Annotated in this window: 206 protein-coding genes, 5 tRNA genes and 1 riboswitch (2 of these 212 only partly in view); of the genes, 89 read left to right on the top strand and 122 right to left on the bottom strand. The window is 67.4% G+C overall.

Annotated elements, in window-relative coordinates:
* Together AC07OC_RS07940 and AC07OC_RS07935 are read right to left on the bottom strand one after the other, a co-directional pair.
* Positions 1 to 68, bottom strand: partial view of a hypothetical protein gene (locus AC07OC_RS07940; RefSeq protein WP_370627722.1) — the 5' portion only. Its footprint begins 208 nt before the window's first position; only the first 68 of its 276 coding nucleotides appear in the window; the start codon lies at positions 66 to 68; its stop codon lies off the left edge, out of view.
* A 76-nt stretch (positions 69 to 144) separates the two neighbouring features.
* Positions 145 to 1,011 carry an MBL fold metallo-hydrolase gene (locus tag AC07OC_RS07935; RefSeq protein WP_218338850.1) on the bottom strand — a complete coding sequence of 289 codons (867 nt, stop codon included), beginning with the start codon at positions 1,009 to 1,011 and terminating at the stop codon, positions 145 to 147.
* 128 nt (positions 1,012 to 1,139) lie between these two features.
* On the opposite strand from AC07OC_RS07935, the gene AC07OC_RS07930 reads away from it, so the two are divergent.
* Positions 1,140 to 2,048, top strand: a complete 909-nt coding sequence (locus tag AC07OC_RS07930) for a LysR family transcriptional regulator (RefSeq protein WP_218338851.1) — start codon at positions 1,140 to 1,142, stop codon at positions 2,046 to 2,048.
* Between the two features lie 200 nt (positions 2,049 to 2,248).
* On the opposite strand, the gene AC07OC_RS07925 is transcribed toward AC07OC_RS07930, so the two are convergent.
* The 4 genes from AC07OC_RS07925 to AC07OC_RS07910 form a co-directional block, all read right to left on the bottom strand.
* Positions 2,249 to 4,369 (bottom strand): alpha/beta hydrolase domain-containing protein, encoded by a 2,121-nt coding sequence (locus AC07OC_RS07925; RefSeq protein WP_494600761.1) that lies wholly within the window; start codon positions 4,367 to 4,369, stop codon positions 2,249 to 2,251.
* A gap of 183 nt (positions 4,370 to 4,552) precedes the next feature.
* On the bottom strand, positions 4,553 to 5,545 hold the full coding sequence (locus AC07OC_RS07920) for a Bug family tripartite tricarboxylate transporter substrate binding protein (RefSeq protein WP_218294321.1): 993 nt from the start codon (positions 5,543 to 5,545) through the stop codon (positions 4,553 to 4,555).
* A 313-nt stretch (positions 5,546 to 5,858) separates the two neighbouring features.
* Positions 5,859 to 6,221, bottom strand: a complete 363-nt coding sequence (locus AC07OC_RS07915) for an AtuA-related protein (protein WP_218294320.1) — start codon at positions 6,219 to 6,221, stop codon at positions 5,859 to 5,861.
* Between the two features lie 14 nt (positions 6,222 to 6,235).
* Entirely contained in the window at positions 6,236 to 7,612 is a 1,377-nt protein-coding gene (locus tag AC07OC_RS07910) for an acyclic terpene utilization AtuA family protein (RefSeq protein WP_494600759.1), read from the bottom strand.
* A 106-nt stretch (positions 7,613 to 7,718) separates the two neighbouring features.
* On the opposite strand from AC07OC_RS07910, the gene AC07OC_RS07905 reads away from it, so the two are divergent.
* Complete coding sequence (locus AC07OC_RS07905; protein WP_218338854.1) at positions 7,719 to 8,612, top strand: LysR family transcriptional regulator; 894 nt, start codon at positions 7,719 to 7,721, stop codon at positions 8,610 to 8,612.
* Positions 8,613 to 8,693: 81 nt separating this feature from the next.
* On the opposite strand, the gene AC07OC_RS07900 is transcribed toward AC07OC_RS07905, so the two are convergent.
* The 6 genes from AC07OC_RS07900 to AC07OC_RS07875 all read right to left on the bottom strand — a co-directional run bounded on the left by AC07OC_RS07900 (position 8,694) and on the right by AC07OC_RS07875 (position 16,855).
* Positions 8,694 to 10,340 carry an ankyrin repeat domain-containing protein gene (locus AC07OC_RS07900; RefSeq protein WP_218338855.1) on the bottom strand — a complete coding sequence of 549 codons (1,647 nt, stop codon included), beginning with the start codon at positions 10,338 to 10,340 and terminating at the stop codon, positions 8,694 to 8,696.
* A 9-nt stretch (positions 10,341 to 10,349) separates the two neighbouring features.
* Positions 10,350 to 11,810, bottom strand: coding sequence for a leucine-rich repeat domain-containing protein (locus tag AC07OC_RS07895; RefSeq protein WP_218338856.1), 1,461 nt, complete (start codon positions 11,808 to 11,810; stop codon positions 10,350 to 10,352).
* 48 nt (positions 11,811 to 11,858) lie between these two features.
* On the bottom strand, positions 11,859 to 14,060 hold the full coding sequence (locus AC07OC_RS07890; protein WP_494600756.1) for an AAA family ATPase: 2,202 nt from the start codon (positions 14,058 to 14,060) through the stop codon (positions 11,859 to 11,861).
* Entirely contained in the window at positions 14,042 to 15,280 is a 1,239-nt protein-coding gene (locus AC07OC_RS07885) for a hypothetical protein (protein WP_218294315.1), read from the bottom strand. The genes AC07OC_RS07890 and AC07OC_RS07885 overlap by 19 nt, the downstream gene beginning before the upstream one ends.
* A gap of 154 nt (positions 15,281 to 15,434) precedes the next feature.
* Positions 15,435 to 15,914 (bottom strand): hypothetical protein, encoded by a 480-nt coding sequence (locus tag AC07OC_RS07880; protein ID WP_494594983.1) that lies wholly within the window; start codon positions 15,912 to 15,914, stop codon positions 15,435 to 15,437.
* Between the two features lie 20 nt (positions 15,915 to 15,934).
* Positions 15,935 to 16,855, bottom strand: a complete 921-nt coding sequence (locus tag AC07OC_RS07875) for a hypothetical protein (RefSeq protein ID WP_494594981.1) — start codon at positions 16,853 to 16,855, stop codon at positions 15,935 to 15,937.
* A 359-nt stretch (positions 16,856 to 17,214) separates the two neighbouring features.
* On the opposite strand from AC07OC_RS07875, the gene AC07OC_RS07870 reads away from it, so the two are divergent.
* Entirely contained in the window at positions 17,215 to 18,216 is a 1,002-nt protein-coding gene (locus AC07OC_RS07870; protein WP_494594980.1) for a PhnD/SsuA/transferrin family substrate-binding protein, read from the top strand.
* Positions 18,217 to 18,245: 29 nt separating this feature from the next.
* On the opposite strand, the gene leuD is transcribed toward AC07OC_RS07870, so the two are convergent.
* The 4 genes from leuD to AC07OC_RS07850 are packed head-to-tail and all read right to left on the bottom strand — an operon-like array spanning position 18,246 to position 22,314.
* On the bottom strand, positions 18,246 to 18,914 hold the full coding sequence (gene leuD / locus AC07OC_RS07865) for a 3-isopropylmalate dehydratase small subunit (RefSeq protein ID WP_218338861.1): 669 nt from the start codon (positions 18,912 to 18,914) through the stop codon (positions 18,246 to 18,248).
* The gene (leuC, locus tag AC07OC_RS07860) at positions 18,911 to 20,329 is read right to left on the bottom strand and encodes a 3-isopropylmalate dehydratase large subunit (protein ID WP_494600753.1); all 1,419 of its coding nucleotides are present in this window, start codon (positions 20,327 to 20,329) and stop codon (positions 18,911 to 18,913) included. Before leuC ends, leuD begins: the two co-directional genes overlap by 4 nt.
* Positions 20,330 to 20,362: 33 nt before the next feature.
* On the bottom strand, positions 20,363 to 21,268 hold the full coding sequence (locus AC07OC_RS07855) for an alpha/beta fold hydrolase (RefSeq protein WP_494600751.1): 906 nt from the start codon (positions 21,266 to 21,268) through the stop codon (positions 20,363 to 20,365).
* A 32-nt stretch (positions 21,269 to 21,300) separates the two neighbouring features.
* Positions 21,301 to 22,314 carry a tripartite tricarboxylate transporter substrate binding protein gene (locus AC07OC_RS07850; RefSeq protein WP_494600749.1) on the bottom strand — a complete coding sequence of 338 codons (1,014 nt, stop codon included), beginning with the start codon at positions 22,312 to 22,314 and terminating at the stop codon, positions 21,301 to 21,303.
* A 112-nt stretch (positions 22,315 to 22,426) separates the two neighbouring features.
* Here AC07OC_RS07850 and AC07OC_RS07845 point away from each other — a divergent pair, with 112 nt between their 5' ends.
* Complete coding sequence (locus AC07OC_RS07845) at positions 22,427 to 23,353, top strand: LysR family transcriptional regulator (protein WP_369643891.1); 927 nt, start codon at positions 22,427 to 22,429, stop codon at positions 23,351 to 23,353.
* A gap of 104 nt (positions 23,354 to 23,457) precedes the next feature.
* On the opposite strand, the gene AC07OC_RS07840 is transcribed toward AC07OC_RS07845, so the two are convergent.
* The 3 genes from AC07OC_RS07840 to AC07OC_RS07830 form a co-directional block, all read right to left on the bottom strand.
* The gene (locus tag AC07OC_RS07840) at positions 23,458 to 24,618 is read right to left on the bottom strand and encodes a DUF4382 domain-containing protein (RefSeq protein WP_494600747.1); all 1,161 of its coding nucleotides are present in this window, start codon (positions 24,616 to 24,618) and stop codon (positions 23,458 to 23,460) included.
* Between the two features lie 215 nt (positions 24,619 to 24,833).
* Positions 24,834 to 25,463 carry a hypothetical protein gene (locus AC07OC_RS07835; RefSeq protein WP_494600745.1) on the bottom strand — a complete coding sequence of 210 codons (630 nt, stop codon included), beginning with the start codon at positions 25,461 to 25,463 and terminating at the stop codon, positions 24,834 to 24,836.
* Positions 25,464 to 25,551: 88 nt separating this feature from the next.
* Positions 25,552 to 26,109, bottom strand: coding sequence for a DUF1003 domain-containing protein (locus tag AC07OC_RS07830; protein WP_218294305.1), 558 nt, complete (start codon positions 26,107 to 26,109; stop codon positions 25,552 to 25,554).
* 290 nt (positions 26,110 to 26,399) lie between these two features.
* On the opposite strand from AC07OC_RS07830, the gene AC07OC_RS07825 reads away from it, so the two are divergent.
* Positions 26,400 to 26,996 carry a lipocalin family protein gene (locus AC07OC_RS07825; protein ID WP_218294304.1) on the top strand — a complete coding sequence of 199 codons (597 nt, stop codon included), beginning with the start codon at positions 26,400 to 26,402 and terminating at the stop codon, positions 26,994 to 26,996.
* Between the two features lie 179 nt (positions 26,997 to 27,175).
* Here the strand turns inward: AC07OC_RS07825 and AC07OC_RS07820 are convergent, their stop codons facing one another.
* Genes AC07OC_RS07820 through AC07OC_RS07805 form a run of 4 tightly spaced genes read right to left on the bottom strand, consistent with a single transcriptional unit; the run spans position 27,176 to position 32,826 of the window.
* Positions 27,176 to 28,852 (bottom strand): ABC transporter ATP-binding protein, encoded by a 1,677-nt coding sequence (locus tag AC07OC_RS07820; RefSeq protein ID WP_494600743.1) that lies wholly within the window; start codon positions 28,850 to 28,852, stop codon positions 27,176 to 27,178.
* Positions 28,849 to 29,895 carry an ABC transporter permease gene (locus tag AC07OC_RS07815; RefSeq protein WP_218294303.1) on the bottom strand — a complete coding sequence of 349 codons (1,047 nt, stop codon included), beginning with the start codon at positions 29,893 to 29,895 and terminating at the stop codon, positions 28,849 to 28,851. Before AC07OC_RS07815 ends, AC07OC_RS07820 begins: the two co-directional genes overlap by 4 nt.
* Positions 29,896 to 29,943: 48 nt before the next feature.
* The gene (locus AC07OC_RS07810; protein ID WP_218294302.1) at positions 29,944 to 30,975 is read right to left on the bottom strand and encodes a microcin C ABC transporter permease YejB; all 1,032 of its coding nucleotides are present in this window, start codon (positions 30,973 to 30,975) and stop codon (positions 29,944 to 29,946) included.
* Positions 30,976 to 31,017: 42 nt separating this feature from the next.
* Positions 31,018 to 32,826, bottom strand: coding sequence for an extracellular solute-binding protein (locus AC07OC_RS07805; RefSeq protein ID WP_218294301.1), 1,809 nt, complete (start codon positions 32,824 to 32,826; stop codon positions 31,018 to 31,020).
* A gap of 114 nt (positions 32,827 to 32,940) precedes the next feature.
* Here AC07OC_RS07805 and fabI point away from each other — a divergent pair, with 114 nt between their 5' ends.
* Entirely contained in the window at positions 32,941 to 33,741 is an 801-nt protein-coding gene (fabI, locus tag AC07OC_RS07800; RefSeq protein WP_218294300.1) for an enoyl-ACP reductase FabI, read from the top strand.
* Between the two features lie 76 nt (positions 33,742 to 33,817).
* Positions 33,818 to 34,666, top strand: coding sequence for a DNA ligase (locus AC07OC_RS07795; RefSeq protein ID WP_492246234.1), 849 nt, complete (start codon positions 33,818 to 33,820; stop codon positions 34,664 to 34,666).
* A 106-nt stretch (positions 34,667 to 34,772) separates the two neighbouring features.
* Here AC07OC_RS07795 and AC07OC_RS07790 read toward each other — a convergent pair whose 3' ends face one another.
* Entirely contained in the window at positions 34,773 to 37,145 is a 2,373-nt protein-coding gene (locus AC07OC_RS07790) for an Orn/Lys/Arg family decarboxylase (RefSeq protein WP_494600740.1), read from the bottom strand.
* A gap of 144 nt (positions 37,146 to 37,289) precedes the next feature.
* Between AC07OC_RS07790 and AC07OC_RS07785 the strand changes: the two genes are divergently transcribed.
* The 5 genes from AC07OC_RS07785 (at position 37,290) to AC07OC_RS07765 (ending at position 42,079) form a co-directional block, all read left to right on the top strand.
* Positions 37,290 to 37,715, top strand: a complete 426-nt coding sequence (locus tag AC07OC_RS07785) for an NfeD family protein (RefSeq protein ID WP_218294297.1) — start codon at positions 37,290 to 37,292, stop codon at positions 37,713 to 37,715.
* A gap of 49 nt (positions 37,716 to 37,764) precedes the next feature.
* On the top strand, positions 37,765 to 38,685 hold the full coding sequence (locus AC07OC_RS07780; protein WP_218294296.1) for an SPFH domain-containing protein: 921 nt from the start codon (positions 37,765 to 37,767) through the stop codon (positions 38,683 to 38,685).
* Between the two features lie 266 nt (positions 38,686 to 38,951).
* Entirely contained in the window at positions 38,952 to 40,172 is a 1,221-nt protein-coding gene (locus AC07OC_RS07775) for a GGDEF domain-containing protein (protein WP_218338869.1), read from the top strand.
* 66 nt (positions 40,173 to 40,238) lie between these two features.
* A tRNA-Ser gene (locus tag AC07OC_RS07770) sits at positions 40,239 to 40,328 on the top strand.
* Between the two features lie 113 nt (positions 40,329 to 40,441).
* Complete coding sequence (locus AC07OC_RS07765) at positions 40,442 to 42,079, top strand: DUF6538 domain-containing protein (protein WP_494600738.1); 1,638 nt, start codon at positions 40,442 to 40,444, stop codon at positions 42,077 to 42,079.
* A gap of 1,041 nt (positions 42,080 to 43,120) precedes the next feature.
* Here the strand turns inward: AC07OC_RS07765 and AC07OC_RS07760 are convergent.
* The 4 genes from AC07OC_RS07760 to AC07OC_RS07745 form a co-directional block, all read right to left on the bottom strand.
* Positions 43,121 to 43,735 (bottom strand): hypothetical protein, encoded by a 615-nt coding sequence (locus AC07OC_RS07760; RefSeq protein WP_494600736.1) that lies wholly within the window; start codon positions 43,733 to 43,735, stop codon positions 43,121 to 43,123.
* A 79-nt stretch (positions 43,736 to 43,814) separates the two neighbouring features.
* Positions 43,815 to 44,726, bottom strand: coding sequence for a restriction endonuclease (locus AC07OC_RS07755; RefSeq protein ID WP_494600734.1), 912 nt, complete (start codon positions 44,724 to 44,726; stop codon positions 43,815 to 43,817).
* 140 nt (positions 44,727 to 44,866) lie between these two features.
* Positions 44,867 to 45,520 (bottom strand): hypothetical protein, encoded by a 654-nt coding sequence (locus AC07OC_RS07750; RefSeq protein ID WP_494600732.1) that lies wholly within the window; start codon positions 45,518 to 45,520, stop codon positions 44,867 to 44,869.
* Positions 45,521 to 45,574: 54 nt separating this feature from the next.
* Complete coding sequence (locus AC07OC_RS07745; RefSeq protein WP_494600730.1) at positions 45,575 to 45,883, bottom strand: hypothetical protein; 309 nt, start codon at positions 45,881 to 45,883, stop codon at positions 45,575 to 45,577.
* A 160-nt stretch (positions 45,884 to 46,043) separates the two neighbouring features.
* Here AC07OC_RS07745 and AC07OC_RS07740 point away from each other — a divergent pair, with 160 nt between their 5' ends.
* Complete coding sequence (locus AC07OC_RS07740) at positions 46,044 to 46,349, top strand: phage integrase N-terminal SAM-like domain-containing protein (RefSeq protein ID WP_494600728.1); 306 nt, start codon at positions 46,044 to 46,046, stop codon at positions 46,347 to 46,349.
* Between the two features lie 348 nt (positions 46,350 to 46,697).
* Complete coding sequence (locus tag AC07OC_RS07735) at positions 46,698 to 47,279, top strand: recombinase family protein (RefSeq protein ID WP_494600726.1); 582 nt, start codon at positions 46,698 to 46,700, stop codon at positions 47,277 to 47,279.
* 35 nt (positions 47,280 to 47,314) lie between these two features.
* Here the strand turns inward: AC07OC_RS07735 and AC07OC_RS07730 are convergent, their stop codons facing one another.
* A complete protein-coding gene (locus AC07OC_RS07730; protein WP_494600724.1) occupies positions 47,315 to 48,127 on the bottom strand; it encodes a hypothetical protein in 813 nt (270 codons plus the stop codon).
* Positions 48,128 to 48,244: 117 nt separating this feature from the next.
* On the bottom strand, positions 48,245 to 48,445 hold the full coding sequence (locus AC07OC_RS07725; RefSeq protein ID WP_494600722.1) for a hypothetical protein: 201 nt from the start codon (positions 48,443 to 48,445) through the stop codon (positions 48,245 to 48,247).
* Between the two features lie 143 nt (positions 48,446 to 48,588).
* Here AC07OC_RS07725 and AC07OC_RS07720 point away from each other — a divergent pair, with 143 nt between their 5' ends.
* The gene (locus tag AC07OC_RS07720) at positions 48,589 to 48,849 is read left to right on the top strand and encodes a helix-turn-helix domain-containing protein (RefSeq protein ID WP_494600720.1); all 261 of its coding nucleotides are present in this window, start codon (positions 48,589 to 48,591) and stop codon (positions 48,847 to 48,849) included.
* Here AC07OC_RS07720 and AC07OC_RS07715 read toward each other — a convergent pair.
* Complete coding sequence (locus tag AC07OC_RS07715; RefSeq protein WP_494600718.1) at positions 48,846 to 49,436, bottom strand: hypothetical protein; 591 nt, start codon at positions 49,434 to 49,436, stop codon at positions 48,846 to 48,848. The genes AC07OC_RS07720 and AC07OC_RS07715 overlap by 4 nt on opposite strands.
* Before the next feature lie 628 nt (positions 49,437 to 50,064).
* Here AC07OC_RS07715 and AC07OC_RS07710 point away from each other — a divergent pair.
* The 5 genes from AC07OC_RS07710 to AC07OC_RS07690 all read left to right on the top strand — a co-directional run bounded on the left by AC07OC_RS07710 (position 50,065) and on the right by AC07OC_RS07690 (position 53,723).
* Entirely contained in the window at positions 50,065 to 50,850 is a 786-nt protein-coding gene (locus tag AC07OC_RS07710) for a hypothetical protein (protein WP_218338870.1), read from the top strand.
* 84 nt (positions 50,851 to 50,934) lie between these two features.
* The gene (locus AC07OC_RS07705; protein ID WP_218338871.1) at positions 50,935 to 51,927 is read left to right on the top strand and encodes an SMI1/KNR4 family protein; all 993 of its coding nucleotides are present in this window, start codon (positions 50,935 to 50,937) and stop codon (positions 51,925 to 51,927) included.
* Positions 51,924 to 52,397, top strand: coding sequence for a DUF4274 domain-containing protein (locus AC07OC_RS07700; protein WP_218338872.1), 474 nt, complete (start codon positions 51,924 to 51,926; stop codon positions 52,395 to 52,397). Before AC07OC_RS07705 ends, AC07OC_RS07700 begins: the two co-directional genes overlap by 4 nt.
* Entirely contained in the window at positions 52,394 to 53,071 is a 678-nt protein-coding gene (locus tag AC07OC_RS07695) for a hypothetical protein (RefSeq protein WP_218338873.1), read from the top strand. The genes AC07OC_RS07700 and AC07OC_RS07695 overlap by 4 nt, the downstream gene beginning before the upstream one ends.
* Positions 53,072 to 53,282: 211 nt before the next feature.
* The gene (locus AC07OC_RS07690; RefSeq protein WP_218338874.1) at positions 53,283 to 53,723 is read left to right on the top strand and encodes a hypothetical protein; all 441 of its coding nucleotides are present in this window, start codon (positions 53,283 to 53,285) and stop codon (positions 53,721 to 53,723) included.
* Positions 53,724 to 53,748: 25 nt separating this feature from the next.
* On the opposite strand, the gene AC07OC_RS07685 is transcribed toward AC07OC_RS07690, so the two are convergent.
* Positions 53,749 to 54,360, bottom strand: a complete 612-nt coding sequence (locus tag AC07OC_RS07685) for a hypothetical protein (protein WP_218338875.1) — start codon at positions 54,358 to 54,360, stop codon at positions 53,749 to 53,751.
* A gap of 80 nt (positions 54,361 to 54,440) precedes the next feature.
* Between AC07OC_RS07685 and AC07OC_RS07680 the strand changes: the two genes are divergently transcribed.
* Positions 54,441 to 55,169 (top strand): SMI1/KNR4 family protein, encoded by a 729-nt coding sequence (locus tag AC07OC_RS07680; RefSeq protein WP_218338876.1) that lies wholly within the window; start codon positions 54,441 to 54,443, stop codon positions 55,167 to 55,169.
* 245 nt (positions 55,170 to 55,414) lie between these two features.
* Positions 55,415 to 56,569 (top strand): GGDEF domain-containing protein, encoded by a 1,155-nt coding sequence (locus AC07OC_RS07675; RefSeq protein ID WP_218338877.1) that lies wholly within the window; start codon positions 55,415 to 55,417, stop codon positions 56,567 to 56,569.
* A 99-nt stretch (positions 56,570 to 56,668) separates the two neighbouring features.
* Here AC07OC_RS07675 and AC07OC_RS07670 read toward each other — a convergent pair whose 3' ends face one another.
* The gene (locus tag AC07OC_RS07670) at positions 56,669 to 57,532 is read right to left on the bottom strand and encodes a LysR substrate-binding domain-containing protein (RefSeq protein WP_218294286.1); all 864 of its coding nucleotides are present in this window, start codon (positions 57,530 to 57,532) and stop codon (positions 56,669 to 56,671) included.
* 165 nt (positions 57,533 to 57,697) lie between these two features.
* On the opposite strand from AC07OC_RS07670, the gene phnD reads away from it, so the two are divergent.
* From phnD to ligD, 8 genes are all read left to right on the top strand, one after another.
* Positions 57,698 to 58,573: a phosphonate ABC transporter substrate-binding protein gene (phnD, locus tag AC07OC_RS07665; RefSeq protein WP_494600714.1), complete on the top strand. Its 876-nt coding sequence runs from the start codon at positions 57,698 to 57,700 to the stop codon at positions 58,571 to 58,573.
* Positions 58,570 to 59,394, top strand: a complete 825-nt coding sequence (gene phnC, locus AC07OC_RS07660) for a phosphonate ABC transporter ATP-binding protein (protein WP_492806439.1) — start codon at positions 58,570 to 58,572, stop codon at positions 59,392 to 59,394. Before phnD ends, phnC begins: the two co-directional genes overlap by 4 nt.
* A complete protein-coding gene (gene phnE / locus AC07OC_RS07655) occupies positions 59,391 to 60,206 on the top strand; it encodes a phosphonate ABC transporter, permease protein PhnE (RefSeq protein ID WP_218294283.1) in 816 nt (271 codons plus the stop codon). Before phnC ends, phnE begins: the two co-directional genes overlap by 4 nt.
* Positions 60,206 to 61,447: a phosphonoacetate hydrolase gene (gene phnA, locus AC07OC_RS07650; RefSeq protein WP_218338881.1), complete on the top strand. Its 1,242-nt coding sequence runs from the start codon at positions 60,206 to 60,208 to the stop codon at positions 61,445 to 61,447. The genes phnE and phnA overlap by 1 nt, the downstream gene beginning before the upstream one ends.
* 10 nt (positions 61,448 to 61,457) lie before the next feature.
* A complete protein-coding gene (gene psrA, locus AC07OC_RS07645; protein ID WP_494600711.1) occupies positions 61,458 to 62,567 on the top strand; it encodes an iron-containing alcohol dehydrogenase PsrA in 1,110 nt (369 codons plus the stop codon).
* Positions 62,564 to 64,009 (top strand): phosphonoacetaldehyde dehydrogenase, encoded by a 1,446-nt coding sequence (phnY, locus tag AC07OC_RS07640; protein ID WP_494600709.1) that lies wholly within the window; start codon positions 62,564 to 62,566, stop codon positions 64,007 to 64,009. Before psrA ends, phnY begins: the two co-directional genes overlap by 4 nt.
* A 148-nt stretch (positions 64,010 to 64,157) precedes the next feature.
* Complete coding sequence (locus tag AC07OC_RS07635) at positions 64,158 to 64,313, top strand: DUF3606 domain-containing protein (protein WP_218338884.1); 156 nt, start codon at positions 64,158 to 64,160, stop codon at positions 64,311 to 64,313.
* Between the two features lie 77 nt (positions 64,314 to 64,390).
* Positions 64,391 to 66,880: a DNA ligase D gene (gene ligD, locus AC07OC_RS07630; protein ID WP_218338885.1), complete on the top strand. Its 2,490-nt coding sequence runs from the start codon at positions 64,391 to 64,393 to the stop codon at positions 66,878 to 66,880.
* Positions 66,881 to 66,978: 98 nt separating this feature from the next.
* Here ligD and AC07OC_RS07625 read toward each other — a convergent pair whose 3' ends face one another.
* A complete protein-coding gene (locus tag AC07OC_RS07625) occupies positions 66,979 to 67,353 on the bottom strand; it encodes a glycosyltransferase family protein (protein WP_218294277.1) in 375 nt (124 codons plus the stop codon).
* Between the two features lie 275 nt (positions 67,354 to 67,628).
* On the opposite strand from AC07OC_RS07625, the gene AC07OC_RS07620 reads away from it, so the two are divergent.
* Complete coding sequence (locus tag AC07OC_RS07620) at positions 67,629 to 67,952, top strand: hypothetical protein (protein ID WP_218338886.1); 324 nt, start codon at positions 67,629 to 67,631, stop codon at positions 67,950 to 67,952.
* Between the two features lie 47 nt (positions 67,953 to 67,999).
* Here AC07OC_RS07620 and AC07OC_RS07615 read toward each other — a convergent pair whose 3' ends face one another.
* Positions 68,000 to 68,593, bottom strand: coding sequence for a low affinity iron permease family protein (locus AC07OC_RS07615; RefSeq protein WP_218338887.1), 594 nt, complete (start codon positions 68,591 to 68,593; stop codon positions 68,000 to 68,002).
* A gap of 409 nt (positions 68,594 to 69,002) precedes the next feature.
* Between AC07OC_RS07615 and AC07OC_RS07610 the strand changes: the two genes are divergently transcribed.
* A complete protein-coding gene (locus tag AC07OC_RS07610) occupies positions 69,003 to 69,185 on the top strand; it encodes a hypothetical protein (protein WP_218294274.1) in 183 nt (60 codons plus the stop codon).
* 157 nt (positions 69,186 to 69,342) lie between these two features.
* Complete coding sequence (locus tag AC07OC_RS07605; RefSeq protein WP_369642265.1) at positions 69,343 to 69,726, top strand: hypothetical protein; 384 nt, start codon at positions 69,343 to 69,345, stop codon at positions 69,724 to 69,726.
* Positions 69,727 to 69,751: 25 nt separating this feature from the next.
* Here AC07OC_RS07605 and AC07OC_RS07600 read toward each other — a convergent pair whose 3' ends face one another.
* The 4 genes from AC07OC_RS07600 to AC07OC_RS07585 form a co-directional block, all read right to left on the bottom strand.
* Entirely contained in the window at positions 69,752 to 70,453 is a 702-nt protein-coding gene (locus AC07OC_RS07600; protein WP_218338888.1) for a hypothetical protein, read from the bottom strand.
* Positions 70,450 to 71,487, bottom strand: coding sequence for an MlaD family protein (locus AC07OC_RS07595; RefSeq protein WP_218338889.1), 1,038 nt, complete (start codon positions 71,485 to 71,487; stop codon positions 70,450 to 70,452). The genes AC07OC_RS07600 and AC07OC_RS07595 overlap by 4 nt, the downstream gene beginning before the upstream one ends.
* A gap of 57 nt (positions 71,488 to 71,544) precedes the next feature.
* Positions 71,545 to 72,345 carry an MlaE family ABC transporter permease gene (locus AC07OC_RS07590; RefSeq protein ID WP_218294271.1) on the bottom strand — a complete coding sequence of 267 codons (801 nt, stop codon included), beginning with the start codon at positions 72,343 to 72,345 and terminating at the stop codon, positions 71,545 to 71,547.
* Between the two features lie 202 nt (positions 72,346 to 72,547).
* Positions 72,548 to 73,018 carry a Cd(II)/Pb(II)-responsive transcriptional regulator gene (locus tag AC07OC_RS07585; RefSeq protein WP_218338890.1) on the bottom strand — a complete coding sequence of 157 codons (471 nt, stop codon included), beginning with the start codon at positions 73,016 to 73,018 and terminating at the stop codon, positions 72,548 to 72,550.
* Between the two features lie 79 nt (positions 73,019 to 73,097).
* Here AC07OC_RS07585 and AC07OC_RS07580 point away from each other — a divergent pair, with 79 nt between their 5' ends.
* Complete coding sequence (locus AC07OC_RS07580; protein WP_218294269.1) at positions 73,098 to 73,757, top strand: cation efflux transmembrane domain-containing protein; 660 nt, start codon at positions 73,098 to 73,100, stop codon at positions 73,755 to 73,757.
* Positions 73,758 to 73,760: 3 nt separating this feature from the next.
* Positions 73,761 to 74,645, top strand: coding sequence for a DUF3703 domain-containing protein (locus AC07OC_RS07575; protein ID WP_218338891.1), 885 nt, complete (start codon positions 73,761 to 73,763; stop codon positions 74,643 to 74,645).
* A gap of 7 nt (positions 74,646 to 74,652) precedes the next feature.
* Here AC07OC_RS07575 and AC07OC_RS07570 read toward each other — a convergent pair whose 3' ends face one another.
* On the bottom strand, positions 74,653 to 75,111 hold the full coding sequence (locus AC07OC_RS07570; protein WP_494600705.1) for a response regulator: 459 nt from the start codon (positions 75,109 to 75,111) through the stop codon (positions 74,653 to 74,655).
* Between the two features lie 127 nt (positions 75,112 to 75,238).
* On the opposite strand from AC07OC_RS07570, the gene AC07OC_RS07565 reads away from it, so the two are divergent.
* Complete coding sequence (locus AC07OC_RS07565; RefSeq protein ID WP_218294266.1) at positions 75,239 to 75,514, top strand: hypothetical protein; 276 nt, start codon at positions 75,239 to 75,241, stop codon at positions 75,512 to 75,514.
* A gap of 90 nt (positions 75,515 to 75,604) precedes the next feature.
* Here the strand turns inward: AC07OC_RS07565 and AC07OC_RS07560 are convergent, their stop codons facing one another.
* Genes AC07OC_RS07560 through AC07OC_RS07545 form a run of 4 tightly spaced genes read right to left on the bottom strand, consistent with a single transcriptional unit; the run spans position 75,605 to position 80,295 of the window.
* The gene (locus AC07OC_RS07560; protein ID WP_218294265.1) at positions 75,605 to 76,198 is read right to left on the bottom strand and encodes a DUF2894 domain-containing protein; all 594 of its coding nucleotides are present in this window, start codon (positions 76,196 to 76,198) and stop codon (positions 75,605 to 75,607) included.
* Positions 76,191 to 76,850: an OmpA family protein gene (locus tag AC07OC_RS07555; protein WP_218294264.1), complete on the bottom strand. Its 660-nt coding sequence runs from the start codon at positions 76,848 to 76,850 to the stop codon at positions 76,191 to 76,193. The genes AC07OC_RS07560 and AC07OC_RS07555 overlap by 8 nt, the downstream gene beginning before the upstream one ends.
* Positions 76,847 to 79,528 (bottom strand): DUF802 domain-containing protein, encoded by a 2,682-nt coding sequence (locus AC07OC_RS07550; protein ID WP_218338893.1) that lies wholly within the window; start codon positions 79,526 to 79,528, stop codon positions 76,847 to 76,849. Before AC07OC_RS07550 ends, AC07OC_RS07555 begins: the two co-directional genes overlap by 4 nt.
* Complete coding sequence (locus AC07OC_RS07545) at positions 79,525 to 80,295, bottom strand: DUF3348 family protein (protein ID WP_218338894.1); 771 nt, start codon at positions 80,293 to 80,295, stop codon at positions 79,525 to 79,527. The genes AC07OC_RS07550 and AC07OC_RS07545 overlap by 4 nt, the downstream gene beginning before the upstream one ends.
* A gap of 337 nt (positions 80,296 to 80,632) precedes the next feature.
* Here AC07OC_RS07545 and AC07OC_RS07540 point away from each other — a divergent pair, with 337 nt between their 5' ends.
* The 10 genes from AC07OC_RS07540 (at position 80,633) to AC07OC_RS07495 (ending at position 89,443) form a co-directional block, all read left to right on the top strand.
* Positions 80,633 to 81,256, top strand: a complete 624-nt coding sequence (locus AC07OC_RS07540) for a YitT family protein (protein ID WP_218338895.1) — start codon at positions 80,633 to 80,635, stop codon at positions 81,254 to 81,256.
* A gap of 87 nt (positions 81,257 to 81,343) precedes the next feature.
* Positions 81,344 to 81,817: a hypothetical protein gene (locus AC07OC_RS07535; RefSeq protein ID WP_494600702.1), complete on the top strand. Its 474-nt coding sequence runs from the start codon at positions 81,344 to 81,346 to the stop codon at positions 81,815 to 81,817.
* 552 nt (positions 81,818 to 82,369) lie between these two features.
* Complete coding sequence (locus AC07OC_RS07530) at positions 82,370 to 83,830, top strand: TolC family protein (protein WP_218338897.1); 1,461 nt, start codon at positions 82,370 to 82,372, stop codon at positions 83,828 to 83,830.
* Between the two features lies 1 nt (position 83,831).
* The gene (locus AC07OC_RS07525; RefSeq protein ID WP_218338898.1) at positions 83,832 to 85,214 is read left to right on the top strand and encodes a multicopper oxidase family protein; all 1,383 of its coding nucleotides are present in this window, start codon (positions 83,832 to 83,834) and stop codon (positions 85,212 to 85,214) included.
* Positions 85,215 to 85,258: 44 nt separating this feature from the next.
* On the top strand, positions 85,259 to 85,756 hold the full coding sequence (locus AC07OC_RS07520; protein ID WP_218338899.1) for a cupredoxin domain-containing protein: 498 nt from the start codon (positions 85,259 to 85,261) through the stop codon (positions 85,754 to 85,756).
* A 26-nt stretch (positions 85,757 to 85,782) separates the two neighbouring features.
* The gene (locus AC07OC_RS07515) at positions 85,783 to 86,361 is read left to right on the top strand and encodes a DUF411 domain-containing protein (RefSeq protein WP_494600699.1); all 579 of its coding nucleotides are present in this window, start codon (positions 85,783 to 85,785) and stop codon (positions 86,359 to 86,361) included.
* The gene (locus tag AC07OC_RS07510; protein WP_218338901.1) at positions 86,358 to 86,726 is read left to right on the top strand and encodes a copper-binding protein; all 369 of its coding nucleotides are present in this window, start codon (positions 86,358 to 86,360) and stop codon (positions 86,724 to 86,726) included. The genes AC07OC_RS07515 and AC07OC_RS07510 overlap by 4 nt, the downstream gene beginning before the upstream one ends.
* A gap of 65 nt (positions 86,727 to 86,791) precedes the next feature.
* The gene (locus AC07OC_RS07505; protein ID WP_218338902.1) at positions 86,792 to 87,802 is read left to right on the top strand and encodes a P1 family peptidase; all 1,011 of its coding nucleotides are present in this window, start codon (positions 86,792 to 86,794) and stop codon (positions 87,800 to 87,802) included.
* Positions 87,803 to 88,131: 329 nt separating this feature from the next.
* A complete protein-coding gene (locus tag AC07OC_RS07500; protein WP_218294253.1) occupies positions 88,132 to 88,929 on the top strand; it encodes a lectin in 798 nt (265 codons plus the stop codon).
* Positions 88,930 to 88,939: 10 nt separating this feature from the next.
* Positions 88,940 to 89,443: an EF-hand domain-containing protein gene (locus AC07OC_RS07495; protein ID WP_218338903.1), complete on the top strand. Its 504-nt coding sequence runs from the start codon at positions 88,940 to 88,942 to the stop codon at positions 89,441 to 89,443.
* 31 nt (positions 89,444 to 89,474) lie between these two features.
* On the opposite strand, the gene AC07OC_RS07490 is transcribed toward AC07OC_RS07495, so the two are convergent.
* A complete protein-coding gene (locus AC07OC_RS07490) occupies positions 89,475 to 90,137 on the bottom strand; it encodes a gamma-glutamylcyclotransferase (protein WP_218338904.1) in 663 nt (220 codons plus the stop codon).
* Positions 90,138 to 90,437: 300 nt separating this feature from the next.
* Here AC07OC_RS07490 and AC07OC_RS07485 point away from each other — a divergent pair, with 300 nt between their 5' ends.
* On the top strand, positions 90,438 to 91,760 hold the full coding sequence (locus tag AC07OC_RS07485) for a TAXI family TRAP transporter solute-binding subunit (protein ID WP_218294250.1): 1,323 nt from the start codon (positions 90,438 to 90,440) through the stop codon (positions 91,758 to 91,760).
* 101 nt (positions 91,761 to 91,861) lie between these two features.
* Here AC07OC_RS07485 and AC07OC_RS07480 read toward each other — a convergent pair whose 3' ends face one another.
* Positions 91,862 to 94,321 (bottom strand): DUF1631 family protein, encoded by a 2,460-nt coding sequence (locus AC07OC_RS07480; protein ID WP_494600696.1) that lies wholly within the window; start codon positions 94,319 to 94,321, stop codon positions 91,862 to 91,864.
* Positions 94,322 to 94,379: 58 nt separating this feature from the next.
* On the bottom strand, positions 94,380 to 96,041 hold the full coding sequence (ettA, locus tag AC07OC_RS07475) for an energy-dependent translational throttle protein EttA (protein ID WP_010460919.1): 1,662 nt from the start codon (positions 96,039 to 96,041) through the stop codon (positions 94,380 to 94,382).
* Positions 96,042 to 96,283: 242 nt separating this feature from the next.
* On the opposite strand from ettA, the gene AC07OC_RS07470 reads away from it, so the two are divergent.
* The 4 genes from AC07OC_RS07470 (at position 96,284) to AC07OC_RS07455 (ending at position 102,044) form a co-directional block, all read left to right on the top strand.
* On the top strand, positions 96,284 to 98,116 hold the full coding sequence (locus AC07OC_RS07470) for a DEAD/DEAH box helicase (protein ID WP_218338906.1): 1,833 nt from the start codon (positions 96,284 to 96,286) through the stop codon (positions 98,114 to 98,116).
* A gap of 37 nt (positions 98,117 to 98,153) precedes the next feature.
* On the top strand, positions 98,154 to 98,729 hold the full coding sequence (locus AC07OC_RS07465) for a Rossmann-fold NAD(P)-binding domain-containing protein (RefSeq protein WP_370627724.1): 576 nt from the start codon (positions 98,154 to 98,156) through the stop codon (positions 98,727 to 98,729).
* 54 nt (positions 98,730 to 98,783) lie between these two features.
* Positions 98,784 to 99,893, top strand: a complete 1,110-nt coding sequence (locus tag AC07OC_RS07460; RefSeq protein ID WP_218338908.1) for an endonuclease/exonuclease/phosphatase family protein — start codon at positions 98,784 to 98,786, stop codon at positions 99,891 to 99,893.
* Between the two features lie 279 nt (positions 99,894 to 100,172).
* Complete coding sequence (locus AC07OC_RS07455) at positions 100,173 to 102,044, top strand: M14 family zinc carboxypeptidase (protein WP_370627725.1); 1,872 nt, start codon at positions 100,173 to 100,175, stop codon at positions 102,042 to 102,044.
* Positions 102,045 to 102,108: 64 nt separating this feature from the next.
* Here AC07OC_RS07455 and AC07OC_RS07450 read toward each other — a convergent pair whose 3' ends face one another.
* Entirely contained in the window at positions 102,109 to 103,860 is a 1,752-nt protein-coding gene (locus tag AC07OC_RS07450) for a cation:proton antiporter domain-containing protein (RefSeq protein ID WP_218294245.1), read from the bottom strand.
* A gap of 215 nt (positions 103,861 to 104,075) precedes the next feature.
* Between AC07OC_RS07450 and AC07OC_RS07445 the strand changes: the two genes are divergently transcribed.
* Positions 104,076 to 104,152 (top strand) — tRNA-Arg (locus tag AC07OC_RS07445).
* A 127-nt stretch (positions 104,153 to 104,279) separates the two neighbouring features.
* On the opposite strand, the gene AC07OC_RS07440 is transcribed toward AC07OC_RS07445, so the two are convergent.
* The 11 genes from AC07OC_RS07440 to AC07OC_RS07390 all read right to left on the bottom strand — a co-directional run bounded on the left by AC07OC_RS07440 (position 104,280) and on the right by AC07OC_RS07390 (position 114,640).
* The gene (locus AC07OC_RS07440; protein ID WP_055400780.1) at positions 104,280 to 104,483 is read right to left on the bottom strand and encodes a hypothetical protein; all 204 of its coding nucleotides are present in this window, start codon (positions 104,481 to 104,483) and stop codon (positions 104,280 to 104,282) included.
* Positions 104,484 to 104,665: 182 nt separating this feature from the next.
* Positions 104,666 to 104,741: transfer RNA gene (locus tag AC07OC_RS07435), tRNA-His, on the bottom strand.
* A 48-nt stretch (positions 104,742 to 104,789) separates the two neighbouring features.
* Positions 104,790 to 106,718, bottom strand: coding sequence for a SurA N-terminal domain-containing protein (locus AC07OC_RS07430; protein WP_218338931.1), 1,929 nt, complete (start codon positions 106,716 to 106,718; stop codon positions 104,790 to 104,792).
* Positions 106,719 to 106,778: 60 nt separating this feature from the next.
* Positions 106,779 to 106,854, bottom strand: a tRNA-Val gene (locus tag AC07OC_RS07425).
* Between the two features lie 15 nt (positions 106,855 to 106,869).
* On the bottom strand, positions 106,870 to 107,142 hold the full coding sequence (locus AC07OC_RS07420) for an HU family DNA-binding protein (protein WP_008906675.1): 273 nt from the start codon (positions 107,140 to 107,142) through the stop codon (positions 106,870 to 106,872).
* Positions 107,143 to 107,617: 475 nt separating this feature from the next.
* Positions 107,618 to 108,184: a CDP-diacylglycerol--glycerol-3-phosphate 3-phosphatidyltransferase gene (gene pgsA, locus AC07OC_RS07415; protein WP_218294243.1), complete on the bottom strand. Its 567-nt coding sequence runs from the start codon at positions 108,182 to 108,184 to the stop codon at positions 107,618 to 107,620.
* A 60-nt stretch (positions 108,185 to 108,244) separates the two neighbouring features.
* Positions 108,245 to 110,254: an excinuclease ABC subunit UvrC gene (uvrC, locus tag AC07OC_RS07410; protein WP_218294242.1), complete on the bottom strand. Its 2,010-nt coding sequence runs from the start codon at positions 110,252 to 110,254 to the stop codon at positions 108,245 to 108,247.
* Between the two features lie 112 nt (positions 110,255 to 110,366).
* On the bottom strand, positions 110,367 to 111,347 hold the full coding sequence (locus AC07OC_RS07405; RefSeq protein WP_218294241.1) for a Bug family tripartite tricarboxylate transporter substrate binding protein: 981 nt from the start codon (positions 111,345 to 111,347) through the stop codon (positions 110,367 to 110,369).
* 82 nt (positions 111,348 to 111,429) lie between these two features.
* A complete protein-coding gene (locus AC07OC_RS07400; RefSeq protein ID WP_218338933.1) occupies positions 111,430 to 112,410 on the bottom strand; it encodes a Bug family tripartite tricarboxylate transporter substrate binding protein in 981 nt (326 codons plus the stop codon).
* Positions 112,411 to 112,457: 47 nt separating this feature from the next.
* Complete coding sequence (locus AC07OC_RS07395) at positions 112,458 to 113,438, bottom strand: hydroxymethylglutaryl-CoA lyase (RefSeq protein WP_494600692.1); 981 nt, start codon at positions 113,436 to 113,438, stop codon at positions 112,458 to 112,460.
* Entirely contained in the window at positions 113,435 to 114,640 is a 1,206-nt protein-coding gene (locus AC07OC_RS07390) for a CaiB/BaiF CoA transferase family protein (protein WP_494600690.1), read from the bottom strand. Before AC07OC_RS07390 ends, AC07OC_RS07395 begins: the two co-directional genes overlap by 4 nt.
* A gap of 132 nt (positions 114,641 to 114,772) precedes the next feature.
* On the opposite strand from AC07OC_RS07390, the gene AC07OC_RS07385 reads away from it, so the two are divergent.
* The 3 genes from AC07OC_RS07385 to efp all read left to right on the top strand — a co-directional run bounded on the left by AC07OC_RS07385 (position 114,773) and on the right by efp (position 117,539).
* Positions 114,773 to 115,678 (top strand): LysR family transcriptional regulator, encoded by a 906-nt coding sequence (locus AC07OC_RS07385; RefSeq protein ID WP_218294237.1) that lies wholly within the window; start codon positions 114,773 to 114,775, stop codon positions 115,676 to 115,678.
* The gene (gene earP / locus AC07OC_RS07380) at positions 115,675 to 116,829 is read left to right on the top strand and encodes an elongation factor P maturation arginine rhamnosyltransferase EarP (protein ID WP_494600688.1); all 1,155 of its coding nucleotides are present in this window, start codon (positions 115,675 to 115,677) and stop codon (positions 116,827 to 116,829) included. Before AC07OC_RS07385 ends, earP begins: the two co-directional genes overlap by 4 nt.
* Positions 116,830 to 116,984: 155 nt before the next feature.
* The gene (efp, locus tag AC07OC_RS07375; RefSeq protein ID WP_057223504.1) at positions 116,985 to 117,539 is read left to right on the top strand and encodes an elongation factor P; all 555 of its coding nucleotides are present in this window, start codon (positions 116,985 to 116,987) and stop codon (positions 117,537 to 117,539) included.
* Positions 117,540 to 117,718: 179 nt separating this feature from the next.
* On the opposite strand, the gene rimO is transcribed toward efp, so the two are convergent.
* Together rimO and phaR are read right to left on the bottom strand one after the other, a co-directional pair.
* Entirely contained in the window at positions 117,719 to 119,110 is a 1,392-nt protein-coding gene (rimO, locus tag AC07OC_RS07370; RefSeq protein ID WP_218294235.1) for a 30S ribosomal protein S12 methylthiotransferase RimO, read from the bottom strand.
* A gap of 143 nt (positions 119,111 to 119,253) precedes the next feature.
* Entirely contained in the window at positions 119,254 to 119,787 is a 534-nt protein-coding gene (gene phaR, locus AC07OC_RS07365; RefSeq protein ID WP_218294234.1) for a polyhydroxyalkanoate synthesis repressor PhaR, read from the bottom strand.
* Between the two features lie 289 nt (positions 119,788 to 120,076).
* Here phaR and AC07OC_RS07360 point away from each other — a divergent pair, with 289 nt between their 5' ends.
* The gene (locus tag AC07OC_RS07360; protein ID WP_218338990.1) at positions 120,077 to 121,165 is read left to right on the top strand and encodes a mechanosensitive ion channel family protein; all 1,089 of its coding nucleotides are present in this window, start codon (positions 120,077 to 120,079) and stop codon (positions 121,163 to 121,165) included.
* Positions 121,166 to 122,003: 838 nt separating this feature from the next.
* On the opposite strand, the gene AC07OC_RS07355 is transcribed toward AC07OC_RS07360, so the two are convergent.
* The 4 genes from AC07OC_RS07355 to AC07OC_RS07340 form a co-directional block, all read right to left on the bottom strand.
* Positions 122,004 to 122,156 (bottom strand): hypothetical protein, encoded by a 153-nt coding sequence (locus AC07OC_RS07355; protein ID WP_218294232.1) that lies wholly within the window; start codon positions 122,154 to 122,156, stop codon positions 122,004 to 122,006.
* A 466-nt stretch (positions 122,157 to 122,622) separates the two neighbouring features.
* A tRNA-Val gene (locus AC07OC_RS07350) sits at positions 122,623 to 122,699 on the bottom strand.
* A gap of 112 nt (positions 122,700 to 122,811) precedes the next feature.
* Complete coding sequence (locus tag AC07OC_RS07345; RefSeq protein ID WP_218340856.1) at positions 122,812 to 125,022, bottom strand: RelA/SpoT family protein; 2,211 nt, start codon at positions 125,020 to 125,022, stop codon at positions 122,812 to 122,814.
* On the bottom strand, positions 125,019 to 125,978 hold the full coding sequence (locus AC07OC_RS07340) for an alpha/beta fold hydrolase (RefSeq protein WP_369642241.1): 960 nt from the start codon (positions 125,976 to 125,978) through the stop codon (positions 125,019 to 125,021). The genes AC07OC_RS07345 and AC07OC_RS07340 overlap by 4 nt, the downstream gene beginning before the upstream one ends.
* 228 nt (positions 125,979 to 126,206) lie before the next feature.
* Here AC07OC_RS07340 and AC07OC_RS07335 point away from each other — a divergent pair, with 228 nt between their 5' ends.
* The gene (locus AC07OC_RS07335) at positions 126,207 to 126,989 is read left to right on the top strand and encodes a 3-hydroxybutyrate dehydrogenase (protein ID WP_218294229.1); all 783 of its coding nucleotides are present in this window, start codon (positions 126,207 to 126,209) and stop codon (positions 126,987 to 126,989) included.
* Between the two features lie 155 nt (positions 126,990 to 127,144).
* Here AC07OC_RS07335 and AC07OC_RS07330 read toward each other — a convergent pair whose 3' ends face one another.
* Positions 127,145 to 127,861 carry an SIMPL domain-containing protein gene (locus AC07OC_RS07330; protein ID WP_218340854.1) on the bottom strand — a complete coding sequence of 239 codons (717 nt, stop codon included), beginning with the start codon at positions 127,859 to 127,861 and terminating at the stop codon, positions 127,145 to 127,147.
* A gap of 217 nt (positions 127,862 to 128,078) precedes the next feature.
* Here AC07OC_RS07330 and ompR point away from each other — a divergent pair, with 217 nt between their 5' ends.
* Positions 128,079 to 128,810 (top strand): osmolarity response regulator transcription factor OmpR, encoded by a 732-nt coding sequence (ompR, locus tag AC07OC_RS07325; protein WP_010460834.1) that lies wholly within the window; start codon positions 128,079 to 128,081, stop codon positions 128,808 to 128,810.
* A gap of 19 nt (positions 128,811 to 128,829) precedes the next feature.
* Positions 128,830 to 130,368, top strand: coding sequence for an ATP-binding protein (locus AC07OC_RS07320; RefSeq protein WP_218294227.1), 1,539 nt, complete (start codon positions 128,830 to 128,832; stop codon positions 130,366 to 130,368).
* 34 nt (positions 130,369 to 130,402) lie between these two features.
* On the opposite strand, the gene gudD is transcribed toward AC07OC_RS07320, so the two are convergent.
* From gudD to AC07OC_RS07280, 8 genes are all read right to left on the bottom strand, one after another.
* Positions 130,403 to 131,755, bottom strand: coding sequence for a glucarate dehydratase (gene gudD, locus AC07OC_RS07315; protein ID WP_494600685.1), 1,353 nt, complete (start codon positions 131,753 to 131,755; stop codon positions 130,403 to 130,405).
* 49 nt (positions 131,756 to 131,804) lie between these two features.
* Positions 131,805 to 132,782, bottom strand: coding sequence for a Bug family tripartite tricarboxylate transporter substrate binding protein (locus AC07OC_RS07310; protein ID WP_494594894.1), 978 nt, complete (start codon positions 132,780 to 132,782; stop codon positions 131,805 to 131,807).
* Positions 132,783 to 132,870: 88 nt separating this feature from the next.
* Positions 132,871 to 133,782 (bottom strand): 5-dehydro-4-deoxyglucarate dehydratase, encoded by a 912-nt coding sequence (kdgD, locus tag AC07OC_RS07305; protein WP_218295311.1) that lies wholly within the window; start codon positions 133,780 to 133,782, stop codon positions 132,871 to 132,873.
* 349 nt (positions 133,783 to 134,131) lie between these two features.
* Positions 134,132 to 134,275: a hypothetical protein gene (locus AC07OC_RS07300; RefSeq protein WP_494600683.1), complete on the bottom strand. Its 144-nt coding sequence runs from the start codon at positions 134,273 to 134,275 to the stop codon at positions 134,132 to 134,134.
* Positions 134,269 to 134,442: a hypothetical protein gene (locus AC07OC_RS07295; RefSeq protein ID WP_218294222.1), complete on the bottom strand. Its 174-nt coding sequence runs from the start codon at positions 134,440 to 134,442 to the stop codon at positions 134,269 to 134,271. The genes AC07OC_RS07300 and AC07OC_RS07295 overlap by 7 nt, the downstream gene beginning before the upstream one ends.
* A 188-nt stretch (positions 134,443 to 134,630) precedes the next feature.
* Positions 134,631 to 135,257, bottom strand: coding sequence for a DsbA family protein (locus AC07OC_RS07290; protein ID WP_218340851.1), 627 nt, complete (start codon positions 135,255 to 135,257; stop codon positions 134,631 to 134,633).
* 6 nt (positions 135,258 to 135,263) lie between these two features.
* A complete protein-coding gene (locus AC07OC_RS07285; RefSeq protein WP_218340850.1) occupies positions 135,264 to 135,944 on the bottom strand; it encodes a glutathione S-transferase N-terminal domain-containing protein in 681 nt (226 codons plus the stop codon).
* Between the two features lie 15 nt (positions 135,945 to 135,959).
* Positions 135,960 to 136,733 carry an enoyl-CoA hydratase/isomerase family protein gene (locus AC07OC_RS07280; RefSeq protein ID WP_218340849.1) on the bottom strand — a complete coding sequence of 258 codons (774 nt, stop codon included), beginning with the start codon at positions 136,731 to 136,733 and terminating at the stop codon, positions 135,960 to 135,962.
* A 150-nt stretch (positions 136,734 to 136,883) separates the two neighbouring features.
* Here AC07OC_RS07280 and AC07OC_RS07275 point away from each other — a divergent pair, with 150 nt between their 5' ends.
* The 4 genes from AC07OC_RS07275 to AC07OC_RS07260 all read left to right on the top strand — a co-directional run bounded on the left by AC07OC_RS07275 (position 136,884) and on the right by AC07OC_RS07260 (position 139,998).
* The gene (locus AC07OC_RS07275) at positions 136,884 to 137,615 is read left to right on the top strand and encodes an NAD(P)H-dependent oxidoreductase (protein ID WP_218340848.1); all 732 of its coding nucleotides are present in this window, start codon (positions 136,884 to 136,886) and stop codon (positions 137,613 to 137,615) included.
* Complete coding sequence (locus AC07OC_RS07270) at positions 137,608 to 138,441, top strand: amidohydrolase family protein (protein ID WP_218340847.1); 834 nt, start codon at positions 137,608 to 137,610, stop codon at positions 138,439 to 138,441. Before AC07OC_RS07275 ends, AC07OC_RS07270 begins: the two co-directional genes overlap by 8 nt.
* Before the next feature lie 38 nt (positions 138,442 to 138,479).
* Complete coding sequence (locus AC07OC_RS07265; protein WP_255591403.1) at positions 138,480 to 139,238, top strand: Crp/Fnr family transcriptional regulator; 759 nt, start codon at positions 138,480 to 138,482, stop codon at positions 139,236 to 139,238.
* A gap of 73 nt (positions 139,239 to 139,311) precedes the next feature.
* Complete coding sequence (locus tag AC07OC_RS07260; protein WP_255591402.1) at positions 139,312 to 139,998, top strand: Crp/Fnr family transcriptional regulator; 687 nt, start codon at positions 139,312 to 139,314, stop codon at positions 139,996 to 139,998.
* Positions 139,999 to 140,002: 4 nt separating this feature from the next.
* Here the strand turns inward: AC07OC_RS07260 and AC07OC_RS07255 are convergent, their stop codons facing one another.
* Together AC07OC_RS07255 and AC07OC_RS07250 are read right to left on the bottom strand one after the other, a co-directional pair.
* Positions 140,003 to 141,691, bottom strand: coding sequence for an acyl-CoA synthetase (locus AC07OC_RS07255; protein WP_218340846.1), 1,689 nt, complete (start codon positions 141,689 to 141,691; stop codon positions 140,003 to 140,005).
* A 22-nt stretch (positions 141,692 to 141,713) separates the two neighbouring features.
* Positions 141,714 to 142,475, bottom strand: a complete 762-nt coding sequence (locus AC07OC_RS07250) for a nitroreductase (protein ID WP_218340845.1) — start codon at positions 142,473 to 142,475, stop codon at positions 141,714 to 141,716.
* Positions 142,476 to 142,849: 374 nt separating this feature from the next.
* Between AC07OC_RS07250 and AC07OC_RS07245 the strand changes: the two genes are divergently transcribed.
* Entirely contained in the window at positions 142,850 to 143,887 is a 1,038-nt protein-coding gene (locus tag AC07OC_RS07245; RefSeq protein ID WP_218340844.1) for a LacI family DNA-binding transcriptional regulator, read from the top strand.
* 37 nt (positions 143,888 to 143,924) lie between these two features.
* On the opposite strand, the gene ispF is transcribed toward AC07OC_RS07245, so the two are convergent.
* Both ispF and AC07OC_RS07235 read right to left on the bottom strand, forming a co-directional pair.
* Positions 143,925 to 144,404, bottom strand: coding sequence for a 2-C-methyl-D-erythritol 2,4-cyclodiphosphate synthase (gene ispF, locus AC07OC_RS07240; protein WP_218340843.1), 480 nt, complete (start codon positions 144,402 to 144,404; stop codon positions 143,925 to 143,927).
* A 61-nt stretch (positions 144,405 to 144,465) separates the two neighbouring features.
* Positions 144,466 to 145,371, bottom strand: coding sequence for an IspD/TarI family cytidylyltransferase (locus AC07OC_RS07235; protein WP_218294210.1), 906 nt, complete (start codon positions 145,369 to 145,371; stop codon positions 144,466 to 144,468).
* Between the two features lie 96 nt (positions 145,372 to 145,467).
* Between AC07OC_RS07235 and mfd the strand changes: the two genes are divergently transcribed.
* The 3 genes from mfd to AC07OC_RS07220 all read left to right on the top strand — a co-directional run bounded on the left by mfd (position 145,468) and on the right by AC07OC_RS07220 (position 150,883).
* Positions 145,468 to 148,941, top strand: coding sequence for a transcription-repair coupling factor (gene mfd / locus AC07OC_RS07230; protein ID WP_218340842.1), 3,474 nt, complete (start codon positions 145,468 to 145,470; stop codon positions 148,939 to 148,941).
* Between the two features lie 75 nt (positions 148,942 to 149,016).
* On the top strand, positions 149,017 to 149,700 hold the full coding sequence (locus AC07OC_RS07225) for a hypothetical protein (protein WP_494600677.1): 684 nt from the start codon (positions 149,017 to 149,019) through the stop codon (positions 149,698 to 149,700).
* Between the two features lie 202 nt (positions 149,701 to 149,902).
* The gene (locus tag AC07OC_RS07220) at positions 149,903 to 150,883 is read left to right on the top strand and encodes a Bug family tripartite tricarboxylate transporter substrate binding protein (RefSeq protein ID WP_218294207.1); all 981 of its coding nucleotides are present in this window, start codon (positions 149,903 to 149,905) and stop codon (positions 150,881 to 150,883) included.
* Between the two features lie 128 nt (positions 150,884 to 151,011).
* Here AC07OC_RS07220 and AC07OC_RS07215 read toward each other — a convergent pair whose 3' ends face one another.
* Positions 151,012 to 151,311 (bottom strand): hypothetical protein, encoded by a 300-nt coding sequence (locus tag AC07OC_RS07215; RefSeq protein ID WP_218294206.1) that lies wholly within the window; start codon positions 151,309 to 151,311, stop codon positions 151,012 to 151,014.
* A 211-nt stretch (positions 151,312 to 151,522) separates the two neighbouring features.
* On the opposite strand from AC07OC_RS07215, the gene AC07OC_RS07210 reads away from it, so the two are divergent.
* Entirely contained in the window at positions 151,523 to 153,880 is a 2,358-nt protein-coding gene (locus AC07OC_RS07210) for a DNA polymerase II (RefSeq protein WP_494601006.1), read from the top strand.
* 107 nt (positions 153,881 to 153,987) lie between these two features.
* Here the strand turns inward: AC07OC_RS07210 and AC07OC_RS07205 are convergent, their stop codons facing one another.
* Together AC07OC_RS07205 and AC07OC_RS07200 are read right to left on the bottom strand one after the other, a co-directional pair.
* Positions 153,988 to 155,466, bottom strand: coding sequence for a carotenoid oxygenase family protein (locus tag AC07OC_RS07205; protein ID WP_494600675.1), 1,479 nt, complete (start codon positions 155,464 to 155,466; stop codon positions 153,988 to 153,990).
* Positions 155,467 to 155,582: 116 nt separating this feature from the next.
* Complete coding sequence (locus tag AC07OC_RS07200; RefSeq protein WP_494600673.1) at positions 155,583 to 157,211, bottom strand: serine hydrolase domain-containing protein; 1,629 nt, start codon at positions 157,209 to 157,211, stop codon at positions 155,583 to 155,585.
* A gap of 214 nt (positions 157,212 to 157,425) precedes the next feature.
* On the opposite strand from AC07OC_RS07200, the gene serB reads away from it, so the two are divergent.
* The 5 genes from serB (at position 157,426) to AC07OC_RS07175 (ending at position 162,507) form a co-directional block, all read left to right on the top strand.
* Positions 157,426 to 158,139, top strand: coding sequence for a phosphoserine phosphatase SerB (gene serB, locus AC07OC_RS07195; protein ID WP_218294204.1), 714 nt, complete (start codon positions 157,426 to 157,428; stop codon positions 158,137 to 158,139).
* 32 nt (positions 158,140 to 158,171) lie between these two features.
* Positions 158,172 to 158,768, top strand: coding sequence for a redoxin domain-containing protein (locus AC07OC_RS07190; RefSeq protein ID WP_218340839.1), 597 nt, complete (start codon positions 158,172 to 158,174; stop codon positions 158,766 to 158,768).
* A 158-nt stretch (positions 158,769 to 158,926) separates the two neighbouring features.
* Positions 158,927 to 159,391, top strand: coding sequence for a (2Fe-2S)-binding protein (locus AC07OC_RS07185; protein ID WP_218294202.1), 465 nt, complete (start codon positions 158,927 to 158,929; stop codon positions 159,389 to 159,391).
* Positions 159,388 to 161,487, top strand: a complete 2,100-nt coding sequence (locus AC07OC_RS07180) for a xanthine dehydrogenase family protein molybdopterin-binding subunit (protein WP_218340838.1) — start codon at positions 159,388 to 159,390, stop codon at positions 161,485 to 161,487. Before AC07OC_RS07185 ends, AC07OC_RS07180 begins: the two co-directional genes overlap by 4 nt.
* 24 nt (positions 161,488 to 161,511) lie before the next feature.
* Positions 161,512 to 162,507, top strand: a complete 996-nt coding sequence (locus AC07OC_RS07175; protein WP_218340837.1) for a helix-turn-helix transcriptional regulator — start codon at positions 161,512 to 161,514, stop codon at positions 162,505 to 162,507.
* 76 nt (positions 162,508 to 162,583) lie between these two features.
* Here AC07OC_RS07175 and AC07OC_RS07170 read toward each other — a convergent pair whose 3' ends face one another.
* Positions 162,584 to 163,078, bottom strand: a complete 495-nt coding sequence (locus AC07OC_RS07170) for an RrF2 family transcriptional regulator (RefSeq protein ID WP_218340836.1) — start codon at positions 163,076 to 163,078, stop codon at positions 162,584 to 162,586.
* Between the two features lie 90 nt (positions 163,079 to 163,168).
* Here AC07OC_RS07170 and ytfE point away from each other — a divergent pair, with 90 nt between their 5' ends.
* Together ytfE and AC07OC_RS07160 are read left to right on the top strand one after the other, a co-directional pair.
* Positions 163,169 to 163,918, top strand: a complete 750-nt coding sequence (gene ytfE / locus AC07OC_RS07165; RefSeq protein ID WP_218340835.1) for an iron-sulfur cluster repair protein YtfE — start codon at positions 163,169 to 163,171, stop codon at positions 163,916 to 163,918.
* Positions 163,919 to 163,935: 17 nt separating this feature from the next.
* Positions 163,936 to 164,388: a group III truncated hemoglobin gene (locus tag AC07OC_RS07160; protein ID WP_218340834.1), complete on the top strand. Its 453-nt coding sequence runs from the start codon at positions 163,936 to 163,938 to the stop codon at positions 164,386 to 164,388.
* Positions 164,389 to 164,439: 51 nt separating this feature from the next.
* Here the strand turns inward: AC07OC_RS07160 and AC07OC_RS07155 are convergent, their stop codons facing one another.
* On the bottom strand, positions 164,440 to 164,613 hold the full coding sequence (locus AC07OC_RS07155; protein WP_218294196.1) for a LiaI-LiaF-like domain-containing protein: 174 nt from the start codon (positions 164,611 to 164,613) through the stop codon (positions 164,440 to 164,442).
* 262 nt (positions 164,614 to 164,875) lie between these two features.
* Between AC07OC_RS07155 and AC07OC_RS07150 the strand changes: the two genes are divergently transcribed.
* Entirely contained in the window at positions 164,876 to 165,082 is a 207-nt protein-coding gene (locus AC07OC_RS07150; RefSeq protein WP_218294195.1) for a hypothetical protein, read from the top strand.
* 149 nt (positions 165,083 to 165,231) lie between these two features.
* Here AC07OC_RS07150 and AC07OC_RS07145 read toward each other — a convergent pair whose 3' ends face one another.
* Genes AC07OC_RS07145 through AC07OC_RS07135 form a run of 3 tightly spaced genes read right to left on the bottom strand, consistent with a single transcriptional unit; the run spans position 165,232 to position 166,324 of the window.
* Positions 165,232 to 165,459: a DUF3820 family protein gene (locus tag AC07OC_RS07145; RefSeq protein ID WP_218340833.1), complete on the bottom strand. Its 228-nt coding sequence runs from the start codon at positions 165,457 to 165,459 to the stop codon at positions 165,232 to 165,234.
* Positions 165,460 to 165,494: 35 nt separating this feature from the next.
* Entirely contained in the window at positions 165,495 to 165,857 is a 363-nt protein-coding gene (locus tag AC07OC_RS07140) for a translation initiation factor Sui1 (protein ID WP_218340832.1), read from the bottom strand.
* Positions 165,854 to 166,324, bottom strand: a complete 471-nt coding sequence (locus AC07OC_RS07135; RefSeq protein ID WP_218294192.1) for a DUF2721 domain-containing protein — start codon at positions 166,322 to 166,324, stop codon at positions 165,854 to 165,856. The genes AC07OC_RS07140 and AC07OC_RS07135 overlap by 4 nt, the downstream gene beginning before the upstream one ends.
* A gap of 209 nt (positions 166,325 to 166,533) precedes the next feature.
* On the opposite strand from AC07OC_RS07135, the gene AC07OC_RS07130 reads away from it, so the two are divergent.
* Positions 166,534 to 167,790: a DEAD/DEAH box helicase gene (locus tag AC07OC_RS07130; protein WP_494600668.1), complete on the top strand. Its 1,257-nt coding sequence runs from the start codon at positions 166,534 to 166,536 to the stop codon at positions 167,788 to 167,790.
* Positions 167,791 to 167,848: 58 nt separating this feature from the next.
* Here the strand turns inward: AC07OC_RS07130 and AC07OC_RS07125 are convergent, their stop codons facing one another.
* Positions 167,849 to 168,202 (bottom strand): DUF6172 family protein, encoded by a 354-nt coding sequence (locus AC07OC_RS07125; RefSeq protein ID WP_218340830.1) that lies wholly within the window; start codon positions 168,200 to 168,202, stop codon positions 167,849 to 167,851.
* Between the two features lie 89 nt (positions 168,203 to 168,291).
* Here AC07OC_RS07125 and AC07OC_RS07120 point away from each other — a divergent pair, with 89 nt between their 5' ends.
* The gene (locus AC07OC_RS07120) at positions 168,292 to 169,578 is read left to right on the top strand and encodes a sensor domain-containing diguanylate cyclase (protein ID WP_218340829.1); all 1,287 of its coding nucleotides are present in this window, start codon (positions 168,292 to 168,294) and stop codon (positions 169,576 to 169,578) included.
* A gap of 36 nt (positions 169,579 to 169,614) precedes the next feature.
* Here AC07OC_RS07120 and AC07OC_RS07115 read toward each other — a convergent pair whose 3' ends face one another.
* Positions 169,615 to 169,818 (bottom strand): hypothetical protein, encoded by a 204-nt coding sequence (locus AC07OC_RS07115; protein WP_218294188.1) that lies wholly within the window; start codon positions 169,816 to 169,818, stop codon positions 169,615 to 169,617.
* Positions 169,819 to 169,833: 15 nt separating this feature from the next.
* Positions 169,834 to 171,489, bottom strand: coding sequence for a methyl-accepting chemotaxis protein (locus tag AC07OC_RS07110; RefSeq protein WP_255591399.1), 1,656 nt, complete (start codon positions 171,487 to 171,489; stop codon positions 169,834 to 169,836).
* Between the two features lie 357 nt (positions 171,490 to 171,846).
* On the opposite strand from AC07OC_RS07110, the gene AC07OC_RS07105 reads away from it, so the two are divergent.
* Entirely contained in the window at positions 171,847 to 173,376 is a 1,530-nt protein-coding gene (locus AC07OC_RS07105; RefSeq protein ID WP_494600665.1) for a CYTH and CHAD domain-containing protein, read from the top strand.
* Positions 173,377 to 173,458: 82 nt separating this feature from the next.
* Entirely contained in the window at positions 173,459 to 174,142 is a 684-nt protein-coding gene (locus AC07OC_RS07100; RefSeq protein ID WP_494600664.1) for a 3'-5' exonuclease, read from the top strand.
* A 66-nt stretch (positions 174,143 to 174,208) separates the two neighbouring features.
* Here AC07OC_RS07100 and AC07OC_RS07095 read toward each other — a convergent pair whose 3' ends face one another.
* Positions 174,209 to 176,272, bottom strand: a complete 2,064-nt coding sequence (locus AC07OC_RS07095; RefSeq protein ID WP_494601004.1) for an oxidoreductase — start codon at positions 176,270 to 176,272, stop codon at positions 174,209 to 174,211.
* Between the two features lie 95 nt (positions 176,273 to 176,367).
* On the opposite strand from AC07OC_RS07095, the gene AC07OC_RS07090 reads away from it, so the two are divergent.
* Positions 176,368 to 177,000 (top strand): TetR/AcrR family transcriptional regulator, encoded by a 633-nt coding sequence (locus AC07OC_RS07090; RefSeq protein ID WP_218294184.1) that lies wholly within the window; start codon positions 176,368 to 176,370, stop codon positions 176,998 to 177,000.
* A 9-nt stretch (positions 177,001 to 177,009) separates the two neighbouring features.
* On the opposite strand, the gene AC07OC_RS07085 is transcribed toward AC07OC_RS07090, so the two are convergent.
* Complete coding sequence (locus AC07OC_RS07085; protein ID WP_218294183.1) at positions 177,010 to 177,237, bottom strand: SlyX family protein; 228 nt, start codon at positions 177,235 to 177,237, stop codon at positions 177,010 to 177,012.
* Between the two features lie 7 nt (positions 177,238 to 177,244).
* Positions 177,245 to 178,435 (bottom strand): aminotransferase-like domain-containing protein, encoded by a 1,191-nt coding sequence (locus AC07OC_RS07080; protein ID WP_218340824.1) that lies wholly within the window; start codon positions 178,433 to 178,435, stop codon positions 177,245 to 177,247.
* Between the two features lie 125 nt (positions 178,436 to 178,560).
* Here AC07OC_RS07080 and AC07OC_RS07075 point away from each other — a divergent pair, with 125 nt between their 5' ends.
* Entirely contained in the window at positions 178,561 to 179,037 is a 477-nt protein-coding gene (locus AC07OC_RS07075; protein WP_218340823.1) for an AraC family transcriptional regulator, read from the top strand.
* A gap of 21 nt (positions 179,038 to 179,058) precedes the next feature.
* On the opposite strand, the gene AC07OC_RS07070 is transcribed toward AC07OC_RS07075, so the two are convergent.
* Together AC07OC_RS07070 and AC07OC_RS07065 are read right to left on the bottom strand one after the other, a co-directional pair.
* Complete coding sequence (locus AC07OC_RS07070; protein ID WP_494600662.1) at positions 179,059 to 180,042, bottom strand: Bug family tripartite tricarboxylate transporter substrate binding protein; 984 nt, start codon at positions 180,040 to 180,042, stop codon at positions 179,059 to 179,061.
* Positions 180,043 to 180,120: 78 nt separating this feature from the next.
* Complete coding sequence (locus AC07OC_RS07065) at positions 180,121 to 181,605, bottom strand: amidase (RefSeq protein ID WP_218340821.1); 1,485 nt, start codon at positions 181,603 to 181,605, stop codon at positions 180,121 to 180,123.
* A gap of 95 nt (positions 181,606 to 181,700) precedes the next feature.
* Here AC07OC_RS07065 and AC07OC_RS07060 point away from each other — a divergent pair, with 95 nt between their 5' ends.
* Together AC07OC_RS07060 and nth are read left to right on the top strand one after the other, a co-directional pair.
* The gene (locus tag AC07OC_RS07060) at positions 181,701 to 182,648 is read left to right on the top strand and encodes a LysR family transcriptional regulator (protein WP_218340820.1); all 948 of its coding nucleotides are present in this window, start codon (positions 181,701 to 181,703) and stop codon (positions 182,646 to 182,648) included.
* Positions 182,645 to 183,283, top strand: coding sequence for an endonuclease III (nth, locus tag AC07OC_RS07055; RefSeq protein ID WP_218340819.1), 639 nt, complete (start codon positions 182,645 to 182,647; stop codon positions 183,281 to 183,283). Before AC07OC_RS07060 ends, nth begins: the two co-directional genes overlap by 4 nt.
* Positions 183,284 to 183,413: 130 nt before the next feature.
* Here the strand turns inward: nth and AC07OC_RS07050 are convergent, their stop codons facing one another.
* The 6 genes from AC07OC_RS07050 to AC07OC_RS07025 all read right to left on the bottom strand — a co-directional run bounded on the left by AC07OC_RS07050 (position 183,414) and on the right by AC07OC_RS07025 (position 189,398).
* A complete protein-coding gene (locus AC07OC_RS07050) occupies positions 183,414 to 184,160 on the bottom strand; it encodes an aspartate/glutamate racemase family protein (protein WP_218340818.1) in 747 nt (248 codons plus the stop codon).
* A gap of 16 nt (positions 184,161 to 184,176) precedes the next feature.
* A complete protein-coding gene (locus AC07OC_RS07045) occupies positions 184,177 to 184,938 on the bottom strand; it encodes a GntR family transcriptional regulator (protein ID WP_218340817.1) in 762 nt (253 codons plus the stop codon).
* 13 nt (positions 184,939 to 184,951) lie between these two features.
* Complete coding sequence (locus tag AC07OC_RS07040; protein ID WP_218294174.1) at positions 184,952 to 185,839, bottom strand: ABC transporter permease; 888 nt, start codon at positions 185,837 to 185,839, stop codon at positions 184,952 to 184,954.
* Position 185,840: 1 nt separating this feature from the next.
* Positions 185,841 to 186,755 (bottom strand): ABC transporter permease, encoded by a 915-nt coding sequence (locus tag AC07OC_RS07035; RefSeq protein WP_218340816.1) that lies wholly within the window; start codon positions 186,753 to 186,755, stop codon positions 185,841 to 185,843.
* Positions 186,756 to 186,944: 189 nt separating this feature from the next.
* Positions 186,945 to 188,240, bottom strand: coding sequence for an ABC transporter substrate-binding protein (locus AC07OC_RS07030; RefSeq protein ID WP_494600658.1), 1,296 nt, complete (start codon positions 188,238 to 188,240; stop codon positions 186,945 to 186,947).
* Between the two features lie 63 nt (positions 188,241 to 188,303).
* A complete protein-coding gene (locus AC07OC_RS07025) occupies positions 188,304 to 189,398 on the bottom strand; it encodes an ABC transporter ATP-binding protein (RefSeq protein WP_492806344.1) in 1,095 nt (364 codons plus the stop codon).
* A gap of 261 nt (positions 189,399 to 189,659) precedes the next feature.
* Here AC07OC_RS07025 and AC07OC_RS07020 point away from each other — a divergent pair, with 261 nt between their 5' ends.
* Positions 189,660 to 190,793 carry a GGDEF domain-containing protein gene (locus tag AC07OC_RS07020; protein WP_255591397.1) on the top strand — a complete coding sequence of 378 codons (1,134 nt, stop codon included), beginning with the start codon at positions 189,660 to 189,662 and terminating at the stop codon, positions 190,791 to 190,793.
* 67 nt (positions 190,794 to 190,860) lie between these two features.
* Here AC07OC_RS07020 and cobT read toward each other — a convergent pair whose 3' ends face one another.
* A complete protein-coding gene (cobT, locus tag AC07OC_RS07015) occupies positions 190,861 to 191,925 on the bottom strand; it encodes a nicotinate-nucleotide--dimethylbenzimidazole phosphoribosyltransferase (RefSeq protein WP_494600655.1) in 1,065 nt (354 codons plus the stop codon).
* Between cobT and AC07OC_RS07010 the strand changes: the two genes are divergently transcribed.
* Complete coding sequence (locus tag AC07OC_RS07010) at positions 191,924 to 192,715, top strand: class I SAM-dependent methyltransferase (RefSeq protein ID WP_492806338.1); 792 nt, start codon at positions 191,924 to 191,926, stop codon at positions 192,713 to 192,715. The two genes, cobT and AC07OC_RS07010, sit on opposite strands and share 2 nt — an antisense overlap.
* Positions 192,716 to 192,743: 28 nt before the next feature.
* On the opposite strand, the gene AC07OC_RS07005 is transcribed toward AC07OC_RS07010, so the two are convergent.
* The 17 genes from AC07OC_RS07005 to AC07OC_RS06925 form a co-directional block, all read right to left on the bottom strand.
* Positions 192,744 to 194,210: a cobyric acid synthase gene (locus tag AC07OC_RS07005; RefSeq protein WP_218294474.1), complete on the bottom strand. Its 1,467-nt coding sequence runs from the start codon at positions 194,208 to 194,210 to the stop codon at positions 192,744 to 192,746.
* Between the two features lie 35 nt (positions 194,211 to 194,245).
* Positions 194,246 to 194,638: a DUF3037 domain-containing protein gene (locus tag AC07OC_RS07000; protein WP_218294169.1), complete on the bottom strand. Its 393-nt coding sequence runs from the start codon at positions 194,636 to 194,638 to the stop codon at positions 194,246 to 194,248.
* A complete protein-coding gene (locus AC07OC_RS06995) occupies positions 194,625 to 195,410 on the bottom strand; it encodes a HipA family kinase (protein WP_218294168.1) in 786 nt (261 codons plus the stop codon). The genes AC07OC_RS07000 and AC07OC_RS06995 overlap by 14 nt, the downstream gene beginning before the upstream one ends.
* Before the next feature lie 80 nt (positions 195,411 to 195,490).
* Positions 195,491 to 196,549 (bottom strand): aminotransferase class I/II-fold pyridoxal phosphate-dependent enzyme, encoded by a 1,059-nt coding sequence (locus AC07OC_RS06990; RefSeq protein WP_255591395.1) that lies wholly within the window; start codon positions 196,547 to 196,549, stop codon positions 195,491 to 195,493.
* The gene (cbiB, locus tag AC07OC_RS06985; RefSeq protein ID WP_218294167.1) at positions 196,546 to 197,538 is read right to left on the bottom strand and encodes an adenosylcobinamide-phosphate synthase CbiB; all 993 of its coding nucleotides are present in this window, start codon (positions 197,536 to 197,538) and stop codon (positions 196,546 to 196,548) included. Before cbiB ends, AC07OC_RS06990 begins: the two co-directional genes overlap by 4 nt.
* The gene (locus AC07OC_RS06980) at positions 197,526 to 199,112 is read right to left on the bottom strand and encodes a PepSY domain-containing protein (RefSeq protein ID WP_494600652.1); all 1,587 of its coding nucleotides are present in this window, start codon (positions 199,110 to 199,112) and stop codon (positions 197,526 to 197,528) included. Before AC07OC_RS06980 ends, cbiB begins: the two co-directional genes overlap by 13 nt.
* A gap of 28 nt (positions 199,113 to 199,140) precedes the next feature.
* A complete protein-coding gene (locus AC07OC_RS06975; protein WP_494600650.1) occupies positions 199,141 to 201,210 on the bottom strand; it encodes a TonB-dependent receptor in 2,070 nt (689 codons plus the stop codon).
* Between the two features lie 131 nt (positions 201,211 to 201,341).
* Positions 201,342 to 201,911 carry a cob(I)yrinic acid a,c-diamide adenosyltransferase gene (gene cobO / locus AC07OC_RS06970; RefSeq protein ID WP_218294164.1) on the bottom strand — a complete coding sequence of 190 codons (570 nt, stop codon included), beginning with the start codon at positions 201,909 to 201,911 and terminating at the stop codon, positions 201,342 to 201,344.
* Positions 201,912 to 201,939: 28 nt separating this feature from the next.
* A complete protein-coding gene (gene cobN / locus AC07OC_RS06965; protein ID WP_494600648.1) occupies positions 201,940 to 206,172 on the bottom strand; it encodes a cobaltochelatase subunit CobN in 4,233 nt (1,410 codons plus the stop codon).
* On the bottom strand, positions 206,169 to 206,555 hold the full coding sequence (locus tag AC07OC_RS06960) for a DUF2149 domain-containing protein (protein WP_494600646.1): 387 nt from the start codon (positions 206,553 to 206,555) through the stop codon (positions 206,169 to 206,171). Before AC07OC_RS06960 ends, cobN begins: the two co-directional genes overlap by 4 nt.
* The gene (locus tag AC07OC_RS06955; RefSeq protein ID WP_008906167.1) at positions 206,552 to 207,019 is read right to left on the bottom strand and encodes a hypothetical protein; all 468 of its coding nucleotides are present in this window, start codon (positions 207,017 to 207,019) and stop codon (positions 206,552 to 206,554) included. The genes AC07OC_RS06960 and AC07OC_RS06955 overlap by 4 nt, the downstream gene beginning before the upstream one ends.
* The gene (locus tag AC07OC_RS06950; protein WP_218340808.1) at positions 207,016 to 207,834 is read right to left on the bottom strand and encodes an ABC transporter ATP-binding protein; all 819 of its coding nucleotides are present in this window, start codon (positions 207,832 to 207,834) and stop codon (positions 207,016 to 207,018) included. The genes AC07OC_RS06955 and AC07OC_RS06950 overlap by 4 nt, the downstream gene beginning before the upstream one ends.
* Before the next feature lie 2 nt (positions 207,835 to 207,836).
* Positions 207,837 to 208,865, bottom strand: coding sequence for a FecCD family ABC transporter permease (locus AC07OC_RS06945; protein WP_218340807.1), 1,029 nt, complete (start codon positions 208,863 to 208,865; stop codon positions 207,837 to 207,839).
* Complete coding sequence (locus tag AC07OC_RS06940) at positions 208,862 to 209,764, bottom strand: ABC transporter substrate-binding protein (protein ID WP_218340806.1); 903 nt, start codon at positions 209,762 to 209,764, stop codon at positions 208,862 to 208,864. The genes AC07OC_RS06945 and AC07OC_RS06940 overlap by 4 nt, the downstream gene beginning before the upstream one ends.
* A gap of 4 nt (positions 209,765 to 209,768) precedes the next feature.
* Positions 209,769 to 210,362 (bottom strand): bifunctional adenosylcobinamide kinase/adenosylcobinamide-phosphate guanylyltransferase, encoded by a 594-nt coding sequence (locus AC07OC_RS06935; RefSeq protein WP_218340805.1) that lies wholly within the window; start codon positions 210,360 to 210,362, stop codon positions 209,769 to 209,771.
* Positions 210,359 to 211,717, bottom strand: coding sequence for a cobyrinic acid a,c-diamide synthase CobB (locus tag AC07OC_RS06930; protein WP_218340804.1), 1,359 nt, complete (start codon positions 211,715 to 211,717; stop codon positions 210,359 to 210,361). Before AC07OC_RS06930 ends, AC07OC_RS06935 begins: the two co-directional genes overlap by 4 nt.
* Before the next feature lie 142 nt (positions 211,718 to 211,859).
* Entirely contained in the window at positions 211,860 to 213,737 is a 1,878-nt protein-coding gene (locus AC07OC_RS06925; RefSeq protein WP_218340803.1) for a TonB-dependent receptor domain-containing protein, read from the bottom strand.
* An 84-nt stretch (positions 213,738 to 213,821) separates the two neighbouring features.
* Positions 213,822 to 214,059, bottom strand: a riboswitch (cobalamin riboswitch).
* A gap of 36 nt (positions 214,060 to 214,095) precedes the next feature.
* On the opposite strand from AC07OC_RS06925, the gene AC07OC_RS06920 reads away from it, so the two are divergent.
* From AC07OC_RS06920 to AC07OC_RS06910, 3 genes are all read left to right on the top strand, one after another.
* On the top strand, positions 214,096 to 214,320 hold the full coding sequence (locus AC07OC_RS06920; protein ID WP_218294155.1) for a DUF904 domain-containing protein: 225 nt from the start codon (positions 214,096 to 214,098) through the stop codon (positions 214,318 to 214,320).
* Entirely contained in the window at positions 214,317 to 214,682 is a 366-nt protein-coding gene (locus tag AC07OC_RS06915) for a cell division protein ZapA (RefSeq protein ID WP_218294154.1), read from the top strand. The genes AC07OC_RS06920 and AC07OC_RS06915 overlap by 4 nt, the downstream gene beginning before the upstream one ends.
* A 380-nt stretch (positions 214,683 to 215,062) precedes the next feature.
* A complete protein-coding gene (locus AC07OC_RS06910; RefSeq protein WP_218294153.1) occupies positions 215,063 to 215,878 on the top strand; it encodes a sulfite exporter TauE/SafE family protein in 816 nt (271 codons plus the stop codon).
* An 80-nt stretch (positions 215,879 to 215,958) separates the two neighbouring features.
* Here AC07OC_RS06910 and AC07OC_RS06905 read toward each other — a convergent pair whose 3' ends face one another.
* The 4 genes from AC07OC_RS06905 to hemN all read right to left on the bottom strand — a co-directional run.
* A complete protein-coding gene (locus tag AC07OC_RS06905; RefSeq protein ID WP_494600642.1) occupies positions 215,959 to 218,406 on the bottom strand; it encodes a sensor domain-containing protein in 2,448 nt (815 codons plus the stop codon).
* Complete coding sequence (locus tag AC07OC_RS06900) at positions 218,403 to 219,701, bottom strand: cyclic di-GMP phosphodiesterase (protein WP_218294151.1); 1,299 nt, start codon at positions 219,699 to 219,701, stop codon at positions 218,403 to 218,405. The genes AC07OC_RS06905 and AC07OC_RS06900 overlap by 4 nt, the downstream gene beginning before the upstream one ends.
* Before the next feature lie 210 nt (positions 219,702 to 219,911).
* Positions 219,912 to 220,670, bottom strand: a complete 759-nt coding sequence (locus tag AC07OC_RS06895; protein ID WP_494600640.1) for a sulfite exporter TauE/SafE family protein — start codon at positions 220,668 to 220,670, stop codon at positions 219,912 to 219,914.
* A gap of 5 nt (positions 220,671 to 220,675) precedes the next feature.
* Positions 220,676 to 221,747, bottom strand: partial view of an oxygen-independent coproporphyrinogen III oxidase gene (gene hemN, locus AC07OC_RS06890; protein ID WP_218294149.1) — the 3' portion only. 311 nt of this gene lie beyond the right edge of the window; 1,072 of the gene's 1,383 nt are visible here — the last part of the coding sequence; the start codon falls outside the window, past its right edge; it ends in the stop codon at positions 220,676 to 220,678.

Raw genomic sequence — 221,747 nt, 5'->3', positions numbered from 1 at the left:
TCGTGCGCCGCGTTCCAGCGCCCGGCGTGCAGGTGCTGCAGGATGGGCTGGAGGGGGTGCGAGGTCACGATCTGGTTCCTTTCAAACAAACAGTGGCTGCCTGCATGCCCCCTCAGAGGGTTGCAGTCCAGCCGGTGGGGTGGCTTACCACTTCATCTCGCCCTTGTTGACCTTGGCGCCAATGTCCAGCGACAGGCCCATGGGCGCGGCGGGGTAGGCCTTCTTCATCGCGTCGATGAGTTCGGCGCTGGTCTTGGTGGCCGCGGCATGCTTCTCGAAGGCCTGCAGGTAGCCCTTGGTGTAGGTGATGTTGGCAGCATCGAGCGTGCCGCCGGCGGGCATGTGGCCGGGCACGACCACGGTGGGCTGCAGGGCGGCCATTTCGTCGAGCTGGGCCACCCAGGCGCTGCGCTCGGCCACGGTTTGCGTATCGGCCGTCCACACATGGGTGTTGGTGCCCGACACCGCGATGTTGCCCACGACGGCCTTGATGGACGGGATCCACGCATACGGGCGGTGCGCCAGCAGGCCCGTGGTGCCACGGATCTCGACCGCCTGGCCGTCCACGCTCAGCGTGTTGCCCGCAAGGGCCTTGGGCAGCACGGGCGTGCGCGGTGCGTTGGCGCCCATCTTGGGGCCCCAGAACGAGAGCTTGGTGGCCAGCTTGGCGTTGATCTTCTCCAGCACGGCGGGGGTAGTCACCACGTCGGCCCTGGGGAAGATTTCCTTCAGCGTTTCCACGCCGAAGTAGTAGTCCGGGTCGGCCTGGCTCACGTAGATGGTTTTCAGCTCCTTGCCGGTGTCGAGCACGTTGGCGGCAATGCGCAGCGCGTCGGCGCGGGTGAAGCCGGCGTCGATGACCATGGCTTCCTTCTCGCCGTAGATCAGGGTGGAGTTGACGTTGAAGCTGTTGCCGTCGGCGTTGTAGACCTTGACTTGCAGGGGCTGGGCAGCCTGGGCGCCGGTGAAGGCGACGGCGAGGGTGGCGGCGATGAGGGTGGTGCGGAACATGGCGGTTTCTCCAGTGTGTTGAAGGGGTTGTGAGGGGTTGGCGTTGATGTCGAAGCGAAGTTTATTTGCGCCAATCGATCCAATAAACCCCATAAAATGCGCATATTTGTTGCACCAATAGATCAAATATGGACCGCCTGACCGCCATGCGGGTGTTTGTGGAAGTGGCCACCAGCGGCAGCTTCAGCGCCACGGCCGACCGGCTGGAGATGTCGCGCGCCATGGTCACGCGCTATGTGGGCGAGATGGAGCAGTGGCTGCAGGCGCGGCTGTTGCAGCGCACCACCCGCAGCGTGACGCTGACCGACGCCGGCGAGCACTGCCTGCGCCGTTGCCAGCAGATGCTGGCGCTGTCGCAGGACCTGGAAGAAGAAACCGCCACCACCACCGAGGGCGCGCTGCGCGGGCAGCTGCGCATCACCTGCAGCGTGTCGTTCGCGTTCGCGCAGATGGGCGCGGCGATTGCGGATTTTCTGGCCCAGCACCCGCTGCTCAAGATTGATCTGGACGCGAGCGAGGGCTCGTTGAACCTGGTGGAAAAACGCATCGACCTGGCCATCCGCATCAGCGCCGAGCCCGACCCGCTGCTCATCGGTCGCCCCCTGGCGCGCTGCGATTCGGTGCTGGTGGCATCGCCCACGTACCTGGCCGCGCATGGCACACCGCAGGTGCCCGCCGACCTGGCGCAGCACCGCTGCCTGAGCTATGCCAACTTTGGCAAGAGCGTATGGGCGCTGACCCGCGATGGAGAGACGGAGCGCGTGGGCGTCTCAGGCCACTTCAGCGCCAACGAGGCCACCACCCTCATGCGCGCCGCGCTGGCGGGCGGCGGCATCGCGCTGCAGCCCACCTACCTGGTCAACCCCTACCTGCACCGCGGCGAGCTGCAGGCGGTGCTGCCTGCATGGAGCTTGCCGGTGATGACGATCCATGCGCTGTACCCGTCGCGCAGGCACCTGTCGCCCGCGGTGCGGGCGCTGCTGGATTTTTTGGTGCTGCGGTTTGAAGGTGTGCCGTGGCAGCAATGCGCCGGCTAGAGAAATGCTACATTTTTAATAGCTATTGACGCTGTCGGATCATGCGCTGCAGGCTTTTTTTGCTTGATTTTCGCGTGGAGCTCGAACGCACGGCGGCATTCTTGCCCCTCGCCCTTCGCTCTTGCGGGAGAGGGGGCCATCGCCCAGCAGCATGGCAGCACCAGGCCTACCGCCCGCCCCCGCTCCCCGGCCTCATCACCTCACGGCAGCACTGCAGCCGCCTTCGCACGCGCAATCTGCAGGTCCGCATCGCGCTGCAGCAGCAGGCGCTGCGCGACCAGTGTGTTGGCGGCCTCGGTCACGGCCGTCACGTAGCCGTCTTGTGTGCCGTACAGCTCTTCCAGCGACGGCCGCGCATCGCCCGCCGCCAGCCGCGCGGCCCGCGTCTTGTGAAAGGGAATGAAGCTGCCCGTGAGGTTGGCCAGGTCGGTGATGCCGGGCGTGGCGACGTAGTTGAACTCGATGCTGGTACCCAAGGGTGCACGCGCTTCCACGCTGCGGATACCAGCGCGGGTGAGGCCCGTGGACGCATCGACCTGCGGCACCAGGATGGCGTAGTCGCGGCCCAGGTTGCGCGGGGGCAGGATGGTGGCGATGCCCGATTCGTCCTGCGGGATGTACTGCGGGCCGAAGTCGAACAGCGGGAAGTTGTTGTACACGCCCCGGTAGCTGAAGTCAGGAATGGCGGTCTGCACGCCGCCCACCGCCCAGGTCACCCCCTTCATGGCCGGGAAGGCCAGCACTTCGGGCCGCACCAGCGTGCCGTCGGCCAGCTTGGGCACCTGGCTGGCGGGCGGCAGCGTGCCGCGCACCACCCAGTCTTCCAGGTTGAGGAACAGCGCGCGGAAGGTGTCGTTGAACTGCACCACCGTGCCCGTGGGGTAGGTGGCGCGCGTGGGCGCATACGCGATGCTGGCCGTGCCCCCTGCCCCGCCATGCTGGGTGCTGGAGTAGTAATAGATGCGGGCATTGTCGGGCTGCGCCAGGTCCTTGGTGCCGTTGGCGTCGGTCAGCACGGGCGAGCCCTGCAGCTGCCAGAACTCGGTGCCCGACAGGCCCAGGAAGAACCTGGGACAGGTGTTGGTGGCCGCGCAGCGCTTCATCACCCCGCCCTGGCGCCCGCTGATGTCGTCCATGTAGTCCTTGTCCAGCCCGCGCGGCGCCGTCTGGCCGAAGGCCGTGTGGTCGGTGCGCAGGCCCCCGCCGCCGCCCGGTACGGCAAAGCGGGTGTTGATGTGCGTCTGGCGCGCAGCCACGTGGGCGAACATGCCGTCGAATACCTTGCCGCCATCGAGCGCCTGGTTGAAGCCCAGGTGCAAGAACGTCTTCATCGCGTTGCCCGACTGCGAGGTGCCCTGCCCCAGCGTGTGCGTGATGCGGCCAGCCAGCGGGTTGGGGGTGCCCGCAGAATCGGCCGCCTTGCTGCGGAAGAAGCTCACCGTGTCGCGCAGCGCAGCCAGGCCCACGCCCATGACCTTGGGGTCCTTGGCGACATAGACCAGCTCGTACAGATAAGCTGGGTCAAACCCGCCCTTCAGGCACACGCTGGTGGGGCTGGGCGTGCCGGGGAAGGCGTTGGTGCCCGTGTCGCAGGTGGCGAACTTCCAGTCGCTGGCGGGCACAGGCACGCGCGCATCCGTCTCGTTGGCACGGCGGGTGAGCGAGTAGCCGGGCTGGGTGTTGTCCAGGCTGGCGGGCTCGTACGGGATCATGGTGCCGTTGAAGACGCCCCCGGGCAGCGTCATCGCGGGGCTGGCAGCGGTGGGCACCAGCTCGGCACGGTAGGGGCCGGTGATGCTGCTGCCGTCCTTGTTCTTGGCCACGGGCACCGTCACCGTGAGGCGCGCGGCGGTGCTCTTGGGCACATCGCCCTGCCAGGCCGAATACAGCATCACGTAGCCACGCTCCAGGTACACCGCATCGCTGGGCGTGGCCGTGGGGTTGAGCATCGTGAGGATGTTGCCGCGGTTGGGTGCGTCGTAACGCAGCACGCCGCTGGCCTTGGCCATGTTCCTGGGCTTGAGCATGACGAAGTCGGCCTTGTACTCGACCATGCCGTTGGCATTGGTGGGCGCAAGCGCCAGGTCCTGGATGGTGGCGTTCTTGGGGTCCTTGGGGTCTACCTCGCCGCTGATGGTGCCGGTCACGCGCTCGTATTCGCCCACGGCGCCATAGGTGCCCGGAAAGGCCTCGGTGGCGGTGATGGCCAGCTTGAGCGCGGGGCCCTTGGGCGCATCGTTGCTGGACCCCCCGCAGGCCGTGATGGCGGCTGCAGCGGCGGCCGTGAGCGCGAGTTTTCCGAATGCACGAAAAGGTTTCATGGTGTCTGTCTCCTTGGATGGATGGTGGTGCGGGCCGCTGGAACGGCTCTGGAACAAAACGGCAGCGTCTGTTGCGCCGCGCGCGGGCAAGGCTTCGCCCAGACCTGCCGGCAAAGGCAGGCTGCGAGAAGCAAAAAAAGAATGAAACGGCCCGGTGGGTGGGCCTGTGGGTGGGCCGGTGGCTTATTCGGCCTCGATACCGGCGGCCTTGATCACCTTGCCCCACTTCTGGGTTTCGGCGGCCTGGAACTTGGCGAGTTCATCCGGCGTGGTCGTCCAGGCTTCGGAGCCGGCGTTGTCATAGAAGCTCTTGGCCGCGGCGCTCTTGGTGGCGGCGGTCAGCAGCTCGTTGAGGCGCGCCACCACCGGTGCGGGCGTGCCCGCCGGTACGTAGGCAGCAAACCAGTAGCCCATGTCGTAGCCCTTCACACCGGCTTCGTCCAGCGTGGGCACATCGGGCAATTGGGCGCTGCGCTTTTGGGTGGAGTAGCCCAGGGCCCGCAGCTTGCCCGCCTTGACCTGGGGCACGCCGGTGGAGGTGTCGGTGATCATCAGGTCGATCTGCCCGCCCAGCAGGTCAGTGATGGCCAGCGGATTGCTCTTGTAGGGCACGTGCAGGATGTCCACCGCCGCCAGTTGCTTGAGCATCTCGCCCGCCATGCGGCTCGATGAGCTGCCGCTGCCGAAGCTGAGCTTGCCGGGGTTCTTCTTGGCAAAGGCCAGCAGCTCGCCCACGTTCTTGTACGGCGCGCTGGCGTTGACCACCAGCACCTGCCCGCCCTTGCCCAGGCCCGTCACGGGCGCGAAGTCCTTCACCGGGTCGTACGAGAGCTTTTTGTACAGGTGCTCGTTGGCGGCGTGTGTGGTGTTGGTGGTGATGAGCACGCTGTAGCCGTCCGCCGCAGCCTTGGCCACGGCCGACGCCGCGATCATGCCGCTGGCGCCCGCCTTGTTGTCGATGACCACCGCCTGCTTGGTGTCAGTGGTGATGGACTGGCCCAGCGCGCGCGCCAGCTGGTCGGTGGCGCTGCCGGCCGCGAATGGCACGACGAAGGTGATGGGTTTGGCGGGGTAGGCACCGGCCGCCTGGGCCAGCGCAGCAGGGGCGTGCAATGCGCACAGCGCCATTACGGCGGCAGTGGCGAGCAGAGCGCGGCGGGGGGATGAATGGGTCATGTTGTCTCCTGGTGTTGGTATGGATGGAAAAGCGAAAGGGGAGGTCTAGGGCCTGTTCACACTATTTTTGCCATTGCGAAGGCAGCCCCAGCCACGCCAATCTAGGCGCGTGACGACGCCAAGGCCGGGGCCTTGGCTAGGAACGCAACGACGAGTGGCGTGGCTGGGGTTGCCTTCCCTTCGGGTTGCGAAGCAAACAGGCCATCCGCTGTGTTGCCAATCCTCGCTGGGGCCGCACCCCAGCTTCGTTTGGCGCCTAGCGCCTGGCCTGTTTGCTTCGCAACGCATCTGGCAAAAATAGTGTGAACAGGCCCTAGGCCGTGGGACCGCCAAAGTGCGGCGCGAGGTGCGCGGGCACGGTGACGGGCATATCGAGCAGCAGGTAGCTCAGCGCCTTGCCGTGGCTGTCGAGGTTGAGCGCGTCGTTCACGCCACCGTCGAGCACGTCGTCCAGAACGATGTTCATGGCCTGCAACTGGGGCAGCAGGTAACGCGTGACCTGGCGTGGGCGGCGCTGCGCGAATTGCTGCGCTACCGCCGCTTCGGTGACCTGATCGACCAGCACGGCCCACAGCGCGGGGTGCCAGGCGATGACGCTGATGTTGGAGCGGTTGCCCTTGTCGCCGGTGCGGCTATGAGCAACTCGATAAAGCGGAACGGTGATGGTGGTTGTCATGGTGTGGGTACTCCTCAATCCACCATCTCAAAACGCACGGCCACCGCGTCGCGCGGCACCAGGCACGACACCGTGCCCAGGCGCGGGCGCATGGCAGTGCGCACGCCACCACCGCCCGCAGGCCCGCAGGTGTAAAGCGCGGTCACCTCGCGCACCAGGCGCTGGGCGCTGGCGTGGTCGCGGTGCTGCAGGGCCACGCGCAGGCGCACATCAAGCACGTCGTCCCGGCCGTCGCCGCTGTCGCTGGCGGGCGCATCCAGCCACCGGCTGGTGTCGTCGCCGAAGATGCTGGTCACGCCGATCAGGTCGATGCGCAGCGGGCCCAGGCCGCTCAATCGCTCGCGCAGCACCTCGCCCGCCAGGCGCGCGCGGGCTTCGGCGCGCGGGCCGGCGTAGGAGATTTCCCCCTCGGCAAACCAGCCGGATTCAAAGCACACGTTGACCTTGAGCGTGGCGGGCCGGGCATGGCCCTGCACGCCTTCCAGCCGCACGGCGTCGGTGCCCACGGCCTGCACGCGGGCCTGGGTGATATCGGCCACCACGTCGGGCGTGAGATACGCCGCAGGGTCGTGCAGCTCGTACAGCAGTTGCTCCTTGACGGTGCGCTCGTCGATGCGCCCGCCGGTGCCGGGCGGCTTGGTGATGGTGCAGTGGCCGTCGGCGTCGATCTCGGCGATGGGGTAGCCCAGTTGCGCCAGGCCCAGCACGTCCTTGTAGCCAGGGTCGGCAAAGTAGCCGCCCGTGACCTGCGCGCCGCATTCGAGCAGGTGCCCGGCCATGGTGGCGCGGGCCAGGCGGTCCCAGTCGTCCGGGGCCCAGCCGTAGTGCGCCAACGCCGGGCCCAGCACGAGCGACGGGTCGGCCACGCGGCCGCAAACCACAATGTCGGCCCCGGCGCGCAGGGCATCGGCAATGGCCTGTGCGCCGATGTAGGCGTTGGCGCTGACGATGGGCTCCGTGGGCATGGCGTCACCCAAGGCGCCTTGCAGCAGCGCGCGGTGCTCGGGTCCGCTCAGGTCGTCGCCCTGCAGTACGGCAATGCGCGGGGAGGCCAGGCCCAGCTCGGCCGCCAGGGCGTGGATGCGGCGCGCGGCGCCGTGCGGGTTGGCGGCGCCAAAGTTGCTGACGATGCGCACGCCGTGCGCCAGGCACTGCGACAGCACGGGGCGCAGCAGGTCCACCAGCAGGGGTTCATAACCTGCATCCGGGTCAGTGCGGCGCGCCAGTTGCGCCAGGGCCAGTGTGCGCTCGGCGAGGGTCTCGAAGATGAGCACCGCAGGCTGGCCGCTGGCGATGAGCGCCTGCACCACGGGCAAGGCCGCGTCGGTGCGGTCACCCGAGAAGCCGGCGGCGCAGCCCACCAGCAGTTTGGTTTTTTGGTCGTTCGGCATGAATCCGTTGTCTCCTGACCATGAATGTAGGAACATGGCTGTATTCTGTGAAATCGATTGTTCTGATGAATCCATCTGATATGCAGATGAATCATTCAGCCCCACCATGAGCGCCCCTCACCTCTCCAGCCGCCAGTTAGACGCCTTCCTTGCGCTGGCCGAGCAGCGCAGCTTCACCCGCGCCGCCACGTTGTGCCACTTGTCACAGCCCGCGTTCAGCGCCCTCATCCGCGCACTGGAGGACGACCTGGGCCTGCGCCTGTTCGACCGCAGCACACGGCATGTGGACCTCACGCCCGAGGGGCAGAACTTCCTGGAGTCGGCCCGCCGCATCCGCGCCGAAATCACCAGCGCCCTGGCCGCCGTGCGCGACACGGCCACGCTGCAGCGCGGGCGCGTGGCCGTGGCGCTGCTGCCATCGCTGGCCGCGGGTTGGCTGCCGGGCGTGCTGGCGCAGTACCGCGCGGCGCACCCGGGCATCGAGATCGACATTGCCGACGTACTGTCCGAACCCTGCATCGAGCGCGTGGCCAGCGGCCATGCCGACTTTGCACTGGCCGCCATCCGCGCCGACACCCCCGCGCTGCAGGCCGAGCCGTTCTGCAGCGATGACTTCTATCTGGTGTGCCCCGCCGACCACCCGCTGGCGCGCAGGCGCAAGGCCATCACCGCGCAGGACCTGGCCGCCTGGCCCTTCATCCACCTGGCGCGCACCAGCAGCGTGCGCCAGTACCTGGAGGCGGCCCTGCACCCGCAGGCCATGCACACGCTGATGGAGGTGGAGCAACTGGCCACCGTGATGGGCATGGTGCGCGCGGGGCTGGGCATTAGCGTGGTGCCGGCGCTCACGCTGTTTCACTTCGAGCAGCCGGGGCTGGTCACGCGGCCGTTGTCGCTGCCCGGGCTGACACGGCAGATCTACCTGGTGCGGCGGCGCGACGAGAGCCTGTCGGTGGCGGCGCAGGCGCTGTATGCGCTGGTGATGGCGCGGCGGCCGTGATGGAAGCAGGATATTTTTGCTACTCTATTGATAGCTTTCAGCGCTTACGGGTAAAGCCCCAAATCTGGATTTCGATCAAAGTCAGGCCGCGAGCAGCTTCTGGGCCGTCTTATTGCGCTTGGACACGGCCAGTTGCAGCGGTGTGCGGCCCTGGCGGTCGCACTGGGTACGGTCCGCCCCCGCTTGCAACAGCAATGGGATGCAATCGGTCGCCTTGTACAGCACCGCCTCATGCAGGGCATTGCCACCGTGGTACAGCGCCCTGTTGGGGTTGGCACCGTGGGCCAACAGCAGCGCGACCTTGGCTTCAGACAGGCCGTGGATGGCCCACTCCAGGGGGGTGTGCTGCGCATCGGCGGGTGGCTCGGCGGGCAGGCCGAGCGCCAGCACCATCTCCAGCAATGCCACAGGCCGGTCCACGATGCGGCTGGTGAAATCGTGCATGCAGCTGTTGGCGGCATCCAGCCAGGCGGCGTCGCGCGTGGGGAATGCCTCAGGTGCGCTGCGCTGCACCAGGTATTGCATCGTGGCCACGTCCGTGCCTTCGTGCTTCGTGAGGGATTCCGCCAGCAAACGGGGCTGTGGGATTTTGTCGATGCACATCAGCGCATGGTCTTGCGGCCGCCACAGCCGGTCCAGCGCGTGGCCATTTCCTCCATCCACTGCACTGCTCAGCAACTGCTGCCGGTAGGCCTCGCCCGGTGGGGCCTGCGCCAGCAGTTCATCGAGGCGCGCATGGTCGTGGTACCAGATCGCGCTGCGTTGCTGCTCCGGGGTGTCGTACTCCAGCGCGTGTTGCGGCCAGATCACCCGGCCACCGTGCGCGACCAGAAGATCGCGCAGCGCCTGGTGCACGCCCCCGGCCAGGGCCGAATCCCCGTGCTGGCTCACGGCGTTGACCTCTGCGCCCCGCTCCAGCAGCCATTGCGCGGCCTGCACGGCCATGGAGGCTGGCTTGCTCAAATAGTGCGTTGCATCGGCCAGTTGCATCAAGGGCGTGTGCCCCTCGTCGTCCATAGCGTTCACATCCACGCCAGCGTCCACCAGCGCCTGCATCAGTGCAATGTCAAACGCATACGCCGCGCAATGCAGCGGAAACACGGGCAAGGTGAAGCTGGGCATGAGAGTGACCAGCGCCAGTGGGTCGGGTCGCGCCCCGGCTTGCAGCAGGGCGATGATGGCGTCGGTGGGCAACACGCCGCTGGCCTTGCCTGCCTGCGGCGTGAGCAAGTGCACGATGAGCGGCCGGTGGTACAGCACCGTGTTGGGGTCCAGGCCATGGTGGTGCACCAGGTTCAAAACCTCGCCATATTGTTCTTTGGAGAGCCACTGGTGCACTTCTTCCAGCGGGTCCAACTTGCGCACAGCAGCCTCAAACTGCTTGCGCGTGACGGATTTGGGGCCGTTGAACCACAGGCCTTCCGCCTTGGGGCCGTTGTGCCATTCGCAGCTGAACAGCTTGGCGCCCCGCTCCATCAGGCCCGGCGGCCACTCGTTGGCGGCCAGCAGGTTCCAGGGCCCGAGGATGGCCAGCTCGGCACACAACTCGGCAGCCCCCGCGAACTCGAAAGAGGCACCCGCATCGCCGCCCAGGCCCAGCATGGCGCCCAGCACGGGGGCCTGTTCCTCCAGCGGCAGATCAGCGGTCGCCTGCGCTTCGGCGGCCCAGGCCGCGGCCTGGGCGCGGGATGAGAAATAAACGGTGTAGTGAAGACGAGACTCAGACATCAGGAAACCTCAGGGTTGGGAGGAGACGCAAGAGCGCACAGCCGCACGCGCCGCCACGGGTTCGGCCTTTTTCTTTTCGAGCTTTTTCAAGGTGGCCAAGCAGGCCTCGGCCACATCGGGCCGCGCTTCGGCCGCGACGTCAAATCGGCTGGTCAGCAGGGCCGCGTCTGCCCGGGTGCCCAGCTGCCCAATGGCCTTGAAGGTCTTTTTCATGAACGCCGCATCGCCACCCAGGATGCGCTCTTCAAGGCGCAGCAGGTCGATGAGTGGCTCCACCAGCGCGGGCGACTGCGTCTTGCCCACTACGTCGAGCAGCCATTTGTAAAGGTCCAGGTGGAGTTGCGAAAAGCTCTCGCGTTGTGCGAAGAAGGCCTGGAACAGGCCGGCAAATACCGGGCTGGCCACCTGCTGCAGGATGCGCGCCAGCGTGAAGTGCTCTTGCTTGAACTTACCAGCGTAGAACTCCGGGTCGTGCACGTAGCCCTGGGCCAGCAGAGCATCAAATGCACGGGCCAGCGGCAACACTAGCCGTTCGCCGTGGGCGCTGACCACATCCACCAACTGCTCCCGCACGGACACGTAGTGCGGCCTCAGTCCGTGAGCCACCATGGCCTCGAAAGCGCCCGGCGCGGGATGCTCCAGCGCGCCACGCATCATCTCGGCATCTGCGTGCCCGTGAACCAGATTCGAAAACGCCCTGCCCAGCAGCGCTGGCGAGGTGATGGCATACAGCTGCGGCCAGTCCTTGGCCTCCATCAGCCGCGCCACACGCCAGGACTCGGCGCTCTCGGCGTCTTGCTCGAAAGGGGTCTCGGGCAGCTCCAGCTTCAGCGACTCACACTCGCAGGCCAGCGCATTGTCCACGTGCAAGCGCTGAAAGCGGCGCCCCGCCAGCGGCGCCAGGGTGCTCAGGCGGTTGTCGTCCGCCCACAGCCGCTCCAGCGCCGTACAGGCGGCGAGGGGCGAGAGGTCGGCCACCTGGTTGCCATTGATGTGCAGTTCCTTGAGCGTGGCGTAGCTGGCGGCAAACCCCACCTCGGCGATGCGGTTGTGCGACAGGTACAGGCTTTCCAGCTTCGGCAGATCCAGGCCCGCTGGAAAGGCCCTGAGCTTGTTGTTCCACAGGAACAGAGTTTCGATCTGCAGGCCGTTCAACGCCTCGAAGTCCTGGAAGTCGCAGTGCGCGATGAGTAGCGACTGCAGGCGTGGCAGAGCCCCCAGCGCCTGCAGGTTGCTGAACCGCACGTGCTCCAGTCTCAGGCGCCGCAGCCCCGCGATATGCGCCAGGCGCGACAGGTCCACCGGCTGCGGGGTGCGGTTGCTGCTCAGGTCGATCTCCAGCACATCGTCACAGCCCGCGATCTGGTCGAGATCGGCGTCGGTGAATTTTTCCAGATGCAGGCCGTCCGCATGGTTCAGCACACGGATGGGGCCGTAGAGGCGGTTGGTCCACTTGAGTTTGGTGGTCATAGGCTTGTGTAGCAAAGGCGGTGGCGATGTGCACGGCGGAAGCGGCCGTCACCCACGCGCCAGCACGGCCAGCTCCTGGCGCAGCAACAGCTCCACCTCCGTGGGCTCGAACTGGTCTTTCAGCAGCGGAATGGCAAAGCGGTACGCGGCATCCTGCTTGCGCAGCACATAGGCCAGCTGCAGGCGTGCCAGCGACTGGCGCAGCGCCTGCGCGTCGGCCGTGATGCCGTGGCCTTGCAGCAGCTGGGCCAGGGCCACCAGGCTGGTCTGCCCGGCCTGGGCCGTGTGGTAGACCACCACGCGGTCCAGGCGGCAGGCGGCCTCGTCCTGGCTCAGGCGCCCCCAGCCGGCCAGCGCGTCCTGCACGGGCTGCGAGGCCAGGGCCTGCGCGAGGTGGCGCGCCTCGATGGCGCGCTCGCCGGGTTGCAGGGCCTCCAGGCATTCCTGGCACAGGATGGCCACGAGGTTGGCGCGCTGGCCGCTGGCGTCCACGAGCTTTTCCACCAGCGTGTCGCTGCCAAAACCCAGGCGCAGGCGGCGCAGCGGCTCGGTGGCCAGCTCGCGGCAGGCGGCGCGCTCCAGCCCGCCGATGGCCAGCACCTCGCCAAAGTTGCGCAGGGGGCTTTGGTAGTCGAGCACGGCGGTGGCGTACAGGTCCCAGAAGCCCGCCAGCATGAACCAGCAGCGCCCCTCCTCGCTGAGCGCGCGCAGCGTGGACAACTGGGCGTAGCCGCTGTTCGACTCGTCGCGGAAAAAGAGGTCGGCTTCGTCGATCAGCAAATACAGGCGCTTGCCCGCGTACTGCGCCTGCAGGTGGTCCACGATGGCTTCGAGCGGCGTGTCGGCCGGCAGGCCGAACTGCAGCGCCATGCGCGGCGCCAGGCGGTGGTCGCGCAGCGAGACGTAGTGGCACACGGTGTGCGGGTGGCCCTGCAGGCGGCGCTGCACGGCCTTGAGCAGGCTGCTCTTGCCCAGCTGGCGCCCGCCCACCACCAGGTAGTTGGCGGGTTCGCGGTTGACCACGCGGGCCAGCAGCTGGGCGCGGCCGAAGAAGGAGCCCTCCCGCGTCACGCCACCGCGCGTCTGGTACGGCGAGATGCGGGTGATGCGCAGCTGCGCGGCCAGCAGGCGCAGCAGCACCTGCAGGGCCTCGCCGCCCACCAGCCATTCGGTCTGGCTGGCGCTGTCCACCATCACGTGCAGGTTGGCGCGGTCATCGGCATGGGCCTGCAGCAGGGGCATCGGCGCGTCCACGCTGTGCCCGCTCAGGATCAGCAGCACGTCGCTGCCGGTCTGCGCGACGCGCAGCTGGCGCAGCACGGCGGCCTCGTCCACGCCGGGCGTGGGCACGAAGACCAGGCAGCGGTCCAGCGACACGGGCAGGTCCGGCGGGAACTGCCACTCGAACACCAGCCCCGGCAGCGCCCAGTCGGTGCTGGGCTGGCTGCGGGCGGAAACCCGCTCGGCCATCGCGCGCGCGAGGCCCCCCGCACCCTCTGCCGCGCCGGGCTGCGCGCACAGCACCGCGCGGCGCCAGTCCACCGGGCGGATGTCGGCCGCGAGCAGCGTGGACTCCCGCCGCCCCGTCCAGCCCAGCAGCCGGTCCAGACGGGGCAGCCGCGCGAGCGGGGTGCGGCGAAGGCGTGCGGGCTGCAGCTGCGAAGGCCCGAGCAGGGGGTGGCGCGCGACCCAGACCACCGCGCCCACGGCGAAGATGGCAGCGCACCAGTAGATGAGCTTGCGCAGGCCTTCGAACGGGTCGCGCTCCGACGGCGGCACGGGCGTGAAGTCGTCGGCCTGCCCCTCCAGGCAGTTGATGGGCAGATAGCCCAGGGGAATGGGCGGGCGCCCGGGGCGGCAGCTCCAGGTGGTCGTGCCGGGCTTGAGCTCCACCACCACCTGGGTGCCCGCGAGCTTGCCCAGTTCGGGGTTGTGGGCGATGTCGGCCTGCAGCACGTAGGGCCGGGGCGACGTGACGCGCAGCTGCGGGTTGCCGATGCGCGGCGCATGTGTGCGGATGTCCTCGGGCCAGGCGTCCAGCTCGTTGTGCGCCTGCATCATCGCCACGCGCCACTGCACCAGCTCGCCCCAGACGATGCCCGCGTTCTCGGCCCCCAGCACGGAGCCGCGCGTGGCCGGGTTGAGCTTGGGCGTGAGCAGCGCGCTGCCCACGAACAGCGTGATGGCCGCGATCACCACCGCGCGGACCACGGACCTGGACAGCAGCGGGCTCATGCGGCCGACGAACACGAGTCCAGCACCATGAGGCCCGCGTCGCGGATGGTGGGGCTGCGCCAGTGCAGCCGCGCGGCCTCGCCCGTGCCGCGCACATGGATGAGGTTGCCCCAGAACAGGCGGCGCAGCTCGTCGTCCTGCAGGTAGGGGCGCGCGCGGCCCAGCTCATCGGCCTGCAGCAGCTGCGCCAGCCGTTGCCGGGTGGCCGGTGCCTGCGCGAGGGGCAGCAGGGTCTGCCACAGGCGCGGGCTGCTGGCCAGGTGGGTGCGCAGCGCGGCGCGGTCTGCCTGCGCGCCCTGCAGGCCGCCGCCCGCTCCCTGGTCCACCAGCCACTGCAGGCCTTCCTCGAACAGCGCGGGGTGTCCACCGCTGATCTCCTGCAGGGCCGCCAGCACCGGCTGGGGCCAGGCCTGCTCGGGCCAGCGGTGGCGCGCCAGCTGGGTGAGGTCTTCCAGCGACGGATCGGGCCAGTGGTTGACCTGCGCGATGTTGAGCAGCGACAGGTCGCCGCTGCGGTATTTGAGGTCGGCCAGCGCCTCGCCGCCGCACAGCAGCAGGTGCAGCCGTCCGCTGTGCATCTCGCTCAGGCTGCGCAGGATGCCCGCCAGGGTTTCGCGCAGTTCGGGGGTGCCCTGCTCGAAACGGCTGACCAGGCAGAACAGGCGCTCGCCCGCCAGCAGGCGGCGCTCCAGCGCGGATTCGAATTCGTAGTCGGACGCCACATCGCCGAGCCCGCACTGGCGGCCAATGGCGGCGAAGTACTCGGCCGGCACGGTGCTCACGCTGTAGGGCGGCTGGATGTGCAGCACCGCGCCTTCGCCGTACTGCGCCTTGGCGCGCTGCAGCAGCTCTTGCCTGAACGGCGGCTGGCCCCAGTGGGCGGGCGACAGCAGCAGCGAGATGGGATACGGCACGGCCTGCGCCAGCTGGGCAAACAGCCGGTCCTGGAAGGCAGCGAAGGGCTGCGCCGCGCCCGCCGACTCGGCCTGCAGCGGAAACTCGGGCTCGAAGCCGGCGGCGCTGAGCAGGCGGTTGGCCTCGGTTTCCGTCAGGCGCAGGTAGCGGGTGCAGGCCACCAGTTTTTCTCGCGAGCGGGGGTTGGGCGCCGACAGGCCGTTGCGCCAGTTGTTCACGGCCTCGCGGCTCAGGCCGATCTCGGTGGCCACGCCGGAGGCGCTGGCGCGAATGCGCCGCATGTAGAGCGAGAGAAGCTCCGGAAAGGAATCGTGGGCCATGGCTGTGGGGGTGGGCACTCTGCGCGCCGCGCGGTGAGAGGGCTTTGGAAAGAACACAAACGAAAAGAAGTCGGTGGCTGGCTGGCACGGATTGTGATGCGTGCCGGTGCCGTCCAGCACCCGGCACCTTCCGGCGTTGCCCGCGCAGGCCGCGCTACCAGAGCGCCTGCACCAGGGGCCAGGCCTTGTAGCAACCCAGGCCACAAGCCGCGAGCACCGGGCTGTAGAGCACCAGGGCCCCCAGCACCGCCGTCAGCCAGCCGGTTTCATCCTCCTCGTTTTCGGTTTGCTTTTTCTTTTCCTCTCCCCCCTCCCCCTTGACTGTGTCGAGCGTGGCGGCCTTCTCCGCATCGTCCCCGGGTGCGTCGCCCGTGATCTCCTGCACCAGCATCACCAGCACCACCAGCAGCGAGACACCCAGCACGCCCAGGTAGCCGTACCGCAGCCACGGGCTGTCCAGCGGATAGAAATACACGGCCAGCACCACGGCGGGCAGCAGGAAGAAGGCGTGCATCTGAAGCCGGTACCAATGGATGCCATCGTCCTTCTTTTCCAGCGCGCCCATCACGAGCTTGTAGGTGATCGCGCCCAGCACGAAGATCAGCCCGCCCCACCATTCGATCTGTGTCAGCATTTTGTGTGTCTCCCTCGGATTCAGTGGCTGGACTTGCCGGCGTTGCCGCCCTGCGGCGCTTCGCTACCACGGCCCTCGCTCTCGCCGCCATCTTCGCTGTCGTCGTCGGCGTCTTTGTCCGGGTCGCCGTCCTCGTCGCCATCCCCGTGGAGGTCCTTGTACTCGCTCAGCATGTAGTACAGCGGCAGCACGATGGCCAGCACCAGGCCCAGCCCCAGCCAGAGCCACAGGCCCTTGAACAGCAGCACGGTGACCACCGTGAACGCGATGGCCTGCAGCAGCCCCTTGAAGCCGGCGCGCAGCAGCAGCACCGCGATCAGTCCCTGAACAGGAGAGGTGCCGGTCTTGTGCATTTCCTTGGCCATGTCGATGAAGGCCTGCGCGGCTTCCTCGCCCTTCTTCCTGCGCTCGGCCTCCTGCTTGCGCAGCTTGGACACTGACACCGGCTTGCCCGGGTCCTTGGAGTGGGCGTGGGCATCTTCCTCGTCGGGCCCTTCGCCAGCCTGACCGGCAGCCACGGGTTCGTCCACGGGCTCCACCACCGCGCGCCACTGCGGGTTGGCCTCGAAGAACGCCCTGCGCGAGATCCACTGGCCCTTGTCGAAGTGCATGCGCTCGGTTTCGCCCACCTGGTCGTAGAACACCTCCAGCACCGCCGACTGCAGGCCGTGGGCAAACAGTGTTTCGAGCGCCCGCAAGGGAAGGTCGTCGTGCGTGCCGGTGTCAAAGCGCAGCAGCAGGTGGGTGCGTTGGGCCAGGACCTCCTGGTTGAACCACTGTTCGTCCCACAGCGCCGCCAGATCCGCGCCCCCCAGTTTCTGGGCCCAGCGCTGCGCCTGTTCGGTATTGCCGGCGGCCAGGTACTGGTAGACCAGCTGGCCGGTCTTGAGCTTGATCGCGTCTTCGAAGAACAGGTGCAGGGTGTGTGCGTTTTGCGACATGGTGCGGCGGTAGGGAGAGTGGGTTCGCGGTGGAAGTACACGAATTGTTACCGGCTTCGCGGGCACCGTCCCTCTCGGCGTTGTCCATCGCCCGGGCCCTGGCACTTGACGCCATGTCAACCACCGTCCTTCAGCGGCACGGCCGTTGGACGGATGCGGTGGGCGCCACGCGCCTCCACGGTTCCAGCACCCGCCGCTTGCCTTGGCGCGCGGGTGCTTCATGCATACTCGACGGCCAGCCCGCCGCGCGGCCGGGCAGCGCCGCGCGGCACGCCACCGGCAGGCCCGCAACCCGTGCGTGGCCCCGCCAAGTTGGCCTGCGGGCCACCACCATCACAAAACCCTGAGGGAGATTCACCATGCGTTCTCACGCACGCTCTGGCGCGCTTTTGCTCTGCGCCACCTTCACGCTCGGCCCCGTTGCCGCCCAGACGGACACCGCCGCCACACCCCAGGCCCGCGCCGCCGCTGTCCGCGCCGCAGCCACGGCCCCATACCCCGCCTTCAGCGGGACGCGCGAGAAGCTGGTGGTGGCCATGCCCAAGACCTACGCCAAGAGCGAAACCATGCTGCTGTGGGGCGACTACTTCAATCATCTGGCGCGCTGCGGCAACATCGACCTGCAGAACCTGCAGGGCGAGTCGCTGGAACGCAGCACCAACATCGACGTGCTGGGGGAGAAGGACCTCATCGACAGCCTGGTCGCCGGCAAGGCCCAGCTGGCCCAGGTGAACCCCGGCCTGGTGCCGCAGCTAGTGGCCGCCGGCCAGCCCGCGCCGTTTGGCGTGCCGGGCAACAAGGCCAGCGGGCAGCGCAACTCGTACAAGCTGATCCTGATTGCGCGCGTGGACAGCCCGTTCACCAAGCCGCAGGACCTAGTGGGCAAGAAGATCGCGCACACCACGCCCACATCCAACTCCGGCAACCTGGCGCCGCGCGCGCTGTTCCCGGCCATTGGCCTGGTGCCGGACCAGAACTACGAGGTGGTGTTCTCCAACGGCCACGAGCGCTCGGTGACGGGTGTGATGCACGGCTTCTACCCCGCCGCCGCCGTGGCCAGCGACCTGTACCAGCGCATGGTGGTCAAGGGCGATGTGAAGGGTTCGAGCATCCGCACGCTGTGGGAAAGCCCGCCGTTCATGACCGAAACCTGGACCCTGGGCAAGGACGTGTCGCCCGAGGTGCAGGCGCGCGTGAAGAAATGCTCGTACAGCTACAGCTTCTCGCCCAAGCTGCGCCAGCTGCTGCCGGGCAACGACACCTTCTTGCCCATCAACTTCGAGCGCGACTTCGCCACGGTGATGGAGGTCTACAACAAGACCGCGAAGGCGGCGCAGGCCGGCAAGCCCGCCGCCAAGTAGGTGCCCCGCAGCGCCAAGGCGCTGGCGGTTCAGGCCTGCGCGGAGGCGGCCCCAAGCCGCTCGCGCGTGCGCCGCGCGACATCCTTCACCCAGGGCTGCGCGGCCCAGTGCCGCTGGGCAAAGGCATCGATCTGCGCCTGGTAGGTGAGCGAAGCTCCAATCACATCCAGCCCGTCGAGGAACATGCGCCGGTGCCGCTCGGAGATGGTGAACGGTGCGCTGTGCCCTGCCGTGCGCACCTGGCGCTGTTCCACGTCGATCTCCATGGCCAAGGGACCGGTAGTGGCACGGGCCTCGCGCATGAAGGCCTGGGCATCGGCCTCGGTCACCATGGCCAGCAGCAGGCGGTTGTTCATGGCGTTGGAGTAGAAGATCTCGCCGAAGCTCGATGCCACCACGGCCTGGAAGCCGTACTGCTGCATGCCCCACACGGCATGCTCGCGGCTGGAGCCGCAGCCGTAGTTGCTGCCGGCCAGCAGCACATCGGTGCCGGCAAACGCCGGCTGGTTGAGCACGAAGTCTTCGCGCGGCTGCCCGGCGCCGTCAAAGCGCAGGTCGTACAGCAGGCCCGGCGCCAGGCCCGACTTGTCGATGCCGCGCAGGAACTGCTTGGGCATGATCTGGTCGGTATCGAGGTTGGCGATGTCGAGCAGGGCCGCCTGGCCGCGCACGGTGGTGTGGTTGTGGTCGGCGCTCATGCGGTCACCTCCAGGGTTCTTACGTCGGTGATGCAGCCCGTGACGGCAGCGGCGGCGGCCATGGCCGGGCTCATCAGGTGGGTGATGGCGCCACGGCCCTGGCGGCCCTCGAAATTGCGGTTGGTGGTGGAGGCGCAGCGCTGGCCGGGGGCCAGCACGTCGTCGTTCATGGCCAGGCACATGGAGCAGCCGGGCTGGCGCCATTCGAAGCCGGCGGCCATCAGGCGCGCGGCGATGCCCTCGGCCTCGGCCTGGGCCTTCACGGCGCCCGAGCCGGGCACGACCATGGCGCGCACGCCACTGGCCACGTGGCGGCTGCCGACGATGCGGTCCACCTCGCGCAGGTCCTCGATGCGCGCATTGGTGCACGAGCCGATGAACACGTGCTGCACCGGCACGCCCGCCAGCGGCTGCCCTGCCGCCAGGGCCGTGTAGCGCAGGGCCTGCTCGGCGCTGCTGCGCTGCACGGCGTCGGTGATGTCCTCGGGCCGGGGCACGGTGGCGTGGATGGCCATGGCCTGGTCGGGGCTGGTGCCCCAGGTGACGAAGGGGGCCACGGCGCTGGCGTCGAACACATGCTCCACGTCGAACACGGCGCCTGCGTCGCTGCCCAGCGTGGCCCAGTAGGCCAGGGCCTGCGTGCGCACGCCGCCGGTGATGTCGGGGGCCTTGGCCAGCACGTAGTCGATGGCGGTGGCGTCGGGTGCGATCAGCGCACCGCGCGCACCCGCCTCCACCGCCATGTTGCACAGCGTGAAGCGCGCCTCCACCGACAGGGCTTCGATGGCGCTGCCGCAGAACTCCACCACATAGCCGCGTGCGCCCTGCGCGCCGATGCGGCTGATGACCATGAGGATCAGGTCCTTGGCCGTGGTGCCCGTGGGCAGCGTGCCGTCCACGCGGATGCGCATGTCCTTGGCGAGGCGGTAGACCAGGGTCTGGGTGGCCAGCACGTGCTCGACCTCCGACGTGCCGATGCCGAAGCCTAGCGCGCCCAGCGCGCCGTACGTGGTGGTGTGGCTGTCGCCGCAGATGATGACCATGCCCGGGCGCACCATGCCGTGCTCGGGCGCGATCACGTGCTCGATGCCCTGCAGCGGGTCGTTGGTGTCGAACAGCGGGATGCCGTGGCGGTCGCAGTTGGCCTTGAGGTTGCTGGCCTGCAGGGCCGAAGGCGGGTCCTGGATGGTGCGCCAGCGCACCGGGTGCGTGGGGATGATGTGGCTCACCACCGCCACGTTCTGCCCCGGCACGGGCACGCCGCGCCCGGCCTCGTGCAGGCCGGCAAAGGCCTGGGGGCTGGTGTATTCGTTCATCAGGTGCAGGTCGCAGAACAGCAGAACGTTCTGTTCGTCCAGAACGGCCACGGTGTGCGATGCCACCAGCTTTTGGTAGAGCGTTGAGGGAGTGGTCATGGTCAGCGTCGGGGGTTGTCGTTGGGTGCAGCCTTACCGGTCGGCCAGCAGGAAGGGCAGCGCCGCGTCGAGCAGCGCATCCGGCGCCTCCTCGGCGATGTAGTGGCCGCAAGGCAGTGCGTGGCCGCGCACGTCGGCCGCCACGCGCTGCCACTCGGCCAGGGGCTGGAAGCACTGGTGCACCACGCCCTGCTCGCCCCACAGCGCCAGCAAAGGCATGGGCAACTGGCGGCCCGCATCGCTGTCGGCCCGGTCGTGCACCAGGTCGATGCCGGCAGCGGCGCGGTAGTCCTCGCAGATGCCATGGGCCGTGCCGGGCAGTGCCAGGCAGCGCACGTACTCGGCCAGGGCCCGCGGGTCGAACGGGGCCAGGCCGGCGCTGCGCCGGCCCATCACGTCGCGCACATAGGCGGCGGGGTCGGCCTCGATCAGGCGCTCGGGCAGCGGCGCGGGCTGGATCAAAAAGAACCAGTGCCAGTAGGCACGCGCAAAGGCGTTGCTGGTCTGTTCGTACATGGCCAGCGTGGGGGCGATGTCCAGCAGCACCATGCGCAACACGGCGGCCGGGTGGTCGGCCGCCAGGCGGTGCGCCACGCGGGCGCCCCGGTCGTGGGCCAGCACGGTGAAGCGTGGGTGGCCCAGGTGCTGCATCACGGCCAGCATGTCGGCGGCCATGGTGCGCTTGCTGTAGAGGGCATGCTCGGCATCCCCAGCAGGTTTTGCGGAATCGCCATAGCCCCGCAAATCCGCCAGCACCAGCGTGAAGTGCCGGGCCAGCACCGGCGCCACCTTGTGCCAGATGGCCGAGGTCTGCGGGTGGCCGTGCAGCAGCAGCAGGGCCGGGCCCGTGCCGCCCACCAGCGCGTGGATGTGCTGGCCGTCGGGCGTGGGCACACGGTGGGGGGTGAAGCCGGGGAAAAGCGGGGTCGTCGTGGTCATGGTGTCGGTGGGTTGTGGGCGCACGGGTCTGCTCACTCTGCAGTGATGCCCCGCTCCTTGATGAGCTTCGCCCACTGCGGCATCTCTTTTTCGAGCCGTGCGCGGGCCTGCTCGGGCGTCGATGGAATGGGGTCGAAACCGTCCTTGGCCATGCGCTCCTTGAGCGCCGGGGTGTTGAGCGCCTGGTTCAGGGTGGTGTTGAGTTTGTCGACGATCGGCTTGGGCGTGCCGGCCGGCGCGAACACGATGAACCAGGTTTCAAACGCGTAGCCAGGCAGGCCCGCCTCGGCAATGGTGGGCACGTCAGGCATGAGCGCCGAGCGCTTGGTACCGGTGACGCCCAGCGCCCTGAGCTTGCCCGCTTGCACATGCGGCTGCGCGGCCGACAGCACCGGAAAGCTCAGCGCCACCTGGCCCGACATGGTGTCGATCATGGCCGGGCCGCCGCCGCGGTAGGGTATGTGCACGATGGGCGTGCCCGCCACGGCCTTGAACAGCTCGGCCGACATGTGGAAGGTGCTGCCCGCGCCGGCCGAGCCATACGAGTACTTGCCCGGCTGCGCCTTGAGCAGCGCCACCAGTTCCTTGATGTTCTTGGCGGGCAAGGCGTTGTTGACCACCAGCACATGCTGCGAACTGGCCACCATGCCGATGGGCGCCAGGTCCTTCAGGGTGTCGTAGGGCATCTTGGCCGTCAGGCTGGGGTTGATGGCCAGGGACACGGTCTGCAGGCCGATGGTGTAGCCGTCCGGTGCGGACTTGGCCACCATGTCCACGCCGATGTTGCCGCCCGCGCCGCCCTTGTTCTCGATGAACAGCGAGCCGCCCAGCGCCTTGCCCCATTCATCGGTGATGAGCCGCGCGGCGATGTCGGCGCTGCCGCCCGGCGCATAGGGGACCACGAGCTTGATGGCCTTGTTGGGATAAGCCGCTGGCTGGGCCAGGGCCGCAGCGGGCGACAGCAGTGCCAGCGTGGCGGCGGCCGTTGCCGCCACAGCCAGCCGGCGGGGAAACAGGGACGGTGTCGGGGGGGTGGAACCGGTCATGGGTTGTCTCCTGCGGGTATTTGTTGTGGCTGGATCTTATGAGTGATGTTCAACGCCATAAATACCGTCAAAATCATTTCATTCATAAATTCAAAGCACGAATGAGATACCCATGGACGGCTTTTCGGACCTGCGCTTCTTTGCCTTGCTCATGAAGGAAGGCAGCCTGGCCGCCGCCGCGCAGCAGATGGGCATCACCCCGCCCGCGGTCAGCCGGCGCCTGGCCCAGCTGGAGCACCGGCTGGGCGTGCGCCTTCTGCACCGCACCACACGACGCATCCACCTCACACCCGAGGGCGAGACCTACCTGCTGGATGGTGCCCGCATCCTGGGCGACCTGGAGGCGCTGGAGCGCACGGTGGCCGGCGCGCGCAGCTCGCCGCGCGGGCTCATCAAGCTGGCGGCCACGCTGGGCTTTGGCCGCGTTCACATCGCGCCCGCCCTGTCGGCCTTCTCGCGCGCCTACCCCGAAGTGGAGGTGCAACTGCACCTGACCGACCGGCCCGTGAACCTGGTGGAACAGGGCCTGGATGCCGCCGTGCGCTTTGGCGACCTGCCCGACTCGCGCCTCACGGCCCGCAGGCTGATGGCCAACCGGCGCGTGCTGTGCGCGTCGCCGGCCTACCTGGCCCACGCGGGCGAGCCCGCCCAGCCCGCCGACCTGCTGGCCCACCTGTGCATCGTGATCCGCGAAAGCGATGAAACCTATGGCACCTGGCACCTGCACCAGGGCGGGCGGCAGGAAACGGTGAAGGTGCGCGGCATGCTCAGCACCAACGATGGCGCGGCCGCCACCACCTGGGCCCTGGAAGGCCACGGCGTGCTGATGCGCTCCGAGTGGGACGTGGCAGCCCACCTGGCCGCTGGCCGCCTGCGGCGCGTTCTGCCCGCCTGGGCCTTGCCCGCAGCGGACGTGACGCTGGTGTACCCCACCCGCAGCGACCTGTCGGCCAAGACGCGGGCGCTGGCGGATTTCCTGGCGGCCTGGTTTTCCGGCGACCGGAAGGACCTCGTGGCGCGGCCGGCCGGAGAGCCCTGACATCACCCCCCCCTGGCCGACAGGTGCCGAGACGCGCCCCCCGTCCTGAAAGGCCGCCCCGCTGCCATTCATCGCAGGCGGGGCGGTGCCCTCCGCCCGCGGTGTCAGGGGAAGGTGAAATCCGTGGTTTGCACGGTACCCTCCGTCAGGACAGGCAGTGCCTGCGTCTTGTCGGCAAAACCACCCAGGCGGGCCTGAACAGCGTAGCGCCCCGCCGCCGCGGAGTCCGCGGCAAACACCAGGCTGGTGCCCGGCGCGGCATAGGGGGCGACCCGCGGCGCGAGGGTAGGCACCGTGAAGCCGTAGGCCCCTGTCACCCCGTCAACGCCCCGGCCGGCCACTTCGATCGTGCCCCCCACAGACAAGGGCTGGAGCACCCGCACCATGGTGTCCACCGGGGCGGTGCCCTTCACCGTCGCGACCGGAGATGGCGGCAGGCTCAAAGGCGCGGCGCCCGCGCCCACGGAAGTCACTGTCTCGGCGGCCACCGGAACACCCGTGACCACCGTGGTGGTGCGCCCCGCACCCACGACGACCAGCGTGTAGCTGCCCGGGGCCACCGGCTGGAGCAGGAACCTGCCCGCGCTGTCGGGTGTGGTGGCGCGCACCAGCTCACCGTTGAACTGCAGGGAGACGCTGGTGCCCGTGCCGGGTTCCACATAGCCCTGCACACCGGAAACGAAGCGCGGGATCACCGACACCACGGGTTTGAGAAGATACTGGCCCGAGGCGCCAGCGGCCACCACCGACTTGCAGGCATCGAAGTCCAGAACGAAGTCGGCCATCTGATTGGCGCCCACGTCGATATTCACATTCGTCTTGACGCCCGATTGCTGCCCGCTCGGCGTTTTCAGCGCGACTTCCGATGCGCCGGTGGGGACCACCGAATTGGCCAGCGGCTGGGCCCCTGTGTTGCTGGCCAGCACGAGCCGCAACTGTGTGTACTTTCCCGCGGGCAGCGGCACCTGCCCCAGCTCCATGAGCACACCGTTCGTCAGCGTCAGCAGGTCCACCCTGCGTGCCGGGTTCAGCACGATCTCTGACCAGCCCGCATCGTTGTCCGAGGCATTGCTGCTCTGGTGGACGCGCACTTTCTCGACCGTGACATTCACGGCGGAATAGCCGCAGCTGGGGGCATCCGTCATCGCCAGGCGCAACGTGCCATTTCCGCTGGTTTCGCCACCTCCACCACCGCCCCCGCAGGCGGCAAGGCTGGCGATGGACAGTGCACACAGGACGGTGCGCAGACAAGGGTGTGTTTTCATGGGGGTGGCCTCTTTGGTGAGATGTTGGCGGCTGCGGGACCAGGGGAGCGCCCCGAAGAATGTGAAAAATTCACACAAACAACCTTAGAGGCATCCCGGCGCGTGTCTGTAGGACAACACCCAGACTTGGCGACGAGCGGCGCACGCTCTCCGCGCCGCTTTCCACCACATGCCCGCACCGTCCAGCGTTGGGCCACCCATCGGCCCCCGGCCCCTCAGGCACCGTCCATCAGCGTGAGCGACCCGAACGGCATGTGGTGCATCAGCTCGCGCAGCACCAGCAGGGTGACCGCGAATGCAGCGCGGGCGGGCAACCCCTCCTGCGAAGCCGGACGCCCTTGGGATACGGAGACAAGCCGGTTGAACACATGCTCCAGGGCATCGAGAGTGAGCATGCGCCGCGGCCCTGACGCAATGCCCGCCAGGGTGGCGATCTCGTGCAGCGCCGGGTCTGCGGAACAAGGCGCGACCACCGCACCCTGCGGCACCCAGGGGCGATGGCGGACATGGGCGGCGTAGACCTCGTCCTCCACCTGCGCAATGGCGGTCTCCAGCTCGAAGGGGGTGGGAAGTACCCCGCGGAAAAAATCGCGCGCCGTCTTCTGGCTGCCCAGCGCCAGGGTCAGCACGACGGAGGGCAGCTGAGGATCCAGCCCCGTCGCCACCACGGTGTGCTCCGCCCCCATGTGCAGGGCGGTGGCCAGCTGCCCTGGCACGGCAAGGCCATGGACCCGGCGGTACAGCGACGCGATATCGACGTCCGCATCACCCCCCTGGGGCGACGGCGATGAAGCCACCGGCGGGGCCGGAGGGGACGAAGGAGATGGCGGGGATGGTGGGGGCATGGACATTCCGCGGTGTGGTGGGCAAGGAGCAGGAGGGCATGGCCCGGGCCCGCGTGGATGGCGGGAAGTCGTTCGTGGATCCGTCCCGTCACGGCCGCGCGGCCTGCGTGACAAATCGCTGGTGGATCTCCACAGTCAGTGCTTCGACGCGCAGCGTGAGCTGGCGCGTCTGTTCGGTCAACAGGGTGTTTTGCTGCAGCAGCTCCAGCACCTGCGCGGCATTCTGCGCGGCAATGGCCTGACGTTGTTCGCTGGCGATGGCCAGCGCCTCGCGGTGCTGCGCATCCGCGTCGGCGTGGTGCTTGTCGCGGGCGGCCTGCCGCGTCTGGGCGAGCAGGATGAGCGGCGCGGCGTAGGCCGCCTGCAGGCTGAACGCAAGGTTGAGCAGGATGAACGGATAGGGATCGAACCTGGCGGCACCCAGCACGTTGATCAAGATCCACGCCGCCACGATCAGCGTCTGCGCACCGAGAAACAGCGGCGTGCCAAAGAACCGCGCAAAGGCCTCGGCCTGCAACGCAAACCGGTCCGTGCCGAAGGTAGGGGCCAGGTGCTCATGGCGCCGGTGAAAGCGCAAGGGGTCCACCCGGGGCGGGCCGTCTTCCAGGGGTGGGGCGTTGTGCGCAGGGTGGGGGTGGGCGGTCATGGGTGTTCCTCTCCGATCGGGGCGCATTCGCCAACAGGCAGCAAACAGGCAGAAGGCGCCTGGCCCCACTCTACGCCTGGACGACTGCCGCCGGTCCGTCAACGCCGCGCTGCCGGGCGTTGAGCCCCGCACACAACCCCTGCGCCGCGCCGACAGGCGCTGCCAGCCTGCGCCTACACGCCGGGGCAGCCACCGTGCCTACAGTCGAACGCACAGACAACCGCCGCGCAGCGCATGCCCACAAAGCCCTGCAACGCACCCTCGAAAGCCGCCACCGCAGGAGCAATCCCATGCGCATCCACGCCATGCCTCGCCGCCACTCCCCCTGGTCCCTGGTGATCGGAGCCACCGCACTGATGGCGCTGCTGGCGCTCACGGCCTGCTCCACGCCACGCACGCCCGAAGGCATCCAGGCCGTGACCGGCTTCGATGTGGACCGCTACACCGGCCACTGGCACGAGGTGGCGCGCATCGACCACTCGTTCGAGCGCGGGCTCACCCAGACCAGCGCCACCTACAGCCGCAACCCCGACGACACCGTGAAGGTGGTGAACCGGGGGTACGACCCGGTGCGCAAGGAGTGGAAGGAGGCCGAGGGCACGGCAAGCTTCGTCGATGCGCCCACGCGCGCGGCGTTGAAGGTGTCGTTCTTCGGGCCGTTCTACGGCGGCTACAACGTGGTGGCGCTGGATGAGAACTACCAGTGGGCCATGGTGGTGGGCTCCAGCAAGGACTACCTGTGGATCCTGTCGCGCACCCCCACCCTGCCCTGGCATGTGCGCGAACACCTGATCGAGCGTGCGCAGTCCATGGGCATCGACGTGGGCCGCATCCTGTGGGCGCCGCCCGCCAGTGAACAGCACGCCAGGCGCGCAGTGATGACCTGAGGCAAGGCCAGGCGCTGCAGGCGTGGAGCCCGTGCGCCGGATGCCAGCACCTGGCCGCGGCGAAGCACCGCGATGCGATGTGGTGCGCCGCACCCAACCGGCATCAAGCCTCTTTTGCTACCAATTAAATAGCGCCCCGCGCTTTCACCACAAGCGCCAGCGGCCATTTCGGCCAGAAACTACTCCGCCCCGGGCACGGTGGCGGCGGCCACCAGGCGCTGGGTGTACGGGTGCCGGGGTGCGTCCAGCACCTCGTCCACGCTGCCGCTTTCCAGCACGGTGCCATCCTTCATCACCAGCACCTGGTGCGCCATGGCCCGGATCACGTCCACGTCGTGGGTGATGAGCAGGTAGCTCAGGCCCTTTTCTTTCTGCAGGCGCTGCAGCAGGCCCAGCACCTGCTGCTGGATGGTGACGTCGAGCGCGCTGGTGGGCTCGTCGAGCACGAGCACCTGCGGTTGCACGATGAGGGCGCGCGCGATGGCCAGGCGCTGGCGCTGCCCACCGGAGAATTCATGCGGGTAGCGCTCGAGCAGCCGCGGGTACTGGGCCTCGGCCAGACCCACCTCGGCCAGCGCGGCCTCGACCCGGGCGCGCCGCTGGGCCACGCCCAGCGCGGGCTCATGCACCTTGAGGCCCTCGCCCACGATCTCTTCGACCGTCAGGCGCGGAGAGAGCGACGAGAACGGGTCCTGGAACACCACCTGCACGCGGCGGCGCAGCTGCTGGTTGGCGGGCGTGTTGCGCGTGGCGGGCTGCTGCCACGCCTGCCCGCCGACCTGCAGCTGGCCGGTGCAGGGCAGCAGGCCCAGGATGGCCTGCGCCAGCGTGGATTTGCCCGACCCGGATTCGCCCACCACGCCCAGCGTCTCTCCGGGCGGCAGCGCGAGCGTGGCGGCCTGCACGGCCACGAACTCGCCTTTCTGGAACCATCCCCGCAGGCCGGGGAGCGGCGTGGGATACACCACGCGCAGGTCCCGCGTCTGGACCACCGGCGGCGTGCCCGCGGGGGAATCGGCGGGTGCCACGTCACGGCGCGGCTGGCTGGCGATCAGGCGGCGGGTGTAGGCATGCTGCGGCGCGCCGAACACCTCGGCCACGGGCCCCTGCTCCACCAGCACGCCCTGCTCCATCACGGCCACGCGGTCCGCGAAGCGGCGCACCAGGTTGAGGTCGTGCGTGATCAGCAGCACCGCCATGCCGTTCTGCCGCTGCAGATCGGACAGCAGGTCCAGGATCTGGCCGCGCAGCGTGACGTCGAGCGCGGTGGTGGGTTCGTCGGCCAGCAGCAGCTGCGGCTCGCTGGCCAGGGCCATGGCGATCATGGCGCGCTGGCGCTGGCCGCCCGAGAGCTGGTGGGGAAAGCTGTTGGCGCGGCGCGCGGGCTCGGGAATGCCGGTCTTGGCCAGCAGCGCAACGGCGGCCTGCGCGCATTGCTCGCCCGTCAGGCCTTTCTTGAGCTGCAGGATCTCGGCGATCTGCGTGCCAATGGTCATCAGCGGGTTGAGCGCGGTCATCGGCTCCTGGAAGACCATGGCGATCTCGCCGCCGCGCACGCCCCGCATCTCGCGCTCCGTGAGCGCCAGCAGATCGCGCTGCCCCCGCAGCATGGCCTGGCCGGTGATGGCGGCATTGCCCACCAGCCGCAGCAGGCTGAGCGCGGTGATGGTCTTGCCGGAGCCGGACTCGCCCACCAGCGCGAGTTTTTCGCCGGCTGCGATGGTGAAGCTGGCCCCGCGCACCACCTCCTTGGCGCCGAAGCGCACGTGCAGATCCCGCACGTCGAGCAGCGGGGCAGCGGGAGCGCCCCCGGGGGGCAGCGAGGACATGCCGGTGCCAGGCGTGGGGGCGATCATTGATCGGCCTTTCGGGGGTCGAGGGCGTCCCGCAGCGCATCGCCCATGAAGGTCAGCAGCAGCAAGGTGGTGACCAGCACGGCGAAGGTGGACAAGGAAATCCACCACGCGTCGATGCTGTTCTTGCCCTGGCTCAGCAGCTCGCCCAGCGACGGCGTGCCGGGCGGCACGCCCAGGCCCAGGAAGTCGAGCGAAGTGAGCGCGAGGATGGCCGCGCTCATGCGAAACGGCAGGAAGGTCACCACCGGGGTGAGGCTGTTGGGCAGGATGTGGCGCCAGATGATCTGCGCATTGCCCACGCCCAGGGCCCGCGCCGCCTTCACGTAGTCGAGCTGGCGGTTGCGCAGGAACTCGGCGCGCACGTAGTCCGACAGGCCCATCCAGCCAAACAGGGAGAGAAGGATGAGCAGCAGCGAGATGCTCGGGGCGAACACGGCGCTGAAGATGATGAGCAGGTACAGCTCGGGCATGGAGCCCCAGATTTCCATGAAGCGCTGGAACGCCAGATCGGTCTTGCCCCCAAAGAACCCCTGGATCGCCCCCGTGACCACCCCAAGCAGCACGCCCGTCACGGTGAGCGCCAGGCCGAACAGCACGCTCACGCGAAAGCCGTAGAGCAGCTGGGCCAGCAGGTCACGCCCCCGGTCGTCGGTGCCCAGCCAGTTGTCGCCGGTGGGCGCCGACGGGTTGGGCGACTTGGCGAAGTAGTTGAGCGTGTTGGGCCCGTACGGATTGAGGGTGTACAGCGCCCAGTTGCTGCCCTGGCTCAGCCGGTTCTTGATGAAGGGGTCCAGGTAGTCGGTGGGGGTCTCGAAGTCTCCGCCGAACGTGGTCTCGGGGTAGTCCTTGAGCATCGGAAAGTAGGTGTGCCCCTCGTAGCGCACGATGAGCGGCCTGTCGTTGCTGACCAGTTCGGCGCACAGGCTCAGCAGCACCAGGGCACTGAAGATCAACAGGCTCCAGTAGCCCAGGCGGTTGCGCCGAAAGCGCAGCCACGCACGGCGCGCGGGAGAGAGCGAAGGCGATGGAGAGGCAGGGCTCATCAGGGCTGGCTGTTCGTTTGGTTCAAGCTGGCTGGGCGGGCTTGCGGGCTAGTCAAACTTCACGCGGGGGTCCACCCACACGTAGCACAGGTCGCTGACCAGCTTGGTCACCAGGCCGATCAGCGTGAACAGGTACAGCGTGCCCAGCACCACGGGGTAGTCGCGGCGGATGACGCTGTCGTAGCTGAGCAGGCCCAGCCCGTCGAGGGAGAACAGTGTCTCGATCAGGAGCGAGCCCGTGAAGAACGCACCGACGAACGCGGCCGGAAACCCGGTGATGATGGGGATGAGCGCGTTGCGAAACACGTGCTTCCACAGCACCTGCCGCTCCGACAGGCCTTTGGCGCGGGCCGTGAGGACGTACTGCTTGCGAATCTCTTCCAGGAACGCGTTCTTGGTGAGCATGGCCGTCACCGCGAAGCTGCCCAGCACCATGGCCGTGACGGGCAGCGTGATGTGCCACAGGTAGTCCACGATGCGCGCGCCCCAGGAAAGCTCGTCCCAGTTGGCCGAGGTCAGGCCCCTGAGCGGGAACCACTGCAGCTGCCCGCCAAAGATCACCAGCAGCGCCACGCCCAGCACGAAGCCCGGAATGGCATAGCCCACGAGGATGATCAGCGTGGTCACGAGGTCGAACCGCGAGCCTGCCCGCACCGCCTTGGCCACACCCAGCGGCACGGCCACCAGGTAGCTGATGAAGAAGGTCCACAGGCCCAGACTGATGGAGACGGGGAGCTTTTCCTTCACCAGATCCCAGACGGCCTTGTTCTGGAAAAAGCTCTGGCCCAGGTCGAAGCGCGCAAACTGCCCCAGCATCTGCAGGAAACGCTCGTGCGCGGGCTTGTCGAAGCCGTACAGCGCCTTGATCTGCGCAAGCCGCTTGGGGTCCACGCCCTGGTCGCCCCGGTAGGCCATGCCGCCCGATTCCACGCCGCTCTTGCCCGCGGCCGTGCGCGCTTCGGCCAGGTACTGCTCCACCGGCCCCCCCGGCACGAACTGGATCACCGCGAAAGTCACGAGCAGCACCCCCAGCAGGGTGGGCAGCATCAGCAGCAGGCGTTTGGCGATGTAGGCGAGCATGGGATGGAAAGGGTGACTCTCAGGGCTGCGGCGGCTTCGGGGTCATGGCTTGAGGCTCCACCATGAGTACATGAGCCATTCCTCCGCCTTGGCATAGGGCGGCATCGGCTCCTTGTAGGCCAGGCGCTGCTGGTTGTACACCACGCGGTGCGAGGCCAGCGTCCACTGCGGTATGAGGTAGTGGCTGTGCATGATCACGCGGTCCAGCGCGCGGCAGGCGGGCAGCATCTCCGACTGGCTGCGCGCACGGGTCAGCGCCGTCACCAGGGCATCCACCGCAGGGCTCTTCACGCCCGCGTGGTTGCTGGAGCCTTCCACATCGGCCCCCTTGCTGCCGAACAGCTCCTTCATGGCCTGCCCCGGGTTGTAGGTGCCGGGGTAGTTCAGGCTGACCATGTCGTAGTCGAACTTGTCCATGCGCTGCAGGTACAGCGCAAAGTCCACCGACGAGAACCGCAGCGTGATGCCGAGCTTTTCCAGATTGCGCATCCAGGGGGTGACGGTCCGGGCCCCCGCTTCCTTGCTGTCCAGGTATTCGATCTCCATGGGATCGCCCTTGGCGTTGCGCAGGGCGCCGTCGCGGTACGTCCACCCCGCATCGGCCAGCAGCTGGCGGGCGCGGCGCAGGTTATCGCGCAGCGAATGGCCGTCTCCCTCCGTCACGGGCGGCGTGTACATGGGGCCGAACACGGCGTCGGGCACCTTGCCGCGCCAGGGCTCCAGCAGGGCCAGCTCCTCAGGCCCCGGCGTACCCGTGGCTTCGCAGCTGGTGTTTCCGAACAGGTCCTTCACGCGCGGGTAGCCGCCATAGAACATCTGGCGGTTCATCCACTCGTAGTCGATGGCCAGGCCCAGCGCCTCGCGCACGCGGACGTCCTGGAGGATGGGTCGGCGCGTGTTGAGCACGTAGCTCTGGAACCCCGCGGGCAGCCTGTGCGCCATGTCCTTCTTGACCAGCACGCCCTGCTTGAAGAGCTTGCCATCGATGCGGCGGGCCCAGTCGCCCGCCGAATAGATGGTCATGAAGTCGAACTCGCCGGCCTTCATGGCCTCCAGCCGCGCGGTGTTGTCCTTGTAGATCTTGACCGTGATGCGGTCGAAATTGAAGGCGCCGCGGTTGACGTTGAGGTTGCGGCCCCAGTACTGGGGATCGCGCTCGTAGGTGATGTCGCGGCCGAACTTCATCGGCCCGATGCGGTAGGGGCCGCTGCCAATGGGAATGTCGGTCACGATCTCGTCAAAGCGCTTGGCCTTGCCATCGGGCTGGCGCCCCCAGGCGCGGCTGAAGACCGGGATGCCCCCGGCGGTCAACGGCAGTTCGCGGTTGGGCTGCTTGAATCGAAAACGCACGGTGCGCGTGTCCAGCACGTCGACGCCCGCCACCTCCTGCAGCAGCGTGGCGTAGCTGGGCGACGCGTAGGGGCCGATCAGCGTGTCGTAGCTGTACTTGACGTCCGCGGCCTCGACGGGATCGCCGTTGTGAAAGCGCGCCTCGGGACGCAGGCGGAACGTGGCGCTCAACCGGTCGTCGGCCACCTGCACATCCTCGGCCAGCAGGCCATAGGCAGAGGCCGTCTCGTCCATGGAGCCTGTCAGCAAGGTCTCGAACAACAGGTCGCTCAGGTACGCGGGCACCGAGCCCTTCATGGTGAACGGGTTGTACTTGTCGAACGTAGAATAGCGCAGGTTGCTCACCATGCGCAGCTCGCCGCCCTTGGGGGCCGCGGGGTTCACATAGTCGAAATGCGCAAAACCCGCCGGGTACTTGAGGTCGCCCCACAGCGCGTACCCATGCGCGGCCCACGCCGGGACGGCACACCCCATCAGCAGAAAAGTCAGCCAGAACCGCATGCGACAATTCTGCACTACGCCGAAGGTGCCGCCGCGCAGGCTGTGGAGATTCCCCCGCAGGCCGCCAGGGCGCCACGGCCCACGCCAATTTCCGCATTCCACAGGAGAACAACAATGGGTTTTCTGACCGGCAAGAAGCTGCTCATCACGGGTGTGCTGTCCAACCGTTCCATCGCCTACGGCATCGCCAAGGCCTGCCACGCGCAGGGCGCCGAGCTGGCCTTCAGCTACGTGGGCGACCGCTTCAAGGACCGCATCACCGACTTTGCCGCCGAGTTCGACTCCAAGCTGATCTTTGACTGCGACGTGGGCAGCGACGAGCAGATCGAGCGCATGTTCGCGGACCTGGCCCAGGTGTGGCCCAAGTTCGACGGTTTCGTGCACAGCATCGGCTTCGCCCCCCGCGAGGCGATCGCCGGCAACTTCCTCGAGGGCCTCTCGCGCGAGGGCTTCCGCATCGCCCACGACATCAGCGCCTACAGCTTCCCGGCCATGGCCAAGGCCGCCCTGCCCTACCTGAACGACAAGTCGTCGCTGCTCACATTGAGCTACCTGGGCGCGCTGCGCACCATTCCCAACTACAACACCATGGGCCTGGCCAAGGCCAGCCTGGAAGCCTCCGTGCGCTACCTGGCCGAAGCCGTGGGCCGCACCGAGGACGGCCGCGCCATCCGCGCCAACGGCATCAGCGCCGGCCCCATCAAGACGCTGGCCGCCAGCGGCATCAAGGACTTCGGCAAGCTGCTCAGCCGCGTGGCCGACGCCTCGCCGCTGCGCCGCAATGTGACGATCGAAGACGTGGGCAATGTGGCGGCGTTCCTGCTGTCCGACCTGGCTTCGGGCATGACCGCCGAAATCACCTACGTGGACGGAGGCTTCAGCCAGACGGCCGGGCTGAGCGCCGACCAGGTCTGACCCGCCACGAAATACGAACCAGAATCCACGCCAGCGCTTGATGGCAAAGCGCAAGCCGCTACACATTCAATAGCATATGCGCCGCAGAAGCTGCCTGGCATGGCTGGCGTGGGCCACGGCCCTGCCCCACGCCCGTGCGGCGGATGCGCCCGCGCTGCTGCTGGCCAATGTGTACCGGCCTGGCATGCCGTTGGCGGACTACTGGGTCAGCGAAAAATACGACGGTGTGCGCGGCTACTGGGACGGCCAGATCTTGCGCACACGCGGCGGCGAGACGATTGCCGCCCCGGCCTGGTTCACCGCAGGGTGGCCCGATACCCCCATGGACGGTGAACTGTGGGCCGGGCGTGGCCGATTCAGCCAGGCGCAGTCCACCGCGCGGCAGCAGCAGCCCGATGACGCCGCCTGGCGCCAGATGCGGCTCATGGTGTTCGACCTGCCCCGGCACGGCGGCACATTCGATGAACGGCTCGCCGCGCTCAACGCCCTGGTCGCGGGCATCGGCCAGCCCTGGGTGCAGGCCGTGCCGCAACAGCGCGTGGCCAGCGACGCCGCCCTGCAGTCGCTGCTGCAGCGCACGGTGCGTGCGGGGGGCGAAGGCCTGATGCTGCACCGGGGCGCCTCGCTGTACCGGTCAGGACGCAGCGACGATCTGGTCAAGGTCAAGACCCACGAAGACACCGAGGCCCGCGTGGTCGCCCACCTGCCCGGCAAGGGCCGTCATGCCGGGCGCATGGGCGCGCTGCTGGTGGAGATGCCTTCGGGCCAGCGCTTCCGGCTGGGCGCAGGATTCACCGAAGCCGACCGCAGCCATCCACCGCCGGTGGGCAGCTGGGTGACCTACCGCTATCGCGGCACGCACGGGGGCGGGCTGCCCCGGTTTGCCAGCTTCGTGCGGGTACGCGAGGACATGCCCGCGCGCTGAGCAGGCAGGTCTTCCGCGCATCTGCTATTAAAAATATAGCAATGAGCGCTTGTCATTCAAGCGCTTCCGCCATCTTTATGCCCCAACCAAGAGTCCGCGCGGGCCTTCAGACAATGCGCCCGTAAGGGCCGTCGTCCCCCACCTGCACCAGGTTCTTGGCGGTGGCCAGCGGCTTGGGGTTCTTGCCGGGGGCCTTGTTCGCATCGGCCACGCAATCGGCGTAGTACCGCACCTGGCCGTTCTCGTCCTCCACCTCCACCAGGCCGTGGATGTCGGTCTCGAAGCCCGGGCACAGCTTGGCGAATTCGCGGGCGAACTTGAGGTAGTCCACGATCTTCTTGTTGAACACCTCGCCGGGGATCAAGAGCGGAATGCCCGGCGGGTACGGCGTGACCAGGCCCACGGTGATGCGGCCTTCCAGGTGGTCGATCTCCACCCGCTCGGTCTGGCGGTGCGCGATGTGCGCGTACGCGTCCGAGGGCTTCATGGCGGGCGTGAGGTCCGACAGGTACATCTCGGTCGTCAGGCGCGCGATGTCGTACTTGGCATACATCTCGTGCACGTGCTGGCACAGGTCCTTGAGGCCCATGCGCTCGTAGCGCTTGTGCTGCTGGCAGAACTCGGGAAGGATGCGCCACATGGGCTGGTTCTTCTCGTAGTCGTCCTTGAACTGCTGCAGCGCCGTGAGCAGCGTGTTCCAGCGGCCCTTGGTGATGCCGATGGTGAACATGATGAAGAAGCTGTACAGGCCGGTCTTCTCCACCACCACGCCGTGCTCGGCAAGGTACTTGGTCACGATGGACGCGGGAATCCCGGTCTTGTCGAACTTGCCGTCCAGGTTCAGGCCCGGCGTGACGATGGTGGACTTGATCGGGTCCAGCATGTTGAAGCCGTCGGCCAGCTGGCCGAAACCGTGCCACTTGCTGCCGCTCTTCTTGCCCTTGCCATCGCTGCGGATGATCCAGTCCTCGGCCCGGCCCAGCCCTTCGTCCACGAGCTTGTCCGGCCCCCAGACCTTGAACCACCAGTCGTTCTTGCCGAAGTCATCTTCCACCTGGCGCATGGCGCGGCGGAAGTCCAGCGCTTCGAGCAGGCTTTCTTCCACCAGGGCCGTGCCGCCGGGCGGCTCCATCATGGCGGCGGCCACGTCGCAGCTGGCGATGATGCTGTACTGCGGGCTGGTGCTGGTGTGCATCAGGTAGGCCTCATTGAAGAGGTGCCTGTCGAGTTTCGTGGTCTGCGAATCCTGCACCAGCACATGGCTGGCCTGGCTGATGCCCGCCAGCAGCTTGTGGATGGACTGCGTGGCGTAGGTCACCGAATACTTGGGGCGCGTGCGCTTCTTGCCCATGGCATGGTAGCTGCCATAAAACGGGTGGAAGGCAGCGTGCGGCAGCCAGGCCTCGTCGAAATGCAGGTTGTCCACATAGCCGTCGAGCATGCCCTTGATGGTCTCGGTGTTGTACAGCACGCCGTCGTAGGTGGACTGGGTGAGCGTGAGCACGCGCGGCTTGACCTTCTTGGCATCCACGCCCTTGAGCAGCGGATTGGACTTGATCTTGGCCTCGATGGCCTTGGGCTCGAACTCGCTTTGCGGGATGGGCCCGATGATGCCGAAGTGGTTGCGCGTGGGCTTCATGAACACGGGGATGGCCCCGGTCATGATGATGCTGTGCAGGATGGACTTGTGGCAATTGCGGTCCACCACCACCACGTCGCCCGGGGCCACCGTGTGGTGCCACACCATCTTGTTGGACGTGCTGGTGCCGTTGGTCACGAAGAAGCAGTGGTCGGCATTGAAGATGCGCGCGGCATTGCGCTCGCTTTCGCCGATGGCGCCGTTGTGGTCCAGCAGCTGGCCGAGCTCTTCCACCGCGTTGCAGACATCGGCGCGCAGCATGTTCTCGCCGTAGAACTGGTGGTACATCTGGCCCACGGGGCTTTTCAGGAACGCCACGCCGCCCGAATGGCCGGGGCAGTGCCAGCTGTACGAGCCGTCTTCGGCGTAGTCCAGCAGCGCCTTGAAGAACGGCGGCTGCACGCTCTCCAGGTAGCTCTTGGCTTCGCGGATGATGTGGCGCGCCACGAACTCGGGCGTGTCCTCGAACATATGGATGAAGCCGTGCAGCTCGCGCAGGATGTCGTTGGGCAGGTGGCGGCTGGTCTTGGTCTCTCCGTGCACGTAGATCGGCACCTCGGTGTTCTTGCGCCGCACCTCGCCGATGAAGTTGCGCAGGCTCAGCACGATGGGGTCGAGCCCCTCGCCCACGGTGAATTCTTCATCGTCGATGGACAGGATGAAGGCGCTGGCACGGCTTTGCTGCTGCGCGAACTGCGACAGATCGCCGTAGCTGGTGACCCCCACAACCTCGAAACCCTCGGACTCGATGGCCTGCGCCAGCGCGCGGATACCGAGGCCCGAAGTGTTCTCGGAACGATAGTCTTCATCGATGATGATGATGGGAAAGCGAAACTTCATGCGCAGCCTCCGTGCAACCGTGCCCTGCCCGGCCAAAAAACGAAATAGGCGCGAAGTGTAAGGAATAACGTTGACGCGCCTTTGAACTGCCATGCTTTTGACCCAGAATGTGGTGCACTAAACACAAACAACGAGGAGTCGGCTATGGAGGAATCCACCATCTGGTGGCTGGCCGCGGGCGCTGTGGTCGTCGCGGAATTGCTCACGGGCACTTTCTACCTGCTCATGGTGGCGGTGGGCCTGGTGGCAGCCGCCCTGGCCGCGCACCTGGGCCTGCCGGTCACGGTGCAGATCGTGGCCGCCGCCATCGTGGGCGGTGGGGCGGTGGTGGGCTGGTACTACCTCAAGAAAAAACGTCCCGGAGACCCGTCCGCCCGCGCCGACCGCAGCGTGAACATGGACGTTGGCGAGACCATCCTCATCGAAGGCTGGAACCCGGACGGAACCACCACGGTGAAATACCGCGGCGCCACCTGGACAGCCATTCACCGCCCGGGCGTCACGCCCTCCACGGGCATGCACCGCGTGGCCGAACTGGTGGGCAACCGCCTGCTGGTCGATCCGCTGTAGGTAGCGGCCGCCAACGCTTCACTCCCAGAAAAGAAAAGAGAGGTCCTTCATGGAAATTGCCATCGTCATTCTCGTCATTGCCGTGATCTTCATCGCGCGCTCGGTCAAGGTCGTCCCCCAGCAGAACGCCTGGGTCAAGGAACGCCTGGGCAAATATGCCGGCACCCTCACACCGGGACTGAACTTCCTGGTGCCCTTTGTCGACAAGGTCGCCTACAAGCACAGCCTGAAGGAAATCCCGCTCGACGTTCCCAGCCAGATCTGCATCACGCGCGACAACACCCAGCTGCAGGTGGACGGCATCCTCTACTTCCAGGTCACCGACCCCATGCGGGCAAGCTATGGCTCCAGCAACTACATCATGGCGGTGACGCAGCTGGCGCAGACCTCGCTGCGATCGGTCATCGGCAAGCTGGAACTGGACAAGACCTTTGAAGAGCGCGACATCATCAACGCCCAGGTCGTGCAGGCCATCGACGAAGCCGCGTTGAACTGGGGCGTGAAGGTGCTGCGCTACGAAATCAAGGACCTGACCCCCCCGAAGGAAATCCTGCATGCCATGCAGGCCCAGATCACGGCCGAGCGTGAAAAGCGCGCCCTCATCGCCGCCTCCGAAGGCCGCCGCCAGGAGCAGATCAACATCGCCACCGGCGAGCGCGAGGCCTTCATCGCGCGATCCGAGGGCGAAAAGCAGGCCGTCATCAACAAGGCCCAGGGCGAGGCCGAATCCATCAAGGCCGTGGCCGAAGCCAATGCCCAGGCCATCGAACGCGTGGCATCGGCCATCCGCCAGCCGGGTGGCGAGCAAGCCGTCCAGCTCAAGGTCGCGGAAAAGGCGGTGGAGGCATACAGCCAGGTGGCTGCGGACTCGAACACCACGCTCATCGTGCCCAGCAACATGACCGAGGTGTCGGCACTGATTGGCTCGGCAATGAAGATGGTGCAAACCACGGGCACGCCACGCAACTGAGACCTCGCGACAGGCCGATGCCGTCGGCCTTGACCGCATCCAATGGGTGAACGGCACACGCTGCAGGGCACAGGCCACCAGCGTCCGGCGCCAGTCTTTACTTGCGATTCCGTGCATGGAGGTTCGTCCAGACCGCCAGCCGTTGCCCTGACCCCTGCACCGAGCCGGAAGCGTCGTGAATGCATCACGGTGCAGCCAACATGGCGTCGGCTAGGATGAGCGGCCATTTCGCCTTCCCACCGAGACACCTTCACGTACAAGAACCCATGGGCGCCACCCTCATCGTCGGCATGCTATGCGTGCATCTGCTGTGCTTTGGCGCCATGTTCCTGCTGATCAGCACGCGCCTGCACGGCAAGAAGATGGGCATGGAAGTGTTCGCCATCGGAAACTTCCTGCTGGGTTCAGCCTACGTGCTGCAACTGGCGGGCGGCCCTCCGGGATGGAACGCGATGAGCGTGGTCAACCATACGCTCACCCTGTGTGCACCAGCCGTCTACGGAGTCGGTGCCATGCGGTTCTTTGGCCGCCCGGCTCCGCTCTGGCGCCCTCTCCTCACACTGGCACTGGCCTACACCGCAGCGCAGGTGGTGGCGCAGTGGACGCTGGGAACAGCGGCCCGTTATGCCATGCTGGCGGGCGCGTCTGCCCTGCTCTTTGCGGCCATGATGGCCACCGTGATCCATGGCGCACGCACGTTTGCCAGAGATCTGCGCGTGGAGATGGTGCTGTTCGCCGCCCTGATCGGCGGCATATTCGCCCTGAATGCGGTGAAGTTCGTGACCGTTCTCCAGAACGGACTGGAGGCACTGGACATGGACAGCCGTTTCCAGACCGTGTTCTATCTGTACATGTCCTTTCTGGCGACCGTGCTGGCACCGTCCATTGTCTGGCTGGTGTTGCGCCGGCTCACCGATGAACTGCGCGCCATGGCGGCCCACGACCCACTGACACGGCTGCTGAACCGGCGCGGCCTGCTCGAAGGGTTGCAGGCGCATTTCCGCTCACGCACTGCAGGTCCTGCGCACCTGCTGATCGTGGACATCGATCATTTCAAACACATCAACGACAGCTACGGCCATCAGGTCGGCGATACCGTTCTGTGCCATGTGGCCGATGTGCTGAGAGAGACTGCCCGCCAGGGAGACCTCGCTTGCCGCCTGGGTGGAGAAGAGTTCGTTGTCATCTGCCTGAACACCGATGCAGAGGTCGCCATGCGCCTGGCGGAACGCACGCGCGCCGCCATCGAAAACACCGAAGTGATGACCGCCGCGGCACCAGGCGGCCCCATCCGCTGCACAGTGACCATCGGCATCTCGCCAGGTTTCGCCGACCCACAGGAACTTGACCGCGCCATGCAGCAAGCCGATGCAGCGCTGTACCGTGGCAAGAATGCTGGACGCAACCGCATCGAGAGGAACGATGATGCCGTACAAGCAAGCCCCTCCATGAAAACAGAACCACTCGCAGCGTCGCCAGCCCACTAAGAGCCACCAGTAAAATCAAGTCGACCACAGAAAACACCCAAAATCACTGCTACAATAGAGGGCTTCGGAGAGGTGGATGAGCGGTTTAAGTCGCACGCCTGGAAAGCGTGTGTGGGCTAATCCCCACCGCGGGTTCGAATCCCGCCCTCTCCGCCAGTCAATAGAAGGGTTAGCAGGTACTTATCTGCTAACCCTTTTTCATTGCAACCTCTATGAAAATGAGGTTCGCAGCAGAGGTAGTGCTCCGGCAAACCGTGTAAGGTTACCGTGTGAACACAGCTACCGTGACCAAATTCCCCGGCATACATCGCCGAGCCGATTCAGGCATCTACCAATTCGGGCTCCGCGCCCCTGAAGACCTCCGAACTCACTTTCCCAACGGGTGGGCCATCCGCATCTCGTTGAAGACTGCCGACCTCAAGGAAGCCAACGCCAAGGCCAAAGTGCTGCAAGCGGAATGGGGCGCCCGATTTGAGGCCCTTCGGACGGGTAAGCCGCGCCCCATCGACCTGCCGGCATTACGACGCCGTCTGTTTGAGCAGTGGGAACGCGCCATCGCTCGCCTTGATGACACATACAGCCGCGTCCAGAGCCAAGACCGCGAAGAGCGGGCATACGGCTTGAAGTGGCAAATTGGCGAACTGCAGCAATGCTTGTCCAACGGCGTCCTGCCCGATTGGCTGGAGGATGGCGCTAAAAAGTACGGGGACATAGCCTCACCAGAGATCGTGACGGAGTACGGAGGCCACCAACTTACACTGTTGGAGGTCATGCACGAAGCACTAACCGACGAGCGGAGAACCTTCCCGCTGCGCGTGCAATACACCCAACGGCGACGCGAGTTGATGGGCCTGAATGCAGTGCAGCCTACGCCTCCGCATATGCAGCCCCCCCAACAATCCGTCACGTCCACCAATAGCAAAAAGATCAGCGATGCCTACGATGCATGGGTTGCTATCAGGCAGGCACCGGAACGGACACGGCAGACATACAAGCGCCATGCCGATCAGTTCGTTACCCTGATGGGCGACCTATCGCTACATGCCGTAAGCCGTACCGTAGGCATCCAATTTCGGGATAACTTGCAAGCCTGGGCAATCGAGAACGGCAAGACGGCAACCACTGCCGACAACATCCTCGTTAGCATTCGCGCCCTATTCAATGTGGCGCAGGATAAAGGCTGGCTGACAAGCAACCCCTTGCAGCGACTAAGTGTCGAGATCGGGGGGAAGGAGTCCGAAGTGCGTGAGCCTTGGACGAAAGAAGAACTGGCCCTGATCTTCAGCGACCCGCTATGGACTAGCCGTGCAATACCGACCGACAAAAAAGCGGGCCGGGAAGCCGCTTACTGGATGCCGTTGATCGCCTGCTACACCGGGGCACGCTTGACTGAAATTGCCCAGCTCTGGACGGACGACATAGCCACCGAGCGGGGGAAAGAGACCTTTGAATTCAGGGCCGATGCACAACGCGATCAAAAGCTTAAAAACTCGGGCTCTTGGCGGGCTGTGCCGATGCACCCTGAGCTGATCCGACTGGGCTTTTGCGACTACGTGAAATCTCTTACGAAGGGATCGCTCTTTCCGCATCTACCAAAAGAGGGAAAGAACGGTGCAGGGGGGCAGTTCGGCAAGTGGTTCGGCACCTTCAAAAGCACAAAGGGCTTCACATCTCCAGCCAAGTCATTTCACTCATTCAGGCACCTTGTAGCTACGGAGCTACGCCTAGCAGGCGCCACTGATGCACAGGCAGATGCCATCACAGGGCATGCCGGTAATGGGGTAGGACGGCAGGTCTATGCAGCAACCATCAGGCGCAAGGCTGAGCAGCTTCGGCATGTGATTGAACTATTGGAATTTCCAACCAAACAGATTCCGAAAATCGCGAGCCCCCTTTCGAAGGGGTAACACAGAAGAGGACGTACAGGATAACGTCGATGCTCGCGCAAATAGCTGTCATTGGGTTGAGTGTTCGACCTAATATACATACACACGCACGTCCCACGTATGGGCTGTCCCGCGTACTCGCGCGCGTGAGACACGTGGGCACATGTGCGCAATCACGCATGCTGTATGCCGGGCCTATTGTGCCCAGCGGATTACAGGCATTTTTCGGGCCTGCGGGCCCATCCTGGCACCTGCCCATGTCCAGCCTGCTTTTCTGCCTTTCCTGCCCCGATTTCGGGCCTTGATGAGCCTGTGCGTGTCTCGCGTTTTGGTGCGATTGGGCACAATCAGCCTGTGGCGGCGTGGAATACCGGATGGATTACCAGTGCTGTGTGTGTACAGCTGTATGGGCACACAGGGCTGCACTGCCTCTTTTCCACTGCAGAGACAACCGCTTGTTGTACCCAGCTTTTCCACCTGCCTACTCACTACCTCTAACCCTACCCGATACCACGGTGGTACCTGCGCAGTTAGCAGCAATCGACTGCATACCCGATGCTGTCAATATAATGACTAGACAATCCAGCTTGCTGGCGTGGTCTAAGGTGGTGCGGTTACTCCGGTGCGACGCGGGGAACGATAAACCTTAGACAATCGAGATATAGCGGCCTACCCTGCCTTATGGGGGTAGGGGGCAGAGGGGGCAGTAATACCCGACCGTGCCCGGCTGCATCCCTACCATGCAGTACCGGTTAGGCCATGCCTGTCATGAATGACTAGAGACAGTCTATGGCCGCATAGTATGAAGACAATGCGGATACTGATGATCTATACAAAGCATGTGTGCGTACGCCGGGCCCACCTGAACACCGAGTCCATTTCAGTTTGAACACTCCGCCAGCACCAAGGACAGGTGACCAGCCGCCAAGTACAGTCGCTCCTCTACGGCAGAATTCGGCCACTAGCAGTCAGTGGTGGCAGGTGAAAGCGGGCGCTCAACGTTTGAGATGAGAGGCTTGACCCGGCTTGCCGGGGCAAGTCCTCTCGATTGAAGGGTTAGGCCTATTTGAGCAAGCGAGCCATTCTTTCCAGATCGTCTGCCACCATGCCCATACCGATTGGATTTGTGGGATGGTCATACATGTGGTGATCGTGTCTTTGGGGATCGGGATGCTGAACTCGCGTTAGAAGTTCATCACGAAGCACCATGGCTTTGACTTTGAATCTGGAGTCGTATTCATTGTTGAATGTTGTGGACGACCGCATAAGGTCGGTTGTTTGTGCATCCCACAACCTCTTTCGTTCGGCTTCGTCTTTTGCATTGGTCATGGCGAGCCATTGCTGGTGTTGACGCTCGGAGTCTTGGCTTTTTCTTTTGACCAACCATTCTCGAAGGCTGGATACAAACTTGAGGGCGTCAGTTTGTAGCTCTGCGTGCGAAAGGCGAGAGAACTCGCTCCCATGTGCAGGCATGAGATGTAGCTTCTCTCGGTAGCCGTCTAGCTGCTCGTCTTTAGCGGCTATGCGCTCACGAAGGAGATCAATGATTGCGCCGTGCTTCCAGCGTGAAGCCGCATACGCTAGGCCAGCTACTAGGGTCGCAGCAATGAAGAACGTTGCAGGCGCCGCAGCGACGGTGAGCCACTCTTTCTGAAGGTACTCGATGAGTTCTTTCAAGCTGATCTCCGCGCGATAGGCCTAACGTGGAGTTGAGGGGCGCGCCGCCGATAGGCGGAGCGTCCCTTCGAACGTAGTGTTAGAGGTGAATGACTTCGCCATTTTCGTTGAACGAAACGTTCTTTAGTTGTTCATCAGTGATGAGCTTGTTGATGGAACCGTCCTCTGCCTTGATGAGAATTTTCGGTGTACCCGAACTCTCTATTTCTACAACTTGCGTTTCAGTTATGAATGGCACTCGATATTCGAGGCCAAGCAACTCCAGTAGCATGCCTTCGAACTTAAGATAATGCCCAGCAAGAACAAAGCATCCGTTGGCGACCTCCGAACTATTCCCGAAACCTTGCGCGGTCAGTTCAGTAACTGTGAGCTTGGGGTGACCATGTGCATCAAGCAGCAAATCAATGGGCACATTCATCTCTGCGGAATCTTGACCTTGAGCGGTTAGCCAGCCAGATAGCAGGTTTTGTGCAGAGGCTGTCCATAGCGGGCTAAAGCTTGAATTGACATAGTCCGGAATTGACATGTGGATGTTCAGTACGATCTTCCGGATCCGCCCCTCTTCGTCAGTTTGCACGGATGGTCGGATATGCAGTAGGTCAATTGGCTTATTTAGAAATTCCTCCGCGCCTTTTGCGTACTTTTTCGCGGGTGACGTGTAGTCCGTAGCTGAGTAGAACACCCCTCGTTCTACCTCGACTTCAAGAAGCGCGCCAGCCAACTTCTGGAGGTCTCCTCTTCCAACCTTCTTATTCTGAACGGTGTAGTCCTTTGCCTCACCGAAAGAGCGTTCTCCATCTTCACTCAGCAGCATATCAATTTGATAGAGCGAGCTACTGACTTGACCCCGAAGCCGCTGATCGTGGGCGACATCAGCATGCGGGAAGACTAGCTTTGATACGGCAGCCGCAATACGCTCGAAAGCTTGCCCCTCTTTTGAGCAAGCATGGCCAAATAGCTGGTAGTAAAGGTCGTCAAATACAGATGGCACGGGCTTTCACCTATAGCGTAAAGGTGACCGGCACGTTGCGGCAAGGGGCCGCAAGGTGCTGGATATACAGTGGCACCTTGCGGCCCCTTGCCGCAACGTGTCCGAGTCGACCGACTAGTTAGACATGGATGGGGCACAACTCACGCGGCTGGGAGCGCTTGAACGTGTGCGATGTACGTCTTGGCATCCTGAGAAGATCCCAACGCCTGGGCGATCGCCACAGCCTCGACCAGAAGTCCGTCAGTGTTGTGAATGATCATTTTCTTCTCGATCTTCCCCAACCGGGCGATCAGCTTCTCCTCCGTTTTTCGCTGCTGCGCACTGAGATGTACACCGCCCTTGACATTCGCAAGGTACTTTATGACCTCCCGACGATTGAACGCGTGGCCTCCCACAACGCCAGCGTTCGACGACAAGTACTCGGAGAGCGTGAAGGTCCGCTCAAACGGATAGCCGTCGGGTCTGATCGGCGCCGGCGGATTGCCGCCGATGGGGGTGGCCCCCTTGTTCAGGAGCATGCAGGCCATTTGCATCCCCCGGAAGTGCGCTCCACCGGCCAAGGCGTAGACGACTTTGTTTGAGTCGTTTCCAAGCATCAGATCAAGGTCAACCGCAATCAGCGATGGCTGCTTCGCTTGGCGGATCGCGCGCCAAGCAGTCCCGTATGCGTCTTCAACGAGAAGCCGTCGCAGAACAGCAGTACCTCGCCGGATTTCAGCAGCGGTGATTTCGGAGCCCCACTGGGCGAGGTATTCCAGATCCTCTGAAACAGCAACGAGAGAGTCGTGATCCATGTCTAACGAACAAGCTAAGCCGACCGCCGTAAGCGGGTCGGCTTGAGCGAATGGTTATGTTTTTGGTGCCCAACCGTTTTTTTCTGCCAATACTTGCCACTCAGGTTTTTGGGCTTTTGTGTGATTGGAGCAATATTCCATTAGTGCTTGCAATGCTGTACTTCTCACGACTTGCAAACTTTGAGGAGTTGATTTTCCTTTGACATTTGGATCAGCATGAACTTTTTGCAGCATTTTTATAACTCTGTCAATCAGTTGCTGCAAGGTTGGATCTTCGGTTGTATTTAATATTTTCCCGAGGCCCGTGATATGTGAAGCTATGGTTTTTACTTCGTGTATTTCATCCAAGGTTTCTTGATACATTTCTTCCCCTCAAAAATTCATAACGTAATGTAGAACGCACCAAGCCGCAGTCCATATCTGGCGCTTGCGGTCTAAATTGGCACAAAAAAAGCGTGGGAAACGCTTGTAGCCTAGCTTGACAGCGCGCATACCGCATGAAAATACAGTACTAAATTCAGCCATGAAACTCGCCGTCCCTCCTGCGTTGCGCGCCACACGGTTGCTGGATCAGGTCCGTGAGCGAATTCGTTACAAACACTATAGCCTGCGCACTGAGCAGGCCTACGTGCAGTGGGTGCGCATGTTCGTGAAATGGCACGGCTTGCGGCATCCACGAGACATGGGGCGGCTGGAAATCGAAGGTTTCCTAGCCATGTTGGCTAACGAGCGACGGGGGGGCGGCTGCCACGCACAACCAGGCGTTGAGCGCACTGCTATTCCTGTACCGCGAGGTGTTAGGCAGGCGCGCTGGTTTCGAGTGCTTTAAGCATGACGGCATGTAGAGAACTTCAAATTTGGATTTCACTTCCGAAGGCTGGAGTTCAAACAAGGTAAGCAGCAAATCCCCCGTAGGGGCTTGCCCCCGTCTGCAACGGTGTTGCTTTCGAAGCTTATCCCTGCGTTCCTCCTACTCCTATCGGGCTTGCCCTTTCACCCGTTCGCGGCATCACTCAACCTGCGATTGCGTTGCTGGCTTGAAGTGCCACTCGCAGACCCTCAGAGTGTTCAAAACCGACCGTTTTCGGACATGCACTTCCGCCATGTCCGAAAGCTAGGTTGATGTTATTTTGGACATATGGCATTATTCGTACATCCATTTCGTACAGGTTGCCATATGAGCCGAGTTTTCGCCTACTGCCGCGTTAGCACTACAGATCAAACCACAGAGAACCAAGTCCTTGAGATCACTAATGCTGGTTTTGCACTCAACGACCGGAGGATTGTCATGGAGACTATCTCCGGCTCAGTACCGGCAGAGCAGCGCCCCGGTTTTCATCGTCTCCTAGACAAGCTGGAGCCCGAGGACGTGTTGGTTGTGACTAAGCTGGATCGCCTGGGGCGGAATGCCATGGACGTTCGCGCCACCGTCGAAAAGCTGGCACAAACCGGCGTACGGGTTCATTGCCTTGCGCTGGGTGGAGTTGATCTGACGAGCCCCGCAGGCAAGATGACGATGGGGGTCATTGCCGCAGTGGCCGAATTCGAGCGGGATTTACTGATCGAACGCACCCACGCCGGATTGGCCCTCGCAAAGGCGTCTGGAAAGGCCATTGGGCGGCCTCAAAGCCTCAACAAAGGGGAGGTAGCCATGGTGCGTCAAAAACTCTCTGAGGGCCATTCTGTGGCTTCATTGGCAAGAGATTTCAAAACTAGCCGCCAGACCGTTATGCGGGTGCGCGACAGCGCTGCAAACTAGTCGCGGCGCCCTAGCCTATTCAGGCTACCTACCTTTTAGAAAATACGCCTCCACCAAGGTTTCTTCATCTTCTGTAGTGACGTAGCCATAGCCAAGAAATAACCACAATTTGCGTCTATGGCCTCTGACACACTAGGGAAAAAGTCCGGCTGCCCAGGGATGCACTCATTTTTATAGTCACGAATTGAGCACATGAACCCATCCCTACTGCGAGAACCAACAAAGCTTGCAATGATAAACCGATGACCATCAACAATTGCACCCACCCCACATGCCTGGGCTCCCCCGGGAATATCTCGAAAGTCTGCAAACGCTTGATGCCGAGCCTCCCTCTCAAAAAACAAAGATAGCTTCTGAAATAGTTGCCGATCATGGCCACCAAATATTACACCATCAAACATAGCATTTGCCATTTCGTTAAGTTCTTTAGCCAAGGCACGACGATAGCTATCTATAGTGGCGGCAACAAGAAGAGTTATGTTAACGTGTTCGCTACCATCTTTGAATGCGGATGGGCGGTCAAAACTCCAGAGCATTAAATTAATTACAAGATAAGCTACTCTCTTAGCTCGAATTGGCTCCACGATCTGCCTAATGCACATCTTGAGAGTTTCCGCAATCTCACTTCTATCTTGGAAGTGAAAGCTAATGGACTCTTGATTAAATGATAGAGTTGTCCTTTCAAGGTGAGTTGCAAAATAACCTGCAACCTGATCAAGATGTGTCACGGAGATATGAAGAGCCTTATGAGATGCCAGATTCAGATCGGCATCTGTAGCTGTTGATGAGCATGCTTTTTCGTTGATCTCATGGAAATATATTAAATCCTTGGCAAGCTCGATGCTCATCACATCCTCTCTTGTATTCATTATCATCCTTTTTGCAAAAAATCCCCCTAACGGTCAAACTGACTACACCAAATTGTGTATCTGCTTACCTGCAGCAGATCGGATCGGAGAGAGTAGTCACGAGTAAAATTTGATATGAATAAATATGCCAATCCAAGGCACAAGAGCAAGAACAATAAAAAATCCCTTAACAAATACAGATTTTCCTGTACTGCTGCTATCGAGTTTATTTGTGAGGTTAAGCGAAAATTTATATATCAAGCGAAGAACAAATAATCCAAAAATCATCGCTAACGCTTGCCCGATAACCTGTGCCATTTGAACCCCCATACAGCAATTGAACAGTGCGAGGTGCCCCCACCTCATGCTTGACGTTGGGCCTCAACCTCAGCACTCAATTTTGCCACCAATCAAACTCATAGTGTGTGTACTCATAGTGTGAGAGCCGGAAGACTCCCGGCATGCTCCGCAGACTCCCCAAGGCCCCCTCCAAGGAAAAAGCGCAGGTGGTTTTCGGGACCACACTGCGCGGCTTTCGTGAGGCCCAGGCATTGACGCAGGAGGCCCTGGCCGAACGAGCCGACCTCCATACGAACTACGTCAGTTCGGTGGAGCGTGGGGAGCGCAACCTTTCGCTGCACAACATCGTGCGGCTGGCGTATGCACTGGACATGGAAGTGTCCGCGCTGCTCCGCCCGCTGGATAAACGCCAGCAACCTTAGGCGGCTGCCGCTGCGCCGCCTCCTGACGGCCCCCGGGTAGCAAGCCATGTTTGGGCGGCCTCCAGGGTGGGCAGCAGCGGCGCTGATAGGCCGGTTTCAGGGTTCTTGAGCACGCCCCCGGCGATGCAGCGCCCAGCCTCGAACAAGTCCCAGCCCGTCTTTTGCATGGGGATCGCGGCATGGGCTCCATGCGGGCATGGGGTCAAGCATCGGAACGACGCCGGACGAGCTTGGCAGGAGCGGCCATTCGCGCGAATTTCCACTTCTTCAAACAGCGGGCGGGCCATGGGCTGAAAGCGTGGCGGAGGCGCTGAGGGGATGACGATGGCCTGATGCTCTCGCCATTTCGCAAGCGATGCCGCACGGCAGGGGCAGGATTGTTCGGGACATATCAGCGTAAGCAAGGTCTTGCGCTCCATCCTCACTCTGCAATAGGTGTAGCCCATCCGAATGGCTCCGCCTGGGCCAACACGCCCCAACACCTCCAACGGATCTCCGTTGACGTGCATGACTGCGACGGCCCGCGTTTGTCCGTATTTGCTGGATTCCAACTCGTCGCGTACTTCGTCTTCGAGATGCTCGATCATCTTGCCCTGCCTTTCCGATTCGCCCAAAAAAAGATCGCACCGCGTACCCAGCAAAAGCCAGGACGGAGGGTGCGATCAACGAGCCTCTAGGTTCGCGAGTTCGCCTGCACCGGTCAACGGGGAACGTCGATTGAAAGCGACAAGGGGATTGCGCAGACAGTGGGAGCCTGCTAGGCGTAGGGCAGACCATGCACGAGGCGATCAGGCATGCGTCTGCTACTATCGGCCACCTCAACTCGTGAACTTGACCGTGTAACACTGCACTGTTGGGCCGAGGTTTCTCCTCTGGAGATTGGTGGATTCGGGGCTGTCCCGCCCTCTCCGCCAGTAAGCTAAAAAATCAAGGACCTGGACAGATTGATCAATCCGTCCCACGAAGTCCCGCACATCCAAAGCCCCTTCTTCACAGATGGGGCTTTTTTTTGACCTGACGGGTTCAACGCCACCCCGTTGAGGCATGGTGCTCCTCGCTCCTGGAGGCCGAACAGGCTCCACGGGGTTGTCTGTTGCCCTGCATCAACGATGATCCCGCTGATCTCGCCAGTGTTGGAGGCGCCATTGTGCAGGCCCTGCATGCCAGATGCGAGAAGAGCGCAAGGGGTTTATGGTGTTGGCATTGAAACGCCTCATGACAGTCTTTTCCGGCCTCGTCCTCATGGGAGCGCATGCCATGGCTCAATCCTTCCAGCCCGTCACGCACCTGGCTTGTCCCGGCGGCGATTTCATCGTCGACGCCCGGCCCTGGGGCAAGAACGAGGCCGGCGGCTCGCGCGCAGAGCTGCGCTACCGCTACCGGGGTGTCGTGCTGGCCGCCATCCACTACGAGGCCTACTACAAGAACCTCGATCCCTGGCTGCGCCAGGCAAGCCCGCACATCTACAACCTGGGCCTGAACCTGGATACGAGCGGCGCCAGCAAGCGCAGCGGCCACGACCGCGGCGACACCCTGTACCTGCCGCCCTCGGCGTTTACGCAGCAGGAGGTGGAGTCCCTGTCAGATTGCCTAGCCCAGCGCCATGCTGCCGCCTTGCGGCGCGACTTCGAGCGCGCGCAGATCACCAGCGGCGCATTCCTGAACCTGATGAAGACGCGCACCGGCACCGGCCGCAACGGCGTGGCGCGCCTGGTGCATGCCGATGCACCGCTTACCGCCATCTACGGCAGCGGCTGGCTGCTGATCCTGGTGGAGCGCGACGGCCGGGTGCTGCTGCACACCAACATGACGGCCAACAACGCGACCGAGTCGGCGGTGTGGGGCCAGACCGCCTCTGACGCGAACGGCCGGCAGGTGCTGCGCGCGCAGCGCCAGGTGCGCTTCCAGGGCCAGGAGCGAGATGCTGGCAGCTATCTGCCCGAACCCGAAATGAACACCGGGCGGCGGCTAAAAGACGACTATGTGGTGGAGTGGCAGTAAGGCCGGGTCTGGCGGATCCTGATTGCCAGCGAGGAAATTCCACGTGCAAATCCATGAACGAGCCAGCGAGGGGAGAACGAACGCATGAACGCAGGTAAACCGCCTTTTGCCGGTTTCGACCTTGTCGGGTTCTGGGAAGACAGCGACTACGCGCGCAGGGAGTACGGCGAGCCCGCGCCCTCGCCGGAAACCACTGTGGCGGTCGAGGCTGAACTGGGCTACAAACTCCCGGCCAGCTACATCGCGCTGATGCAGACGCAGAACGGCGGCATTCCCGCTCACGGCCGTTTCCCCACCGACCAGCCCACCTCCTGGGCCGAGGACCATGTGGCGATCAGCGCCTTCAAGGGCATCGGATTCGGCAAGCAGTGGAGCCTGTGCGGCAGCCTCGGCGGCCGTTTCAAGATCGAGGAATGGGACTACCCGGACATCGGCGTGTACTTCGGCGACTGCCCCTCGGCCGGCCACGACATGATCGCGCTGGACTATCGCGCCTGTGGCCCTTCTGGCGAACCCTGCGTGGTGCACATCAACCAGGAGGCGGACTACTGCATCACCCCGCTCGCGGCGGATTTCGAAACCTTCGTGCGGGGTCTCGTGCATGCATCCGAGTACGAAGACGATCCTGAGGACGTGAAGCACGATGCCCTTGCACATGTGCGCAGCGCGCCTTTCAACACGCGGCTGCAGAAACTCTGCGATCAGTGGCCCGATCCGGAGATGCCCGCAAATATTCGCCGCCTGGCCGAGACCATCGTGGAGGACAGGGGCTATTTCACGCTGCATGCGGACGCGAATTCGCACCTGATGTACGCCACCCAGTTCCTGCTGCTGAGCCACAGCCGGCCGGTGCGGTCGAAGGAAGGCTTTATGCAGTCCTACCCAGGAGTCATCGCGATGGTGGGCAGCGCACACTTCGGCACCGGCGCCTGGGCACCCGGGTTCGTGGAAGACTGGTTCCAGGCGCGCGCCATGGCAGGTGATCTGCTGCAAGCCGACAACCAATGGCGTTTGAGCCCGGATTTCAGCGCCAGGGTGCTGCAGAGCCTGCGCAACGGGGACGAGGGAGGAGCATGACCCCTACACACACTGTCGATCGCGTGGCGCAAGCCCTGGAATGCGGGTATGACGAGATGTGCACCCTCGTCACCCACTTCACCACCAGCGACCAGCTCGACCGCTTCAGTCGCAGCTACAACGCGAACGACGGTTTCGAGCCTCTGTGTTGCGTGGTGGGTCATCCTGAATGCGGCGCAGGCACGGCCCTCTTCATCTACTGGCAGTTCCATGAATTGCTGGGCGACCCGCAGGCCCGCGCCACCCTGGACGGTGAGCCCGCGCGCTGGAACGCGAATGCACTGCTCTGTGCTATTGAACAACGCTATCCCGACGGCTTTCGACTGCAAGGCATCGCATGCGACCCAATAGCAGACTGCGCCCGGGCGTTTGGCCCGGCCTACGTGGAAAGCATCCGCGCACAGCATAAGGGGTCGCCGCTCATGCAGCCGCCGCCAGCGCCCTCCGATGCAAAAGAGAGTCCCCGATGAAGCCTTCCTTGCGAACAGTACCTGCCTTTGCGTTGCTTGCCACCCTGGGCATGCTCCCTTGCGCTCAAGCCGGCCAACCCACCACGATCCCCGTCGCCGCCTGTGGTCTCGAGTTTGATCTACCCGTGGGCTACAAGACTACCCGCCCCAAGCGGATGGAACTCGCTCCCCACGGGCGCTTGTGCGCAATCAATATCGTCAAGGCCCGGCCCGATCCTGTGCAGAAGGGCGAATGCAAGGACAAGGAAGACGGCGGCCAGCCGCCCTACAACGTGTGCGATTGGGTGATCAACATCGGTACCCCGGGACCGAGTGTGCAGGTGGTGCGCATATGGCCTGGTGGCAGTCCGCTCCTGGATACATTCATGCGCGAGGAAGACGGCCGATGGATGGTGTCGAATGCCCAGGCCGGCGCACAGCCTGCTGAAGCCACCACCTTCTGCGGCAAACCCGCATGGAAGGGCGAAACCACCGTGCGCATGGGCTGGTCGCGTCAGCGCATCAAAAATTACACGGGCATCTATGCGGGCTCGGGCGGCGCCGATGTCACGCTGGTGCAGTTCGCACCCGACCTCTTCGTCCAATTGCAAAACCCACCCATTGATGAGAAAGGCGAGTTCTCGGTGTTCTGCGCCAGCCTCAAGTTGGGCACCCGCGCACAGGACCTTCCGTAGCCTCTTCTTTCTGCTCCACCTCGCCAGCACCCAGCGCTTCGGATGCAGACGCACTGCCCTGCCGCGACACCCCACGCACCATGGCAAACGACAATCCCATCGTATGGTTCCGTCCCGGCTCGCGCATCGGGCATGTGGAGTGCATGACACCGGCCTTCACCGGCCTCCAAAACCTTCTCTGGCCCCTCCTCATGGGAGAGGGCAAAACGCCATGATCGGACATTCCAGCCAGTTGGGCGCGCAAGGCCGGGCCATCGATTTGGGCCTTCACGCCCTGCTGGCGCTGGCTTGCGCGCTTGCATCAGCTCTCGCTGCGGCGGCGGACAAGGTACCCGAGGTGCCCCAGCGCGAGTGCGCCCGCATTCTCGCCGTGGCGGCATCCCTCTACCCTGGCCAGGCCGGCAAACTGCGCTGTACGCTCCATGAGCGATCGGCGCACTACACCGTGGTCGGTGTGCACAGCCTCTCACCCGCACCGCAGGGGTACGCCGGCATCTGGACGGGCAGCGGCCTGATAGGGTATTTCGGGCTGCACCGCCCTAGCGGCCACGTACAGGAATGGGACATGGGCGAAAACCGGCCGCGTGCCCACAACAAGCAGCAACTCAGAGCCCACCCGGGCCCTCTTCACGGGGCGCCAGAACGCCGTTGAGGCCGGGTGCGGTGACATCGGGGTTTCACACCCGCATGGCCGCGGGCGAATCTGCGCCGCCGTAGCGCACCCCGCCACCCCCAAAGCCGGTGCGCGGGTCGTACCCCACCCAAACCTCGCTCCAGGCATGGTGCCCAGGAGCCCAGCCCCGCGCGCCCAGCCAGTCGCGCAACGCCTTGGCGCGCCGGCGCTCCTTGCGTTCGGACCAATCGCTCCAATCCCTGCCATAGCGGCTGTCGTCATCGTGGAAGAGCCAGCATTCGGACAAGGAACCTTGGAAGAACGCCAGTTCGATGCCCACCATGAAACCGCCGTCACTCCAGGCCTTGAGACGATGCCAGGTCCAGTCCGAACCCTGCACCGCCCGGGGTACGCGCGGCACCACGATCAATGCCGCATGACGGTCCACCAGGACTGCCTCTTGCAGCCCGCACGCGATGTGCAGGCCGTCCGGGTGATGCAATGCAAAGGCAACCGTCATGGCGTTCGCACAGCGCAAGAAGTAGATCAGTACATTATTCTGCATGACGACATGCAGCCTGGCTGCACGCTGACCATGACCTGCTACCACCTCAAGTCCATCGCCAGGAGTCCGGCACCCGCAATCACCAGACCCGTGCAGGGGCAGCATGAGCATTCCGGTCTGCTCGCGCTGTCACAGACACAGGCCGCGCTGGCGGCAGCACAAAGGCCCTGCACGCCGTCCAGGAGGCAGCCATGACATCCATCTTGCCGGACGCGGCACGCCAGTTCATCGAAGCCGCCATCGTCGCGGGCGACATGGCCTTGCCTTTCCACTACCCCCAGCCCGGGCAATGGGAGGGTTGGCAAAGCGGCTTTCGCCACCACGGCATCACCGGCGAAAGCCTGGTCGGCACCGCACCGGGCGAATGGCAGCCGGGCTGGTACGTGGTCGCTCTCAATGGGTTCGGCGATCCGTTCTTCATCGATCTCAACCAGGAGGCGAAAGGCTTTCCCGTCTACTATGCGCCGCATGGAGCGGGGCGGTGGGAGGCGGAGCAGGCCGCACCCAGCCTGCAGCAATTGGGTGACATGCTGGCGGTGCTGCGCGGGCTGGAAGACGACGCCACGGCTGCACAGCACGTGGTCGAAGCCGAGGCCAGCCTGGGAACCCGGCTCTGGCGGGAGGTGCTCGAGAACCGCCAGAACCGCGCGGACACGGCAAAGGAACCTGCGTCCCCGCCCGATACCACGGCCTGGCAGCACGGCACCCTGGTCATCTGCGGCATCGGTCCGCAGAAAATGAAGGTCGTGCAATTCCTCAAGCAGACGTTTGGCTTGTCGCCACAAGAAGCGCTGGCCCTGGCGATGCAACCCGAAATTGCCGTTGCGGAGGGCTATCTTGTGCACCTGCGCCGCTCCCAAGACCACTTGCAGGCGCTGGGAGCCACGGTGGAATTTCGACCCCATGGACCCCGTGCCTGAAGGCCTTCCCCCAAGACGCGTTCTTTCGCATCCAAGAGCTCATCGACTTCGTCAGGACGGGGCAGGAGCGCGGCGGCAAGGGCGCGGCAAGCCAACGGCCCTGCGTCCTGTCTCAATGCACCCAGCATGAGACGCGGCGAGCACCTCTTCGCTACCCAGCACTATCCCTAGGGCGCCCACGGATGGGAAGGGATATAACGGCGAACATAAAGTTACAAACGAGCGGTAAGTCACTAGAAGGCATCATGAATCTTCACCTGCTGGACAGGGACACCTTGCGTGTCGTCCTGGCAGTCGCCGAGTTGACGCTCGCTCCTATTGTTGCCTTGATCTGGAAAGGCAACAAGGACGTCAAAGGCGTCAACTGGTGGATTGCTGGGTCGGTATCCACAATGATCGGCTTCTCGATCCCGATATTCGTGGAACTGAAGGCGCCTGCGGCACGCTTCATCAATGACTTCTTCGGCATCATGGCGCTGGCCTTCATGCTCCATGGCACCTTGCATTTTCGCGGCAAAACGAAATTGGCCAGGATCACCTTTCTGGCAATGCCGTGGTTTGCCGTGGTGATGATCGTCACCATGGCAGCTGTCTACGGCAAGGATGCCGCCAGGTACCTCATTCTTGACGCTGTGGTCGTGGCCTTTACCCTGGGCATGGCCTACCACATCGCTCACTGGAACTGGCCGGTGCGCTTTTCCGCACAGAATCTCTCCGCGCTGTATCTCACATCGCTCTCCATCGCATTCTGCTTGCGCTGGAGTTTCATTTTCTTCGCGGAAGACCGCGCGGCGGTCATCCAGAGTCCGTATCACGCGTATCTATACCTGGTCCTGATCTCGTTCACTATTGCCTGGAACTGCTGCATCATTCTCGTGTGTGAGGAAAGCGCCCACAAGAAAGTGGACAGCATCGCCAATACCGATCCACTGACAAGCCTGCCCAATCGCAGGTCCTTTGACGTCATCCTGAATGAGTCCATCGAGCGTGCGAAACGCGAGACCCACAGGTTCGCATTGGCCTTGATTGATCTCGATGAGTTCAAGCAGATCAATGATCGCCATGGACACTCCGTGGGAGACCAGGTGCTGGTGGAATTCGCGCAGCGCTTGAAGAAGCACGCGAGGAACACGGATTTTGTGGCCAGGCTTGGAGGCGATGAATTCGTGATGATCATTCGCGATGCTGAGAATGCAAAGAACCTGCATTTCATCGTCGACAGGCTGAAGCCGCACCTCAACGGCTTCGCCCTGCTGGGCCACAGCCAGCCCATCGAAATCAAGGTCAGTATCGGAGGCGCCGTCTGGCCCCAGGACGGTGAGAGCTCCAGGGACATCCTGCGCAATGCCGACATGAGGATGTACGAGGACAAGAAGCTGCGCAAGGCCCCCGCCTGCTAGTAGCCAGGCACCCGGCCCAGGAATCGCTCCATGTCAGCCTCGCTGGCGAGCGACACGCAGCCTGTCCCTCCATCCGTACGCAGCTGCGCGACCAAGAGACTAAGAGTCACGCCCGATGATGTTGAAGAACGCCCGGATGAGACGCGTGTCCCTGCGCTCCGCCAGGCACACGACGTGTGCATAGGTCCTGATTTGCGCATCGCTGATTCGCACCGCGTGCAAACCTGAACCGGGCACGTACTCCACCTCCGAGACCGCCGCGACGCCCAGTCCTTGGAGCACGGCCTCCCGGATGATCTCCCGGCTGGCAACCTCCATGACGACTGTCGGCTGCACATCCGCAGCCTTGAGCGCCAGTTCTATGGCCTTGCGTGTGGTGGACCCTTGCTCGCGCAAAATCAATTTTTCGCCTTGCAGCTCTGCGGTGCGGATGCTGCGGCGGCGGGCGAACCGATGGTCTGCATTGCAGAAAATAACGATGGGGTGTTCGCTATACGGAACCGACACGAAACGCTTGTCTTTGAGCACCTGCGCCAGGACACCGACGTCCGCCCGGTAGTCCAGCAGCCGGCTCAACACATCTTCCGAGTTGCCGGTTCCTACCGAAATCTGGATCTCCGGGTATCTCTGGTTAAACGCCGCCAGCATCTTCGTCACGTGTGAAGGGCCCACGGCCGCAACACGCAAATGCCCCGAACGCAGTTCGCCTGCGTCTCGAAGAATTTGCACGGCTTCTTGCTCAAGGTCGAACATCTGGCGCGAAAGCTGGAGCAATCGCTCTCCGATTTCCGTCGGGCGAATGCGGCGCCCCGTTCGGTGAAAAAGTTCAACTTTGTACAGCTCCTCGAGTTGCTGAACCTGCGTGGTCACGGTGGGCTGACTCACGTGCAAGGCCTGCGCTGCGCGGGTAAAGCTCCCTTCGGTCGCCACCGCATGAAAAGACCTCAATTGCGTCAACCGCATGACAGTCGCCTCCGTGTTATCCCGGGCCAACTATAGATTAAATGAATGGATCGGTAAAAAAACTTGAATTTGCAAGATAGTCCCGCACCACCGACAGTTGCCCCATGCACTGTGCTTGGTAGGCAGTGCAAAAAGAGGTTCAAACCCACCAGACAGGAGACATCGATGAAACTCACGCGCCGATCTCTGTTGGCCAGCGCATCCGTGCTGCTAACCCCGCCGCTTGCCGGCCTCAACCCTGCCAGGGCAGCCAACGTCCTCACGGTAGGCCTGATCCCTTCCGAGGATTCGCGGGCCATGATCGCCAACAGCCAGGCCATGATGGACATGCTGTCCAAGTCGCTGGGCATGCCGGTCAAGCCCTTCGTGGCGGCGGACTACAACGGCGTGATCGAGGCCCTGCGTTCCAAGCGGCTGGATGTTGCCTACCTCGGCCCCTTCTCGTACGTGATGGGCACCACCGTGGCGCCCATCGAGGCCTTTGCCGTGGCCGAGACCAAGAAGGCCGGCCGGGCCTTCTACCACTCCCTCATCGTGGCCCACAAGGACAGCGGCATCAAGACCGTGGCCGACCTCAAGGGCAAGACCTTCGCCTTCGTGGACCCGACGTCCACCTCGGGCCACCTGTTCCCCAAGGCCGGGCTGATGAAGGAAGGCTTCAACACCGACAAGGATTTCGGCCGCGTGATCTTCTCCGGCTCGCACGACTCGAATGCCGTGGCGGTGCAGAACAAGAAGATCGAGGCCGTGGCGATTGCCGACCGCATCCTGGATGCCGCCATCGCCAAGGGTCTAGCCAAGCGCGAGGACCTGGTGGTGATGTGGAAGTCCGACCCGATCCCCGAGTCGCCCACCGTCTGGCGCAAGGACCTGGATGCGGACCTCAAGAAGCGCGTGCAGGCCGCCTTCCTGGACGTGAAGGACATCCCCTGGTCGGACCAGGGCATGCTCAACGGCTTTCATCCCACGAACGACAAGGCCTACGACATCATCCGCGAGACGGCCAAGATCCTGAACCTCGACCTGAGGGCCATGAAATGATCAGGATCCGTGGTCTGAACAAGCGCTACGGCGACTTCGATGCGCTCACGGGAATCGACCTCGACGTGGCACCGGGCGAGTTCCTGGTCGTGCTGGGCCCTTCGGGTGCCGGCAAATCGACGCTGCTGCGCTGCATCAACCGCCTGGCGGAGCCCACGAGCGGCGAGATCCACATCGACGGACAACTGGCCCAGTCCGGCGGCGCAAGCTTGCGCGGTCTGCGCCGCCAGGTGGCGATGATCTTCCAGCACTACAACGTGGTGCCCCGCCTGTCGGTGCAGAAGAACGTGCTGACGGGCCGCATGGGGGCGGTGCCTGCGGTGCTGTCGTGGCTGCAGATCTTTCCGCGCAAGGACGTGGCGATTGCGCTCGAATGCCTGCGCCGAGTGGAGCTGCAGGACAAGGCCGGGCTGCGCACCGACACGCTCTCGGGCGGGCAAAAGCAGCGCGTGGGCATTGCGCGTGCGCTGGCGCAGCAGCCCAAGGTGATCCTGGCCGATGAGCCCGTGGCCAGCCTGGACCCCAAGACCTCGCGCACGGTACTCAACTACCTCAAGCAGGCCAGCCGCGAACTGGGCATCACCGTGGTCTGCAACCTGCACCAGATCGACTATGCACGCGAGTTCGGCGAACGCATCGTGGGCGTGTCGGGCGGGCGCATCGTCTATGACGGCGGGCCCGAGGGCCTGACGGACGAGGTGCTCAAGCGCATCTACCCCGGACTGGACGAGAGCGACGCCCGCAGCCGCAGCGCCCCTGCCGTGGCAGCCGCAGCAGCGCCTGCGCTGCGCCAGTTGAAACTTGAGGAGGCAAGCGCATGAACATCGGTTCCTACACTTTTCTGGTGGCCCGGCCCAGCGGCGGACTGGGGTGGTGGCCGCGCATCGGCATTGGTGCGCTGTTCGTCGGCGTGCTGTGGTGGGCCGCGCGCGGCGCGCAGGTCAGTTTTGGCGAACTGGCCAAGGGCCTGCCGTGGATCGGCGATTTCCTGGGGCGCATGCTGCCGCCCAACTGGGCGTTTCTGGATAAGCTGATCGTCCCGGCGATCGAGACCATCCAGATCGCCGTGTGGGGCACGCTGCTCGCGGTGCTCCTGGCGATCCCCGTGTGCTTCTTCGCCGCGCGCAACCTCACGCCCAACATGGTGGTCTACCAGTTCACCCGCCAGCTGTTCAACGTGACGCGCGGAGTCAACGAGATCATCCTGGCGCTGGTGTTCGTGGCCGCCGTGGGGCTGGGGCCGTTTCCGGGCGTGCTGGCCCTGGCGGTGCATGGTGCGGGCATGCTGGGCAAGTTCTTCGCCGAGTCGATCGAGGAGATAGACCAGGGGCCCATCGAGGCACTGCGCTCCACGGGGGCCGGGCCCATACAGACCATCATCTTTGCCGTGCTGCCCCAGGTGGTGACCGCATGGATCGCCGTGGTCCTCTACCGCTTCGAGACCAACCTGCGCCAGGCCACCGTGCTGGGCATGGTGGGCGCGGGCGGCATCGGATTCGAACTGGTGGGCAGCATGAAGCTGTTCCAGTACCAGGACACCGCCACCTGCATCGCCGTGATCATCGCCATGGTGATGGTGGCCGACACCATCTCGACCCGGCTGCGTGCCTGGATTCAAAAAGGAGCCCGTTGATGAATACCGTTGTTGACACTGTGCAGGCCAACGGCCGGCAGTATGCCCGACCCCAAGCCCCGGTGGTGGTGGTCTGCGTGGATGGCTGCGAGCCCGACTACGTGACGCAGGCCATACAGGCTGGCGCGGCGCCGTACCTCAAGCGCATGCTGGCGCGGGGCAGTTCGCTGATCGGGGACTGCGTGGTCCCCAGCTTCACCAACCCGAACAATGTGTCCATCGTGACCGGCGTGCCGCCTTCGGTGCACGGCATCTGCGGCAACTACTTCTACGACGTGGCCGCCGACCGCGAGGTCATGATGAACGACCCCGAGTACCTGCGTGCCCCGACGCTCCTGGCCGCCTTTGCCGATGCCGGTGCGCTGGTGGCGGCCGTGACGGCCAAGGACAAGCTGCGCACCATGCTCGGCCACGGCCTCAAGGGCATCTGCTTTTCAGCCGAGAAGGCCGACAAGGCCACGCTGGCCGAGTGCGGCATCGAGAATGTGCTGGAGCTGGTGGGCAAGCCCGTGCCCTCGGTGTACAGCGCCGGCCTCAGCGAGTTCGTCTTTGCGGCCGGCGTGCGCCTGATGGAGACCCGCCGGCCGGACCTGATGTACCTGTCGACCACCGACTACGTGCAGCACAAGTGCGCACCGGGCACGCCGGAGGCCAACGCCTTTTACGCGATGATGGACGGCTACCTCGCCCAGCTCGATGCGCTGGGCGCGGTCATCGGCCTCACCGCCGACCATGGCATGAGCCCCAAGACCGACGCCGCGGGCAACCCGCGCGTGGTCTACCTGCAGCAGGAGCTGGATGCACAGCTCGGCGCGGGCAGCACGCGGGTGATCCTGCCAATCACCGATCCCTATGTGGTGCACCACGGCGCCCTGGGCTCGTTCGCGACCATCTACGTGAATGCCGGCGCCACGCTGGAGGGCGTGCGCAGCGCGTTGCTGGCACTGCCGGGCGTGGAGGTGGTGCTGACGCGGGAAGAGGCGGTGCAACGCTTCGAGCTGGCGGGCGACCGCATCGGCGATCTGGTGGTGGTGTCGGACCACCTCACGGTGCTGGGCACCAGTGCGGCGCGGCACGACCTGAGCGGGCTGACCGTGCCCCTGCGCTCGCACGGCGGCATCTCGGAGCAGAAGGTGCCGCTGCTGTTCAACCGGCCCCTGAAGGGCGTCGCCCCCGGCCGGCGGTTGCGCAATTTCGACGTGTTCGACCTCGCGTTGAACCACGCTCTTCCCTCCGCCTAAAGGTCTTTCCATGCCACATGAATACTTGAACCCCGTACGCAGTGTCTACGGGGCAGGGGAACTGTTGTCCCTGCCAAAGCTGCTGGACGGCCGACGGGCACTGCTGGTCACCTTTCCGGAGGCCCGCCAGTTGGGCCTCGTGGCCCGCATCGAGGGCCTGCTGGGCGAGCAGCTGGCCGGCGTGATCGACGATGTGCGGCCCAACCCGGATGTCGCGGAGCTTGCGGCGGTCTACGACGCCTTCTGGTCCGGCGAGGCCGCCAGTGCCGAGGTGATCATTGCGGTGGGCGGTGGCAGTGCCATCGATACCGCCAAGGCGCTGATGGTGGCCACGCCCAGCGGGCGCTTCTCTGAACTGGTGGCGCTGCTGGCATCCGGCAAGGCCTTCACGCCAGCGCGGACCAAGACACTCATCGCCGTGCCGACGACGGCCGGTACCGGCAGCGAAGTGACGCCCTGGGCCACGGTATGGGACCGCGGCGCGCAGAAGAAGTACTCGCTGCACCTGCCCGAGACCTGGCCCAGCATCGCGCTGATCGACCCCGAGCTCATGCTGTCGCTACCCGCCTCGGTCACGCTGCAAAGCGGGCTGGACGCGCTGTCGCACGCACTGGAGTCGATCTGGAACGTGAATGCCAACCCCGTGTCCGACACCTTCGCGGTGGCGGCGGTGCACGAGATCCTGGAGACCCTGCCGCAGCTGATGGAACACCTGGACGACGCGGCGCTGCGCGGCCGCATGGCCCTGGCGGCCCTGAAGGCCGGCATGGCCTTCTCGAACACGCGCACGGCGCTGGCGCACTCGATCTCCTACGAGATGACGCTGCGCTATGGGCTGCCGCACGGCATTGCCTGCAGTTTTCCGCTGCCCATGGTGCTGGAGCGGGCCATTGGCCAGAACCCGGAGCGCGACGCCGTGCTGGAAAGCGCGCTGGGAAACCTGGCCGACGCGCCGGCCCGGCTGGCCCGCTTCATCGAGGAACTGGGCGTGAGGACGCGCTTTGCCGACTACGGCGTGAGCGACGCCCAGGCGCAGCAGATGGTGGCCCATGCGCTGACCGGCGCACGCGGCAAGAACTTCATCGGAGCCAACACGGCAGCAATCAAGGAGGCAGCATGAGTTACATCATGGAAAGCGTGGACTTCCGCGCGGAGGCCCTGCGCATCGGCGGCGCCAGGGTCCGCACGGAGCGCATCATCGACGTCGTCAACCCCTACAGCGGCGAGCGCGTGGGCACGGTGGGCATGGCCAGCGTGGAGGACGTGCGCCGGGCGATGGACATCGCCCATGCCTATGTGCCCACGCTGTCGCGCTACGAGCGCTCGGCCATCCTCAACCGTGCGGCGGCGCTGCTGCGCGAGCGCACCGACGAGGCGTCGAACATCATCACCGCCGAGTCGGGCCTGTGCAAGAAGGACAGCACCTACGAGATCGGGCGCGTGGCAGACGTGCTCAACTTCGGCGCCAACGAGGCCCTGCGCGACGATGGGCAGGTGTTCTCGTGCGACCTCACGCCGCACGGCAAGAAGCGCAAGGTGATCACCACGCGCGAGCCGCTGTTGGGTGTCATCACGGCCATCACGCCCTTCAACCACCCCATGAACCAGGTGGCGCACAAGGTGGTGCCGGCCGTGGCCACCAACAACCGCATGGTGCTCAAGCCCTCGGAGAAGGTGCCCCTGTCGGCCTACTATTTTGCCGATCTGCTGTACGAGGCCGGCCTGCCCGTGGAGATGCTGCAGGTGGTAACCGGCGATCCGCGCGAGATCGCCGACGAGCTGCTGACCCACCGCCATGTGGATCTGGTCACCTTCACGGGCGGGGTGGCCATCGGCAAGTACATCGCGTCCAAGGCTGGCTACCGGCGCATGGTGCTGGAGCTGGGCGGCAACGACCCGCTGATCGTGATGGACGATGCCGACCTGGACAAGGCCAGCGACTTGGCGGTGCAGGGCTCGTACAAGAACTCGGGCCAGCGCTGCACGGCGGTCAAGCGCATGCTGGTGCATGAGAAGGTGGCGGCCGAGTTCACCGAGCGCGTGGTGGCCAAGACCAAGGCATGGCGCCATGGCGACCCCATGGACAAGGCCAACGAGATGGGCACGGTGATCGACGAGGCGGCGGCCCTGCATTTCGAGAAGGTGGTGAACGAGGCCATCGCCCAGGGCGCGCGCCTGCTGGCGGGCAATGTGCGCGAGGGCGCGCTGTATTCCCCCACGGTGCTGGACCGGGTGCGCCCGGAGATGACCGTGGTGCGCGAGGAGACCTTCGGCCCCGTTTCGCCCATCCTGACCTTTCGCAACATCGACGAGGCGATCCGCATCTCCAACGGCACGGCCTTCGGCCTGTCGTCGGGCATCTGCACCAACCGCATGGACGACGTGACCCGCTTTGCCAAGGAGCTGCAGGTCGGCACCGTCAACCTGTGGGAGGTGCCCGGCTACCGCATCGAGCTGACCCCGTTCGGCGGCATCAAGGACTCGGGCCTGGGCTACAAGGAAGGGGTGCAGGAGGCGATCAAGTCGTTCACCAACTGCAAGACGTTCACCCTGCCTTGGTAGCGGATTGAAAAGCACCCGACAGGCCCGCTTCTTCAGTGGATGCTGTTCAGAAGGCCGGGTGTGTCGCGCACCGCTCCATAGAAGTCTTGTCCTACACCGTGCAGGCTAGCCACGTGATAGCTTTGGCCGTTCATTCAAGGAGCCGGCAATGAGCGATGACAAAAGCCAGACGGTACAGGACCGCCGTTTCATCAACCTCAGCGAACCCTGTGAAGTGCGCGACTGGGCCCATAGCCTGGGCGTCGCGGAAGCCCCGGCCGACCCGTCCGCCGACAAGGTCCGCGAGTACCTGGTTTCGCGGTAGTGGGGCCTGCCATGGCACCCCCACGGCAACGCGCCCACCCCGGACGCCGTTCTGCGGAATAGTCGCCTCGAGCCACCATGAAGGAGCCCTTGGCCCAGTACAGGAAGAAGCGCAACTTTGCGCTGACGCCGGAGCCCGCGGAAGGCGGTGTGCCGGGCGGCGATGCCCTGCAGTACGTGATCCAGAAGCACTGGGCCAGCCGCCTGCACTATGACTTGCGGCTTGAGCTGGACGGCACGATGAAGAGCTGGGCCGTGCCCAAAGGGCCGAGCTACGATCCGGCCGACAAGCGCATGGCCGTGCAGGTGGAAGACCATCCCATCGCCTACAACAGCTTCGAAGGCCAGATTCCGGCGAAGCAGTATGGTGCCGGCCGGGTCATCATCTGGGATCGCGGCTACTGGGTGCCGGTCGGGGATCCCCGCGAGGGCTACCGCAAGGGGAAATTAAAGTTCGAGCTTCACGGGCACAAGCTTCAGGGCCATTGGACGCTGGTGCGCATGCACGGCCGCGCAGGCGAAAAGCAGCCACCCTGGCTGCTCATCAAGGAACACGACGGGCTGGAACGCCCCGGCCACGAGTTCAGCGTGGTGGATGAAATGCCCGACAGCGTCGCGGCGGCGCCCGCGGTCTCCGCGCCCCGAAAGGCCCCGGCAAGGCCCGGCGGCGTGGTGCCGTCCGCCAAGCGCCAGGCGAGCGCGATGACGGCGCCCACAGCGCCGCTCCCGGAGACGCTGTCGCCCCAGCTCGCCACCTTGGTGGACGGTCCACCCCATGACACCACGGGCTGGATCTGGGAGCTGAAGTTCGACGGCTACCGCCTCCTGGCCCGCGTGGAACGAGGCAAGGCGCGGCTGTTCACCCGCAACGGCAATGACTGGACGGCCAGGATGCCGGACCTGGCGGCGGCCATCGCCAGGCTTGCGTTGAAGTCCGGCTGGATCGACGGTGAAGTGCTCATGCCCGATGCCCATGGCGTCCCAGACTTTCAGGCGCTGCAAAATGCATTCGATGGCCAGTCCACGCAAGCACTGGTTTTCTATGTGTTCGACTTGCCCTACGCGGATGGCCATGACCTTCGTGCGCTTCCTCTCGTGGAGCGGCGGGAGCATCTTCGCAAGGTCGTGGAAGGGGCACCCACCGACCGGGTGCGCTTCAGCGAGGCCTTTGAAGCGCGGCCGGCCGACTTGGTTTCCTCGGCCTGCAAGCTGGGCTTTGAAGGGGTCATCGGAAAACTCAAGGCGGGCGGGTACGCTTCTCGGCGCAGCGCGGAGTGGATCAAGCTCAAGTGCACCCACCGCCAGGAGTTCGTGATCGGCGGCTACACCGACCCGCAGGGATCTCGCACGGGGATTGGGTCCTTGCTGCTCGGTGTCCACGACGACACCGGCACACTGCGCTATGCGGGCAATGTGGGTACGGGGTTCAGTGAACGCGTCCTGGCCGATCTGAGCCGAAGGCTCCGTGCGCTGCGCACCAGCGCGAGCCCGTTCGCCAATCCGCGCGCCATCGGGAAAAAAGCCCACTGGGTCGAGCCGAAGCTCCTCGCCGAAGTCTCGTTTGGAGAATGGACAAAGGAAGGCAGAATCCGGCACTCCGTGTTTCATGGCCTGCGCGATGACAAGCCGCCCCAGGCCATTGTCCAGGAAAGGCCGAAGCAGTGGGCGAAACACCCGGCCGCCGCCGGCTCCGGGATCGGTTCGTTGCGCGTATCGCATCCCGAGCGGGTCATTGACCCATCCACCGGCACCACGAAGATCGACCTTATCCGCTACTACGCCACCGTGGCGCCGCTGCTGATGCCCCACCTGGAAGGCCGCCCGGCTTCCCTCGTCCGTGCACCAGACGGGGTGAGCGGTGAACTGTTCTTTCAGAAGCACCTGGAGACTGGCCGCATGGAGGGCGTGCGGCAGCTCGCGGAGAGCCTTTTTCCCGGGCACCCTGCTCTGCTTGAAATCGCGGGCCCGCAAGGGCTGTTGTCGGCCGCGCAGATGAACACGGTCGAGTTGCATACATGGAATGCCCGCAAGGACAGGATAGGGCGACCGGACCGGATGACCTTTGACCTGGACCCCGGCGAGGGAGTGCCCTGGACCCACGTGCAGGAAGCAGCGACCTTGGTGCGCCTGATGCTCACCGAGCTGGGCCTGCCCGCCTTTCTCAAGACCAGCGGAGGCAAAGGCCTGCACATCGTCGTGCCGATCAAGCGGCTTCATGACTGGGAAACGGTCAAGGGATTCAGCCAGGCGGTGGTGCGGCATCTGGCACAGACGATTCCACAGCGGTTCGTGGCCAAGAGCGGGCCCAAAAACCGCGTGGGCAAGGTCTTCGTGGACTACCTTCGCAATGGTTTCGGAGCGACGACAGCAAGCGCCTGGACGGCCCGCGCACGCCCCGGGATGGGCATATCGGTCCCGGTATCGTGGCCGGAACTGGACATGCTGGGCAGCGGTGCGCACTGGAATATCCAGAACGTAGGGCCACGTTTGCCCGTGGGCAACGGCGCCTGGGAGGGCTATGGGCAGGCTGCGGTGTCGATATCCAGCGCCCTGAAAGCGCTGGACTGAAGCCGCGCCACCCTAAAACTCCATTCGACGAAGACACGCCGCTTCAAAAATCGATGAAAACTCCGCCAGGAACGTCATCGACCGCCCCTGCTTTCGCCTCACGCATCTCTGCGATTGATATAGAAGACGCCGTCCTGTCCCTCGTCCACCTCGAGCTCCATGGGGCTCTTTCCGGTGGCGGCAAACAAGGACCAGGCCGTGTCCGCGATGGCGCCATGGTGGGCCATCACAAGCCCCAGCAGCTTTGCGACATCTTCCTTTGCATGGTGCCGCGGCCAGACCACGTCGACGGCGATGTTCTCCTTGCCATCACTGCAGCTGAAATTGATTTTTGCGTTGACCCCATGCGGGGAATGCGCCTCATCAGGATTTCGGCCCACCATGGCCCTTACCACGTCCAGCGCGGCGCCCGGATCCTCCTCCCCGGCAATGGATTCCCGGACATGCGCTTGATTCAACAGGTCATTTTGCATTTCAACCTCGCATTCTCATCGCCAAGGGGCCCGTTTCTCGGTGCTGTCTCCAGCGCTGGCAATCGCCCCACGGGCCCGTCATGCAAGCTTCATTGAATGCCCCGCGTTCGTGCGCGGATGTCAGTCATGTGCCTGCCCGCCAGTCGGACACGTGATCGTGGCAACACAACCGAAATTGCAACAAATTGCAGAATTTGTTTCAAAAAGTGCGATCTGTTGTCATGAGAATCTGCTCTATTCACAATAAGTCACTCCACCCCCTAACGGAGTGCAACATGCCCATGGAGCTACTGTTCGCCCTTGCACAGACCGAGTTGCCCAAGACCGTCGAGAAGCCTTGCGACGTGGACAAGCTTCGGGTGCTGGCGGCCGCGCAGCTTGTTGACGTCCGGCTCCCGGATGTGGGGGCCCGCGACCAGGTGGCGGAGGTCTTCGGCATTTCCCAGCAAGGTCGCGCGGCATTGGCAAAAGCCTATCCCCACCACGCCTTCAGGTTCACCTCCACCTTTTCTTCCGGCTCCATCATTCCCGACTGGCTGCCCTCGCTGGACAGCTGCCGCATGGAACGCGATGCGACGCGGACGACATTGGATTCCTAGCACCTGCGGACGTTTTCAAGGTGGGCGTGCAGGATCCACGCCCCCATTCACAAAGCCCCTTCCCGCCCACTGCAGCCTGCGCCGAGAACCGCAACGGCCTCGCGCGCATGGGCGGGGCGATGCGCGTCCATGGCCGAAGCGGACATGCCTTCTTCGTCAATGGAGTGCGCGCACTTGTCCCTGCCGGCCTGTCTGGCCCGTTCGGCCAAGCGCCCATAGAAGCTCGCGACCTCGCGCAGGTCCTGTTCGTCCAGGTCCTCGATGCCGATCATGCGGTTGCTCGCATGCCGATTGGCCGCCAGCAGCTCATTGAGCTTGAGGTGAATGGCCACGCTGTCCTTGTTCTGGCTTTGCTGGATGAGAAACACCATCAGGAACGTCACGATGGTGGTTCCCGTGTTGATGACCAGTTGCCAGTTCTCTGAAAAGTGAAAGATCGGACCGGTGACGGCCCAGGCCAGCACCATGAGGAGCGCGGCGCAGAACATGCCGGGAGATCCGGCCCACCGCGTGACATGCGATGCGAAATGGTCAAAGGCCGCCTGCACGGAGGTACGGGTGGCGTAAGACGGGCTGCTGGTCGAAGGCATGGCACCCATCGCATCCGTGCCCTCGCCCTGCTGCAGTAGTGGCTCTTTCATGGGGACTTCCTTTCTCGCTGACTGGTCAAGGGCCGGAGGGCTGCCGCCGCCGATCCGCAGCGCACGGCCTGCAAGCAGCCAAGGGAAAAGCCCGGTCGCGCCAGCCCTCGCCTGAAGGGCCCTGCCGGGCTGCGGTGATTGTGGGAGTGCCTTGCCCGGCCGGCAGGTCGGAAGCCTTGCCCATCCGCCATGGGCCGGGTCCTACAGATTCACCCCTGCGAGCACCCGGACACCCGGGGGCTCTTCATCCCAGCAATTGCAACCAAAGGCAACAGCGTCCAGCCAGCGCCCGGTATCGCAGTTGTCTGACAGACGCACACCGGTTGCTTTGCTGAAATCCCGCTATCAGCCATTGAGGCTGGCCCGGGAGGTCATTGCGACTCCCACCTTTTTTGACAAAGGAACCATCATGAAACGCCACCCTTTGCCCCCCGGAGCCCGCGCACTTGCAGCGTTTGCCGGTACGGTCGTGCTTGCGGTACTTGCAGCGGCATCCTTGTTGATGCCCGATGTGGCGGTGCAGTCGGTGGACTCCATGTCGCTCTTGCCCCATGGGCTGGACCAGCTCCTGCCCACGAGCCTGTTCCAGTAGCGGACTGCCGGCACTGGGTTGCCAGGGCACGTAGATTGCCCACATCCGGTGCGCGCTTCTGCACTTTTTTGGCAAAGTAGAAAAAATCATAGCATCGGAGTACCATCTGGCGCTGCACAACGGCATTTCCGTTGTCATTCAAGAATGGAGGACGATCGTGACCACACGTTTTCGAATCTCTGCAGGCCTGAATTCCTCTTCCTCTCACGCCATCGCATGGCGTTGGTCCGCCCTGGCGCTGATCGCGGGCCTCCTGGGCTGCACGAGCCCGCGCGACAGCTCCCTCGAAGAGTTCGCCCGCTGGCATGATGGCGCCCGCGCCCAGGCCCAGGCGGGGACGCTGAGCTGGAGCGAACTCTACAAACAAAGCTTCGACCGCCTGACGGCCCTGCCCCCTTCATTGCAGCAAGACACACGGCTGGAGAACACCGTGCTTCTGCTTTCCACGGCGCGCAAATACGAGGCGAATGAAATCAGCGCCCAGCAGTTTGCCTCGGAGCGGGACCACATCGAAACACAGCTGCAGGCACGGTTGCGCTGAGAATCGCCCCTGGAGTCCCGGCCCGCTAGCGCAAGCCTGCGGCGCCCTGCTCCACGATGGCAATGCGCCGCCGCAGCGCCGATGCCGACTCCGCGTCTCCTGCAGCGTCAGCGCGCTGCGCCTGCAGCGTCAACCAGGCCATCAAAGGCCGCCGCCAGCCCTGTGTGGACGCGGCATCGATGGCATTGCCAATCACGGCCGGGCTGGCACGCCCTGCCTGAAACAGCACCCCGGCCGCCACCAGGCGCGAGAGCGGATCCTCGATGGCGGACAAGTCCGCCCCATCCCCCGACACGGCCACCTTGCGCTGCGCTTCGGGCAGCAGGCTTGCCCCTTGCGGCGGCACGCTGCCGGCCAGGTAGTCGGCATAGGCACGCTCCGGCGCCGCCGCATCCGCGCGCAATGGCTCAAAGCGTTCACACGGGCCAGCCACCAGGCTGGCGACCTGCGCCGCGCAGCGCATGAGCTCCAGGCGGGCCAGCAGATCCGGGCGGCCCGTGCGGGCGACCTCCGCGCGGGCGCGGTCCCACTCCAGCCTGTCGACACGGTCATTGCCTGACAGATAGGCTTCCAGCGCCTTTTGCGCGGAGGCCTGGGCGTTCATTTGCCAGTCGGGCACCCGGGGCTTGCCGGAGCAGGCGGACAGCAGCAGCGCCGCCGCCAGGAGCGCGGCATGGGTCAGGTGCCGCCGCAGCACAGCAGGGGGCGTGGGGATAAGACGCTTCATGGCAGCTTGAGCTCCGTGTCCCGCGCGAAAGGCCATTTGCGGTTGATCTCATTGACCAGGCTCTCCACCTTGCGCAGGTTGCTTTCCACCTCGGCGCGCAATGCGCCCAGGTCGGTCGTGGCTTCCCGCGCATTGGCACCGATGGCCTGCGCCTCCACCAGCACCGCGTCCACCTTCTGCAGGCTCGCGCGGGTGTCGGCCAGCAGGCCCCCCAGCTGGGCCACCGTGGCCCGCACTTCGGGGACCAGCGCGTCCTTGCTGCCATCGGCCCCAAACACCTGTTTGTCGGCACGTGCCGCCATGCCATCCAGGCGCGCGAGCAGTGCGTTGGTGCGTTCCAGCGTGGCCACGATCTTCTTCGCGTCGGCCTCGTTGCCCATCAGCACGCCCAGCACGCCCCCCGGGCCGTTGATGCGGTCGGTCAGCGCCCGCACGTTGGCCAGGCTGCCGCCCAGGGCCGCGTCCTGCGCGGTGAGGGCATTGAGGTTGGACAGCAGTTCGCGGGCCGAGGCCATGAGCTGCGGGATCTCGGCGGTGGCATCACCGCGCAGTACGGGGCGCACGGAGCCGTCGGGCAGGAGCTTGTCGTTCAGCATGCCCGTGTAGGCGCGGATGTTGGTGCCCCCCACGATGCCCCGCACCAGTGTGAACACGCTGGATTCGCGCAGCCAGTGGGCGTCCTTGCGCGGCACGTCCACGATGATGCGGGCGTTGCCGGTTTCGGCCAGTTCGATGCGGCGCACGCGGCCAATGGGGAAACCGGAGAAGGTCATGTCCATGCCCACCACCACGCCTTCGGAGTCGTCGGCGGTCAGCACCAGGGTCTGCGTGGGCTCGAACGCACCGCGCGCGTACAGCAGGTACAGGCCCGATCCCACGATGAGCGCCAGCGTGAACAGCAGCAGCGCCGCCGCCTTGAGCTCCAGGTAGGCTACCGGGCGCAAGGTTTCCACCGGCGGCACGTCGGCGGCCGCAGGCGCTGGCGCTGGCCCGGGGGGCGGTGTGGGGCGGTGGTGGGGGTTCTCGTCGTTCATGGATGCCGGGCGTGGGTCGCGGGATGTAAGGGTCTGGCGGATGTCGGCAGGCAGGAGTCAGTAGTAGTTGCCCATGAGCGAGGCGACCTCGATCAGCAGCAGGACGGCGAACATGCGGGCCAGGCCCCCCAGCTCCGAATCGGGCTGGGTGCGGTCACCAGTGTCGTACAGGCCAGCCGCCATGGGAATGAGCGCCACGGCCAGACTGAAGAACACCGTCTTGAGCACGAACACCATCGTCACGCTGGGCGTGAACACCTGGCCAAACATGCGCGTGTAGCTGGGCGCCCCCGCCAAGTTGAAACCATACACCCCCAGATAGGCCAGCACCAGTGCCACCACGCAGCTGAGCGCGGCGAGCGTGATGCACGCGAATACGCCCGCGATCACCCGCGGCAGAAGCTCGATGCGCACCGGGTCCGAGCCCTGGGCGCGCAGCGCGTCGAACCGGCCGTTCTGCCGCAGGCGGGTGATCTGCGTGCCGTTGGGAATGGTGCAGCGCATCGCCACGAACAGCGCGGCCGTGAGCGGGATCAGCTCGAGCACCAGCACGCGGATCACCATCTCCAGCGCATAGCGCGAAAGGCCATAGCTGAGCGCCGTGACCACGACGATGCGCGTCAGCACCAGGCTGATCAGCGCCGCCAGCACCGTGAACCCCAGCAGCACGGGTGCCGTATCGAGGTACAGATGGCGCGCCAGCGCCCTGCGCGTGCCCTTGCCGTAACTGGACGGAGACAGCACCAGCACGAGCACGACGGCGCCCAGGTACAGGATGCGCCACCACGCGACCGCCCAGCGCCGCGCGGTATTCCACACGCGTTCGGGCAGGGAGAGGCCGGGCAAGCGCGAAATCATGGCCGGATCATAGCGGCGTGACCCGGGCCCGCACCGACCACGAGCCGCCAGGGCCATTGCGAGTGTTTTTGGCCTCCAGCGCTTCATTCATAAGCGCTAAAAGCTATCATTTCAGGAGCAATAGGCTGCACGGAGGAAACAGCTCTTCACATCCTCGCGACCACCCGGCATGGCCGTGCCGCCGGCGGGCCGCCCGGCTGGCCTACACATGGCGCTTTCCCACGCCGGCCGAGGCAGCCACGGCAGACTGCTCATCGGCGCGCGCATGCAGGGCCTCGATGATGTGGCAGTGCGTGTCCGACCCGTCGCAGCGGTTGCGCAGCGCGAGCAGGTCGGCCTCCAGCGTGAGCAGTTCCGCCAGGCGGCCCCGCACATGCTGAAGGTGCTCATCCAGCGTGTCACGCGCGGCTTCGCAGTCCTGCTTGCGGGTCCAGTCCAGCGCCAGCAGGGTGCGCACCTCGTCCAGCGACATGTCCATCGCGCGGCACAGGCGGATGAAGCGCAGGCGGTGCACATCGTCCGCGCTGTACAGGCGATAGCTGTTGTCCTCCCGGACACCAGGCGCGAGCAGCCCTTCCTTTTCGTAGTAGCGGATGTTCGCGGCGGACACGCCCGATTGCCGGGCTGCCTCGCCGATGCGGTACTGGGGGGTTTGTGCAACCGGCTGTGCCATCGCTTGACCTTCAAGTGACTTCAAGGTTTCCAATGATGCCATCACATTGAAAACCCTCCCGGGAGAAAGAAGAACCGCCATGTCCGCACATTGCCATCACCATTCCAACGACGGCCACGACCACGGTGCCCCCACCAGCGCGGACCCGCGCTACCGCCGCATCCTCTGGGTGGCGCTCATCGTCAATGCCGCGATGTTCCTGCTCGAAATCGGAGCGGGCCTGCAGTCCGGTTCGGCATCGCTGCTGGCCGACGCCATCGACTTCCTGGGCGACGCGGCCAACTACGCCCTCTCGCTGTGGGTGCTGGCCATGGCCCTGGCATGGCGCGCACGCGCCGCGCTGGTCAAGGGGGCCAGCATGCTGGTGTTCGGCCTCGTGGTCGTGGGACGCGTGGCCTGGGGCGCCTGGCAGGGAATTGCGCCCGAACCCCTGACGATGGGCAGCGTGGGCTTGCTGGCCCTGGCCGCGAACCTGGGCGTGGCGGTGCTGCTGTACGCCTACCGCGAAGGCGATGCCAACATGCGCAGCGTGTGGCTGTGCACGCGCAATGACGTGCTGGGCAACCTCGCGGTGATGGGCGCGGCGCTGGGGGTGTTCGGCACGGGCACGGCCTGGCCGGACCTGGCGGTGGCTGCCGTCATGGCATGGCTGGCCATCACCGGGGGCTGGAGCGTGATCCGCCAGGCACGCCAGGAACTGGCGGGTGGTGCTGCCCGCCCGCAGCCGCAAGGGCACTGAGCCATGCGCGTGCACCTGTCCACCCGCTTGAACGCGCCGCCCGAGTGGGTGGCCACGCAGCTGCAAAGCACCGCCGTCTTTCGCCACATCACCGCGCCCCTCATGCGGTTCCGGCCCGTGCAAGGCGCGCGATGGCCCGCGCACTGGGAACAGGGCGAGTTCGCGCTGGACATGCGGCTGCTGGGCGTGCTGCCCATGGGCCCCCAGACCGTGCGCATTTCCATCGAGCCGCCACCGCAGGCAGGCGGCTGGCCCACGCTGCGCGACAACGGCGACGGCCTGCTCATGCGCCGCTGGGACCACCGCATCACGCTCGAGCCCCTGCCGGACGGCACGACCCTGTACACCGACGACGTGAAGGTCGTGGCCCGCCACCTGCCCTGGCTGATGACGCCGGTGAGCACCGCATTCGCCCAGGTGTTCTACCGGCATCGCCAGCACCGCTGGCGCGAGCTGGCGGAACAGCACGCGAGGCTGCGGGCGGCAGAACATGCAGCGCCCTCCTGTGCGCGGCACGAACGCCGAGCGTTCGAGCATCTGCTCGCCGGCTTTGCGAACCAGCCGGAGGCCCCCCCGGCGGTGCGCTGGCGGTGGTTGGAGGCAGCGCATGTGCTGGGCCAGCCTTCGCTGCCCCTGCACTGGAGATCGCACTGGGCGATGCTGCGCTACGCGCTGCAGCTGCGGGATTCGCACGAGGCCGCCGGCCAGATGGCGCGGCTCGCGCTGGTACCGCTGGGCCACCTGCTGGCCCGCCTGCCCGCCGGGAACATCGGACGCGCGCACGTCAGCGCCTTCCGGCCCATGGCGCCAGACCCCGCGGTGGCTGCGCTCATCGAACGGGCGCTGCAGGATGGCACAGCCAGCCGTCCCGGCACGGCCATCCGGTAGCTGAGGGCTACCGGCGATCCGCTGCGGCGAAACTGCCAGTGCCAGTGCCGGTGCCTGCGCGGCGCGGCAGCTCGCTGCAACGCTCGAAAAAGGCGTCCAGCTCGGTGGACTTGTCGAATACCCCATCGGCGCCCAACTCCTCGCACCGGCGGCGCATGTCCGCCGTCGCATAGTTGGACAACACGTAGACATGCTGTCCGGGCCTGCCCTGCCGCGCGCCAGGCGTTGCGCGCAGCCGGTCCCCGCGCTGCAGGGCCTGCAGCACCTCGATCCCGGAGCCTTCGCGCAGGAACAGGTCCACCACCATGAGCTGCCAGTCTTCCCGCCAGTGCGCGACGGCCTCCGTGGCGTCGCTGGCGGTTTCGGCGATGGCGAGGACGCGCGCGTCCGCCAGTTCCTCCAGCGCGGGCACCAGAGTTTCCTGGATGGTTTTGCTGTCTTCGACAAGGATGGTGTTGAGGGGCATCTGGGAGCTGCGTTTTCTGTTGTGATGCTGCCTACAATGTCGCCTGATCCGACCTCCCGGCCTGTAGGCGATGGCGCCGCGTCCCCGATGGCAGAAGTTGATTCTTCATACTCAGCGAGACTTACCTATGCCCAGCGCAACGAAGCAGCCCCAGCCCTCCGAGATCGATGAGGTACTGAACCGCAACCTGGAAACGGCCGAGCAGATCAAGGCCACGGCCAACGAGCTCGATGTCGTGCACGCGGTGCTCACGACACAAATTCCCACCGACGCCCTGCAAGGCGACCTGCAGGCGGCGGTGGAGCGCACGGATCAGCTCGAGCAGCAATTGAGCGACACCGCCGAGGCACTCGACCAGTCCAACGCGCTGCTGCAACGCCACATCGCGGCCAAGCCCCAGTGAGGGGCATGGGCGCAGGCCAGGCAACCCTGGGGCGGCCGGTGCGGCGCCAGGCCCTCCCTGGACAGGCCCGCCGGATTCGACAGGGACTTCTTATGCCCTGGGCCGGCTTCGCCCCCCGCGGGCTGCGGGGCCCAGGTTTCTCGGGCGTGCTGCATTCGCCTGTTCCAGCCACAGGAGCGAGTCCATCTGCGACAGGAAGCGCCGCAGGTAGTCGGGCGAGAGGCCCCGCATCAGGCTGAGCGACCGCAGCATGAGCTTGTGCGGGTTGAGCGGCCCCGCGTTCTCCGGTCCACGGTCCAGCGCCTGCACCACCTGCTGCTCCGCGGCAATGCGGGACCACACCTCGCCGAACTGGCGCACGCTCTTCATGTCCGACGCGCTGGCACCGCCTTCGATGCGCACCCGTTCCGCATCGGCCTGCGCCCGTGCATCCAGGTCGCGGTTGAGCCGGGCCAGGGGTGATGCCGCCGGTGGCTCGACCGCGCCGGGGGCCGGCCCGCCGGCCGCGCGGGCTCCGTCCGCATAGGCCCCAACGGCCCGCCGCAGCCGCTGTTCCAGTATCTGCTGCACCGCGGGGGGCTGTGCGGGCAGGCGCGCGGCCAGCACCTCCAGGTAGCGGTAGCGCACGGGGTCGTGGCGGTCCGCACCCTCGGCGCGCAGGGATTCGAGCGTGGGTTCACTCATGCCGCGCAGGCTTTGCACCCGATGCCTTGGGCACGGGAGCCATTTCCACGCGGCGGTTCTGCGCGCGGCCTTTTTCATCCGCGTTGGAGGCCACCGGCTGCTCCGCGCCGAACGCTGCGGCGAACACCTGCGACGACGGCATGCCTTCGTCGATCAGCGCCCGCGCCACCGTCAGCGCCCGCTGGGCGGACAGCTCGAGGTTGTCGGCAAAGCGCTGCTGGCTGCCGCGCAGCAGTGTGGTGTTGTCGGTGAACCCGCTCACCATCAGCATCTCGTCGCGTTCGCGCAGGTACACCTGCAGGGGCTGCACGAGGCTCCTGAGAAGCTGGCGGCCTTCGGGCCGCAACTCGTCGGAGCCCGTGGCGAACAGCACGCTGCCGCTGATCCCGATGCGGCCGTCATTCACCGTCACACGGCCGCTGGCCAAGGGGATGGCCAGCGCCTTCTCCAGGGCCATGCGGCGCTGCTCTTCCTGCTGGCGCTTTTCCACCTCCTGCCTGAGGCTGGCCACCAGATCGATCTGCACCACCAGCACGCCCACCAGGATCAGCACGAAGGCGCCCAGCAGGCCGGCCATGAGATCGCCGAACACGGCCCATACCGGCGCGGTCTGCTCGGTCCCCTCGTCGAGGGCGTCGTCCAGGCCCATCATCCGGCCACCTCCGGTTCGGCAGCGGCCACCGCCCTGCCCTTGAGCCGGCGCAGGTCTTCCACAATGCCCTGCTGCGACGCGATGCTCAGGTCGATCACTTCGCGTGCCTGCGCCACGTAGTAGGCCAGTTGCTCGTCACTGCGCGACAGGGACTGGCCGATGGCGCCTTCGATGCGCTGCAGGCTGTCCATGAGCTTTTCGTTGCTGGCGGTGAACAGCCCCACGCCGTGGCCAAAGGCCTCGCCCAGGCTCGACAGCTCCACCGCGCTGGCGACCACGTGGGTGGCCGCTTCGTCCGCCTTGCCGACCTGGCTGTCCAGCGCCTGTGCAAACTGCGATGCCGCCTGCTCCAGCACCGAAGCGGCCGTTCCCACCAGGGATTCGATGGCACCGCGCTGCTCTACAGCGGCCTCGTTGACGGACTGGAGCAGCGTACCCAGCTGCTCCATCATGGCCGTGCGCTCGGCCAGCGCCACGTTGTCGCGCTCGCTCAGTTGCGTCATCTCATGGCGCAGCTGGGCGATGACCTCCGCAGCCGCCTGCGGCACGTCGGACGCCGTCTGCAGCAGGCGCGTGAGCGGTGCTTCCAGCGCCGACCCCAGCGTGGCCAGGTGCTGGGCCACGGCCTCCTGCAAGGCCTCCAGGCGGTCGACTGCCGCACGCCCGCGCTCAGCCTCGGCATCGCGCAGCGCCGCCAGCTCGGTGCGCCACACGCCTGCCAGCGCATCCATGCGGTCGCCCTGCGCCTGCAGCCACTGGGCCTCCGCGTCGGTGCGGGTGCGCAGCAAGGCTTCGGACTGGTCCATCAGGCGCGCGGTGCCGTCCAGGGTCTTGGCCACCTGCTCGCCCATGCGGCCGGTGAGCCCGGTCACCGCGGTCTCGAGGGCATCGCACACGGCCTGCTGGCGCTCCAGCGTCTGGGTGCTCACGCGTTGCCATTCGGCCGTCAGCGACTGCGCAATACCCTCCATGGACGCGTTCCAGCCGGCCAGGCGCGCCTGGTCGGCCGACATCTGGGCCGTGTGGGACTGCGCCACCGTGTCCTGCAACGACGACAGCAGCGCGCTGGAGCGCTGGTCGAACGATTGCGTGGCCGATCGCAGCGACTCGCCCAGCTGCGCGCCAGCACCTGCGAGCGCCTGCGCCACGCCCCGCTGCTGGGCTGCGGCCTGCTCGCCCGCGCGCTCCCATTGGGCGGCGAGTGAGCGGGCCGTGTCTTCCATCGATGCGCGCCAGCCGGCGATGCGCTGCTCGTCGGCCGCTGCCTGGGCCGCGTGGGTGTGCGCCACCGTGTCCTGCAGCGACGCGACCAGGGCCGTGGAGCGCTGCTCGAAAGCCTGGGTGGCCGCCAGCAGGGACTGGTCCAGGCGCGCCGTGGCGCCCTCCAGCGCGTCGCGCATGCCCTGCTGCTGCTCCACGGCGCGTGTGCCCGCCCGCTCCCACTGCGCCGCCAGCGTCTCGCCCATGCCCTCCATCGACCGGGTCCACCCCGCCAGGCGCTGTTCGTCGGCCGCCTTCTGGGCGGCGTGCGACTGCGCCGCCGTGTCCTGCAGCGCCGCGTGCAGCGCCGCGGAGCGTTGCTCGAACGACTGGGTCACCGACTGCAGCGCCCCATCGAACCCGCCCATCAGGCGGTCCTGCACTTGCGTGTGCTTGTCCAGGGCCGATGTCCAGGTGTCCGAGACCTGGCGGGCCGTGCCCTCCCACTGGGCCGACAGCGCCTGCATCTGGGCCGCCGTGGCTTCGGTCAGCCGCTGGTGCGCGCGTTGCGATTCCTGCGCCAGTTCGGCCATGGCCTGCTCGACCACGGGCCGCAGCGTTTCGCCGGCCACGCGGGCGCTGGCGCCCAGGCTGTCGTGCAGCGATGCGCCCACGGCGCCCGCCAGCTGGGTGTAGGCCGACGACGCCTCACCATGGAAATCCTTCTGCTGCGCCAGCAATTGCGCGGCCAGCTTGTCGTGGCGGCGTTCCAGCCCTTCCACCAGGCCCTGAAGGCGCTCGGCGATCAGCGGCATGGCCTGTGCCTGGGCCTGCAGCGCCTGGAAGGTCTCCTCGCGGCGATGGCTCGCCGAGAACGGGCGGAACACGGTGGGAATGTGCGCATCGAGCTGCCGCACGGCCACCAGCCGCTCACGACGGGCGATCGCGGACATGAGGCCCAGCATGGCCGAGGCCGCCACGCCCGCCACCGAGGTGCCGAACGACAGGCCCAGGCCCTTGATGGGCTCGGCCAGGGCGGCGCGGATGCCCTCCAGGCTGCCCGAGGTCTCCAGGGCAAACACCGCGCCCTTGAAGGTGACCACCATCCCGAGGAAGGTCCCGAGCATGCCCAGCATGACCAGCAGTCCCACCAGATACGGCGTGAGGGCCGGCCCCGGGAGCACGGCACGCTCCCCCTCGATGCGCTGGCGCACCGGGTGGCGCAGCGCGGCGGGCAGGCGGTCGAGCCAGGAGCCCAGGTCCACCAGGGGCTGCTGCGCGCCATCCGCCAGCGCCGTGGTCAATGCCACGGTGCCGCGGCGAAACTGCACCAGCTCCAGCGCACCCAGCACATAGACCGCGCCGATCACCACCGTCATCGCCAGTGCCAGCGGGCTCGACCCTACGAATCCCCCACCGACCCATCCCACTGCCGCCAGGCCCAGGGCAAATACGGCGGCCATCACACTCTTGTTCATTCGTGTCGTTCCAAGTTCTCGTTGCGGGCTGCTTCCAGCAGGCCCAGGATCGGTTGCAGCCGCACATGCATCTCGGCCAGAAGCAGCGCCTGCATGTCGCGCTCGAACGCGTGCAGCCACCCGCCGGGCAGGCGCCAGCGCTGCGGGTCATCCGGCAGCCCCTGGGCCGAAAGCCGCTCCTGGTGGGCGCAGCGCATTTGCACCAGGCGCCGGTCCAGGTGCGCGGACAGGGAGGCCCACAGGCGCTGTTCGCGCACAAAGCTCAGTTGTTCCATCACGGCATCGAGTGCCGCCAGTTGCCTGAGGCCCCGGGAGCCTTGCGACACCCCGTGGCGCACCTGCGCGCGCAAGCCCAGCAACTTCGCATCCATCTGCTTTTGCAGGCCCAGGTAGCGCGGCGCATGAAAACCGTACTCGGCCTCGGCCTGCGGGTCCGGCGCCTGGGCGCGCGTGTTGTCGGCGCGCTCGCGGGCCGGCTTGGCGGGTGCGGGCTTGGACGACGCCAGCGCCGTCAGCTCTGCCTGGGTGCGCTGAAACAGCGCTTGCAGTGCCTGCAGGTCCGCCCCGTCCGCGCCCGCAACCTCCCCCTGCGGGAAGGCGTCGATGGCATGCAGCGAACGGCTCAGCGTGACGGCGTCCACCGTGCTCAGCCATTGGCCCAGCTCCTGCGCCACGTCGGCGCGCGCGGCCGCACCCGCATCGGCCTGCATCCATTGCTGGAGCAGGACAACCAGTCCTGAGCTGCTGAGTCTGTGGTGCGGATACATCCCTGGAAAACCATTTCACTGCGCTTCTTGCCGCCCTCCCGGAGGGCGGGGGCATCAGGGAACCGGTCCCCAGTGGGCAAAACCAGCTATTTTCGCAGGAACCGCGGGCCGCCCTGCCGCGCCGGGCCCGAGGTTGCAGGTGTTACATCTGGTCCAAGGCAAAAACCTGGCCAGGGGCCCGTGCCGGCGGGAGCGCCTCCCCACCTCCTTCCCCGCGCGCACAAGCCTTGACGCCGCTCAAGCCGGGCACGGGGATTGCATGGTCCAATCCGGCGGTTGTCCCTCCCCCCACGGCCCGTCGCTGCGCACCATGCCGAGTTCTCCCGCTGTTCCTCCCATGCCCTCCACCCCCACGCCCGCTGCCGCCGTAGCGCCCCACACGCTCACGGAAGACGCGGTGGCCATCTTCACGGGGGTGCTGCTGATCTCAGTGGGCGTGGCGTTTTTCACCAATGCGGGATTGCTCACCGGGGGCACGGCAGGCCTTGCCTTCCTGTTGCACTACGCCACGGGCATCGGTTTCGGCAAGATTTTCTTCGTCCTCAACCTGCCCTTCTACTGGCTGGCCCTGCGCAAGCTGGGGCGTGCGTTCACGGTCAAGACCTTTGCCGCCGTGCTGCTGCTGTCGCTGCTGACCGAACTGCAGGCGCAGTTCCTGCAGTTTGCACAGCTGCAGCCGCCGTATGCGGCCATCGCGGGGGGACTTATCACGGGCACGGGGTTCCTGGTGCTGTTTCGCCACCGGTGCAGCCTGGGCGGCGTGGGGATAGCCGCGCTCTATCTGCAGGAACGCTACGGCTGGCGCGCGGGCAAGATCCAGATGGCCGTGGATTGCGGCATCGTGCTGCTGGCGCTGTGGACGGTGGAACCCCTTCGCGTCGCCTGGTCCATCGCCGGGGCCGTGGCGCTGAACCTGGTGCTGGCCATGAACCACCGCCCGGGGCGCTACATGGCGGTATGAGCGGCCTGGGCGGCCCGGCGATGGCCGCCAGATGACAATATGGAAAGGCGCCGGGAACCTTGGGGCCCGCCGCCGTATCATTGGTGGATGCGTCGCGGCCTCTATTTCGTGTTGATGTTGGTGCTGGTCCTCCGGGGCCTCACCGGCACGGCCATGGCCGCGGGCGTCTTGCCGCCGCTGCTCCCCGCGGGCACGTCGCACCCGCAGGAACATTCCCATCACCATGCCGCTGGCGGCGACTCCATCGGCACGGCGGGGCAGGAGCACCACCAGGGCCTGCCTGCCGGAGAGGGCGGGGACGGACAGAACCCTGCCCACGCCCCTGGCCATGCCATGCTGGCCGCTGCCTCCGCCGGGTGCGACGGCACCAGTGTCGGCTGCGCGGCGCACGAGCACCACTCCGCCGCCTGCTCGGCGTGCGAGATCTGCCATTCCGCGATGCTGGATGCGCCCATGGCGCCAGCACCGGATCACCCCCCCACGGGCGCCATGCTGCCCGTCGCCTCCGCGCAGTTTGACAGTGCTCCCGCGGCACTGGCCATTAAGCCACCCATCGCCTGACCTCTGACGCCCGAAGTGCGTCTGCCCGAGCCCCACAGCCACCCGCCATCGGGTGGCGGGGCGGCAGCGCCATGCCCTGTTCGTCTGTTGTCTGGAGATCGCCATGCGCGCCCCCATTTCACTTTTCCTGTCTTTACCGTCGCTCCGGCGAGCAGCCTGCCTGGTGCTGCTCGCACCGGCACTTTCACTCGCCAACGGCACCGCATCCCCGGACACGGGATCCCTGCCCTTCCCTGCGGCGGACCCCGATGCGCCCACGGCGGCGCTGGTCCACCGCGCCACCGGGCCCCAGCCTGCGCTGGCGCAGGAGGCGCCCGCACCCCATGCATGGCGTGATGCGCACAGGGCGGTGGCCGCCTTCCCCCGCGGCCATGCCGACATCCTGGCCTGGGAGGCACGGCAGGGCGCCCAGCCTCCCACCCCCAGCGCCCCGACGCCACAGGGGCCCCGCGCCAGACGCGGCGACTCCCACGGCATCCACGGAAGCCAGGGCGGTTCCGCAACCCCGCAACCCTCCCCGCATGGCCACCACCACGCGCCCGGGAGCCGGCCATGAGCGCGCCGCAGTTCCTTTCTTCAACGGCACGCCGCCGTCCCGCACGCCTGTCCGTGCTGGCCGCTGCGGCCGTGCTCGCGGGCTGCGCCAGCGTCTCGCCCGACGGCCTGCGGGGCGACGTGGCCGCGCTCACCGCGGGCCGAACGGGCAGCACGCAAGCCGCGGCCCTGCCCGCCAGCGACGCGGCAGCCCGGGCCAAGGCGGAGCAGTCCTTGCAGGGGTGGCTGGCCCAGCCCCTCACGCAGGATGCCGCCGTGCGCATCGCCTTGCTCAACAACCCCGGCCTGCAGGCGCGGCTGGCTGCCCTGGGCGTGGCGGATGCCGAACGCGTGCAGGCCATCACGCTGCCCAACCCACACCTGGCCCTGGGGCGCTTCACCAACAGCCAGGAGCGTGAAATCGAGCGCACCCTGGCCTTCAGCCTGCTGGATCTCATCACCCTGCCATGGCGCAGCCAGCGCCAGGAAGAGCGCATGCAGATCGCCACGCTGCAAGCCGCGCAGGAGGTGGTGGCGCTGGCCGCCGACACACGGCGCGCCTGGCTGCGCGCCGTGGCTGCCGAACAGGTCAGCGCCACGCACGACCGCATGGTGCAAGCCGCAGAAGCCGGGGCCGAACTGGCCCGCCGCATGGCGCGCGTAGGCAACTGGAGCCGCCTGCAGCACGCCCGTGAACAGGCGGTGCTGCAAGAGGCCATCCGCCTGCGTGCCCGCGCCCGGCTTGCCGCCGCCACCGAGCGCGAACAGCTCAACCGCCGCCTGGGCCTGTGGGGACTACAGGCGCAGTACCGCCTGGCGGACGCGCTTCCCCCCCTTCCAGACGGCGCCTTGCCCGCGGACGGCATCGAATCCATCGCATTGCGCGAGCGGCTGGATGTGCAGGCCGCACGCCGCCAGCTCGACACCCAGGCGGTCCGCCAGGGCTGGAGCCGCGCGGGGGCCGTGTTTGGCGACGTGGGCCTGGCCTACAGCCGCAACACCGCCGCCGAGCGCGGCTCCGGCCACCGCGAGATCACGCGCGGCTGGGAGATCGATGCGCCCCTTCCCCTGTTCGACTGGGGCGGTGCCGCCCGCACCCGGGCCCAGGCCCAGGTGGAGCAAAGCGCTGCCCAGCTGCAGGAGACCGCCGTGCGCGCCCGTGGCGAAGTGCGCGCCGCGTGGCTCACCTACCGCACCGCGCTCGACCTGGCGCGCCAGCAGCGCGACGAGGTGGTGCCCCTGCGCCAGCTCATCACCCAGGAGACCACCCTGCGCTACAACGGCATGCTCGCCAGCGTTTGGGAATTGCTGGCCGAGGCGCGCGCCAGCACGCAGTCGGTGGCCAACGCCATCGAAGCCCAGCGCGATTTCTGGCTGGCCGAGACCGACCTGCAGCTCACCCTCACCGGCACGTCGCCGGGCGCGCTGCAAGACCTGGCAGCCACCGCTGCCCCCTCCTCATCCCCACAAGGCCACTGACATGCAAAGACGCCATTTCTTCTCCGGCGCCGCCACGGCCGTGGCCGCTGTTTCCGTAAGCCGCGCGGCCCTGGCCGCCTTGCCCGAGCCCGCCATGCAAAGCAGCGCCGATACGTCCGCGCCGCTGCACCCGCCCACGGGCCGCCCCTACAACCCCGTGGTCACCCTCAACGGCTGGACCACCCCCTGGCGCATGAACGCGGGCGTCAAGGAGTTCCACCTGGTGGCCGAACCCGTGGTGCGCGAGGTCGCGCCGGGCTTCGTCGTCAACATGTGGGGCTACAACGGGCAGAGCCCCGGCCCCACCATCGAGGTGGTGGAGGGCGACCGCGTGCGCATCTTCGTCACCAACAGGCTGCCCGAGCACACCACCATCCACTGGCACGGCCAGCGCCTGCCCAACGGCATGGACGGCGTGGGCGGGCTCAACCAGAACGCCATCCAGCCGGGCAAGACCTTTGTCTACGAATTCACGGCACGCCGCCCGGGCACCTTCATGTACCACCCGCATGCGGACGAAATGGTGCAGATGGCCATGGGCATGATGGGCCTGTGGATCACGCACCCGAAGGCGGCGCACCCGCACATCGCCCCCGTGCAGCGCGACTATGCCTTCCTGCTCAACGCGTTCGACGTGGAGCCTGGCAGCCGCACGCCCAAGGTCAACACCATGCTGGACCACAACATCTGGTGCTGGAACAGCCGGGTGTTCCCCGCCATCAGCCCGCTGGTGGCGCGCCAGGGCGAGCGCGTGCGCATCCGCGTGGGCAACCTCACCATGACCAACCACCCCATCCACCTGCATGGGCACGAGTTCGAGGTGACCGGCACCGACGGCGGCCCCGTGCCCAAAGGCGCGCGTTGGCCCGAGGTGACCACCGACGTGGCCGTGGGCCAGATGCGCCAGATCGAGCTCATCGCCGACGAGCCCGGCGACTGGGCATTGCACTGCCACAAGAGCCACCACACCATGGGTGCCATGGGGCACGACGTGCCCACCATGATCGGCGTTCAGCACGAGGGCCTTGTCGGCAAGATCCAGAAGATCGTGCCCGACTACATGGTGATGGGCGAGCGCGGCATGGCCGACATGGGTGCGATGGAAATGCCCCTGCCCGACAACACCTTCCCCATGATGACCGGCACCGGCCCTTATGGCCCGCTGGAGATGGGCGGCATGTTCACCACCTTCAAGGTGCGCGCCGGCCAGGCGGCGGGCGACTACCGGGACCCGGGCGACTACCCGCAGCCGCCCGGCACCCAGGCCCAGGAATGGAACGGCCTCGCGGCCAGCACCCCGCACCCGCCCCGCGGCGACACGCCAGGCACAGCAACCGGCGCGGCCTCCGCGCGCAAGCCCGCGGCCAGCGGACATCGGCACTGACATCCACGGCCAGCACCTCCCCCATTGAAAAGGAATCATCCATCGTGAAAACTATCAAATTCATAGCAGCCATCGCTTTACTGGCATCCGCAACCAGCAGTTTTTCCCATGAAAACATGCCGCACCCCGGGGCCCGCGCAGCGGCGGTGAAGGAACAGAAGGCATGGGGCATCGCGGGCGACACCCAGGCCGTGGCCCGCACCATCACCCTGCGCATGACGGACGACATGCGCTTTACCCCCAGCCACATCGAAGTGCGCGAGGGTGAAACCGTGCGGCTGCGCGCCGAGAACAAGGGCCAGGTGCTGCACGAGGTCGTGATCGGCACCAAGGCCGACCTGGACGCACACGCCGAGATGATGGCCAAACACCCCGGCATGGAGCACGACGAGCCCTACATGGCCCATGTGGGCGCGGGCAAGAAAGGCGACATCGTGTGGCAGTTCAACCGCGCGGGCCAGTTCGACTTTGCCTGCCTCATCGCGGGCCACTACCAGGCGGGCATGACCGGCACCATCACCGTGCTGCCCCGCAAGCCGTGATACCGCCCCGCACCCCAGGAGAACCCATGAACCGATACACCACGGCCGCGCACGGCGCCGCCCTGCACCAAGCCACGGGCACGACAACATCCGCAGGCCAGTCCAGCCGCCGCCAGTGGCTGGCCACCACGCTGCCCCTGCTGGGTACCGCGCTGGCAACCGCCACGCTGCCGGGGCTGGCCCGAGCCGCTACGGGCACCGCCACCCCGGTGGAAGTGTGGAAAGACCCCAGTTGCGGCTGCTGCAAGGACTGGGTGGACCACATGCAAGCCAGCGGCTTCAAGGTGACGGTGCACGAGACCGGCAACAACGCTGTGCGCGCCCGCCTCGGCCTGCCGCCAAAGCTGGGCTCGTGCCACACCGCGCTGGTGGGCGGCTACCTCATCGAGGGGCACGTTCCCGCGAGCGATGTCCGCACTTTGCTGCGGCAAAAGCCCCCGGCCCTGGGGCTGGCCGTGCCGGGCATGCCCATCGGCTCGCCCGGCATGGATGGCGCCGCCTATGGCAACCGCCGCGACCCTTACGACGTGCTGCTGGTCGCCCGCGACGGCACCACCCGCGTCTTCAACAGCTACCACGCCACCACAGCGAAAGGCACCCCATGAAATCCTTGCAAGCCATCACCGCCTCCACCCTCCTTCCGGTCCTGGCCGCGCTCGCGCTGGCTGCAGCGGCGCAGCACGCCGTGGCCCAGGTGCCTGCGGCCGCCCCCGGCCAAGCAGCGTCCGCGCACGCCGGTGGTCAGGATGCGCTCAGCGAAGGCGAGATCACCCGCTGGGACGCGCGCACGCTGCGCGTCACCCTTCGCCACGGAGAGATCAAAAACCTGGACATGCCACCCATGACCATGGTCTTTCGCGTGCAGGACGCCAGCGTGGTGGGCGACCTGAAACCCGGCGACAAGGTGCGTTTCAGGGCCGAACAGGTGGGCGGGGCCTACCACGTCACGCGCCTCGAAAAAGCGCCCTGACAGGATCGCCCGGAGCCCTGACACCGCGCAAGGACAGCGCGGTGCCCGGGCACATAATCAAAGCCATGAGTTCATCCCCCCACGTCCTGGCCGGCAGCGCCGGCAGCATCACCCGTGTGGCCGGCATCGAAGTCGGCCACTTCACAGAAACCCGTCGCCCCACGGGCTGCACCGTCATCATCACCCGCGAGGGCGCGGTGGCAGGCGTGGACGTGCGCGGCGCCGCGCCCGGCACGCGCGAGACGGATCTGCTCGACCCATCGAATCTGGTGGACAAGGTGCACGCCATCATGCTGGCCGGGGGCAGTGCCTGGGGGCTGGATGCCGCCACCGGCGCCGTGCGCTGGCTCGAAGAGCGCGGCATCGGCTTCGACGTGGCGGTGGGTCGCCTGCCCATCGTGCCCGCCGCCGTGCTGTTCGACCTGCTGGTGGGAGACATGCGCATCCGCCCGGATGCCGCGGCGGGGTATGCGGCGTGCGATGCGGCCTCCACCGCAGACCCCGCAGAAGGCAATGTGGGCGCTGGCACCGGCGCGGCCCTGGGCAAGATCTTCGGCATCCAGCGCGCCATGAAGGGCGGCATCGGCACCGCCTCGGTCACGGTCGATGGCGTGACCGTGGGGGCCCTCATTGCCTGCAATGCGCTGGGCGACGTGGTGGACCCGGACACCGCCCAGGTGATCGCCGGCGCCCGCACCGACGACGGCCTGCGCCTGCGCGACACCCGCCGCGCCCTGCTGCGCGGCGACCCGCCACAGCCGCTGCTGGCGGGCACCAACACCACCATCGGCGTGGTCGCCACCGACGCCGCCATCACCAAGGTCCAGGCCCATCGCCTGGCCGTTGCCGCCCACGACGGGCTGGCCCGCAGCATCAACCCCGTGCACACCATGTCGGATGGCGACACGATCTTCAGCCTGGGCACCGGCCGCGCCAACAAGAGCCTGGGCATGATGGTCCTGGCCACCATGGCCGCGGAAGCCACGGCCATCGCCACGGCGCGGGCAGCACGGGCAGCACGCGCGATCACCACGGCGGAGGGACTGCACCTGCCCTGGGCGGGCGACCTGGGATGACGCTTCCCTGATCCCTGGCCGGCCACGCCTGCCCGGTTGACGGCGATGCAGGCACTGCCGTTGGGGCTTCCCGCGCGGGCCACCGCACGGCAGGCCAGCGCCGAAGAAGGCGTGCGCATTGCCCCCCGCCGGCCCGGCGCAACGGCGCCCCTCGCCAGAGGATTCCAGGCACGGCGGCTGGAACAGCCGACACGGCAAGCCCCCCGGAAGCCCCTATGATGCATACGCCGGACGGACCCCATGCGCCGGGCTTCCGGCAGCCGTGCAGTGCGGCCCGGCCGCGCGGCGGGCTTCGAGCACCACAGTTCCGATTGCAACGAGGAGAACCCATGAAAGACCCGACCCGTCTACGGCGCGCCTGGCTGCTGTGCCTGCCTCTCCTGGTGAACGCCCAGGCCGCGATGGCCCAGGACCAGTTCGTGGACCTGCAGTCGAACGGAGGCTATGCCTCCTACCGCCTGCCGGACGACACCACCCAGGTGGACCTGAGCGAACAGACGCAAGGCGCCTGCCGCTTCAACAGAACCTGGGGCTATGACCTGACCCGCCGCGAGCTGTGGACCAACGGCGGCTGCGGCGGCCGCTTCAAGGTCACCCGGGCCTACGCGTCCGGCAACAGCCAGAGTGGCTCCAATGCCGGCGCGGCCGTGGCTGCCGTGGCGGCCATCGCAGGCATTGCCCTGCTGGCCAACCACAACCGGCATGACGACGACCGGAGGCCCGAGTACCCGGACTATCCCGACTACGGTGGCCGTGGCGGGGAGATCCGTGTGGACGGCCGCCTGTGCCTGGACGTGACCAAGGGCAACATCCGGCCTGGCACCCCGCTGCAGGTGTATGACTGCAACGGCACGGCATCCCAGCGCTTCAGCGTGGGCCGGAGCGGCGAAATCCGCGTGCGTGACCTGTGCGTGGATGTGGACCGTGGCGATCCACGCGACGGCGCGCGCGTGGTGCTGTGGTCGTGCTCCGGCTCCCGCAGCCAGAGCTGGTCCACACGGGGTGGGCAGATCGTGAGCCAGCTCAATGGCAAGTGCCTGGACGTGGAAGACGGCCGGGTCCGCCAGGGAGCGCCCACCATGGTGTGGCCATGCAACCGCAGCCCCAGCCAGCGCTGGTGGTGGTAAGGAGCCCGAGATGACGACGATGACGAATCCCGCCCTTCGCCTTCTTGGCGCTGCCGCCTGCACGCTGGCGCTGATGGCAGCGGGCCACGCAGCCGACACCCCCGTGTCCTCGCCCGCCACGCCGCCCAGGCCTGCCGCTGCCGGCCAGAAACCCGCACCCAAGCCCCTCGCCAACCGGCTCCAGGCCATCTGCTCCTCCGCCGATCTCAACCACGATGGCAGCGTCTCGCTGGATGAGTTTCACCAGGACATCGTGCGCAGCTGGCACAGCCTGGGCCCTGACGCGGACGGCTATGTCCCGCTCTCCGGCCTGGCGAACGTGCCCCGCATGGGCAAGGGCCGGTTGAAGCGGCTGGCGGCCACCGACAAGGACGGTGACGGCAGGCTTTCGTTCAAGGAGGTTGTGGAAACCCGCATGGCCTACTTCGAAGCCGCGGACACGGACCAGAATGACGAGCTGTCGCTGCAGGAATGCGTGGCCTACGAGCGCCAGCGGCGCAGCAGCAAGCCGTAGATGCCGTGGGAGCCCCGGGATGCGGCGTAGGCTACGGCGCCTCGGACGCTTCCCGCATCCTGGCCATGATCGCCTCGATGTAGGGATCATGCAGCCCGTGCTCCCGCAGCGCACGATCAAGCGCCAGCACGTAGTCAATATTGGGGCCAAACACGCCACGGGCGCGGGCGACCAGCCGTGCCACGGTGGAGGCTGACGCGTCCTGCTCGTGCTGTGGGTGCTCGGTGTTGGCCACGAAAGTAATGGCATGGACCGTACCGCCCCCGGCCAGCTGCACCGGCAACCACCGCGGCACATAGCTGCCGCCCGTCATCTCGCGCGTCCACAGCAGGCGGACTTCGTCGCGGGCCGTGGGTGTGGCAAGCCTCAGCGCCACCCCCTGGACCTCGCCGCCGGACAGCAGGGAGAGCACGCGGCCAGGCTGCCCGGGACTGCCCCGCCCCGAGATGGAGCGCAGGCAGAAGCTGCGGTGCCAGCCCCGCAGCGTGGCCGTGCGCTGTTCTTCGAAGACCATGAGCGGGTTCCAGATGAGCGAGCCATACCCGAAGACCCAGACAGGGCCGCCGGGGCGCTGGGCCCAGGTCTCTGCAAAGGACTGATCGAGCCGTGCATCCGTCCATGAGGCATGTTCCGGCATGGCCAGGTGGCTGCGAAAGCTGCCGTTGCCGAGGTTCTCGCGGGTCAGGATCGTCATGGGAGCGACGGCGCCAGGGTGGGCACGGAAGATGAAGCAGTAGACAGTTTGCCATGCTGCCCCCGTCCTGCGCACGGGGCCGCAGGGGCGGGGCCCGGCACATACCGCACCAACGGATACGTTTGCTCCCCTGGCGCGGCCGCGCATGCACGGATAATCAGCGTGCCCCGGCCCCGCAGGGAGCATCGCCGGCACCGCGGCCGGCCATCCGCCCTGATTCAACCGCCTCCGGCGTGATACCCGTACCCGCTCCCTTCTCGCAGCCCCCGCCGTCCACCCTTTGCACTCCACACCGATCACATGTCCCAGGCCTTTCGCAACACCCTGCTTTCCCTGCGCGACCTGATCGTGTCGGCCGGCCCGCTTGCCTTTCTGGCGGTGGGGCTGCTGATGGTGGCGTACTGGTGGCTCAACCCCAACCCGCCCAAGACGGTGACGCTGGCCACCGGCCCCGGTCAGAGTGCGTATGAAGAGTTTGGCAAGCGTTACCAGAAAGCGCTGGCGGTGGACGGCATCGAGGTCGTGCTGCTGCCCAGCGACGGGTCCTCGCACAACCTCCAGCTGCTGCGCGAGGGGAAGGCCGACGTAGCATTCGTGCAGGGCGGCACGGCCGAACTGCAGCCTGATGATGCGGACGCGCTGGTATCGCTGGGCAGCCTGTTTGTAGAGCCCGTGTGGCTGTTCTACCGGACGGAATCCGCCGAGCGTGCCTACAACGTACCCAGGCTCGACAGCCTGCGCCAGCTGCGCGGCTGGCGTGTGAATGTGGGGTCCGAAGGCAGTGGCGTGCCCAAGCTGATGGAACGCCTGCTCGACGCGAACAAGGTGGAGCCCGGCGCGGTGAAGATGTCGCGGCTGGAGCAGACGCCTGCCACCATGGATTTTCTGGCGGGCAAGCTCGATGCGCTGGTTTTTGCCTCCGCCCCTGAATCGCTGATGGTGCAGATGCTGCTGCAGACGCCCGGCGTGCAACTGCTCGACTTCGCCCAGCATGAGGCCTATGCGAGGCGCTTTCCGTTCCTGACGCCGGTGACCCTGCCACGTGGCGTGGTGGACCTGGCCGCCAATGTGCCCACACGGGACGTGCGCCTGGTCGCCTCCACCACCTCGCTGCTGGCGCGCGAGGGCACGCACCCCGCTTTGCTGACCCTGTTCGCACAGAACGCGCAGAAGCTGCACGGCGGCTCGGGCTGGTTCAACCGCGCACGGGAGTTCCCCAACTCGCGCAGCAGCGAACTGCCCATCGCCAAGGAAGGCGACCGTGCCATGAACGAGCCCGTCCCCATGCTGCAGCGCTACCTGCCGTTCTGGATGGCCAATCTGATTGAGCGCATGTGGCTCGTGCTGGGCATCCTGCTGGCGATCATGCTGCCACTGTCGCGCATCGTGCCGCCGCTGTACCAGTTCCGGGTGCGTTCACGCGTGTTCCGCTGGTATGGCCGGCTTCGCGAGATCGAGAACGACATGGAAGCGGGCAAGGCGGATTCGGCCGAACTCCTCAAGGCCCTGAACACGCTGGAGGCACAGGCCGAAAAGGTGAGCGTGCCGCTGTCCTACGCCGACGAGCTGTACGCGCTGCGCAACCATATTCACCTGGTGCGCAAGAAGCTGCTGCGCGCATGACCCACGGGGCTTGACCCCCATGGCGGGGAAAGGCGCCCCGTCGCAGCCGCTGGACCAGGGCCTGGAATGCCGCCGGAGCCGGGGCCGGGGCCGGTTGGTTTCTAGCGCGTCTTGGAAGAGGAAGACCTGGAGCCCGACGTCGACCCGGATCCGCCCGAACCCTTGCGGGCCGCTCCTGCGGCGACGGCATCCAGGGCACGGGTGGTGGCCGGCAGGGTTGGCACGACGCGCAACGAACCCTCCGCGGCCAGCTTGTCGCGCATGCGCCGCGTCATGGACTGCGTGCTCGCATCGGGCGCCGTGAACAGGAACAGCGTGCCATGCGGACTGGCCCAGGTGAGCTGGGTGCGCACCAGCCGACCATTGGTGATGAGCTCGACCCAGGCACCGATCACGAAATCGGCATAGGGATCGGGGGCTGCCTCGACAGGCGCCTGTGCGCTGTCCTCCGGTACCGGGGCGGAGGACGCGGCTTCGGCAGGCTGCGGCGCCGGCGGCGGAGCATCGGCCTCCGGCTCTGGCTCTGCCTGAGGCGCTGCCGCCACGGGGGCGGGCGCGGGCTTTTCAAAGGCAGACTGGTGCAGGCCCACCAGCCGCTGCAAGAAGGCGCTGGTCTGAACGGCAGGGTAGTTGACGGTCTTGAGACCTTTGCGCAGCTTGGCCAGCAAGCCGGGAATCGCCTCATTCAGGCGGTCAGGCTCCTTGCGCGTCAGGTCTGGCTGCGAACTCCACAGCAGCACTGGAACCAGCGCCAGATAGCCACCAGGATCTTCATCCCGGCTGTCGTCCGCCTTCAATACCTGCGCCAGCGCGATCACATCGGCCCAGGGACCTGCCGCAAAATCGAGCACGTCGGCAGGGACATTCTCCAGATCCGGCAGCTTGCGGATGTCCGCCGCAATCTTCTCGGCCAGCATTTCGCGCTGTTCGGCATGCAACAGGGCTTTCTGCTGCGCCTCCTGGTGGGCCTTGATCTTCTGCTCCTGCGCCTCCCAGGCGGATTGCAGGGCCTTGAGCACCGTGTCGAAGGGCCCCGCATCCTTGATTTCGTTGGTGGTGAGGTGCTCCACCGCCCCATTGAGCAGGCGCATGAAGCGGCTGAACCCGGGCGTGGATTCCGCGGTGAAAGCGAGGCTGCGCTGCGTCAGCTCGTCGAGCAGGCGCCGGGCGGGATGGGTTCCGTCGGAGAAGAACCGCCCATCGTGCCGCACCAGTTGCTTGAGCGCAGGCTCCAGACTCTTCACGGCCTGCTGGACCTGCGGCAGCAGGCGGGAGTCTTGCGCAATGTTCTCCATCATGCGGCCGACCACTTCGATGGCCATGGCCGTGGACTGCGTGGCGGCCTCCATCGGCATGGCCGCATAGACCACCGGCGCCACCCCGGGGCCCCGCCATCCCGACAGCGGGGCCGACAGCGAAGCCGACTGGCTGCCACTTGCAAGGCGGCCCACCAGGCGTTCAAGCTGGGCCATGTCCTCGATGGCCTCCGCCGCGGCGCCCGCAGGGAAATAGCCACCGCCATGGGGCATCGCCTGTGCTCCGGCCACGACGCCCCCCACTTGAGGCGACGCCACCCACGCAGGCTGCAGCGCCACCGGCTGCGAGGGCATCGCCGCCCCGTACGCACGCGGATCGAAGGGGTCGCCACCCGCCAGCATCTGGCGCAGGATGCCCACGGTCAACAGGGCCTCTTCCGCGGCGGGCGCCATGGGCGACTGCATGGAATCGCCGCTCCAGCCGGTCGACGGGCCGATTCCCCGGCCATAGCCGGTGGTGCCATAGTCTCCCATCGGTGCTGCCATGGAGTTTCCGTAGCCGGAATACCCCCCGCCATAGCCCGTCCCCATGCCGGTGTTCATGCCAGGGCCGCCGTATCCTCCGCCGCGCCCCGAGTTTCCGGAAGGCGTGCCCAGCACCGCATAGCCGACCGGCTGCACGCCGTGCTCTCTCAGGCTCGCAGCGGTTTTCTTGTATTCATCGACCAGGAGCTTGCCCAGCAGATCGCGCATGTGCTGCATCCACAGCTGGCGCACCTCGGGCGAGACACCGGTGTCGCCCACGACCTGCTGGAGGGCGCGGATGTAGCTTTCAGGGCGCAAGGGGTTGCGCTCGGGCTGCACGCTGCGCAGGCCTTGCGCCGAACTGACCAGGGTATTGAGTTCGGCCAGCACCGCGTCGGTGGCGTGCAGTGCCGACTGCTGCGCCTTGGAGAGTTCCACCTGCGCCTGCATCTCGCTCTCATCCATGAGCGAGAGTTCGCCGAAGTCCATGCCCGTGTCTTCCGCCGAACTGCGGCCTTTGGCGATGCCCGGCCCTTCGGCGAAGATCTCCAGCAAGGCCATGGGGTAGCCCTTGACCAGCGCAGCCTCATGCTGGTTCAGCAGCCGCAGGCTGTCGCTGACTAGGTTGCGCTGCTGGATGTTGCGGTTGGCCGACTCTTCCTCCGTCAAGGCCGCCTGCGTGACCTTGACCAGTTGCTGCATCAGCGCCTCGCCCCCGCGCACGGCGTTGACGACACAGGCACGGAAAACGGTTCTCGAGCGAGACGCAGTCTGGGACATGGTGGGGGAAGGAATCGGACGACAAGTTTCCAGATGCAATGCTACTTGACCTGACGCCTTATTTGAGGGCTTTGAAACGCATCCGCTTGGGCTTTGCACCCTCTTCACCCAGGCGTTTCTTCTTGTCCGCCTCGTATTCCTGGTAATTGCCGTCAAAGAACGTCCACTGGCTGTCACCTTCGGCGGCCAGGATGTGCGTGGCGATCCGGTCCAGGAACCAGCGATCGTGGCTGATTACCAACATCGTGCCGGCGAATTCCAGCAGCGCATCTTCCAGAGCCCGCAAAGTTTCCACGTCCAGATCGTTGGACGGCTCATCGAGCATCAGCACGTTGCCGCCAGCAATCAGCGTCTTGGCCAGGTGCAGGCGGCCGCGTTCGCCGCCGGAAAGCATGCCGACCTTCTTTTGCTGGTCGCCGCCATTGAAGTTGAACCGGCCACAGTAGGCGCGGCTCGCCATCTGGAACTTGCCGACATTGAGAATGTCAAGTCCGCCGGACACGTCTTCCCACACCGTCTTGTCGTTGGACAGGTCATCGCGGTGCTGGTCCACGAAGGCCATCTTGACGGTGGAGCCAATGACGACTTCGCCCGAATCCGGCTTTTCCTTGCCGGCAATCAGCTTGAACAGCGTGGATTTACCTGCGCCATTGGGGCCGATGATGCCGACGATGGCGCCCGCGGGAATGTTGAAGCTCAGGTTGTCGATCAGCACCCGGTCGCCAAAGGACTTGGTGACGTTCTTGAACTCGATCACCTGGCTGCCCAGGCGGTCGGCCACGGGAATGAAGATTTCGTTCGTTTCGTTGCGCTTTTGGTATTCGTAGTCGCTCAATTCCTCGAAGCGGGCCAGGCGGGCCTTGCTCTTGGCCTGGCGGGCCTTGGGGTTCTGGCGCGACCATTCCAGTTCCTTCTTCAGGGCCTTGGCACGGGCTTCTTCGCCCTTTTGCTCGGCTTCCAGGCGTGCGCCCTTTTGCGTGAGCCAGTCGGAGTAATTGCCCTTGTAGGGAATGCCGGAGCCACGGTCCAGTTCCAGGATCCACTCGGCCGCGTTGTCCAGGAAGTAGCGATCATGGGTGATGGCCACCACGGTGCCGGAGTAGCGCTGCAGGAACTGCTCCAGCCAGTCCACGGATTCCGCGTCCAAGTGGTTGGTGGGTTCGTCGAGCAGCAGCATGTCGGGCTTGGAGAGCAGCAGGCGGCACAGGGCCACGCGGCGCTTCTCACCACCAGAAAGCACGCCGATGTTGGCATCCCACGGGGGCAGGCGCAGCGCGTCGGCGGCAATTTCAAGCTGGTGCTCGGAGTCGGTGCCGGCGGTGGCGATGATGGCCTCCAGCTCGGCCTGTTCGGCGGCCAGCGCATCAAAGTCGGCGTCTTCGGCGCCGTAGGCGGTGTAGACCTCCTCCAGGCGGGCCTTGGCGGCAAATAGCTTGCCCATGCCCGCTTCCACGCTCTCCCGCACGGTTTGCGTGGGATCCAGCTGGGGCTCCTGGGGCAGGTAGCCGATGTTCAGGCCCGCCATGGGAATGGCTTCGCCCTCGATTTCCTTGTCCAGGCCCGCCATGATTTTCAGGAGGGTGGACTTGCCCGAACCGTTGGTTCCCAGCACGCCGATCTTGGCGCCCGGGAAGAAGCTCAGGGAGATGTCTTTCAAGATCTGCCGCTTGGGCGGCACGATCTTGCCGACGCGGTTCATGGAGAAAACGTATTGGGCCATTGAATGTCAAACCTGCAAAAGTGAGCAGAAATTCTGCGTGCAAACCGAGATTATCGGGCCATGCGACAATACCCACCGTAGCGGGCTCCAGTTGCCCGTCACATCAGCACACTGCTGGGGACGAAAGAAGCAACGCTTCCGGGCTCCCAATCCTGAACCTCATCAGCCTGAGACTGGCTCGGCAACCCCCCGGTTGCACGACAGGTTGATACCCAGCGCCCCGGACGGGCGCAATCAACGACATGACATTTGACGAACTGAACCTGGCTCCTGCCATCCTGAAGGCCGTGCACGAAACGGGCTATGAAACCCCCACGCCCATCCAGGCCCAGGCCATCCCCGCCGTTCTGGAAGGCCACGATCTTCTGGCCGGCGCGCAGACTGGCACCGGCAAGACCGCCGCGTTCACCCTGCCCATGCTGCACCGCCTCTCGCAAAGCGCCGCACCCAAGAACAAGTTCGGCGGCAAGGGCATCCGCGCCCTGGTGCTGACCCCCACCCGCGAACTCGCCGCCCAGGTGGAAGAGTCCGTGCGCGAATACGGCAAGTACCTCGACATCAACTCCACCGTGGTCTTCGGCGGCGTGGGCATGAACCCGCAGATCGACCGCATCAAGCGCGGCGTGGACATCCTGGTGGCCACCCCGGGCCGCCTGCTGGACCTGCAGCAGCAGGGTTTCCTGGACCTGTCGACCGTGCAGGTCCTGGTGCTTGATGAAGCCGACCGCATGCTGGACATGGGTTTCATCCACGACGTGAAGAAGGTGCTGGCCCTGGTGCCCAAGGACAAGCAGAGCCTGCTGTTCTCCGCCACGTTCAGCGACGAGATCCGCGAGCTGGCGGGCACGCTGCTCAAGAACCCGCAGAGCATCCAGGTCACGCCGCGCAACACGACCGTGCAGCGCATCTCGCAGGTGATCCACCCCGTGGGCCGCGGCAAGAAGAAGCAGGTGCTGCTGCACATCATCCAGCAGCACAACTGGAGCCAGGTGCTGGTGTTCACGCGCACCAAGTTCGGCGCCAACAACGTGGCCGAGTTCCTGACCAAGAACGGCGTGCAGGCCATGGCCCTGCACGGCAACAAGAGCCAGAGCGCCCGCACGCAGGCCCTGGCTGGCTTCAAGAGCGGCGACATCCGCGCGCTGGTGGCCACCGACATTGCCGCGCGCGGCATCGACATCGACGACCTGCCCCACGTCGTCAACTATGAAATCCCCAACGTCTCGGAAGACTACGTGCACCGCATCGGCCGCACGGGCCGAGCTGGCGCCACCGGCGAAGCCGTGAGCCTGGTCTGCATGGACGAAGAGGGCTTCATGATGGACATCGAGCGCTTCACCAAGCAGCAGATCCCGGTGCAGATCATCGAAGGCTTTGGGCCCGAGCCAGGCGAGAAGGCCGAGCCCATCGCCATGGGCCGCCAGACCATCTGGGGTGGCGCCGGCAAGCCCCCGAGCCGCGAAGTGATGCAGGCCGCCGCCAAGGCGGCGCGCAGCGAAATGATGGAACGCATCCGCACCAACAAGGCAGGCCAGGGTGCTGGCGGCGGTGGCGGCGGCGGTGACCGTGGCCCCCGCCCAGCCGGCGGTGGCAATGGCGGCGGCCGTGGCGGCCGCGCCGGTGGTGGCGCAGCAGCAGGCGGCGGCGGTGGCAGCAACAGCCCGCGCGGCGCCCGTGCCGGCGGTGGTGGCGGCCAGGGCGGCGGCGCACGCGCTGGTGGCCAGGCCCCTGCACGCGGCCGCTCCGGCGGCGGTGGTGGTGGCGGCGGCTACGAAGGCAGCAACCGCTATGACGACTCGCAACCTCCACGCGCCAATGCCCACCTGGGCACGCACATGGGCCACGCCAACCCGGGCCACCGCAGTTCCGGCCATGCCGGCGGCGGCGCGGGCGGCCAGCCTGATCCGATGCGCACCAGCGTGGACAGCATGGGCGGCGGCGGTCGCCGTGGTGGTGGCGGTTATCGTGGCGGCAACGGTGGAGGTGGCGGCTATGGCGGAGGCACGGGTGGTTCTGGTGGCCGGGGCAACGGGTCTCGTGGGCCAGGCGGTTCTCGCGGATCTTTTAACCGCTGAGACGGATGAGGCAGGGGGCGCTCCAGGCGCCCCCCGCGTGGCAGCCGTGCATGTGCTGCACGCCAAGGGACGGCGCGCGCCAGCCACGAGCCACCCCCGCCTGCACTTGCACGCGGTGGACTTTGCCGCCCTGCCCGCCCTGCCGCCCATTGACGAGGTCTACATCACGCTGGGCACGACAATGGCTGCCGCGGGCAGCCAGAGCGCTTTTCGCGCCGTGGACCATGACGCCGTGCTGGCCACCGCCCGCGCAGCGCGTGCCGCCGGGGCCACCCGCTGCGGCGTGGTCACCGCCATGGGCGCCAACGCGGAGTCGGGCATCTTCTACAACCGCGTCAAGGGCGAGGTCGAGCGCGACCTTCAGAGCCTGGGCTTTGCCACGCTGGTGATCGCGCGCCCTTCCCTGCTCATCGGGGAACGCCAGGCCCTGCAACAGGCAGCGCGCCCCGCCGAATCCATCTCCATCAAGTTGTTCAGGTGGCTGGATCCGGTCATTCCCGCCAAGTACCGCGCCCGTCCGGGCACCGATGTGGCGCGGGCGCTCGTGCGGGCCGTGCGGTCAGGCCCTGCCGGACTGCATGTGCTGGCGGGCGACGCGCTGCGGGCCTTCTGACCCTGCCAGCCGGTGCGGACCGCAGCCGTGGCATCCTTGTGCGATGCTCTGCCCATGCGCCCCAACGACCCACCCCAGCCCCTGGCCACCCTGATGGTGGCCACCTGCAACGTGCTCAACCTGGCCAACCCGGGCCGCCTGTTCTATGAGAACCAGGATCCGTACACCCAGGCCGAGTTTGATCGCAAGCTCACCTGGCTGGGCGACCGCTTCCGCATGCTCAATGCCGATGTGCTGGCGGTGCAGGAGGTATGGGACGACGCGGCCTTCAAGGGGGCCATCGGCCGCAGCGGCCTGCGCTACGACTTCGTGGCCGTGCCCGGGGCGGAGAACGACGCCACGCATGGCGGTGCACAGGGCACGCCACGCGTGGGCATCGCCACGAGGCTCAAGGTGGAAGCCTTGCAGTCGTTCCCGGAATTCCCGCCGGGCTTTCACGTGGATGTACCAGGGCTGGCGGTGCATGCGCGCTTTGAGCGGCCGCCACTGGTCCTGACGCTGCGCATGAAGCATGGTCAGCGCCTGAATGTGCTGACCGCGCACCTCAAGTCCAAGCGCCCCAAATTCCTGCAGGATGCGCAGGGCAACCCGACGGAAGACCGGGACGACCGCAAGGTGATGGCATTGGCCTCCCTGCGTTCCTTGATCATGCGGGGCGCGGAGGCCATGGCGCTGCGCTGCCTGGTGATCGATCTGCTGCACCGCACCAGCGTGCCGCTGGTGGTGATGGGGGATTTCAACGACACGCCCGACAGCGTGACAACGCAGCTCATCTGCGCCACGAACGAGATCGCCTACGACCGCTCCGCCCGCGATGTGGCCCTGTTCAATGCCTACGACCTGCAGGGCGACGCGGCGCTGAAGAAGGATGTGGCGTACTCGCACATCCACCAGGGCTCGCCCAGCGTGCTCGACCAGATCCTGGTGAGCGAGGAGTTCGTGCACAACGGTCGAAACAGCATCGGCGACGTGCGGCGGGTGGACTATTTCAATGACCACCTGCATGAAGGGCGCGACCGCACCCGTTCGGACCACGGGTTCGTGCGCGCGCTGCTGCGGCTGAAAATGATGCCGGCGACCACGGCTGCACCCGGGGCGCCAGCGGCCGCGCATGCGGCGGCGGAGTCTCCATCCAGCCCGCTCGCTTCCGGCCCGGGCATGTAAGCGCGGGCACGGCACGCCGCGGCCCGGCGCGCATTCGGCGGTTGCGGGATGGCACGTGCCCGCTCGCAGGGGGTGGCGCTGAGCCCCCAGGGGCCGCGATCACCCAAGCTTGCGGCAAGGCGCCTTCGAGAGTCGCCGGTGAAACTGCGTGGAAAAGCGGCAATCCGGGTGTCAACCCTGTGTTTGCAACGGGATGTACGCTGACACGGTACTGCGGGGGCGGGCAGGTAACATCACCGTAACAAGCCGCCCGCGAGGCTCCCAATGGCAGAAACCACCATGACCATGCATTCCCCTTTTCTCCGCCACCCAACGGACGCCCCTGCCGCCCTGGTTGCGCCCGCCTTTTCGACAAGGCGGATGCCCTTGCGCGCGTCGGCGCTGCTGGTCGCCGTGCTGCTGACGGCCTGCTCCAGCACGCCCCTGCCCCCCTGGCCGTCCACCCCTGCCGCCAGGACCACCGCACCGGCCCCGCTGCCGCGTGTGCAGCAGGGCACCGTGGTGCCCACGCCGCTGGGCCAGGCATCGCAGGCGCAACGTCAGGGGGCCATCGCCAGCCCCCTGCCACCACCCGCCGCGCTGGTGGTCCAAAACGAAGGCCCCATGGCACCGCCCTATGGCGCAGCCGTGGCAGCCCGCTTCCCCGACCCCGCCGTGGCCTACAGCACGCCTGGCCTGGGCCCGGACCGCCGGGCTTTCACCACCAATGCCGAACTCGGCCAATGGCTGCTCTCGCTGGCTGAACCGGCCCCCCGCGGCCCCACGCGCACCAGGTTGCTCCATCTGGGCACGTCCCAACGCGGGGAGCCCATCCAGGGGCTGCTGGTCACCCGTGCCGCTGGCACCGAGCCCGCCAACCTGGACACGAGTGGCCGGCCGACGGTCGTTCTGGTCGGGCAACAGCATGGCGACGAACCTGCGGGCAGCGAGGCCCTGCTGGTGATCAGCCGCGAACTGGTGCAGGGGCTGCTCGAGCCCCTGCTCGACCGCATCAATGTGGTGGTGGTGCCCCGGGCCAATCCCGACGGCGCGGCCGTGGGTACGCGTGTCACGGCCAATGGCGTGGACATGAACCGCGACCACCTGCTGCTCAACACCCCGGAGGCCCGCGCGCTGGCCAAGGTGGTCAATGACTACCGCCCCATCCTCGTCGTGGACGCCCACGAATACACCGTGGTGGGCCGCTACCTGCAAAAATTCAATGCCATCCAGCGCTACGACGCACTGCTGCAATACACCACCACCGCCAACTACCCCGAGTTCCTGACCAAAGCCTCCCAGGAGTGGTACCACCAGCCGATGGTGGCAGCGCTCAAGGCGCAGGGCCTCACGAGCGACTGGTACTACACCACCTCGACCAATCCGGAGGACAAGCGCATCTCCATGGGCGGCACACAGCCCGACACGGGCCGCAACGTGAACGGCCTGAAGAACACGGTGAGCCTGCTGATCGAAACACGGGGCGTGGGCATCGGGCGCATGCACATCCAGCGCCGCGTGCATTCGCAGGTCACGGCCATCGCCAGCGCGCTGCGCAGCACGGCCGAGCGCGCCGGCAACCTGGAGCAGGTCCGCTCCTTTGTCGCGCGGGATGTGAGTGCCCTCGCCTGCCGCGACCAGGCCGTGATCGAGGCCGCCGCCACGCCCACCCAGCGGGAGCTGGACTTCCTCGACCCGGAGACAGGGGCAGACCGCCCCATCCGCGTGGACTGGAACTCCTCCCTCACCTTGCGCCCGACCAAGACCCGGGCCCGGCCCTGCGGCTACTGGCTTTCGGCCAGCTCCACCGCCGCCGTCGAGCGCCTGAGGCTGCTGGGCCTGCAGGTCATGCGCGTGGCCGAGCCGGGCTCCGCGCTGGCCGACATCTACCGTGAAACCGCCCGCGAGGCAGGCGACCGCCAGGATGTGATCGGCACCATCGCGGGTGGCACAGGAATCGTGCGTGTACAGGTGTCGCCCGTGCGCAGCGCCATCGACGTGCCCGCAGGCAGCTTCTACGTGCCGCTGAACCAGCCCCGCGCCAACCTGGCCCTTGCCGCGCTGGAGCCGGACACGCAAAACAGCTATTTCGCCAACCACCTGATCGAAGAGCTGGGGAACACGGCGCGCATCATGGCGCCTCCAGCACTGGTATTTGAAGAAACCGACTGATTTGCTATTCAATTCATAGCATTCAGCGCTTTCCACCAAAGCGCTACAGGCCTCAAAGACCAAGCTAGACCCGGCTGTGCAGCGATGCCGGGCTGGTGTGGCGTGCGAGGCGGGCCTCCGTGCGTTCCAGCACATGGCGGGCCATGGCCTGCGCCAGTGCCTCGTCGGCCAGGAACACCGTGCTGTCGCATTCCTGCGCCAGCCTGCGGGCCTCGTCCCCGCTATGGCTGCGCACCACGGTTTCGATGTGGGGATTGAGAGTGCGCGCGGTAGTGATGATCTGGCGCACATTGAGCGTGTCCGGTGTTGCGATCACCAGCATCGCGGCCCGTGCGATGTGGGCCTGGATCAGCACCGCGGGGTCCACGGCGTCGCCAAAGACCGCCGCAATGCCCGCTTCCCGCAATGACTCCACCAGTTCACGGTTCTGCTCCGCCACGACGAATGGAATGTCATTGGCAACCAGCACCTGTGCCACGCGGCGCCCCACCCTGCCATAGCCCACCAGCACCACCTGCCGAGCGAGATACCGGGCGTCGGTGCTCATGGGGAGCTCCGCGAGCGGATCGTCCCGCTGCTCCAGCCGCCGCGCCAGCTCCGAGCGAGCGCGCAGCCAGGTCTGCAAGGGAGCAATGGCGTGGAACAGCATGGGGTTGAGCGCCATCGAAATCAGTGCCCCCGCCAGCACGAGGCTGGCCCCTTCAGGTGGCAGCAGCCCCAGCGAAGAACCCAGCGCCACCAGGATGAAGGAGAACTCCCCGATCTGGGCCAGGCTCGCGGACACCGTGAGGGCGGTATTGAGCGGATAGCGAAATGCCAGGACCAGCGCGGCAGCGGCCAGCGTCTTGCCCAGCATGATGATCGCCACCACCGCCAGCACCTGCACCGGGCGGTCCCACAGCACGGCCGGGTTGAAGAGCATGCCGACGGAGACAAAGAACAGCACGGCAAAAGCGTCGCGCAACGGCAGGGATTCTTGCGCGGCCCGGTGGCTGAACTCTGATTCACGCATCACCATGCCGGCAAAAAAGGCCCCCAGCGCAAACGAAACCCCAAACAGGGCCGCTGAGCCAAAGGCAATGCCCACGGCGGCCGCCACCACGCACAGCGTGAACAACTCCCGCGAGCCCGTGCGTGCCACCTGCCAGAGCACCCACGGAAACAGGCGGCGCCCCACCAGCAGCATCAACGCGACAAAGCCGCCCACCTGCAGCAGCGTCCATCCCAGGGCCTGCCACAGTGCCGCGCCATCCACATCCTTCGCCGCGGCGCCATCGGGTCCGCTGCCGCCCAGCCAGCCGGCAAGCGGCGGCAGCAAGACCAGCACCAGCACCATGGCCAGGTCTTCCACCACGAGCCAGCCCACGGCAATGCGGCCTGTGTGGCTGTCCAGAATACCCAGGCTTTCAAGGGCACGCAAAAGCACCACCGTGCTGGCCACCGACAGCGCGAGGCCAAACACCAGGGCACCGCCCAGCCCCCATCCCCACCAGGTGGCCAGCGCCATGCCGAGCGCGGTGGCCACCATCATCTGCACCACAGCCCCGGGCACGGCGATTTTTCGCACGGCCAGCAGATCCCCCAGGGAGAAATGCAGGCCGACGCCAAACATCAGCAGCATCACACCAATTTCTGCCAGCTGGCTGGCCATCGCTGCATCCGCCACAAAACCGGGTGTAAAAGGTCCGATCACCACCCCCGCCAGCAGATACCCGACCAGTGCGGGCAGCCGCAACCGCGCGGCCACGAAACCCAGCGCCAAAGCAAGCCCCAGCGCAGCAGCAATGGTGTGTATGAGCGTGACGCTGTGGGGCATGGTGTGGCCAGATCGAGGAAATGGATGGCGAGCGCGTGTGGCCTCGTTATAACCGCATCCGCCTTGCCCCTGCTACCACCGCATCAGCGCGGGCGGGTCTGTCCAGGGCAGCACTGGCCACGGGTTATGATCCACGCTCTGCGCAATCGCGCGGTTGCGGAAGATTTCCGCAAGGCAAGTAGGCCCCCGTGCGCCAAAAGCCCATCTCCATCTATCTGCCCGTAGCTCAACTGGATAGAGCAATAGCCTTCTAAGCTATAGGTCGGGGGTTCGAGTCCCTCCGGGCAGGCCAGCTTCCTTTACAGGCCAGGTGCTGTACCAAGCCCCTCTACAAAAAGCAAGGCACAGGCCACAAAGGCATCCATGCGGTTTCGCACCCACCTGCCCGGGCAGCCCCATGCCCCGGACAGCGTGAACCACTATCGGTTGGGCTGAGGAACTGCCGCGTAGTTCATGGCAATGGCCTGCACCACCGCTCCGATCAAGGCGCCATCTCCCGCGCTCTGGGGTAGAACCTCGCGCACGATCTGGACCGCGTACTCCAGTTGCTCCTTGGCAAGGGCTGCGGACATGGCGTTGCCACGCTTTTCACTGGGCGACGCATCGCGGATCACAAGGCTCATGGAAGGCTCCGAAAAGGAATAGAAGGCACAGTATGCGCTGTGCCACAAGATCTGCGGCAACCACTGAGGCCTTCAGCCACCAAGATGCCCCCGCCTGGGGCGAGCTGGTGACCGAGAACTCCGTTGCGGGCCTCAAAAGCAAAAAAAGCGCTGCAACTATCGTTGCAGCGCTTTTGCATGTTTGGGGTGGCTGATGGGGCTCGAACCCACGACAACAGGAATCACAATCCTGGACTCTACCAACTGAGCTACAGCCACCGTAGCTTTGTATTATAGCCTGGGATTTTCATCCCACGGCCAATTTGATCAATTTTCTGCGGTAGCTTGTGCCAGGGCGGACGGACGAGGCGCCTTGATCTCTGCCTTGAAGCGCTTCTTCAGCATCTCGTAGTACGCCTGGCCCTCGGCCGATGCCCACCATTGCAGGTATTGCTGACGTTCTTGCTGGGCACGCTGCGCATCGGGGGCCTGGCGTGGCACCACACGGTTGACCTTCACCACCGCGTAGCCTTCAGCTCCCAGGTCCACGCCAGTCCAGGCCGGCAGGGGTTCCGTGGGTGTGTGCAGCGCTGCATCAATCACCGGCCGGGGCAGGCTCTGCACCTGCTCGCGTGAAATCTGGACAGGGGCGCTCAAGCCACTGGCGCTGGACGGAGTCGCCTTCCACGCTGCCAGCTTGGCTTCGCCTTCCTTGCGCGCCAGCTCCGACGCCTTCTGCCCAATGTAAAGCTCCCGCACGCGGGCGCGAACTTCTTCCAGCGGCAGTGTCCTGGCGGGGGTGTACTGCACCACGCGGCCGGCTGCCATCTGGCTGGGCCCGACTTCCACGGCTTCGGTATTGCGCTTGTTCTGCAGCGAGTCCGAAGAAAACAGGGCTTCGAGGAATTTGGCATTGGCCAGCGGGCCAGCCGCACCGGGCGCGGGCGTGCGGGTGATGCCGGATGCCGTCTGCACCTTCAGCTTGAGCTTGTCGGCCACCGGCTTGAGGCTGTCAGCCTGCTCGTACACACCATTGGTGAACGCTTCGGCCACTTCCGCGAACTTGCGCTGGGCTTGCTGCTGCTTGAGCTCCGCCTCCATGGCGGGGCGCAGCTCTTCGAAGGAAGGCTGGCGGGGCGCCTTGATGTCGGTCAACTGAATGATGTGGTAGCCGAAGTCTGTTTCCACCACATCGCTGATGTCGCCCTTCTTGAGCGCAAAGGCCGCGTCTTCAAACGGCTTGACCATGGCGCCACGCCCAAAGAAATTCAGGTCGCCGCCGCCCGTGGCCGAACCCTTGTCGTCCGAAGCTTTCTTGGCAACCTCCGCGAACGTGGCGGGCGCCTTGCGCACTTGTGCCAGCAGTTCGGTGGCGCGGGCCTTGGCCTTCTCGCGGTCGGTCGAAGAGGCCTCCTTGGGGGCATTGATCAGGATGTGGCTGGCACGGCGCTCTTCCTTGCCTGCCATGCGCGCCACGTTTTCCTTGTAGTAGGTGCGCAGATCATCCTCATTGAGCGTGATGCCGGAACGCACGCTGTCGAGGTCCAGCACCACGTACTCCACCGCGGCCTGCTCCAGTTGCTGGAACTGGGCAGAGTGGGTCTTGTAGTACGCCTCCAGGTCCGCATCCGCGGGCACCACCTTGCCGGCGAAGTCCGTGGACTTGAAACGGGCCACCTGGACTTCGCGCTGCTCGTACAGCGAATCCAGCGCGACCTTGACCTGGGCATTGGTGCCGAACACCGAACCCATCACGCCGCCAAGGACCTGGCTGGTGGAAAGATCACGCCGTACGTTCGCCTCGAAGCCTTCGGGTGTCAGGCCTTGCGTACCCACCAGGGCCCGGTAAGCCTCCGCATCGAGCGTGCCGTCCGCGCGCTTGAGCCCGGCGATCGCGGGGATCTCCTGCAGGCTGCGAGCCAGGCGCGAGTCGCTCGTCACCAGGTGCATGTCCTTCGCGGCGGCGGCCAGTACCCGGTCGCGCACCAGCCGCTCCAGCGTGGCATAGCGGGCCTGCGGCGAGTCCAGGAGCTTGGGATCGACCGAGGGAGACTGCGCGCGCATGCGGTCAGTCTCCATGCGATGTGCGTTGTCCCAGTCGGTCTGGTTGATCTTGTTGCCATCGACGCGCGCGACCACAGGGCTCTTTTCAGAGAAGTAGTTGCTGTCAATGCCCACCAGCACAAACGATGGAATGATCAGCAAGAACAATAAGACCATGACGATCTTGGAGTGCTTGCGGATGGATTCAAACATGGTCGATCTTTCAGAAGGCAAAAAACAAAAGGCGAACTTGCGTTCGCCTTTGTTCGGTGATGGTGGGTCCTGACGGTCTCGAACCGCCGACCTACTCCGTGTAAAGGAGCCGCTCTACCAACTGAGCTAAGGACCCCACCTAAACTGATCCTCAGTTCAAGGCATCTTTCAATGCCTTGCCAGGACGAAACTTCGGAACTTTAGCAGCTTTGATTTTAATCGTTGCGCCCGTGCGGGGATTGCGGCCCGTGCGGGCAGCGCGCTTGCCGACCGCAAAAGTGCCGAAACCGACGAGCGAAACGGTGCCGCCCTTCTTCAGGGTCTTCTTGACGGCCTCGATCGTGGATTCCAGGGCACGAGCAGCAGCGGCCTTGGAGATGTCGGCGTTGGTAGCGATGTGCTCAATCAGTTCGGTTTTGTTCACAAGAAGCCTCTCGGAAAAGAGTTGATGGAATGTCTCGCGGATATCTGGTCTTCACACGTCCGAAAGCACAGCCAAGGGCTGGTTGAAAACAGACGGGGGAATGACTGGCATACACAGCAGTGGCTGCTGCATCAGATTAAAGCCATCGAGTTTCCGGGTGTCAATACAACACGCTGCTTTGGAGCAGCGTTGCGTCGAATTCTAGTCGTATTTCACGCTGCGACAGGGCTTGTGGGGCGTTTTTGTCTCAAACATGCCGTATGGGCAGCATTCCGTATTGACACCCCAGTTCCAGCACTGCACTGCGGGCTGAAACACGTTGCCGCGCACCGGAATGCAGGGCGTCGGCGGGGTGACAAGAAGTACGCGGCCCCCGCCCCCCAGGGAGCCGGCGCCCCGGCCAGGGCGCGCGCCGAAAGGGGGCGAAAAGTCGGGCCTGGCCCAGGCCATGGCGCCTGCGGCCCACGGTTCCATGTCACTTCACGCGCGCGCGGATCTCGGGCAATGCCTTTTGCAGGTAGTAGACCATGGACCAGACCGTGAGCACGGCGGATGCCCAGATCAGCCAGGTGCCCCACACCCCGGTGTCGATCATTCCGAACAGACGCCCGTCGTACAGCAGGAACGGGATGGCGATCATCTGCACCGTCGTCTTGACCTTGCCGATCATGTGCACGGCCACGCTCTTGCTCGCGCCGATCTGCGCCATCCACTCGCGCAGGGCCGAGATGGCGATCTCGCGCCCGATGATGATGAGCGCCACGAACACATCGGCGCGCTGCAGATGGACCAGCACCAGGAGCGACGCGCAGACCAGGAACTTGTCGGCCACCGGATCCAGGAAGGCGCCAAAGGACGAGGTCTGGTTCAGCTTGCGGGCCAGATAGCCGTCCAGCCAGTCGGTGGCGGCAAACACCACGAACATCACGGTGGCGATCAGGTTGCGCGTGGCGGGGTCCAGCGGCGCATAGAACACCCCCACGATCAAAGGTATCGCGACGATGCGCGTCCAGGTCATCAAGGTGGGGATAGTCCAGAACATGGCGGCGATTGTGTCACGGCGGCACGGGGAACTCCGGGTGCGCCGCGATCGGCACGGCGTCTAGCGCAATGCGCGGTAGATTTCCTCGGCAAGCTCGCGCGAAATGCCGTCCACCGTGGCCAGGTCTTCCACGCTGGCCGATGCCACGCCCCGCACACCGCCAAAGCGCTGCAGCAGCCGGGCGCGCTTCTTGGGGCCCACTCCGGCGATCTCCTCCAGTTGGCCCCCGCCCACGCGCACCTTGGCACGCGCCGCGCGCATGCCGGTGATCGCGAAGCGGTGGGCCTCGTCGCGGATCTGGGCCACCAGCATCAGCGCGGCCGAGTCCTTGCCCAGGTAGACCTTCTCGCGCCCGTCGGCGAACACCAGCTCCTCCAGGCCCACCTTGCGGCCTTCGCCCTTTTCCACGCCCACGATGCGGGTGAGGTCCAGCCCCAGCGCGGTGAACACCTCGCGTGCCACGCCCACCTGGCCCTTGCCGCCGTCGATCAGCACCAGGTCGGGCAGGCGGGCCACGCCGCGGGGCTGAACGGGCTCGCCGGCCCCTGGCGCCGGGTTGGCCGCAAAGTCGATGCCCCCCGCCTCGCGCGCGGCTTCGGCCACCTTGCTGTAGCGGCGCGTGAGCACCTGCCGCATGGCGGCGTAGTCGTCGCCCCCGGTGATGCCTTCGATCTTGTAGCGGCGGTATTCGCTGCTCTGCATCTTGTGGTGGTGGAACACCACGCACGAGGCCTGGGTGGACTCGCCGGCCGTGTGCGAGATGTCGAAGCACTCGATGGTGAGCTGGTCCAGGTCCTCGGGCGGCAGGTCCAGCGCTTCGGCCAGGGCGCGCGTGCGCGCCTGCTGCGAGCCCTCTTCCGCCAGCAGGCGCGCCAGCTGCAGGTCGGCGTTCTTTTGCGCCATGTCCAGCCAGGCGCGCCGCTGCTCGCGGGGCTGGTGCACGGCGGTCACGCGCAGGCCGCACTGGTCCCCCAGGGCTTCCAGCAGCGCCTTGTCCACCGGCTCGCTGGTGACGAGTACCGGGGGCACGGGCACGCCGATGTAGTGCTGTGCAATGAAGGCCTCGAGCACCAGCACCTCCACGCGGCGGGCGACGCGGTTGGGGGTGGCGTCGTCGGCGCCTTCGCCCCCCTCTTCCTCGAACACGGCCGCGGCGTCCTCCACATGCACGGGGAAGTACGGGCGGTCGCCCAGATGCCGCCCGCCACGCACCATGGCCAGGTTCACGCAGGCACGGCCGCCCAACACCCGCACGGCCAGGATGTCCACGTCCTTGTCATGAGCGGTCTCGATGGACTGCTGGTGCAGCACGCGCGACAGCGCCTGGATCTGGTTGCGCACCTCTGCGGCCTGCTCGAACTCAAGCTGGCCGGAGTGCGCCATCATGCGCGCCTCCATGGCCTGCAGCACCTCCTGCGTCTCGCCGCGCAGCAGGGCCTCGGCATGCGCAACGTCGGCGGCATAGGCTTCGGGCGATATCAGGTTGACACACGGCCCCGTGCAGCGCTTGATCTGGTACAGCAGGCAGGGCCGCGTGCGGTTGGCGAACACCGTGTCCTCGCAGGTGCGCAGGCGGAACACCTTCTGCAGCAGCTGGATGGACTCCTTCACCGCCCAGGCGCTGGGGTACGGGCCGAAGTAGCGGTGCTTCTTGTCCACGGCGCCCCGGTAGTACGCCATGCGCGGAAAAACCTGCGAGGGCGAATCCCCGCGGCCCGCCCCGGCAGCCCCCGGCGTGCCGGTGATCTTGAGATAGGGGTAGCTCTTGTCGTCGCGGAACAGGATGTTGAACTTGGGGTTCAGCGTCTTGATCAGGTTGTTTTCGAGCAGCAGCGCCTCGGCCTCGGAGCGCACCACCGTGGTCTCCATGCGCACGATCTTGCCGACCATGTGGCCGATGCGCGTGCCGCCATGGTTCTTGGTGAAGTAGCTCGAGACGCGGCGCTTGAGGTGGCGCGCCTTGCCAACATACAGCAGCGCGCCCTGGGCGTCGAAATAGCGGTAGACACCGGGCAGCGCGGGCAGCGCAGCCACCTGCGCCAGCAGTTCTTCGGAATGCACATCAGACATGCCGCATATTGTGGCTGCGCGCAGGACAGCGCACAGCCACCTCCACCCGGCATGCTACAGAAATAATAGCTACTAGCGCTTTTCAATCAAGCGCCGAAGGCCAATTTGATCCTTATTCCGCTTCGATCTTCGAGGTCTTCACCACCGAGGCCCAGTTGGCCAGGTCGGCCTTGACCTTCTCGCCCAGCTGCGGGGGCGACTGGTAGTCGGCCGTGGCGCCCTGCTCCTGGGCCTTCTGCTGGAAGGCCGGGTTCTGCACCACGGTGCGGATGTCGGCCGTGAGCTTGTCCACCACGGCCTTGGGCACAGCGGCCGGGGCGAACACCGCGAACCACGAGGTGGCATCGACCTTGGGGTAGCCCGCCTCGGCGGTGGTGGGCACGTCGGGCAGGCTGGGCAGGCGCTGCTTGCCGGTCACGGCCAGCACGCGCAGCTTGCCGCTGGCGATGTGGGGCATGAACGGGGGCGCGGTGCCGAAAGTCAGGTCCACCTGGCCGCCCAGCAGGTCCTGCAGCGCGGGGCCCGTGCCCTTGTAGGGCACGTGCACCATCTTCACGCCGCCCTGCTGCTCCAGCATGGCGCCGGTCACATGCTGCAGCGAGCCATTGCCCGACGAGGCGTAGTTGAGCTTGCCCGGGTTGGCCTTGGCGTAGGCGATGAGCTCGGCCAGCGTCTTCACGGGCAGGTCGTTGCGCACCACGATGATCTGCGGGGCCGAGATGACGTTGGCCACGGGTTGGAAGTCGCCTTGCTCCCACTGCTTTTGCCTGGTGATGTGGGGCGAGATCACGTGGTAGCCGGAGTACTGCATCAGCAGCGTGTAGCCATCGGCCTCGGCGCGCTTCACGGCGGATGCCGCGATGTTGCCGTTGCCGCCGCCCTTGTTGTCCACCACCACCGACTGGCCGAGCACGGGCGCCAGCGCCTGCGCCAGCATGCGGGCCGACAGGTCCGTGGTGCCGCCCGCGGCGGTGGGCACCACCAGGGTCACGTTCCTGGACGGGTAAGCGCCCTGCGCCCCCACGCTGCCGACACAGCAGGTGCCCAGGGCCGCGAGGGCCAGGATGGTGAATTGTTTGCGGGTTGTGTTCATGAACGCGATGTCTCCGTTGTCGTTGTTGCGAAGGGTTTGACCCCCAAAAAAGTGAAAAGCCGAAAGGGGCGGCGGCCGCCCCTCAATCGACCGTCGCCCCCGTGTCCTTGACGACACGGCTCCACTTGGGCAGATCGGATTGCACCAGCGCGGCCAGCTGCGCCGCCGTGCCCTTGAAAGGCTCGCAGCCCACGGTGGCCAGCTTGTCCACCACGTCCTTGTGCTCCAGCGCGCGGGCCACCTCGGCCTGCAGCAGCGCCACGATGGGCGCGGGCGTGCCGGCCGGGGCAAACAGCGCGTACCAGGGCGCCTGGCCAAAGCCCTTGAGGGTTTCGCCAATGGTGGGGGCATCCGGCAAGGCCGCCACGCGTTTTTCATTGACCACGCCCAGCACCTTGAGCTTGCCCGCCTTGATGAACGCAATGGCCGACGGCAGGCTTTGCACCGACAGCGGCACCTGTCCGCCCACCACGTCGGTGGCCGCCGCCGCCGAGCCCTTGTAGGGAATGTGCTGCAGCTGGATGCCGGCGGCCTTTTGCAGCATCTCGCCGATCAGGTGGTTCAGCGTGCCATTGCCGGCCGAGGCGATCGAATACTTGCCGGGGCTGGCCTTGGCCAAGGCCACCATTTCAGCCACCGTGCTGGCGGGGAAGGATGGGTGTGCCACCAACACATAGCCCGCCGTGGCCACGGGCGCCACGGGCGCGAAGTCCTTGACGGGATCGAACCCCGGGTTCTTGTACAGCGCGGGGCCGATCACATGGGCGCTGTCGGCCGTGAGCAGCAAGGTATAGCCATCGTTGCGCGCACGGGCCGTGGCGCCCGTGGCCAGCGTGCCGCCCGCGCCGGGGCGGTTGTCCACGATCACGCTCTGGCCCAGTTGCTCGCCGAGCTTTTGCGCCACCACGCGCGCAATGGCGTCGTTGGCGCCGCCCGCCGCCTGGGGCACCACCACGGTGATGGGCTTGGAGGGGTACTTGTCCTGCGCGCCCGCGGCCAAGGCGGCGGAGCACAGCACGGCGGCGGTAAAGATGCGGCGGGACAGCGGGGTGTGAAATGTCATGGCGTTTGTCTCCTCGTGTTATTGGGGTAATGCGGGCTCGCCCGTGTTCAGCGGGCAAGCGCCCTTTCGCGGATCGCCTCGAAATCGGCAGGCACCGGGTGCAGCGCCAGGCGCGGACCCGCCTTGGCGATCTGGCTGGGAATGTCGTGATCGATGAGCGCAGGCAGTTGCCGCGCCACCGCCACGAGTTGCGCCAGATCCACCCCGGTGTCATAACCCATCAGCGCCAGCGCATGCACGATCTCCTCGCTGCACACATTGCCGCTGGCGCCCGGCGCATAGGGGCAGCCGCCCAGGCCGCCCAGCGAGGCATCGAACCGGTCCGCACCCGCGCCGATGGCCGCCAGCACATTGGCCAAACCCATGCCACGCGTGTTGTGGAAATGCAGGGTGAACTCCACGCCCGGCCAACGCGCGCGGGCGGCCGCCATGAGCTGGTGCACCTGCGTGGGGTAGGCCATGCCCGTGGTGTCGCACAGCGTGATGCCACGCACACCCAAGTCCACAAAGCGCTGCACCCAGCCGAACACGTCGGCCTGGGCCACATCGCCTTCCATGGGGCAGCCGAACACACACGACAGCGACACATTCACCGCCACGTTGGCACCCTGCGCCAGGGCCACCACCTGCGCCAGCGCCGCGAACGACTGTTCCTGCGTCATGCGCAGGTTGGCCAGGTTGTGGGTGGCGCTCACCGACATGACGAGATTCAGCTCGTCCGTGCGCGACTCGATGGCGCGCTCGGCGCCGCGCAGGTTGGGCACCAGCGCGGTGTAGACCGTGCCAGGGCGGCGCGTGATCTCGCGCATCACGATCTCGGCGTCTTTCAGCGCAGGAATCGCGGTGGGCGAGGTGAACGAAGTCACCTCGATCTTGGCCAGACCCGCTGCCGACAACGCATTGCACAGCGCGATCTTGTCGGCCGTGGGCACGAAGGCTTTTTCCATCTGCAAGCCGTCGCGCAGGCCGACCTCCTGCATGTGGATGCGCTGGTTCGCGCCCTGCCACACGGTATCGGATGCACTCATTGAATCACCCCCTTGCTGCGCAGCAGCGTGATCTGCTGCGCCGTCAGCCCCGCCTCGGCCAGCACGGCATCCGTGTCGTCGCCCAGGTGCGGCGCGCTGCTGCGGATGCTGCCCGGCGTGGCCGAGAGCTTGGGCACGATGCCCGGCACTTCCACGGTGTAGCCGTCGCGCGTCTGTTGCGTGAGCAGCATGTCGCGGGCGCGGTAGTGCGGGTCTTGCGCAATGTCCTTGGCGGTGTAGACCTTGCCGGCGGGCACGCGGGCAGCGCCCAGGGCGTCCAGCACCTGCTGCACCGTGCGCTGCGCGCTCCAGGCGCCGATGGCGGCGTCGATTTCTTCCACGCGGGCCACGCGGCCGGTGTTGTTGGCCAGGTCGGGCGCGGCGCCCAGGTCGGGCCGGCCAATCGCGTCCATCAGGCGCTTGAAGATGCTGTCGCCATTGCCCGCCACCAGCACCCAGCCGTCCGTACAGGGGTAGGCATTGGACGGCGCGATGCCCGGCAGCGCACTGCCCGCGGCCTCGCGCACGGCACCGAAGGCGCTGTATTCGGGGATCAGGCTTTCCATCACGTTGAACACCGCCTCGTGCAGCGCCACGTCGATCACCTGGCCTTTGCCGCCGTTGACCTTGCGGTGGTACAGCGCCGTGAGCACGCCGATGGTGCCGTGCAGCGCCGCCAGCGTGTCGCCGATCGACACGCCCACGCGCACCGGCACGCGGCCGGGCTCGCCCGTGAGGTGGCGCAGGCCGCCCATGGCCTCGCCAATGGCGCCAAAACCGGGCAGGTCGCGGTACGGCCCCGTCTGGCCGTAGCCCGAAATGCGTAGCATGACCAGGCCGGGGTTGAGCGCGTGCAGCTCCTGGGGCGACATGCCCCAGCCTTCGAGCGTGCCGGGGCGGAAGTTCTCGACGAGCACGTCCGCCTCGGCGATGAGCTGGCGGGCGATGTCCTGGCCTTCCTTCTGGCGCAGGTCCAGCGCCACCGAGCGCTTGTTGCGCGACTGCACCTGCCACCAGACGGAGGTGCCTTCCTTGATGAGGCGCCAGTTGCGCAGCGGGTCGCCCGTCTCCGGGGCCTCGATCTTGATCACGTCGGCGCCAAACTCGCCCAGCGTCTTGCCGCAGAAGGGCCCGGCGATGAGCTGGCCCATTTCGATGACACGCACGCCTTGCAGTGCGGCGGGGGAAGCAATGGAATCCATGGAAATACAGTCTCCTGCGGCCTCGCTCCGGGCCGGTGTGCGCGAATCATGCGCAGCACGCGCGGCGCCGTAAATCGCTCAAGCACGAAGCTGCCATCGCAAACCGGCATGGCGGGGTACCATCCACGTTCCATGAAACTCGACCCCGTCTCCCTGCGCCTGTTCGTGGCCGTGATGGAAGAAAACACCATCGCCGCCGCCGCCGCGCGCGAGCACCTGGCCGCCTCGGCCGTGAGCCGCCGCCTGGCCGACCTGGAGGCGGCCCTGCGCGTGGAGCTGTTCACCCGCAGCAACAAGGGCACCGAGCCCACCGCCGCCGCGTTCGCGCTGCTGAACATGGCACGGGGCGTGCTCAACGACCTGGACGGCATTGCCACGCAGATGCATGACTACGGCACGGGCGTGCGCGGCCATGTGCGCGTGGTGGCCAACATCTCGGCCATCACGCAGTTCCTGCCGGCCGAGCTGCAGAGCTTCATGGCGCTGCACCCGCAGGTGGATGTGCGCCTGCAGGAGCAGATCAGCAGTGCCATCGCCCATTCCGTGGCCGAGAACGCGGCCGACGTGGGCATCCTCAACGAAGGCCACTACGGCGAGCGCGTGACGCTGCTGCCCTACCGCACCGACGAACTGGTGCTGGTGGTTCCCACCGGCCACGCGCTGGCGCGCCGCAAGGCGGTGCGGCTGGCCGATGCCCTCCCGTTCGACTTCGTGGGTGCCCACCCCAACAGCGCCATCAACAACCAGTTGGCCCGGGCGGCCTCCGCCGCGGGGCTGCCCCTGCGCCTGCGCATCCAGGTGACCAGCTACGACGCGCTGTGCCTCATGGTCAACGCCGGCCTGGGCGTGGGCGTGATGCCGCGCGGCAGCGCCGCGCTGTACCAGGGCAAGCTGGCCGTGCGCACCCTCACGCTGAACGAGCCCTGGGCACACCGGCGGCTGGCGCTGTGCGTGCGCTCGGAAGAGGCGCTCTCCAGCGTCGCCCGGCTGCTGGTCGATCACCTGCGCAGCCCCCCGCCATCCACCCCCGCCCCATGACCCAGTCTTCCGCCCCCCTGCAGTGGGACGTGTTCTGCCGCGTGATCGACAACTTTGGCGACATTGGCGTATGCTGGCGCCTGGTGGCGCAGCTGGCCGGCCTGGGCGACCGCGTTCGGCTGTGGGTGGACGACGCCTCGGCCCTGCAATGGATGGCTCCCACAGGCTGCCCCGGCGTGGAGCTGCGCGCCTGGGGCTCGCCACCGCCCGGCCCCGGCGAGCCGCCGCCCGATGTGATGGTGGAAGCGTTCGGTTGCGATATTGCTCCTGAATTCATAGCTTACAGCGCTTGCCAGGCAAGCGCCATGAGCCTAAAGCACCCAAAACCGGTCTGGATCAATCTGGAATACCTGTCGGCTGAAAGCTATGTGGAGCGCCATCACAGGCTCTCCTCGCTCCTCTCGTCCGGCCCCGCTGCCGGCTGGACACGCTGGTTCTTCTATCCCGGCTTCACCCCCGGCACGGGCGGGCTGCTGCGCGAGCCCGGCCTGATGGCACGGCGCGTGGCGTTTGACCGCAGCGCCTGGCGTGCACGGCACGCGTCGGCGTTCGGCCTGGGCCATGGCGGCCCAGAGCAGCGCTGGGTTTCGCTGTTCTGCTACGAACCCGCCGCCCTGCCTGAGCTGCTGCGCCACAGCCAGGTACAGCCCACGCAGTTGCTCGTCACACCCGGTCGCCCCACCGCCGCCGTGCGGGCAGCGCTGGCGGAAGACAGCGCCAAGACGACGAGCCAAATTGACCGCCAGCCCTTGTCCGACAAGCGCGAGCAGCTCTGCATTTCATACCTGCCCCACCGGCCCCAGCCCGCCTTCGACGAGATGCTGTGGGCCTGCGACTTCAACGCCGTGCGGGGCGAGGACTCGCTGGTGCGCGCACTCTGGGCCGGGCAGGCGCTGGTCTGGCAGATCTATCCCCAGCACGACAACGCGCACCACGACAAGCTGCGGGCGTTCCTGGACTGGCTGCAGGCGCCGCCTTCGCTGCGGCGGTTTCATGCCACCTGGAACGGACTGGACCAGGCTGCGCTGCAGTGGCCCGATGACGCCACCCTGGCGGAATGGACCGCGTGCATCCAGGCGGCCCGTGCACGGCTGCTGACGCAGGACAATCTCGTCGCACAGCTTTTGGGCTTTGTCGCTGAAAAACGGTAAAATCCAGGGCTTTGCGCAAAACAGGGGCGGCACACCGGTGTCCAGCCCTGGCGCATTCCCGCCGCGGAACATGCATCGGCAGGGCAAAACCAGCTGGTCCACCCAGCGAATTTGCCGGCCCGCGCGTTGAGCGGCCCCAACCCAAGCAACTTGCTATGAAAATCGCTCAAGAAATCCGCGCCGGCAACGTCATCATGCACGGCAAGGACCCCATGGTGGTCCTGAAGACCGAATACGCCCGCGGCGGCCGCGGTGCCGCCACCGTGCGCATGAAGCTCAAGAGCCTGATCGGCAACTTCGGCACCGAAAACGTGTTCAAGGCCGACGACAAGATCGACAACGTGATCCTGGACAAGAAGGAGTGCACCTACTCCTACTTCGCCGACCCCATGTATGTCTGCATGGACACCGAGTTCAACCAGTACGAAGTCGAAGCCGAGAACATGGGCGACGCACTGAACTACCTGGAAGACGGCATGTCCCTGGAAGTGGTGTTCTACGACGGCAAGGCCATCTCGGTCGAACTGCCCACCAGCGTCGAGCGCGAAATCACCTGGACCGAGCCCGCCGTCAAGGGCGACACGTCCGGCAAGGTGCTCAAGCCCGCCAAGATCGCCACCGGCTTCGAAGTGCCCGTGCCCCTGTTCGTCTCGCAAGGCGACAAGATCGAAATCGACACCCGCACCGGCGAATACCGCAAGCGCGTGTAAACATCGTGTGGCACCCAGCAAAAAGGCTTCCCTCGGGAAGCCTTTTTTCATGGGGTCCTGCCCCACGGCTCTATCAAAAAATGAGCTGCCGCCGCTTGCTGCCTATAGGTTTCCAGGAGAAAACACCTTGAAACCCTCTACACACCAGCGCTGGCAGCTCACTTTTTTCAATCACCCATTCAGATAGGCTGCGCCACCAGGTCGTGCCCGCGCACGCCCACGATGCGCGCCCTGGTGAACTCGCCCACCTTCATGGTCTTGCTGATCTTCTCGGGCGGCAGCAGCTGCACCGTGCCGTCGATCTCGGGCGCATCGGCGTAGGTGCGGCCCACGCCGCCCTTGCGGCCCAGGCCCGGGGCGGAGTCGACCAGCACCTGCATGGTGGCGCCCACACGGCGCTGCAGGCGGGCGATGGAGACCTCTTCGGCCACGGCCATGAAGCGGGCGCGGCGTTCCTCGCGCACTTCCATGGGCAGCATGCCGGGCAGTTCGTTGGCGGCGGCGCCGTTCACGTCGCTGTAGGCAAAGCAGCCCGCGCGGTCGATCTGCGCCTCGCGCACGAAATCCAGCAGGTGCGCGAACTCTTCTTCCGTCTCACCGGGGAAGCCGGCGATGAAGGTGCTGCGGATGACCAGCTCCGGGCACACCTCGCGCCAGCGCTGGATGCGCTCCAGGTTGCGCTCGCCGCTGGCCGGGCGCTTCATGCGCTTCAGGACATCGGGGTGGCTGTGCTGCAGCGGCACGTCCAGGTACGGCAGCACCTTGCCCGTGGCCATGAGCGGCAGCACCTCGTCCACGCTCGGGTAGGGGTACACATAGTGCAGCCGCACCCAGGCGCCGTAAGGCTCGGCGATCTCGCCCAGGGTCTGCACCAGCTCCAGCATGCGGGTCTTGACGGGCTTGCCGTCCCAGAAGCCGGTGCGGTACTTCACGTCCACGCCGTAGGCAGACGTGTCCTGGCTGATCACCAAGAGCTCTTTCACGCCGCCTTCGAACAGGGCCTTGGCCTCGCTCAGCACGTCGCCGATGGGGCGCGACACCAGGTCGCCGCGCATCGAGGGGATGATGCAGAAGGTGCAGCGGTGGTTGCAGCCCTCGCTGATCTTGAGGTAGGCGTAGTGCTTGGGCGTGAGCTTGATGCCCGCGATGCCGAAGTTGCCGGGCACCAGGTCGATGAAAGGGTCGTGCGGCTTGGGCAGGTTCAGGTGGACAGCGTCCATCACCTCCTGCGTGGCGTGCGGGCCGGTCACGGCCAGCACGCTGGGGTGCATCTGGCGCACCATGTTGCCGCCATCCTCGCCCGCGCGCGCGCCCAGGCAGCCGGTGACGATCACCCGGCCGTTCTCGGCCAGGGCCTCGCCAATCGTGTCCAGGCTTTCCTTCACGGCATCGTCGATGAAGCCGCAGGTGTTGACGATGACGAGGTCAGCCCCGTGGAAGGTCTTGGAGGTTTCATAACCCTCGGCGCTCAGCTGCGTGAGGATCAGCTCGGAATCCGTGAGAGCCTTGGGGCAGCCAAGGCTCACAAAACCGACTTTGGGTGTTTTCGTGGGGGACAGTACTTCGCTCATATCCCCGTATTGTCCCAGTTCCGGCGTGCAACAGGGTGGGATTGCCCATTTCCCGAACGTTTGCCGTGCCCGGCAACCCGTGAAACCGGCGCGCCCGGGACCAGCGGACGCCGTGGAACCCGCGTCGCCAGTGGCTCAGGGGGCTATCTTTTGATGCCGAAGGCGCCCAGCATCTGCTCCGTCTGCTTTTGCATCTGCTCCTGCATCTGCGTGAGCATGGACTGCGACTGCTCCACGTAGTTGCCCATCATGCCCTTGAGCATGGGCGACTGCAGGCTCATGAACTGCGCCCACATCTCCGGGGTCACGCTTTGCGACTGCTCGGCCAGCTTGGCCTGGATGTCGGTGAAAGCCTGGACGTTCTTCTCCAGGTAGGCCCCCATGAAGCCCTGCATGGCATGGCCATAGAATCGGATGATGTTGGCCAGCACGGCCTCGGTGAACATGGGGGCGCCGCCGGCCTCCTCCTCCAGGATGATCTGCAGCAGGATGCTGCGCGTGAGGTCCTCGCCCGTCTTGGCGTCGCGCACCACCACGCTCTGGTGGTCCATCACCAGATGGCGCACTTCGGCCAGCGTGATGTAGGTGGAGGTATCCGTGTCGTACAGACGACGGTTGGGGTATTTCTTGATCACGCGCTGGGCCGATTTGGACGCGGCACTTTTCTGTTCGGACACAACGAACTCCTCGGGCTCGGAAACCCATGTATTGCAGTGCAACACATTCTAGGGAGGGAGAGCCCCGGCAATTGCAAAGGAATACCCTGATGGCAACTTGTCCACCGCTGCCGCAGGGGCGCCTGCAACGGGTTGTGCGCCCGCCTGCCGACCAGCCCATGGCGGGGGCCACGCGCATGCACGGCGAACAGGCGCGGCGCCCCGTCCGACAGACAGCGCCCGGTGCCGATGCGAGAGTCGCTGTTCCCGCCCATCTGCCGTTCGCGGCCTCGCCCCACCCTGCCCTGCCATGCCCGAAGGACTTCACCTGTCTCCCTGGTCTGCCACCGCCCTCGCCGCCCTCCTGGCCGTGGCCGTCGCCGCCATGGCCCACCGCATCGCCGCGGTGGTGCTGCGCCGTGCCACGGCCCCGGTTCCGGTAGTGCGCGCGGTGGTCATCGCCTGCATTCCCGTCATGCGGGTTCTGCTGCCGCTGATCGCGCTCCAGCTCGTCTGGCAGGCGGCCAGCGACGACTTGAGGTACATCGGCAGCGTGCGGCATCTCAACGGCCTGCTGGTGATCGGCGGAGCGTGCTGGCTGCTGATCGCGGCCATTGGCGGACTTGCCAATGGCGTCATCGCGCAGCATCCCGCGGACGTGGAGGACAACCTCACGGCGCGGCGCATCGCCACGCAGGCACGCGTGTTGTCTCGCACCGCGATGACCGGCGTGGTGATGGCCGGCGTGGCCCTCATGCTCATGACCTTTCCAGGGGCGCGGCAGGTGGGCGCCAGCCTGCTGGCATCGGCCGGCGTGGTGGGCATCGTCGCCGGCATCGCAGCGCGCCCGGTGTTCAGCAACATGATCGCGGGCCTGCAGATCGCGCTGGCCCAGCCGCTTCGCATCGACGACGTGCTCATCATCGAGGGCGAATGGGGCCGCGTGGAAGAGATCACCGGCACCTATGTGGTGTTGCGCATCTGGGACGAGCGGCGCCTGATCATTCCGCTGCAGTGGTTCATCGAACACCCGTTCCAGAACTGGACGCGCACCAGCTCGGAGATTCTGGGCACCGTGTTCCTCTTCGCCGACTACCGCCTGCCGCTCGATCCCCTGCGCGCCGAATTGCAGCGCGTGCTGGAGGCGGCCCCCGAATGGGACCGGCGCGTCGGCATTCTTCAGTTGACCGACGTGACCGAGCGCACCCTCCAGATACGCGTGCTGGTTTCCGCGCGCTCTTCGGGCCTGGCCTTCGACCTGCGGTGCCGCGTGCGCGAGGCACTGGTGACCTTCATCCAGCGCGAGCATCCCGACTGCCTCCCACAGGTGCGCCTGCACGCGCAAGGCAGCCCCCTGGTGCCCGCAGGTGCCGCCTCACCCGCTCCGGGCATGGGCTGACGCCTGCCCGCAGTGGCAGGCGTTGCACCCCAGGGGCAGGCGCGCGGCGCGCGTGGGGAGGCCCTCAGCCCAGGCAAAAAAAAGCCCGCACCAGGCGGGCCGAACTCTCGCATGAAAAAAAGCAAGAGGAGGGGAGGTGTCAGGGAGAGAGCCTGACAGAAGCATCGTAGGCCCCTATCGGCGTTACGCGCTGACAACGCAAGCAACTTGCCTGTCGAGACGTAACGGCCCCTGCCCGGGCCTATCGCACGAGGCTGAGGCCGGGTCGGCGTGTTGGCTGGCACAAAGCGCCACGGGAAGGCAATAACGTGAGGCCATTGCCCAGGTCCACTCGAAAGGAAAGACCGCGATGCTTCACACCCACGTACCCGCCCCCTCCCCCGTACCCCCCTTCCCTCCCGTGGACACCCCGCCCCCCTGGACGCCCGAGCCACCCCAGGTCGATCCGCCAGCGCAGCCAGGCACACCCCCGGTGCAAGACCCGCCGCCCCACTTCTAGCTAGCGGGCGGCTTCGGCGAAAGCAGCTCAGGTCGGCCCGCACCGCGTGGCGCCGGTGCTTCGAAGGGGATGGGGATGAACTTTCTTGCCGCTCAGGAGGGCGGCGCGATCAGGGTCGCGAAGTGCTGCGGCAGAGATGGGCCGCGCGGCCTTTGGTGGGTGCAAAGTGCCAGCCATGTCATGCGCCGTGCAGGCTGGCATACAGGGATACGTCAAAAATCAAGCCCAGCGGTGCCGCTTGCACTCAAGAGATAGCACCAGCGCGATGAAGCACCACGCTTGGCGATGCGGTTGACAGCAGACGGGAACGGCGGCCCAGGCGACGGCGCATGGAACGATTCAATAGCCCATCTTGAAATACGCCACCGCCAGCACCGCCACCGTGGCAACCACTGCGGCAAGCCAGAAGACGCGGGTGTCGTACATGCCCAGTTCTGGATCCGTATCCACGAGAACGTGTTGCATGCGGGAAGAATTGGCTGGTGTGTTCATGGTGGTGACCCTTCTCTCTGGAGCCCCCAAGTTAACGCGGCGAAACATCTCGCCGTGTCAGACAAACGCCAATCTGCGTGCAGCCACCCGCCGATGGGTGTGCCCCAGTCGCCAAATCTCGCCACAAGGCGCCATGAGCCACGACATCAATCACCCTTCTTATATGGATGCCTCCGTGGCAAGCGCCTGTGGAGCATTGCACATATGCGATCACGAGTGATTGTGGCGCGGGCCGAGCCACGCACCCGTCGCCCCACAGACAGGCCGCGGGATTGCCCAGTTGCCTTTCAACCACCATGCGGAATGGGTCAACGGCCTGGGGCCAGGACAGACAGGGCAAAGCTGGACGTGGCGCAGAAACAAAAAAGCCGCCCAGTGGAGGCGGCTTAATTTGATCAGGAACCCAAAAAACAGGGTCCTCAAGAATCCCGAAAACCCGAAGTCTGGTTCACTTCAGAAGGAAACTTGGTAGGCGCGATTGGACTCGAACCAACGACCCCCACCATGTCAAGGTGGTGCTCTAACCAGCTGAGCTACGCGCCTGTCGTTGTTTAGACCACGATTATAGCCATAAAAATGAGGGGCTTGCCAAAAAACAGGCAACACTTCGCATGGAACTCACTGGCGCCCTTTGCGCGCCTGTCCTGCAAGCCGCTCAGCGGCGGCGTGCCGAGCGCACGCCCGGCACGCTGGCCACGATGCCGAGGACCTTGTTGAGGCGGCCTGAATCGGCGACCTCCACCGTGAAGGTCATCCACGCAGTGCCTTTCACCGACTGGGTCTGTACGCCGATCACATTGGTTTTTTCCCGGGCAAAGACTTCAGAGATGTCGCGCAACAGGCCCTGGCGGTCGGCGGCTTCCACGGCTACATCCACGGGATACACGGCTGCAACCGCCGCTGACTTTGGCGCGCCCCATTCCACCTCGATGACACGCTCGACGCTGCGCGCGGCCATCTCGCGAAAGTTGCTGCAATCGGCCCGGTGCACGCTGACCCCCTTGCCGCGCGTCACGAAGCCGCGAATCAAATCGGGCGGTGCCGGCTTGCAGCACTTGGCCAGCTGGGTCATCAGCGAGTCGATGCCGACGACCAGTACGCCGCCCTTCGGAGCGGCATTCGTGCGGGCCTTCTTGAGCAGCAGGTAGTCATCCGGCTGCATCACAGGCTCGGGCGGTCGCAGCACCGTTTCGATGTTGCGCAGCGAGAACTCGTCCTTGCCCACCACCTCAAACAAGGCGTCGGCGGACTTGAAACCCAGCTGCACCGCAAGGTCGTCCAGCTTGACGGCGGTCTTGCCCTCGCGCTGCAGCAGCTTCTCGACCGCCTCGCGGCCCCGCGCCACGGTTTCGTGTGTCGCCTGGGCGTTGAACCAGGCACGCACCTTGGCCTTGGCGCGATGGCTGGTGAGGTAGCCCAGCTCGGCATTGAGCCAGTCGCGTGAGGGGCGGCCCTCCTTGACAGTCGATATCTCCACGGTCTGCCCGTTTTGCAGCGGGGTGTTGAGTGGCACCATGGCGCCATCCACCCGGGCCCCCCGGCAGCGGTGCCCGAGGCTGGTGTGCACGGCATATGCGAAGTCCACGGGCGTGGCGCCCTGCGGCAACTCCACCACGGCGGCATCGGGCGTCAGCACGTAGATGCGGTCCTCGAACAGCCCCCGATTGGGTACAGCACCCGAGAGGTCGCGCTCCCATGCCAGCAGCTGGCGCAGCACCGCGATCTTGGCGTCGTATTCGCCCGAGGCAGAAACCCCCGCATAGCCCTTGCTCCCCGCCTCCTTGTAGGCCCAATGGGCGGCCACGCCGTGTTCGGCATGGTCATGCATGGCCTGGGTTCGAATCTGGATTTCGATGGGCTTGCCGTGGTCGTCGCGCACGATGGTGTGCAGCGACTGGTAGCCGTTGGGCTTGGGCTTGGCGATGTAGTCGTCAAACTCCTCCACGATGGGCTTGAACTGCTCGTGCACCCAGCTCAGGGCGGCGTAGCAATCCTTCACCGTGGGCACGACAACCCGCAGCGCACGGATGTCGAACACCTGGTCGAAGTTGAGCGACTTGCCGCGCATCTTCTTGACGATGCTGTAGATGTGCTTGGGGCGCCCCTGCACGCTGGCGCTGATGCTGCGCGCGCGCAGGTCAGCTTCGAGCCGCGCGCGCAGCTGCTCCATGTACACCTCGCGCTCGCCGCGTTTTTCGTCGAGCAGGCGCGCCACTTCCTTGTAGGTGTCGGGCTCCAGGAAACGAAAGGACAGGTCCTCCAGCTCCCACTTGACCTGCCAGATGCCCAGGCGATTGGCCAACGGCGCGAATACCTGCAGCGATTCGCGCGCCAGGCTGGGCGACACGGGGCGCTTGGCGGACGCATGAAAGCGCAGCGTCTGCAGGCGCGAGGCCAGGCGCAGCATCACCACGCGCAGGTCGCGCGAGAACGCGAGCAGCATCTTGCGCACGTTCTCCGTCTGGATGGCGGGGTCGTCCAGGTGCTCGGCGGCGCGGGCCTGCTGCTGCACGCGCATGAGCTTGGTGGTCTCCACCGCAAGCGCCGCGAAGTTCTCGCCAAAGGCCTTGGCAATGACCTCTTCGGGCTTGTTGAGGTGAATGCATGCGTGCACCAGGTAGCTGGCCGCCTGCATGGCCTCGGAGCCGCCTATTCCCTTGAGGATGGCGGCCACGGCATCGGCATGGGCCAGCGTGTTTTCGCCCGAGTCCAGGGTCTCGCCCGCCATCAGGGGCTCGGCGAAGGCGCGGGCGCGGGCCAGCGCGTTGACCTGCTCGGGCAGCGTGTGCGCAGTGGCTGCAATGAGCTGGGGGAGAACCTCGGCCTGGGGGGCGAGGGACGCCTGTGCGGGAGGGTAGGTTTTCATCCGGCCAAAGCACCTTCCGCCGCCAGCAGGAAACCGGTGACCGCAGCGACCTGGTCGGCCGCCACCAGCGTGGGCGCATGCCCCACGCCTTCGAACTCCACCAAGCGCGCACGGGGGCCTCGCTGCGCCATGGCCTGCGCGGTTTCGCGGGACAGCAGATCCGATTGCGCACCGCGCAGCAGCAGCGTGCGCGCGGCGATATGGTCATATAGCTGCCAGAGCATGGCCTCCCCCGCCGCGGCGGACTCCTGCGTCAATGCCCGAAACGGCACCGCGATGGCAGGGTCGTAGTGCAGTGTGATGCCGCCCTCCGGCAGCGTGCGCACCATGTGACGCGAAAGTTCCAGCCACTGTTGCGGCGTGTGCGGGCCAAAGCTCGTCGAAATGGCCCACATGGCATCCGCCGCCTGCTGCAGCGACTCGAACCGTGCCAGCTGTCCCAGATAGAGCCCGATGCGCTGCAGGGCTTCCCACTGGATGACCGGCCCCACGTCGTTGAGCACCAGGCGCCGCACGGGCACGGGCAGCGGCAGCCCTGGCTGCCCAGCGACGCCCATGCCGATGAGCCCTCCCATGCTGGTGCCCACCCAGTCGAGGGTGGCGATGGGGCCCTGCCCCTGCAACTGGGCCACCAGCGCGAGCATGTCGGCCGCGTACTGGGGAATCTGGTAGCCCATGGGATCGGCCAGCCAGTCGCTCTGGCCCCGCCCGACCACATCAGGACAGATGACGCGGGCATGCGCGCTCAGCGCACGCGCGAGGGTGTCGAAGTCCCGCCCCTGGCGCGAGAGGCCGTGCACGCAGAGCACCACGTGCGGATGTGCTGGATTGCCCGTGGCATTCCACTCCCAGTACGCCATGCGGTGGCGAGACTCGGCAACGGAGGCGTTACCAGAAGACACCCCGGTGGCCGCGGGGCCAGGGCACAGTACGTAGTTCAGCGTAGGTTCAATCATGGGGAGCGGAATCGAGGGGCAGCGCTTGATAATGCCGGGAAGGTCGGCACGGATCGCCGCACTGCGTCCATCCGCAGTCCCGGGTGTCTGCCGCGCTGCAAATCCCCGACCGCCGTGGCTGTCGCTGCGATTTGCGCCCTGCATCCATCCTGATCCGGGTGGCCGCGTGCCACGCAATCCGTGCCGCCCTTCCCTTGCGTTCATCGTAATTCATTCGGAGAGACTCTCATGCTGAAAGGCAAAACCGCCCTCGTCACCGGCTCGACCAGTGGCATTGGTCTTGGAATCGCGAAGGCACTGGCCCGCCAGGGCGCCAACATCGTGCTCAATGGCTTCGGAGACGTGGAAGGCCCGCGCGCCGAGGTGCTGGCCGCTGGCGAGGCCGCAGGTGTCCAGGTGGCCTACCACGGCGCCGACATGAGCCGTGTGGCCGACATCGAAGACATGATGAAGTACAGCACCGCGCAGTTCGGGCGCGTGGACATCCTCGTGAACAACGCCGGCATACAGCATGTGGCCAACGTGGAAGACTTCCCCGTGGAACGCTGGGACGCGGTGATCGCCATCAACCTCACGAGCGCCTTTCACACCTCGCGCCTGGCGCTGCCCGCCATGAAGGGCGCCAACTGGGGCCGCATCATCAACGTGGCATCGGTGCACGGTCTGGTGGGCTCGGCACAGAAGGCCGCCTACGTGGCAGCCAAGCACGGCATCGTCGGCCTGACCAAGGTGACCGCGCTGGAAAACGCCACCACCGGCGTGACCTGCAATGCCATCTGCCCCGGCTGGGTGCTGACGCCCCTGGTGCAAAAGCAGGTGGATGCCAAGGCAGCGGAACATGGCCTGTCCAACGAGGACGCCAAGAAGCTGCTGCTGGGCGAAAAAGAGCCCTCCATGCAGTTCACCACGCCGGAAGAACTGGGCGAGCTGGCCGTGTTCTTCTGCTCCCCCGCCGCCAACAACGTGCGCGGGGTGGCCTGGAACATGGACGGCGGCTGGGCGGCGCAGTAAGGGGCTGGGCCCCCGGGGGCACGGGGCCGCAGCCACATGCTCCCGGCAGATGCTCCATTTTCAACAGCAGGTGCCGCTGCTCAGCCCAGAACAGACGGCACTTTCAGTGCGGGATTTGACTTTCAGCCTTGGCGCTGTGGCCGGGCCGGCCGGTCTCAACGCATCTGCACCGAGCCCGACACGTTGACGACCACCTGGGCCTTGCCCGCTTCCACCGGGACGGCGGAGTCCGCATAGGCCCCGCCCATCTTGGCCTCGGCGGCCATCATGCGTGGGCGGGGACCGGGCGCCATCTCATTGCTGTTCACCGCCACCTCGCGCAGGCTGTAGTTGCTGAAGCCAAACCCCTTAGCCAACTCGGCCGCGCGGGCCTTGAACTGCTCGATGGCCTGGGTCTGGGCCTCATCCTCCACCTTGGCACGCGCCTCGCGCGACAGGCCGAACGCGACCTGGTGGATGGCCATGGTCTGGATCTTGCCCGCCGTGGTGGTGATGCGGGCGAAATCGCGGCCTTCCAGCACCAGTTCCGCGCGGCCCTGCCAGCCATTGATCTTGCCGTCCTTGTTGTAGCGCGGGAAAAGGCCGAACGGGCCCGTGCGCACATCCAGCTGGCCGGGCTGGGCATTGCGCTTGGCTTCGGCCAGCGCCGTGTCGAGCGCCTGCTTGAGCTGCGCCTGCACGGTGGCGGCATCCGCGGCCTCCTTGCTGGTGGCGAGGCTGAGCACCAGCAGATCCTGCTGCACTTCGACCGTGCCCGTGGCTGACAGCTGCACCACATTGCGCGGCTCTGCCGCAGGTGCATTCTGAGCAAATGCGGCTCCAGCGCAAGCCAGAAAAGCGCCTGCAGCTATCATTTTGGTAGTCATCTTCATGGCGGAAACATCCTTGGCATCAAAGCGCCGCCCTTCGTTGGGCAGCGCGGGGCACCACGATAACCGCGTGGCATCCCGCCCATGATGAAGCCCCGCCGCGCACTGTGCGAAGCTGGGCAAAACTTGTAACAGTTGGTCAAACCCAAGGCCAAAACCCGAACTTCGGCGTTCCAAGTGGTCAGAATCGGCTCTGTTACAAATTGGACTTGGGATCAAGATGGCCACAACAACCAATCGCACCGACAAAGTTCTGGTGGTGGATGACGATGCACGAATCCGTGATCTGCTGCGCCGCTACCTCACCCAGGAAGGCTTTGAAGTCATGGTCGCCGAAGACGGCAAGGCACTCAACCGCCTGCTGTTGCGCGAGACCGTGGACATCATCGTGCTCGACCTGATGATGCCGGGCGAGGACGGCCTGTCCATCTGCCGCCGCCTGCGTGCGGCCAATGACCGCACGCCCATCATCATGCTCACCGCCAAGGGCGAGGACGTGGACCGCATCGTGGGCCTGGAAGTGGGCGCCGACGACTACCTGGGCAAACCGTTCAACCCCCGCGAACTGCTCGCGCGCATCCACGCCGTGCTGCGCCGCCGCCCCGCGCAGGAAGCCCCCGGTGCGCCTTCGGGCGACAACGAGGTCGTGACCTTCGGCCCCTTTACCTTCGACCTGGGCACCCGCGCACTGCAGCGCAATGGCGAAGAGCTGCCCCTGACCACGGGCGAGTTCGCCATGCTCAAGGCCCTGGTACGCCACCCGCGCCAGCCGCTGTCGCGCGAAAAGCTGGCCTTGCTGGCACGCGGCCGCGAGTTCGAGCCCTTCGACCGCAGCCTGGACGTGCAGGTCTCGCGCCTGCGCAAGCTGGTGGAAGTGGACGCCGCCGCGCCGCGCTACATCCAGACCGTGTGGGGCGTGGGCTACGTTTTCGTGCCGGACGGAACGAGCTGACCCCTTCCTTCTTTCTTGTATGCGCAAATCCGACGGCCATCCGAGGTCGAGATCACCATCGTTCCGGCAGTCCGTGACCGCTCCTTCCGACGCCACCAGCCCCGCCCCCCTCGAGTCCCTGAGACAGGCTCGGGAGCAACGGGCGCGCGTGGGCCTCAATCTCTTCTGGCGCACCTTCTTCCTGCTGGCGCTGCTCCTGGTGGGCAGCATCCTGGCATGGCTGCAGACACTGCGGGCGCTGGAGTTTGAACCGCGCACGCTGCACACCGCGCAGCAGATCGCCTCGCTGGTGAACCTGAGCCGCGCCGCGCTCGTGCACTCCGATGCCATCGCCCGCGTGTCGCTCATCAAGACCATGGCCGACCAGGAAGGCGTGCGCATCCTGCCGCGCGAGCCGCGCGACAAATTCGAACTGCTGGAGGGCACGGCCCTGGGCAACCGCCTGACCGACGAGCTCACCCAGCGCCTGGGCCCCGACACCATCGTGGCGCAAAACGTGAATGGAGAAACAGGCCTGTGGGTCGGCTTCAACATCAACGGCGACCCCAACTGGCTGCTGATGGACCGCTCGCGCTTCAGCCCGGCGGGCGGCCGCACCTGGCTGATCTGGCTGATCACGGCGGGGGCGCTGTCACTGGCGGGCGCCGCGGCCATTGCACGGCTGATCAATCGGCCGCTCAAGCAGCTTTCCTACGCCGCCAACCGCGTCAAGGACGGCGATTTCGCGGCCAGCCATCTCGACGAAGAGGTGGTGACCAGTGAAATCCGCGAGGTGAACATCGGCTTCAACCGCATGGCGCAGAAGCTCGCCAAGCTGGAGCAGGACCGCGCCGTGATGCTGGCCGGCATCTCGCACGACCTGCGCACGCCGCTGGCGCGCCTGCGGCTCGAAACCGAGATGAGCGTGAACGATGAAGTCGCGCGCGAGCACATGGTGGCCGACATCGTGCAGCTCGACGCCACCATCGACAAGTTCCTCGACTACGCGCGGCCTGACCACGTGACGCTGACACCCGTCAACCTGCATGCGGTGGTCTCGTCCTGCGTGTACGCCGTGCAGGACCACCGCGAACTCCAGATCACCATGTCGGTGCCCGAAGACCTGAACGTGCTGGCTGACGAAGTGGAACTGGCGCGCGTGATCTCCAACCTGCTGGAGAACGCCCGGCGCTATGGCAAGACCGAGGACACCGGCATCACCAGCGTGGACATCGTCGCGAAAGGCCGGGAGAACTGGGTGCTGGTCAAACTGCGCGACCATGGCCCGGGCGTGCCGCCCGAGCAGCTGTCCAACCTGACCAAACCCTTCTTCCGGGGTGATTCCGCCCGCACGGCCGCCGCCGGTGCGGGGCTGGGGCTGTCCATCGTCGACAAGACGGTGCAGCGCATGGGCGGCATCTTCGCGCTGGCCAATTCCAGCACGGGCGGCCTGGTGGCCCACCTGCAGTTGCAGCGTGCCACCGACCTGCCCGACGGCGCCGACCCCAAGCAGCGCCTGCAACGGCCGTCCATCAAGCGCCAGCTGCCAAGACGCCGGGCGGAAGACAAGACCGCCTGACTTCAAGCATCCGCTCCCCGGGCCGCAGGCCCGTTCAGCGCACCATGCAGGGCGATTTGTTGTTGAACTTCCAGCCGGGGATCAGGTACTGCATGGCGATCGCATCGTCACGCGCGCCCAGCCCATGCTGCAAGTACAGGCGGTGGGCGCGCTCCACCTCCTCCATGTCCAGTTCCACGCCCAAGCCGGGCTTGGTGGGCAACTGGATGAAGCCGTCCCTGATCTGGAAAGGCTCCTTCGTCAGCCGCTCACCGTCCTGCCAGATCCAGTGCGTGTCGATGGCCGTCACGCGCCCCGGTGCGGCGGCGCCCACGTGGGTGAACATGGCCAGCGAGACGTCAAAATGGTTGTTGGAATGCGAGCCCCAGGTCAGACCGAAGGCCTGGCACATCTGCGCCACGCGCACCGAGCCGGCCATGGTCCAGAAATGCGGGTCGGCCAGCGGAATGTCCACTGACTGCAGGGCCAGGCTGTGCGCCATCTCGCGCCAGTCGGTGGCCACCATGTTGGTGGCGGTGGGCAGGCCCGTGGCGCGGCGGAACTCCGCCATCACCTCGCGGCCCGAGAACACGCCTTCGGCGCCGCAGGGGTCTTCGGCATAGGCCATCACGCCGTGCAGGTCGCGCGTGATGCGGATGGCGTCCTTGAGCAGCCAGCCGCCGTTGGGGTCCAGCGTCACGCGCGCCTCCGGGAAGCGCTCATGCAGCGCGCGAATCGCCTCGACCTCTTCCTCGCCACGCAGCACGCCGCCCTTGAGCTTGAAGTCGGCAAAGCCGTAGCGCTCGTACGCGGCCTCGGCCAGGCGCACGATGCCGTCGGCCGTCATGGCCTTCTCGTTGCGCAGGCGGAACCAGTCGTTGTCGGCACCGGGCTCGGTGCGGTAGGCCAGGTCGGTCTTTGCGCGGTCGCCCACGTAGAACAGGTAGCCCAGCATCTGCACCGACTCGCGCTGCACGCCATCGCCCAGCAGCGCGGCCATGGGCACGTTCAGGTGCTGGCCCAGCAGGTCCAGGAAGGCCGATTCCACCGCCGTCACCGCGTGGATGGTGATGCGCAGATCGAAGGTCTGCAGGCCGCGCCCACCCGCATCGCGGTCCGCGAACTGGGCGCGCATGGCGTTGAGCACGGCGTTGTGGTGGCCGATGGGCCGGCCCACGATCAGCGGGCGCGCGTCCTCGATGGTCTGGCGGATCTTCTCGCCGCCAGGCACCTCGCCCACCCCGGTGTTGCCCGCGCTGTCGCGCAGGATGATCAGGTTGCGCGTGAAGAACGGGCCGTGCGCGCCGCTCAGGTTCATGAGCATGCTGTCGTGGCCCGCCACGGGCACCACGCGCAGCTCGGTGATGACGGGGGTGCTGGTGGCAGAAGGGATGGGAGAGGTGGTCATGGTGGTCTGGAAACGAAGATGGGCGCGCAAAGACGCCCCGTGACAAGGCTTAATCGGCAGTGATTTTTCGGGTTTCGATGACCGTCTTCCAGCGCGCGAATTCGCGTGCCTGGTAGGCGGTGAAAGCCTCGGGCGTGCTGGCCACGATCTCCAGACCCTGGTCGAGCATGCGCTTCTTCACGGCGGGATCGTTCATGGCGGCGATGGCGGCATCCGAAAGCTTCTTCTTGAGCGCGGGTGGCAGGCCCTTGGGCGCGGCCATGCCCTGCCACGAGTACACCTCGGCACCGGCCACGCCGGCCTCGGCCAGGGTGGGCACGTCGGGCAGCACGGGGCTGCGCTTGTCGCCGGTGACGGCAATCGCATGCAGCTTGCCGCCGCGGATGTGCTGCAGCACGGCGTTCACGTTCTGGAACGAGAACTCCACCTGCCCGCCCAGCAGGTCGTTGATGGCCGGCGCGCCGCCCTTGTAGGGGATGTGCAGGCCTTCGGTGCCGCTTTGCTGCCAGAAGACCTCGGCCGAGAGGTGGTCCGACGAGCCGTTGCCCGAACTCGCGAAGCTCACCTTGCCGGGGTTGGCCTTGAGCTGCGCGATCACCTCCTTCACGGTGCGTGCCTTTTGCGCCGGCGAGGCCACCAGCACATTGGGTGCCTGCACGGGCACGGTGATGTAGTCGAAATCCTTGAGCGCGTCGTACGGCACGCTCTTGAGCAGGTGCGGCGCCACCACGAAGGCGCCCAGGGACGACACCAGCAACGTGTAGCCATCGGGCGCGGCGCGTTTGACGGCACCCGCACCCAGCGTGCCCGTGGCACCGGGGCGGTTGTCCACCACGAAGTTCTGGCCCAGCTTGTCGCCCATGTGCTGGGCCATGGCGCGCGCCACCATGTCGGTGGAGCCGCCCGCCGGAAACGGCACAACGATGGTGACGGGCTTTTCGGGCCAGGGCGTGGCGGCTGTCTGGGCCGATGCGGAAAACGCCAGGGTGCAGGCGCCGGCGACGAGCAGCAGTTGCTTGACGAACATGAGGGATGTCTCCTGAGGTGGTGGTGGTGGTCGGCGGCCCTCTGCGGGGCCTTGGGTTGAAGGGTTGGCGTGGGACAGGGGGGCGCGCTTACTGCGGGCCGAGCTTGTCGATGAGCGCCTTGAGCTCTTCCATCTCGCTGGGCTTCAAGTCCGTCAGCGGCGCGCGCACCGGCCCACCGTCATGGCCCACGATCCTGGCGCCCGCCTTGATGATGCTCACGCCATAGCCTTCCACCCGGTTGCGGATGGCCAGGTAGGGCATGAAGAACTCCTTGAGCAGCCTGTGCTGCGTGGCCGTGTCGTCGGCCGCCACGGCCTTGTAGAAGTCCATCGCCGTCTTGGGAATGAAGTTGAACACTGCGGACGAATACACCGGCGTGCCCAGCGCCTTGTAGGCCGCCGCATACACCTCGGCCGTGGGCAGGCCGCCCAGGTAGGAGAAGCGGTCACCCATCTTCATGAAGATGGAAGACATGGTCTCGATGTTGCCCACGCCGTCCTTGAAGCCGATCAGGTTGGGGCAGCGGTCGGCCAGGATGGCCAGGGAATCGGCAGTGAGCTTGGTGCGGTCGCGGTTGTAGACGATCACGCCGAACTTCACGCTGTTGCACACGGCGGCCACATGCTCGATCAGGCCCTCCTGGCCGGCTTCGGTCAGGTAGTGGGGCAACAGCAGGATGCCGTGGGCGCCCAGGCGCTCGGCCTCCTGGGCATGGGCGATGGCGGTGCGGGTGGGGCCGCCGGCGCCGGCAATGATGGGCACCTTGCCGCGGCAGGTGTCCACGGCGGTCTTGATGACCTGGCCGTACTCGGGGCCCGAGAGCGAGAAATACTCGCCCGTGCCGCCGGCGGCGAACAGGGCGCTGGCGCCGTAGGGGGCCAGCCACTCCAGGCGCTCGATGTAGGTCCTGGGGCGGAATTCACCCTGCTCGTCGAAGTCCGTGATGGGGAAGGACAGCAGGCCGGAGCCCATGATGGATTTGAGGTCTTGCGGGGTCATGGATGGTGGTATCAGGTCTGGTGGGTGGTCAGGGCGTATCAACAGGTCGTACAAGCGGCTTGCAGCACCCTGCCTTCGGCGGTATCAAGCAGTGTTCAGGGGGACGAGCCGCCTTTCAGACCGACCAAAGCGACTTGAAAACCCACTTCAGACCATGCCTAAACGGCAGCAACGCATGAATGTTAACGTTAACATTTCCACGAACCATAGGGAAAACCCTTTGTTATGCGACATCTTGGGAAATTGCGGAAGGGGCGTGGGCTGACCGGAGCCGGCCCGAACGGCCCCGTCGATGCCCCGAGGACGCCGGGTACGAGACCGTTGTGCCGACGGCGTGACCCCTTCTCGGCTACCGCACCGCAGGCGCGGCCGCAAACACCTCGATGGTTTCGAGCGCCGAGACCGGGCGGCCGGCCTTGCCATCGCCCGCTACCACCAGCCGCGCCATACCGCGTGCCAGCGGGTGGCCGTCCAGCCGACAGGCGATCAGCACGCGCTGGTTGTCCAGCGACACCAGGGCTGGTAGCCGTCGGCCCCGGTGGCTACCAGGTACACGCCCTGCACGTTGGCACCGCCGGCGCTCTCGGCCTCGACGCCGGCCACGCTACTCAGCAACACCCACCGGTCCGCGCCCGTGCAGCGGCCCGGGTAGCGCAGCATGTACCAGCCCGTGGGCGGTGGCGGCCAGCACAGCCTTCATCAACAGGGCATTCCAACGGAGCATGGGGCTTTCCGGTAGCGCTTGGGCAATGGGTCATTCTGACGCCATGGGCCGGGCCCGCCCCACCACCCTCACACCTGCTTGCACATACCGCACCACCCCGTCCTCTGGCTGGTTTCGCCGCACGTCAATTGGCATCTGCACCGTTGCGCAAGGCCTCCAGGCGCCGTGCCAGCAACTCCATGCGGTCGCCGCCCCAGAACAGCTCGCCCTGGCAGACGAACGATGGCGCGCCAAACACCCCCAGCGCTTGCGCCCTTTGGGAGGCCATCGCAAAGTCACTCTGCGCATCGCGCTGCAGATAGCCCTGCCAGTCGCCGGCCGAGAGCCCGGCAGCCACCAGCGCTGCCTCCACCTGCACAGGCGACTCCAGATCGAACTCGCGGCGCCAGAACGCGGCCAGCAGCGGATCGCAGAACTCCCACAGCCTTTGCCGCGACCGCGCGAACAGCAGGGCCTGGCTGGCCAGTGTCGCGTCCCACAGCTTGGTGGTGGCGCGGATGGTGAGGCCTTGCAGCTGCGCCAGGCGGCGGCAGTCCATGTACAGGTACTTGAGCTTGGCCACGTCCCGCGGGGACCGATCGCTCACCTCGCCGCCATAAGCCGATTGAAAGTCCGTGATGTATGGCCACCAATCGAAGCGCAACCCGCTGCGCTGCTCCAGATCGCGCGCCTGCCGCAGCGCCAGGTACGAGTACGGGCTGCGCAGATCGATGAAGGCATCCACGCCTGCCGTGCTGCTGTGGTCCGGCATGCCCGGTTACCCGCGCTCGAAGAGGTTGTGCCTGGCGTCGCTGGACGTGGTCACATCCACCCAGCTCCCGCGCAACAGGTCCATCGCTCGCCCCACGGCGGGCCGGCTGCGCACACGGCCATACCAGGCCTGCACGCGCGGAAAATCGTCCAGCGCAACGCCCGTCATCTTGTGGATGCGCACCCACGGAAAACAGGCGATGTCGGCGATGGAATAGGCGCCGCCAATGTACTCGCGGCCTTCGAGCCGCTCATCGAGTACCTTGAGCAGCCGCCGCGTCTCGTTCTGGTAGCGCCCGATGCCGTAGGGAACCGGCTCTGGCGCATAGCGAAAGAAATGCTGCGCCTGCCCCATCATCGGCCCGAGCCCGCCCACCTGCCAGAAAAGCCACTGCAGCACATCGCTTCGTGCACGCAGTTCGGCGGGCACGAAGCGCTGCGCCTTGTCCGCCAGGTACAGCAGGATGGCGCCGGTCTCGAACACCGTGAAGGGCCCGCCCCCATCGGCCGGAGCATGGTCGACGATGGCCGGGATCTTGCCGTTGGGGTTGATGGCACGGTAGGCCGGCTGGTGCTGGTCGCCCTGGGTGATATTGATGGGCACCACGCGGTAGGGAACGCCTAGCTCCTCCACCAGGATGTGCACCTTGTGCCCGTTGGGTGCGGGCCAGCTGTAGAGGTCGATCATGGAGACCCCTGTGCTTCAGCGCTTGCGCATGATCTCTTGCCGGCGGCGGTCCTGCGCACGGCGGTTGCCCGCGTCGCCCATGCCGGCAGGCAGGTAGTCGTCCAGGGCCACGGTGCGCTCCTCGATCTGGCGCATCACGCTGTCGTGCAGCGCCTTCTTGGACATCGCGTAGGCGGTGTTGCAGTCGGGTGTGATGCACTTCGCATAGCCGATGGCCGTGGCGAGCAGTTGCTCGGGCTCCACCACCTCGTGGAAGAAACCCAGTCGCTCGGCCTCTTCCAGTGTGTAGAGCTTGCCGCGCAGCGTGGCGAGCGCGCCCACCTGGTCGCCCAGGGCGTATTTGATGATCTCCACGTAGGCCGCCGGCATGGGGATGCCGATGGGCACTTCGTTGAGGCCGAACTTGGCGGGTTTGCGCGCCGCCACGCGGAAGTCGCAGTCCAGCGCCGTGATCAGCCCGCCCGCGATGGCATGGCCGTTGACCGCCGCTACCGTGGGCCGGGGGTACTCGAAGATGCGCAGATTGGTCTCGCGGTAGGCCTTGTACCACTCGCGGACGGCATCCTTGCTGCCGCTGCCGAAGATGCCGAAGCTGTAGTCGAAATCGATCCCGGCCGAGAACGCGTCGCCCTGCCCCGTGAGCACCACCGGCAGTTCACCGAACTCGCGTTCGAGCCGGTCGAAGGCATCGTGCAGGTCGGCAAAAAAAAGCGCGTTCTGCACGTTGACCTTGTTGGTGTTCATGCGGACGACGGCGCAGCCGTCCATCGCCTCGATATGCCATGCCATGGGTGTCTCCTTCGTGGGTCTGAAAAAGCTTGCTGATTGCCGGCTTCATGCTAGCCACAAGGGCTCGGCCATGTTGTCTTTGCAACGACAACGCACGCGGCGGTTCCGGGCTACAAACCTGCCAACGAACCCAGCCTGAAAGCGAGCCCCATGCCACGTGCCCACATCGTCTATACCCACCCCGAACCTCGTTCTTTCGTCGCGGCCATGCGCGACACCACCCAGGCGGCATTGGCCAACGCAGGCTGGCAAACCAGCGCGACCGACCTGCATGCGGCGGGCTTTGGCGCCGTGGCCAGAGCCACGGATTTCGGCGAACGGGCAAGCCCCGGACACCTGGTGTACCCGCTGGAGCAGCGGCACGCGTGGGAGCATGGCAGCCTCGCCCCCGAGATCGCGAACGAGGTCCGGGCAGTGGTAGACGCAGACCTGCTGGTGCTCGTCTTCCCGGTGTTCTGGTTCTCGGTGCCGGCGCAGATGAAGGGCTGGATAGACCGGGTGTTCCTGTCCGGCGTGTTCTATGGCGGCCGGCGCGTGTACGACCGGGGTGGCATGGTGGGCAAACATGCGCTGGTGGTGGCCGCCCTGGGCGGGCGTGAGCACATGTTCGGCACCGGCGCCCTGCACGGCGAGCTCACGGGAATGATGCGCCACCTGCTGCAGGGCACGCTGGGGTATGCGGGGTTCTCCGTCTACGAACCCTTCTTTGCGCACCACGTGCCTTATGTGGACGATGCCACGCGGGCCGGCATGCTCATGCGCCTGTGGAACGAACTCCAGGCCCTGGGCACCCGGCCTGTGCTGCCCATGCCCAGCCTGCAAGGCTTCGACGACCATTTCAACCCAATCAGCACCACGCCGGGAAGCATCACCAATGCCTGAAATCATCGATGCCTGGATGCAATTGCCGAACCAGCCTTACCTGCTGGACTCCATGTTCGATTCATTGCGCCGCTGGCCCACCCACTGGCGCTCCCTGGCGCAGGAAAACCCCGGCATCACGCACGATGAAGCGCTGGCGACCTTCCGCGCCCAAGGCGTCCAGCGCGTCCTGGCCAGCGCCTGGTGGGGGCCTGCCGGGCCGATGATCACCAACGACGAGGTGGCAGCGGCCACGCAGGCGCATCCCGGCCAGGTGGTGGGCATCGCCTCGGTCGATCTCCACCGGCCCATGGACGCCGTGCGCGAACTGCGCCGCTGCGTGCGGCAGTTCGGCTTCAAGGGCGTGCGTGTGCTGCCCTGGCTCTGGGGCCTGCCGCCCGACGATCGCCGCTACTACCCACTGTATGCCGAATGCGTGGAACTGGACGTCACCTTCTGCCTGCAGGTCGGGCATGCAGGCCCCATGCGCCCTTCCGAGCCGGGCCGGCCGATGCCGTACCTGGACCACGTGGCACATGAATTCCCGGACCTGCGCATCGTGGGCGGACACATCGGTTTCCCATGGGTGAACGAGATGGTCTCGCTGATGATGAAACATCCCAACGTCTATGTGGACACATCGGCCTACAAGGCCTCGCGCTTCCCGCCAGAACTGGTCGCCTACCTGCGCGGCCCGGGCCGGCACAAGGTGCTGTTCGGCACCAACTACCCCATGCTCACACCGGCAGAATGCCTGGCTGGGCTCGATGCCCTGGGCCTGGACGCAGAGACGAGAGCCCTGTACCTGGCGGGCAACGCGCGCCGCGCGTTCAAGCTATCCCCCTGACCGATACTGCAAGCTCTGACCACCCAGGGACTCAAGCCATGCCTTCTCGCACCCCATCGAGCCCGCTTGAAACGCCCGTGCCCTCACGCGGGAAAAGGGCAGCACATGCCCCCGCAGGCACCGGCATGGTGGACTTCCTGGAGTCGTCGGCCTGGTACCGCGTGCTGTCGCCCGAGTTGCAAGCCGTGGTCCTGCGCACCGCGAGCGAGCGGATCACCGTCCCCGGCGAGCTGGTGGCCCACCGGGGGCAACCCTGCACCCACTGGTACGGGCTGGTGCGCGGCTTCCTGCAGATGTACGTGGTGGCGTCGGACGGTGCCGAAACCACGCTGTATTGTTTGCGCGAGGGCGAATGGGGCGGCGAGGGCTCGCTGCTCAAGAAGGAACTGCGCCAGTACGACCTGCGCTCGCTCACGCCGGCCCACCTGTGCCTGGTGCCGGTGGAGACCTTCGAGACGCTGCGCCAGTCGTCCATCGCGTTCAACCACGTGATCTGCGACATCATGAACGCGCGCATGGGGGTGTTCGTGGGCATGCTGGAGGCATCGCGCCTGCGCGGGCCCGAGACGCGGGTGGCCCGGGCCCTTCTGATGCTGGCCGACAGCCAGGGCGAGGCGGTGCAGGAGCTGCTGATCTCGCAGCAGGAACTGGCCCTGATCTGCGGACTCTCGCGCCAGCGGGTGAACGTGGCGCTCAGCGTGTTCAAGCCCCGGGGCATCGTGCGCATCGAGCCCAACAAGGGCTCGCTGATCGTGCATGTGCCGCTGCTGCGCGACCATGTGACGGGCATTGCCTGAACCTTCGGGCCGGCCCCATTGGCGCGGAGCGTGATCTCCCGCAGAATCCGGCGGTGCCTGTTTCCACGCCACCATGACCGCAGATCCCCTCGACCTCTTCCTTGCCCAGTCGCCCTGGATGTCCGCCCTCACCGCCGAGGAGGCCGCGCGCGTGCGCCGGGCGATCACGCTGCGCAGCTACCCTGCGGGCGGCGCGGTGTTCTCGAAGGGCACGCCCACCGCGCATTGGGCCGGGGTGATGGAAGGCATGCTCAAGCTGGACAACATCACCGCCGAAGGCCGCACCAGCACCTTCGCGGGCGTGCCCTCGGGCGCCTGGTTCGGCGAGGGCTCGGTGCTCAAGGACGAGCCCCGTCCCTACGCCGTGACGGCGCTGACCGACAGCGTGGTGGCCCTGCTGCCGCGCAGCGAGTTCCTGCGGCTGCTGCAAGAGAGCCACCCTTTTGCGCTGTGGCTGATCGGGCAGCTCAACGCGCGTCTGGCGCACTACGTGGCGCAGGTGCAGACCGACCGGCTGGGCGACACCACGGCGCAGGTGGCCTACAGCCTGTCGGGCTTGTTCAACGATGCGCTGTTCCCCAACACCGCGCGGCGCATCACGCTGTCGCAGGAGGAACTGGGGCGCCTGTCGGGCGTGTCGCGCCAGGTGGCCAACCGGGCGCTGCAGGAACTGCAGGACCGGGGTGCGATCCGCCTGGGCTATGGCTCCATCGAGGTGATCGACCTGCAGGTGCTGCAGGCCATCGCACGAGAAGGCTGAATGCTCAGCCTGCGGGCTCTGCCTGAATCTGTGCCAGCTTGGTGATGGCCTCGCGGCTGCCCGCGATCTCGCGCAGGCGGAACTTCTGGATCTTGCCGGTGGCGGTCTTGGGCAAGACCTCGAACACGACCTGGCGCGGGCACTTGAAGCGCGCCAGATGGCAGCGGCAGAACTCGATCAGCTCCTCGGCACTGACGCTGCCTGCGGCATCGGGCTTGAGCTCCACGAAGGCGCAGGGCACCTCGCCCCAGCGTTCGTCGGGCTGGGCCACCACGGCGGCCAGCAGCACGGCGGGGTGGCGGTGCAGCACGTCTTCCACCTCCACCGAGGAGATGTTCTCGCCGCCCGAGATGATCACGTCCTTGGAGCGGTCGGTGATCTGCACATAGCCGTCGGGGTGCAGCACCGCGATGTCGCCGGTGTGGAACCAGCCGCCGGCAAAGGCCTTGGCCGTGGCGCCGGGGTTCTTGAGGTAGCCCTTCATCACGGTGTTGCCGCGCAGCATGATCTCGCCAGCCGTCACGCCATCGGCCGGCACGGGCTCCAGCGTGTCGGGGTTGAGCACGCGCAGGTGCTCCAGCGCCGCGGCGCGCACGCCCTGGCGCGCCTGCAGCCGGGCACGCCCGGCTTCGGGCAGGGCCGCCCAGCCGGGCTGGCGCACGCAGCTCACGGGCGTGCCCGAGACCTCGGTGATGCCGTACACGTGGTCCACGTCGAAGCCCATCGCGGCGATCGCCTGCAGAATGGCGGCCGGCGGCGGCGAGCCCGCTGTGAGCACGCGCACCGGGCGCGGCAGCGCGATGCGCTCGTGCGCCGGTGCATTCGCCAGCATGGCCAGCACGGTGGGCGCGGCACAGAAATGGTCCACACCGTGCTCGGCAATGGCCTCGAAGATGGCCTTGGCCGTGACCTTGCGCAGGCACACATGCGTGCCCGCCGCCGCCGTGACGGCCCAGGTGAAGCACCAGCCGTTGGCGTGGAACATGGGCAGCGTCCACAGATACACCGGGCGGCGCGGCATCGCCCAGTCGGTCATCTGCAACAGGCTCATGAGGTAGGCCCCGCGGTGGCTGGGCACCACGCCCTTGGGGTCGCCAGTGGTGCCCGAGGTGTAGTTCAGTGCGATCGGGTCCCACTCGTCCTCGGGCCACAGGCCTTCGAAGGCCGGATCACCCTCGGCCAGCAGGGCTTCGTAGTCGAGCCCGCCAAGGGCCGGCTGCGCGGGCAGGCCCGCATCGTGGATGGCGACCACCAGCGGCTGCTGCGCCAGGCCCTCGACGGCCCGGGCCGCGAGCGCCGAAAATTCGCTGTCCACCAGCAGCACGCACGCCTCGCCGTGGCGCAGGATGAAGCCGATGGCCTCGGCGTCGAGCCGGCAGTTGACGGCGTTGATGACCGCACCGCACAGGGGGATGCCCAGGTGCGCCTCCAGCATCGCGGGCGTGTTGGGCGCCAGGATGGCCACGGTGTCGCCGCGCTGAACACCGCGCCGTGCCAGCGCGCTGGCCAGGCGGTAGGCGCGCTCGCGCGTCTGTGCCCAGGTCTGCGTGCTGCCCGCATGCACCACGGCAGTGCCTTCGGGATGCACCTGCGCGCTGCGGTCCAGAAAGCCCAGCGGCGTGAGCGGCAGGTGGTTGGCGGGGGTGCGTTCCAGGCCGTGCTGGTAGGGGCTGTGGTGGGTTGCTTGGCTCATGCTGGTCTCCTGTTTTGCGCGTTCATGGGTGGTAGGTGGTGAACGACTCGACGCTCTCGCGCTCCGTCACCAGCGTGTTCTCGATGCCCGCTGGGTCGGCGTGGCCCAGGCTCATGCCGCAGACCACCATCTCGGTATCGGGGATGCCCAGCTCGGCGGCAATGACCTGGTGGAATTTGGTGAACGCCACCTGCGGGCAGGTGTCGAGCCCGCGCGCGCGGGCCGCCACCATCACGCTCTGCAGGAACATGCCGTAGTCCATCAGGCTGCCGGCCTGCATCACCCGGTTCACCGTGAAGATCAGCCCCACGGGCGCATCGAAGAAGCGGTAGTTGCGGCCGTGCTGGGCGTGCATGCGCGCCTTGTCGCCCCGGGCGATGCCGAGCAGGCCATACAGGTCCCATCCCACCTTGCGGCGCCGGTTGACATAGGGCGATACCCATTCGAGCGGGTAGTAGTGGTAGGGCTCGGTGAGGGTCGCAGCCCCATCCTCATGGTTGTCCACGGCGGCGATGGCGGTGCTCAGCCGCTCCTTCGCGGCCCCCGTGAGCACGTGCACGCGCCAGGGCTGCGTGTTCATGCCCGAGGCCGCATGGCGCGCCACGTCGAGGATGGAATGCACCTCTTCGCGGGAGACCGGCGTGGGCAGGAATGCGCGGATGCTGCGCCGCGAGACGATGGCCCAGTCCACCGCCTGCCGCAGCTCTGGTAGGGAGGTGGGGGCGGCGGAAACCCGGCTTGCCGCTGGCGCGGCTGGGGATGTGCATGGGGGCGAACAGGTCATGGCGGCATGCTAGGCATGGACGCCGTCCGTGACTGTCGATGCAATGACATTTGGCCGCCTCCGCCTGCCATCCGCCGCGACGGGTCTCAGAACCGGCTCAGTCTCTTTTTGGAGGTCGCATCGGAGGGCAATCGGGATGAGTGGGCGCGTCGGGTGCGCCGCGTGGGCTCATGCCCATGCAGGCAGCCTGGGCGTCCAATCGCCCGATTTCACTCCAAACAGAAGGGCAACAGCCTTGCCGGGCGGTCTGCGGCGTTGCGGCGCTTGCCGATAGCACGGGCCGTCGGCTGCGCACCGCGCCTGGCATCCCGTCCCGGCAAAGCACTTGTGCGACTCCCCAAGGAGACTGAGCAGGTTCTTATAGACTTCCCCGCATGCCAGCCTCGCCGCCCTCCCCCTCCCTTGCGCCCGCCACCCGCGACCGTCCTTCGGTCACGCTGCGCGAGGTGGCCGAGCGGGCCGGGGTCTCGATGATCACCGTCTCGCGCGCCATCAACACACCGCACCAGGTGTCGGAGGCGACGCGGGTGCGCGTACAGGAGGCCGTCTCCAGCATGGGCTACGTGCCCAACCTGGTCGCCGGGGGACTGCGATCGGCGCGCAGCCATGTGGTCACCGCGCTGGTGCCCACGCTCACGGGGCCGCTGTTCGGCGAGATGGTGCAGGCGCTCACCGATGCGCTGGAGCTGCGAGGGTTCCAGGTGATGGTGGGCCAGGTCGGCTATGCACACTCGCGCGAGGACGAGCTGCTGCGCGCCATCGTCGGCCGGCGCCCGGAAGGCATCGTGGTCACCGGCATCATGCATTCGCCCGAAGGGCGCCGCATGCTCATGGCATCGGGCATCCCCATCGTGGAGACCTGGGACTTCACTTCCACGCCCATCGACATGCTGGTGGGGCTGCGGCACGAACAGCTGGGCGCTGCCGTGTGCGAGCATCTGTACTCCAGAGGCCGGCGCCGCCTGGCACTGCTCAGTGGCGGCGACGAGCGCGCCGCACGCCGCGCACGGGGCTTCGAAGCCGCTGCCGAGCGCCTGGGCCTGCGCGCGCCTGCCGTGCGTCTGGGCAAGTCACCCACCACGCATGCCGATGGGCGCGACGGCCTGGCCGCGCTGCTCGCCGGGCACCCCGACATCGACGCCGTGTTCTGCAGCTCCGACATGCTGGCCCTGGGCGTGCTGACCGAAGCCCGCGTGCGCGGCATGTCCGTGCCGGAACAACTGGCCGTGATGGGTTTTGGCGACATCGATTTCGCGCAGACCGTGAGCCCCAGCCTCTCCACCGTGCGCATCGACGGCACGCGCATGGGCCAGACGGCTGCCCGACTGATCGCCGACCGCGCCGAGGGCCGACCCGTGGCCGAACCGGTGGTGGACATCGGCTTCGCGATCATCGGGCGCGAAAGCGCCTGACGAAGCGCGCCCCAGGACGCGCTGCCGCCGCAGAGGGTCAGGCCTTGAAAATCAGGGCGGTGGCCCGTGCCTCCATCGCCAGGCCTTGCCCCACGGGCCCCAGGCGTTCGGCGGTCTTGGCTTTCACGTTGACCTGGCCGGGGTCGACCCCCAGGGCCTTCGCAATGCACTCGCACATGCCGGCAATGTGGGCCGCCAGGCGAGGCGCCTGGGCCACCACCGTGCTGTCCACATTGCCGATGGCGTAGCCCGCGGCGCGCACGCGGCGCGCGGCCTCGGCCAGCAGCACGGCCGAATCGGCGCCCCGGAACTGCGCATCGGTATCGGGAAAATGGCGGCCGATGTCCCCCAGGCCCGCGGCCCCCAGGATCGCATCGGTAATGGCGTGCAGCAGCACGTCGGCATCGGAATGGCCCAGCAGGCCCAGGGTGTGCTCGATGGTCACCCCGCCAATCACCAGCGGCCGCCCGGGCACCAGTGCGTGCACATCCCAGCCTTCTCCAATCCTGAAGTTCATCCGTTCGTTCGCCTTCTGCCCGCACGGGGCTCATGGTCGTCCTGCCCTTGCGCGGGCAGGCTCAGAAAATCGTCTTGCGCCCCGTCTCGGTCGCCCCCTGCCCGCGTTCGCCACCAAAGCGGGCCAGCGTGGTGCCATGGCCGCGCTGCGCCAGCACGGCCTCGGCCAGCGCGAAATCGTCGGGGTAGGTGACCTTGAAGTTCTGCGCGCCGCCGGGCACCAGGCGCGGGTGCAGGCCCATGGCTTCCATGGCGCTGGCCTCGTCGGTCACGTTCGATCCCACCTTGTCGAGCGCGTCCATCAGGGGGCCTATGCGGAACATCTGCGGCGTCTGCGCCAGCCACTTGTTGCTGCGGTCCACGGTGGAGGCCACGCGCACGCCCCCGGGGCCGTCGATCGAGGTCTTGAGCGTGTCGGCCAGCTGGTGTGCGAGCAAGCCGCCCACGCTGTCCTGCGCGCACACATCGATCAGGTGGTCGATCTGCGCCGTGGTGACCAGGCAGCGCGCCGCATCGTGCACCAGCACCCAGTCATCCCGCTGCGCGCCCCGCGCGAGCAGCGCCCGCAGGCCGCCCAGCACCGTATCGGCGCGCGTGGGGCCGCCGCATTCGACCGCGAAGTACGCCGGGTGCGCATGCGCATCCAGGAAACGGTCGCCCGGCGCCACGGCCACCAGCGTGCCCAGCAGCCGGCCCACCCCGGCAAAGGCCGCCAGCGTGTGCAGCACCATGGGATGCCCCGCCACCAGGTGGTATTGCTTGGGCAACGCAGCGACGGGTGGTGCCGCCGCCTCGGACGCGGAAAAGACCCCCAGCGTGGACCCGGCAGACAGGCCCGGGGCCGGCACCATTGCCGCAGGCGGGGCCGCCACGGCGCGCGACCCCGTTCCCGCGCAGGGCACCAGCGCCCAGAAACGTCCGTGGGCGGACAAGGGAACGAGGGGTGTTGGCAACAGCACAGCAGTCATGGCCCGCCCATTCTAGAATCTCCGGTTGCCCACCCGTGCGGCCTGCGTGCGTTTTGTGCGCCAGGGGATGCCGTGGGCCCAGACGACACAGCGCGCATGGAACTGCCCAAACTCTCCCCCGGAAAACGCTTCACCCTGCCCCGCCCCGTGGGCAGCGCCGATTCGCTGCTGCTGGCCCGCCTGGCCGAGCGCGACAAGGCCGCCGGCCGCACCACCGCCATCGTCACGGCCGATGCCACCGATGCGCAGCGCCTCATCGAGGAAATGGCGTTCTTCGCGCCCACGCTGCGCTGCGCGCTCTTCCCGGACTGGGAGACGCTGCCCTACGACACCTTCTCGCCGCACCAGGACCTGATCAGCGAGCGGCTGGCCACCCTCTGGCGCATCAGCCAGAAGGACAAGGACACCGGGGCCGACGTGGTGCTGGTGCCCGCCACCACGGCGCTGTACCGCCTGGCGCCGCCGTCCTTCCTGGCCGGCTACACCTTCCATTTCAAGGTCAAGCAAAAGCTCGACGAGGCAAAGTTCAAGGCCCAGCTCACGCTGGCGGGCTACAGCCACGTCTCGCAGGTGGTGAGCCCGGGCGAGTACGCGGTGCGCGGCGGACTGATCGACCTGTTCCCCATGGGCTCGCTGGTGCCGTACCGGGTGGACCTGTTCGACGATGAGATCGACAGCATCCGCACCTTCGATCCCGACAGCCAGCGCAGCCTGTACCCCGTGCCCGAGGTGCGCCTCTTGCCCGGCCGCGAGTTCCCCATGGACGATGAGGCGCGCGCCAAGTTCCGCAGCCGCTGGCGCGAGATGCTCGAGGGCGACCCGACCAAGAGCCGCATCTACAAGGACATGGGCGCGGGCGTGGCCACGGCCGGCATCGAGTACTACCTGCCGCTGTTCTTCGATGAAACAGCGACGGTGTTCGACTACCTCGGGTCAGAAGCCACCGTGGTGCTGCACGGCGACCTGGAGCCCGCCTTCCAGCGCTTCTGGCAGGACACGAAAGACCGCTTCCGACTGGTGCAGGGCGATCCCGAGCGCCCGGTGCTGCCGCCCGAGGAGCTGTTCCTCTCGGCCGACCAGTTCTACACGCGCGCCAAGGAGCATGCGCAGCTGTCCATCCGCCCCGGCGTGGAGGACGTGGATGACAACCCGCACTTCCACAAGCTCGGCGACCTGTCGGTGGTGCGCGGGGCCGAGGACCCGCTGGCCCGCCTGCACGCCCACATCCGCAACACGCAACACCGCGTGCTGCTGCTGGCCGAAAGCGCCGGCCGGCGCGAGAGCCTGCTCGACTTTCTGCGCGCCAGCGGGGTGAACCCGCCGGCCTTCGACTCGCTGGCCGAGTTCCAGGGCACGGCCGACGAAAAGGTGGGCATTGCCACCGCAGGCCTCACGGTGGGCTTCAGCTGGGTCGAGGACGGCATCGACTTCGTCACCGAGACCGAGCTGTTTGCCGCCGGCCCCACCACGCGCCGGCGCAAGAAGCAGGAGCAGGTGAGCGACGTCGAGGCGCTGATCAAGGACCTGGCCGAGCTCAACGTAGGCGACCCCGTGGTACACAGCGCGCACGGCATCGGCCGCTACCGCGGCCTGGTCAACATGGACGTGGGCAACAAGAACCCCGACGGCACGCCCGCCATGCAGGAGTTCCTGCACCTGGAATACGCCGACAAGGCCGTGCTCTACGTGCCCGTGAGCCAATTGCAACTGATCAGCCGCTACACCGGCGTGAGCGCCGACGAGGCGCCGCTGCACAAGCTGGGCAGCGGCCAGTGGGAAAAGGCCAAGCGCAAGGCCGCCGAGCAGGTGCGCGACAGCGCGGCCGAGCTGCTCAACATCTACGCCCGCCGCGCCGCGCGCGAAGGCCATGCCTTCCGCTACAGCCCGCAGGACTACGAGACCTTCGCCAACGACTTCGGCTTCGAGGAGACGGCCGACCAGAACGCCGCCATCCACGCGGTGATCCAGGACATGATCAGCCCCCGCCCCATGGACCGCCTGGTCTGCGGCGACGTGGGCTTCGGCAAGACCGAGGTCGCCCTGCGCGCGGCCTTTGTGGCCGTCACGGGCGGCAAGCAGGTGGCCTTCCTCGCGCCCACCACGCTGCTGGCCGAGCAGCACTACCAGACGCTGGTGGACCGCTTCAGCAAGTGGCCGGTGAAGGTGGCCGAGGTGTCGCGCTTTCGCTCAGGCAAGGAGATCACCGCCGCCATCAAGGGCATCGGCGACGGCACGGTGGACATCGTGGTCGGCACGCACAAGCTGCTGTCTGAGTCCACCAAATTCCACAACCTGGGCCTGCTCATCATCGACGAGGAGCACCGCTTCGGCGTGCGCCACAAGGAGCAGATGAAGGCCCTGCGCGCCGAGGTGGACGTGCTGACGCTGACGGCCACACCCATCCCGCGCACGCTGGGCATGGCGCTCGAAGGCCTGCGCGACCTGTCGGTCATCGCCACCGCGCCGCAGCGGCGCCTGGCGATCAAGACCTTTGTGCGCAACGAGGGCACGGGTGTGATCCGCGAGGCGGTGCTGCGCGAATTGAAGCGGGGCGGGCAGGTGTACTTCCTGCACAACGAGGTGGAGACCATCGAGAACCGGCGCCAGAAGCTCGAAGAGATACTGCCCGAGGCACGCATCGCCGTGGCCCACGGCCAGATGCCCGAGCGCGAACTGGAGCGTGTGATGCGCGACTTCGTGGCCCAGCGCTACAACATCCTGCTGTGCTCGACCATCATCGAGACCGGCATCGACGTGCCCACGGCCAACACCATCATCATGAGCCGCGCCGACAAGTTCGGCCTGGCGCAGCTGCACCAGCTGCGCGGCCGCGTGGGCCGCAGCCACCACCAGGCGTACGCCTACCTCATGGTGCCCGACACCGAGGGCCTGACCAAGCACGCCGCGCAGCGCCTGGACGCCATCCAGCAGATGGAGGAACTGGGCAGCGGCTTCTACCTGGCCATGCACGACCTGGAGATCCGCGGCGCCGGCGAGGTGCTGGGCGAGAACCAGAGCGGCAACATGCTGGAGGTGGGCTTCCAGCTGTACAACGAGATGCTCAACGAAGCCGTCAAGGCGCTCAAGGCCGGCAAGGAGCCGGACCTGCTCAGCCCCCTGTCGGTCACCACCGACATCAACCTGCACGCCCCCGCCCTGCTGCCCGACGACTACTGCGGCGACGTGCACCTGCGCCTGTCGTTCTACAAGAAGCTGGCCACCGCCAAGAACCCCGACCAGATCGACGGCCTGCTCGAAGAGATCGTGGACCGCTTCGGCAAGCTGCCGCCGCAGGCCCAGACCCTGATCGACGTGCACCGCCTGCGCGTGCTGAGCCAGCCCTACGGCGTGGTGAAGGTCGATGCCGCCCCGGGCGTGATCCACATCACCTTCAAGCCCCAGCCGCCCATCGACCCGATGCGCATCATCGAGCTGATCCAGAAGAACAAGCACATCAAGCTGGCGGGCAACGAGAAGCTGCGCATCGAGCGCGAGCTCAAGGACCCGAAGGACCGCGCGCAGATGGTGCGGGACATCCTGCGCTCGCTGGGGCAGCCGGTGGTGGCCTAGCGCGTGCAGACATGATTCGAATAGGCCCCCAGCGCTTATCCATCAAGCGCCAGAAGCTATCAAAACAATAGTAATTTGGAAATGGAAGCCGTCCTGGCCCTGATCGCCCTGGTTGCCGCGCTGGCCGCCCGGCCCTGGCGGCTGCTGGCCAGCCGAAAGCCCCTGGCGCATGAGGCAGGGCACGGCACCCCCGCCCCGCTGTGGACGCCGCTGCTGGCCACGCTCGTCCTGCTGCCCTGGGTCTGGGCCCTGCCCACGCTGCACCAGATGCCGCTGCAACTGCAGTGGTCGGGCGCGTGCCTGGTGCTGCTCATGCTGGGTTGGCCGCTGGCCGTGCCGACGCTGCTGGCGGTGGGCGCCGTCGCTGCGTGGGTCTCGCCCGGCCTGGGCGGATGGGATGCGCTGGGCATCGCCGTGTGGCAGGGCGTGGTGCCCGCCACGCTGGCGCTGCTGCTGGGCGTGGCGCTGCGCCGCCTGGCGGGGGCCCGATCGCTCGCGGGCGTGCGCGCCTTCGTCTATGTGCTGGGCCGGGGGTTTCTGGGCACTGCGCTGTGCCTGTTCGTGGCGGGCACCCTGTCGCAATGGAGCGGCCACACGCTGCCCGGTGTGGGCGACCAGCTCTCGCTCGTGGCGCGCTGGCTGATGGCCTGGGGCGACGCGGTGGTCACCGGCATGCTGTGCGCGGTGTTCGTGGCGTTCAAGCCCGAATGGCTGGCCACCTGGTCGGACGATCTGTACCTGCATCAGAAAAAGGGCTGAAACGCTTTTTCATTCAGCGCAAGCAGCTATCAAAAAAAGAGCAAACAGGCGCTTCGAGGGGCCTCTTCCTGACGTGCAGGGAGGTCTGGTGCAGGAATTGCTTGAGAACGGAACACGCGGTATACCTGCGAAAAGGCGATGCCCACCCGCGCCCGCGGGGGCTCGCCTGGCGTGCTGTCCGTCCACCCTTGGGAGCTGTTCCATGCAATTTCGACGTCTTGCCCCGGCCCTGGCCTGTACCGTTCTTTCGCTGTATTGCGCAGCCTCTGCCTGGGCCCAGGGCACCTACCCCGACCGCCCCGTCAAGGTCATCGTGGCGCTTCCCGCGGGCGGCAGCGCCGACATGATCGCGCGCGTGGTCACGCAGAAGATGGCGGCCGAGCTGGGCCAGCCCTTCGTGGTGGACAACAAGGCCGGCGCATCCGGGCAGATCGGCACGCCGCTGGTCTCGCGCGCCGCGCCCGATGGCTACACGCTGATGGTCTCGCCGGCGTCCTTCCTCACCACCAACAAGAGCATCTTCAAGACCCTGCCCTACGACCCCGAAGCCGACTTCGTGCCCGTCACCAAGTTCGTGAACCAGCCCATGGTGCTGGTGGTCAAGGACAAGCAGAAATTCCCCACCGTGGCCGCCGTGCTGGCCGCCGCCAAGGCCGCGCCGGGCAAGCTGACCTACGCCTCGTCGGGCGACGGCAGCCCGCAGCACCTGGCGGGGCTGATGTTCACCACCCGCACCAAAACCGACCTGCTGCACGTGCCCTACAAGGGCGGCGCCCCGGCCATCAACGACGCCCTGGCCGGCACGGTGGACATGTTGTTCGCCGTGCTGCCCGAGGCGCTGCCGCACATCCAGTCGGGCAAGCTGCATGCGCTGGGCCTGATGGCTTCGCAGCGCACCGCCACCCTGCCGCAGACGCCCACCATGGCCGAAGCGGGCGCGCCGGAGATGAACCTCTCGGCCTGGGTGGGTCTGCTGGCACCGGCCAAGACGCCCCAGCCCGTCATCGACCGGCTGCAGCGCGCCGCGCACGCCGCCCTGGCCGACCCTGACACCAAGGCCAAGCTCGCCGCCAGCGGCATGGAAGTGGCGCCGGGCACCGGCCAGCAGCTCAAGGACGCGATCACGCAGGAGATCAAGGTCCATGCCGAGCTGGTGAAGGCGGCGGGGCTGGTCCCGCAGTAGGCCGCCGCCCTGGCGGACCTCCCGCCCCGAAAGGCCTGCACCATCCCCGAAGAATCGCCCCACACCCATGGATCTGGCACTCTGCGGACCTGCCGGGCTTCGGCAACCCCGTCAGCGCGGCGGTACGGTCAGGGCTCGCGCAGCAACCGGGCATAGCGCCACAGCCCCCAGGCCACGCCCACGGCCAGGCCGATGGCCACGCTCCAGCCCACCGGGACACCGACTGCGAAGGCCAGCAGCAGCATCAGGCCCGCACTCACCAGCGAGATCAGCACCAGCGTCACGAAGTCGAAGTGCGCCACCGCCAGCGTGTCCTCGGCCACGCTGCGCTCCCGGCTTCCGCGCCTGTCGCGCTGGGACCGGAACAGCAGCACATCGACCACGAACTCGAAAAAGCCAACAACAATATCGACCAGGAAACTGAACATCGGAATGCTCCGTGCTTGCAGGGGCTGCCATCGTAGCGCCGGGCATCGCCGGCAAAGGCCCCACTCCGGGCCGGTGAATCAAGGCGCCAGCGCCACACCGGGTGAGCGTGGCGGGGCAACGGCATCCGCCCGCTGCTTCGGCGAGAATCAGCACCCCGACGATCTTCCCACCCCCTTGCGTGCCTTCTGCCTGCCCGTGGCCTCCATCCCCATGAAGGGCTTCATCCTCACGCGCCACTGGCGGGACACACCGGCGGGCACCGAGATCGAGTACTGGCTGGCGACGGATGCCGGGCCGCTGAAGGTGCTGCTGACCGGCCAGACCTCGGTGGCCTTCGTCGAGGCGCGGCACCAGGGCACGGTGGACGCGCAGCTCCTGGCCCTGCCGGGTGTGGAACTGCGCGGGCTTGAGCTCAGGAGCTTTCAGCAAGAGCCCGTGATCGGGGTCTACGCCAGGCACTATCGCCAGCTGGGGCGCCTGGCGCGCTCGCTGCAGCAGCTGGGCATCTCCCTGCTCGAAGCCGATGTGCGCCCGCACGAGCGCTACCTGATGGAACGCTTCATCACCGCCGGTGTGCAAGTGGAAGGCGGGCGCACCGAGAACGGCGCCCGCGTGGACTGCAGGCTGGCGCCCGCGCCCGGCTACCGGCCCACGCTGAAGGTCGTGTCGCTGGACATCGAGACCAGCCAGCACCAGGCGCTGTACTCCATCGCGCTCGACGGCATGGCCGAGCGCGTGGTGTACATGCTGAGCGAGCCGCCCTCCGCATCCACGGAGCAACCGGGCTTTGCGCTCATCTACTGCCCCACCCGCCAAGCGATGATCGAGCAGCTCAACGACTGGTTCGAGCGCAACGACCCGGACGTGGTCATCGGCTGGAACGTGATCCAGTTCGACCTGCATGTGCTGCAAAAGACCGCCGACGAGTGCGCCACGCCGCTGCTGCCGGGCCGCGAGCGCCGGCCCATTGCCTGGCGCACGCACCCGGGCAAGCAGGGCTACCTCTTCGCGCCCATGCCCGGGCGGGTGGTCATCGACGGCATCGAGGCGCTGCGTGCGGCCGTGTGGAGCTTTGCGTCGTTCAGCCTCGAAAACGTCTCGCAGCAGCTGCTGGGCGAGGGCAAGGAGATCGGGGACGAGTACGACAAGATGGCCGAGATCGAGCGGCGCTACCAGCACGACAAGCCCGCGCTGGCCACCTACAACATCCGCGACTGCGAGCTGGTGCTGCGCATCTTCGAGAAGGCCCGGCTGCTGCAGTTCGTGATGGAGCGGGCCCACACCACCGGCCTGCAGATGGACCACTTCGGCGGCTCCATCGCCGCGTTCAGCCACCACTACCTGCCACGCATGCACCGCCTGGGGTACGTGGCCCCGAATGTGGGCGAGATCCAGGGCAAGTCCTCGCCCGGCGGCTACGTGATGGACTCCCGGCCCGGCTTCTACGACTCCGTGGTGGTGCTGGACTACAAGAGCCTGTACCCCTCGATCATCCGCACCTTCCTCGTCGACCCGGTGGGGTATGTGGAGGGCCTGCACGCCAGCGATGCGGCGCCGCTGATCCGGGGCCCGCTGGGCACGCGCTTCTCGCGCGACAGGCACTGCCTGCCGGAGATCGTCACCACCCTCTGGCACGCGCGCGACGAGGCCAAGCGCGCGAAGAACGAGCCCCTGTCCCAGGCGCTGAAGCTGGTGATGAACTCGTTCGCCGGCGTGCTCGGTGCGTCGGAATGCCGCTTCTTCAACCCGCAGGTGATCTCGGCGATCACCCTGCGCGGCCATGCGATGGTGAAAGCCACCCGCGACTTCGTGGAGCAGCGCGGCTACGAGGCCATCTACGGCGATACCGACTCCATCTTCATCTGGCTCAGGCGCACCCACACCAACGCCGAGGCGCACGCCGTGGCCGCGGGGTTGGTCAAGGACATCAACGCCTGGTGGACGCGCACCCTGCGCGAAGAGCAGGGTCTTGAGAACTACCTCGAGATCGAGTTCGACACGCACTACAGGAAGTTCTTCATGCCCACCATCCGCGGATCGGACGTGGGCAGCAAGAAGCGCTACGCCGGCCTGAGCGTGGACGTGCAGGGCAAGGAGGAGATGGTCTACCGCGGCCTGGAAATGGCCCGCAGCGACTGGACGCCCCTGGCCCGGCAGTTCCAGGAGGGCCTGCTCTCGCGCGTGTTCCAGGGCGCGCCCTACCGCGAGTTCGTGGCCGACTACGCGCAGGCCACCCTGGCCGGCGACAAGGACGACCTGCTCGTCTACCGCAAGCGCCTGCGCCACCGCCTGGACGCCTACGTCGCCAACGTGCCCCCGCAGGTGCGTGCGGCGCGCATGGCCGACGAGTACAACGCCCGCAGGGACCGGCCCCAGCAGTACCAGAGCGGTGGCTGGATCCGCTACGTCATGACCCGCAACGGGCCTGAGCCGCTGGAGGCGCGCCGTTCCCCCATCGACTACGGGCACTACCTCACCAAGCAGATCCAGCCGATCGCGGACGCCATCCTGCAGCCGCTGGGCGAGAGTTTCTCCCACCTGACCTCGGCCCAGCAGGACCTGTTCTAGCGCCGGCCACCTGGCTCGGCAAGGCGGGCCCAGGGCAAGGCACAAACCGCCGGGCGCACCGCGGCTACCGGCGCGGTGCGGTTGCGGTGCAGGTGAAGACGCTCATCTCAGGCCCGCTTCCACGCCGCATGGAAGCCGAACGGCACCACCTGCGGCAGGTGCAGCGTGGCCAGGCAGTGCATGCTGGCCGGGTCGACCACGCCGATCACCGTGCCGGTGTCGTCCTCGGCCAGCGTGGGCACCAGCAGCACGCCGTCGTCCTCGGCGCTGGAGCCGGGGCGGTCCACGAACAGGGGCTCCATCTGCACGGCGGCCTCGCGCTGCCAGGTGCCGGCGATGCGGCCGCCGTCCAGGTCCAGCTTCACGGTGCGATCGAACATGGGCGCCTTGCCTTCGGGGTCGAAGCCCGCGAACCAGGCGTGGCGGGACTGCTTCCGGCCCCAGTAGGCGCCATGCACGGCGGGCAGCTCCACGCTGGCGCCTTCCACCAGCGTCCGGGGCTGCGCATCGCTGCGGCCGGGCTCCAGCCGGTAGCGCTGCACGCGGTGCTGCACGCCCACCGGCACCCCGGCGCGCAGGCGCTCCAGACGCAGGGCGCTGAAGATCTCGGGGCCATCGGTGGTGCACAGGTCCAGCACCAGCACGGGTGCGCCACGGCCGTCGGGGCTGGGCTCGTCCCAGGCCTGCACGGCATGAAAACCGGTCATCGCCGGAACGACCCAGCTGCGCACGCTGCCGTCGATGAGCGAGATGGCGTCGATGCGCGAGCCCAGGGGCTGGTTCCACGCAAAGCTGTCGATGAAACCCCTGCCCGACAGCGCCAGCTTGATCGCGTTGAGCCGCATGGCCGGCTGCCACACGATGGCATGGGTGGGCGTCATCGCAAACGCATGCAGGTAGCCGGCCTGGCGCACGGACCAGCGCGCCAGCACCTCGCGCCGCCGACTGCCCTGGACGATCTTGAACAGCTTGTAGGTGCACTGGGGGCCCACCTCCAGCCCCACGTTCCAGTAGGCGCCCTGCGCGTCCGTCATGCCATGGGCCGACATCACGTGGATCACCTCGGCATCGTCGTACACGATGCGCCCCGTGGTGGCCAGCGTGTCGGGATCGAAGCTGGTGAGCAGCGGCGTCTCGGTCTGCGCCACCCATTGCGAGCCGATGCGCGCCATCACCACCGCCCCGTTGTCCGTCACCTTGGGGTGGCGCAAGCGCGTGAAGAAGCCCGCCGGGTCCGGCGTGCCAAAGGCCGCACGCGCCGGCTTGCGCGCCGCCAGGCTTTCGCGCAGGTCGTCGGTCTGCAGGTAGCGGCTGCGGTAGGTGGCACTGGCCCCGCCCATGTCCCCCGGGGCCAGCCGCACCCGATGCAGCATGGCCAGGCCATCGAACCAGTGTTCGTAGCTGCCGTGCGGCAGGTCCCACAGCGCCGGGCCGTTGAGCAGCAGGCTGCCGCCGATGAGCCATGGGGGAATCTGGCCGCGGATCTCGACCGGGGCGTCGGACATTTCGCGGGCGATGGATTGGAGGCCGCGCAGGCGGCCCAGGGGGCTGGATGGCGCTGGTGCTGCGGACTGGGCGAGGGTCATGGGCTTCTGGTCAAAATGGCTGTTCAGGCGTCTTGGCACGGGTGTGCGTCCATCATGTCCCAAACCGGGCCAAGGCTGCAGTGGAAATTTACCCAGGGAACTCGCACATGCCGCCCCTACCCGGCAGCCCGCCCCCGCACCTGCCCCCTGACCCCCCAGTTGTTCTCCAGCCCCACGTTCACCGCCTTCCCGCCATCCTCGAATTTCAGCATGATGACGGTGACCTCCCCATCGACCACCGAGCGCGAGATGAGCTGGAAGCTCTGCGCATCGAGCCAGTGGCCCTTGATGGCGATGACCCTGTCGGGGCCCTGCGGGGCGGTGCGGTACAGGCCGTCCAGGCCCAGGGGGCCGGCCACGGGCTCGCGCGGCAGCTCCGGACGGCCGGGATCGAACGTGACTTCATAGCGCGGATTGGCGGGGGTCAGGTCCAGCACCAGGCGCTGGATGCCCAGGGGGTTGCGCTCCAGCACCCAGGCCTTGCGCGAGACGGTGGCGGCCAGCTCGGGGGTGATGGCCGGGCTGGCGCTGGGCTTTTCCACCCCGGCGTCGCGGATGCGCGCGGCCAGCTGCTCCTGCGCGGCGCTGTCGGCGGGCAGCGGCTCGTGCGAGCGGGCCGCCGCAATGATCTGGTCAAGGAACGGAGGCAGCGGGTAGTTGCGCCGGCCCGTGACCGCCACGACCACGTCCAGGTCGGGCAGCACCACGATGAGCTGGCGGTTGAAGCCGGCCGTGAAGTAGGCGCGCCTGGACGGGATGCTCCACCAGCCGTTGGCGTACCTGAAGGCAGGCGCGGCGCTGCCGAAACCCATGTCCACCACCGGATTGAAGACCTGCTCCACCCAGGCGGCGGGCAGCAGCTGGCGGCCGTTCCACTGGCCCCGGCGCAGGTAGAGGTACCCGATGCGCGCCATGTCGCGCGGGTGCAGGTACAGGCCCCAGCCGCCCACCTCGATGCCCTGCGGGTCCTTGCGCCAACGCACGTCGGTGATGCCCAGGGGGCCGAACAGGCGCTTTTGCGCATAGGCCAGGGTGCTGCCGCCGGTCTTGTGTGCGAGGATGGCCGAGAGCAGGTGGGTGTTGCCGCTGTTGTAGTTGAAGCCCGCGCCGGGCGCCTGGGCCATGGGCCGGTCGAGCACGAAGCCCTGCCAGTCGCGCGCGCGGGCCAGCTGCAGCATGGTCTCGGGCACGGCGTCGCTCAGCGGCTCGATCCAGTGCAGGCCCGAGGTCATGTCCAGCAGGTGGCCCAGGGTCATGGCCTTCTTGGCGGCATCGGCGCTGGCGACCTGGCGGCCTTCGAAGAAGTCGAGCACGGGCACGTCGCGCGAGGCGATCAGCCCGTCCTGGATGGCCATGCCGGTGAGCGTGGCGACGATGCCCTTGGTGGTGGAGTTGACGGCGTGCTGGAGCCCCTCGCGGTAGGGGGCGTAGAAGGCTTCGGCCACGAGGGTGCCGTGGCGCGTGACGAGCAGGCTGTCCATGCCCTGCGCGGCGCCGTAGCCGATGAGCCTGGCCAGCGCCGCGGAATCCATGCCCTGGGCCTCGGGCGTGCTTTCGGCCCAGTCGTCGCCCGGCCATGGGGCCACGGCGGGGGCGGCCTGTGGTGCGGGCGCCGCGGCATCTTGCGCGGCCGCCACCGCGAAGGGTGCGGCGGCACCGGCCAGCAGCACGGCCGTGGCCTGCCTGCGGTTGATCGGTGCGGCGCCGGCCTGCCCAGCCGCCCTGCGTCCCCTGTGCATCGCCATCGCCTGCCTCCCTCCGTTGCATGTTGTGCGGGAATCATATGCGCCCGGCCGTGCGCGCTCCGGCCCGCTGTGCGGGGAGCGTTGCCGTTTTTCCACGCCGGCATCGCCAGCAGGCGCCGGGCCGATGCGGCCCTGCCCGCCTCCGCCCGAGCCCCGGGGCACGGGCGATACCATTGCGGGTTCCGATCTCCGCATTTGCCAAGAGCGCCCCGCCATGAAAAACGCCACCGAATTCGCCCCCGGCCTTGTTGTCCAGGGCATCGAACCCCCGCTGTCCCTGTCCGCCTACAAACTCATCGCGTTCGACATGGACTCCACCCTCATCAACATCGAGTGTGTGGACGAGATCGCCGATGCCGCCGGCCGCAAGGCCGAGGTGGCCGCCATCACCGAAGCCGCCATGCAGGGCATCATCACCGACTACAAGGAAAGCCTGCGCCAGCGCGTGGCCCTGCTCAAAGGCGTGACGGTGCAGCACATGGAGCAGGTGTTCAGCGAGCGCCTGCGCTTCAACCCCGGCGCCCAGGAGCTGATCACCGCCGCCAAGGCCGCGGGCCTGACCACGCTGCTGGTCTCGGGCGGCTTCACCTTCTTTGCCGACCGTGTGAAGGCCGGGCTGGGCATCGACTTCGCCCGCTCCAACATGCTGGAGGTGGACAACGGCCAGCTCACCGGCCGCATGGTGGACCAGGCCTGGGGCGACATCTGCGACGGCGCGGAAAAGCGCCGCACGCTGCTGGAAGTGGCCTCGCTCATGGGCATTGCGCCATCCCAGGCCATCGCCGTGGGCGACGGCGCCAACGACCTGCCCATGATGGATGCCGCGGGCCTGTCGGTGGCCTACCACGCCAAGCCCGCCGTGCGCGCGCAGGCCAAGGTGGCCATCAACCAGGGCGGGCTGGACCGCCTGCTGGAAGTGCTGCGCTGATCCACAGTCCTTCGCCCGCGCATCGCCCCGCCATGCTCCGGTCCTTCTCCGCCCGCGCATGGTTCTCACTGCGCACTGGCTGGAAGCAGCACCTGGCCACCCTCGCGCTGGCGTGGATCGCCGTCGTGGCGGTGGACACCTGGCGCACGCGCGATCTGCCCCGGGGGCCCGCGCCCGATGCACTGCTGGTGATGGCGTCCACCCCCACCGGCGCCACCACCACCCCGCCCGCCGGCACCACCCTGGCGCAATGGCGCGCGCAGCACCCCGGCCAGGCCGTGGCCGTGCATTTCTGGGCCGAATGGTGTGCGGTCTGCAAGCTGGAAGAGCCCGGCATCGCCAGCCTGTCCACCGACTGGCCCCTGCTGGGCGTGGCCATGCAATCGGGCAATGCCGAGCGGGTCGCGCAGGTGCAGCGCCAGCGCGGCATGGCCTGGCCCACGGCGGTGGACCCGCAGGGCACGCTCTCGCGCAGCTGGGGCGTGCGCGCCGTGCCCGCGCTGGTGGTCATCGACGCCCAGGGCCAGGTGCGGTTCGCCACCTCGGGCTATACGCCGCAATGGGCGATGCGCCTGCGCCTGTGGTGGGCGCAGACCATGCCGCAGTGGAATGCCATGCTCCCGAAATAATAGCTACCAGCGCTTGAAGAATAAGCGCTAGCGGCCATTTTCATTCATATCCCTGGTGTGGCGAGCCCCTTGCCGCACCGGTCCGTCTGGCGCAGATCTTCAAGACCTGCCGCCCCTGCCTTTGCACACTGGCCTCCATACCACCACCGGAGGCCCGCATGCACATCACCCTGAACCAGCAACACCAGCCCGTGCCGCCCGGCTGGGAGGACGAACCCCTACTCTGGCTGCTGCGCGAGCCGCTGGGCCTGGTCGGCACCCGCTTTGGCTGCGGCGTGGGCCAATGTGGCGCCTGCACGGTGCTCATTGACGGGGTAGCTCAGCGCGCCTGCCTGCACACCGCACGCGGGCTGCAGGGGCGCGCCGTCACCACCGTCGAAGGGCTGGCTGCGGGCGACGGCACGCTGCACCCCGTGCAACAGGCCTGGCTGGACCTGCGCGTGCCCCAGTGCGGCTACTGCCAGAGCGGCCAGATCATGGGCGCGGTGGCGCTGCTGCGCGCCACGCCCCGGCCCACCGATGCGCAGATCGACGCCGCCATGTCGGCCCACCTGTGCCGCTGCGGCACCCAGCACCGGGTACGGGCGGCCATCCACCAAGCCGCCCAGGGCACCGCGCCATGAAGCGCCGCCAGTTTCTGGCCACCGCTGGCGCCGGGGCGCTCACGGTCACGCTGGCGGGCTGCTCGCTGGTGCCGGTGATCCCCCAGCGCCCCACCTCCACCGCCGATGACGCCCTGGGCTGGATACGCCACGAAGGCGGCCGCTACACGCTGTGGCTGCCCAGCACCGAGATGGGCCAGCAGATCAGTGTCGCGCTGCAGGGCCTGGCGGCCCAGGAGCTGGGCGTGCCGCCCGCGCAGGTGCACCTGCGGCTGCCTGCCACCACCGACATCGCCCGCATGCGCGCCACCGTGGGCAGCGCCAGCGTGCAGGACTTCGCCCTGCCGCTGGCACGCGCCTGCGCCACCCTGCGCGAGGCGCTGGCCCAGGGGCGGACCACGGGCACGCTCGGCGCGCGCGACATCCCTGCCAGCGCCCTGCGCAGCCTGCAGCCGCGCGCAGGCGGCCGGCCGGCCGCCGCACCGGCCCCCGGCCAGCTGCACGCCATCGTCACGGGCCAGCCCCTGTTCGCGGGCGACACGCGCCTGCCCGGGCTGCTGTACGGACGCGTGCTGCGCGCACCGGCGTCGGCCGAGCTGACCTCGCACCCCCGGTCCTTCGACGAGGCCGCCGCGCGCGCCGACCCCGCCTGCGTGGCCGTGCTGCAAAGCCCCCGCCTGCGGCAGATGGGCAGCCGGGGCCTGGGCATCGTGGCGCGCACGCCCGCCGCGCTCGACCGCATCGAGGCCACGCTGGCCGTGCAGTGGGAGGTGGATGGCGCCTTCGGGCAGCCGGCCATCGACGAGCGCATCGACATCGACCAGCACCTGCGCCGTGGCCGCCTGCAGCATGCCGTGCGCCAGGACGACGTGCCCGGGGACACCCTGTGGACGCTGGACCTGCGCATGGACATCCCGCTGGCCGCCCACGCTCCCATCGAGCCCCGCAGCGCCACCGCGCAGTGGATGCCGCAGGAAGGCGAAGGCCCCGCGCTGCGCGTCTGGGCCGGGACGCAGGACATGTTCTACATCCGCGACGTGCTCGCCCGCCAGCTCGGCCTGGAGGCGGGGCGCATCGCGGTGCAGGCCTGCCGCGTGGGTGGCGGCTTTGGCGGGCGCACGCTGTGCACGGTGGAGCTGGAAGCCGCCGTGCTCGCCCAGGCGGCGGGCGCGCCGGTCAAGGTGCAATGGAGCCGCGCGCAGGAATTTGCCCAGGGCTTCCAGCGCCCGCCGTCGAGCCACCGCATCCGCGCCCGCGTGCACCAGGGGCGCCTGACCCACTGGTGGCATGCCTTCGCCAGCAGCCACATCCTGTTCACGCCCGCCGCCATGCCGGTGTGGATGCAACGCCTGGCCGACCTGGCGGGCGACAGCGGCGTGGCGCGCGGCGCGCAGTTGCCGTATGGCGTGCCCCGGCAGCGCATCGAATTCACCGCCGCCCGGCTGCCCGTGCACACGGGCCCCTGGCGCGGCCTGGGCGCGGGGCCCAACACCCTGGCCGTGGAAAGCGCCATGGACGAATGCGCGCGCCTCGCGGGGGCCGACCCGCTGGACTGGCGCCTGCGCCACACCTCGGACACGCGCCTTGGCGCCGTGCTGGCGCAAGCCGCCAGCCACGCGCGCTGGGGCGAACGCCCCCGCAGCGACGCCACCACGCTGCGCGGCCGCGGCATCGCGGGCGGTATCTACAAGGGCTTGAGCTACGCCGCCGCCGTGGCCGATGTGGAGGTGCACCGGGGCACGGGCGAGGTGCGCGTGACCGCGATCTGGTGCGCCCACGACTGCGGCCTCGTCCTGCAGCCCGATGGCGTGCGCGCCCAGACCGAGGGCAACCTCGTCTGGTGCCTGGGCATGGTGCTGCTGGAGCAAGTCCCCGTGGCGCGTTCGGGCGTGGCGGCGGCCACCTTCGCCGACTATCCGCTGCCGCGCATGGGCGACGTGCCGCCGCTGCACGTGCACCTGGTGGACAGCCGCGAGCCCCCGACGGGCGCCGGCGAGACCGCCATGGTCGCGGGGGCGGGGGCCATCGCCAACGCGCTGCGCGACGCCACCGGCGTGCGATTCACCCGCCTGCCCGTGCGCCGCGCGGACGTGCAACACGCGCTGGCCCCGCGCTAGGCCGCGCGGGCACAATCCGGCCCCATGCAAGACTTCGCCAGCGCCGCCATGGTCCGCCTGCTGGTGCGCGCCATGCACGCGCACGGCCTGGCGCCGCCGCCCGCGCCCCATGGCCTGCACGGCGGTCCCCAGGGCAGCCGCGTGCCCCTGGCCTGCAAGCGCGCGGTGGTGGAAGCCATCCTGCGGCAGGGCGGGCCCGCGATGCTGCTGCGGCTGGCCCAGCGGGTGGACCTGCTGCAAGGCGACCCCGTGCACCGGGCCCTGATGGGCGCCGCCGACATGGCCGCCCTGCTCGCCCGCTGGCAGCGCCTGGAGCGCTACGTCCACTCCCGCCATCAGGTCAGCGTGCAGGCCCTGGGCCCAGGGCGCCTGCAGCTGCGCCACCACGCACGCGCTGGCGTGGCCCAGCCGCCCCTGCCCACCGAAAGCCTCGCCGTGCTGGGTGTGCTGCTGGGCGCCGGAAAGGCCCTGGGCGTGCGCGCACTGGGGGTGGAGATGGCGGCGTCCCGCCTGCGATGGGATGCCGATGACCGGCAGGGAGGGGGACTGGCCGGGGACCTGGACGGACGGCTCGCGCAACTCATGGCGCACGGCAGGGTGGACCAGTGGGTGCTGCACTGGCAAGCCAGCGGCGCACGCGCCCCCGAGGCGCCGCCGCCGAGTGCCGCCACCGGCCTGTGCGATCCCCTGCCCTGGCCGCCCCTCGCGCATGCGCTTGCACGCCATGTGCTGCAAGACCCCGCCGCCCCGCACACCGTGGATGCGCTGGCGCGCCAGGCGGGGCTCGCGCGCCGCAGCCTGCAAAGGGCCTTGTCAGGCACCGGCCTGAGCTGCCGCAGCATCGTGGCGGAGGCCCGGGCCCGCGCCGCCGCGCAGTGGCTGCTGCAGGAGCGCCACGGCCTGGCGGAGATCGGTTTTGCCTGCGGCTTCGCGGACCAGCCGCATTTCACGCGCGAATTCGCGCGCCATGTGGGCCTGACCCCCGCCCGCTACCGGCAGGCGTTCGGGGAGCCGGGGTAACCCACCTCGATGACTATGTTTTTAATAGCACCTTGCGCTTGACAGTAAAGCGCCACAGCCCTTTTTCGTTCAGAATTCAATCCCCATCCGGCGCGGCCCGCCGCGCGGCCCCGTTGCGCGGCACAGCCACGGTGGGCAGGGCGCCGAAGCCCAGGGCGGCGGCCTGTGGCGCCATCAGATCCTCCAGCGTCACGCCATCGAGCACCGCCAGGTAGGCCTGCATGGCCTGCCACAGCACGCCCTTGAGGCGGCAATGGCTGCTCAGGCGGCACTGGTTGGTGGCGGGGTCGAAACACTCCACCAGATTGAAATCCGTCTCGGTGGCCCGCACCACCGCGCCAATGTTGATGGTGCCCGCAGGCCGCATCAGCCGCATGCCGCCTCCCCGGCCGCGCGTCGTCTCCAGCAACCCCTGGGCGGACAGCTGCTGCACGATCTTCATCAGGTGGCTGCGCGAGATGCCGTAGCCCTGCGCCACCTCGGTGATGGTCACCGGCTGCTGGCGGCCTTCGGTGGCAGCGCAGTACATGAGCACCCGCAGCGTGTAGTCGGTCCATTGGGTCAGGCGCATGGGATTTGCCCCAGGTCAATTAAAAGATGCATCTACCGAGAATTTTATGGGATAAAATATTCACATAAAATGAATCTTTAAAGGATCGCCATGAACGCCCGCGTTGATCACCTGCAAACCGCCCACCCCGCACACGCGCCCCTCGGCGCGGATCAGCAGATCGGCCAGATTGCCGTGCAACTGCCCGGCGCCACGGCGGTGTTCCGGCGGCTCAAGCTCGACTTCTGCTGCGGCGGGCAGGTCAGCCTGGCCCATGCCGCCGCCGAGAAGGGGCTGGACGCCCATGCCGTCCTGGCGGAACTGGCGGCCCTGCAGCGCAGCGACGCCTTGCCCGAAGCCGCCTCGCCCGGCGCGCTCATCGACCACATCCTGGCGCGCTACCATGAGGTGCACCGCGCCCAGTTGCCCGAACTGATCCGCATGGCCCGCCGCGTGGAAGCCGTGCACCGCGACAACCCCATGGTGCCTGCCGGGCTGGCCGACCTGCTGGAAGACATGCACGGTGAACTGCTTTCGCACATGGCCAAGGAAGAACAGGTGCTGTTTCCGATGCTCAAGGCCGGGGGCAACCCCTTCGTGGGCCAGCCCATCGGCATGATGCGTGCCGAGCACGTGGACCATGGCGCCGCGCTGGACAAGCTCAACGCCCTGACCAACGACGCCACGCCGCCCCAGGGCGCCTGCAACACCTGGCGCGCCCTGTATGCGGGCATCGCCCAGCTGGGTGACGACCTCATCAACCACATCCACCTCGAAAACAACGTGCTGTTTCCGCCGTTCGAGGCAGGTGCGGCGGCCCCCTCGCAGGGTTGCGGTTCGTCGGGCTGCGGGTGCAGCTGAGCGGGAGCCGCACGTCCATGAGCGATCCGGCGGCCACGCCCCCCGGGAAGGCCTCGGCACCCAGCGTGCAGAGCATCACGCAACTGGTGCATGGCTTTTACGCCGATGTGCGGGCCGACCCGCTCCTGGGGCCCGTTTTCGACAAGGCACTGCACGGCCAGTGGGAGAACCACCTGCAGCGGCTTGTCGATTTCTGGAGCACGGTGGCGCTGGGCACGCGCAGCTTCCGCGGCGATGTCTTCGGCAAGCACATGGCGCTGGACGGCGTCACGCCAGCCCACTTCGCCGCCTGGGTGAGGCTGTGGCAGCACCACACGGAGCGCCTGTTCACGCCCGAGGTGGCGGACAGCCTGCAGGTGGCGGCGCATGGCATCGCGCGCAACCTGTTCCGGGGCTATTTCGGCAGCGACCCGGCCTTTGTGCCGCCGCGCGAAGACGACGGGCACGGCCCACGGCGGGCCGGCGGCTGACCCCGCGCGCGGGGCGATGGTCGGTGTTGCGGGTGCCCCGCGAACCCGGCCTTACTTGCCCTTGGTACCGGGCGTAAAGAACAGGGCCACGCCCACCGCGATCAGCGCGACCGGCCACCATACCCGCAGCAACTCGCGCAGGCTGATGCTGATCAGCCCCAGATTGGTCAGCAGAAAAAACACGCCCAGCACGACCAGGACGATCGCCGCAATATTGCCCTTCATGTGCATTCCCTCGGAGTGGTGAGTTGGTATCGAAGGCGATTATGGCGGCACGCAGACTCCCCAGGAGTCCCGCAGGCTCAATGCCGTGAAGCTGGCCGCCGCCGTGCCACTGGTGGCTCCCTGTGTCCGCCAGCCGGTTGTTTTGATCTCTATGCGCCAGCCCGGCGATACCCTCCCACCGGAGGCGCCAATGGCATTCCCCCAAGCCCATAGAACGGGTGGGAGTTCATACTGAGGCTCTCAGAAAAATCAGGAGAACAACATGACCCAGAACACAGACATCGTCCTTGCACGAGGGCTCTATCGAGCCAGCGAACTCGCCTCGAAACAAGTGATAGAAGCCCAGAGCCTGGCGAAAGATCTGTTCCCCGGAGCCGACCACTCGCGCGCCGATATTCTCGCTATCGCGCAACTCATTGCGATCAACTACGCCAGCTTGCACAGCAGCACAGGCCAGCACAAGGGCTGAGGGGCGCACAGAACCACTTCCGGGGTGAGGCCTGTGGCCGGTGCAAGGACCGGCACGGGCTCGGCAGGTCTTCGCATGCCCTCGCCAATTCCTGGGCCCATGCTGATCGCGCAGCAGGCAGGCAGGCGTGCGCCCCGCGCGACCAGCGATCAAGTGTTCAGTTCGCGCGCCCCACGCAACGGTTTGAGCAGGTCCGACAAACCGTTGTGGTCGATCTCGTGCATCAGCGCCAGCAGCTGCCCCAGCTCGCCTTTGGGGAAACCCTCGCGCGCGAACCAGTTCAGGTAGTTGCCCGGCAGATCGGCCAGCACCGTTCCCTTGTACTTGCCATAGGGCATCTCCAGGGTGACCAGGCGCTGCAGTTTTTCGGGATCCATCGTGGTGCGGTGCCTTCTTTTCGTTTCAGGGGGCCTCAGCCTCCCGCGCGCTTGACCTTGTGGCCCAGCTTCTGGAGGGCGACCATCACGCGCTCCACATGGTCACCCTGCACTTCGATCACACCGTCCTTCACCGTCCCGCCGCTGCCGCAGGCGGCCTTGAGCTGCTTGCCCAGCTGCTCCAGCGCGGCACCGTCCACGAGCACGCCCTTGACCAGCGTCACGGCCTTGCCGCCGCGCCCCTTGGTTTCGCGCGACACGCGCACGATGCCGTCCCCCGTGGGCAAGGGTTTGTTCTGCTGGCAGGTGCACTGCGCCACGGGCTGGCGGCAGCCCGGGCACATGCGGCCGGAGTCGGTGGAATACACCAGGCCGCCCAGGTCGGCAAACGACTTCATGGCTTTTTACCTTCCACCTCTTGCTGCAGCATGTGGAAGTTGAGCAACCGCGTGGCCAGCAGCGTCTCGGTCAGGAAACACACCAGCGCCAGCAAGAACGACGCGACTCCCGCCAGGAAGCCCGCCACCGCCAGCCGGTTGGACTGAAAGTTGGTGGTCTCGCCCAGGAACAGCAGGATGATGGTGGTGCCGATCAGGAACGCGCAGAACGTGAGCAGCCCGATGCACCCGTTGGCCAGCCGCCCGCGCAGCCGCAGATCTGCCAGCTCGCTGTAGGCGCGGGCCAGAAACTCGGGCTCGGTGTTGGCACGGGCGCGGTCTTCCACCACGCGGGCCCGGTCGATGATGCGGGCCAGCCGGCCCGCGACGGCGCCGATCATGCCGGACACGGCCGTGAGCAAAAACACGGGCGCCACCGCCAGCTGGATGCCGTGGGTGATGGCGGAGGAATCAAGGGTAAGGGCCATGGTGCGGGGAAAGACAAGGGAAAAACCGGCGAACCGCCGGTGCCTGATTATCAGGGCGGTGGCCGCCCACGGGGCCCGCCGCAAGGCCCGGCACGCCAGCGCGCCGAGGCGGCGCACGGGCCCCGAGGGCAACTGCGGCGACAATCCCCCATCTTTCCCCGTTCGCGCTGTCGTGCGTCCGCTTTCAACGCCGCTCCAGCGCTGCCTCCATGCCCTTTGCCTCCCTCGGTCTGTCCCCTGCCCTTGTCCACGCTGCCGAAAAGGCGGGTTTCGTGGCGCCCACGCCCATCCAGGCGGGCGCCATTCCAGCCGCCCTGCAAGGCGCTGACCTGCTGGGCGCCGCGCAGACGGGTTCGGGCAAGACGGCCGCTTTCGCCCTGCCCCTGCTGCAGCAGCTGCAACTGGGCGCCACCGGCGGCCCGCGCAGGGTGCGCGCCCTGGTGCTGGTGCCCACGCGCGAGCTGGCCGCCCAGGTGGGCGAGGTGCTGCGCAGCCTGGCCCAGCACCTGCAGCAGCCGCTGAAGATCGCCATCGTGTTCGGCGGCGTGTCGATCAACCCGCAGATGCTGGGGCTGCGCGGCGGCGCCGACATCGTGGTGGCCACGCCGGGCCGCCTGCTGGACCTGGTGGAGCACAACGCGCTGCGGCTGTCCGCCGTGGCGCACCTGGTGCTCGACGAGGCCGACCGCCTGCTGGACCTGGGCTTCGCCGAAGAGCTGGCGCGCGTGCTGGCCCTGCTGCCCGCCCAGCGGCAGAACCTGTTCTTTTCAGCCACCTTTCCCGCCGCCGTGCAGGCGCTGGCCGACGGCCTGCTGAAAAACCCGGTGCGCGTGGAGGTGCCCCACACCCCGGGCAACGAGCCCGCCATCGAGCAGCGCGCCATCGCGGTGGATGCCGCCCGCCGCACCCAGCTGCTGCGGCACCTGGTCAAGGAGCACGGCTGGCCGCGCGTGCTGGTGTTCGTGGCCACGCAGTACGCGGCCGAGCATGTGGCCGAAAAGCTGTACAAGGCCGGCATTTTCGCCAGTCCCTTTCACGGCGGCCTGAGCCAGGGCGCGCGCAAGCAGGTGCTGCAGGAGTTCAAAGACGAACGCTGGCAGGTGGTGGTGACCACCGACCTGGCCGCGCGCGGCATCAACATCGCGCAGCTGCCGGCCGTGGTGAACTACGACCTGCCCCGCTCGGCCGTGGACTATGTGCACCGCATCGGCCGCACGGGCCGCGCGGGCGAGAGCGGTGTGGCCGTGAGCTTCGTGACGGCCGATGCCGAAGCGCACTTCCGGCTCATCGAAAAACGCCAGCACCTGAGCCTGCCGCGCGAGCAGATTGCGGGCTTTGAGCCCACCGAGGCCCCCGCGCCGGCCTCGGCCGCCGACCCCCAGGGCACCGGCGGCATCAAGGGAAAGCGGCCCAGCAAGAAGGACAAGCTGCGCGCTGCGGCGGCCGCAGACAAAAAAGGCTCCTAGAAGGAGCCTGTCGAACACCCGCGGGGGCTCCTGGCCGCCCGCTCGCCACGGCCCGGGGTCAAGCCCCTTCGCCGGCCTCGTCCATGCCGCCGCCGTCCTGGCCGGACGGGGCCCCGGGCTCGCCCGCGGGCCGGGGCGTGCGCTTGCCGGGCCTGGCGACGATCTCCACATGGAACTGCGGGCCGCCTTCTGCCGCCACTTCGTTGATGAGCCCGGTCAAGGCCGACAGGTGCGCCGCGGCGGCGTCTTCCCTGGTCCGGCCGAACTGGCAGTCAAAGTCCCAGAAGTCAGCGCCTTCGGGCAGCTCGCGGCGCCGTTCGCGCTTGATGTACTTGCGGATTTCGTGCTTGACGGCATCCAGAACGCGGTCGCGGTTCTTGCCTTCAACGTGGAGTTGGAAAGTTTTTCTCATGGGCGATGGTACCGCCTGTGACAAACATCGATTCCCACCGGCCCACCCCGGTGCCACAATGGGGCATTACCTTTTGTTACGTCACGCCGATGTTCAACGACCTCCGTCTGCTGCAACTGCTGCCAGCGGCTGTACTGGTCGCCCAGGGGGGCATCATCCGCTTTGCCAACGCCGCCGGCCTGGATCTCCTGGAGGCACCGGGCCCGGACAGCCTCATCGGCAGGCCCTCGGACGACTTCGTGCATCCCATGGACCGCGTGCGCTCCAACCACCGTGTCCAGCAGGTCACCGTGCCCGGGCAGGGAGGACGGCCCAACAAGCCGTCGGAGTTCCGCATCCGCACGCTGCGGGGCAACCTGCGCATGGTGCTGATCAGCAGCGTGGCGGTGGAGTGGCAGGGCGCCCCCGCCGTGCTGATGTGCGGCCTGGACATGACGCACCAGAGCGAGATCGAGGACCAGCTGCGCGAAAGCGAACAGAACTTCCGCCGCCTGTTCGAGAACATGCAGGACGTGTACTACCGCACGGACGCCAAGGGTGTCGTGCAGCACGTGGGCCCGGGCGTGCGGCGCGTGCTGGGCTATGAGCCCCACGAGATCGAGGGCCGCACCGCCGAGTCGTACTACCCGCACAGCTCCGACCGCGACGCGTTCAAGGCCGCCATCGTGGAAAAAGGCGAGGTGTCGGACTTTCCCGGCCAGATGGTGCGGCGCGACGGGCAGGTGATCGACATCTCCATCAGCAGCCACGCGCTGTACGACCATGCGGGCAACTTCGCGGGCGTGGAGGGCATCTACCGCGACGTGACGCAGCGCAAGAACCTGGAGCGCGAGCTGCAGCGCCTGGCCACCACCGACATGCTGACGGGGATGGCCAACCGCCGCGCGTTCCTGGAATGCGCCGAATCGGTGTACGCGCGCTCGCGCAGCAACGGCGAGCCGCTCGCGCTGCTCATGCTGGACCTGGACCACTTCAAGTCCATCAACGACCGCTTTGGCCACCTGGAGGGCGACCGCGCGCTGGTGGCGTTTGCCCAGGCCGTCAAGAGCCAGCTGCGCGCCAGCGACACGGTGGGCCGGCTGGGGGGCGAGGAGTTTGGCGTGCTGCTGCCGCTGACCGCGCTGGCCGAGGGCATGGAAGTGGCCATGCGCATTCTCCAGAGCATCCGCGCGCTGCGCCTGGCCGACGAGGCGGGCCACGGCTATGGCATCACCGCCAGCCTGGGGCTGGGCGCCTTCCGGCAAAGCGACCGCAGCCTGCGCGACATGCTGGACCGTACCGACCAGGCGCTGTACCTGGCCAAGCACCAGGGGCGCAACCAGATCGCGTCCCTCGACGTGGCCGCCCCGCAAGAGCCGCCACCGGCCCCGCGCTGAGAAGGCGCACCGGGGCAGCGCCCGCCTCCCGGTGCTTCACAGGCGCAGCCGCTCCTGCTGCAGGTTCCACAGGCAGGCGGCGCTTTTGAGCAGCATCTCCATCGCCATCTCCGAACCACTGCTGGACAGCTCCAGGCCGTCGATGACCATGGCCAGCTGCGAAATGGAGTCCTCGGGGCTCGAAGCGCCTCCCGTGCGCGCCACCTCGGCAATGGCAATCAGTACATCGGTCCTGTTCATGGAAAGGGCTCCGTCCTAGCGCGGCACCGTGGCCAGGCGCTTGTGCGCCGCCTGGGGCCGTGGCGGTGCCGCCAGAAGCTGCCGCGCACCGCCCGATGGTTGCGGCGCCGTCCCGTCCACCGCCGCGGCGGCGCCGTCGGGGGCCAGGCGGAACTGGTGGATCACTTCCAGCAGCCGCCGCACCTGGTGCTTCATGCCCGTGGACGCCGACGAGCTGTCATCCACCAGCGCCGCATTTTTCTGCGTCGCGGCGTCAAGCTGGCGCACGGCTTCACCGATCTGCGCGATGCCCCGGGACTGCTCCTGGCCGGCGTCCCGGATCTCGCTGATGAGCTCCACCACCTGATCGACATGCCGCACCGTATTGGCCACGCGCTCGCCCGCCTGGCCAACCAGCGCCGAGCCCCGCTCGACCCCATCCACGCTCGCCGTGATCAGCCCCCGGATTTCGCGCGCCGCCGTGCTGCTGCGCTGCGACAGCCCCCGCACTTCCCCGGCCACGACGGCGAAGCCCCGCCCCTGCTCCCCCGCGCGGGCGGCCTCGACGGCCGCATTGAGGGCCAGCAGGTTGGTCTGGAACGCGATGTCGTCGATCACCTTGATGATGTCCGTGATCTTTTGCGACTGGACATGGATCTCCTGCATGGTGGCGATGACATTGCGCATCACGCTGCCGCCTTCGTTCGCGACCTTGCTGGCCTCCTGCGCCAGGTGGGTGGCGCGGTGGGCGTTGTCGGTGTTGTGCTGCACCGTGATGGTGAGCTGCTCCATGGAGGCGGCCGTCTCCTGCAGATTGGAGGCCTGCGTCTCCGTGCGGCGGGCCAGGTCTTCGGTGCCCCCCGCGATCAGCACGGCCTCCTGCGCCACCGACTCGGTGCTCTCGCGCACTTCGGTGATGACGCGCACCAGCTGCTGGTTCATCTCGCGCAGCGCCCCCAGGAGCTCCGCCGTCTCGTCGGCACCGCGCACCTCGATCTGCGCGCTCAGGTCGCCTCCGGCCACCGTCCGCGCCAACGCCACGGCCTGCCGCAGCGGATGCGAGATCGACCGGGTGATGACCCATGCCATCGCCGTGCCCGCCAGCAGCGCCAGCACGGTGGCCGCCAGCATCCACACATGGATGGTTTCGCTCATCTGCCGGGCCGCGCCGAACTCCGCGTCCGCCAGGCTGATCTGCAACGCCACCAGCTGTTCCACGGCATCCTGCACCTTCGCGGCCTGGGGCCGGATCTGGCTGATGTAGAGCTCGGAGCCATCGTCGTACTTGCCCGCCACCAGCGCCGCGGCCGCGGGAATCAGCCCCTTGTCCAGGTACGCGGCATTGGCCTGCGCGAAGGCCCGGGCCAGCGCCTGCTCCTGCTCGCCGAGGGGTTTGGCGGTGTAGGACTTCCACAGGGCCCGGATCCGCTCCACGTTCGCGGACAGCGCCGCATGGCTTGCCTGCAGATTGCTGGTGCCGGGGTCCATCAGCATGTCCATCACGAGCACGCGGTTGCGCTGGGTCAGGTGGCTGATCTCGGCCAGCACGCCCATGGGCACCGTGCGGTCCCCATACAGCGCCGCGCTGCGCTCCGTCAGGCGCTTGGCGCCACTGATGCCGCCAGCCGCCAGCGCGGAGATCAGCAGCAGAAGCACTGCAAATGCCAGGGCCAGCCTGGTGCCAATTTTCATTTTCTGAAGCATCTGGAATCCTCTTGAATGGCCACCGGAGACGACCCCGGGCACCCAGAAGATACTAATTGTTTCAAATGACAGAACCGTGACCAATCGATAATCCAAGCCGAAAGGGAAGTATTGACACATCCTCCACCGAAGAACAGGGCAATTCGAACACGGATATTCATGGCCACCCTATAATCCGCCGAATCCCCGCCACATCCGGCAGCCAACCGGGAATTCGATGCAAGGCACGGGTATTGTCATGATGATCATTCTTGGATATTTCCGATTATCTCCACGCATTATTCACCACTGCACTTTCTCTCTGCAAAAATAAAAACACTTCCACGCGCAGGCAAAATAAACCCCATGGAAATCGAATTCAAGTTCTGCATTCCTCCCGAGCGCCTGGCGGCCGTGCAGGCGGCGGCGCGCCGGGGCCCGTGCGCGTCCATCCGCATGGAGGCCCGCTACTTCGACACGCCCGACGGCGCTCTGGCGGCCCGCGGCATCGCGCTGCGGCTGCGCCGCGAAGGCGACCTGTGGGTGCAGACCGTCAAGGCCCTGGGTGACGGCCCCCTGGACCGGGAGGAGCACAACGTGGACCGGGGCCCGGCCCACGCCGCGGGCCCCGCCCCCGAGCCCCACACCGCACTGCATGCCGGCACCCTGGCGGGCACCCGGCTGCTGCACGCGCTGCAGGGCGCCAGCGGCCCCCTGGCCGAAACCTATGGCACCGCCATGGACCGCGTGACGCGGGACATCGCCTTCAAGGGCGGCGTGGTGGAGCTGGCCCTGGACACCGGGCAGGTCATCGCCCACCGTGGCACGCCGCAGCAGAAAGAGGCGCGCATCTGCGAGCTGGAGCTGGAACTCAAGGCCGGGCCGGTATCAGGCCTGGCGGCCATCGCCGCCCGGTGGGCCACACGGCACGGGCTGTTTCTGAGCACGGTGTCCAAGGCGGAGCGCGGCGAGCGGCTGCTGGCCGCGCAATGGGCCCGGCCCGCCACCAAGGCCGCCCCCCTGCGTGCCAGCGGCCAGCGCAAGCACTTTTTGCAGGGGCGCGGCCTGCAGCGCGTGGTGGTGGCGCACTGCCTCCAGCAGATCCTGGGCAATGCCAGCGAGATCGTGGAAGGCGGGGGCGACGAGGAACATGTGCACCAGCTGCGCATCGGCATCCGCCGGCTGCGCACGGCCTTGCGCGAGTTGGCGCCGTTGGCCCCCGGCGCGTTCGACCCCGCCTGGGAGCCACCGCTGGTGGAGGTGTTCCAGCGCCTGGGCCAGCTGCGCGACCGGGGCCAGGCGCTGCAGGCCATCGTCGCCGACATGCGCGATGCGGGCGCGCCTGCGCTGGAGGTGCGTGCGGCGGCGGACCAGGCTCCCGCCGCCGCCATCATCGTGCGCACGCCCGCGTTCCAGGCGGCACTCATCGCCCTCATGGCGTTCACGGCCCGGGGCCGCGATGACGCGTCGGCGGCCGGGGACCAAGGCCTGGAGGCCCGGGACACCCGCCGCCTGCTGCAAAAGCGATTGCACCGCCTGCACGCCAGGGTGCGCCAGGGGGCCCAGGGCTTTGCAGCCCTGCCGGTGGACGAGCAACACCGCCTGCGCAAGCGCCTCAAGCGCTTGCGCTATCTCACGGAGTTCGTGGCGCCTGCGCTGGACGCCGAAGGGGAATCTTTCCTCGACAGCCTGCAGCCCGCGCTGGCGGCCCTGGGCCGGCTGAACGATGAACGCGTGGCCAGCGTGCTGTATGGCGACATCGCCGCCACCGACCCGAAGGCCTGGTTTGGCGTGGGCTGGCTGGCTGCGCGGCAGGCACTGACCGTGGCTGCCTGCGACGAGGCCCTGGGCCACATTGCCGGGACGCCCCGCCTGCACACGACGGGCAAGCGCTGAGAGGCCGGCACGCAGGCGGATGCGCCCGACCTCTGGGCACGGGCACATCGGGGCTCCAGGGCCCGCACGGCACAATGGGCCCATGACGGCACCACCCCCTCCCCGGCACCCCCACCCGCCTTCGCGCGCCGCCCACCACGCCACCCCCGGCAAAGACCAGATCGCCCTGCTGGAACCCTTCGAGCGCCTGGGCACCGACCGCATCGCCCTCGTCTCCACCCCGGAGCAGGCCGACAAGGCCTGCGATGCCCTGGCGGCGGCCAGCGCGTGGGGGTTCGACACCGAATCCAAGCCCACCTTCGTGCAGGGCGAACAGTCCGACGGGCCCCACATCGTGCAGCTGGCCACGCTCGACACCGCCTGGGTCTTCCAGTTGCACGACCCCGGCTGCCGCGCGCGCGTGGCCGAGCTGCTGGCCCTGCGCGGCGTGACCAAGGCGGGCTTTGGCCTGGGGGACGACACCAAACGCATCCAGCACAAGCTGGGCGTGCAGCCGGCCGATGTGCTGGAACTCAACACCGTGTTCCGCCAGCGCGGCTATCGCAAGGACATGGGTGTGAAGGGCGCGGTGGCCGTGCTGTTCAACCGGCGCTTCATCAAGTCCAAGAAGGCCGCCACCTCGAACTGGGCCAACGCCCGGCTGACGGAGGCCCAGCTGGTCTACGCGGCCAACGATGCGTGGGCCGCGCTGCGGGTGTTCAACGCACTCGAGAGTTCTGCCGCGCAGCGGGGGACATCGGCCGTCGGCCAGAAACTATCAAAATAATAGCTGCCAGCGCTTTCCTATCCAGCGCTGGCGGCCTGTTTTTCTTAAAAACCGGCTTCACTCGCCTTACAAGCGCGCCGCCAGCCGCGCCGCCTGGTCGATAGCGCGCTTGGCATCCAGCTCGCCCGCCTCCAGCGCGCCGCCGATGCGGTGCGGCTTGCGGCCCGTGGCCTCCAGCGCCTGCGCCAGGCTGAAAAGGGGCACCTGTCCCGCGCACAGCACCACGGTGTCGCAAGGGATCCAGGTCGGGTCCTCGCGCTTGTCGCCGTAGGACACCAGCAGCCCCTCGTCGGCGATGCGCTCGTAGTTCACGCCGCTCACCATCTGCACTTCTTTCATCTTGAGCGTGGTGCGGTGGATCCAGCCCGTGGTCTTGCCCAGGCCCGCGCCCAGCTTGCCCTTCTTGCGCTGCAGCAGCGTCACCTGCCGCGCGGGGGGCGTGGCGCGCGGGCCCGAAGGGGCCAGGCCACCGCGCGCCTCGGCGGGGTCGGTGATGCCCCACTCGGCCTTCCAGGCCGGCAGGTCGAGCGTGGTGGAAGGGTGCTCGCCATGCGTGAGGTACTCGGCCACGTCAAAGCCGATGCCCCCCGCGCCGATGATGGCCACGCGCTCGCCCACCGGCTTGCCGTGGCGCAGCACGTCGATGTAGCTGAGCACCTTGGCGTGGTCCTGGCCAGGGATCTGCGGGTCGCGCGGCAGCACGCCCGTGGCGATCACCACCTCGTCGAAGCCCGCCAGGTCGCAGGCCTGCACCACGCGGTTCAGGTGCAGCTGCACGCCCGTGTCCTCCACCCGCGTGGCCAGGTAGCGCAGCATCTCGTGGAACTCCTCCTTGCCCGGCACCACCTTGGCCATGTTGAGCTGGCCGCCGATGGCGGGCGCGGCGTCGAACAGGTGCACCTCGTGCCCGCGCTCGGCGGCCACGGTGGCAGCGGTCAGGCCGGCGGGCCCGGCGCCCACCACGGCGATGCGCTTGCGTGCGGACGGTGTGGCGATGGGCCGGTAGACCAGTTCCGTCTCGTGGCAGGCGCGCGGGTTCACCAGGCAGCTGCTGGTCTTGTTCTGGAACACATGGTCCAGGCAGGCCTGGTTGCAGGCAATGCAGGTGTTGATGCGGTCGGCCCGGCCCTCTGCCGCCTTCTTCACGAAGGCGGCGTCGGCCAGCAGCGGACGCGCCATCGACACCATGTCGGCGCAGCCATCGGCCAGCACCTGCTCGGCCACCTCGGGCGTGTTGATGCGGTTGGAAGTGACCAGTGGCGTGGTGATGCCTGCCGCCGCAAACTCGGCCTTCATCTTCTGCGTGACCCAGGCGAACGCCGCGCGCGGCACGCTGGTGGCAATCGTGGGCACGCGCGCTTCGTGCCAGCCAATGCCGGTATTGACGATGTTCGCGCCACCGGTGGCCACGGCCTTGCCCAAGGTGACGATCTCGTCCCAGGCGCTGCCGCCGGGCACCAGGTCGATCATCGACAGGCGGTAGATGATGATGAAGTCCGGCCCCACGGCCTCGCGCATGCGGGCCAGGATCTCCACCGGCAGGCGCATGCGGTGGCTGTAGTCGCCGCCCCAGGCGTCGCTGCGCAGGTTGGTGGTTTGCGAGAGGAACTGGTTGATGAAGTAGCCCTCCGAGCCCATCACCTCCACGCCGTCGTAGCCTGCCTCGCGCGCCTTCACGGCACAGTTGACGAACGCGCGGATCTGACGCTCCACCCCGCGCGCCGACAGCGCGAACGGCGTGAACGGCGAGATGGGCGACTGCAGGCGCGAGGGTGCCACGGCCAGCGGGTGGTAGGCATAGCGGCCGGTGTGCAGGATCTGCAGCGCGATCTTGCCGCCGGCGCCGTGCACCGCGTCGGTCACCACCCGGTGGCGCCGGGCGGCACCCGAGGTCGCCAGCGTGCCCGCGAAGGGCTTGGCCCAGCCCGCGATGTTGGGAGCAAAGCCGCCCGTCACGATCAGTCCCACATCCCCCTCGGCCCGCTCGCGGAAGTACGCCGCCATGCGCGTGAGGTCGCGCCCGTCCTCCAGGCCGGTGTGCATGGAGCCCATCAACACGCGGTTTTTGAGGGTGGTGAAACCCAGGTCAAGCGGCGCGAGCAAGTGCGGGTACAAGGCGGCACCGGGCATGGATGCAGCGGCTGCAGGGGCGGCAATGGGGGAAGGATGCATGGAAATCGTGGACTAGAAGTATTTTCTAGAACTTTATTCTAGAATCGCATTCCATGGCAAGCCGCAATTCCCCGCCCTCCACCTCATCCCCGGCCGAGGCCGCCACCGACCGCCGCCAGGACATCCTGAACGCCGCCCTCGCCTGCGCGGCCGAAGGCGGCGTGGATGCCGTCACCATCGACGGGGTGCGCGCCCGCTGCGGGGCCAGCGTGGGCAGCATCTATCACCACTTCGGCAACCGCGACGGCATCGTGGCGGCGCTGTTCTTCGACATCTTTCACGACCAGTCGCGCAGCGTGCAGGCGCAGCTGGATGCCGCCCAGGGCGTCGAGGCGGGCGTGTCGGCCCTGGTCACGGGCTATCTGGACTGGGTGGTGGCACAACCCGAGCGGGCACGTTTCCTGTTCCAGGCGCGCGGCGCCGTGGCCGCAGGCCCGCGCACCGCCGACCTGGCCGAGGCGGCGCGGGGCCGCAACCAGGCGCTGGTGGCCTGGTTCGAGCCGCACCGCCAATCGGGCGCGCTGCGCGACCTGCCTTGCGAACTGATGCCGTCGCTGGTCATGGGCCCGGTGCAAAGCTATTGCAGGGCGTGGCTGTCGGGCAACGCTGCCCAGGGCGGCCTGCCCTCGCCCACCACGTACCGCGCGGAGTTGGCGGATGCGGCCTGGCGGTCCGTGAAAGCCTAGATCGCTAGATCAATAATGCGGCGGCAGCTCGTCGCGCAGGTTGCGCGGGCCGTTCGAGCCGCTCTCGGGCGCCTGCTGGCGCAGCTGGATGACCTCGTGCGTCAACCGGTCGATCAGTTGCTGCTGCTGGTAGATGGTCATGTTCAGCTGGTCCAGCAGGTCTTCGGTGAAGCTGGCCTTGATCTCCAGGCTTTCCAGGCGCTGGAGAATCTGGGCGAGATCGTTGGCGTCCGACATCGACGCTTCAGAGGGCCTGGCCGAGGCGCGCCACGCCTTCGCGGATCTTCTCCACGTCGGCCGTCGCGAACGACAGGCGCAGCGTGGCGTGGTCGGGGTTGGCGCAGAAGAAGGGCGTGCCGGGCACGAAGGCCACACCCTTTTCGATGGCGCGCTTTGCCAGCACGTTGCCGTCGGCCACCTTGCCACCCGCGCCCGTGAGGCGCGCCCACACGAACAGGCCGCCCTGGGGCTGCACGAACTCGATGGCGCCGCCCAGCTCCTTGCGCAGCGCATCGCCCATGGCCTGGGCGCGTTCGGCATACACCTTGCGCACGTTCGCCAGCGTGCCGGGCATGCGGCCGGCCTTGAGGTACTGGGCGGCCGTGGCCTGGGCGAAGGTACTGGTGTGCGCATCGCTGAACTGCTTGCACATGGTGGCTTTGGCCAGCAGCTCGGCCGGGGCGATCATCCAGCCCACGCGCAGGCCGGGTGACAGCACCTTGCTCAAGCTGCCGCAGTGCACCAGCAGCTCGCGGCTGCCGGGCACGCTGGCCGACAGGTTGAGCAGGCTGGGGGGCGGTGCGTCGCCGAAGTACAGGTCGCCGTAGGGGTCGTCCTCGACGATCAGGGTGCTGTGCTTCACGGCCATCTCCAGCACGGCCTTGCGGCGCTCCAGACTCAGCATGGCGCCGCTGGGGTTGCCGAAGGTGGGGATGAGGTAGACGAATTTGGGCTTGTGTTCGGCGATGAGCTTTTCCAGCTCGTCGGTCTTCACGCCGTTGCCGTCGATGGGCGCGCTGATGAGTTCGGCGCCGTACAGGCGAAAGCACTGGATGGTGGCCAGGAAGGTCGGGCCTTCCACGATGACCTTGTCGCCGGGACTGATGAGGGTCTTGCCCAGCAGGTCCAGCGCCTGCTGGCTGCCGGTGGTGACGATGAGGTTGTCGGCCGCCACGTCCTGGGCGCCCTTGCTGGCCATGAAGGCGGCCAGTTGCTCGCGCAGGGGGTTGTAGCCTTCGGTCGCGCCGTACTGCAGCGCGGCGCCGGGTTCTTCGGCCAGGGCGGCGTTGCTGGCAGCGCGGATGCCTTCCACGTCGAACATCGCGCTGTCGGGGAAGCCACCCGCGAAGCTGATGATGCCGGGCTTGCCCAGCAGCTTGAAAAGCTCACGGATGGCGGAGGTTTCTACATTGTTCAGGCGGTCGGCGAATTGCATGGCGTGGACAAAAATGGGTGGCAAAGGATTCCCGCATTGTCGCCAATTGCCGAGCAGGTTTCCTGCGGCTTAGACTGCAAGGCACAAAAGCGCCCTCCCTACCGCAATCCCATCCAGGACCACCCATGCCCCTCGACATCCGCCAGTTGCCCCCGATGCGCCTTGCCTACATGCGCCAGACCGGCCCCTACGGCCCGTCGCTCACGCAGCTGTGGGACCGCTTTGGCCAATGGTGCGCGGCCCATGGCCTCGCCGAGCCGCGCCCCAGGTACTACGGCATCAGCCTGGACAACCCCGCCTGCACACCGCCCGCGCAATGCCGCTACGACGCCTGCGTGCAGGTGGGCGTCGGGTTGCGCACGGGCACCGAGGCGCTGGTACAGGACTTTCCGGGGGGCGACTACGCCTGTTTGCAGTTCGTCGGCACCGGGCCCGAGATCGGTGCGGCCTGGGCGGGAATGATGGCCCCGGGGCAGATCCCCGCAGGCTGGGAAGTGGCCGCGCGGCCCGCCGTCGAGGTCTATGACGAGCACTTCGCCGTCAACCCCGCCACGGGCGCGTTTCCGTGCTGGCTGTGCCTGGCGGTGCAGCGCACGGCCTGAGCCAGCCCCTGCACCAGCCGATCAATCGACGCGAATGTCCGCCCGCGCCGCCACGGCGCGCATCAGCGGCAGTTCACGCTCGATGCGGGCGCGCAGCGCGTCGCCGTTGCCCCAGGCCGGGGTCATGCCGATGTCCACCAGCTTCTTCTTGAATTCGGCGGAGGCCATGGTGTCGGCCAGGGCCTTCTCCAGCTTTTTCTGCACCGGTGCGGGCAGGCCGGCGGGCGTGACGAACGCGAACCACGACCCCATGTCAAAGCCCGGGTAGCCGCTCTCGGCCACCGTGGGCACGTTGGGCAGCAGCGGCAGGCGCTGCGGGCTCAGCACGGCGATGGGCTTGATCTTGCCGGCCTTGATGAGCGGGGTGGAGGCCACCACCGTGTCCACCGCCAGCTGCACCTGCCCGCCCATCAGCGCCGTGAGGTTGGGCGAGCTGCCGTTGAAGGGCACGTGCATCATCGGAAAGCCCGCGGTGGCCTTGAGCATCTCGGCGCCGAAGTGCACCGACGAGCCCGTGCCGTAGGAGCCGTACGAGAACTTGTCCGGCGCGGCCTTGGCCTGGGCCACGATGTCCTTGAGCGTGCTGCCCTGCACATCGTTGTGGGCCACCAGCAGCAGCCCCATGTCCGCCACCATGCCGATGGGCGTGAAGCTGCGCACGGGGTCGTACGGCAGGTTGGTGCGGATGGCGGGGTTCATGGTGAGCGTGGTGTTGGCGCCCAGCAGCAGGGTGTAGCCATCGGCCGGCGCCTTGGCCACCAGCGACGCGGCCACCACCGTGCCCGCGCCGGGCTTGTTCTCCACCACCATGGGCTGCCCCAGCCGCTCGCCCATCGCCGTGGCCAGCAGGCGCCCCAGGATGTCCGTGGCGCCGCCGGGTGCGAACGGAACGACCAGCTTCACAGGGCGGTCGGGATAGGTCTGCGCCAACGCCACGGCGGGCGCGGCCAGCGCGAACGCGCTGGCCAGAAGGCACGAGATGAAGCGGGAGCGCGGCAAGGGCATGGGGAAGTTCTCCGGTCAAGAAAATGCGGGAAAGGCGGCAGGGGAAGGCATATAAAACGTGGAACGGAACGGGGCCCATCAACCCAGCAAGGGGCTCGCCACACGGGCGTAGCCACTGGCCCGGTCGTATGCGTGCCCTATCTGCAGCACGGCGGCATCGGCCTGCGCCGGGCCGATGATCTGCAGCCCGGCAGGCAGTCCACCAGGCCCGAAGCCGGCGGGTGCTGCCAGTGCAGGCAGGCCGGCCATGGTGGCGGGCACCACGGTTTCCATCCAGCGGTGGTAGGTGTCCATGGTGCGGCCGCCGACCTCGTGCGGCCAGTCCAGGTCGGCATTGAACGGAAAGACCTGCGCGGCCGGCAGCACCAGAAAGTCGAACTGCTCGAACAATCCGCGCAGCACTTGGTACCAGGCACTGCGCACGCGGGCCGCGTCGTACACCTGCAGGGCCGACAGGCGCATGCCGCGCTCGATCTCCCACACCGCCTCAGGCTTGAGCAGCGAGTGCGTGGCGGGGTTGCGGTACAGGCCTGCGTTGGCACCCGCCACGCTGAAGCTGCGCAGGTCGATCCAGGCACTCCACAGCTGCTCCATGTCGAACGCGGGCACCACGGATTCCACCGCGCAGCCCACCGTGCGGAAGTGCGCAAGCGCCTGCTCGCAGGTGGCCAGCACGCCGGGCTCGGTGGGCAGGTGCCCGCCCAGGTCGCCCAGCCAGCCGATGCGCGCGCCGTGGAAGCCACGCTCCAGCGGCTGGCCCAGCAAGGCAATGTCCTCGTGCCGGCGGGTGAGCGGCAGCCGCGCATCGAAGCCCGCCTGCACCGACAGCAGCAGCGCCAGGTCCGGGATGTCGCGGGCCATGGGGCCGGCCACGCTGAACTGCTGGAAGAACACCTCTTCGGTCGGGCCGTGCGGCACCAGGCCGAGCGAGGTGCGCAGCCCGTACACGTTGTTGAACGCCGCCGGCGTGCGCAGCGATCCCATCATGTCCGAGCCATCGGCCACCGGCAGCATGTGCAGCGCCACGGCCACCGCCGCCCCGCCGCTGCTGCCGCCCGCCGACACGGCCGGATCGAAGGCATTGCGCGTGGTGCCATACACCGGGTTGTAGGTGTGCCCGCCCAGGCCGAACTCGGGCGAGTTGGTTCGGCCCACGAAGAGCGCGCCGCTGGCACGCATGCGCTCGAACACCACGGCGTCGGTGGCAGAGACCTGGCCCGCGAAGATGGGCGAGCCGCGTGTGGTGACCATGCCGGCGGCGGGCATGATGTCCTTGGGCGCCTGCGGAAAGCCGTGCAGCGGCCCCAGGCTCTCGCCGCGCGCCAGTTGCGCATCGCGCTCGGCGGCCTGCGCACGCAGCACGTCGCGGTCTGCCAGGGCCACCAGCGCATTAGCCACGGGGTTCAGGCGGTCGATCTGGGCCAGGTAGGCATCGAGCACCTCGACGCACGACACCTCGCGGGCATGGATGGCGTGTGACAGGCCCACGGCCGTGCGGGCCACGATGCCGCCGGGCGGGGTGCTGGTCTGGGGGTGCAAGGGGGTTGCGGGCGAATGTGTCATTGGGAAGTCAGCATAAGCAGCCGCTTGCGTTTCGACAATCGACGATTTCTGAGGTTATCGTTGCGCTTTACGCAAACCACACACCCAGGCCTCCCATGCTCTCAAGCCGCCTGCAGGACACGGCCCTGCGCTACTTTCTGGAGGTGGTGCGCAGCGGCTCGGTGAGCGAAGCCGCCACGCGCCTGCATGTGTCGCCCTCGGCCGTGAGCCGGCAGGTGGCGGCCCTCGAAGACCTGCTGGGCGTGCCGCTGTTCGACCGCCGTCCGCGTGGCATGGCGCCCAGCGCGGCGGGCGAGCTGCTGGCCGCGCACGCGCGGCGCGGCGCGCTGGAGGCCGACCGCGTGGTCTCGGACATCCAGGCGCTGCAGGGGCTGCACACGGGGCGGGTGCGGCTGTGCAGTTCAGCCGGTTTTGCCATCGAATTTTTGCCACGCGTGATGGCGCAGTTCCGCACGCAGTACCCGGGTATCCAGTTCCACCTGCGCGTGGTCAGCCCGGCGGCGGTGACCACGGCCGTGCTCAACGGCGACGCGGACATCGGCCTCACCTACAGCCGCTCGGCCGAGCGGGACATCACCGTGCAGCACCGCGAGGCCTCGCCGGTCATCGCGATCATGCGGCCCGACCACGCGCTGGCGCGCTTCCCCAGCGTGACGCTGGCGCAGATGTACCCCTGCCCCATCGCCCTGCCCGAACGCGACAACACCGTGCGCCAGCTGTTCGACATCGGCTGCAGCCAGCGCGGCCTGGTGTTCGAGCCCGTGCTGGTGTGCAACCACTTCGAGACGCTGACCCACTTCGTGCTGCACGGCGGCGGGCTGTCGATATCGGGCGAAGTGACGGTGCGCGACCGCGTGCGGCGCGGCGAGCTGCATGCGGCACAGATCCGCGAGCCCGGCATGAGCGCACGCGCCGCCGAACTGCAGACGCTGAGCGGCCGCACCCTGCCGGCGGCCGTGCGCATGTTCCTGGAGTTCTTGCGCATCCAGCTACGGGACAATGCAGAACCCACGCATTCCTCCAGAACAAACTCTCCCCCATGAAAACCGCGCAGATCGAACCCTTCTTCGCCACCCTGAAGGCGGCCAACCCCATGCCCAACACGGAGCTGGAATACACCACCCCGTTCGAGCTGCTGGCCGCCGTGCTGCTGTCGGCCCAGGCCACCGATGTGGGCGTGAACAAAGCCACGCGCAAGCTGTTCCCGGTGGCGGGCACACCCCAGGCCATCCTGGACCTGGGGCTGGAAGGGCTGGAGGGCTCCATCAAGACCATCGGCCTGTACCGCACCAAGGCCAAAAACCTGCTGGAAACCTGCCGCATCCTGGTGGAGCAGCACGGCAGCGTGGTGCCCCGCACGCGCGAAGCCCTGGAAGCCCTGCCTGGCGTGGGCCGCAAGACGGCCAATGTGGTGCTGAACGTGGCCTTCGGCGAGCCCACCATGGCGGTCGACACGCACATCTTTCGCGTGAGCAACCGCACGGGCCTGGCGCCCGGCAGGAACCCGCTGGCGGTGGAATTGCAGCTGATGAAGCGCGTGCCCGCCGCCTACGCGGTGGACTCGCACCACTGGCTCATCCTGCTGGGCCGCTATGTGTGCCAGGCGCGCAAGCCGCGCTGCTGGGAATGTGTGGTGAGCGAGTATTGCGACTACCAGCCAAAGACGCTGGCGCCTTGAACGCAGGCTGCTTCTATTTTTATAGCTACTCGCGCTTACTGGATAAGCGCCAGATGCCAATAATACGTGTAACTTGAGAGCCAACGGCCCTCCCAGTGCCGTCGTAGGCCAGGTGGTCTGCCCAGGAGTGTCAAACAACCCCGGCTGTGCCCAAGGCCGCCATTTCCCCCGACACCCCCACCCACGCCACCTCAAACCCCGCCACTTTCCGCTCCGGCGGCACGGGGTGCGCACGCAGGGCCCAGGTCGCACCGGCCACCACGCTGTCGATCACCGGCACCGCCACCTGGGGTTGCACCGCAGCGGCCATGCCGGCAAGCCCTGCCCCGCCCAGGATGACAGCCTGCACCCCCATCTGCCGCACCACGTCGCGGCAGGCCTCCACCAGCAAGGCACGGGCGGCTTCAGGGTCTGCCGCCAGCTGGGCCCCCGTGGGCGCCACCGTGTGAATACCCGCGAGCCCGTGCGAATGCCCCAGCGCCTGCGCCAGGCGCTGCAGCATGGGGCCCCAGCGCTCGCCGCCCGTGACGATGGCATAGCGCCCATGGCGGGCGGCTTCGATGAAGGAGGCTTCGGCCAGGCCCGTCACAGGCACGGGGCAGCTTTCGCGCAGCGCCATCAGGCCCGGGTCGCCAAAGCAGCCGATCAGCACGGCATCGGGCCGGGGCCGGGGTTGCGCCAGCTCATGGGCCCAGGCGTCCAATGCGGCATGGGCTGCCACGGCATAGCTGGCCTCGCAGGCGATGTAGGGGGCGCCAAAACGTGCCGTGGCCGTGCGCACCGCCACATGCGAACCTGCGGCTGCCTGCACATGCCGCTGCAGCAAGGCGCTGACGCTGGCCGAGGTGTTGGGGTTGAGGACGAGCAGCTGGCGCATGGCAAGGTGTCGGGATTCAGGCGCCCAGCAATTGCGCCAGATCGGGCACATCGCTGGCCGGCGGGGTGAACTCCAGCTGCGTTTCGATGCGGGCCAGGTGCGTCAGCATGAGGCGCGCCGCCTCGCGCGCGTCGCGCAGGCGGATGGCATCGATCAACGCCCGGTGCTCGCGGCAGCCGCAGGCCGTGGCCTCCTCGCGTTCGCGCGCGTGGCTCGGGCTGTAGGTCATGAGGATCAGCGAGGTGCGCGAGACCAGCTCCCGCAGGATGCGCCCCAGCGTCTGGTGCCCGGCGGCCTGCGCGATGTGCAGATGAAAATCGCCCGACAGGCGAATGGCGCGGCGCATGTCGCCACTGGCGCGGGCCGACTCTTCGTGGTCGATGCAGGCGCGCAGCACGGCAATGTCGGCATCGGTCGCGTTGGCGATGAACAGCTCCACCAGGCGCGGCTCCAGCAGGCGGCGGGCCTCGAACACCTCCAGCGCCTCTTGCGGCGTGGGCTGGGCAATGGATGCGCCCCGGTTGGGCGTGAGCGTGACAACCTGTTCATTGGCCAGCCGCACCAGCACCGGCCGCACGCGCGTGCGCGACACGCCAAAGGCCGCCGCCAGCTTGTCCTCCACCAGCTTGGTGCCGGGGGGCAGCCGGTGGTCGAGGATGGCCGACACCATGCGGTCGTACATGTCGTTGTCGCTGAGCTGGCCGGTCGCGCCGGGCTGCACGGGCGGCTCGGTGACCGCAGCGCGTGTGCGCCGGGGCTTGGGGTTGATGGTCGTCATAAGGGTGCCGTTTTTAACCCGGACGGCCCTTGCGCCTGCGCCCCAAGGCCCATACCAACGCCAGCGTGATGCCCATGACGATGAACGACACCACGGTGGTCAGCGTGCCCAGCGCGTAGATGGACGGCGTGGTCACCGTGCTGGTCAGACCCTGCAGCTCCAGCGGCAGCGTGTTCACGTCGCCGATGGCCTGCGAAGTGCGGGCAATCTCGTCCCAGCTCAGGGTGAAGCCGAACATGCCGATGCCCACGACCGAGGGCGCGATCAGCGGCAGCACGACATGGGCGAAGCCCTGCCAGGGCGTGGCGCCCAGGTCGCGCGCGGCTTCTTCGTAGGATGGGTTGAAGCGGTTGAACACCGCGAACATGATGAGCAGGCCGAACGGCAGCGTCCAGGTCAGGTGCGCGCCCAGGGCCGAGGTGAACAGGCCAAGCGACGTACCGTAGCCCTCTAGCGTGCTCTCCATGCCCAGCCATTCCAGGGCCGCCTTGATACCGTTGTCGATGAGCCGGAACTCCAGCCCGATGCCCAGCGAGACGATGATGGACGGCATGATCAGGCTGGCCACGACGATGAAGAACAGCGTGTTGCCCCCCGCCAGCCGCTTGCGGAAGGCCAGGCCGGCCAGCACCGACAGCACCACCGTGCACAGCATCACCGCCACGCCCAGGCCCAGCGAGCGCCACAGCGCCGCGCCGATGTCCACCACGCCCAGGCCTTCGGCCAGCTTGTGGAACCAGTGCAGCGACACGCCGCGCATGGGAAAGGTCAGCCCGCCTTCGGGGCCCTGGAAGCTCAGGATGAAGATGACCAGCATGGGCCCGTACATGAACAGCACGAACAGGGCAAACACGAGGGCCAGGGGCCAGAAGCTCGCGGGGCGGGAATCGCGCATGGACATGTCAGAGTTCCTTTCGGATGTCGACCAGGCGCGTCAAGCACCAGATGATCATCAGCACCACCGCGAGCAGGATCACGGCATTGGCCGCGGCCAGCGGGAACTGCAGGTACGAGGTCTGCACCTGGATGATCTTGCCAATCGATGCGATCTGCTGCCCGCCCATCACGCCGATGGTCACGAAGTCGCCCATGACGATGGTGATCACGAAGATGGAGCCGATGATGATGCCGGTGCGCGACAGCGGGATGATCACGTTCCACAGCGTCTGCCAGCCGCTGGCCCCGCTGTCGCTGGCCGCCTCGATGAGGCTGCGGTCGATGCGCATCATGCTGTTGAAGATGGGCACGATCATGAACATGGTGTACAGGTGCACGAAGGCCAGCACCACCGAGAAGTCCGAGAACAGCAGCCATTCGATGGGCTGATCGACCAGCCCGGCCCCCACCAGGGTCTGGTTCACCAGCCCGTTGCGCCCCAGCAGCGGCACCCAGGAGATCATGCGGATCACGTTCGACGTCCAGAACGGAATGGTGCACAGCACGAACAGCAGCGTCTGCATGCCCGAGGAGCGCACATGGAAGGCCAGGAAATAGGCCACGGTGAAACCGATCACCAGCGTGATCAGCCACACCAGAAAACTGAACTTGAGCGTGGACCAGTACGTCTTGAGCGTGACGCACAGGCCGTCTGACGCATCACCGCACCCCGCGAAGATCGACACGTAGTTCTTGAACGTGAAGCCCGGCAGCAACTCGTACTCGTTGAAGTCCCAGAAGCTGACCATCACGATCAGCGCCAGCGGAATCAGGAAAAACAGCGCGAACACCAGCGTGAACGGCGCAGCCTGCCACCAGGCGGCAATGCTGCGGCCGGGGACGGCAGCAGCAGGCAAGGTCGGTGTGTGGGTTGTGCTCATGGTGTTTGCAAACAATCGGTATCAGATATCCGCAGCTCGGCGTTTCGTCTTAATCCTTGAAACTGGCGCGGCCAAAGGCCAGTGCCCCCGTGCAAGGGCCGCCCCGCCGCACCGGGGGCGTCCCCCTCCCGACCCGCGCAGCGGGTCGAGAGAGGGGGAAGGCGCAAAGCGCCTCAGGGGGTGCACTCTCTACGCCGCGACGAATTCATTCCACTTCTGCACCATGTAGTTGTTCTCGTCCATCAACGCGTTCCAGCAGGCGATGCCGCCCATGCGCGACTCATAACTGCCGCCGTCGCGCACCGCGCCGGCCTTGGCCAGCACGTCGCCATTGGGGCTCTTGATGTCCTGCGTGGCGGGCTTGCCTTCCATCCAGTAGGCCCACTCGTAGGCTTCCATCTTGGACTTGGCGGTCTCCAGCACGGCGCTGTAGTAGCCCTGGCGGTTCAGGTAGGCACCCGCCCAGCCGTCCAGGAACCAGTTGATGAACTCGTAGGCGCCATCGAGCTTCCTGCCCGACAGGGTGGCCGGCAGGCCGAAGCCGGCGGCCCAGGCGCGGTAGCCTTCCTTCAGCGGCTGGAAGTTGCAGGCGATGCCCTTGGTGCGCACGGCGGTCACGGCCGGGCTCCACATCGACTGGATCACCACCTCGCCCGATGCCATCAGGTTCACCGACTCGTTGAAGTCCTTCCACAGCGCGCGGAACTGGCCCTGCTTCTTGGCTTCGATCAGGGTCTTGATCGTGAGATCAATCTCCTTCTTGGTCATATTGCCCTTGTCGGGGTACTTGTAGATGCCCATGGCCTCGACCACCATGGCGGCGTCCATGATGCCGATCGAAGGAATGTTCAGGATCGCGGTCTTGCCCTTGAACTCGGGGTTGAGCAGCTCGGCCCAGGAGCTGATGGGGCGCTTGATCAAATCGGGGCGGATGCCCAGCGTGTCGGCGTTGTACACGGTGGGGATCAGCGACATAAACTGCGTGGGCGCGGTCGCGAACTTCTTGGATTTTTCGCCCTCCAGGTAGATCACCTTCTTGGGCGCCGTGCCCTGGTCGCCCACGGCCTTGCCGGCCACCATGCCGGTGGTGAACAGCGTGGTGATCTTGTCGGCGTTCTTGATGCGCTTGGTGTCGATGCCCTTCAAGTTGCCTGTGGGCACGATCTTTTTCAGCGAGAAGTACTCGGTGTCGATCAGGTCGAAACTGTTGGGCGCGGTCACGGCGCGCTTGGTCACGTCGTCCGTGGTCACGGCCACGTACTGGATCTCGATGCCGGTGTCGGCCTTGAACTTCTCGGCAATGGCCTTGTCCTGGTTCACCGCCGTGCCCAGGTAGCGCAGCACGATCTTCTCCTGCGAATGGACGGCCGGGAACACGCCAGCGGCCAGGATGCCCGCCGTGCCCTTGAGCAGCGAGCGGCGCTGCACGCCTGCAGCCTCGGTAACGACAACAGCGGGGGAATCGGCACGGGAATCATCGAACATGGGAAAACTCCTTGGGTTGCGGAAGGGGACGGGTGGAAAAAGGGAAGATGCGTGGCAGCGCCATCAGGCGGCAACGGCCACGGCTGGAGATGGCACCGCCGGTGATGCGGCAGCAGGCTTGGACAGCGGGTGCGCCTGCTCCGGCGTCCAGTGCAATTGCACCGCCTGCCCCACCTGGTAGGGCTGCGCCGCAAAAGCGGCCTCGGACACCATCACCGAGTACGCCGCCGTGGCGTTGGCCGACAGCGCCACGCCCTGCTTTTGCAGGCCCAGCAGCACGTAGGTGCCCTGGTATTCCACGTCGGTCACCACGGCCTGCATGCGCTGGGCACCCCAGGGCAGCTCGGCGATGGCGGGGGTTATCTGCAGGTGGTCGGTGCGCACGCCGACCTTGCCCTCGGGCGTGTCGATCACGTTGTGGCCGCCCATGAAGCGCGCCACGAACTCACTGGCCGGGCGGTTGTAGACCTCGTGCGGCGAACCCACCTGCTCGATCACGCCGTGGTTCATCACCACCATGGTGTCGGCCAGGGCCATGGCCTCTTCCTGCGAGTGGGTCACGTGGATGAATGTCAGGCCCAGTTCCTTCTGCCAGCGGCGCAACTCGGCGCGCATCTGGATGCGCAGGAAGGGGTCGAGTGCCGAAAGGGGTTCGTCCAGCAGCAAGACACGCGGCTGGGTGATGAGGGCCCGCGCCAGCGCCACCCGCTGTTGCTGCCCACCCGACAGCTCGGCGGGCTTGCGCTCGGCCAGGTGGCCCATGGCCACGCGCTCCAGCAGATCGCGCGCCTTGGCTTGCCGCTCGGCCTTGGCGACGCCCTTCATCTTGAGGCTGAAGGCCACGTTGTCCAGCGCCGAGAGGTGCGGGAACAGCGCGAAGCTCTGGAACATCATGGCCGTGCCGCGCGCGGCGGCGGGCAGGTCGGTGATGTTGCGGTTCTCCAGCAGGATGTCGCCGCTGGTCACCGACTCGTGCCCGGCGATCATGCGCAAGGTGGTGCTCTTGCCACAGCCCGAGGGGCCCAGCAGGCAGCAGTAGCTGCCGCTGGCGATGCGCAGGTCGATGGCGTCCACGGCGGGCTTGCCGCTGGCGTAGCGCTTGGTGAGCGCGACGATTTCAATGGCAACCGGGGGCTGGGCGGGGATGGGAGCTTGCATGGCACCCATGAATGCAAGGCCCATGCCAACTTTGTACACAATTTTTCATTGAGTTTGCGTACAAATTGCACCATCCTTGTGCCCGGCCTGTGCCAGCCCCCGCGCTGCGCGCACCATCCTTGCCGCTTAGGCTCCTTTTTCTGGTGCACGGAAACGTTTGCGGGGCCCATGGCATACGCCTGAAACATATTCGTATGGCTATACTGAAATCGCAGCAGAAACAATTTCTTACGTAGCGCGCCCTCTTCCCATTCACGCTGGATGACGAACCTCGACCCGCGCTCCATGATCGCCATGGCGGGCTTCATGTCCGCCGTCATGGCCATCGTCCTGCTTTTCATGAGGCGCTACTACCCGCCGTCGATCCAGGGGGTGGGCGCCTGGGCGCTGGCGCCGCTGCTGTGGCTGGCGTCCACGGTGCTTTTCAGCGCGCGCGGCTTCATCCCGGACTGGCTGAGCCTGGTGCTGGCCAACCAGCTGCTGGTGCTGGGCACCGTGACCTACTACATGGGCACGCGCAGCTTCATGGGCAGGCCCTCCACCTGGCGCACTTGGTCCTGGGTCATGGCGGGCACCACCCTCGTGTTCATCTGGCTGACCTACTGGATGCCGCACTACGGCCTGCGCGTCGGGTTCTTCACGGTGGCCATGGGCATCGTCTATGCCGCGCAATTGCGCTTCATGCTGCGGCACGGCGGGCGCAACTTCCCCGTGCGGCTGGTGGAGGTCGTCCTGGCGCTGCACATGGGCGTCCTTGCCGTGCGCCTGGGCTCCATCATGGCCGGGCGCGCCGGCGCGGACCTGATGGAACCTTCGCTGTTCCAGACCCTGTACATCGGCGCCTACGTGCTGACGGTGCTCATGCTGTCCATCGGCGCGGTGCTCATGGCCACCGACCGCCTGCGCACCGAGCTGGAACATCTGGCGACGCACGACTCGCTCACCCAGACACTGAACCGGCGCGCGCTGCTGCAGCGCTGCGAGGACGAGCTGGAGCGCGCACAGCGCTACGGCAACGGCCCCTCGATCATGATGCTGGACCTGGACAACTTCAAGTCCGTGAACGACACCCATGGACACCAGCACGGAGATGCCGTGCTCGTGCATTTCGCCGAACGGACGCGCCAGGTACTGCGCCGCGCGGACCGCCTGGGGCGGTATGGCGGAGAAGAATTCATGGTGCTGCTGCCAGGCACGCAGGGAGTGGCGGCCCGGAGCGTGGCGCAGCGCATCCACGCCGCGCTGGCGACGGGCCACCCGCTCGACTGCGAGGTCAGCATCGGACTCACCAGCTGGGCAGGCCCCGGCGAGACGCTGGACGGCATGCTCTCGCGCGCCGATGCCGCGCTGTACCGCGCCAAGGAGCAGGGGCGCAACCAGACGGTCGAGGCCTGAGAGACAAATCGCACGCCGCCGGGCGCCAGGAGGTGGAAGGCTGCGCCGCAGGGGCGCCCCCCCTGGTTCAGGCTGTCTGGGTGGCGACCCCGGCCGACTCGAAGCTTGCCATCTCGCTGAGCACCGCGCACGCCGACTGCAGCAGCGGCCAGGCGAGCGCAGCGCCCGAGCCCTCGCCCAGGCGCAGGCCCAGGTCCAGCAGCGGCTCGGCCTGCATCTGCGCGAGCATGAGGCTGTGGCCGCGCTCGCCCGAGCGGTGGGCGAACACGCAGCGCTGCAGCACGGCCGGCTGCAGGCGGCTGGCCACCAGCACGGCGGCGCTGGTGATGAAGCCATCCACCACGATCACGCGGCGCTCGGCCGCGGCCTGCAGCACCGCTCCCACCAGCGTGGCGACCTCGAAGCCGCCCAGGGCGGCCAGCGCATCCAGCGGGCCGGTGGCACCGGCGTTCACGTCCAGCGCCTGCTGCAGCACCGCGCGCTTGCGCTCGATGCCGGCCGCATCCAGCCCCGTGCCGGCGCCCGTCACCTCGGCCAGCGGCAGGCCGGCCAGCCGTGCCAGCAGCAGCGAGGCCACGGACGTGTTGCCGATGCCCATCTCGCCCAGCAGCAGCGCATTGCCGGGCAGGCCGCGCACCACCTCCGCGCCGCTCGCCAGGGCCCCAGCGCACTGCGCCGCCGTCATCGCGGGCCCGACGGAAGCGTCCTGCGTGCCCAGCGCCACCTTGCGCAGCAGCAACTGCGGCTGGCCGGGCGCTGCCTCGCGCGCGGCGATGGGCTTGGCCACGCCGCAGTCCACCACCGTCAGGCCCAGGCCGTGCTGGCGCGCGAGCACGCTCACGGCGGCGCCACCGGCCAGGAAGTTCTCGACCATCTGCCACGTCACGTCGCTCGGAAACGCCGACACGCCCCTTGCGGCCAGCCCGTGGTCGCCCGCGCACACCAGCATCTGCGGCGCATGCAGTGCAGGCGTCTCGGTGCCCAGGATGAGCCCCAGGCGCAGCGCCAGGCGCTCCAGCAGCCCCAGGGAGCCGAGCGGCTTGGTCTTGTAATCGATCACGTGCTGCAGGCGGCTGGCCAACGCGGCATCATGGAGGTCATCAACGGGTGGAAGAATGAAAGGTGCGGTCATGGTGGTAGAGAACACGAAGAAAGATGCCGTGCACGCAGCGGCACAGCGGGGTTATGCGAATGAGGCACAGACATACGCGCGCGGCCGGCCCGACTACCCGGCGGCGCTGTCGGCCTGGCTGGGGCAGACCCTGGGCCTGGGCCCCGGCCGCCAGGTGGCCGATGTGGGCGCGGGCACGGGCAAGTTCACCGCGCTGCTCGCGGCCACCGGGGCCGGTGTGGTGGGCGTGGAGCCCGTGGATGCGATGCGCGCCAGGATCGATGCCCTGCAATTGCCCACGGTGCGCGCCGTGGCGGGAACGGCCCAGGCCATTCCGCTGCCGTCCGGCGCGCTCGATGCCGTGGTCTGTGCGCAGGCCTTCCACTGGTTTGCCACGAGCGAGTCTCTGGATGAATTCCACCGCGTGCTGCGCCCCGGCGGCCGGCTTGGCCTGGTGTGGAATGTGCGCGACGAGTCGGTGGACTGGGTGGCGGAACTCACGGACATCATCACGCCCTTCGAGGGCGATGCGCCGCGCTTCTACAAGGGCGACTGGCGCCGGCCCTTCCCGCACCCCGGCTTCAGCCCACTGGCCGAGACCCGGCTGCCGCATGAACATGTGGGGCCGCCACAGCAGGTCATCATGGACCGCTTCATGTCGGTGAGCTTCATCGCCGCCCTGCCCGACAGCGAGCGGGCCCAGGTGCGCGCACGGATCGAGGCACTCATCGCCCACCACCCCGCGCTGCGCGGGCAGGGCACCGTGCGCTTCCCGTACACCACGCTCGCATACCACTGCGAACGGGTGTAAAGCGCCGAGGCCCGCCACCGCGGCAGCCCTACGCGGCCACCAGCGCATCCAGCACCCCGGGCGTGAAACAGGGGCCGATGGCGTGCGCCAGGCCGTCGAACACGCTGTCGAGCGTGGGCACCGGCGCGGCGAGCCGCGCACCGAACAGCGCCTGGAGCGCCGCCCCGTCCTCGAACAGGCCGTGCAGGTACACCCCCAGCACATTGCCCGCCGCATTGCTCCAGGCCAGGCCTGGCATCACCTCGTGCGCCACATCCCCCTTGGCCGCCATGGCCGGGTGCTGCGCGGTCTGGCCGTGGTGGATTTCATAGCCCGCCACCTCCACCCCCGACAGCGCCCCCCAGGCGCCCGGCAGCGCACCGCAACGCGCGCGCGTGAGCCGCACCGTCTTGTCGCGCGCGAAGGCGGTGACCAGCGGCAGCAGGCCCAGGCCGGGCGCATTGCCGTCGATGCCCTCGGTGTCGATCAGCGCCTCGCCCAGCATCTGCAGGCCGCCACACACCCCCAGCACGGCCCCGCCCCGCGCGGCATGGGCCGCGATGGACTGGTCCAGCCCCTGCGCGCGCAGCCAGGCCAGGTCGGCGGCCGTCGCCTTGGAACCGGGCAGCACCACCCAGTCCGTGGGCTTCAGGCCGCCCAGGTCGGCCGGGCTGCGCGCCCACAGCAGGCGCACGCCGGGCACGTTCTTCAGGGGCTGGAACTCGTCGAGGTTGCTGATGCGCGGATAGGCCACCACGGCCACGGTGGTGTGCACGGTGCCGGCCGAGGTGCTGCGGTCGTCGAACACGCCATCCTCCTCGGGCAGGCCATGGCGCCAGTGCATCGGCACCGTTGCCACGGTGGGCACGCCGGTCAGGTCCTGCAGCATCTGCGGCGCGGGCGCCAGCAGGCGGGCATCGCCGCGGAACTTGTTGAGCACGAATCCATGGATCAGTGCGCGCTCGTCCTCGGGCAGCAGCGCCCAGGTGCCGTACAGGTGCGCAAAGGCGCCGCCCCGGTCGATGTCGGTCACCAGCAGGCAGCGGGCGCCGGCATGGCGCGCGACGCGCATGTTCACGATGTCGCTCGCGTGCAGGTTGATCTCGGCGGGCGAGCCCGCGCCTTCGATCACCACCACGTCGTTCTCGGCGCGCAACGCATCAAGCGCGGCGGCGATCTGCGGCCACACCTTTTCGCTGCGGCCGCGCCAGGGCATGGCCGTGAGCTCCGCGCTCACCTGCCCCATCAGCACGACCTGGCTGTGCGTGTCGGCCTCGGGCTTGAGCAGCAGCGGGTTCATGCGCACCTCGGGCCCGGCGCGGGCCGCGAGGGCCTGGAAGTACTGCGCGCTGCCGATCTCGCCCAGCAACCCGCCGGGGCCGGGCACGACGCGCGCGTTGTTGCTCATGTTCTGCGCCTTGAACGGCGCGACCTTCAGGCCCAGGTTGCTGTAGTGGCGGCACAGCGCGGTGGTGAGCCAGCTCTTGCCGGCGCCGCTGGTGGTGCCCAGCACCATCACGCAGCGCGCCATGCGCGGAGAAGTGGATGCGTTCAAGGCAGGGGCCTCACCATGCGGTCCATGATGTGGTCGAGCGCCGCCGCCGCGTCGGTGCAGCGGCCGGTGTGCACGGGCGATGTCTGGATGACGGCACTGCGCCTGGCGGTGAGCCAGTGAAAGCGCGAGCGGTAGGGCAGCCGCGCAATCGGCCCGCAGCCCTCGTCCCCGGCGCAAATGGCCACGATGGCCGCCAGGTGGCGGCGCACGGTGTCGATGTCGGCCCGCGGGTCGATGGCCAGCAGGCGCGCCTCGTCGAGCGCGATGGCGGCCTGCAGGAAGCCGCTGCGCTGGCACGAGAGGATCACGCCCGCGTTGATGAACTCCTCGCGCTCCACGCGCGGCACCACACGCACGATGGCGTAGTCGTACACCTCAGCCGCGTGCATCGATGGCCCCCTTCACCCAGGCCTCGCGCCCCGCGATGCGCGCCGCGAAATGGTCCACATAGGCCTGGCGATGGCTGGCCGGGGCCGACAGCGGGCCCTCGGCATGCTCGGCGCCGGCCAAGGCCAGGAATTCATCGGGCACATCCGCCAGGATGCCCGTGAGCACCTCGCGCGTGAGCAGCGCCGCCAGTTCGCCGTCCACCTCGCCGATGGCCGTGGCGCGGTGCAGCAGCACATGGTCGGCAATCGGCGCGAAAGGCCTGGCGGGCTGCGCCACCGCGCCATTCCACGCATGGTGGAAGGTGAGCGAGGCGCCATGGTCGATGAGCCAGGGCTTGCGGTGCCACACGAGCAGGTTGGTGTTGCGCGCCGTGCGGTCCACATTGGCCACCAGGGCATCGAACCAGACCAGGCGCGAGGCGAAGTCCTCGGACACCTCGTCCACCGCGGGGTCGAAGTTGAGCGCGCCCGACAGGTAGTCGAGCCCCACGTTGAGACCGCCGCTGGCGCGCACCAGGTCCTGGATCTCGGGGTCGGGCTCGGTCTGGGCCAGGCCCGTGTCCAGCTGGGCGAGCACGATCTCGGGCACGGGCAAGCCCAGGGCCCGCGCCAGCCCCCCGGAAATGAGCTCGGCCAGGAGGGCGCGCACGCCCTGCCCCGCCCCCCGGAACTTGAGCACGTACAGCCCGAGGTCGTCGCCTTCGACCACGGCGGGCATGGATCCGCCTTCACGCAGCGGCGTGACGTAGCGGGTGACGGTGATGGTTCGCACGGGGGCCGGGCCTCCTGAAGAGATAGGGAGAGGAAGATGCATGGATGAATCCGGCATGGTAGCGCCCGCGCGGCGCGGGATCAGCGCCCCCATGCCTGCAGCAACGCCTGTTGCGACGCTGGCGGCAGCACCCCCAGCCGCACATGGCCCGGCAGACCGAACGAGGTACAGTCGCGCAGCTTGATGCCCTGGCCGCGCAGCCCGGCCAGCCGTTCGGCCAGGGACTGGGGATCGGCCCCGCCGTCAGGCCGGGCGCAGAAGTAGTTGGCCTGGCTGCCCGCCCGCACCGCCCAGCCCAGGCCCGCGCACAGCGCCAGCTGGCGCGCTTTCCAGTCGCGCAGGGTGGCAAGGCTGCCCACCACCCACTGCTGCACGGCGGGGTCCAGCCAGGCGTGCAGCAATGCCACGCCGTGCGCGCCCAGCGGCCACGAGGGAGCCAGCGCGACCAGTGTGTCCACCTGCCCTTCGGCACCCGCGGGCGCCACGGCATAGGCCGCACGCACGCCGGTGAGGCCCAGTGCCTTGTTCGGCGTCCACACCTGCCAGCAATGGGCCGGGGTGGTGGCGGGCCGGCCGGTCCAGGCGCCCGGGCCCTCCAGCCGCAGCGGCGCATAGGCGCAGTCAAGCACGCGCAGGACGCCGGGGACGCCGCCATCGGCCGGCGCATGCCAAACATGCGCGGCAGGGTCTGGCCGGCCCAGGGGACTGGAAGGGTCGCAGGCCCATTGCAAGCCCGCCAGGCCCGCCAGGCCCGCGCCCGCTTCGCCTGCGCGCGCCAGTGCCAGGCCCCGCGCCTGCGCGGCCTGGGCGTAGTCGCCATAGCTGTGCGCGGGCAACGCGACCTGCACGCAGCCCTGCTGCACGGCCAGCGCAGTGATGCGGTGGATGAACTCGCTGGCGCCGCCCGCCAGCACGATGCGCCGAGGGGCCACGCCGTGGAATGCCCCCAGGCCCTCGCGCAGGGCGGTGTAGGCCGGGTCGGGGTAGCGGGTGGCGTCGGCCGCCCGCACGGCATGCAGCGCTCCCGGGCATGGCCCGCAGGCATTGCTGTTGGTGGAGAAGTCATGGAGCGCGGCGCCCATCGCATCCGGCCCGCCGTGCTCGGGGGCGGCCGCGCTCCAGCGCAGGGGCCCGCTCATGCCGTGCACACCATCACCAGCAGCAACTGGGCGGCCGCCAGCAGCGGAACCAGCGCCAGCACCGCGTTGCCGCCCAGGCGCGCCGCGCGCCGCGTATCCAGCGGACCGGCCGCGCGGCCCGCGCCATGCAGCGTGTACACGCCGGGCTTGGCCAGCCGCACCCCGAGCGCCAGCGCCATGGCCGCCATCGGCCAGCCGCTGTTGGGCGAAGGCGTCTTGCGGGCCTGGCGCGCCAGCGTGCGCAGCCGCATGCCGCGTGCGCCGGCCACCAGCAGCAAGGCGGTGATGCGCGCCGGCAGCCACGACAGGACATCATCGGCATGCGCGGCCCATTTGCCCGCCCACTGCCAGTAGCGTCCCCCGCGCATGCCGGGGTAGCCCCACATGGCATCGGCCGTGTTGGCAAAGCGGTACAGCGCGGCACCGGGCAGGCCCAGCAGCACGAACCAGAACAGGGGCGCCACCACCGAATCGTTGAGGTTCTCGGCCAGCGATTCGATGGCCGATTCACGCACCTCGACAGCGCTCAGGGCGCTCACGTCCCGGCTCACCAGCCGCGACAGGCGCGCGCGCCCTTCGGGCAGCGACTGGCCCAGCGCCACCTCCACCGCCAGCACCTCGTCGCGCAGCATGCGCCAGGCGAGCAAGGGCTTGAGCAGAAAGGCCAGCACGGCCGCGGCAAGCAGTTCATGCAGTGCGAACGCCGCATGCTGCAACACCGCGGAAACTATCAAAACAATAGCTGCCAGCGCACACCAGACAAGCGCTGCAAGCCAAAAACATCTCCAATCCTGCGCCACGGGCACCGTGGGGGCCAGCCGCTCGCCCCCGCGCTGCAGCGCCTTGCCCATCCACACCACGGGGTGCCAGGCCGCGGGCGGCTCGCCCAGCCACCAGTCGATCACCAGGGCCAGCGCGGGTACCCACACGAGCACGCGCCATGCGGCCCAGCCCGCGCCGGGAACCAGCCCCGCGACTACGCCGTCCATGCGCCTCCCGCATCGCGGGCCGGCCCCTGGGCGCGGGCGGCGCGCCGCCGGGGCACCAGCACCCGCCACGCGATCACGCACGAAGTGGCACACAGCGCGACACCCAGCAGCGAAAGCCCGACGATCAGCCAGGTGCGTAGCACAGGGCGCGCGAGCAGCGGCGCGAAATCCAGGCTGTGCAGGCCGTGGTACAGCACGCGCTGCCACGCCGTGCCCGCGTCGGTGCGCTGCACGATGCGGCCCGACGCCGGGTCGGCATACACCGCCACCCCGTCATCGGCCCAGCGCGCACGCCACACCGGCAGCGGCCGCGTGTGCAGGGCAGCGCCGTCCTGGCGCCGCGCATAGTAAAGGTCGTCGTAGTGCTCCATCTTCTCCACGGCAGGTGCCGGTGCTTCGGGGCGCAGCATCTGCAGCCGCGCGCGCAGCATGGCGTCGGGCAGTGCCCGCGCCATGGTGGCAGACGGACCATCCGCCCGCACCAGCCATTGTGAAGGAATGCCCGCGGATTCCCAGCCGCGCACCCGGTACCAGGCCTGGCCCGCGATGCGCAGCAGATCCAGCTCCTGCACGACCATGCCCTGCGCCGCCGCCAGCACCACCGCATCCCGTGGCCCCCGGCTGAGCGGGGCGGGCTCACCGGCCCACTGCGCCCGCGCCTGGGGCCCCACGGCCGCGCCGCCGAACACGCCAAACGGGTTCATCGACATCAACCCCGAGAACATCCAGGTGAGCGTGAACACCGCGGCCACCAGGCCCAGGATGTGGTGCCAGCGCATCCAGAACCTGCGGTACGGAATCCACCGCTGGCGGTTCAGGAACAGCTGCCAGACGCCGAGCACGATGCCCGTGGCGGCCAGCAGCACCCCGGGGATGGAAAGCCACACCACCACGTGGTGCCAGGCCCTGGGGAACTGCCGCAGCACGGTGGGGTAGATCCAGTGCGGCACGGCGCCCACCCAGTTCCAGAAGCGTTCGGCGCGGCGCGTGTCGCGCACCACCTCGGCCGCGCCGGGCGAGACGTACAGCTGCAGTCCGTCATCGCCGTCCAGCAGCACCTTGATGAGGGGACGGTGCACATCCAGGCCCTGCGGCACCGTCCACTGGTCGCGCTCGACCCACTCGGTGCCCGTGGCGCGGCGGCCGCTGAAGGCCTCGGCCACCCGGGCGGCCGCGTCCGGCGACAGCGGCGCGAGCAGCGTCCCGCTGCGCGCGTCCACGGTGCGCCAGCGCGGCCTGGCATCGGGCTGCGGCGCACGCGCCACGGCGCGTGCCGGCACCGCGTCTTCCGTGGCCAGCAGGCGCCACACCGGCGCATCGCCCAGCATGCCCAGGCGCGCCTCGCCGCCCACCGCAGGCCGCAGTCCCGCGCGCTGGGCGGCATCCTGCGCCGCAAGGCAGCATCCCGGGCCTTCCAGCGTCAGGGCGGGCAAGGCGGCCAGCCGCTCCGCCGCCGTGAGGCTGGGGAACGGCACGAAGTACAGCACCACCCCGCTCACGAACCACATGAGGAAGAACAGCGCCAGCACCACGCCCAGCCACTTGTGCACGAAGATGACGAGCTTCTTCAGCATGCGCCGCGCCTTGCCCGGTTCGCCGCGATCAGAACGTTGCGCGCGCGGTCAGCTGCACGGTGCGCGGCGCACCCAGCAGCCAGCGCGCGTTGGCCGTACCGGCCAGCGCATAGTCGCGGTCGGCCAGGTTCTTCACGGCCAGGCCGAGCTTGAGGTTGCGCGAATGGTCGTAGGCCAGCGAGGCATCCAGCACCACATACGACGGCAGTTGCGTGGTGTTGGCGGTGTTGCCCTGGCGCGCACCCACGTAGCGCGCGCCAAAACCCGCCTGCCACTGCGGCAGGAAGCGGTAGGTGGTCCAGATGCTGGAGGTGCGCTCGGGCACGCCGGTGGGCGTGTTGCCATCGCGCGAGACCAGGGCGCCGGAGACCAGTTCCTTGAATGCGTCGTAACGCGCACGCAGCAAGGCGGCATTGGCGTCGATGGTCCAGCCGCGCACGGGCTCGGCCGCGAAGGCCAGCTCGATGCCGGTGGAGGACTGCTGGCCCACCTGCTGCGAGAGGTTGGGATTGCCGGCGTCGCGCGACAGCAGGTTGCGTTTTTCGATCTTGTACAGCGCCACGGTCCACTCCCCGCGCACGGCGGGCACCGCGCCCTTGGCGCCGACCTCGACCTGGCGGCCCTTGGCGAGGTCGAAGGTGTTGCCGCCGCCCGGCAGCGACAGCGCGCCGGACAGCGGGTCGGTGCCGGTGCCGAACTGGCCGTAGAGCGACAGCGCCTCGCTGGGCGACCACACGGCGCCCAGGCGGCCGGTGACGGGCGAATACTTCTTGACCAGGTTCACGCCCGTGCGCAGGTCGGTGGTGTCAAGCTCCATGCGGTCGCTGCGCAGGCCGGCCACGAGCTTCCATTCCTTGGTGAGGTCGAGCGCGTTCTCGGCGAACAGCGCGGTGGTCTGGAGTTCGGACGCGCGGCCCGGGAGGGTGGGCACGGGGCTGATGAAGCCGCCCGGGGCGAAATTGAACGGGTCCACCGTGCTCGCCCCGCCGTACGGGGAGTTGTTGGTGTGCAGCAGCCTGGTGCGGTACCAGTCCAGGCCCACGATGAAGCGGTTCTTCATGCCGCCGAGGTGGCCGTCGAACGCGGCGTCGAGGCGGTTGCCGGTCTGCTGCTGGTCGTGCAGGATCTCCAGGTAGTCGCTGCGGTTCACGGCCGTGCCGGCGGCGTTGAAGGCATGGGCCTCGGCATTGCGCCAGTGGCGGTCGGTGGTCAGGTGGTAGGTCTCGTTGCGCAGGCGCACGCCGGCGGCGGCCTGCCAGTCGACCTTGGCGCGCCAGATGCGGTCGTCGTACTGGACCACCGAGTCGGCCACGTTGAAATTGGTGCGGCGCAGGCGCTCGTCGAGCACGCCATTGCGCAGCGGGGTGCCGAAGTAGCGCGCATCGTCGTTCACGCCACCGTCCAGCGACAGGGTCACATTCAGATCGGGGCTGGCGCGCACGGCCAGGGCCAGCGCGTAGTTGTGGCGCTGCGTGTCCATGAACTGGCGGTAGCCGTCGCTCTTTTCGGCATCGAGGTAGACCGAGTAGGCCAGCACATCGTTGATGGGGCCGCGCAGGCCCACGCCGCCCTGCACGCTGCCGAACGAACCCACGCTCAGGAACGCCTCGCGCTGCGGCGTTCCGAAGACCGGGCGCTTGGTCACGTAGTTTACGGCCGCGCCGATCGCCCCGTCGCCATAGAGCACCGAGGCCGGGCCGCGCAGCACCTCGACCGACTCCATGGGCCAGGTCGAGAACGGGTAGGTGATGGTGCCCGAGGCCACGATGAGGCGCGTGCCGTCCACCATCTGCGCCACCGAGCTGTGGCCCGCAAAGCCGCGCGCCACCAGGCTGGTGCCGCCGTTGCCGGGGGCCGGCGCCTCGGTGATGCCGGGCATGCGCACGGCCACGTCCTGCGCGCGGGTCAGGCTGCGCTCGGCGATGTCGGCCGCGCCCAGGCTGCTCACGCTGGCGGGCGTCTCGCGTGCGGTGAGGCCCAGGCGTGAGCCGGTGGTGCCAGGCAGGTCGAGCCCCAGCGTGCTGCCGGCCGTCTCACGCGGCGCCGTCACCTCCACCGGCAACAGGGTGGCTGACTCGGCCGCAGCCGGTGACTGCATGCCAACAGACCAGAGGCACAGGGAAATGGAAGTCAGGGAAACGCGCATGGAACAGGACCTTGGAAAAGCGGAAGGGCGAAAGCATAACGCAACCAAGTTGCATTATCGACGCAAAGCGACTTTGAACGTGCTCAGTCCTCGATGCCGCGCTGCGCGGGAATGCCCGCCTTGAACGCGTGCTTGACCATCTGCATCTCGGTCACCGTGTCGGCCAGCTCGATGATCTCGGGCGGGCAGCGGCGGCCGGTGAGGCACACATGCACCTCCTTGGGCCGCTCGCGCAGCGTCTGCAGCACACCCTCCAGCGGGAGCCAGCCGTAGATCAGCGGGTAGGTGATCTCATCGAGCACCACCAGGAAGTGCTCACCCGACAGGATGGCGGCGCGCGCCTTCTCCCAGCCGTCGCGCGCCAGCTGGGCCGAGTGCTCCAGGTCCTTGCTCTTCCAGCTGAAGCCGTCGCCCAGGCCCTCGATGGGCAGGCCGAGCTGCTCGAACATGCGGTGCTCGCCAAAACGCGCCGTGGGCACTTTCATGAACTGGAAGATCTTCACGGCCTTGCCCCGGCCGTGGGCGCGCAGCGCCAGGCCAAAGGCCGCCGTGCTTTTGCCCTTGCCATCGCCGGTGTTGACGATGACGATGCCGCGGCGCTCGCCCTCGGGCTTTTCATAGCGCTTCTCGGTGGGTGGGGTTTCGATCTGCATGGTGGGGGTGCTTTCAAGAAGGGTCGATTCACACGCGGGCCAGGCCGGGCGCGGCGGACAGTGAGAACGGACGGCGCGCCTGCCACGCAGCGCCCGCCAGCACCAACAGGGCCATGACCAGCAGGGCCACGATGCCGGCCATGCGCTCCACGGGGCTGGGTTCTTGGGCGGTGTCGGGGGCATCGCGCTCGGGCTGGCGCTCCAGCAGCACGCCCATGGCGGGCACGGTGGGTGCGGCGGGCGGGGCTTCTGCCTGGGCGGGTGGCGCAGGCAGGTCGGCAGCAGGCGGCACGGGCCGCGGCGCCGGCGCGGCAGGCGACTGCGGCGTGGCCACGGCCATGCCTGCGGGCGCGGATTCCGCCGCTGGCGCACCCTGCGCGGCCTGCTCCACCCAGCGGCGCACGCTGGGCAGCTCGGCCGCCAGCGGTGCGGCACGCGTCAGCTCCTGGTACATCTGCGCCAGCTGTTTTTGTGTGTCGGCATCGGCCTGCCAATAGCCCTGGCGCTGCGCCTGCACCAGGCGCTCCAGCGACTGGGCGTAGGCCTGTGGATGTTCTTTCAGCCACCCGGGCAGGCCCAGCTGGTGCTTGTCGCGCACCAGCACGTCGTAGAAACTCTGCCAATGGTCGCTGCGCACCGTGTCGGGCGCCACGGCCTGCCAGCCCCAGGCGAACTGCACGGCCTTGAGCACCTGCAGCGTGCCCGAATAGCCCTCGGCCTTCTGCGCCTTGAGCCAGCCCGGGTGCAGGTAGCGCGACTGCATCTCCAGCGCAATGGCGCGCTGCGCGGTCTCGGTGGTGGGCTCGCTCACATCCTGCAGCTGGGCCACGTGCAGCTCCAGCCCCTGCGACCGGCCGGCCACACGGGCTGCGGCCGACAGGCCGCCCAGGTACTGGAACGGGTCGTCCGAGCTGACCATGGCGTACAGGTTCGAGCTGCGCGACAGGATGGCGGCGTCGGTACGGCGCAGGTGGGCCCCCAGCGCCTTCGCGGCCGTGCCGCCCGCAACCCCCGTCACCGGTTCGCCCTCCAGATAGGGCTGGCTCATGCGTTCGAGGAACATCTGGCCCAGGCGCGCATCGTTGGTTTGCAGGCCGTCGCTCTGCACCGCGTCGGACAGGCCGGTGCCATAGTCGCCCACCGCGTTGCCGAACGAGCGCACGCGCGCCAGTTGCTCGGCCTGTGCGCGTGGCACACCCTGCTTGCGCAGCTCCTGGCCGATCTGCTCGGTATTGCGCGCAATCACATTGCCGGGCTCGGCCGTCGCGGCCTGGGCCACGGCGCGGTCGAGGAGCGCCATCAGCGCGGGGAACTGGTCGCGGTACGAGCCGGTGATGCTCATGAGCACATCGACGCGCGGGCGTTTGAGTTCTTCTGCGGCAATGGTCTCCACACGCACCGGGCGGCCCGAGTCGTCCCACACCGGGCGCATGCCCAACGCCACGAGGGCCTGCGCTTCCATGATCCCCTGGTGGCGCAGTGTTTCACCCGCCCACAGCGACAACACCATGCGCTGCGGCACCTGGCCGCCATGGCGCGCCTGGTAGTCCTTGAACCAGTCGTTGAACAGCGTCTGCGCCACGGCATAGGCCTGGCGCGTGGGCAGGCGGCTCGGGTCCAGCCCCGTGAGGTTGCGGCCCGTGGGCAGGCTCTCGGGGTTGCGGATGGGGTCGCCACCGTACGCAGCGGTGAGGAAACGGCCCTCCAGCCCCGCGAGCAGGCCGGGCATCTCGCCTTCGGTGGCCAGCAGGCGCTCCAGCTCCTGCGCGCGCTGGGCCAGCTGCAGCAGCGCGGGCGTGTCGATGGGCTTGCGCGCGGCGCGGTTGGGCACATGGTCTTCGGCGCGCACCACGTCGGAGGCACCCGCCGCACCCGGCGTTGCCGCCTGCGCTGGCAGCACGGGGCGCAGGTCCAGCACGCTGGCGGCCTGCGCGTCGGTCAGCGCCACCTCCAGCCAGCGTGCGGGGCGCGCGGCCAGCACGGCATCGTGCTTGATGAGGAAGGCTTCGTCGATGTCTTCGCCCAGTGCCTCGATCAGCGGCTTGCGCAGCGCCTGCAGGATGGTCTCGCGCCGCTGCTCGGGCGCGGGCACGCGGCCGAACACGGCCAGGCCCTTGGGCTGCGAGCTTTGCGCGAGCTGGTCCAGATAGGGGTGCAGGATTTCCAGGAAGCCGCTGAAGTCGGCCGCGATGCGCTCGGCGCTCCAGCCCAGGTCGCGGTGCAGCTGGTGCTCCACGAACTGCGCCACCAGCTGCTTTTCGAGCGCGCGGCGCGTGGGGCCTTCATCCACGGTTTCCCACTCGTGCATCACCTCGTGCATGTGGGCCATGCGCGCCTCGAAGCCTGCCGGGGCGAACACGGGCGTGCGGTGGCTTACCAGCACGGCGCGGCCCCGGCGCTTGGCCGTGAGGGCCTCGCCCAGGTTGTCCACGATGTAGGGGTAGACCACGGGCAGGTCGCCCAATGGCAGCAGCGCGTCGTCGTGCACATCGAGCGCACGCGCCTTGCCACCGGCCCATTCCTGCGTGCCGTGCGTGCCGAAGTGGATGAGCGCATCGGCCTCCAGCTGCGCCCACAGGTACACCGCCAGGTAATGGTGCGACAGCGGCGCCTTGCTCTTGTGCATGAAGGGGTTCTGGCCCAGGCGCAGGGTTTCCTCACGCGGGGGCTGGGGCAGCACGGCCAGCTGGCCCACCTGCAGGCGTGGGATGGCGAACACTTTTTCGCCCTGCCACTCGACCACGTAGCGGCTCTTTTCGGGCGGGCCCCAGTGCGCGTTCATGCGCTCGCGCACGGCCTTCGGCAGCGTGGCCAGGTGCTGCTCATAGCGCGCCAGTGGCAGCGCGGCGGCCTGGCCGTTTTGCAGCAGCGCGCGCACATCGGCGCCGGGGTAGTAAACGGCGAGCAGCGGCTTGAGCCCGTCGATCCAGCCCTGCTCGGGCACACGCTCGGTGCGGTAGCCCGCCTGGGCCAGGCCGCCCGACACCTGCTCCAGGCTGCGCGGCACGTTGAGGAACGATGCGCCGAAGTTGGTGCCGCCCGGCGGGTAGTTGTAGACCATGGCCACCAGGCGCTTGTCTGCTGCCGGTTTGGTCTGCAGCGCGATCAGCCGCCGCGCCTTGGCGGCCACGGCCTGGGCCTGGCGGTCGATGAGGCGGAAGTCCCGGCCCTCGGCGCCGTGGGCGGCGACCAGGACCGGGTCGATGGCACCCGCCGCCTCAGGCTGCGCCAGATAGAACGGCACATCGGACAGCGACAGGCCCGTGTCGTTGGCCTCCCACGCAGCGGCATCGCCCGCGCGGTAGGGCTGCGTGCCCAGCAGGGGTGCGCCCCAGCGGGCCAGCAGCGGCTGCAGCGCGGCGGCCTGTGGCACGAGCTGGTGCAGCACCAGGGCCGAGGCATGCAGGCGGCCGGGTCCAGTGCCGCTCTCGGGGGGCAGCTCCAGCACCTCGGCCAGCGTCTGCGCCGTGACCTGCTGGCCAAAGGCCGCATAGGCGAACAGGCCCTGCTGGCGGAAGGTGCGCAGCCAGGCATCGAGCCATTCGGTGCTGCCATCGACAAAATGGTGGCGGTGCACCAGCACGGCCACCGACGGCAGGCCGCGCAGCGCGGGCTGGCCCTGGCGCCATGCCTCCAGCGCCACGGCGTTGGGCAGCAGCCGGGGCGCGTCGGGGTGGTAGATGCCCCGGGTGGGCAGGATGTCGGGCGCGGACAAAACGGGCATGGCCACACCCGCCACGGTGGCACGCGCCAGGGCGATGGCGCTCTTCAGGTTGCGCGGGCCACCGGCCTGCAGGTAGGCCACCATGCGGCCGGACGCATCGAGCGCGGTCAGGTCGGCGGCGGGGGCGCCCGCAGGCACCCACACCACGCGGCCGGGGGAACGTGTGGCACGGCCATCGAGCTGCGCCCCCGCCATGCGGCGCAGGCGTGCCTCCACGCTGGCGTGCGGCGCATCCACCCACACCAGCGCAGCGCCCGCCAGCGCGCGCTCCAGCGTCCGGGCCTGTGCTGCGTCGAGCACCGCCGGCCCCGCGAGCGGGTAGTCGATGTGCGCAAAGCCCAGGCCTGCCTCGGTGGCCAGGCGCTGCACCATGGCCGTGCGCGTGGCCGTGGTGATGTCGGAGGTGAGCCACAGCAGCACGGGTGCGGCCTTGTTGGCGCCCGCTGCGCCCTGGGCCTTGTCCGCCTGCACGGCATGCACCAGCGGCGCAGCCAGCAGCAGGCACCAGAGTGCCGCGCGCAGGATCAGCGCCTTCATGGCTTGGCGGGTGCCGGCGTGGCGGAACCACCCGCGCCACCGGCCGAAGCGCCGGCAGGAGCAGCGCCCGTTTCAGGGATGTAGACGATGTTGCCGTCTTCGAGCTTGTAGGCCACGCCCGCGCGCACGCCCTGCCCTTGCGCCGCGCTGCCCGCGCCCTTGAAGCGCACTTCCTTGCCCTGCTCGCGCACCACCACTTCCATGTCGGGCTGGCCGGGGTTGCGGATGATGGTGACGCTCTCGTTGGCGCTGGTCTGGGTCTGCACGGCCACGGCCGTGAGCAGCGCCACCACGAGCACCAGGAACACGTCCACCAGGTTCACGGCCGACAGCATCGGGTCGTCGTCGTCCTCGGCCAGCACATTCAGGTGCTTCAAGGTCATTGCGCCACCCCGCGCTCCTTGCGCACCACCAGCAGTTCGGCCAGCAGCCAGCGGCGGCGCACCGAATACACCACCAGGCCCACCGACGCGGCGGCCAGCGCCAGCACCACACCGGCAAAGGCGCCGCTGAACACCGCCAGCGCCTGCTGGCCGTTGCCCGCCGCCACGCTTTGCAGCGCAGGGCCGAGCGGGATCATCGTGGCGATCAGCCCCAGCATGGGCGACAGGCGGCTGAGCAGGCGCACGGGCTCCACCTGGCGCACCAGCTGCAGCTCCAGCTCTTCCATCGACAAGCCAGGGGCCACCCGCAGCGAGCGGTACTGCGGCTGGCGCCAGCGTTGCCAGGCTTCCATCAGCGTGGCGCCGCCCGACCACAGCGCGTAGACAAACGCCAGCCCCACCAGCACCAGCACCGGCCACAGCAGCGACTGCGCGACCTGCGAAAAGCCCGATTCGATGTTCATGCTTGCACTTCCTTCATTCCTTGGTTGTTGTTCTTGCGTTGCAGGGAGGGCAGCGCCATCCACATGCCATCCAGATGCCGCACATGGATGCGGTGGTCAAACACGCTCTCCAGCGCGGCGTGGGTATCGGGCGCATCGCAGGCGCCCTGGTGCAGCACGCGGCCCTCCGCCATCACCACCATGTCGTCGGCCTGCAGCGCGAGCGACACCTCGTGCAGCACGCTGACCACCGTGCCGCCCGCGTCCACCAGCGCGCGCATGGTGTGCAGCCAGTCGGTCTGGTGGGGCGGGTCGAGGTTGGCCAGGGGCTCATCCATCAGCAGCACCTGCGCCTGCACGGCCAGGGCGCGGGCCAGCAGCACGCGCTGGCGCTCGCCGCCCGACAGCTGCGCCAGCGGGCGGTGGCGCCAGTCCCAGGCCTGCGTGGTGCGCAGCGCCTGCTCGACCGCTGCGTGGTCGGCCGCACCCGGCGGCGCCAGCCAGGCCTGGTGCGGCAGGCGGCCCAACATGGCCACGTCGTAGCTCGTGAGGTCGTCGGCCGAGCCTTCGTTCTGCCCCAGCCAGGCGAGCTGCCGGGCACGTTCGCGTGCGGGGATCTGCGCGAGTGGGCGGCCCAGCAGCAATACTTCGCCCTGCACCGCAGCGCGCGGCAACAGTCCCGCCAGCACCTTGAGCAGGGTGGACTTGCCCGCGCCGTTGGGGCCGACGATGCTGGTCCAGCGCCCGGCAGGCAGTTGCAGGTCAATGCCCTGCAATATCAAACGATTTCCGATGCTGGCGCTTATTTTGCAAGCACTGATAGCTACTGAATTCATAGCTAACCACCTTGCGACGTCCGCCGGTGCATGAGCCACAGCAGGTAGGTTCCACCCAGCGCCGCCGTGAGCACGCCCACGGGCAGTTCCTGCGGTGCCAGCAGCCAGCGCGCCAGGATGTCGGCCGCCAGCAGCAGCACCGCACCCATCAGGCTTGCGAGCACGATGTGCCGCTCGTGCGTCACGCGCACGATGGAGCGCACCAGGTGTGGCGCGGCCAGCCCCACAAACGCGATGAGCCCCGTTTGCGCCACGGCCGTGCCCGTGGCCAGCGCCATGGCGGCCACCAGCCCGACGCGCATGGGCATGAGCGGCAGGCCCAGGCTGGCCGCCGTGGCCTCGCCCAGCGTGAGGCCGTCGAGCGCGCGCGCCAGCATCCAGGCGACCACCGAGCACAGCCCCCAGGCCACGGCCATGAGCACGCAGGCCATCCAGCCCACAAAGGCGGTGCTGCCCAGCGTGAACGCCTGCATGGCCTGCAGGATGTCGGGCGAGGCCAGCTCCACCAGGTCGCGCAGCGCGCCCAGCACCACGCCCACGATCACCCCCGCCAGCAGCAGGCGCAGCGTGTGCTGCACGCCTTTGGCCAACAGCAGCGTGAGCACCACCGCCCCCGCCGCGCCCAGGAAAGCCATGCCCGTGATGCCGATGCGGGCCATCCACTGCGCCGCCACCGGCGACACACCGAACAGCGCCATCGCCACCGCCCCGCCCAGCGCGGCGCCCGAGGCGCTGCCCAGCAGGTACGGGTCGGCCAATGGGTTGCGAAACAGCCCCTGCGCCACAGCACCCGACAGGCCCAGCAGCGCACCCGCCAGCCACGCGCCCAGCGTGCGCGGCAGGCGGATGTCCCACACGATCTGCCAGGCGACGGGGTCGCCGCGCATGCGCAGCACGCTGTCAAAACCCGTGCTGCCCACGCTGGCGCCACACACGGCCAGCACAACACTGGCCAGCAGCAGCCAGGCGGCACACCATGCCGCGCGGCGGCTGGCGGAACCTGTTGGCAAATCCATGGCAAGGCTGGTCATGGAGCTTTCTCCACCAGACAGCGGGCCATGATGCGCGCGGCCTCGGCCATGCGCGGGCCAGGTCGCACCACCACATCCGAATCACCGGGGCCAAACACGCACAGCCGGTTGTCGCGGATGGCGCGCATGCCGGCCCAGCCGGGGTACGGCACCATGGCCTGCATGCTGCGGTTGCCGATCATGATGATGTCGGGGTTGGCGCGCACCACAAATTCGGGGTTCAGGCGCGGGAACGGACCGAGCGACGCGGGCACCACGTTGCGCACCCCCAGCCGGGTGAGCGATTCGCCGATGAACGACGCCTCGCCCGCCGCATAGGGCCCCCGGCTCACCTCGAAGTACACGCGCGCATTTTTCGCCTTGGGTGGCAGGGACTGCGCCGCCGCCAGCACGCCCGCATCGATCACGCGCCAGAGACGGTCGGAGCCTTGCGCGCGGGGCACGCCCAGCAGGTCGCTCACGGTGCCCAGCACGCGGCGCACGTCGGCATGGGTCTTGGGCTCCAGCTGCACGACGGTGAGACCCAGCGCCTCCAGCCGGTCGCTGGCGCGCGAGCTGACGGACATGAGCACCAGGTCCGGCTTGAGCGCGACGATGGCCTCGATGCTGGGATCTATGCCGCCTCCCATCTTGGGCAGCTTGCCGACCACGGCCTCGGGCCAGTTGGAATAGCGGTCCACCCCCACGAGCCGGTGGCATTGCTCCAGCTCGCACACGCTTTCGGTCAGCGAGGGCAGCAGGCTCACGATGCGCTCGGGCGGGCGGGGCAACGCGATCTTGCGGCCCTTGTCGTCGGTGATCTGCACAGGCTGCGCCCGCGCCAGCCCGGCCATGAGCAGGCCCAGCAGCAACAGGATGGCGATCACCCACAGGATGCGGCGCACGGGGGTTGGTTTCATAGTTTCATTTCAAGGTCAATGGCAGCCCGGCGGCCATCAGCGTGACGCGGGGGCACACCTGGGCCACCTGCTGGTTCAGCGTGCCCAGCGCATCCACGAAGGCGCGCACCTCGCGCCCCATCGGGATGACCCCCAGGCCAATTTCGTTGCCCACCAGAACAACGGGGCCGGGGGATTTCCGAACCGCTATCAAAAACATAGCTGCTTGCGCTTGCCAATCCAGAGCCAGAGCCTGTTTTTGCTTCAAATCCATGTCTTCGCAGCCCATGGGCATGGTCCAGTGGGTGAGCCACAGCGTGAGGCAGTCCACCACCACCAGGGTCTGCGGCGTGCTGTGCAACACCACGGCAGCGGCCACATCGTGCGGCTCTTCCACGGTCCGCAGACCCGGCACGCGCTCGGCGCGGTCCCGCTGGTGGCGGGCGATGCGCTCGCGCATCTCGTCGTCCCAGGCTTGCCCCGTGGCGATGAGCACGGCGCGGTGGTCGCTGGACTGCGCCAGCCAGTCGCGCGCCAGCAACTCGGCGCGGCGGGACTTGCCGCTTTTCTGGCCACCCAGGATGAGTTCGCTGGTGATGGGGTGCGGGGTGGGAGTCATGCCGAGACGCCTCCCAGCAGATGCGCCACGGCCTCGGGGCTGGACGGAAACCACGCATGGAAGTAGCTGGCGTGGAGGCTGCCCTGCTGGTACAGCGCCTCGCCCGCATCCGGCGCAACCGCTTCATGGGGGCGGGCCGTGCGGGCCACCACGGGGGCGCTGCTGTCGCTGGTCGAGTAGTGGAAGGTGTGGCCGCGCAGGGTGTGCCCCGCCACCGCCAGTTGCTGCGGCCCGAGCGCCGCCAGGCGTTTTTGCATGGTCACGCGGCCGGGCAGCAGACTCCACAGCGGGGCCGTGCTGCCGTCGGCCAGCGTGATGGATTCAAACAGCGTCATCATGCCGCCGCACTCGGCCCACAGGGGTTTGCCTGCGGCCCCATGGGCGCGCAGGCTGGCCTGCATGCCGGTGTTGGCGGCGATCTGCGCTGTGTGCAGCTCGGGGTAGCCGCCGGGCAGCCACACGGCATCGCAGTCGGGCAGCGCGGCATCGTGCAGGGGCGAGAAGAACACCACACGCGCGCCCATCTTTTCAAGGCACTGCACATTGGCGGCGTAGATGAAGCAGAACGCCGCGTCGCGCCCCACGGCCACGGTGCGGCCCGCCAGCAGCGGCGGCACCGTGTCTGCCACTGCGGGAGCCGGAAACTCCACGGCCCAGCGCTGCAGGTCCTCCAGCGTCATCTGGCCCAGGGGCGTGGCCGCCAGGGCATCGGCGGCGGCGTCCAGACGCTGCAGACTGTCGGGCAGCTCATGCGCCGCGACCAGACCCAGGTGGCGTTCGGGCAGCAGCGCCGCACCGGCCTTGCCCGCAGCGGGCGCAGTGCCAGACTGCACCCGCATCAGCGCTCCCATCCAGTCGTCGGCGTCGTGCAAGCCACCCTGCAGCATGTCGGCATGGCGGGCACTGCCCACGCGGTTGGCCAGCACACCGGCCCAGGGCAGACCCGGCCGGTAGTGGCGCAAGCCGTAGGCCAGCGCGCCAAAGGTGCCCGCCATGGCCGAGGCATCGACCACGGCCAGCACGGGCACACCAAAGTGCCGGGCCAGGTCGGCCGCGCTGGGCGTGCCGTCAAACAGGCCCATCACGCCTTCGATCAGGACCAGGTCCGACGCGCGCGCCGCGTCATGCAGGCGCTGCGCGCAGTCCGCCTCGCCATTCATCCACAGGTCGAGCTGGTGCACCGGCGCTCCGCTGGCCAGCTGGTGCCAGTGCGGGTCCAGAAAATCCGGCCCGCACTTGAACACCCGCACCCGCCGCCCCTGGCGCGCATGCAGGCGCGCCAGGGCGGCGGTGACGGTGGTCTTGCCCTGCCCGGAGGCCGGGGCGGCGATCAGCAGCGCGGGGCACCTGGTCATTTCAGCAACCCTGTGGGACACATTCCCGGCATGCCGATGAAACTGGCACGCACGAAGCCAGTGCCACCGTGGAACCGGCTCCACCAGGCCCCGGGTGGCATCCCCCCGTGGGGGGAAGGCGCGCAGCGCCTCAGGGGGTGCTTCACTGCGGGGCCCACTTCACGCCGACGTAGGCGGTGCGGCCCGCGGTGGCGTAGGTGCGGGCCAGCTCATAGTGCTTGTCGGCCAGGTTGTCCACGCGCGCCACCAGGGTGAAATCGCGAGCAACCCGCGTGCTGGCATACAGGCTGACCAGCGTGTAGCCGCCCAGCACCGTGGTGTTGGCGGCGTTGTCGAAGCGGCGGCCAGAGGCCTGCACCTCGGCGCCCACCGTCCAGCCAGCGAGTTGCGTGTCGGCTCCCAGTGTGCCGTGGCGCTTGGAGCGGCGGGCCAGCAGCTTGCCCGTGGCCAGGTCGCGCGGGTTCTGCAGATCGAGCGAGCCGCGCAGTTGCACGCCGCCGAGGCGGTACGAACCCGCCAGCGTCACTCCCTTGTACTCGGCCCGCGCGGTGTTCACGTAGCAGCCGAAATCCGACGGACAAGGCCCTGCGGCCCCGAACGTGATCAGATCCTGCACCCGGTTGCGGTAGGCGGTGGCGGAGAAGCTGCTGCCGCCCTCGGCCCAGCGCAGGCCCACCTCGACATTGCGGCTGCTCTCGGGATTGAGCGACCCCGTGCCGTACTCGCTGAAGCGGTGGTACAGCGTGGGGGCCCGGAAGGCCGTGCCCACCGATGCCGTCGCGCGCCACTGGGGCGCAAAGGCGTAGCCGTAGGCCAGGCTGCCCGTGCCCTTGCCGCCGAACTCGCTGTCCGCGTCGTGCCGCACATTGGCCTGCACCGTGTGGCCGCCCGCGCTGTAGCCATAGCCCAGCGCAACGGCGTCCTGCGAGCGCTTGCGGTCGATGGGCTTGTTTTCCAGGTTGTCTTCGCGGCGCTCCAGCGCGGCGGTCAGCAGGTGCGCACCCTCGCGCCATTCATTCTGGAACAGGTAGCCGCGCAGGTGGGTATCGCTCAGGTACACCGAGGGCTTGGTTTCGTACCTGTCGCGCGAATCGGTCAGCTGCAGGCGCGTCTTGTACTGCGGGGTCCATTGCGCCTGCCAGTTCAGGCCCAGGGCATGCAGCCTGTGCTTGTTGCGGTCATCCTTGCCCAGGCCGCTGTCGTAGCCGCTGTCGAGGTCGTTGACCAGCAGCGTGCCTTCCAGCCGGTGCATGGCGTTGACCTGCAGGCCCACCCGCGCGTTGGCAGAGGTGCTTTCATACCCGTCGCGGTCGGGGTTCTGCGTGGCGACGGTGCGCGCGTTGAAGCCCTTGCTTTCCTCGCGTGCAATGCCCAGCGCGTAGTCGATCGTGCCGCTGGCACCGCTCACACCGGCTTCGATCTTGCGCGTGCCGTGGCTGCCGAACCCCGCGCCCACATAGGGCGCGGTGCCGTTTTCGCCGCGCTTGGTGAAGATCTGCACCACCCCACCCATGGCGTCGGAGCCATAGACCGCGCCCGCCGGGCCGCGCAGCACTTCGATGCGGTCGATCTGCGCCAGCGGGATCGACTCCCATGCCGCGCCGCCGGTGGATTGGGAATCGATGCGCACGCCGTCGATGTACACGGCCGTGAAGCGCGACTCAGCGCCGCGCAGGAACACGCCCGTGGTCGTGCCGGGGCCGCCGTTGCGCGAGAACTCGATGCCGGGGACACGGGCGAGCACGTCGGCCAGGCCGGTGGCGCCACTGGTTTCGATGGTCTCGCGATCCAGGACGGTCACATCGGCCACCAGGTCGGACAAGGGCTGGGGCGTGCGCGTGGCGGTCACCACGGTTTCGGTCAGCGAGGGCGCGCGCAGGTTCTGCGCCAGCAGCACGGGGCCGCCGGCATCGGCCTGCTGGGCCTGCACGGAGCAGGCGCCCACAACGGCCAGCGCCACCAGCGCGGGACGCAGGCACAGCGGCGCAGCAAGGCGCGCACGAGAGGTACGGATTTTCATGGGGAACATCGTCAACAAACAAAACCCGCGCCGGCCTCCCCGCCAGCAAATGGGTGATACGGCTGCGCGCACCCTGATCGGGCGCGTGCAACCACCGTGTTGGCCGGTATCCGGGCTGGCGGAACACCCTTCAAAGCCTTCCCAGGGGCTTGTTCAAGGCACCCAGTGGCATGTGTATGAAGGGGGAATCGGAACGATTCGTCCGCTGACCGTTGCGGGGGCAGCGCAGGCTGGGCGCACCATGGTTGGCGGCACCTCCCTGCTTCCCGTTGAACTGCGGCATGTGAACCACACCGCGAGCACCAACAACGGGATTTTACGACCGTTTACAACCGCCAACCCTACAATCGACAGCTGTATGGCAACACCGTCCACCACCGACCAGATCGCCGAGCGCGTCGAACGCCTGCTGCTGAGGCACGCGGAACTGCAACGCACCAACGCGCTGCTCGCCGATCAGGTGGCCGCCCTCGCGCAGGAGCGGGATTCGCTCAAATCGCGCCTGAGCGCGGCCCGCGCCCGGGTTGACGCGCTGCTGGAGCGGCTGCCCGCGGCGGCCCCTGTCACGAAAGAATCCGAATGAAGCAAATCGAGGTGCAGATCCTGCAGCAAAGCTACCTGCTGACCTGCCCCGAGGGGCATGAAAGCCGCTTGCTGGATGCCGTTGAACGCGTCGACACGGCCATGACCCGCATCCGCGACGCCGGCAAGGTGCGCGCCCGTGAACGCATCGCGGTGCTGGCCGCGCTGAACCTGGCTTTCGAGATTGCGGACCGCGAGGCGGCCGACCTGGCGGCGGGCGCGGCTGCCAAGTCCTCCCCGCCGCCTGCGGCACAGCCCGGAGCACAGGCCGCCTTGCCCCTGCCCGAGCGGGACGAGGACCACCTCAAGGTCCTGGTCCAGCGGCTCGACGAGGCATTGGGCGAGGACGGGCGCCTGCTCTGACGCGGCGCCCCCCGGCACCTCTGAACCCGGCGCGCCGCCCTGCGGTCTTTACATGTCCTGGCGCCGGCGTCGGACTCCGCCAGCGCCTACAATCAGGCTGTCTGCGATGCTGTCGGGCTTTATATTTCCTTGAACCAATGCTCAACGAGCTCGGGCTTGGTACATTGCCCGGTGAGCGTGATCATCTCGCGTCAGATGAACCCAACGCTTGGCTGCCCTCGCCCACCTGAACCCCCGGTTCAGGATGAGAGTCCGGTGGCAATCGCAGACACCTTCTTCCTTCCCCATGCCGCTGTCGCCGCCGCCTCACCTTCCCGCTGAACGGCCGACCGGGCGCCCCTCCCCGCCCGCTCTTCCCTCCCCTTCTCCCTTTTTGCCCCATGCTGGATCCTCTCCTGATCGTTGAACTCGGTGTACTGGGCCTGGCAACCGGCTTTCTGGCCGGCCTGCTCGGCATCGGCGGCGGCATGCTGCTGGTGCCGTTCATGACGTACATCCTGGGTGCCCAGAAGGTGGCACCGGACCTCGCGGTGAAGATGGCCATCGCGACCTCCATGGCGACGATCATGTTCACCTCGATCTCCAGCGTGCGCGCGCACCACCAGCGTGGCGCGGTGCGCTGGGACATCGTCAAGCGCCTGGCGCCCGGCATCGTGCTCGGTGGATTCATCGCCAGCCTGGGCGTGTTCGCGCTCCTCAAGGGCTCGTTCCTGGCGATCTTCTTCGCGCTGTTCGTGAGTTTTTCGGCCTCTCAGATGTTCCTGGACAAGAAGCCCGCCCCCTCGCGCCAGATGCCTGCCGGCGCGGGGCAGGTGGCGGCGGGCGGCGTGATCGGGTTCCTGTCGGGGCTGGTGGGTGCCGGCGGCGGCTTCGTGAGCGTGCCGTTCATGACGTGGTGCAACGTGCCCATCCACAATGCCGTGGCCACCAGCGCCGCGCTCGGCTTTCCCATCGCCCTCGCCAACGTGGTGGGCTACGTGATTGGCGGCCAGAACGTGAGCGGATTGCCCCCGGCATCGCTGGGCTACATCTGGCTTCCCGCCCTGGCGGTGATCGCGACCTGCAGCGTGCTCACCGCGCCCCTGGGCGCCAGGGCGGCGCACAGCCTGCCGGTCAAGCAACTCAAGCGCGTGTTCGCATCCCTGCTCTTCGGCCTGGCGGCCTACATGCTCTGGAAGGGCATCGCGGCCTCCTGAGGCTCTGCCGTGGGGCCACGGCGCAAGGGCAGCGGAGATGGTGGCCAAGGCGGTGGTGCGAAGCCCTTGGCCTCGCGCGCCTAGGTCTGGACGGAATTGCGCCGGCCCTGCGCCTTCAAGGGCAGCGGCTTGCCCAGCAGGGCACGAAACTCGTGGGCAGGAAGCCCGGGCGCGCACAGAAAACCCTGGTAGTGGTCGCATTGCATCTGAAGCAGCACCGCCTGCTGGGTTTCGGTTTCCACGCCCTCCGCCACCACCTCCACATGCATGGCGCGCCCCATGCTGATGATCGCGCTCACGATGGCCCGGTCGCCATCGTCGTCGGGCAGCCCGCGCACGAACGACTGGTCGATCTTGAGCTTGTGGATCGGCAGCTTCTTCAGGTACGCCAGGCTGGAATAGCCCGTGCCGAAATCATCGATGGCGAGGCCAATGCCCAGGCCGGCCAGCACGCGCAGGCGCTGCTCCATCTCCTGCGCATCCTGCAGCAGGATGGTTTCGGTCAGCTCCAGCTCCAGCAGCGTGGGCGGCAGCTGGTGCACCGCCAGCAGGCGCGTGATCCGGTCCACGAAATCGGGCTGGCGAAACTCCAGCGCGGACACGTTCACCGAGATCATGATGGGCATGCCGCTGTGCATCCACACCGCCGCCTCGCGCACGGCCTGCTCCATGACCCAGGCACCCAGCGTGACGATGTAGCCGGACTCCTCCGCGAGGGGGATGAACTGCCCGGGCGAGACCGCGCCGAATTCAGGGTCGGTCCAGCGGATCAGGGCCTCGGCGCCCGTGATGCGCCCCGTGGCCATGTTGACCTGCGGCTGGTAGTGCACCGCCATGCGGTCCAGCCCCAGCGCCTGGCGCATCGCATGCTCCATCTGCATGCGCGACAGCAGGTTGGCGTTCATTTGCGGCTGGTAGAAGCCATAGCTGCCCCGGCCGCGCTCCTTGACGCGGTACATGGCGGTATCGGCCTGCTTGATGAGGTCGTCCAGCGTGGCCCCGTCCTGCGGGTACAGCGCCATGCCGATGCTGCACTGGATGGAGAAACCCATGCCGTCGAGCATGAAGGGCTTGAGCATGTCGTCCAGGATGCGGCGCGCCACGCTCTCGGCCACCACGGCATCCCCACCGTGCAGATAGATGACGAACTCATCCCCGCCCAGCCGGCACAGCATGTCCGTCTGGCGCAGGCAGGCCTGCAATCGCTCGGCCACCAGCTGCAGCACCCGGTCGCCAAAGGGATGGCCCAGCGAGTCATTGATGATCTTGAAACGGTCGAGGTCCAGGAACAGGATCGCGAAACCGGTGTCGCTCTGGCGGGCGCCCTGGATGGCCGTGTCCACCCGCTGCGACAGAAGCAGCCGGTTGGGCAGCCCTGTGAGCACATCGCTGTACGCCAGCTCTTCGATGCGCTTCTGGGCCGCATGCTGCAGCGTCAGGTCGCGCATGAAGCCGATGCTCTGCACCAGCCGCCCCTCGTCGTCGCGCAACGCCACCCACGACAGCTGTACCGCGCAATAGGTCCCGTTGTCCCGGGGAAGCCACAGCTCGCCTTCCCAGAAGCCTTCGCTGGACCAGCCTTGCAGCACCTGTTCCATGAACGCCGCATCGGGGCCGCCGCCAAAGAGGGATGCCGCCGTGTTGCCCTCGAACGACTTGGCCGACGGGCCCACGAGGCGCTCGCATCCCGGGTTCATGCGCAGGACCCGGTGCTGGCTGTCGGCGATGAAGATCGCGTCCAGGCTGGATTCGAACACCCTGGCGGCAAGGCGCAGGCTGGCTTGTATCTCGGTCTGCCGGGTGATGTCCCGGAACGAGTACACACGCCCCACCGGCCGCCCCTGGCTGAACTGGGGGACCGTGCGCAGCTCCAGCACCGCGCCGTTGCGCAGCACCAGGATGTCGGTGCTCTCCCGCATCGGCTCGCGCGCAATCGCGGCCAGGCGCTCCGAATAGGCCTCCGCATCGTTCACCTGCGTGGCCATGTGGGCATACACCGCCCCGTCGTCACGCTCAAGGAGCAGGTCGCGCGGAATGCTCCACAGCTGTGCAAGGCGCTGATTGAACGCCCGCACCCGGCCATCAAGGCTGCAGACGAGCATGCCGTCGGCCGCGGAGTCCAGCGTGGCGCGCAGTTCGGACAGCAGGGTTTCCAGTTCGCGCTCGATGGCCTCCTGGGCACTGCGGTCCAGCATGGTCAGCATGTACACCGTATCGCCCCCCGCTGCGCCCCAGGGCACGCGGCTTACCTGCCGGTCCACGGGCACCAGCGTGCCATCCGCACGCAGAAGACGGGTGTGGGAATGGATGCCGCCCGCCACCACCTCGGCGGGCTCCCCCCAGAACGCCTGGTCCTGCGGCGTGGTAGCCAGGCCAAGCACCGATGCACCGACCATGGCGGACACGGGGGTCCCTACCAGCCGCTGCGCGGCGGCATTCGCGTGCAGGATGAGCAGGCTGGCCTCATCGACAAGCCAGACGGCTTCCTGCAGCGCGTCCAGCCAGCCGTGGGATTGCGAAACCCTCACGAACCTGCCTCTTCATTGCCGGGACTGACCGCACGCTCGAAAAAGTAACAGATGCGCTGACGGGGAGAGAGATAGTCCAGCGCATCGCGTGGCAGCTGCGCGGGCTTGAGGCTGCGCCGGATGCCCAGCTCGGGCACCGTTTCCAGGTCCAGGATCGGTGCTTCGTCCTTGGGCACACGGGAATCGTGCACGATGACCTTGGGCCGCAGGGGCCGCGACGAGTTGACCGAGGCAACGATCGCATAGCGGTCATTGACCAACTGGACAATGGAGCCCGGCGGGTACACCCCCATCATGCGGATGAATGCCCCCAGAACCACGGAATCGAAGCGCGCCTTGAGCTGCGCGAAGATGACGGACAACGCCTCGTGGGGCGTGAGCGCATCCACGCCGTTGGCCGGGTTGCACATGCGGTCGTACCGGTTGACCAGCGCCAGCACCTGCCCCGCCCGTCCCAGGTCAGGCCCCGACAGCCGCAGGGGGAACCCGCTGCCATCGGCCATTTCGTGATGCCGCGCAATGGCCGTCAGCACCGCTTCGGGCAGCCCCATGCGCGTGGCGAATGCCACGGACTCGCCCACGTGGGACTCGTAGCGCGTTCGCTCCATGGGGATCATCGAGGGCGTGGGCTGGCGCAGGTTCGGCGGCAGCTTGAGCTTGCCCAGGTCATGGATCAGGGCCGCGATGCCGAGATCATGCAGCTCGGAGCTCTTCATGCCCAGGGCACGGCCCAGCAGCAGGGAGATCACCATCACGTTGATGGGGTGCAGGGCATTGCGCTCGCCAACGCCCTCCGACAGCAACCGGATGACGGAGTCACCGTTCTCGAGGAGTTCCGATACGCAGCCAGCCACCAGCGCATCGCCCTTGGTGCGGGCCTGGTCCGGGTGCTCGGACGCAACGCGTTCGAGTGCCTGGTACTGCCGGGTGGCCTCTCCGAACCGCTGGTTGCAGGCCGCCAAGGTGCGGTTCTGCGCCTCCAGCAATTCGCGCCGGCGCTGCGCCTCCGGGTCCACGGTGGCCGTGGCGCCGGGGGCATCCGGTCCCTGGGCCGAGGGCACCGTCATCTCCGGCACGCTCCAGGCGGCCGGAACCAGCTCTCTTTGCTCCGGATCGCTTTTCTTGGGGACGTATCGCACCTCGGTGAGCCCCAGTTCCCGCAACGTCGCGATCTGGTCCGCCGATGCCACCCGGAAACTGCTCACCGGGAACGGATGGTGCATCCAGCCCACATCGAGCTGGATGTACATGCCGACGCGCAGTTGGCTGATATCGATGAGGATGGAGGAGTTCACTTCGGGGCGCGCGAAACATGGAGACGTGAATGCCACCAATAGTTACACAGATTATCGCCAGTTCGAAGGCCTTGTCGAAGGAGCCCACCCGCGCCGCGGCGGCACGGCAACACTTGCCTGCCCGAAGCCACGGGGCGGGACAATCCCCCTCATGGGGATGTGGGTTACCGAAACCGCCTCGCCCTCAGGCCGCCGCGGCCCGAATGCACGCTAGCGGCACCACAGTGAGGGTTTGTAGACGAGGTCCATCCACAGTGCCCAGCTTGCCACCGCGCAGAGCAGGCCACCGGCGGCGCGCGTCCCCCAGTCCGCGCGCACGGTGTTGAGCCGGGCCCGCAACCGCGTCCAGGCCCAGGGCCCGCCGACCAGCCAGACGCCGCTGCCAATGCCAAAAAGCGCCATGGACAATGCGCCCTCCAGGGGCCCTCCGCTCAAGGCAGCCACCAGCAGCGCCGAATACAGCAAGCCACAGGGCATCAGCGCCCAGAGAAACCCCGCGGCAAGAATGCCTCCCGGGGCACGGACCAGAGGCCGCACGCGCTCCCACACGCCACGGCCCGCCTGCTCCACCCAGAGCGGCTGCCGCGCCTGGACCATCAGCATCAGCCCCCACGCCATCACCGCGACGTGCATCAAGGTCCACGCCGGGCGCAGTGCCATGGTCTGCTGAGTGAGCCACGCCAGGCTGTCCATGGCCAGGGCGGCCAGCCCGCCCGCCAGGGCATATCCCGTCAGGCGGCCCGTATGAAAGGCCACGGCCCGCCGGGCCACGCCACCGCGCGGTGCCCACCGCACCGCCTGCACCTTCGGGGGAGCCCCCTCCGCCGGCGCCCCGGCGCCCGGGGCGGATGCGCAGCCCGCGCTCCCCTGCCCCACCACGGCGCCACAAGGTGCCGAGCACATGGCCAGGCAATGGGACCCGCCAACGAGCCCCATCAACAAGGCAGTCGAGGCAACCGTTGCAAGCATGGGATTCAGATGATGCGTGAAAAACGCGCGCGGTTGCGGTCTGCCTGCAGATATCGGTCGAAAACCATGGCGATGCCGCGCACGAAGAACCAGCCCATGGCCGTGACCTCGACACCGTCGGGCCTCACCTTGACCAGTCCCTGCTCGGCCATGGTGTCGAGTTGCGCCAGTTCGGCGGAGAAATAGTGCCGAAAATCGAGGAGCCAGGCCTGTTCCATGGGCTCGAACAGCAGTTCTCCCTGGCACATCAAGGACATGATGACGGCACGGCGCACGAGGTCGTCCCGCGTCAGGGCCAGGCCACGCACCACGGGCAGACGCCCCTGGTTCAGCAGGTCGTAGTACTCATCCAGGGTCTTGGCGTTCTGGCTGTAGGTGGCGCCGACCCTGCCAATGGCCGACACGCCCAGGCCGATCAGGTCGCAGTCGGGCTGGGTGCTGTAGCCCTGGAAGTTGCGGTGCAAGCGGCCCTGCCGCTTGGCGACGGCCAGCGAGTCCTCCGGCAGCGCGAAGTGGTCCATCCCCACATACACATAGCCGGCGCCCATGAACGCGTCGAGCGAACGGGAGAGCATCGACACCTTGCCGGAGGCTGCGGGCAGTTCGGCGGAGAGGATGCGGCGCTGGGGCTTGAACCGCTCCGGCAGGTGGGCATAGGCATACAGCGCAATGCGATCAGGCCGCAACTGAACCACCTGCGCCAGCGTGCGGTCGAACGACTCCGGCGTCTGGCGCGGCAACCCGTAGATCAGGTCCACATTGATCGATTCGAAGCCGAGCGAGCGCGCGGATTCCACCAGCGAAAACACCTGTTCGGCGGGCTGGATGCGGTGCACCGCCTTCTGAACCTCGGGGTCAAAATCCTGCACGCCAAAACTCAGCCGGTTGAATCCAAGCTCCGCGAGCACGGCAAGCCGGTCGGCATTGACGGTACGGGGGTCCACCTCGATCGAGTACTCCCCGCCCGGCGCCAGGGTGAAGCTGCGCTGGAGCATCGCCATGAGTTCCCGCAAGCCATCGTCCGACAGGAAGGTGGGGGTGCCGCCGCCCAGATGCAGCTGGCTCACCACCTGCCCC

The sequence above is a fragment of the Acidovorax sp. GW821-FHT10E04 genome (assembly GCF_059415185.1).
Note: the sequence above shows the minus strand (reverse complement) of the source record. Positions and strands in the feature narration are given on the sequence as shown.

What these genes read in the sequence shown, in the direction of transcription:
- AC07OC_RS07385 (WP_218294237.1), top strand. Translation starts at nt 114,773, where the DNA reads ATGAAACTCGACCCCGTCTCCCTGCGCCTGTTCGTGGCCGTGATGGAA.
- phnC (WP_492806439.1), top strand. Translation starts at nt 58,570, where the DNA reads ATGATCAGGATCCGTGGTCTGAACAAGCGCTACGGCGACTTCGATGCG.
- AC07OC_RS07570 (WP_494600705.1), bottom strand. Translation starts at nt 75,111, where the DNA reads ATGCCCCTCAACACCATCCTTGTCGAAGACAGCAAAACCATCCAGGAA.
- AC07OC_RS07820 (WP_494600743.1), bottom strand. Translation starts at nt 28,852, where the DNA reads ATGATCGCCCCCACGCCTGGCACCGGCATGTCCTCGCTGCCCCCCGGG.
- AC07OC_RS07480 (WP_494600696.1), bottom strand. Translation starts at nt 94,321, where the DNA reads ATGTCCCAGACTGCGTCTCGCTCGAGAACCGTTTTCCGTGCCTGTGTC.
- AC07OC_RS07615 (WP_218338887.1), bottom strand. Translation starts at nt 68,593, where the DNA reads ATGAAAGAGCCACTACTGCAGCAGGGCGAGGGCACGGATGCGATGGGT.
- AC07OC_RS07405 (WP_218294241.1), bottom strand. Translation starts at nt 111,347, where the DNA reads ATGAACACAACCCGCAAACAATTCACCATCCTGGCCCTCGCGGCCCTG.
- AC07OC_RS07580 (WP_218294269.1), top strand. Translation starts at nt 73,098, where the DNA reads ATGTCCGCACATTGCCATCACCATTCCAACGACGGCCACGACCACGGT.
- AC07OC_RS07590 (WP_218294271.1), bottom strand. Translation starts at nt 72,345, where the DNA reads ATGATTTCGCGCTTGCCCGGCCTCTCCCTGCCCGAACGCGTGTGGAAT.
- AC07OC_RS07020 (WP_255591397.1), top strand. Translation starts at nt 189,660, where the DNA reads ATGACGAACCTCGACCCGCGCTCCATGATCGCCATGGCGGGCTTCATG.
- AC07OC_RS07805 (WP_218294301.1), bottom strand. Translation starts at nt 32,826, where the DNA reads ATGCGGTTCTGGCTGACTTTTCTGCTGATGGGGTGTGCCGTCCCGGCG.
- AC07OC_RS07690 (WP_218338874.1), top strand. Translation starts at nt 53,283, where the DNA reads ATGATCGGACATTCCAGCCAGTTGGGCGCGCAAGGCCGGGCCATCGAT.
- AC07OC_RS07100 (WP_494600664.1), top strand. Translation starts at nt 173,459, where the DNA reads ATGACGGCACCACCCCCTCCCCGGCACCCCCACCCGCCTTCGCGCGCC.
- AC07OC_RS07830 (WP_218294305.1), bottom strand. Translation starts at nt 26,109, where the DNA reads ATGACCGCCCACCCCCACCCTGCGCACAACGCCCCACCCCTGGAAGAC.
- AC07OC_RS07715 (WP_494600718.1), bottom strand. Translation starts at nt 49,436, where the DNA reads ATGATCGAGCATCTCGAAGACGAAGTACGCGACGAGTTGGAATCCAGC.
- phnE (WP_218294283.1), top strand. Translation starts at nt 59,391, where the DNA reads ATGAACATCGGTTCCTACACTTTTCTGGTGGCCCGGCCCAGCGGCGGA.
- ettA (WP_010460919.1), bottom strand. Translation starts at nt 96,041, where the DNA reads ATGGCCCAATACGTTTTCTCCATGAACCGCGTCGGCAAGATCGTGCCG.
- AC07OC_RS07750 (WP_494600732.1), bottom strand. Translation starts at nt 45,520, where the DNA reads ATGGATCACGACTCTCTCGTTGCTGTTTCAGAGGATCTGGAATACCTC.
- AC07OC_RS07700 (WP_218338872.1), top strand. Translation starts at nt 51,924, where the DNA reads ATGACCCCTACACACACTGTCGATCGCGTGGCGCAAGCCCTGGAATGC.
- AC07OC_RS07510 (WP_218338901.1), top strand. Translation starts at nt 86,358, where the DNA reads ATGAAATCCTTGCAAGCCATCACCGCCTCCACCCTCCTTCCGGTCCTG.
- AC07OC_RS07210 (WP_494601006.1), top strand. Translation starts at nt 151,523, where the DNA reads ATGAAGGGCTTCATCCTCACGCGCCACTGGCGGGACACACCGGCGGGC.
- earP (WP_494600688.1), top strand. Translation starts at nt 115,675, where the DNA reads ATGACCCAGTCTTCCGCCCCCCTGCAGTGGGACGTGTTCTGCCGCGTG.
- AC07OC_RS07530 (WP_218338897.1), top strand. Translation starts at nt 82,370, where the DNA reads ATGAGCGCGCCGCAGTTCCTTTCTTCAACGGCACGCCGCCGTCCCGCA.
- AC07OC_RS07495 (WP_218338903.1), top strand. Translation starts at nt 88,940, where the DNA reads ATGACGACGATGACGAATCCCGCCCTTCGCCTTCTTGGCGCTGCCGCC.
- AC07OC_RS07355 (WP_218294232.1), bottom strand. Translation starts at nt 122,156, where the DNA reads ATGAACACACCAGCCAATTCTTCCCGCATGCAACACGTTCTCGTGGAT.
- gudD (WP_494600685.1), bottom strand. Translation starts at nt 131,755, where the DNA reads ATGACCACCTCTCCCATCCCTTCTGCCACCAGCACCCCCGTCATCACC.
- AC07OC_RS07145 (WP_218340833.1), bottom strand. Translation starts at nt 165,459, where the DNA reads ATGGATCCCGAAAAACTGCAGCGCCTGGTCACCCTGGAGATGCCCTAT.
- AC07OC_RS07470 (WP_218338906.1), top strand. Translation starts at nt 96,284, where the DNA reads ATGACATTTGACGAACTGAACCTGGCTCCTGCCATCCTGAAGGCCGTG.
- uvrC (WP_218294242.1), bottom strand. Translation starts at nt 110,254, where the DNA reads ATGTCTGATGTGCATTCCGAAGAACTGCTGGCGCAGGTGGCTGCGCTG.
- AC07OC_RS07185 (WP_218294202.1), top strand. Translation starts at nt 158,927, where the DNA reads ATGCACATCACCCTGAACCAGCAACACCAGCCCGTGCCGCCCGGCTGG.
- leuC (WP_494600753.1), bottom strand. Translation starts at nt 20,329, where the DNA reads ATGACCACTCCCTCAACGCTCTACCAAAAGCTGGTGGCATCGCACACC.
- AC07OC_RS07115 (WP_218294188.1), bottom strand. Translation starts at nt 169,818, where the DNA reads ATGAACAGGACCGATGTACTGATTGCCATTGCCGAGGTGGCGCGCACG.
- AC07OC_RS07155 (WP_218294196.1), bottom strand. Translation starts at nt 164,613, where the DNA reads ATGAAGGGCAATATTGCGGCGATCGTCCTGGTCGTGCTGGGCGTGTTT.
- AC07OC_RS07070 (WP_494600662.1), bottom strand. Translation starts at nt 180,042, where the DNA reads ATGCCCTTGCCGCGCTCCCGCTTCATCTCGTGCCTTCTGGCCAGCGCG.
- AC07OC_RS07840 (WP_494600747.1), bottom strand. Translation starts at nt 24,618, where the DNA reads ATGAAAACACACCCTTGTCTGCGCACCGTCCTGTGTGCACTGTCCATC.
- AC07OC_RS07780 (WP_218294296.1), top strand. Translation starts at nt 37,765, where the DNA reads ATGGAAATTGCCATCGTCATTCTCGTCATTGCCGTGATCTTCATCGCG.
- AC07OC_RS07130 (WP_494600668.1), top strand. Translation starts at nt 166,534, where the DNA reads ATGCCCTTTGCCTCCCTCGGTCTGTCCCCTGCCCTTGTCCACGCTGCC.
- kdgD (WP_218295311.1), bottom strand. Translation starts at nt 133,782, where the DNA reads ATGACCCCGCAAGACCTCAAATCCATCATGGGCTCCGGCCTGCTGTCC.
- cbiB (WP_218294167.1), bottom strand. Translation starts at nt 197,538, where the DNA reads ATGGACGGCGTAGTCGCGGGGCTGGTTCCCGGCGCGGGCTGGGCCGCA.
- AC07OC_RS07140 (WP_218340832.1), bottom strand. Translation starts at nt 165,857, where the DNA reads ATGAAGTCGTTTGCCGACCTGGGCGGCCTGGTGTATTCCACCGACTCC.
- AC07OC_RS07125 (WP_218340830.1), bottom strand. Translation starts at nt 168,202, where the DNA reads ATGAGAAAAACTTTCCAACTCCACGTTGAAGGCAAGAACCGCGACCGC.
- phnA (WP_218338881.1), top strand. Translation starts at nt 60,206, where the DNA reads ATGAATACCGTTGTTGACACTGTGCAGGCCAACGGCCGGCAGTATGCC.
- AC07OC_RS07340 (WP_369642241.1), bottom strand. Translation starts at nt 125,978, where the DNA reads ATGATTGAACCTACGCTGAACTACGTACTGTGCCCTGGCCCCGCGGCC.
- AC07OC_RS07930 (WP_218338851.1), top strand. Translation starts at nt 1,140, where the DNA reads ATGGACCGCCTGACCGCCATGCGGGTGTTTGTGGAAGTGGCCACCAGC.
- AC07OC_RS07575 (WP_218338891.1), top strand. Translation starts at nt 73,761, where the DNA reads ATGCGCGTGCACCTGTCCACCCGCTTGAACGCGCCGCCCGAGTGGGTG.
- AC07OC_RS07550 (WP_218338893.1), bottom strand. Translation starts at nt 79,528, where the DNA reads ATGAACAAGAGTGTGATGGCCGCCGTATTTGCCCTGGGCCTGGCGGCA.
- AC07OC_RS07430 (WP_218338931.1), bottom strand. Translation starts at nt 106,718, where the DNA reads ATGTTTGAATCCATCCGCAAGCACTCCAAGATCGTCATGGTCTTATTG.
- AC07OC_RS07885 (WP_218294315.1), bottom strand. Translation starts at nt 15,280, where the DNA reads ATGGCCCACGATTCCTTTCCGGAGCTTCTCTCGCTCTACATGCGGCGC.
- AC07OC_RS07620 (WP_218338886.1), top strand. Translation starts at nt 67,629, where the DNA reads ATGCCCATGGAGCTACTGTTCGCCCTTGCACAGACCGAGTTGCCCAAG.
- AC07OC_RS07235 (WP_218294210.1), bottom strand. Translation starts at nt 145,371, where the DNA reads ATGACTGCTGTGCTGTTGCCAACACCCCTCGTTCCCTTGTCCGCCCAC.
- AC07OC_RS07160 (WP_218340834.1), top strand. Translation starts at nt 163,936, where the DNA reads ATGAGCGATCCGGCGGCCACGCCCCCCGGGAAGGCCTCGGCACCCAGC.
- AC07OC_RS07900 (WP_218338855.1), bottom strand. Translation starts at nt 10,340, where the DNA reads ATGTCTGAGTCTCGTCTTCACTACACCGTTTATTTCTCATCCCGCGCC.
- AC07OC_RS07080 (WP_218340824.1), bottom strand. Translation starts at nt 178,435, where the DNA reads ATGCAATTCGCCGACCGCCTGAACAATGTAGAAACCTCCGCCATCCGT.
- AC07OC_RS07345 (WP_218340856.1), bottom strand. Translation starts at nt 125,022, where the DNA reads ATGAAAACCTACCCTCCCGCACAGGCGTCCCTCGCCCCCCAGGCCGAG.
- AC07OC_RS07450 (WP_218294245.1), bottom strand. Translation starts at nt 103,860, where the DNA reads ATGCCCCACAGCGTCACGCTCATACACACCATTGCTGCTGCGCTGGGG.
- AC07OC_RS07285 (WP_218340850.1), bottom strand. Translation starts at nt 135,944, where the DNA reads ATGATCGACCTCTACAGCTGGCCCGCACCCAACGGGCACAAGGTGCAC.
- AC07OC_RS07025 (WP_492806344.1), bottom strand. Translation starts at nt 189,398, where the DNA reads ATGCAAGCTCCCATCCCCGCCCAGCCCCCGGTTGCCATTGAAATCGTC.
- AC07OC_RS07625 (WP_218294277.1), bottom strand. Translation starts at nt 67,353, where the DNA reads ATGCAAAATGACCTGTTGAATCAAGCGCATGTCCGGGAATCCATTGCC.
- AC07OC_RS07795 (WP_492246234.1), top strand. Translation starts at nt 33,818, where the DNA reads ATGCGCCGCAGAAGCTGCCTGGCATGGCTGGCGTGGGCCACGGCCCTG.
- AC07OC_RS07540 (WP_218338895.1), top strand. Translation starts at nt 80,633, where the DNA reads ATGCCCTCCACCCCCACGCCCGCTGCCGCCGTAGCGCCCCACACGCTC.
- AC07OC_RS07505 (WP_218338902.1), top strand. Translation starts at nt 86,792, where the DNA reads ATGAGTTCATCCCCCCACGTCCTGGCCGGCAGCGCCGGCAGCATCACC.
- AC07OC_RS07265 (WP_255591403.1), top strand. Translation starts at nt 138,480, where the DNA reads ATGCCTTCTCGCACCCCATCGAGCCCGCTTGAAACGCCCGTGCCCTCA.
- cobT (WP_494600655.1), bottom strand. Translation starts at nt 191,925, where the DNA reads ATGACCGCACCTTTCATTCTTCCACCCGTTGATGACCTCCATGATGCC.
- AC07OC_RS06975 (WP_494600650.1), bottom strand. Translation starts at nt 201,210, where the DNA reads ATGCAGTCACCGGCTGCGGCCGAGTCAGCCACCCTGTTGCCGGTGGAG.
- AC07OC_RS06925 (WP_218340803.1), bottom strand. Translation starts at nt 213,737, where the DNA reads ATGAAAATCCGTACCTCTCGTGCGCGCCTTGCTGCGCCGCTGTGCCTG.
- AC07OC_RS07675 (WP_218338877.1), top strand. Translation starts at nt 55,415, where the DNA reads ATGAATCTTCACCTGCTGGACAGGGACACCTTGCGTGTCGTCCTGGCA.
- AC07OC_RS07875 (WP_494594981.1), bottom strand. Translation starts at nt 16,855, where the DNA reads ATGTCGCAAAACGCACACACCCTGCACCTGTTCTTCGAAGACGCGATC.
- AC07OC_RS07500 (WP_218294253.1), top strand. Translation starts at nt 88,132, where the DNA reads ATGAAAGACCCGACCCGTCTACGGCGCGCCTGGCTGCTGTGCCTGCCT.
- AC07OC_RS06940 (WP_218340806.1), bottom strand. Translation starts at nt 209,764, where the DNA reads ATGAAACCAACCCCCGTGCGCCGCATCCTGTGGGTGATCGCCATCCTG.
- AC07OC_RS07250 (WP_218340845.1), bottom strand. Translation starts at nt 142,475, where the DNA reads ATGACCTGTTCGCCCCCATGCACATCCCCAGCCGCGCCAGCGGCAAGC.
- AC07OC_RS07105 (WP_494600665.1), top strand. Translation starts at nt 171,847, where the DNA reads ATGGAAATCGAATTCAAGTTCTGCATTCCTCCCGAGCGCCTGGCGGCC.
- ligD (WP_218338885.1), top strand. Translation starts at nt 64,391, where the DNA reads ATGAAGGAGCCCTTGGCCCAGTACAGGAAGAAGCGCAACTTTGCGCTG.
- AC07OC_RS07270 (WP_218340847.1), top strand. Translation starts at nt 137,608, where the DNA reads ATGCCTGAAATCATCGATGCCTGGATGCAATTGCCGAACCAGCCTTAC.
- ispF (WP_218340843.1), bottom strand. Translation starts at nt 144,404, where the DNA reads ATGAACTTCAGGATTGGAGAAGGCTGGGATGTGCACGCACTGGTGCCC.
- AC07OC_RS07905 (WP_218338854.1), top strand. Translation starts at nt 7,719, where the DNA reads ATGAGCGCCCCTCACCTCTCCAGCCGCCAGTTAGACGCCTTCCTTGCG.
- AC07OC_RS06945 (WP_218340807.1), bottom strand. Translation starts at nt 208,865, where the DNA reads ATGACCAGCCTTGCCATGGATTTGCCAACAGGTTCCGCCAGCCGCCGC.
- mfd (WP_218340842.1), top strand. Translation starts at nt 145,468, where the DNA reads ATGGAACTGCCCAAACTCTCCCCCGGAAAACGCTTCACCCTGCCCCGC.
- psrA (WP_494600711.1), top strand. Translation starts at nt 61,458, where the DNA reads ATGCCACATGAATACTTGAACCCCGTACGCAGTGTCTACGGGGCAGGG.
- AC07OC_RS07360 (WP_218338990.1), top strand. Translation starts at nt 120,077, where the DNA reads ATGCCCGAAGGACTTCACCTGTCTCCCTGGTCTGCCACCGCCCTCGCC.
- AC07OC_RS06915 (WP_218294154.1), top strand. Translation starts at nt 214,317, where the DNA reads ATGAAGCAAATCGAGGTGCAGATCCTGCAGCAAAGCTACCTGCTGACC.
- AC07OC_RS07740 (WP_494600728.1), top strand. Translation starts at nt 46,044, where the DNA reads ATGAAACTCGCCGTCCCTCCTGCGTTGCGCGCCACACGGTTGCTGGAT.
- AC07OC_RS07815 (WP_218294303.1), bottom strand. Translation starts at nt 29,895, where the DNA reads ATGAGCCCTGCCTCTCCATCGCCTTCGCTCTCTCCCGCGCGCCGTGCG.
- phnY (WP_494600709.1), top strand. Translation starts at nt 62,564, where the DNA reads ATGAGTTACATCATGGAAAGCGTGGACTTCCGCGCGGAGGCCCTGCGC.
- AC07OC_RS07895 (WP_218338856.1), bottom strand. Translation starts at nt 11,810, where the DNA reads ATGACCACCAAACTCAAGTGGACCAACCGCCTCTACGGCCCCATCCGT.
- AC07OC_RS07670 (WP_218294286.1), bottom strand. Translation starts at nt 57,532, where the DNA reads ATGCGGTTGACGCAATTGAGGTCTTTTCATGCGGTGGCGACCGAAGGG.
- AC07OC_RS07685 (WP_218338875.1), bottom strand. Translation starts at nt 54,360, where the DNA reads ATGCTCATGCTGCCCCTGCACGGGTCTGGTGATTGCGGGTGCCGGACT.
- AC07OC_RS07560 (WP_218294265.1), bottom strand. Translation starts at nt 76,198, where the DNA reads ATGAGTGAACCCACGCTCGAATCCCTGCGCGCCGAGGGTGCGGACCGC.
- pgsA (WP_218294243.1), bottom strand. Translation starts at nt 108,184, where the DNA reads ATGTTCTGGACTATCCCCACCTTGATGACCTGGACGCGCATCGTCGCG.
- AC07OC_RS06930 (WP_218340804.1), bottom strand. Translation starts at nt 211,717, where the DNA reads ATGACCAGGTGCCCCGCGCTGCTGATCGCCGCCCCGGCCTCCGGGCAG.
- AC07OC_RS06950 (WP_218340808.1), bottom strand. Translation starts at nt 207,834, where the DNA reads ATGAATTCAGTAGCTATCAGTGCTTGCAAAATAAGCGCCAGCATCGGA.
- AC07OC_RS07680 (WP_218338876.1), top strand. Translation starts at nt 54,441, where the DNA reads ATGACATCCATCTTGCCGGACGCGGCACGCCAGTTCATCGAAGCCGCC.
- AC07OC_RS07610 (WP_218294274.1), top strand. Translation starts at nt 69,003, where the DNA reads ATGAAACGCCACCCTTTGCCCCCCGGAGCCCGCGCACTTGCAGCGTTT.
- AC07OC_RS07400 (WP_218338933.1), bottom strand. Translation starts at nt 112,410, where the DNA reads ATGACATTTCACACCCCGCTGTCCCGCCGCATCTTTACCGCCGCCGTG.
- AC07OC_RS07775 (WP_218338869.1), top strand. Translation starts at nt 38,952, where the DNA reads ATGGGCGCCACCCTCATCGTCGGCATGCTATGCGTGCATCTGCTGTGC.
- AC07OC_RS07200 (WP_494600673.1), bottom strand. Translation starts at nt 157,211, where the DNA reads ATGGCGATGCACAGGGGACGCAGGGCGGCTGGGCAGGCCGGCGCCGCA.
- AC07OC_RS07260 (WP_255591402.1), top strand. Translation starts at nt 139,312, where the DNA reads ATGACCGCAGATCCCCTCGACCTCTTCCTTGCCCAGTCGCCCTGGATG.
- AC07OC_RS07290 (WP_218340851.1), bottom strand. Translation starts at nt 135,257, where the DNA reads ATGCCGGACCACAGCAGCACGGCAGGCGTGGATGCCTTCATCGATCTG.
- AC07OC_RS07810 (WP_218294302.1), bottom strand. Translation starts at nt 30,975, where the DNA reads ATGCTCGCCTACATCGCCAAACGCCTGCTGCTGATGCTGCCCACCCTG.
- AC07OC_RS06910 (WP_218294153.1), top strand. Translation starts at nt 215,063, where the DNA reads ATGCTGGATCCTCTCCTGATCGTTGAACTCGGTGTACTGGGCCTGGCA.
- AC07OC_RS07175 (WP_218340837.1), top strand. Translation starts at nt 161,512, where the DNA reads ATGCAAGACTTCGCCAGCGCCGCCATGGTCCGCCTGCTGGTGCGCGCC.
- AC07OC_RS07010 (WP_492806338.1), top strand. Translation starts at nt 191,924, where the DNA reads ATGGTGGTAGAGAACACGAAGAAAGATGCCGTGCACGCAGCGGCACAG.
- AC07OC_RS07295 (WP_218294222.1), bottom strand. Translation starts at nt 134,442, where the DNA reads ATGCTGCGCTACCCGGGCCGCTGCACGGGCGCGGACCGGTGGGTGTTG.
- AC07OC_RS07335 (WP_218294229.1), top strand. Translation starts at nt 126,207, where the DNA reads ATGCTGAAAGGCAAAACCGCCCTCGTCACCGGCTCGACCAGTGGCATT.
- AC07OC_RS06955 (WP_008906167.1), bottom strand. Translation starts at nt 207,019, where the DNA reads ATGAACATCGAATCGGGCTTTTCGCAGGTCGCGCAGTCGCTGCTGTGG.
- AC07OC_RS06920 (WP_218294155.1), top strand. Translation starts at nt 214,096, where the DNA reads ATGGCAACACCGTCCACCACCGACCAGATCGCCGAGCGCGTCGAACGC.
- serB (WP_218294204.1), top strand. Translation starts at nt 157,426, where the DNA reads ATGAAAAACGCCACCGAATTCGCCCCCGGCCTTGTTGTCCAGGGCATC.
- cobN (WP_494600648.1), bottom strand. Translation starts at nt 206,172, where the DNA reads ATGAAGGCGCTGATCCTGCGCGCGGCACTCTGGTGCCTGCTGCTGGCT.
- cobO (WP_218294164.1), bottom strand. Translation starts at nt 201,911, where the DNA reads ATGCAGATCGAAACCCCACCCACCGAGAAGCGCTATGAAAAGCCCGAG.
- AC07OC_RS07525 (WP_218338898.1), top strand. Translation starts at nt 83,832, where the DNA reads ATGCAAAGACGCCATTTCTTCTCCGGCGCCGCCACGGCCGTGGCCGCT.
- AC07OC_RS06960 (WP_494600646.1), bottom strand. Translation starts at nt 206,555, where the DNA reads ATGACCTTGAAGCACCTGAATGTGCTGGCCGAGGACGACGACGACCCG.
- AC07OC_RS07925 (WP_494600761.1), bottom strand. Translation starts at nt 4,369, where the DNA reads ATGAAACCTTTTCGTGCATTCGGAAAACTCGCGCTCACGGCCGCCGCT.
- AC07OC_RS07330 (WP_218340854.1), bottom strand. Translation starts at nt 127,861, where the DNA reads ATGAAGATGACTACCAAAATGATAGCTGCAGGCGCTTTTCTGGCTTGC.
- AC07OC_RS07695 (WP_218338873.1), top strand. Translation starts at nt 52,394, where the DNA reads ATGAAGCCTTCCTTGCGAACAGTACCTGCCTTTGCGTTGCTTGCCACC.
- AC07OC_RS06935 (WP_218340805.1), bottom strand. Translation starts at nt 210,362, where the DNA reads ATGACTCCCACCCCGCACCCCATCACCAGCGAACTCATCCTGGGTGGC.
- ytfE (WP_218340835.1), top strand. Translation starts at nt 163,169, where the DNA reads ATGAACGCCCGCGTTGATCACCTGCAAACCGCCCACCCCGCACACGCG.
- AC07OC_RS07600 (WP_218338888.1), bottom strand. Translation starts at nt 70,453, where the DNA reads ATGAAGCGTCTTATCCCCACGCCCCCTGCTGTGCTGCGGCGGCACCTG.
- AC07OC_RS07120 (WP_218340829.1), top strand. Translation starts at nt 168,292, where the DNA reads ATGTTCAACGACCTCCGTCTGCTGCAACTGCTGCCAGCGGCTGTACTG.
- AC07OC_RS07245 (WP_218340844.1), top strand. Translation starts at nt 142,850, where the DNA reads ATGCCAGCCTCGCCGCCCTCCCCCTCCCTTGCGCCCGCCACCCGCGAC.
- AC07OC_RS07555 (WP_218294264.1), bottom strand. Translation starts at nt 76,850, where the DNA reads ATGATGGGCCTGGACGACGCCCTCGACGAGGGGACCGAGCAGACCGCG.
- AC07OC_RS07835 (WP_494600745.1), bottom strand. Translation starts at nt 25,463, where the DNA reads ATGCCCCCACCATCCCCGCCATCTCCTTCGTCCCCTCCGGCCCCGCCG.
- AC07OC_RS07910 (WP_494600759.1), bottom strand. Translation starts at nt 7,612, where the DNA reads ATGCCGAACGACCAAAAAACCAAACTGCTGGTGGGCTGCGCCGCCGGC.
- AC07OC_RS07320 (WP_218294227.1), top strand. Translation starts at nt 128,830, where the DNA reads ATGCGCAAATCCGACGGCCATCCGAGGTCGAGATCACCATCGTTCCGG.
- AC07OC_RS06980 (WP_494600652.1), bottom strand. Translation starts at nt 199,112, where the DNA reads ATGCTGAAGAAGCTCGTCATCTTCGTGCACAAGTGGCTGGGCGTGGTG.
- AC07OC_RS07110 (WP_255591399.1), bottom strand. Translation starts at nt 171,489, where the DNA reads ATGAAAATTGGCACCAGGCTGGCCCTGGCATTTGCAGTGCTTCTGCTG.
- AC07OC_RS07705 (WP_218338871.1), top strand. Translation starts at nt 50,935, where the DNA reads ATGAACGCAGGTAAACCGCCTTTTGCCGGTTTCGACCTTGTCGGGTTC.
- AC07OC_RS07170 (WP_218340836.1), bottom strand. Translation starts at nt 163,078, where the DNA reads ATGCGCCTGACCCAATGGACCGACTACACGCTGCGGGTGCTCATGTAC.
- AC07OC_RS07565 (WP_218294266.1), top strand. Translation starts at nt 75,239, where the DNA reads ATGCCCAGCGCAACGAAGCAGCCCCAGCCCTCCGAGATCGATGAGGTA.
- phnD (WP_494600714.1), top strand. Translation starts at nt 57,698, where the DNA reads ATGAAACTCACGCGCCGATCTCTGTTGGCCAGCGCATCCGTGCTGCTA.
- leuD (WP_218338861.1), bottom strand. Translation starts at nt 18,914, where the DNA reads ATGAGCGCCGACCACAACCACACCACCGTGCGCGGCCAGGCGGCCCTG.
- AC07OC_RS07845 (WP_369643891.1), top strand. Translation starts at nt 22,427, where the DNA reads ATGGACGGCTTTTCGGACCTGCGCTTCTTTGCCTTGCTCATGAAGGAA.
- AC07OC_RS06990 (WP_255591395.1), bottom strand. Translation starts at nt 196,549, where the DNA reads ATGAGCGGGCCCCTGCGCTGGAGCGCGGCCGCCCCCGAGCACGGCGGG.
- AC07OC_RS07460 (WP_218338908.1), top strand. Translation starts at nt 98,784, where the DNA reads ATGCGCCCCAACGACCCACCCCAGCCCCTGGCCACCCTGATGGTGGCC.
- rimO (WP_218294235.1), bottom strand. Translation starts at nt 119,110, where the DNA reads ATGAGCGAAGTACTGTCCCCCACGAAAACACCCAAAGTCGGTTTTGTG.
- AC07OC_RS07515 (WP_494600699.1), top strand. Translation starts at nt 85,783, where the DNA reads ATGAACCGATACACCACGGCCGCGCACGGCGCCGCCCTGCACCAAGCC.
- AC07OC_RS07275 (WP_218340848.1), top strand. Translation starts at nt 136,884, where the DNA reads ATGCCACGTGCCCACATCGTCTATACCCACCCCGAACCTCGTTCTTTC.
- AC07OC_RS07880 (WP_494594983.1), bottom strand. Translation starts at nt 15,914, where the DNA reads ATGCTGACACAGATCGAATGGTGGGGCGGGCTGATCTTCGTGCTGGGC.
- AC07OC_RS07310 (WP_494594894.1), bottom strand. Translation starts at nt 132,782, where the DNA reads ATGTTCGTCAAGCAACTGCTGCTCGTCGCCGGCGCCTGCACCCTGGCG.
- AC07OC_RS07855 (WP_494600751.1), bottom strand. Translation starts at nt 21,268, where the DNA reads ATGACCACGACGACCCCGCTTTTCCCCGGCTTCACCCCCCACCGTGTG.
- AC07OC_RS07710 (WP_218338870.1), top strand. Translation starts at nt 50,065, where the DNA reads ATGACAGTCTTTTCCGGCCTCGTCCTCATGGGAGCGCATGCCATGGCT.
- AC07OC_RS07050 (WP_218340818.1), bottom strand. Translation starts at nt 184,160, where the DNA reads ATGCGCCAGCTGCTCGTCCTCAACCCCAACACCTCGGCCAGCGTCAGC.
- AC07OC_RS07920 (WP_218294321.1), bottom strand. Translation starts at nt 5,545, where the DNA reads ATGACCCATTCATCCCCCCGCCGCGCTCTGCTCGCCACTGCCGCCGTA.
- AC07OC_RS07825 (WP_218294304.1), top strand. Translation starts at nt 26,400, where the DNA reads ATGCGCATCCACGCCATGCCTCGCCGCCACTCCCCCTGGTCCCTGGTG.
- AC07OC_RS07595 (WP_218338889.1), bottom strand. Translation starts at nt 71,487, where the DNA reads ATGAACGACGAGAACCCCCACCACCGCCCCACACCGCCCCCCGGGCCA.
- AC07OC_RS07730 (WP_494600724.1), bottom strand. Translation starts at nt 48,127, where the DNA reads ATGAGCATCGAGCTTGCCAAGGATTTAATATATTTCCATGAGATCAAC.
- AC07OC_RS07095 (WP_494601004.1), bottom strand. Translation starts at nt 176,272, where the DNA reads ATGCCCGGTGCCGCCTTGTACCCGCACTTGCTCGCGCCGCTTGACCTG.
- AC07OC_RS07205 (WP_494600675.1), bottom strand. Translation starts at nt 155,466, where the DNA reads ATGACCCTCGCCCAGTCCGCAGCACCAGCGCCATCCAGCCCCCTGGGC.
- AC07OC_RS07085 (WP_218294183.1), bottom strand. Translation starts at nt 177,237, where the DNA reads ATGTCGGACGCCAACGATCTCGCCCAGATTCTCCAGCGCCTGGAAAGC.
- AC07OC_RS07255 (WP_218340846.1), bottom strand. Translation starts at nt 141,691, where the DNA reads ATGAGCCAAGCAACCCACCACAGCCCCTACCAGCACGGCCTGGAACGC.
- AC07OC_RS07545 (WP_218338894.1), bottom strand. Translation starts at nt 80,295, where the DNA reads ATGTATCCGCACCACAGACTCAGCAGCTCAGGACTGGTTGTCCTGCTC.
- nth (WP_218340819.1), top strand. Translation starts at nt 182,645, where the DNA reads ATGAAAACCGCGCAGATCGAACCCTTCTTCGCCACCCTGAAGGCGGCC.
- AC07OC_RS07915 (WP_218294320.1), bottom strand. Translation starts at nt 6,221, where the DNA reads ATGACAACCACCATCACCGTTCCGCTTTATCGAGTTGCTCATAGCCGC.
- AC07OC_RS07005 (WP_218294474.1), bottom strand. Translation starts at nt 194,210, where the DNA reads ATGGTGCTGGGCACCACCAGCGGCGCCGGCAAGAGCTGGCTCACCACC.
- AC07OC_RS07485 (WP_218294250.1), top strand. Translation starts at nt 90,438, where the DNA reads ATGTCCCAGGCCTTTCGCAACACCCTGCTTTCCCTGCGCGACCTGATC.
- AC07OC_RS06895 (WP_494600640.1), bottom strand. Translation starts at nt 220,670, where the DNA reads ATGCTTGCAACGGTTGCCTCGACTGCCTTGTTGATGGGGCTCGTTGGC.
- AC07OC_RS07725 (WP_494600722.1), bottom strand. Translation starts at nt 48,445, where the DNA reads ATGGCACAGGTTATCGGGCAAGCGTTAGCGATGATTTTTGGATTATTT.
- AC07OC_RS07280 (WP_218340849.1), bottom strand. Translation starts at nt 136,733, where the DNA reads ATGGCATGGCATATCGAGGCGATGGACGGCTGCGCCGTCGTCCGCATG.
- fabI (WP_218294300.1), top strand. Translation starts at nt 32,941, where the DNA reads ATGGGTTTTCTGACCGGCAAGAAGCTGCTCATCACGGGTGTGCTGTCC.
- AC07OC_RS07180 (WP_218340838.1), top strand. Translation starts at nt 159,388, where the DNA reads ATGAAGCGCCGCCAGTTTCTGGCCACCGCTGGCGCCGGGGCGCTCACG.
- AC07OC_RS07000 (WP_218294169.1), bottom strand. Translation starts at nt 194,638, where the DNA reads ATGCACGCGGCTGAGGTGTACGACTACGCCATCGTGCGTGTGGTGCCG.
- AC07OC_RS07065 (WP_218340821.1), bottom strand. Translation starts at nt 181,605, where the DNA reads ATGACACATTCGCCCGCAACCCCCTTGCACCCCCAGACCAGCACCCCG.
- AC07OC_RS07215 (WP_218294206.1), bottom strand. Translation starts at nt 151,311, where the DNA reads ATGTTCAGTTTCCTGGTCGATATTGTTGTTGGCTTTTTCGAGTTCGTG.
- AC07OC_RS07440 (WP_055400780.1), bottom strand. Translation starts at nt 104,483, where the DNA reads ATGAGCCTTGTGATCCGCGATGCGTCGCCCAGTGAAAAGCGTGGCAAC.
- AC07OC_RS07490 (WP_218338904.1), bottom strand. Translation starts at nt 90,137, where the DNA reads ATGACGATCCTGACCCGCGAGAACCTCGGCAACGGCAGCTTTCGCAGC.
- AC07OC_RS07150 (WP_218294195.1), top strand. Translation starts at nt 164,876, where the DNA reads ATGACCCAGAACACAGACATCGTCCTTGCACGAGGGCTCTATCGAGCC.
- AC07OC_RS07075 (WP_218340823.1), top strand. Translation starts at nt 178,561, where the DNA reads ATGCCCCTCGACATCCGCCAGTTGCCCCCGATGCGCCTTGCCTACATG.
- AC07OC_RS07585 (WP_218338890.1), bottom strand. Translation starts at nt 73,018, where the DNA reads ATGGCACAGCCGGTTGCACAAACCCCCCAGTACCGCATCGGCGAGGCA.
- AC07OC_RS07045 (WP_218340817.1), bottom strand. Translation starts at nt 184,938, where the DNA reads ATGACGACCATCAACCCCAAGCCCCGGCGCACACGCGCTGCGGTCACC.
- AC07OC_RS07635 (WP_218338884.1), top strand. Translation starts at nt 64,158, where the DNA reads ATGAGCGATGACAAAAGCCAGACGGTACAGGACCGCCGTTTCATCAAC.
- AC07OC_RS07395 (WP_494600692.1), bottom strand. Translation starts at nt 113,438, where the DNA reads ATGAGTGCATCCGATACCGTGTGGCAGGGCGCGAACCAGCGCATCCAC.
- ompR (WP_010460834.1), top strand. Translation starts at nt 128,079, where the DNA reads ATGGCCACAACAACCAATCGCACCGACAAAGTTCTGGTGGTGGATGAC.
- AC07OC_RS07720 (WP_494600720.1), top strand. Translation starts at nt 48,589, where the DNA reads ATGCTCCGCAGACTCCCCAAGGCCCCCTCCAAGGAAAAAGCGCAGGTG.
- AC07OC_RS07870 (WP_494594980.1), top strand. Translation starts at nt 17,215, where the DNA reads ATGCGTTCTCACGCACGCTCTGGCGCGCTTTTGCTCTGCGCCACCTTC.
- efp (WP_057223504.1), top strand. Translation starts at nt 116,985, where the DNA reads ATGAAAATCGCTCAAGAAATCCGCGCCGGCAACGTCATCATGCACGGC.
- AC07OC_RS07190 (WP_218340839.1), top strand. Translation starts at nt 158,172, where the DNA reads ATGCTCCGGTCCTTCTCCGCCCGCGCATGGTTCTCACTGCGCACTGGC.
- AC07OC_RS07935 (WP_218338850.1), bottom strand. Translation starts at nt 1,011, where the DNA reads ATGTTCCGCACCACCCTCATCGCCGCCACCCTCGCCGTCGCCTTCACC.
- AC07OC_RS07035 (WP_218340816.1), bottom strand. Translation starts at nt 186,755, where the DNA reads ATGAGCACAACCCACACACCGACCTTGCCTGCTGCTGCCGTCCCCGGC.
- AC07OC_RS07040 (WP_218294174.1), bottom strand. Translation starts at nt 185,839, where the DNA reads ATGTCCATGCGCGATTCCCGCCCCGCGAGCTTCTGGCCCCTGGCCCTC.
- AC07OC_RS07745 (WP_494600730.1), bottom strand. Translation starts at nt 45,883, where the DNA reads ATGTATCAAGAAACCTTGGATGAAATACACGAAGTAAAAACCATAGCT.
- AC07OC_RS07090 (WP_218294184.1), top strand. Translation starts at nt 176,368, where the DNA reads ATGGCAAGCCGCAATTCCCCGCCCTCCACCTCATCCCCGGCCGAGGCC.
- AC07OC_RS07785 (WP_218294297.1), top strand. Translation starts at nt 37,290, where the DNA reads ATGGAGGAATCCACCATCTGGTGGCTGGCCGCGGGCGCTGTGGTCGTC.
- AC07OC_RS07735 (WP_494600726.1), top strand. Translation starts at nt 46,698, where the DNA reads ATGAGCCGAGTTTTCGCCTACTGCCGCGTTAGCACTACAGATCAAACC.
- AC07OC_RS07455 (WP_370627725.1), top strand. Translation starts at nt 100,173, where the DNA reads ATGACCATGCATTCCCCTTTTCTCCGCCACCCAACGGACGCCCCTGCC.
- AC07OC_RS07220 (WP_218294207.1), top strand. Translation starts at nt 149,903, where the DNA reads ATGCAATTTCGACGTCTTGCCCCGGCCCTGGCCTGTACCGTTCTTTCG.
- AC07OC_RS07135 (WP_218294192.1), bottom strand. Translation starts at nt 166,324, where the DNA reads ATGGCCCTTACCCTTGATTCCTCCGCCATCACCCACGGCATCCAGCTG.
- AC07OC_RS07535 (WP_494600702.1), top strand. Translation starts at nt 81,344, where the DNA reads ATGCGTCGCGGCCTCTATTTCGTGTTGATGTTGGTGCTGGTCCTCCGG.
- AC07OC_RS07850 (WP_494600749.1), bottom strand. Translation starts at nt 22,314, where the DNA reads ATGACCGGTTCCACCCCCCCGACACCGTCCCTGTTTCCCCGCCGGCTG.
- AC07OC_RS07060 (WP_218340820.1), top strand. Translation starts at nt 181,701, where the DNA reads ATGCTCTCAAGCCGCCTGCAGGACACGGCCCTGCGCTACTTTCTGGAG.
- AC07OC_RS07390 (WP_494600690.1), bottom strand. Translation starts at nt 114,640, where the DNA reads ATGGATTCCATTGCTTCCCCCGCCGCACTGCAAGGCGTGCGTGTCATC.
- AC07OC_RS07790 (WP_494600740.1), bottom strand. Translation starts at nt 37,145, where the DNA reads ATGAAGTTTCGCTTTCCCATCATCATCATCGATGAAGACTATCGTTCC.
- AC07OC_RS07030 (WP_494600658.1), bottom strand. Translation starts at nt 188,240, where the DNA reads ATGTTCGATGATTCCCGTGCCGATTCCCCCGCTGTTGTCGTTACCGAG.